This is a genomic window from Duffyella sp. Ts4 (genome assembly GCF_051851875.1).
GTDB classification, from domain to species: Bacteria; Pseudomonadota; Gammaproteobacteria; order Enterobacterales; family Enterobacteriaceae; genus Duffyella; species Duffyella gerundensis.
In genome coordinates, this window is record NZ_JBLYPN010000006.1 from 1 (window position 1) to 229,383 (window position 229,383).

A 229,383-nucleotide genomic window follows, 5' to 3' on the forward strand; every position below is an offset into this window, starting at 1 on the left:
AGGCACTGGTTTCTGATACCAGCATTCCGGGGTTCGAATCCCTGCACCCCAGCCAAATCAAGTAAAAAACCCGCTTCGGCGGGTTTTTTATTGGCTGCTATTTATTGAAGGAGCCGCCATTAGCCCGGCTCCCCTGCGCTTAAAGCCCCAGAGCGTAACGCAGCGCCTTACGCTTCATCACGCCAGCATTCTGCGCCGCCATCAGACCTATATTTCTTAACGCCTTTAACGGTGCCAGCTGATTACTGAAGGCAAAGTAGAACAGATCCATACCGCTTTGCATCAGCATATTGTCGCGCTGACGCTGACGCTGATAACGCAGCAGCACCGGCTGCGTCCACCAGGCTTCAGCTGCGTTGCGCGCGGCCAGCAACACGTCAATCAAGGCATCAACATCGCGATAGCCCAAGTTCACTCCCTGCCCGGCCAGCGGATTGATGGTATGGGCGGCATCACCCACCAGCGCAAGGCCCGGCAGCACATATTGCGTGGCGTGTCGGCGCACCAACGGAAAACTGGCCGCCGCCACCGGAGTGAAATTTCCCAGCCTTGCCGGAAAGTGCGTTTTAATTTCTTTGCTTAGCTGCTCCATTGAGAGTGTCTGCAACTGGCGCAAGCGTGACGGTTTGTCATACCACACCAGCGAAGCCCACTCATCAAAAAGCGGCAGAAAAGCGCGTGGGCCGTCAGGCGTAAACTTCTGCCAGGTGGTATCGCCAACAGGCTGCGCGCAGCGACCACTGATCAGCATACATGACTGTGCATAGTTCCAGCCATGAATACCGATGCCCGCCAACTGCCGCACCTGTGAATTGGCCCCGTCGGCGCCTACCACCAGATTGGCATGAATCTTCTGATCGTTATCCAGCGTCAATTCCCAGCCGGCATTTTTCTCCTGCAGTGACTGCAGTGTCGCTGGCGCGCGCAGGGTGACATTATCCTGCTGCATCTGCTGCCAGAGCGCCCACTGCAGCACGCGGTTTTCCACCATATATCCCAGCTCCGGCAAGCCCAAAGAAGCAGCATCAAACGAAACCTTCGCCGTCTGCCACTCCCAGGTTTCCAGCTTGCGATAAGGCGCCAGGCGCATTTTCTGCACCGCCTGCCAGACATTAAGCTGTTTCAACAGATCTACCGAGCGGCAGCTGATGGCTGAAATACGCAGGTCGGGATCGCTGCTGCGATCGAATTCAGTCGGCACGTCGCGGTCCAGCACGATAACCTTAAAGCCGTGCTGTGCCAGCCCGCAGGCCAGCGCACCGCCCACCATGCCGCCACCCACGATCGCAACATCATATTGTTCAGGCTGCATTGTTTTTTCCTTCTAAGAAAGCGTCACCGTTAAGACCGAATGTTCTGACGGGTATCATGAAAGTGTACCGGAAAAATAGCAGGCAAACAGAAAAGCCACTGCACTGGTCACAACAGCAGCAAAGCATTACAATACGCGCCCTGCACTTCTCTGCACTAAATCAATGGCCAGTCTGATGACGAAAAAATTGCACATAAAAACCTGGGGCTGTCAGATGAATGAATATGATTCATCGAAGATGGCCGATCTGTTGGATAGCACGCACGGCTATACGCTGACCGACAACGCTGAAGAAGCGGATGTCCTGCTGCTTAATACCTGTTCTATTCGCGAAAAAGCGCAGGAAAAGGTCTTCCATCAGCTGGGACGCTGGAAATCGCTGAAAGAGCGTAACCCCGATCTTATCATCGGTGTTGGCGGCTGCGTCGCGTCACAGGAAGGCGATCACATTCGTCAACGCGCTAACTATGTTGATATCGTGTTTGGGCCGCAGACGCTGCATCGCCTGCCGGAAATGATCAACACCGTACGCGGCTCAAAAAGTCCGGTCGTGGATATCAGCTTCCCGGAAATTGAAAAATTTGACCGTCTGCCGGAGCCGCGTGCCGATGGCCCAACCGCCTTTGTGTCCATCATGGAAGGCTGTAATAAATATTGTACGTTCTGCGTGGTGCCTTATACCCGCGGTGAAGAAGTCAGCCGTCCCAGCGATGACATCCTGCTTGAGATCGCTCAGCTGGCGTCTCAGGGCGTTCGCGAGGTGAATTTGCTGGGTCAGAACGTTAATGCGTATCGCTGCGAAACCTTTGATGGCGGCATGTGTACCTTTGCCGATCTGCTGCGTCTGGTTGCCGGCATTGATGGTATCGACCGCATTCGTTTTACCACCAGCCATCCTATCGAATTTACCGACGATATTATCGAGGTGTATCGCGATACGCCGGAGCTGGTTAGCTTCCTGCATTTACCGGTACAAAGCGGCTCGGATCGCATCCTGACGCTAATGAAACGTGCCCATACCGCGCTGGAATACAAAGCTATCATTCGTAAACTGCGTGCGGCGCGTCCTGATATTCAGATCAGTTCCGATTTTATCATTGGCTTCCCTGGCGAAACCCAGGACGACTTTGAAAAGACCATGAAGCTGATTGCCGACGTTAACTTCGACATGAGCTTCAGCTTTATCTACTCGGCGCGTCCGGGCACGCCGGCAGCCGATCTGCCGGATGACGTCAGCGAAGAAGAGAAAAAGCAGCGCCTGTATATTCTGCAGGACCGTATCAATCAGCAGGCGATGTCCCTGAGCCGTCATATGATGGGCAGCGTTCAGCGTATTCTGGTTGAGGGACTGTCGCGTAAAAACGTGATGGAACTTTCTGGCCGCACAGAGAACAACCGTGTGGTGAATTTCGAAGGCTCGCCGGAGATGATCGGTAAATTCGTTGATGTGGAAATCGTTGACGTCTATGCCAACTCGCTGCGCGGTAAAGTGATACGCACAGAAGAAGAGATGGGATTACGTCTCATGGAAAGCCCCGCTTCGGTGATTGCCCGTACCCGTAAAGAGAATGAGATTGGCGTAGGCCAGTTCCAACCGTAATAGAAAATTTGCGGCGCATCACCCTGATGCGTCGCGAGTTTTCACCGTTTTGCACTTGCTTTCGCAACAATTCGCCCAAATATCCACTCTCAGCCTTGCGCCATTGCCAGACGGAATAAATAATTTCGTTATGGCTGCTGCTATTCGCAACTGGCGCGGCCCCTATTACACTTCCAACCTGGCCCTGAGTGACCCAAAGGATTAGTTTGAATATTGAAACACGTGAAATCGTATTAGAACCTGCCGACAATCGTCGCCTGCTGAGCCTGTGCGGTCCTTTTGACGACAATATTAAACAACTCGAGCGACGCCTGGGGATTGAGATTAAACGTCATGACAATGCGTTTACGCTCTCAGGACGTACGCTGTGCGTTAACGCAGCGGCTGATATTCTGCGCGATCTCTATGTTGATACTGCCCCGATGCGCGGCAATAGCCCGGACATTGAGCCTGAGCAGATTCATCTGGCGATCAAAGAGAGCCGGGTTTTAGAGCAGACTGCGGAAAGCGTACCGGAATACGGTAAAGCGGTTAACATCAAAACCAAGCGCGGCGTGATCAAACCCCGCACGCCTAATCAGGCGCAGTACATTGCCAATATTTTTGCCCATGATATTACGTTTGGCATTGGCCCGGCAGGTACCGGTAAAACCTATCTTGCCGTCGCCGCCGCGGTTGATGCGCTGGAACGTCAGGAAATACGGCGTATTCTGCTGACGCGTCCGGCGGTCGAAGCGGGTGAAAAACTGGGCTTTTTACCCGGCGATCTGAGTCAGAAAGTCGATCCTTACCTGCGCCCGCTTTACGATGCGCTATTTGAGATGCTGGGCTTTGAGCGAGTTGAAAAATTGATGGAGCGCAACGTGATCGAAGTGGCTCCGCTGGCCTATATGCGCGGCCGTACGCTGAACGATGCCTTTATCATCCTGGATGAAAGTCAGAACACCACCATCGAGCAGATGAAAATGTTTCTGACGCGCATTGGCTTCAACTCCAAAGCGGTTATCACCGGCGACGTTACGCAGATTGACCTGCCAAAACATACTAAGTCAGGCTTGCGTCATGCTATTGAAGTACTCTCCGAGGTTGAAGAGCTAAGCTTTAACTTCTTCCACAGTGAAGACGTGGTTCGTCATCCAGTGGTTGCGCGTATCGTGACGGCTTATGAAGCCTGGGAAGAAGCAGACCAGAAGCGACGCGATCAACAAACCGAAGAGCGCAAGCGTGAGGCGCTGGCAGCGCAGGCTGCTGCGCAGGAGCCAAAATGAGTGAAGTGATTCTTGATCTGCAACAGGCCTGTGAATCTGACGTCGGCCTGCCGCCAGAATCTGATTTTCAGCGCTGGCTGGAGGCGGTTCTGCCGCAGTTTCAGGAGGAGAGCGAAGTGACGATCCGCCTCGTCGATGAGGCGGAAAGCCAACAGCTCAACCATACTTATCGCGGTAAAGAAAAGCCCACCAATGTGCTCTCTTTTCCCTTTGAAGCCCCGCCTGGCATAGAGTTACCTCTGCTGGGCGACCTGATTATTTGTCGTCAGGTGGTTGAGCGTGAGGCGGTCGAGCAGGAAAAATCACTGGAAGCCCACTGGGCGCATATGGTCATCCACGGCAGTTTGCATCTGCTTGGCTACGACCATATCGAAGATGATGAAGCGGAAGAGATGGAAGGCATCGAGACAGAGATAATGCTTGCTCTTGGTTATCCTGACCCGTACATTTCGGAGAAAGAAGCGCCCTGAGCGGCGTGAGTAACAGCAATTCCCATCTGCCAGCATGACGCTGGCAGCCCAATCCGCAGTAGAGAGACCTGAACGTAAACGCCATGAGCGATGACCATTCACAAAATAGCGACAGCCCCAGTAGTAAAAAGGGATTTTTTTCCCTGATCCTCAACCAGCTTTTTCACGGCGAGCCAAAAAACCGTGAGGATTTACTGGAACTTATCCGCGATTCCGAACAAAACGAATTGATCGATCAGGATACCCGCGACATGCTGGAAGGCGTCATGGATATCGCGGAACAACGCGTGCGTGACATCATGATTCCACGTTCACAAATGATTACCCTCAAGCGGAATCAGACGCTGGAAGAGTGCCTCGATGTCATTATCGAATCCGCGCATTCCCGCTTCCCGGTGATCAGTGAAGATAAAGATCATGTCGAAGGCATTCTGATGGCAAAAGATTTACTGCCTTTTATGAGCAGCGGATCTGAACCCTTCAGCATGGAAAAAGTGTTACGTTCTGCGGTAGTGGTGCCGGAAAGCAAGCGGGTTGACCGCATGCTGAAGGAGTTCCGCTCGCAGCGCTATCACATGGCTATCGTGATCGATGAGTTTGGCGGCGTCTCGGGTCTGGTGACCATTGAAGATATCCTCGAGTTGATTGTTGGCGAGATTGAAGATGAATATGACGATGAAGAAGATCGTGATATCCGTCAGCTCAGCAAGCACACCTATACCATTCGCGCGTTAACGCCGATTGAAGATTTCAATGAGGTGTTCGAAACCAGCTTCAGCGATGAAGAAGTGGATACGATTGGCGGCCTCGTCATGCAGGCGTTTGGTCATCTTCCCGCTCGCGGTGAAAGCATTACCATCGATGGTTACCATTTTAAAGTTGCGATGGCCGACAGCCGCCGTATCATCCAGGTCCATGTAAAAATTCCGGAAAATTCGGCTCAACCTCAACTGGATGAATAACAGCGTTATGGTTATTGCCTCTGTCCTGCAACGCCAGCGGGTTCGCCTGTTGCTGGCGTTACTTTCGGGTGCCGTTGGCACCCTTGCTTTTTCTCCTTATGACTTCTGGCCAGCGGCACTTTTTTCGCTGTTTGGTCTGCAGGCGCTAATCCTTAATCGCACCACGCCACAGGCCAGCGCCCTTGGCTTTGCCTGGGGATTTGGCCTTTTTGGTAGCGGCATTAACTGGGTTTACGTCAGCATCGCCACCTTTGGTGGTATGCCTGGCGCTGTAAACGTCTTTCTGGTGATCCTGCTGGCCGCCTATTTGGCCATCTATCCCGCGCTGTTTGCCGCCCTGCTTAATCGCCTGTTTCGTACCACAACCCTGCTACGCCTGGCGGTAGCGGCACCGGTTCTGTGGCAGATTACCGAGTTTTTGCGCGGCTGGATCCTCACCGGTTTTCCGTGGCTACAGTTTGGTTACAGTCAGATCAACGGCCCGTTAAAAGGCCTTGCGCCTGTGGCTGGTGTGGAGACCATCACCTTTGTCTTAATGATAGTGGCAGGATTAGCGGTGTACGCCGTGATGCAGCGCCGTTGGCTACCTGCGATCGCCGCGCTGCTGTTGCTGGCGTTGCCGTGGCCACTACGCTTTATTCACTGGTATCAGCCTCTGCCCGATCGCAGCGTTGACGTTGCTATGGTGCAGGGAAATATTCCCCAGTCGCTGAAGTGGGATCCGCAGCAATTGATTAATACGCTGCGTATTTATACCGGACTTACCCAGCCGTTTATCGGCAAGGCGCCCATTATCATTTGGCCCGAGTCGGCGATTTCCGATTTAGAGGTCAACCAGCAGCCTTTCCTGCACAGCCTCGATACTGCGCTACGCAACGGCGGCAGCGGGCTAATCACCGGTATCGTGGATTCGCGGCTGGAGCAAAATCGCTATCACGATTACAACTCAATTATCGTGCTGGGCGGCGAGCAGGCTTACGATTATCAGAGCAGTAATCGCTACCAGAAAAACCATCTGGTGCCCTTTGGTGAGTTCGTACCACTGGAGAGCCTGTTGCGTCCTCTGGCGCCGTTCTTCGATCTGCCAATGTCCTCTTTCAGCCGGGGTGACTATGTTCAGCCACAGCTGAATGTGGCGGGCTATCATCTCACCGCGGCTATTTGCTATGAAATCGTGCTGGGACAACAGGTGCGCGACAATTTCCGTCCGGATACTAACTTCCTGCTTACCGTGTCAAATGATGCCTGGTTCGGCCATTCAATCGGGCCGTGGCAGCATTTTCAGATGGCCCGTATGCGCGCGCTGGAGCTGGGCCGCCCTCTGCTGCGCAGTACTAACAACGGCGTGACCGCAGTGGTGGATGCCAGCGGTGAGGTGCAAAGCATGATCCCGCAGTTTACGCGTCAGGTGCTGACCACCCGAGTCATGCCAACCAGCGGATTGACGCCTTATGCCCGCACAGGCAATACCACTATCTGGCTGATCACACTGGCTGGCGCCGTAATAGCGCTTATTCGCCGCTTCTCACAACGCCGTTAATGCTTTGGGGGCCCTTGCGGCCCCTTTTTTCCACTGCCTCTTCCGCGCTCGCTTCAGCATTCTTCTCAATATTGGCATAACGCTTGCTTATCCTTTTATCGGAATAGTTAACGAAACAGTAATGCTGAGAAATATCCTGGCTAACCGCACCAGAAAAGCACATTCCGCCGCCCTGAATTGGGGCAAGCGCGCAGATATGCCTTTTTTTGGTGCGGACTGGCTCTCAAAAAGCGAACAATTCTGTTTCGAGTCGTTAACAATCCGTTATGTTAAGGCTATTCAAAGCGCAAACCGCTTTGGGACGATAAGAAAAGCAGCAAGACGCAGCGCCTGACAGGCTCCCGACCATGCTGGTTTACGCATGGCACCGGCCTGACAACGCATGCATCACCACATCATAATCGGCGCAGGGCAACGTTTGCGTCACCATAGCGAAGGAGTTGTAACATGCAGATGCGCAAAGTGGCTTTATCCCTCTTGCTTATTACTACAGCAGCTGGAGCAGCCCAGGCGGAGGAGCTCACCGGCACGCTCAAGAAGATCAACGACAACGGCGTTATCGTTGTTGGCCATCGCGAATCTTCAGTTCCTTTTTCATATTATGACAACCAGCAAAAAGTCGTCGGTTACTCACAGGATTATTCCAACGCTATCGTTGAAGCGATCAAAACCAAACTGAACAAACCCGATCTGCAGGTCAAAATGCTGCCTATCACGTCGCAGAACCGTATTCCTCTGCTACAAAACGGCACCTACGATTACGAGTGCGGCTCAACCACTAACAACGTTGAGCGTCAGAAACAGGCCGCCTTTTCCAATACTATTTTTGTGATTGGCACCCGTCTGCTGGTGAAGAAAGGCAGTCCGATTAAAGACTTCAGCGATCTGAAAGGCAAAACGGTGGTGGTCACTTCGGGCACGACCTCGGAAGTGCTGCTGCACAAGCTGAACGATGAGCAAAAACTTGAACTGCGTATTATCAGCGCCAAAGATCATGGCGACTCATTCCGTACGCTGGAAACCGGCCGCGCTGTCGCCTTTATGATGGATGATGCACTGCTGGCTGGCGAACGCGCCAAAGCCAAGAAGCCGGATAACTGGGAAATTGTTGGCACGCCGCAGTCGAAAGAAGCTTACGGCTGTATGCTACGTAAAGACGATCCGGCGTTTAAAACCTTAGTGGATGAAACCATTGCCAAAGCGCAGACCTCGGGTCAGGCAGAGAAATGGTTTGATAAGTGGTTTAAGCAGCCGATTCCACCTAAAAACTTAAACATGAGCTTTGCGCTGTCGGATGACATGAAAACGCTGTTCAAAACGCCGAATGACAAAGCGTTAAACTAATCAGAAAAACAAGGGCAGCCCGCTGCCCTCTCGATTGCTGTAAAGAAGCATGGACAGACAGAGCGCCGGTCAGTCGTTCCCTGACGGGCGTTAACCACAAGCTTCACATCAATCTTCAGGGTAGCCTCGCTACCCTTTTTTACCGGAGTTTGTTATGGGTATTGATTGGAACTGGGGCATATTTCTTGAACAGGCTCCGTTCGGAAACACCACCTATCTCGGCTGGCTATGGTCGGGGTTTCAGGTCACCATTGCGGTATCGATTTGTGCCTGGGTGATCGCCTTTTTTATCGGTTCGCTGTTCGGAATTCTGCGCACCGTACCTAACCGCTTTCTTTCCGCTATTGGCACCTGCTACGTCGAGCTTTTCCGTAATATCCCGCTGATTGTGCAGTTCTTTTTCTGGTATCTGGTGGCACCGGAGCTGGTCGGTGAAGATCTGGGCATGTGGTACAAATCCGAGCTCGATCCCAACATTCAGTTCTTTCTCTCCTCGATGATTTGCCTTGGGCTGTTTACCGCTGCACGCGTGTGCGAGCAGGTCAGAGCCGGCATTCAGTCGCTGCCCAGCGGCCAAAAAAATGCCGGGCTGGCGATGGGATTAACGTTGCCGCAAACCTACCGCTACGTGCTGCTGCCCAATGCTTATCGCGTGGTTGTGCCGCCGTTGACCTCGGAAATGCTTAACCTGGTTAAAAACTCCGCCATCGCCTCCACCATTGGCCTGGTCGATATGGCCGCGCAGGCAGGAAAGCTGCTCGATTATTCCGCGCACGCCTATGAATCCTTCACCGCGATTACGCTGGCCTATATCGCCATCAATATGGTGATCATGTTCATTATGAGTTTGGTTGAGCGCAAGATTCGATTGCCGGGCGCGGCAGGGAGTAAATAATGTACGAGTTTGACTGGAGTTCCATTGTTCCCAGCCTGCCCTATTTGCTGAACGGTTTAGCGATCACGCTGAAAATCACCGTTACGGCGATCGTATTTGGCATTGTCTGGGGCACGCTGCTGGCGGTCATGCGCCTGTCTACGTTCAAACCGATCAGCTGGTTTGCCAAACTGTATGTCAACCTGTTCCGCTCAGTGCCGCTGGTGATGGTGCTGCTGTGGTTTTACCTGGTGGTGCCAAGCTTTTTACAACAGGTGTTGGGCCTGTCACCGAAGGCTGATATTCGTCTGATTTCCGCCATGGTAGCGTTTTCGTTGTTTGAAGCCGCCTACTATTCCGAGATTATTCGCGCCGGTATCCAGAGCGTGGCGCGCGGTCAGGGCAATGCGGCACTGGCGCTCGGCATGACACACTGGCAATCGATGAAACTCATTATTTTACCGCAGGCGTTCCGGGCGATGGTGCCGCTGTTACTGACGCAGGGCATCGTGCTGTTTCAGGACACTTCGCTGGTCTATGTGCTCAGCCTTGCGGATTTCTTCCGCACCGCCTCGTCTATCGGCGAACGCGATGGTACCCAGGTAGAAATGGTGCTGTTTGCGGGCCTGGTTTACTTTGTGATCAGCCTCAGCGCCTCGCTGTTGGTGAGCTATTTGAAAAAAAGAAGGACAGTGTAAATGATTACCCTGAAGAATGTTTCGAAGTGGTATGGTCACTTTCAGGTGCTAACCGACTGCTCAACCGAGGTAAAAAAAGGCGAAGTGGTGGTGGTTTGCGGTCCGTCAGGATCGGGTAAATCAACGCTGATCAAAACGGTCAACGGGCTGGAGCCCATCCAAAAAGGCGTCATCGACGTCAATGGTATTCAGCTGACCGATAAGAAAACCAATCTGGCGCAGCTGCGTGCCAAAGTCGGCATGGTGTTCCAGCACTTTGAGCTGTTTCCGCATTTAACTATTCTGGAAAACCTGACGCTGGCGCAGGTAAAAGTGCTGAAGCGTGATAAAGCTGCCGCACAGGAAAAAGGCCTCAAGCTGCTGGCACGTGTGGGATTAACCGCGCATGCCAACAAGAATCCAGGTCAGCTGTCGGGCGGCCAGCAGCAGCGTGTGGCGATTGCGCGTGCGTTGTGTATGGATCCGGTGGCGATGCTGTTTGATGAACCGACCTCCGCGCTGGATCCGGAAATGATCAATGAGGTGCTTGATGTGATGGTTGAGCTGGCGCACGAAGGCATGACCATGATGGTGGTAACCCATGAAATGGGCTTTGCGCGCAAGGTAGCGAATCGGGTGATCTTCATGGACGAAGGCAAAATCATTGAAGATTCACCTAAAGATGCCTTTTTTAACAATCCGCAGTCAGATCGGGCAAAAGATTTCCTCGCCAAGATTCTGCACTGATAAATCTGCATCAATGAAATCAATGAAAAAGGGGCGAAGCACCGCTTCGCCTTTTCACTCAGGGCTCAAACGGCTGCCGTTGAAACTGATCGTGACCACACTCTGCACAGCGCGTCAGGGTTTCAGGCGTATAGATAGCGCGGGTGAAATGGCATTTCTCACACACTAAATTACCCAATCCCACCACCTCGCCGCTTTGATAGACGCCGTGATGATGCAGATCCTGGAACACCTCGCGCCACTCAAGCTGACTTTTGTCGGTAATGTCTGCCAGTTCCTTCCAGATGCTTTCTCTGATTACGCGCATGAACACGCTGTCGCTGGCGGGCGATTCCGTCTTCTGATAGCTGCGGGCAAACTCGCCTAAATCTCGGCGCACCGCGCGCGTGACCTCATCAACCTGTTCCGGTGTGAGTTCACCACGTGATAAAAGCTGGTCATGCGCATCGCTAACCAGTGCATCCACATCACGATCGCCCTGATGCAAGCGCTCGGTTAATGAGGCCAACAGATCGCGATAGGTTTGCGCAACCTTATTCATTTTATTGCTCCTTTTAGCCCATAAGTGACCTATTAAGAATAGCGCGTCTGGTAAATTTGCCGTGTCGTTCGTCAGGGGAGAATCAAATATTGCTGTGCGGCTTCCAGCTTAATGAGAAATGCGCCGGGCCCTTCCCTGAAGTGTTGTTGCTGCCAGGCCTTATCGGCTATGCTATGCGGATCTAAATGAGACGATTTAAGCTTCGCGCTATTCACAAAGGACTCCCGGCTGCCATGCAAGAGCAATTCCGCCCTGAAGAGATAGAATCCCACGTCCAGCAATACTGGCACGAAAATCAAACTTTCAAAGTGACCGAACAGGAAGGCAAAGAGAAATATTACTGCCTTTCCATGCTGCCCTATCCTTCTGGCCGCCTACACATGGGACACGTGCGTAACTACACCATTGGTGATGTGATCGCCCGTTATCAGCGCATGCTGGGTAAAAATGTGCTGCAGCCAATCGGCTGGGACGCATTCGGCCTGCCAGCGGAAGGTGCTGCGGTGAAAAACAATACTGCACCAGCGCCCTGGACCTACGACAACATCGAGTACATGAAAAACCAGCTGAAGCTGCTGGGTTTTGGTTATGACTGGAGCCGCGAGTTGGCTACCTGTCAGCCAGAATACTATCGCTGGGAACAGTGGTTCTTCACCAAGCTCTATGAGAAAGGCCTGGTCTACAAAAAGACCTCGGCGGTGAACTGGTGTCCAAACGACCAGACCGTGCTGGCCAATGAGCAGGTGATCGATGGCTGCTGCTGGCGCTGTGATACCAAAGTGGAGCGCAAAGAGATTCCACAGTGGTTTATTAAAATCACCGATTATGCAGAAGAGTTGCTCAACGATCTCGATAAGCTGGAAGAGTGGCCTGAGCAGGTCAAAACCATGCAGCGCAACTGGATTGGCCGCTCTGAAGGGGTTGAAATCACCTTTAAGGTTGCGGAAAGCGAAGAGACCGTCACCGTGTATACCACGCGCCCGGATACCTTCATGGGCGCAACTTACGTTGCCGTAGCCGCGGGTCATCCGCTGGCGACTCAGGCCTCTGTGAATAATCCCGCGCTGGCTGATTTCATCGCCGAGTGCCGCAACACCAAAATGGCTGAAGCGGACATGGCGACCATGGAGAAGAAAGGCATGGCAACCGGCCTGCACGCCATCCATCCGCTAAGCGGTGAAAATGTGCCTGTCTGGGTGGCTAACTTTGTGCTGATGGAATACGGCACCGGCGCGGTAATGGCAGTACCGGCGCATGACCAGCGTGACTGGGAATTCGCCACTAAATATGACCTGCAAATCAAACCGGTCGTGTTGAATCTTGACGGCAGCGCGCCGGACATCAGCGCAGCGGCCATGACCGAAAAAGGTACGCTGTTCAACTCAGGTGAGTTCGACGGGCTGGATCACGCCGCAGGCTTTGATGCTATCGCTACGGCGCTGGCTAATAAAGGCGTCGGCGAGCGCAAAGTGAATTACCGTCTGCGTGACTGGGGTGTATCGCGCCAGCGTTACTGGGGCGCACCGATTCCAATGGTCACGCTGGAAGATGGCACCGTGATTCCAACACCAGAAGATCAGCTGCCGGTTATTCTGCCGGAAGATGTGGTCATGGATGGTATCACCAGCCCGATTAAAGCCGATCCTGAATGGGCTAAAACTACTGTTAATGGTCAGCCTGCGCTGCGTGAAACCGATACCTTTGACACCTTTATGGAGTCCTCCTGGTATTATGCGCGTTACACCTGCCCGGACTATGACAAGGGCATGCTGGATCCGGCAGCGGCTAACTATTGGCTGCCAGTGGATCAGTACGTGGGCGGTATTGAACACGCCATCATGCACCTGATGTACTTCCGTTTTTATCACAAGCTGCTGCGTGATGCTGGCCTGGTGACCTCTGACGAGCCGGCAAAGCGCCTGCTGTGTCAGGGCATGGTGCTGGCGGATGCCTTCTATTACGTTGGCGTAAACGGTGAACGTAACTGGGTTTCTCCGGTTGACGTTACCGTTGAGCGTGACGAGAAAGGCCGTATCACTAAAGCCAGCGATGCCGCCGGTCATGAGCTGATCTACGCGGGCATGAGCAAAATGTCGAAGTCGAAAAACAACGGCATCGATCCGCAGGTCATGGTTGAGCGTTACGGCGCCGATACCGTGCGCCTGTTCATGATGTTTGCCTCACCGGCAGATATGACGCTGGAGTGGCAGGAGTCCGGCGTAGAAGGGGCAAACCGCTTCCTGAAGCGCGTCTGGAAACTCGCTTTTGAACACACCGCTCAAGGCGGCGTCAGCGAACTGAACATCGCCGCGCTGAATGATGATCAGAAATCACTGCGTCGCGATCTGCACAAAACCATCGCAAAAGTGGCGGATGATATCGGTCGTCGTCAGACCTTTAACACCGCTATTGCTGCCATTATGGAGCTGATGAACAAGCTGGCGCGCGCGCCGCAGGAAAATGATCAGGATCGTGCACTGATGCAGGAAGCGTTACTGGCGGTAACCCGTATGCTTTATCCTTTCACGCCGCATACCAGCTTTGTGCTGTGGCAGGCGTTGGGTGGCAGCGGCGATATCGACAATGCGCCATGGCCGCAGGCCGACGAATCCGCCATGGTAGAAGATACCGTGCTGGTGGTGGTGCAGGTGAACGGCAAGGTGCGCGGTAAAATTACCGTTGATGCCGCGGCTACGCAGGAGCAGGTTCAGGCGCGCGCGGCGGAAGAGCATCTGGTGGCAAAATATCTGGAAGGCGTCACCATCCGTAAAGTGATTTATATCCCAGGCAAACTGCTTAACCTGGTTGTGGGTTGAGTTCAGGAGGAAGTGTGCGACATCCGATTCTGAGTATGTTTCTGGGGCTGGCGGTGTTAATCACCGCCGGTTGCGGCTTTCATCCTCGCGGCACCACGCAGGTGCCGTCTGAAATGAAAACCCTCATCGTCGACAGTGGCGACCCGTATGGACCGCTGGCGCGTGCGGTACGCCAGCAGCTGCGTATCAACAACGTTAAAATTGTTGAGGACAGCAAGAAAAATCGTATCGATATTCCTTCGCTGCGTTTGCAGGGTGAAGTGCAGGGCCGCGACACCGCGACCGTTTTTCGTGATGGCAAAACGGCCGAGTACTCGCTGGTCATGACGTTGAATGCGCAGGTCTTGTTGCCCGGTAAGGGCATTTATCCAATAAGCACCACGGTCTATCGTTCTTTCTTCGATAACCCGCAGGCGGCGCTGGCTAAAGATACTGAGCAGGACATGATCGTGCAGGAGATGCGTCAGCGTGCAGCCGAGCAACTGGTGCGCAAGCTGCTGACGGTTCATGCGGCACAGCAGAACAACAAAGCGACCCTGCCGGAGCCGGAGATCATTGAGCCCGGCAGCGGATCGGCAGAAGTGCCCTCTTCTTCGGCAACCAGCCTGCAATGATCAGGATTTATCCTGAGCAACTTGGCGCGCAGCTCCGTGAGGGGCTGCGCGCCTGTTATTTCCTGCTGGGCAATGAGCCGCTTTTGCTGCAGGAAAGTCAGGATGCCATACGCTCTGCAGCACATCAGCAGGAATTTACTGAACATCTCAGCATGCCGCTGGATGCCAGCACCGACTGGGAAACCATTTTCAGCGTATGCCAGGCGTTAAGCCTGTTCGCAACGCGGCAAACCCTGACCTTAACTTTGCCAGATAACGGCCCTAATGCCGCTATCGCCGAACAGTTACTGAAACTCAGCACGCTGCTGCACGACGACATTTTGCTGATCGTGCGCGGTCATCGGCTGACCAAAGCTCAGGAAAATGCCGCCTGGTTTAAAGCATTAAGCAGCAATGCGGTGCTGGTTCCCTGCCAGACGCCGGAACAGGCTCAGCTGCCGCGCTGGATCGCCAGCCGCGCCAAAGCGATGCAACTGACCATTGACGACCCTTCGGTTCAGCTGTTGGCTTATTGCTATGAAGGCAATCTGCTGGCGTTGTCGCAGGCGCTACAACGTCTGTCGCTGCTGTGGCCCGATGGCAAACTGACACTGCCTCGTGTCGAGCAGGCGGTCAATGATGCAGCACATTTCACGCCGTTTCACTGGGTTGATGCGCTGCTGGCCGGTAAAAGCAAACGCGCGCTGCATATTTTGCAGCAGCTGCGCAGTGAAGATGGCGAACCGGTAATTTTGTTACGTACCGTGCAACGCGATCTCATGACGCTGTTAACGCTGCAGCGTAACGTTAACAATCAGCCGTTGCGCACGCAGCTTGATCAACTGCGCGTCTGGCAAAATCGACGCCAGCTGTTTACCGACGCGCTGCAACGTTTGAATCTGCAGCGCCTGCATCAGGCGATCTCCCTGCTGACGCAGATGGAGATTACGTTGAAGCAGGATTACGGCCAGTCGCTCTGGTCACAGCTGGAGACGCTTTCGCTGATGTTATGTCATCCTCAATTTCCAGCGGCGTTCGCCAGTGAATAGTCCGGCGCTGCAGGCGCTGTTTGGCGGCACCTTTGATCCCATCCATTATGGTCATCTGCGCCCGGTCGAGGCGCTGGCTCGCCAGATCGGGTTACAGCAGGTCACGCTGCTGCCCAATAATGTTCCGCCGCACAAACCGCAGCCGGAAGCGAGCGCAGCTCAGCGGGTAGCGATGATTGAACAGGCAATCGCCGATCGTCCCCTGTTCAACATCGATCTGCGCGAATTGCAGCGACAAACGCCCTCTTACACCGTGGAAACCCTGCGCGGATTACGCGCTGAACGTGGCCCACAGCAACCGGTAGGATTCATTATCGGTCAGGATTCCTTGCTGACGCTGCACCACTGGCATCAGTGGCAGGAACTGCTGGAATTGTGCCACCTGTTGGTGTGTAAAAGGCCCGGCTATCCGGCTGAGATGGCCAATGAAGAGATGCAGAACTGGCTCGACCGCCATGTTTGCCGCGACACGGCGCGCTTTCACCAGCAGCCGCACGGCTTAATTTATCTGGCCGATACGCCGATGATAAATATTTCCGCCACCGAAATCCGTCAACGATATTTACAAAAACAATCCTGCAGCGATCTGCTGCCCGACGCGGTTATCGATTATATTAGCCATGCTGGCTTGTATCGCGGCTAAGGCACGCATGATATACTACGCCGCTTAATTTTCGGCAAGGCGCCGGGCTGCGCAACGCGGGTTCACCTCTGCGGCAACAGCCGTTTATCATCTGCGCCCGCCACTCCCACTAATCTGATGTTATCGAAGGGGAACCTTTTGCAAGGTAAATCACTCCAAGAGTTCGTTATTGATAAGATTGATGATCTTAAAGGTCAGGATATCGTTTCACTGGATGTGCAGGGTAAATCCAGCATCACCGACTGCATGATTATCTGCACCGGTACGTCCACTCGTCATGTTATGTCTATTGCCGACCATGTGGTGCAGGAATCACGCGCCGCGGGTCTGATTCCATTAGGTATTGATGGTAAGAACACCGCTGACTGGGTCGTGGTCGATCTGGGCGAAGTGATTGTTCACGTTATGCAGGAAGAGAGCCGTGTTCTGTATGAGCTGGAAAAACTCTGGAGCTAAGCGGTGAAATTGCAGCTGGTTGCCGTTGGCACCAAAATGCCGGATTGGGTACAAACCGGCTTTATGGAGTACTTGCGTCGTTTCCCGAAGGATATGCCGTTCGAGCTGATCGAGGTCACGGCGGGTAAACGCGGCAAAAATGCTGATATCAAACGCATTCTGGAAAAAGAAGGCGAAGCGATGTTGGCGGCGGTCGGCAAAGGCAATCGCATTGTGACGCTTGATATACCGGGTCAGCCGTGGGAAACGCCACAGCTTGCTCAGCAACTTGAACGCTGGAAACAGGACGGACGTGATGTCAGCCTGCTTATCGGCGGTCCGGAAGGACTGGCTCCCGCCTGTAAAGCCGCAGCGGAGCAGAGCTGGTCACTCTCAGCCCTCACCTTGCCTCATCCGCTGGTGCGCGTGTTGGTGGCAGAGAGTTTATACCGTGCATGGAGTATCACGACCAATCATCCTTATCACCGTGAATAAACCACAGAGCTAACCGGACAACTCAAGCAGCGGATGAAATTACAACGTAACTCATTTCGAGATTATACCGGCGAGCAAACCCTGTTTGTGCGCCGTGCGCTGATCGCATTTTTTGGCATTCTCCTCCTCTCCAGCATTCTGGTGGTTAACCTTTACCACCTGCAGATCCTGCGCTTCGAAGATTACAGTACGCGCTCCAATGAGAACCGTATCAAGCTGGTGCCAGTGGCGCCGAGCCGCGGTATTATTTACGATCGCGCCGGCACGCCGCTGGCGCTGAATCGCACGATCTATCAGGCCGAACTGGTGCCGGAAAAGGTCGATAATTTGCAGCAGACGCTACAGGCGCTGCGTCCGGTGCTTGATCTCACCGATGACGATCTTGATGCGTTTGAGAAAGAGCGCAAGCGCTCACGCCGCTTTACCTCAATTGCATTAAAGACCGGGCTGAACGATGTGCAGGTCGCGCGTTTTGCTGTTAATCAGTACCGCTTTCCTGGCGTTGAGGTCAAAGGTTATCAGCGCCGTTATTACCCTTACGGTCCGACGTTAACCCACGTGGTGGGCTACGTATCCAAAATAAATGACCGCGACGTCGCGCGCCTCGATAAAGAGGGGCTGTGGCCTAACTACGCCGCGACTCACGATATCGGTAAACTCGGTATCGAAAACTTTTATGAAAATGTCCTGCATGGCAAAACCGGCTATGAAGAGGTTGAAGTCAACAACCGCGGGCGCGTGATCCGCCAGTTGCATGAACAGTCGCCTCAGGCGGGCCGTGATATCTGGCTGACTATCGATCTCAAGCTACAGCAATATATCGAAACGCTGCTGGCCGGCAGCCGGGCGGCGGTCGTGGTTTCGGATCCGCGTACCGGCGAACTGCTGGCACTGGTCTCGACCCCGAGCTACGACGCCAACCTGTTTGTTGACGGCATATCCAGCAAGGATTACAAGGCGCTGCTCAGCGATGAAAACCGCCCACTTTACAACCGCGCTATTCAGGCGGCCTATCCGCCCGCCTCAACCGTTAAGCCCTACGTTGCTGTTTCAGCGCTCAGCGCTGGCGTTATCAACCGCAATACCAGTCTGTTTGATCCGGGCTGGTGGCAGCTGCCGGGTTCTGAAAAGCGTTACCGTGACTGGAAAAAGTGGGGCCACGGCCGGCTGAACGTCACCAGGTCGCTGGAAGAGTCAGCGGACACCTTCTTCTATCAGGTCGCCTATGACATGGGCATCGATCGCCTGGGCGAATGGATGAACAAGTTCGGCTATGGCGAGCGCACCGGCGTCGATTTGCCGCAGGAAAATCCCGGCAACATGCCGACCCGCGAATGGAAGCAGAAGCGGTTTAAAAAGCCATGGTATCAGGGCGACACTATTCCGGTCGGCATCGGCCAGGGTTACTGGACCGCTACGCCGCTGCAGATGAACAAAGCGATGATGATTCTGATTAACGATGGCCAGGTGAAGGTACCGCATTTGCTGCGCGCCACCCGCGAGAATAATCGACTGGTTCCCTGGCGTCAGCCGCCGGGTCAGCCAATCGCCGATATTCACTCCGGCTACTGGGAAATTGCCAAAGATGGCATGTATGGCGTTGCCAACCGCGCCAACGGCACGGCGCACAAAAGCTTTGCCGATGCGCCTTACAAAATTGCTGCCAAATCGGGAACGGCGCAGGTCTTTGGCCTGAAAGAAAACGAAACCTATAACGCCCACAAAATTGCCGAGCGCCTGCGCGATCACAAACTGATGACCGCCTTTGCCCCTTATGACAAACCGCGCGTTGCGGTAACGATTATTCTGGAGAACGGCGGCGCAGGTCCGGCGGTGGGAACCGTGATGCGTCAAATCCTCGATCATATTATGTTAGGCGACAATAACACCGTGCTGCCCGACGCCGCGCCGGTGCCACCCGGTTACGAAGGTGAATAATCATGTCCATGAGCGATAGTCCGCAAAAAAGATCGATCTGGACGCGTCTCCATATCGATCCCATTTTCTTAGTCATTATTTCCGGGCTGCTGATCTACAGCGCCTTTGTGATGTGGAGCGCCAGCGGCCAGGACCCGGGTATGATGGAGCGCAAAATCGGCCAGATTCTGATGGGGCTGGTGGTGATGATTACGCTGGCTCAGGTGCCGCCGCGCGTCTATGAAGGCTGGGCACCCTATCTCTATGTCGTCTGTGTCATCTTACTGGTGGCGGTTGACGCCTTCGGCCAAATCAGTAAAGGCGCGCAGCGCTGGCTCGATCTCGGCGTGGTGCGCTTTCAGCCGTCGGAGATCGCTAAAATCGCCGTACCTTTGATGGTGGCGCGCTTTATTAACCGTGACGTCTGTCCGCCTACGCTGAAAAACACCGGCATCGCACTGATACTGATTTTTTTACCCACGCTGCTGGTGGCTGCGCAGCCCGATCTCGGCACCTCTATTTTGATCGCTGCATCCGGACTGTTCGTGCTGTTCCTGTCAGGCATGAGCTGGAAGTTGATTGGCGTGGCGGTGCTGCTGGTTGCCGCCTTTATTCCGGTGCTCTGGTTCTTCCTGATGCACGATTATCAGCGCGACCGCGTCATGATGCTGCTCGATCCCGAGAGCGATCCGCTGGGTGCCGGTTATCACATTATTCAGTCAAAAATCGCCATTGGTTCCGGTGGTCTGCGCGGCAAAGGCTGGCTGCATGGCACCCAGTCACAGCTGGAGTTTTTGCCGGAACGCCACACCGACTTTATCTTCGCGGTACTGGCTGAAGAGCTGGGCCTGGTGGGCGTGCTGATTCTGCTGGCCCTGTATCTGCTGGTGATCATTCGAGGCCTGATGATTGCAGCTAAAGCGCAAACCACCTTTGGCCGCGTGATGGCGGGTGGCCTGATGCTGATTTTATTCGTTTATGTCTTTGTTAACATCGGCATGGTTAGTGGTATCTTACCGGTAGTTGGCGTGCCGTTGCCGTTAGTCAGCTACGGCGGTTCAGCGTTGATTGTGCTTATGGCGGGATTTGGCATTGTGATGTCGATCCACACTCATCGAAAAATGTTATCGAAAAGCGTTTAAGAGGCTTCACACATGCGTAAGGACTGGCTTTGGATTGGCGTGGCTTCACTGTTGCTGGCCGCCTGTAGCACCAACGATCAACAGGCACCGATTTCATCGCAACAGCCTGCCGCTTACAACGGACCGGTGGTGGAAATCGGCGGCGTTGAGCCGCGTTATGAACCTGTGAATCCGGCCACCAGCCAGGATTACAGCGTCAACGGCAAAAACTACCGTATCGTTAAGGATCCGTCGAATTACAGCGAAACGGGCCTTGCCAGCTGGTACGGCGAGGAAGCCAACGGCACGCGTACCGCCTCGGGAGAGAACTTTGATCCTGAAGCCCTTACCGCAGCGCATCCCACGCTACCCATCCCCAGCTACGTTCGCGTGACCAATATCGCTAACGGTCGCCAAATCGTGGTCCGCATTAACGACCGCGGTCCTTATAAGCCAGGCCGTATTATCGATCTGTCGCGGGCGGCAGGCGATCGCCTGAACATCTCCAATAACAGCAAGGTGCGCATTGATTTCATTAATGTGGCGCCAGACGGCACGCTTTCCGGTCCCGGCACCATTGGTACTCGCGTCGCTAAACAGAGTTACGCCCTGCCCGCACGTCCGGATATCGCTGGCGGCGGCATGACGGTGCTCGGCACGCCATCAGCACCTGCGCCGGAGATGAACCAGGGTGAGAGCCATCCGGTTGACAACAGCACGCTAAACAGCGAAAGCGATGTGGGCGCACCGGTGCGCAGCAGCGGTTTCCTTGGTGCACCACAGCCGCTGCCCGGCGGCGTGCTGGAAAGCAACGAGCCTGCGCCTGCTGCTCCGGCTATGACTCAGCCCGCTCCCCCTGCCGCTGCCAGTGCCACAACGGCGCATCCGGCGGTCGGTTATGTTGTGCAGGTCGGCGCGGTGAAAGATGGTGCGCGGGCCAGGCAACTTATGGAGACGCTGAGTCAGCGGTTTGGTGTGCCCGGCGCCGTTGAATGGGCAGACAATGTTGCCCGTATTCAGCTTGGTGGCTTCAAAAGCCGCGCGGAAGCAGTAGCCCTGCAGCAGCGCCTGAAAAGCGAAGCGCAAATTGATGGCTTTATTACCAGCGCCCGCCACGAATTGTAAGCACTGAGCAATGTCTGCTCACAATGGAATGGCGAGACAGGATGCCGGTAAAACCGGCATTTGTTATAGTAAGCCACTTTTTTAAACCTAACCCCATGGATGCCGTCGTCCCACACATGAACACTTTGAAACCTGCTTCTCTCTTTAAACGTTTATCAGTGGGATCGTTGATCGCACTTAGCCTTAGCCATTTTGCCCTGGCTGAAGATGTTAATCTGAAAACGATGATTCCCGGCGTACCCGATATTGATGCCGAAGCCTATGTGCTGATCGACTACAACTCAGGCAAAGTGCTGGCCGAGAAAAATGCCGATGCGCGCCGCGATCCTGCCAGCCTGACCAAAATGATGACCAGCTACGTTATCGGCCAGGCGGTGAAAGCGGGCAAAATCCATCAGGACGATATGGTCACCGTGGGTCAGGATGCGTGGGCGACCGGCAATCCGGTGTTTAAAGGCTCATCGCTGATGTTCCTGAAGCCAGGCGATCGCGTGCCGGTCTCCCAGTTGACGCGCGGTATCGTGCTGCAGTCAGGTAACGACGCCTGCGTGGCAATGGCCGATTATGTTGCCGGCAGCCAGGATGCGTTTGTGGGTCTGATGAACAACTACGTTAAAGCGCTTGGCCTGCAGAATACCCATTTCCAGACGGTGCACGGTCTGGATGCCGATGGTCAGTACAGCTCAGCGCGTGATATGGCGCTGATTGGCCAGGCGCTGATCCGTAACGTGCCAGAAGAGTATTCGGTCTACAAAGAGAAAGAATTTACCTTCAACAATATTCGTCAGACCAACCGTAACGGTTTGCTGTGGGATACCAGCCTCAACGTTGACGGCATCAAAACCGGCCATACCAGTGCGGCGGGTTACAATATTGTCGCTTCAGCAACCGAAGGTCAGATGCGTCTGATTTCAGCCGTACTGGGCGGGCGCACCTTTAAAGGGCGCGAAGTTGAGAGTAAAAAGCTGCTGACCTGGGGTTTCCGCTTCTTTGAAACCGTTGCGCCGCTGAAAGCCGGCAAAGAGTTCTCATCTGAGCCGGTGTGGTTTGGTAATCGCGATCGGGTTGAGTTGGGCGTGGATAAAGATGTTTATCTCACTATCCCCCGTGGCCGCATGAAAGATCTGAAAGCGAGCTATGTGCTGACCAACACTGAACTGCATGCGCCGCTGAAGAAAAATCAGGTAGTTGGCAGCATTAACTTCCAGCTGGATGGCAAAACCGTTGAGCAGCATCCGCTGGTGGTGTTGAATGAAGTGCCGGAAGGCGGCTTCCTTGGCCGTATCGTGGATTACATCAAACTGATGTTCCACCACTGGTTCGGTTAAGCCCGGCGCGGCGAGAGGCTTGAATTTCTCCCTCGCCGCCCTTATAACATCATTATCTCTCGCTCCCGCTTCGGCGGGAGCCTTTTTTGTGCACCGGAGTTATTATGAAAACCAATCTGAAAGAGCTGCTCGAATTTCCCTGCCCGTTTACCTACAAAGTAATGGGTCTGGCGCAACCGGAGCTGGTTGATCACGTGGTTGAAGTGGTGCAAAGGCATGCGCCTGGCGATTACTCGCCGGATGTGAAACCCAGCAGTAAAGGTAATTATCACTCGGTTTCTATTACCATTACCGCCACGCATATCGAGCAGGTTGAAATCCTGTATGAAGAGTTAGGTAACATCGAAATTGTTCGTATGGTGCTCTGACCTTGCCCGACGGCAAAGGGCGTTTGGTGTTGCCCTTTGCCAGCGTTATACTGCCCTTCTTGTGCCCTCAGCGGATAGCAGCTTTGCAATCAGATACTCTCATCATTCGCCAACTGGGTCTGCGCCCCTGGCATGACGTCTCGCAGGCCATGCATCAATTTACCGATACCCGTGACGCGACAACCGCCGATGAAATTTGGCTGGTGGAGCATCCGCCTATTTTCACGCAGGGGCAGGCAGGAAAAGCGGAACACGTGCTGGTGCCCGGTGATATCCCGGTAGTGCAGAGCGATCGCGGCGGCCAGGTAACCTATCACGGTCCCGGCCAGCAAATCATGTATGTGCTGCTGGATGTGAAGCGCCGTAAAACCGGCGTGCGTGAGCTGGTCACCGCGCTGGAACAGACGGTGGTAGAGACTCTCGCACACTATGATGTCAGCGCCAGCGCACGGGCCGATGCGCCGGGCGTTTATGTTGGCGAGAAGAAGATCTGCTCGCTTGGCCTGCGCATCCGCAAAGGCTGCTCTTTCCATGGTCTGGCGCTGAATATTGCCATGGATTTAGCCCCCTTCCAGCGCATTAATCCCTGCGGCTATGCCGGTATGCAGATGATGCAGTTGAGTGATGTTGCGCCCGGCGTAACGCCAGCCGACATTCAGCCACGCCTGATCGATGCCTTCTGCCAGCAGCTGGCCATCACCCGTTGCGAGTGGCGGTCGGCAGATGAACTGGATGTTCTGTGATTGTATGTGCTGTTTTACAAAATTGTAACGTTACCGCACATCAGCAGGCTGATAATTGCCCGGCAGAATGATATAATTTTTGCCAATTTATCAAATAAAGTTGATGGCGTGCTCGCTGACGCCGTTGAACCGTTATCCAAACCGGAACCGGCACATTTATGAGTAAACCAATTCAGATGGAACGCGGCGTCAAATATCGTGACGCAGACAAAATGGCGTTGATCCCGGTGAAAACCGTGGTGACCGAGCGTCAGGAGATCTTACGCAAGCCGGAGTGGATGAAGATTAAATTACCGGCCGATTCCAGTCGCATTCAGGGCATCAAAGCCGCAATGCGTAAAAATGGACTGCACTCGGTGTGTGAAGAAGCCTCCTGCCCTAACCTGGCAGAGTGTTTTAATCACGGCACGGCCACCTTTATGATTCTTGGCGCAATCTGTACCCGTCGCTGCCCTTTCTGTGACGTGGCCCACGGTCGTCCGGTGGCGCCGGATAGCAACGAGCCGGGCAAACTGGCACAAACCATTGCCGACATGGCGCTGCGTTATGTGGTTATCACCTCGGTGGATCGTGACGATCTGCGTGACGGTGGTGCACAGCACTTTGCCGACTGCATCACGGCCATTCGTGAAAAGAGTCCGACGATTAAGATTGAAACGCTGGTGCCTGACTTCCGTGGCCGTATGGATCGTGCCCTGGACATTTTAACCGCCACGCCGCCAGATGTGTTTAACCACAATCTGGAAAACGTGCCGCGCGTTTATCGTCAGGTGCGTCCGGGAGCTAACTACGACTGGTCTCTGAAGCTGCTGGAGCGTTTTAAAGAGGCGCATCCTGACATTCCTACCAAATCGGGTTTGATGGTTGGACTGGGCGAAACCAACGCTGAAATCGTTGAGGTGATGCGCGATCTGCGTCGCCACGGCGTTACGATGCTGACGCTGGGTCAATATCTGCAGCCAAGCCGTCACCACCTGCCGGTGCAGCGCTACGTTAGCCCTGCCGAATTCGACGAAATGAAAGAGGAAGCGATGGCGATGGGCTTTACCCATGCCGCCTGTGGCCCATTTGTTCGCTCTTCTTATCACGCCGATATGCAGGCCAAAGGGCTCGAAGTGAAGTAAACTTGCGCTCGATCAAAAAAGCAGCCTGCGGGCTGCTTTTTTTCGTTTAAGGCCCTCACTTTTTGGCCGCCTGTTAATGCTGAGTCAATTTTTAAGTGCCTTTGCACTTTTATTTTTTTATTAAGGTCAGCTATGCAAACACGCGCCAACTTATTGCCCGAGGCACCGCCAACACTATTGAATCCAGCTCGCCTGAATGTTGGCAGCGGGATTACCTCAGCAGAACAGATTGAGCAAATGCGCGAAAAGCTACTGCTCGAAAATACGTATCATCTTCACGCCAATCACGCCACCTGTGGCCTGGCTCTGATCGCCACTGCAGTGAGCATGCAGTATCTCTATCAGCATCAACCCGCCTTTATCGCGGAATGGCTGGCGCAGGAAGCGCTGCAGAAAGGCATATTTGATCATCAACTGGCGTCACTACCGCTGACAAGTGGCTTTCAGGAAAAAGCGGTATTGATGGATGATCTGTCATCATCAGTATCTTTAGTTGATTCTATGGAAGAGAGCTACCGTAGCATGACGATGAACAAAAATGATTTATCGTGGGCGAACACCAGTGAAGCACCGGCTTTTCAGGACGTTCACATCCATAACGCGCTGGCTGAACCGTTGCCACTACCCGCATCCACAATGGCCGCACTGACAGAAACAACTCAGCCAGCATCTGAATTACCTTTAGCAGAGGCTGTCGACTTTGCTCTTGATGCAGGCAATCATCCCCAGCTTCAGGGCATCGCTCCCGCGAACAGTCAGGTTGAAGTTTATATTAACAATCAGCTGGCTGGCGTTAGCGAAAGTAATGAGGGTGGCGTATGGGCATGGCGACATGATGCAGGATTAGCAAACGGCACTTATCAGCTTGATACCATAGCGATTGATCCCCAGGGACACGCCTGGTCCCTGACAGAGTCGTTAACTTTTACCGTCGATGTGATTGCTGAACAGTCCGAACTGTCGCTTGACGCGCTGCTCAGTCCAGCCAGCGAGTTAGATTTCAGCCTGCTGTTTCCGCAAGAAGATGAGACGATAACCGAAGAGATTACCCTGCAAATATTGCCGGAAGCCGATGCTATATGGACCGATTTGCTGCCGGCCGGGCCGACAGTGACCATGATGCCGTCGGGCAACAGAGAAATCGATCGCTGGAATCAGGATCTCGACCTGCTCGCCGGTTCGCAGCCATAAAAAAACGACGCCCTGGGAAACCCAGCGCGTCGTTACATTTATTTACAGAAAATCAGGATTCTTTATGCGTTACGCGCTCAGCGGCGGCGTCTTCTGCTGGCGTGCTTTTCGCGGTGGTACTGTCATCGCTCATCGCTTTTTTAAAGCCTTTAATGGCGGAGCCTAAATCGCCGCCCAGCGAGCGCAGTTTATTGGTGCCAAACAGCAGTACGATAAGCGCACCGATGATAAGCAACTTGGCAATGCTGATACCTTCCATAACTCTTAACCTCAGAATAAGCTGTTCTGCTTATATACGCCTTTCTGATTGCTCAATACAACAGCAATCTGTAACAGGGCGTGATAGTGGTCTGCTTCCGCGCCCGTAAACGACATTAGGGTAAAACGGCGCTATTTCTTAGCCTCCAGCTCAGGTTTAGCAAAGCGCCGATTTTCCAGCACCGGCAGCGCGCTGCGGGCCTCGGCAAGGCGAGACGCAGCAAGCTCAGCAAAAATAAGCCCCGGTGCTTCCGTGCCTCTGGCGACGATCACTCCCAGCGGATCGATGGCAAGACTGTTGCCGATATTCCGCGGCCCGCATTCCCCCACCGCAACCATAAACGCCGTATTCTCCAGCGCCCGTGCGCTGCACAGCACTTCCCAGTGGCGCTCCTTCAGCGGCCCTCGCACCCATGCGGCGGGCAGAACCAGCACTTCAGCGCCGTCGAGCACCAGACGTCGTGCCAGTTCAGGAAAGCGCACGTCATAGCAGGTCATCAATCCCACCTTCATGCCGGCAACCTCAATCAACGGCGGAATCTGCGTGCCTGGCATAACCCGACGTGATTCCTGCACGTTAAAGGCGTCGTAAAGATGCAGCTTATCGTAAGTGGCGATCACTTCACCGCCACGCAGGGCAACCAGAACGTTAAGCGCTTTGCGATCGGCCGTAGGCACATGCAGGGTAAAAACGGTGGTTAAAGCGTTGTCTTTGCTGGCCGCCCGCAGCGCGGTCATAAAGGGGCCATCCAGCGGTTGCGCGGCATTGATGACGTGGTCAGGATCGACGTTATCACGCGCCAGCACCGCTTCCGGCAGGACCAGCAGCGCAGCACCGCCTGCCAGCGCCTGCTGCATCAGGCCGATGCAGGTTGCCGCGTTGTCTTGCGGATCGCGGCTGACGGCAAACTGTCCCATAGCAATTTTCATGCTGTTGCCTCACTGTCCGACATTCAGCGGTTTGATGTGGTAGCGCGGTGACTCTTCATAGCCTTCCCGCAGATAAAACTGATTCGCTTTGTGTCGATGCGCGTTGCAGTGCACTTCCATGCGATCGCAACCGTGCCGGACGGCGATCTGTTCGGCGTGGGCCAGCAGCTGCTGTCCAAGCCCTCTACTGCGCTCACCTTCCGCTATACAGAAATAGCTAATACGCGCGAAGTCCCCGGCCAGCGCCAGCTGCGGAATAAAATGCAGTGAGATAAATCCCAGCACCGTGCCGCCCTCTTCCGCCACCAACAGCGTCTCTTTCTCGTCGGCGATCAGTTGACTCAGTCGCCGGGCCATAACGTCATCGGTGCTGCCGTAGCCCAGCTCACTGAGCAACGCGCTGAGCGCAAAACTGTCATTAACCTGTGCCGGACGAATATTCATGCCGCTTCCCCATGATGTCTCTTTCCGTCTAGTTATATAGCGTGCACATAATAAAAGCAGCAATCATTGCTGCTGGATGGAGGCCAGAACGTAAAAAGGTGAGAAATGTCACTGCGCTATGGCAGCTCACACAGAAAATTTAGCGAATTAATGCAGGGCAAGACGTGCAGTCAGGCTAATGAGTAAGATGATTTTCAGGCCAAAAAAAACCCGCCAAACGGCAGGTTTTTAGAATCTGTGCCAGAAGGTTATGCGCTGATAACGTTAGTGGCAGAAGGACCTTTCGGGCCATCAGTGATTTCAAACTCAACAGTCTGGCCTTCTGCCAGTGTTTTGAAACCGTTGCTCTGGATAGCAGAGAAGTGTACGAATACATCTTTGCTGCCATCTTCAGGAGTAATGAAACCGAATCCTTTAGATTCATTAAACCACTTAACGCTACCTTTAATCTTGGACATCTAAATTACCTTTACTTGAAAATGGACACTTAACTGTGTCGCTATTAAGTACAGCAATTGCGGTGACGTTTGTCCAGTGCCACTTACGTAAAAAGTGATAAATATCGATTTATTTTCATAAACGGGTATTTTATGTACGCGCTTTTAGCCCTGTTTATGCCTTGATTGCTGCGACTTTAACCACGCCTGCGATGTTAGTTGATTGTTATATTTATGTTTTATCATTAATACGCGCGCTTACTGGCTAAAAATAGAGAAAGTTGGCTCTGTAGCCGGGTAGCAGGCGGCTTTCTGCGGTTCTTGCGCAACAAAACTGCCGCCAGCGTTAACCTCATTACCTCTCTTCTCCCATGCGTGAGCTGCCGAGCCGGTAACAGAAACGCGCAAATTTCCTTTTTACAATCAGTCACTCATCCCATGCACAGGCATTTTCAGCATCGATGGGGTGAAAAAGACGAATTGATTTAGCGCAACAATTAATAAATAAAACTTACTTATGGCAGGAGGGTTTTGCTAAGATTTGTCTTATTACGAAGCAACAGGGAGGACGATGATGGTCATGAAGATCAGATGTACAGCATGCGGCAGCAGTAAATTTTCATTTACCCATTTTGGTAAACATCCGCAGGGTTTGCATGGCGCCTGCTGTGCAGTATGCCGTAAGCGACTCTGCTTACACGATCTACTGCCACAGACGCCAATCGATCCTGCTACTCGTGCGCTGATCGATCGTCAGAAAAGCCGATAGCGAAATGCGCTCCCAGTCAGGAGCGCCTGCTATCAGAAAATCAGCTTAAATACGCCGGTCAGCGTCAGCAGCCCCACAATGAAGATGATGGCAATGATCCACAGTAAAATTTTCATCCCTTTTCCCTCGCCTTTTAGTTCAATGTATTACGTTCATAATAAGCATAGATTATTTCAGCGTTTATGCCTGTTAGCACGCTCATCTTGCTAAAATTCTGTTTCCCCCACGTTGTGCAGGTGCGCTTTGCGGGAATAATTTTTGCGATGGCGATCGCGTCATGGAATATTTTGCTGTTTTGCCGCTTCGCCTTGCTTTTGCTCACTGTCTAAACTTTATGCGGTACCAAGAGCAGATGCAGATATATGACCTGTTAGTGAGTCATAAGGAGAACGCATGAGTACGATTAATACCAGCATGGGGCGTTACAGCCTGAAAGCTAAAAACAGAGGTGACCTGATCAAAGGGTCCATCGCTATCAATGATGAAGGCGGTACGCAGCTCTGTAAGCAGGAATTTGAAGAGCACTATCTTGACGATGTAGTTAACAACGTCATTTATCCGGTCACCGGCGGCAACCGCTATATTGCGCGTGCGCTGCGTGAACAGATGATTAAAGCCGGCTTCGAACAGCCGCACTAAGTCCCTGACATCGGGCCACACTCGCGTGGCCCGCTTGCTCGCCGTTATTGCTGACTCTGTCCGGCGCGATCACCGCACACTGTCTGCCGCCTCTTCAATTCCTCGCCTGAGTTCACGCACCAGTAAATCGCCGTTAATTTCAGCTATCGATTTCGCGCCGGTCAGCGTCATCGCCACACGCATCTCTTTTTCGATCAGCGTCAACAGGTTAGCTACGCCCTTTTCACCGTGCGTCGCCAGCGCGTAAAGCCACGCCCGGCCAAGCAGCACGCAGTCAGCACCTAGCGCCACCATGCGCACCACGTCGAGGCCATTGCGGATACCGCTGTCAGCAAGAATAGCGATATCTCCTTTTACCGCGTCGGCGATGGCCGGTAGCGCACGCGCCGACGACAGCACGCCATCGAGCTGGCGACCACCATGATTCGAGACCACGATGCCATCGGCACCAAAACGCACCGCGTCACGCGCATCGTCGGCGTCAAGGATCCCCTTGATCACCATCGGGCCGTCCCAAAAATCACGGATCCACTCCAGATCCTGCCACGAGATAGAGGGATCGAAATTATTAGCCAGCCAGCCAATGTAATCCGCCAGGCCGGTCGGCTTGCCGAGATAGGCTGAGATATTGCCCAAATCGTGCGGCCGCCCGTTGATGCCGACATCCCACGCCCATTGTGGATGGGTCGCTGACTGAATGTAACGACGCAGCGCCGCATTGCTGCCGCTCATGCCGGAGTGCGCATCGCGATAACGTGCGCCGGGCGTGGGCATATCCACGGTAAACACCAGCGTTGAGCAGCCGGCGGCTTTCGCCCGCTCCAGCGCATTGCGCATAAAGCCGCGATCGCGCAGCACATAGAGCTGAAACCACATCGGGCGGTTAATCGCCGGTGCCACCTCTTCAATCGGACAAACGGAAACGGTAGAAAGCGTAAACGGAATGCCTTTGCTGTCTGCGGCACGCGCCGCCTGCACTTCGCCGCGGCGCGCATACATGCCGCAGAGTCCTACCGGTGCCAGCGCAACCGGCATCGCCAGCGTTTCGTTGAACAGACGTGTTTCCAGGCTCAGCGCCGACATGTTTTTCAGCACACGCTGACGCAGCGCGATGTTAGCCAGATCCTCGACGTTACGACGCAGCGTCTGTTCGGCATAGGCGCCGCCATCAATATAGTGAAATAAGAAAGGTGGCAGAATACGCTGGGCAGCGGCACGGTAGTCGCTGGCGGCGGAAATAATCATGATTCAGGTTCCTGTTGATGAGTTTGATTGCCGGGCAAGCGGGTAATACGCGCCTGGCGGGCGCTGTTTTCACTCTGGATTTTCAGCGTGCTGTGGACAAACGCCAGATGGGTCATCGCCGCCTGGCGCGCACCTTCGGCATCGCCCGCCAGAATCGCCTGCAACAATGCCCGATGCTGATCGGTAAGCTGGGCGAATAGCGTCGGCTGAATCACCATCTGCCTGCGGCTGTGAATAACGCTGGACTGCATCAGCTCAAAAAAGCCGCGCATGGTTTGTAACAGCACCAGGTTATGGGACGCTTCCGCAATGGCGAGATGAAAACGGACGTCGGCCTGCGCCGCCAGTTCGGGATCGTCGTGTTCCAGAAAGGCAAGCGTGGCGTCAAAGCAGTATTGCAGTCGCTCTTTATCCGCCTCGGTGGCGCGCAGCGCGGCATGCCAGGCGGTGCTGGCTTCGATGGCGTGGCGCGCTTCCAGAATGTCATAGCGGTAATCGGGATCGGCCGCCAGCAGCGAACGGATTGGCGTAACAATCTGCTGTTCTGACCACGGGGCAAGCTGCTGTTGCAGCCAGGTGCCGCCGCCGCGCCGACTGACCAGCAGGCCGTTGCCCACCAGCTTTTGAATCGCCTCACGCAGCGACGATCGCGATACGCCCAGCTCGGCCGCCAGCTGCCGTTCCGCAGGCAAACGCATGCCTGGCTGCAGGTCACGTTGTGCAATAAGCGCGCGCAGCTGCGTGACGATGTCATCAACCAGCCGCGCCGGGGTATTTTTCATGATTGGTCATACCAAAACAGCGTTCAGAACGCACATAGTTCACGCCAGAGGGCTTACAGGCAATAAATGCGGCGGGGATATTTGCGTTATGTGAACGCTCAGAAGTTTTTTGGTGGAATTGGTAGGACCAAAAAGCGAGAGCAGTGGCCTGCCCTCGCGTGACACCTTAAATCACCGTTGAAAGCAGCAGACAGCCGATCAGGCCACACACGGCGATAATGGTTTCCAGCGCCGACCAGGAGCGCAGCGTTTCGCCAATGGTCAGGTTGAAATACTCCTTAAACAGCCAGAAGCCGGGATCGTTAACGTGTGAGAAAATCACGCTGCCGGAACCCACAGCAATCACCATCAGCTCCGGGCTGGCACCAGAGGTGGCAATCAGCGGGGCGACGATGCCACCGGCGGTAATCGCCGCCACGGTAGCTGAGCCAAGCGCGATACGCAGCACGGCGGCGATCGACCAGGCCATAAAAATCGGTGACACGTTAGTTTCATGCATCAGCCCGGCAATGTATTTATCCACGCCGCTGTCCACCAGCACCTGCTTAAACGCGCCGCCGCCGCCAATAATCAACAGCATCATGGCGATAATTTTAATGGAATCGGTGATGGTGCCCATGACCTCATCCATGCTGCGGCCGCGATTCAAACCAAAGGTGAAAATCGCGATCAGCACCGCAATCAACGTGGCCATAATCGGATCGCCAAAGAACTCGGCGTAGGGCAGCAACACATGGCCTTTTGGCAGAACCATCTCCGCCACCGCGCGCAGCGCCATCAAAATCACCGGTACCAGCGAGGTCCAGACGCTGACGCCAAAGCCCGGCATCTCCGCTTCGGTAAAGGTTTTGGGATTGTAGAGCCCTTCCGGGATTGGCTTGTCGATGCTTTTCAGAAAGCGGGCGTAAACCGGGCCGGCCAGAATCACCGTGGGAATGCCGAGCAGCGTGCCGTAAAGCAGCGTTTTGCCCATGTCAGCGTTAAACAGTGTGGCAATCGCCGTGGGACCCGGATGCGGCGGCAGAAAGCCGTGAGTCACCGACAGCGCAGCAGCCATCGGTACGCCAACGTAGAGCAGCGGCACGCGTGCCGACGCGGCAATGCTGAACACCAGCGGCAGCAGCAGCACAAAGCCCACTTCGTAAAACAGCGCAAAGCCCACGGTGAAACCGGTCAGCACCAGCGCCCACTGAATGTGCTTTTCACCAAACTTCGCAATCAGCGTGGTGGCGATGCGTTGTGCGCCGCCGCAGTCGGCCAGTAGTTTGCCCAGCATGGCACCAAAACCCATGATTAATGCCAGACTGCCGAGCGTGCCACCTACGCCCATCTTGATGGAGGTGATCACCTTGTTCACCGGCATACCCTGCATGACCCCAACCGCCAGCGCGACCAGAATAAGGGCGATAAAGCCGTTCAGCTTGAAGCGTATCATCAGCAGCAGCAACAGCAGCACGCCGATCGCCACGATAACTAATGGCATAGGTCTTTCTCCGAGTCGTTGGGCCGTTGCAACAGCCACTTTAATGATGAGGATGACGGCCTGAGCCGTGCAGGATGACAGAAAACAATACGCGCGTTACACGCTGTTACCGATAACATGTTAACGGTAACAATCACAGGCTGAAACGTAGGCTGCTAAGGTAATTTGCGTTTTGCGAAGAGGATCAAACTTTTCAGCCGCTGTCGTCGCGCTTTCGGCCGTCGCACCGGTGCATAAAGCGGATACACTGAGCCGATACGATCAGATTAACTGCGAGGAGTTGAAGTGACTATCAGCCAGATGTACAGCGGGCAGCACACCCTTTTTGGCCGCGGCAGCCTGCAGAAGCTGCTGCCGATGCTGGCGGAGACGCCGCAGCCCACGCTGCTTTTTTGCGGACGCTCGTTCCTTAACAGCGAAGCGTATGCGGCGATCAAAGCTGAGCTTAACGAGCAGATCATCGGTTACGAAATTGTCGGCCATGAAGCGAGCCCGGCCGACGTCGATGGCTGGGTGCAGCGCTGGCGTGGCCATGTCGATCGCGTGGTGGCGATCGGCGGCGGCAGCGTGCTTGATGCGGCGAAAGCCTTTGCGGCAATGAGTCAGCAACCTGAGAATACCCTGCGCTACCTGGAAAAAGTCGGTGATTTAGCCGTTATTGCCGCCACCTTGCCGCTGATCGCCATTCCCACTACCGCCGGTACCGGCAGCGAAGTCACGCAAAATGCGGTGATTACCGATCAGGGCGAACAGCCGGTAAAAGCGTCGCTGCGCCATCCGGTATTCGTCCCGGCAGTGGCTATTCTGGATGCCGATCTGCTGCGCGGCACGCCCGCGACGATTCTGGCGCACTGCGGCATTGATGCCTTTACTCACCTGTTTGAAGCCTACCTTTCAGGCAAGGGGAATCATTTTACCCGCCAACTGGCGCTCACCGGATTGCAAAATTTTATGCGCGGCTGGCCGGATCTGCTGCGTGATGATGCCCAGGGCGATGAGGCGCGTGAAGCGATGATGCTCGCCTCATGGCTGGGCGGCGTCAGTTTGAGCACGGCGGGATTAGGTGTCATTCACGGGCTGGCGGGAGAAATTGGCGCCATCAAACCCTGGCATCACGGTGAAGTCTGCGGGCGACTGCTGTTGCCGTTTCTCGATTTGCTGGACAGCGCGCCCAATGCGCAACAGCAGCAGTGGCTAACGGAGATGCAGCGGGTGCTGTTTCCCGGCACTGCGGGTTCTCCGGCCGCACAGCTAAGTGAATGGTTACAGCGCACGGCGATAACACCGTTCTGGCAGCAGCCGCCAGCGCTGACGCCGGCAGAGATCGATTGGGTGCTGACCCGTGCCAACAATAAAAACGGCGTGGTGGATTATGATAAAACGCAGCAGCGGATGCTGCTCAGCGGCGCATTTCACTGCGGCTGAAGTGAGGTGGCGCGCCCGACAGCGCGCCCTTTCCTGCTATTGCTGAGTCACGCTATTGGCGATAAACGGCGGTTCACCGTCCAGCATCTGTTGAATCACTTCCAGCACGCCCTGCTGATTATTGCTGCCCGCCTGATAACGGGCCGCCTGTTTTACCGCCTGCGGCGCATTGGCCATGGCAAAACTGAAGCCTGACTGCTGCAACATTTCCAGATCGTTTCCGCCGTCGCCAAACGCCAGCACCTCGTCATTGTTGATTCCCCAACGCTGCTGCAACAGCGCCAGACCGTTGGCTTTGTGCAGGCCGGGAATAATCAGATCCACCGAACCGTGCCCGCTGCTGGTTGCCGCTGCGGCGCCCGCATGCAGTCGATTAATATCATTCATTAACTGGGGAACATAATCGTCGGAGAGGTTAAGGGCGAATTTGAAGATTTTATCGTCAATATCATCAAGGCTGTTGATCGGCTGTAAGCGATGACAATAGTGCTGCATTTTCTGTAAAAACGCCTCGCTGGCCCCGGGCAGAATATAGGCGCTCTTTTTGCCGTTAATCACAAACTGCAGATCGGGATAACCGCCTTTACGCAAGGTATCGATCACCGCGGCAATATCATCACGCGAGAATTCGCCCACCAGCACATCTTCGCCCTGATTGACGATATAACCGCCGTTTTCCGCCACAAAGGCAATGTCGTTAACTATCTCCGGAAAGAACGAGATCAACTGGTGATATTGGTTGCCGCTGGCGACCACAAAGCGGATGCCGCGCCGTTTCAGTTCGGCATATTGCTGCATAAAGCGCGGCTTGTTGTATTTTTTGGCGTCGTCCAGAAAGGTGCCATCCATATCCACCGCAACCAGTTTTACCTGCGACATAATTCCTCCATCCGAAAATAACGTTAAACGCTGTGTAGAACATTACGTTAGAACGTTCGGCGGAAGGCGACAAGATAAAGGGGGGGAAATTTGCGCTGGCGGCTGGCGGAAAACGCAACGCGCCGTGCAAGCACGTTGCAAAGAACGGCCTGCTGTTGCAGGCCGCAGCAGGAGAGAGCATCAGGCGGTGCGGAACACAGCCACCATGTCACGCAGGCTAACCGCGCGTTCGGCCAGCTCATCTGCCGAGGCGGCGGATTGCTCCACCAGCGCCGCATTCTGCTGCGTCACCTGATCCATCTGGTTCACGGCAATATTGATCTGCGAAATGCCGCTACTCTGCTCGTCAGAGGATGACGAAATCTCTTTAATCAGCTGCGATGTCTGCTCAATCGCCGCCACGCTCTGCTTCACTTTCTCACCGGCATTTTGCGCCATGGAAATGCCCTGCCGCGCATAATCAACCGACTGCTCAATCAGGCCTTTGATCTCTTTCGCCGCCGCCGCCGAGCGCTGCGCCAGCGCACGCACTTCTGAGGCTACCACCGCAAAACCTTTACCCAGCTCACCGGCTCTGGCCGCTTCTACCGCGGCGTTCAGCGCCAGAATATTGGTCTGAAAAGCGATGCTGTCGATCACCGAGGTGATCTCTCTGATTTCGCCAGAGCTGCTGTGGATTTTTTCCATGGAGGCCATCACTGAGCCCATCGCTTCACCACTGAGCAGTGCGGCATCGGTAGCGGAAACCGCCATGCCCGATGCGTAACGGGTATTATCAGCATTCTGACTGATAATTGACGCCAGTTGCTCCATGCTGGCTGCGGTTTCAGCCAGCGATGACGCCTGCTCTTCCGTCCGTGACGAGAGATCGCCATTGCCTTTGGCAATCTCTTCTGAGGAGCTGGCAATGGTTACGGCATTGTTTTTGATATCTGACACCAGCTGTGCCAGACGCTGTTGCATCAGATGCAGGGCGCGCAGCAGATCGGCCATTTCGTTATTACCGGCAAAGGTAATCTGTGAGGTGAGATCGCCCGCTGCCACCTTGCTGGCGATCATTACCGCTGACTGCACCGGACGCGTCACGGAGCGCGTAATCATAACAGCAACGAAAATCACCAGTAGCGCCACCGCCAGCAAGCAGGCCAGCAGCGTGTATTGCTCATGACGGCTTTTCTCTACCTGAGCATCCAGCATCTGCGCCAGCGTATCGCTGAGTTCGCTGCCCATTGCGGTATAGCGATTGATCGCATCGGTGAATACGCGGACATATTCCACTGGCGTCACGGTGGCATTTTTACTGATAAACACACTCTCTGCCAGCTGCAGCGCCTTGCCTGCCCCCTCATTAGCGTTGTCGGATGTGTTGGCAAAACGGCTGTGCAGCGCGTCATCAATAGCGAAAGATTTTTGCAGGCTGCTGCTGAATTCCTGTAGCGCCTTCTGGCCGTTATCCACCTGAAATTCCATGCGCGCATAATCGGCATCGCTGGTATTACCGGCAGCAATCAGCGAAGTGCCGGCGGCGCGAATCTGCCCCAGCGTTTCCGTTAAATCAGGCAGGCGTGAATAGATGCTGATGATCAGCTGATAGGTATTCAGATCGGCATCCAGCGACAGGCCATAATAATCGAGCACATCCTGATTGGCGCTCAGCAGGCTTTGAATCAACCTGGCGTGGCGATTCAGGCTGTTGGCCAGCGTCAGCTTGCCGGCAGAAATATCCTGCTGCAGCTGATTCCATTCATTACTGACCTTATCAAACTGCTGCAGCGGCTGTGCCTGTTTATCCGTGCGGCTGAGATCGGCAATAATCGCTGTTGAGAGCTGATTAATCTGCGCCACCAGTTCGCTACGTGAAGCGGTATCCGGCGTGTTTTTTGAAATGGCCAGCGCACTTTCGGCGCGATGACGCTGCAACATGTTAAGCAGCGTTAGCATCTCTTTCTCTACCGGAATACCGCTCAACTCTCTGTTCTTAGCATCAATCTGCTGATTGCCGGTTTGAATAAATAACCAGGTCGGAAAAATAAACAGTATCAGGGCGAAAACCCCCAGCAGCAGAAATTTTGCAGGCAGCTTCATGTTATCCAAAATGTTTTTCATGGTGTCTCATATCTAATTAATGTGGCAATTTAGGTTTGTGCATTGTTTATTGTCTGCACTTATCCCGTTTTTTATTTTTAGTCGATGCAGATTTAATGAATAAAAAAGCAACTGAGCAGAACAAATGGCCCGCTAATATTAATAATTAATATTTTTATTAATCCCTTTCGTTAAGAAATGGAATTATAGATTGCACTACTGAATTGTCCACACGATAAACAGGTAATATTTTCTGCATCCCGCATTTAACGCAAATCGAAATAAAAATATACATATCAACTAGTTAAAATGAGAAAATAGTCTCAAATTTTGTAAAGCATGAATTTAAAGCTGCAAAATCCAGCCAGAAAAAATAACGCTAAAGTAATGATTTTCGCCGCCGATAACAGCTTGCTGCTTACCCTTCTTATGACTTACCGGATAAATGATACCCCTAATATAATACCGGCTTCTCATTCGCAACCGTCAATCATTAGCATTATTATATCAACAGGCACACCCGTTATTTCCTGTGTTTACCGACGTAATGTGTTACGTAAAAAACGCCGGGGCTTTATTGACTTATTACCCGGGCAACTGCCAGTTTATTGCATCCCCGCCCGCGCTACTTTTTGCCGCGTTGATGACATGCGGAGGGATAAAAAGAAATAAGCGGGCAGCCGCTTAACCCTGCGCTGTGACACAGAGGACCATCGATGATCCGTTACCTGCTGCTGTTTACCCTGCTGTTCACCAGCCCACTGCTGGTTGCCGCGCCGCTGACCTGGACAATCGCGACCGATAAAACCGCTATTGACCTGTCATGGCAGGCGTTTGGCCATCGCTTTTCTCAGGCGCATCTGCAGGGCGTAACCGGCACCGTGATCCTCAATCCGCAGGATGACCGCGACGATCATATTGAGGTAAAAATTCCACTGGCGACGCTGGTGGCCTCCAATGCGCTGCTGACCCACCAGCTAAAAAGCGACATGTTCTTTGCGGCGGATCGTTATCCGTGGATTTTCTTCAGCAGCACCCGGGTGGTGGCGCTGGGCGCAGGCAAATTCAGGATTTTTGGCATGCTGACGGTGAAGGATGTGCGGCGGCCGGTGGTAATGGAAGCGACACTCGATGCGGGCGAGATCGACGCTGCACCGGAGCTGGCGCTGCATGCCACCACCGGCATTTCACGGTCGGCGTTTAATGTCGACCGGTTGGTGGGTATCGTTGACGATCACGTTGATATTGCATTGACCATTGTGGCTCACAGAGCCACGGCGCCTTAATCCGTGCGCAGGCCGCCTCAACAGCGGCCTGTACCTTTCTCAGGTGCCGAGCCGAATCAGCCGCAGGCTGGCAAGCACCGCCTTCTTGTCTTCCGCGCTCAGGTTCGGCACATTCAGCTGCGCTGAGAGCCACATGATATCCTCATCGGCAAACGCCCCCGCCTGCAAACGCAGATGCAGTGCCTGCAACAGCTGGCTGTCGAGCGCAATAATCTGTTGGCGCAGCACGGCTAAATCCACCGCATGATGAGCCGCATCCGTCGACGACTGCCAGTCCGCCAGGTAGCGATACTGAATCGCCTTACCGGCATTCATCAGGGCGTGCATAAACGGATCCACCGACTGCGGCGCCAGACCCGCCGCCGCGGCTTTTTCACGCGCCTCTTTCAGTACCGCCTGCTCTCTGGGCAGGTCCTCAACCGGCAGATGATGTTCCGCTTTCCAGGTGGCAACCTCCTTCATCAACAGCATGCGCTGATTTAAAACGGTGGAAAGGGAGTCAAGTGACGGCGGCGCGGCGGCAACGGCACAGCTGCAAAGCAGCAAAGAAGAGAGAAACAGCGGTAGATACGACATAGTGTGTCAGCCTCTGAGAAGAAAGGAGTCCTTAATCTACGTCAGCGATAAGACATCCCAGGGATTTGATTACTCACAGGATGTAACTTTTTATGGCGTAATGTGGCAAATGTTACCGCTGCCAGTTCGTCGGGTTATTTGACAGCAAAGTGTATCCTGACCGACTGGTTACCGACGACCTGCGCCAGGCCAGCAGGATGATTGACTCTGCCCAGCGGTGTATAGCGGTAGCCGGAATCAAAACGGCTATAGAACAACACCAGGGTTTTATCGCCGTAGAGCATCAGATCGCCAGCATGCAGATGGCCAGGGCGCACGGGATTTTCCGGCAGCGCTTCGGCAAGGTCGGCATGTTTTTCATTGCCGTTGAGTTCGGCCATATCCAGCGTTAGCGGCAGCCTGTTAATAAAGGCGTGGGCGGCCGGGCTGTCATTCAGCGTCAGGGTAAAATCTTGCCGATCGATCTGCACAGTAATATTCATGGGATGTTCCTTCGCCGTTTCAGCTTCAGCCTGGCTGACGTGCAGATAGCCAATGAGAGTCGCCAACAACAGCGCGATAAGCGGACGGATGTTCATGAAGCTCGCCTTAATAAAAAGGCCGCCTTTCAGCGGCCATGATGACTATTTCAAATTATCTTTAAAGAATTGCGAGAGCTTAGCGAACGGGATCAGATCGGTGCGATCGTAGAGATCGACATGGCCTGCGCCCGGCACGATATAGAGCTCCTTCGGCTCTGCGGCGCGCTGGTAAGCATCCTCGCTGAACTCCTTAGAATGTGCCTGATCGCCGGTGATAAACAGCATTGGCCGGGGTGAAATGGTTTCGATATCGTTGAAAGGATAGAAATTCATAAACTTCACGTTGCTGGTCAGCGTAGGCTGCGTAGTGTGCAGAGACGAGGCGTTTTTCGGCGTAAACTCACCGCGCGGCGTGCGATAGAAGTCATAAAATTCCTTCTCAATCGGCGACGAATTCGCATCGATCTTCTGCACTGTTCCGCTGGTGTAGCGGGTTGCGCCACCGGTAAACTCCGCATAGCGCTGTTCGGCCGCGTTGGCGATAATTTTCTTACGCTGCTCCACTGACAGGCCGTGATTCAGCCCGTTGCGGTTAGCCGAACCCATGTCATACATACTGACGGTGGCTACGGCCTTCATACGCGGATCGATTTTTGCCGCGCTGATGGAAAAGCTGCCGCTGCCGCAGATGCCCAGCACGCCGATGCGGGTGCGATCGACAAAAGCCTGCGTGCCGAGATAATCCACCGCAGCGCTGAAATCTTCCGCATAGATATCAGGCGAAACGGCATTACGCGGCTGGCCTTCGCTTTCCCCCCAGAACGACAGATCAATCGCCAGGGTGACAAAGCCTTGTTCCGCCAGCTTCTGCGCATAGAGGTTTGAGCTCTGCTCCTTCACTGCACCCATCGGATGACCGACAATGATCGCCGCATGTTTGGCGTTGCGGTCCATCGATTTCGGCATAAACAGATTGCCGGTCACGCGCATATTGTACTGGTTTACAAAGGTCACTTTTTGCTGGCTAACCGTGGCGCTTTTATAGAAGTTATCCGCACCGCGAGACATATCAGCAGCGCTGACGGCAAACGCGCTCATCATCAATCCGAACAGCAGGGTATATTTTTTCATGGTCAGTTTCTCAGTGGTCAGTGAAAGAATCTCGCCGTGAGGCGAAAAAAGTCAGTGCGGCAGCGATAAGCAGCAACGCTGCGCTGATAACAAACGTGCTTTGATAGCCGGTATGGTCGAAGGCGACGCCGCCAAGGGTCGATCCCAGCGCAATCGACAGCTGAACCACGGCAACCATCAATCCGCCGCCCTGCTCGGCGTTATCGGGCAGCGTTCTCGCCACCCACGCCCACCAGCCGACCGGCGCAGCGGTGGCGATCAATCCCCACAGGCCCAGCAGCAGCGTAGCGGTGAGGGTGCTATGCCCGGCGGCGATCAGTAATACCGCGATGGTGGCCATCAACAGCGGGATCAGCACCAGCGTCAGGTAAAATCCCCGGCGCAAAAACCAGCCAATCAGCACGGTGCCGATAAAGCCCGCCACGCCAATTACCAGCAGCGTGAGTGATAAGCCGGTCGCGCTGACGTGAATCACCGTTTCCAGAAACGGACGCACGTAGGTGAAGAGCGCAAACTGGCCCATAAAGAACAGGCCGCAGGCCGCCATGCCAACCGCCACCAGCGGATTACGCAACAGGCTAAACAGACTGCCGCCGCGTGGATTAGGCTTATCCGCCGCCATGGCTGGCAGGCTGATCCACTGCCAGATGAAAACCATTAGCGCCACCGGGACCAGACAAAGAAAGGCCCCGCGCCAGCCAATGGTGCTGCTGAGATAGCTACCGAGCGGCGCAGCGATGACCGTTGCCAGTGCGGTGCCCCCATTAAAAATCGCCAGCGCCAGCGGCACCTTGTCGCCCGGTACCAGGCGGATAGCCGTTGCCGCGGACATCGACCACAGGCCGCCAATCGCCACGCCAATCAGCGCGCGTCCAGCCATGTAAGTCAGGTAACCAGGCGCCACGGCAATGATGCCGCCGGAGAGTGCCATCAGCAGCGTCATGCCCAGCAGCAGCATTTTGCGGTCGAGATTGCGTGCCAGCCGCGAAATCGACAGGCTGGTTAACACCGCCAGCGCGCCAGAAATCGCAATGCCCTGCCCTGCGAGGCCTTCGCTGACGCCCAGATCGCGCGACAGCGGCGTCAGCAGGCTGACCGGCATAAATTCCGAGGCCACCAGCGCAAAAACGCACAGCGTCATTGCCATCACCGCGCTCCAGTGGGCTTCTGGCTGGCGGGTAGATTCGTGTTCAGAAAGCGTTGTCAAACCAGTCTCCTTATTCATCCCGACCTGCAAATTCAGGCAAGCCGAGGGTGCATTTTTATTCGCAGAATAAAAATCACGTAATCAATGGGTTATCAGCAGGCGGTACGTTATTACGACCTGTGCACTGCGGTGGGATTGCAGAAATTGTACGCGTTTAATCCAGCCTGACTAGCTAATGAATACTTAATGCGGTTATAAGTAGAATTTATAAATAGTGGACAGGACAGATGGATGAAACGTAACTACAACGATCTGATCTCTTTCATTACCGTCGCGCGCGAGGGTAGCTTTACCCGCGCGGCTGCACGGCTGGGGGTCACTCAGCCAGCGCTCAGCCAGGCGATATCCGGGCTGGAAAACCGCATGCAGATTCGCCTGCTTACCCGCACTACGCGTAGCATCTCGCTGACTACCGCCGGTGAACGGTTGCTGAATGCCATTGGCGATCGTTTTGATGAGATTGAAGCAGAGCTGGATAATTTGACCGAATTGCGCGACAAGCCTGCCGGAACGGTGCGCATCACCTGCGGCCCCGATGTGCTGCGCGCCACGCTGCTGCCAAGGTTGCTGCCGCTGCTGAGAAACTATCCCGATATCACGCTGGAATTTGATGCCAACCACGGCTTCCGCAATATTGTTGCCGACCGGTTTGATGCGGGCGTGCGGCTTGGCGACACCATCGACAAAGATATGATCGCCTTACCGATTGGCGGCCCACTGCGCATGGCGGCGGTGGCGTCACCGGACTATTTCACGCGTTTCCCGGTGCCACAGACGCCGCACGAACTCACGCAACATCAGTGCATTAATCAGCGCATGGTCAGCTCTGGCGGGCTTTACGTCTGGGATTTCGATCAGGACGGTGGCGATCTCAACGTGCGGGTCAAAGGGCAGCTGATTTTTAATACTTCCGAACCGGTGGTGCATGCCGCGCTGGCCGGGGCCGGAATCGCTTTTTTGCCGGAAGAGGAATTTGCACCACACATTGAGGAAGGACGTTTGATTCGCGTGCTGGAAGCCTGGTGCGCGCCTTTCCCAGGTTATTACCTCTATTATCCCAGCAGAAAGCAGCCTTCACCGGCGTTCTCACTGGTGCTTGAGGCGCTACGATTAAAATAACTGATTTACCGAGGGATCCAGGCCGCGTGGCTATAATGAACAGCGGTTTACATATGGGCAATGGCGTCACGTTTTCTGAATTCGATTTTAGATCTCAACACGCCGCAACATTAGCGGCTATTAATCTGCATCATCGGCTCCGTTTGCTGATTAACTGTTTGTATATCGGATGAATAACTTAAGAAGTTGAGAAGACGTCTTGAATAAATCAGCACGGATCAATAAACCGCATCATGGCGCGCATTTTTTATTGAGATGATGGCAGGCAGAACATCTTCTGCCTGCCATCGTCTGGGAAGAAATCAGCTTCCCAGGTCTTTAAGTTTCTTGCCGGCCATCAGGTTCTTTTCGATGTGTTCGAGGGTCACGCCTTTGGTTTCCGGCACCAGCAGAAAGGTCACGACGATAAACAGCAGGTTAAAACCGGTGTAGAGCCAGAAGGTTCCTGCCGCGCCAATGCTGCCCAATAGTGACAGAAAGGTGGCGCCGATAATCATGTTGGCGACCCAGTTGGTGGTGGTGGAACAGGTAATACCGAAGTCGCGGCATTTCAGTGGCTGAATCTCTGAACAGAGGATCCACACCACCGGCGCAGCGCTCATCGCGTAGCCGCCAATGCAGAGCATGGTCATCCCTACCGACACCCATGACAGGCCGGTTGAGATCTCGCCTTCTCCCGCTTTCATCAGGCACCAGCCCAGCACCAGCGTGGCAAAAGCCATCACCGCAAAGCCAATTTTCAGAATCGGCTTCCTGCCGCTTTTATCCACCGTGAACACGGCGATAAAGGTAGCAAACATAAAGGTCAGGCCGACAATCACCGTGGCCAGCATCTGCTCCTGCGTGCTCTGGAATCCCGCCATTTTGAATATCTGCGGCGCGTAATACATGATGATGTTCATGCCGGTAAATTGCTGCATGCCCTGCAACAGCATGCCGAGAAACACCGCACGGCGAACGTTTTTATTCGCCCGGAACAACGCAAAACCACCCTGCTTCATGCGCAGGCTTTCGCGGATTTCATTCAATTCCTGACGCGCTTTTTCAGAGGTATCGCGCAGCATGCGCAGCACCTCTTCCGCCTCAACGTGTAGCCCTTTTGCCGCCAGCCAGCGCGGGCTGTTGGGCAAAAAGATTACCATCGCGAACAGAATCACCGCGGGCAGCGCCAGGATACCCAGCATCGCGCGCCAGTTACCGCTGTAGCTGAAGGCGGTATCCGAGAGGAACGCCAGCACGATACCAAAGGTGATCATCAGCTGGTACAGGCTGATCATCTTGCCGCGGACGTTTTCCGTGGCCATTTCCGAGAGATAAAGCGGCGCGGTGTAAGATGCGATGCCCACCGCCACGCCGAGCAATACGCGCGACATCAGCAGGAACTCTACGCTGGTTGCAAACGCCGAGCCCGCCGATCCCAGAATAAACAGCACCGCGCCCACCATCAGGCTGTATTTTCTGCCCAGGCGGTGTGAGACCCAGCCATTGCAGATCGCCCCGCCCGCCGCGCCCAGCATCATGCTGCTCACCACCCACTCCTGCTGATGGCTGGTCAGGCTGAAATGCTGCGTAATAAACGGCAGCGCTCCCGATATCACCCCGATATCGAGGCCAAACAGCAGCCCGGCCAGCGCCGCGGATATGGAAACAAACAGGTTCATGCGTCGTACTTTTTGTCGGTGTTGAGTTTGAAAATTTATAGTCTGGTTTACATGAGACATCATTAAGCTCCGCCTATTCAGCATGTAATGTCTCAGCAGGATACAAAACGGCGGCGGTAAGGCATTAGGGGGATCGCCCGCTTGCCATGGACGATTCTGCTAAAGCGGCGCGAAGTGTGACGCGGCTCGCAAACGCTTAGCCCGCGAAGCGTAAAGCGAGGTGGGACGGGGTTGATGGCGGGATGACGCGTTGGCTGCGGAAGTGGTTTTTATCGATGCTTATTTGCTATGTATTACACCAGTACAAGCGAAACGCTGTCTGGCATCATGGCTTTTAGCCCAGACCAGACTTCTGCCAGGACCGGTACCTTGCGCTACAATTTCCTGATGACTCACTCATTCTCATTGATCAACAGGAGGAACAACATGCCCATTCAGCATTTGCTACTTGCCAGCGACGGTAACGATCGCATTATCGACGCAGAAACCCTTGAAGATGAATTAGTGATTACCCCGCCCCTGCACACCTCTGCGGGCAACGTCATCCCGAATACTGATCACCATCGTGTTGCGGTTAAAAAGCACTACTGCCGGGGTAAAATATACGCCGTTGCACTCGACAGGCACGCGGCCAGCAATGAGATCGACGACGCAATCGATCTGCATCATCCTGAGCCGATTGAATAGAAAAGATCACAGAGCCTCGTGAAAGCGGGGCTTAGATAATGGCGGTTCAGGAAGATATGTTGGTGATGTTTAGTTGCAATGGGTGAAGGGCTGGAAAACTGGAGGATGGCAGTAATTTATTGAAAAGTATTGGTACGCCTACAGGATTCGATCTCTAACCCGCCACACCCTGCTACCACTGGTTTTCCTCGTGTTCGAAAAACTTAGAGGCCCCCAATTAGGCCCCCAAACGTGTTTCGCTAAAAACATAAGCGATTTCGAGCGCGGGCATTGTAGCGACTAACTACCGCGACGCCAACATCCCCGGATAGCGCTTAGCAATGATGTCGTTCATCTTCTCCACTAACTCAGGGTACTTGAAGGTGAGATGTGCGGTGCCCTTCTGAAAGTATCGGATGGAGAAATACGTGTCTTCATAAACGTCTTTACCGGGATTATCACGGATATGACCCATCAGGTTGATGGAGATGTCACCGCGATTGTCAGGTATCGCTTTGCCATCCAGTAAAAACAGCATCCGCTCCAGATCTGCCAGTTGATCGCGACGAAATCCCCACGTCAGGCTGAAGCCCCAACGGTTGTGCGTCACCAGATTATTGATGATGATCTTCTTGCCGAAAAAACATGGGCTGTTGGTTTTGTAATCCCATGACAGCCCTCTGAATACGTTGATAATCCCCCGCTCAAACACCTCCACTTTGCTCTGATGCAACTGCTCAAACGTGCTGAGAATGTGGCTTCACTGATGGCCGGAAGGTCGCCATCTTCCAGATTCTGATACCACTGCGTACGGGCCTGCGCGTCCATCAGCGATATCATGCCGGATTTCAGCATCAGATCGCGCCACAGGCTGCGGTCAATATTACGGGTGATCACTGGCAACGCTTTCTCCGTTTTTTCCATCAGCCAGCAGTCATAGCGATGCCCCTCCTTCATCGCCCAGTCAGAGGCGTTGCCACCACCGATTCCGGCAGTGAGCTGAGAAATGGCGTTGAGCTGCTGAATCAATTGTTCAATCTGTACCAGTGCGGCATCACGTCCGTTAACGATGCGCTCGATACTGGTGGAACAGATAATATCGGTATGGTCGGTAAGTACGTCTGGTTCTGGTTGCATGTTGTCTCCATAAATGAAAACACCCGCCGGTTTAAGGGCGGATGCATGTGTTGATGTGAGAAAGTAATATGAAAGGATTGGCAGGCACCGTTACCAATCAAAAGTGTCAGATCCGGCAGTAGTTCGCCAAATGCATCGAGATGAATCAGGCCGATGCTGTAACGGCTTATCAGTGTGAAAACCAGGCGTCGGCAGACCTTTGACAGGCCCAGCCGCTTCAGGCGCAGCAGCGGATATGACCAGGCATCCAGCCGGATTAGGTACCCCGAGCCAGTGAAGTGTTTCCAATCCGCATCGCTGTATTCTTGTGCCTGGTGAGAAAGCGTATACAGCAGCGAATTATTCTCGCTGGTGATATGGGCAGTGCTGCAGCAAACGCCTTTCAGGCGGGAGCCATCAGGCAGCGGGTTTTCAACCACCACCTCTCCGGGTTCTTACGCGATACGCAGCGTCAGCCCCTGCGCACTAACGGCAGCTATCAGATCAGCAATGTCGATGCCTTCAACGTCTACCGCGATTCTCTCCATGTTCAGCCCCAGCACACCGATGCTGTCAGCGCTGAGGCTCAGACCGATTTTCACTGTATTTTGTCCTCTCGATACCGGCCTGCTGTGATGCGGGTTATGGTGCTGTAGCTGCTGCTTACTATCAGTCCGGTTGCACGACGGGCACGCAGAATGTCGATGGCACCAATCAGTGAAGAGCGTTCGGCGAGGCTGAAACGACTATGGTCTGAGCGCATCAGTTCATACCTTTCTACAATGTAATTGACAGCATCACACAGAGAGATACCGCCGTTGATGTGCGCCTGAATCACGTTGTCGTCGCCAAAGGGTGTGTCGTTAAGCGTGAGGCCGTAGTGTTTGTCCAGCAGATGTGTGAGCAGCAGTTGCCAGACCTGCACTGGCGACGGGCATGGCTCAGCCGCCCGGGGCTTGGGTAATGGTAAATTTTGCATGTGGTGTGATCCTGTTGTCAGATGACGGCTGGTCAGCCGGTGACTGCCTGAGTGGGATAAATCGCTATGTAAACGTAACCGTGTGAACCCAGGGTATCGGCCTGGCAGGTCAGCCCGTTGTGATGCAGGGTAACGCGTTGCTGCTGGTGGGGATTCAGTTTACTGGCTGACAGCATCTGTTCCTGTTGTTTCATTATCAGCGGAAAAGCCTGGTCAAGGCGAAGTGCTTCATTGTCGCTGAAGTCGCCGGTGAACTCTGCCCGGTCAACCAGGAAGTGCAGCCGGTTACCTTCCTGCACCAGCCTAGCACTGAAGCACGACGTTTTACTGCACGTAAGCCCCCATTGTTGAGAATGCATATGTCCTCCTTCAGGACCAGCCGCGTTCGGCGAACGAGACAATCTCTTTGCTGCCGACAATCAGATGGTCCAGCACTCGCACTTCAACCAGCGCCAGCGCTTTTTTCAGCCGCTCGGTGATGCGCCGGTCGGCATCGCTGGGCTCAGCATATCCGGAGGGATGGTTGTGGGCAAAGATTGCCGCCGCGGCGTTGTGCCGTAATGCGGCTTTAACCACCTCACGGGGATGAATTTCCGTGCTGGTGATGGAGCCGTGAAACAGGGTTTCGTGTGCCAGCAGCCGATTCTGATTATCCAGAAACACCACCATAAACACTTCCCGCTCCAGCCCTGCAAAGTTCAGCCTCAGCCAGTCGCGGGTGAGTGTTGCTGAGGTGAGCGCCACGCCGGGTTCGCGTAGGTGATTCTCGATAAGCGTCAGGGCGCGTTTTATGGTGCGGTGTGATGAAAGCGTAAGAGGTAATGCAGTCGTTTCCATAATTTCCCCCGGCATCAGTCGATGATGTGCATGATGGCGCTGCATTCAGGATGGCTCAGCGCAAATTCACGCAGGTGATAGTAGTGTTCGCTCATGGCGGGGCTGCCGGTTCTGCAGGCATGGTGGCTCCAGTTCAGCAGGCAGACTGCGATGCCAGCGCCTTCGCTGCTCATTTCCGAGCTGTTGCCATTCAGCTTGTTAAACATGGTCCAGTTATCTTCGCTGTCAGGTGCAATGAAGGCACCACCGTTGCTGAGCATGTAGTAATTCCAGCATCCGCCGCTGTAGGCATCGCACAGGCGATCCATCCAGGCGAAAGCGCGAGGCTCAAGCAGCATCCACTGAGGGATTTTGCCAAAGTGTTTCGGCCAGAAATTAAGACGCTGTGCATCGGGTACTGAAACGGCAATAAGTGATGATGTTGTTTGATTCATGGTGACTCCTTTTTGGCACAAAGCAAAACGCCCCGCTCTTTCGAACGGGGCGTCTGCAGTTGTAATGTCAGGGGATAAGCCTTTAGTCAGGCAGGCGAAGAAAGGTTGGAAGTCTTGTCGCAGTAGGTTTTCTAGCTGGGTAATGGTTGTAATATATGTGTATCGTCCCTGCGTGATTCATGCTTGTCTTAGCTGAAGACACTCGACACATAGTGCGCCAGTTCGTAACAGCTCAACGGGCGATCGCGGCGAATAAGATTGACTGAGCCGAAGCGGCTAGCTAAACGGGTCATAAACACTCCTGTAGAAAATGGGCATAAAAAGGCCCCCCGAAGGATGGCCTGACTGTTATAAATGAATCTGATTAAGTAGCTGGTGGCAACGTTGGCTGCAGAGCGGGCTCCACATCAGGCGACACCGGTTCTGCTGAGCCATGCCTTTCGGTCCGGTATAGCTGGAGTTGCGCCAGTAATGGGGCTTTCCGTGACTGGACATAACCTAGGCACCATTCCCTTCTGACAATCATTCTTACCGGCACAGGCAAAAGTTCATAAGCCTTACTGAACACCGACTCGATAAATGCATCATCACTAAGTTTATCTTCGGCAATATTCAGCAAACCATTGATAACAATATTATCGAGCAATCGTTTATATCGGATAGTACGGGATTCTGACCCTTCTGTCGTTTGCTCACTGACATTATCTTCTACCTGCTCAACCGGCTTATCAGTGGAGGAGACATTTCGCCGCATATTGAATTTCTCATTCAGTCTTTTGAGTTTCCCTTGGGTATTTTCAGACATATTTCTTTGATCCTCTGAGCACTCAGAAAGGGTGATCAGGCAAGTGTGGCGAGTTTTTTAATGATGCGTATCAGACTCAGTGTGGTGAGGCTGGCTCCCAGAGCTTTAACCGCAATAGAATTGCTGCGCATCAATGTCACACCGGCAACACTCAAAACAAGCTGCCAGGTACAGTCCACGGTTAGTGGCGTTTCCTGCTGTAATGTTTTTCCCATTGAACCTCCATTAGCTGAATACCGAATAAAAAGTTATCCCACTGATAAGGTTATTTATAACCGTTGGGAACCCAATGGCCCTGCTTACGGATATCAGTAATGATGCCTCCCTGGTTGATCGAAATAGTGCGCCAGCCCGGCTCGTTGGCGGACGGATTACCGTAGGTATACCCAACTGACATAGTGAATGCTTCACCCGTCGTGGTGGTTAAATCTGCTTCATATGCCGCTTCGGTATTTTGTTTACGGATGAAACGCACGGTATTAATGGCACGACAACGCAGAGTACTTTTGGCATGTTCAAAGGAGTTATCCACCATCTGGCAACCTTCAGATTTAATTTCATCCGTCAGGCTTGTCGAAGCATTAAAGTTTTTAGGGGCAGGAACGAAGTTAGCCATATCACTTCGCATTGTTGGAGGATCTGTTTGAAGCACAAGATAAACAGGACAATCTGATTTTCCGACTTCACAGGCTTTTGATACGTAATCACGTACCAGCCAGCCTTTATTGCCGAAATACTCAGCACCGCTCTCGTCTTTACATTGTGACCACGTGGCTTTTTGTCCCATCATCACGCCGTCTACCAAGGCGCAGGTGACGGCTTTTACAGGCTTCCCGTCCCAGCGAACAGCTTCAAAGGGTTGAATGCCGGTATGATTCACATCAAGCGTATAAGCCTGCGGGTTCTTCGCTATCCGGTCATTTGCCTGTTTCAGTTGATTACTGCCTTCCTGAGTCAGAAAGAAGGTATAGCGTTCGGGATGTATGTCGCCGTGAATTGTCATTGCAGGCGAGACCAAAGGAATAAACAGTGCTGCGAAGCTGAGAGATAAAATAACGAGTTTACGCATAAGGTTTCCTTTCAGTTTATTAATGATTAATGCAGTCCTGCCAGGTGGCATCAGCCAGCGCCTCATTCAGCCCTTTGGTGCTGAATTGTTTAGAGATAGCGGCATTCATAGAGGTCATTTTTATTACGACTTTTTCACTTGTCGCTTTCAGCGCAGTAAAGGCCGTTTCATCTAAAGGATGGTTCGTACCGTTGATACTGATTCCTGGTTCAGAAAGTCCTGTTTGTGATGAGACGCGGTAATCCTCTGCAGGCATGCTGTAAGCAGCAGCCAGCTTTCCGCTTGTGCAGGTCAGTGTGAGTACTTCACCTGAAGCATTTTGAGTATTGAGCTCAAACTCCATGGCACTGATCTTCCCGTACCAGTCCCCCCATTGCTGGTCAGCCTGTACGGCGCTGGCACTTTGACTGAGCAGCACTAATCCAGCCAAGATTGCATAATAATTTCTGAGCATTGGGTTTACTTTACTGATGATTTAAATACAAAAAAGCCCGCTTCCGTTTTAAGGGAAGCAGGCTGATCGTATTCATTAAATGAAGCAGCGGATAATCGTTAATACAGATCAGTTCTCATGAATTGATCGGCAAACATTATCAAAACAACGATCGATTGTCAGTTATTAATAGCCTCAACCTATCATAAACTCAGTATCGATCGGTTCCACAGATCAATGGGTTAGCACAACACAGACAGAAACATGCCGGGGATATTCATTCAGGTAATATAGAGTTGAAAAAATCTAGGACTCAGTTTTCTCAACTTTTTATTTTCAAAAGAAAAGGTGAATACTTAGTCACTAAATTAATGTAATCAATTAATTTAAGTATTAAATTAAAGTTGAAAGTTATTACAACTGTGCTTTAGAACATTTAACCAAACCAGGGGTCAGCACCTGAGTGGTGTTCTGGGGTGTCATTATCTTTTTGTTTTCGATATTATTCATAACCTTTTCCATTACCTCATGTGCCTTTTCTCTCAGCATGTCCTTTTCAGTTTTTACTGTTTCCTCTTCAGAAGGACCAGAAACCTCTGATATATTTTCACCTGAGATTAGCTCACTTTTTATTTTTTTAAAAAAATGGCTGTTACTTTTCCGCTTTGCTTTCCGATAGGTTGATGATTCCCACGATTTTTTAAATCTGGATATGAACTTCTTATCATGGCAGTACATAGAAATATAAATACAACGGAGTGCAAGATATTTCTCTGTGGTGGTTGATGGCCTGAAAAGGCTAAGGAAATGAGTTTGATAAATATAACCGTTTATACATGAGCAATATATTTCACCCAGACTCGCTTGTGAAAAACTTACATCACCATTACTCTCTTCAATTATTTTTCCTTGTGCTCTTTTTATAGAGCCAGTAATGTAATTAGTTTTATCTTTGCAGATATAATCCCATGCCCAGTTTATTTTTTCTTTTTCATTTTTCTTTAGTGGCAACCCAATTGCTAATGGGGAGTACCTGTCCCACTTATACCTTATATCTGACATAATGGATAACTTTGATGAAAGATCCATGGGTGATCTGTCAAAGAACTCCTCTATACACTCAATGCGCTCACGATGACTTACAGGATATTGAATTTTAATGATTAGATTATAAGGCATTCTGGCATGAACAGTCAGCACTTCATTATTTCCAAAATTTGACAGGAGGCTATTCTTATCACTAAAAACCCTGATACATACCCATGCGAAATAACAGGCATCATTGCTACGTTTAAACCAACTAAACTCTTTTATTGGTAATAATGCTTCTTTCAATTTTTTAAACCTATAGGCGTATGAGATTAGCACGTCTGAATGTTTATAAAAAATCCGAAAAGCCTCGTTTATTGCCTGCGCTGCTAAATTACAGTCTTCACTATATATGTAATTCGCGTGATATGTTTTGACCTCCCTCGTTTGACGGTAATTTTCAATAGCAACATCATTTCCTACCATCCATAAAAACAATCTTACATCACGCTTAGTTTTTATATCTATCCACATTTTTGAATTCAAAATTAGCTATCCTTTTACATTCAAATTTTAATGATTTTAAAAGGATAATTCATAGTGTAAATCATAGCAATATTCATAGTTAAAATTACAGTGTAAAACGTAGGTTCAAAACCTCATGTAGAGCTTGTTAAAAGGCATTTTTCACATGAAAATGCCTTTTCACTGACATGCATGAACAAGCAAAAACCACATGCTATGCAAACCCGTCAGCAGAGGAATCCCTGAAGTTGTCAGGGTATGCTTTCTATAGAGACTAAAAACTTTAACAAAGCACTGAGTAGAAGAATAGTAAAGTCGTACATATACGACCCATGACATGAAAGGATGCCGCCCGGTGTCCTCCTGATAAATTCTCGGGGTCCTCTCATGAGCACCATTGATATTCATAACGATAGGTTCGTCAGCATGCAGTTCATTACTGAACTGACTGGATTATCCGATAAATGGTTTTATAAGCTTGCACAGGAAGGTAAGTTTCCGAAGCCAGTTAAATTTGGCCGCAGTTCCCGCTGGATTGAACGCGAAGTAAAAGAATGGTTGGAATCCCGAATTAATGACTCAAGAGCATAAAAGACAACTAAAGTTAGTAATGAAAAAATCACTAACTTTATACCATGCTTTTATACTTCTGCGCCTTATGGCGCATGGGTTTGATGTGATTTATAACGTCGGTTTAATTATTATTGTGTTTAATCTGTTGCCTATTAATACATTTAATCACCACACAAACATCACCCTTGACATCGCTATTTAAACTGAGTGCCAGATATAGGCGCTTATTCAATAGTTAAATGTACATATTGCCCAGCAAGCCATTACTGACTGGATTTAGAGGAAATCATGGACTTACCTAAATCATTCCTTTTATCTCATGCTGAATATCACATTGAAAATAACACTCCTCACCTAATCATATCTGGTGACAATGAGTTCAGATTCAGGTTAGAACAACTGAATGGTTTCCTTAAAACTATCAGCAGAGGACGTAAGTTACCTTTCACCATTATGCATAACCGGTCAGGATATACAGAGAGTGCAGAATCAGCCATCATTCTCAATGCAATCCGTTATCTTAATATACTGCCACAAGAAGCCATGAAAGTACGAATTGCCAATCCGCGTATTGCTACTTTCCAGAGTTTATTTAATAACGCTGATTTATATTCACGCGTCTATAACGGGAAAATAGTGAAAGCAGATACCGTAACTACTGCAGAGATTCTGAACAAGCTAGTGCAGGATTACCGGCATGCCGTTAGTCAGGAAGGCTTTAAACAGACATGCAGAAAGTACCAGCGCGCTTCGGTTAAAAACCTGAAGGGAGTGATAAATTACGTCAGACACTTACAGGAGCGTCATTCCCGACTACTGGTCCTGCGTGTTGATTTATCATGGGCTAATGAGCATAAAGCTGACATAACTGCTGATGATGCCCGTAAGCTCCGTCAGCAGTTGTTTCGCAATATGAAAAAGAATCCATTGTTTCGCCACGTTCTAGGTACAGTGTGGAAACTGGAATATGCGCCGCAACGTAAATTTCATTACCACATGCTGTTTCTCTTGAATGGCAACAATGCACAACAGGATGGCACTATTGCCCATGCTTTCGGGGAGTATTGGAAAAACATCATCACTAAAGGTAAAGGCATCTACTACAATTGCAACGCTAACAAAGCGCATTATAAAGACTGCGGCCTCGGCAAACTGGAACGCGGTGATCATAGTAAGGATAAGGGGGTGCTTCAGGCGCTAAGCTATATCACCAAAATTGATGCGTGTGCCCGACTGGTTCTTCCTGGAAATGCCAGAACCTTTGGTCGCGGAGAAGTACGTGCATTGAAAAACAGGAAACGAGCAAAGAGAGGACGGTAAACATATCCCCCATCCAGCCAGTAATGCTCCCTCCGCCATTTATCTACAAAGCCAGCTAACCATGCTGGTTTTTTTCATTTGTTCCAGAGTTCATGATGAATTACTTCGTTTTAGCGACTTACGCCGTCACCGTAGATGGCGAATGGGTTACACCAGAATCGGTTCAACAGGCTAATTTTGACGCATTGCATTGCATTTACTGCAAACTGCAGATCGGTGTTCAGTTTGACCTTTTGACCGGTACAAGAACGTTTACGCACCTGCTGGGACATATCAACCATGTCGCTCGGCTTAAAACATGTCGATTTAATAAGCTCCGAACAGTACCAGAGCAAACCTCGCCAAAAACTATACCACCTCCGGAAAATCGCCTTCGACCTGCTAACACGACGATACGGCAATGGCGATGCTGCTGGTGCGATACCTGCTGGCATGGTGACAAGCGATGTCCGAAATGCTACGACAGCATTTATGTAACTGATGCGTAAGAGGCTTTATCGACTACCTTGTGCCAGACATAGTCTTTAACACCCTGAGAGTTACACTTTTAAGTGATTCAGGGTATGCGCTGACAACCCATTTAGGTTGTGAGCGTCCCACCATCAGACGACTTTTCTATGCAAAATCCTCAAACTGCTCCGCAGGCGCTTAAGCGTACCTTGCTTACACGCCATCTTTCGATGATAGCTAATCGGTGCGACAATTCGTTGGCTTTATAATGGTAAATATAAAACAGCGCCGCGATACACGGCCCGCTGGCAATGGTAATGGCATCCGCGTACCAAATCGCTCACCGCTTCAGAGCGCTTCTGATAGCCACGGAGCTGGATTAATGCATCCACTCCACCCAATAGACCATTGTCAAGTGACAGGGCTACACATTGCCTTTTCAATCCCAAGCAGAGTATTGCTGGCAGTGTGGCATGCGTGGGAACGCTTGACATTGATACCGAGCGGTATGCGGGCGATCTTCCCCTTTTGTGCGATTTTACTGGAGTTTTTCTGTCGCGGGCCGACGTTAATAATGCGACCGACGCTAAAGCCCTGGAATCGGTAACTAGCTTTTTTTTCGGATTAACGCCAAGGTAGTGAATGCCTGCAATGACAACGAGTTAAACACACTGGCGCTATTGTCTCATTTTGGGATGGACCCGTTACGTATGACTGACAAGCACACCACCATTACGGAGCTACAGGAGCGTTTTCGCCTGAGCGAATTAAACGTAGGCCACTGGAACCGTATCCATTTTCAGCTCGCTCCCGAGTCTATGCTGGAGGATGAGCGCCTCACCGAATACCGTTTTTACCGCATTGAAGAGATGACCGATGAAAAGGCTGCGGTTCATCGGCTGGCGATGAGCAATGTGATCGCCAATATGAGCGATTCGCGCGCAACGCTGTTGTATATGCTGCTTAGCGACGGCCAGGGTATTCATTTTTATATCGGTGTGGCGAGCAACGATAACGGCGTAGTCCACGATATCGGTATTAAACTTGAGCGGGCCTTCAGCAGTAATTTACTCGGTGCGAAGCTGGCGGCGGTTAAACCTCAGGACATCGCTCCAATAACCTCACTGCTATCAATGAAGCGGCTCGGCGTGGTGACAGGCGTCCCCTCGCTGAATGAAGAAGAAACTCGGCTGGGGGATGAAGAGTTTCAGGGCGTTGAGCGACTGGTTAACGGCCTAGCTGGGGAAAGTTGGCGGATGGTTATCGCCTGCAAACCGGGTAGCGCAGAAGAGATAGAGCAGATCATTGAGCAAATTTATGATCTGTCGACCCAGCTCTCCTCGCAAATGAAATATTCGGTGCAGATCTCGCAAAATCAGAGTGAGCAACATACCCGCAGTACAGGTCAGAACTTCACTAAAACTAGCGGAACCAGTATTACCCTCACAAACGGCGAGGGCGAGAGCCGGACCAAAAACGTCGGCGTTAATGAAAACCGCGGCTCTAGCAAAGGCACCAACTCCAGCTACGATAATAAAGGCACCAATCATAGTCAGGGCACCAGCAGCGGCACTTCCACCACCTCGTCGACTAACAAATCCCATGCCACGGGAACCAGCGATTCGGAAAGCGTCGGCAGCAATGAAGGCACCAGCGACGCCTCCACCTCCGGCGACGGCCAGGCGGTAACCCGCGAAGAGATCAACAAAGGCTATGAAGAGCTGCTTAAGCATTTAGGCGAGACGCAAATTTCACGCTTTCGCCAGGGCAACAGCAAGGGAATGTTTAAAACCTCGCTGTTTCTGGCTGCCAAAACTAACGCAGTATATGAAAGGCTGAGCGCTAGCGTGCGGTCGATTTTCCAGGGCAATAACCCTACATTGACGCCGTTGCGCGTGCACCGTTTGCAGCATGGCGTGGCGCAGCTCGGGCAACTACTACAGTTGGCCGATGCGGCGACCGGCGCACAGCATCCCTACAGCGAAGCCATTTACTCACTGGTTAGTGCCGCCAGCCATGGGCGCGCCCAGTGCTCGACTTGGTTGAACAGCCAGGAAATTTCCCTGCTGATGGGGCTGCCGGATAAAGAGCTGGCCGGGTTGAAAATCCGCAAGTGCGTCGATTTCGCGCTTAATCCCCCTGACCTTCCTGAGCCACAACAGCTGACGCTCGGCCAAGTGATACAGCATGGTCAGCCCCTGGCGTTTAAGCCGCTGGCGCTTGATAAGTCCGAGCTGAATAAACACATTTTCATTACTGGTGTAACCGGCTCCGGTAAGACCACCAGCTGCATGAAACTCCTACTGGAGTCGGGGCTGCCGTTTCTGGTGATTGAACCTGCCAAGACCGAGTACCGCGAACTATACCAGAAGAATCCCGACGTGGAGTATTACTGCCTGGGCCGGGAAGACATTACACCGTTTCGCCTCAACCCGTTTGAACTTGTGTCGTCGAAAGAGACCCTCACCGGACACATTGATATACTGAAAAACGCCCTCAATGCAGTATTCCCCATGGAGGCGGCGATGCCGATGATCGTGGCGGAGGCGATTATCCAAGCCTATGAGCGCAAAGGCTGGGATATCTTCAGCAACCAAAACCTGCTGATTGAGGAGCCGTTCGCCCTGAACAGCGGCGCATGGCCTAATTTCAGCGATATGATCCGCGAACTGGATTCGGTTATTGAATCCAAAGGCATGGGTAAAGAGTTTGAGGAAAAATACCGCGGTTCGCTGGTGGCACGGCTAACCGACCTGACAAAGGGCACCAAAAGCCGCATGCTCAACGCCCGTCACTCCATTGACTTCGATGCGCTGCTGGATAAGAAAGTGGTTTTTGAACTTGATGAAATTAAGGATGAGAACGACAAATCCCTGCTGATGGCGCTGATTGTCACCCGCCTCGCCGAAACTATTAAACAGCGCTACCTGCGGGAGCCGGGCTACCGCCATCTTACGCTGATTGAAGAAGCGCACCGCCTGCTGGCGAAGCCGGAGCCGGGCGAAGGTGGCAGTAAAAAACTCGGCGTGGAGATGTTCTGCAACCTGTTGGCCGAAGTTCGTAAATATGGCGAAGGGCTGATCATCGCCGATCAAATCCCCAACAAACTGATCCCCGACGTCATTAAAAATACCAATACCAAAATCGTTCACCGGCTGTTTTCCGCAGACGATCGCGACGTTATTGGCGATACAATGTCGTTAAGCGATGAACAAAAAAACTTCCTGCCATCGCTCCAGACCGGCCAGGCGGTGATTTACGGCGGCGGCTGGCACGGTGCGGTACTCACGCAAATCAAACCCAACGCCAATACCACCGGTCAGCTGATCGATGAACGCACTATCGCCGACCGCGGTACTCAACAGTGGTGGCCGCAACGCACCCGGCTGTTCCCGCATCTCGCGACGCAAACCCACTTTCACGATCCGCAGGCGTTTATCGCTTATAGTCAGCAGATCGGCAACCTGTTGCGGCTGATGACGCTTGCACGGCAACTGCAGCCCGGTGCGACACTGAATACGCAGCTGTTACGCATCGTTGGGCAACTCAAAATGCTTAACGCCTGCGAGCCCGATTTAATCCGGGCGATGGTGGCTTGGACGCAGGATAACACCGATTTTCCCCCGGACGCCGTACGCGAAAAGATGCCGCGTCGGCTGGCTGAACTATTAAAATTTATCGATATCGCGCCAGAATCGCTTGATTTCACTGCGTTAGCCGCTCGGGTTAACGATATGGCCAAAAAATAGCCTTTTTAAATAACAAGGAGTGGCTATGGGATTTTTGAGTTCAATAGGTTCGGCGCTGTCGACCATCGGCAGCTTTGTGGCGAGCGTCGCCAGCACGGTGCTGAAAATTGCGACCACGCCTGGAATCGTGCGTGCGATAAGCGCCGTGGTGCAGGTCATCGGGATCGCGCTGGATATTCTTCGCCCGGATCAGTCACCAGAAAAACATGGTGAAAAAGTGCTAGCCGCTGCAGAGGTGGGGATTACACCGGACGCGTTCGCGACGTTTGATGAATATTCTCAGGCAATTAAAAATTTTGAGATGAAACCGGATCTGGAAGGCAAATGGAGCAATGAACAGAAAATCGCCGCCAGCGCTGGGATGATTGCCCAAGGCCTGACCGAATACAAATCCTTCAGCATGGATTCGGCAATTAGTCTGCTAATGCTGGTGGCGCAAAAGCCGGAGTTTTTTGCCGCCGAGCGCGTTCTTAACCTGATAAGCAAAACCAACGACTTTACCCTGATCCGTGATTATCTCGACGACGAGTTGGATCTGTATGATAGCGAGCGTGTGGAAGCTTGGTTGGCCTCTGCCGAAGCCGATATGCCGGATGGCCTGTCCCGGGAAGAGATTATCGCAAGCCTGCGCGCCCAGCGCGCTGATGCAGAATAACGCCGGACATGAATGATGAGCCATTACGCTATTTTTCTCGACCAGCAGCGCTTTAGCTGTTTTTACCACGCCCAGGCAGGCTGGGAAGTTTATCCGCTGAAAGGCGAAGTGAGCCTTGAGTGCGCCCAGCCGGACCAGTTAACGGAAGCGCTGAGTGAACTGACCGAACGTCTGGAATGGTGCCAGCCGGAACAGATTGTGGTGCTCTATCAGGCGGCATACCGGCCGTGGCTACCACAGTTGCTTGATGCGATAGCTAACACCTCGGTTATGGTGTTGCCGCTCGCCCCGTGGCTAGCCAGTGTTGCAGCCTGCGATTCGTTGAGCAAAACGCCGGAACTGATTTACCGTCACCTTCTACCGCTGCTGTGGAAACAGCTGGTTGATCATGACGCGCCGGTGGAATCCCACCAGCTTGAGTCTGCTTCACGAACTCAGGCAGCCCTGATGCAGCAGCTCCAGCAGGAGCAGCAGGAAAACCTGGCCCTGCAAGATGCATTAAATACTTGCCAGCAGAGCCTTCAGCAACAGCTATCCAGCTGGAATAAAGAGCGCGCCCACTATGAAGCCAATCTACTGCGCACTGACGATCTGGATGACGCCGCTATCGCCCAGTTTATGCCGCTATTTTTCGCGCATTTTTGGCAAAAAGTCAGCCCGAACGATATGGCGATGCTGCTGGGCAATCTGACTTTGCCCAACATCTCAAGCCCCTGGCCGGAACCTAACAGAAGCGCGTTAGCGATTAAAAAGCGCAGCTTTCAACAAAGCCAGTTTCGTCACCAGCAACAAATCAAAGCTATGGTGCGCAAATTTGTTGAAGTGGGTTATTTGACGGTGCGTCCTGAAATGGAACCGTTACTGGAAGAGTAAGAGAACTGACGCCCAATGACATCGCCCTTTGAAGATTTACGCGCCGATCCTGACTTTAGCGCCTGGCTCGCAGGACTTATCAGTGACGAGGTCCAACAGCAGCTGCAGCAAGCATGGCGACAGTTAAGCGAGCCATCGCCGAATCCCGTGCCCGCTGCCCCTCAGTTTAGCGAGCCCGCGCCAGAGCCAATACCTGACGCCCTGCAACCGCTACGGAGCATCATCACGATGGTGAAAAACGATCCCGAACTTCAGGAGAAATGGTTGCGCCGCCCTCTTTCCGACGACGAGGCCGAGCAGTTCCAGCAGGTGTTAGTTATCGCCAGCCACTGGGATCGCATCGAGCGCCTGTGGGACGTGCTCGCAGAACGGGTGAAAACCCGCGCGGCGCCGCTTAATGACGCTGAGCTACGCCTGATGGAATACGCCCTTTCGCTGCATAACCGACTGTGGATTGACCGGCTGGCGGAACTCGAAACCGTGGCTACCGCCAGCGCTTATAACTATGAAATCCATAACGGCGTCGGCCGAGGTGATACCATCATCGCGCTTTGGCAGCCTGGGCTGATTAATAGCGCAGGCAAGCGGGTTCGTAAGCCCTTGGTGCAGTTATAGTAACCAGAAAAAGACGGATACGAAGAGAATAAACATGCTGGAAAAACTTCAGAAACGTGCCTGGCTCGGGTTGGTTGACACCTTCTGGACCGAGCTAAAAAGCAAAGAGAGCTTTGGTATACTCGTTGATAGCGAGCAGACGAGATGGCTGGTGCAAGCGAAGGACGATCGGCTACTGCTCTGGACACATGATAATCGCTACTACCCGCCCGGGCGGGTGGAGGATAACCAAGCATACTGCAACGAGCTGCGCTGGCTGGGGCTCAAAAGCTGGCGCGTACCGACCCGCCACGAAATGTTGCTGTTTGCCAAAAACCCGAAAAATCCGTTGCGTCAGGGCACTTATAATCGCCTGCGCGATAAATACGCCTTTAACGTGGTGGAAGGTTATATCGATCTTGATAACGCTAGCCCTTCCGCCAATATGGGGCGTGAGGCTTCCTCAATTCCCTGCACCTCAGTCACGAAACAGGTTTTCGCTGATATTCTGATCGATCTGCCGGTCAAGCTGAGTTCCCTAATCGAGCCTGGCCGTAACTGGCTGGATGGCTGGGAAGATCAGCTCAATACCATACTGGTGGAGCTGGATTACCAGGTTAACCGCCTGCCGAGAATCGATCCCCTCACCTTTACAGATATCAATAAAGGGATATGGGAAATGTGGGGGCAGGACGCGAATACCCTTAAAGCTCTGAACATTCGTCCGCGAGACCCGGCGCGAGATATTCGCTCCGGCTGCGTCGCCATCGACTTTGGTACCAGCAGCACCGTGGTGGCTTATGAAACCGAAAACGGCCGCAAAGAGTTAATGCGCATCGGCGTACGTGATTTCTATGAGCGCATTGAACCGCGCCATTTTGAAAACCCAACGGTGTTAGAGATTATCAATTTGCAGGCATTGTTAAGCGAATGGACCGAAGAGGCCTACCGCCCCGGTGTGCGCTGGGAAATGGTGCACTGCTCTCACGAGGCGCAGGCAAAACTGCGAGATAATCAGAGCGATATCTACACCGTCAGCAGCATTTTGACCCGGCTGAAACAGTGGGCGCTGCGCCAGTCCAGCGATCATCAGGTGGTATTTACCGACCAACAGCAGTGTGAACACACCCTCGCACCGCTCACCCAAAGTAACCCCACGCTTGGAGAGCGGCTGGATGTCACTGGTGATTATCCCTTCGATCCCATTGAGCTGTACGCTTGGTTTTTAGGAATGACCATTAACTGGCGCGGTCGGGGGATCTCGCTGGAATATTTCATGACTTTCCCGGTGGAGTATCCGCGCGAGGTTAAAGAAAAACTTCTCGCCAGCTTTAAACGCGGATTACAGCGCAGCCTGCCGCCAACGCTGGTGGAGCAGCCGGAATTGCTAAACGCCTTTAGCGTCGAAGAGTTAGCTAGCGAGCCTGCCGCCTATGCGGTGTGCGCGCTGGATGCCCTAGCTATCCAACCCGGCGAACAGGGTGCAGCCTACGCGGTATTTGATTTTGGCGGCGGCACCACCGATTTTGATTTCGGCTACTACCGTCACCCCTCAGAAGAAGAGGAAGATGAAGGCTTCGAACGGGTATTTGAGCATTTCGCACCCGCGGGCGATAAATTTTTGGGCGGAGAAAATCTGCTGGAAAATATGGCCTATAGAGTGTTTCGTAATAACCTCGATTTGTGTCAAAAATACCAAATCGCTTTTACCCAGCCGCTGGATGCCGACCCATTCCCAGGTTCAGAAATATATCTTGAGAAAACCCAGGCGGCCTACAGCAATACCATGTTGTTGATAAGCGAGTTGCGTCCGTTCTGGGAAACGTCCAGTACAGCAGAGCCGGATATTGAAGATAAAACCTGCACGGTGGACCTGTTCAACCGGGCGGGAGGAAAAGTCAGCTGCGATTTCGTAATCCCGTATGGCGAGCTGGCAGGGTATCTTGAACAACGCATCGCGCTGGGCATTGATAAGTTTATCGCCGCGCTCGGACTGGCATTTACTCCTTTACCTGAGGAGATACATATTCTGCTGGCGGGCAATTCTAGCCGATCGCTGTGGATCTCCAGACTGTGGGGACTGGCCGACGATCGTCAGGATGCACTGATATTTACCAGAATGGCCGAGGGTTTTGGCAACGATATGCCTGCGTTGCATATTCATGCGCCGCTCAGCACTAATCCTGACGCTCCCTATCAGCCGACCGCCAAAACCGGGGTGGCACTCGGGCTACTGGATTTGCGGCCTGGCGGCGCTACCAAAGTTATCAACCATACTCGCCAACAGAGCATGGGCGAAGCCGGATTCGCGTTTAACGTGGGCCGTACCCGCGCCGGATCGTTCCTGGTTGGCTTAGCCATGAATAGCCGCTATGAAGAGTGGTTTGAACTGGGGCCCCAGCGCGAAGGGATTTTTGAGTTGCTGTATACCCAGTCGCCGCTGGCCCAACAGGGCACGCTGTCCTCCGTTGATAGCGAAGTGAAACGCCTGCGCTTACGCCTGGGGGTGAATCAGAAAGGACATCGGGTATTTGCCAAAGCTACTGCGCCGCACCAGATAAGCCTGGTCACGGCTGCAAACCTGGACGAACTGGCGGAAAATCGAACGGATAATCATCAGGTGCTGGAGTTGAAATAATCTGAATTTCCCGTATCGCTTTTTGGGTTGGGCTGGAGTTACCCCACCCCGGTAGACGATCCTTCCCTTTAGTTTGGACTGATACCAAAAGAGTAAATTTTTTGTTGCCCTCATGGCGGCCAGCCCGCTATTTGCAACGATGGGTAAAGAAAAACCGCTAAGTGACCTTACACAGCAACCATTGGAGCCACAATTATGACGATTAAGCAGCCCGTTGAGGTCTGCATGATGGATTTTGCCACTTTGTGCAACAATGGAGCAACTTTACAACTCGACCACTACCAACGACCCTATGTTTGGGACAGACACAAGGTCAATCAGTTGCTGGAGGATTTGGACGAGTTCAGGCGTAGCGCCAATGGGCAGAAAGTCTATTATCTAGGCACCCTATTGCTGCATCGAAATGACGAAAAAAAAGCCCGCTTTGTGATCGATGGTCAACAGCGCCTCAGTACCCTAGCAGTGCTCTATCATGCTTTGCATAATGAATTGCCCAAAGGATTAGAATTTCATTACCGCTCTCCCATCTCAGCTCGTAATTTGCGAGTAGCACGCAAGCTAATGAGCGAACATCGTGAGTCAGCTTTAGAGCCATCCATCGTTGAGCAATTGTGTTTTACGGTGATTACAGTTGAGCGCGAGGATCTCGCTTTTACCTTTTTTGATACTCAGAATTTTCGCGGAGTACCACTTAAAGCGACTGACTTGCTCAAAGCTTATCATCTGCGGGCTGTGAACGGGCCCAACGTAAAACATGTCGAGTCATTGCAGCAAATCTGTGCTCGACGTTGGGAGCATGTTCAAATGGCAGGCCCTAGGCGGCAGGATTGTGAGCAGCAAGATTTTGCACCTGAGCTGTTTCAGAACTATTTGTGGCGTGCCCGCAACTGGCGGGGTAATAAGCAAATGAAGCGTGAAGATCACGATAGTCTGCTGGAAGCCTTTCAACAACACAGTGTTGGTGGTGGTGAGATTGATGAGATCCCGCTTTATCCGGGATATCACAATCAATTTGCCAATTCCCTCAAATTGCAAAGCAGCGATGACTATCGCTTGGCATTGAACCCGTTACAAATTAGTGGAAGCGCAGCCAACCTACCATTTACCTTGCGCCAGCCCATTCATAAAGGCATCTGTTTTTTCCTTTATGCTCAAAAATATGCCTCTTTACTTGATGCTCTTTTGTACCAAGAGAATACCTGCCAAGAATTAGAGGCATTCCGGGAGTTTTATCGGCGTGTGGTACGTTCTAATGCCTATTACTTACAGGAGCTCTTTAACTTGGCCCTTCTGATGTATGTCGACCGTTTTGGTTATCAACATCTATTAGCCTTTGCAATGGGTTTGGAACTAGTGTTGGGGGGATTACGGTTGGAGAAAAGTTATATCTTTAAAGAATCACCACTTAAGTACTTACGTGACGCTCCTTACAATCTACTTGATGAGATATGTGGGGCCTATCGCCCACAAGAGGTGATGACATTCTTACGTTCTGAAATCGAACGTAGTAAGGGATACGCGAAGGCTGTCTCCATCGTCCTATCTAAGGGCGTACAGGGGCGTTACCTTAATGCGTTGCTGGATTATTTCAATCTTGATGGTATGCCTGAGGGTGACAGTTGGGTACTTAAACGTTGGCTAGGGATGGAAAAGTAGATGCAATATGAATCAAAATTAATGTCACTGGCTCAACTCATTGATGAAAAAAGATTTTTCAATATTCCTATCTATCAACGCCTCTATGTATGGGGTAGTGACCAGATCAAAGTATTACTTGATGATCTAGTCTCCGCCTGTAATGCAGACAAGGATGTATTTTACTTGGGTAGTACGCTGGTGATTGAGCAAGGAAGGACAGAATCTGGGCACCCCTTGTTGGATCTGATTGATGGTCAGCAACGTTTTACCACCTTGTGGTTGCTTAGCGTAGTAATTGAGCGCCTGCTCTCATCATCGAAAAACAGTGAGCGAAGCCAAAACCCCCTTTCCTGTTTTCTCTGTGCCCAGTTGGGAAATAGTCGTGAGCCGCGGATTCGGTTTGCCATTCGCCCTGAGGTAAGCCGTTTTTTTGCAGCCTTACTTGATGGCAGAGCTGCATCTGATGAGCAAAAGGCCGCTGCGTTGAGTTATGCGATGCAGGTCATGGAGGGTTACTTCACCCATAGAACGGATGACACCCACCGGATTGATCTTGTCAAATTGGGTACGTTCATCCGTGATCGGGTTCAACTGGTATTGACCCTGGTACCGGCCAACACGGACCTTAACAAGTTGTTTGAGGTCATCAACAATCGCGGTGTGCAGCTGCAGCACCATGAAATTTTGAAAGCTCGCTTGCTGGCGTTACTGCCAGATAGCGCTGAGCGCGAAGCCTATGGCCAGATGTGGGATGCCTGCTCATTTATGGGGGCCTATGTCGAAAAGAACCTACGTACCGTTAAAGGAATAAAGCTGATCCCGCTTTATAATGTCGAGGATGCTAAACGAGACCGGGAGATGCTCTCTGATCCCTTGGTTATACGTGACGTACTGCTGGAATTAGGTATACAACAAGACCTCAGACACCACTCATTAGACTATATCCTCAATGATGAGACACTCCTGACGGAGCCATCTAACAATGCTTCTGAAAATAACGAGGCCTATGAAGCCGATGATGTACGCAGTATTATCGGCTTTTCCATGCTCTTACAGCATGTTTTACGCCTTTTTCTGTTACATCAGCAACGCGATGATATCAGCAAAATCCTAGACAAAGAGCTGTTACAGATCTTCCAGACTCATTGGCTGGCGGGGCTAGCCCAGTGTGAGAAATCAGAACAAGCCAATAAGATACGTCGCTTTATCGAATTGTTGTGGCGTTGCCGCTATTTGTTTGACAAACACATTATCAAATGGATTAGCGATGATGCCAATGAAGAAAGTCATGGTATACGTCGCCTGAGAGTGAATGAAAATCGGAACGGTTATCAAAGCCTTATTCGCGCTAGCCGTGATGCCGATAGCGGGTTTGCTATGTTACAAAGCATGCTCTATCACTCACAGCAATTGACCACCCATTATTGGCTAACTCCCTTTCTTAGTTACCTACTAAATCATGGCGGTGAAGGTGCCCACCGATACCTGCAATATCTGGACAATCACTTGCTTTGCAGTGGCAGTGAACAGCCACTGATCGAACGAACCCGTGCATTTGTGTTGAATCCATGGTGCGATAGCTATCCGATCCGCGATATGCAGGCAGTGCTGAGAGCTGATGAGGGAACCGGATTTTCTCACTACTGGTTTTACAAGCTGGAATATATTCTTTGGGAGCGTTATCGCTTTCAAAAAGGGAGTGCCTGGCAGGCATTCCGAATGACAGCCAGGAATTCAGTGGAGCATGTTTCCCCACAGCAGCCTGAGCATTTTGATTCCAACCGAGTGAGCTCTGAAATACTGAACTGTTTTGGTAATTTAGGGCTAGTTTCACGCAGTATCAACTCAGAGTACGGCAACAAACCCTATGTTGAAAAACGGGCTCGTTTCATTGAGCGTAACCAGAGCAAGGTGGACTCACTCAAGTTAGCACTAATTTATGAAAATGAGCAGTGGAGTGACGTGCTAGCACTGGCTCATCAGCAACAAATGCTTGAGGAATATAATGCGTATTTTTCTGAGGTGAATCGTGACTTTTTCATCGGCACAACCTCCGCCAAGGGGAAGTGAATATCATGCCGGAATTCTGTTTCTGAATGGAGCAGGATTTCGGGACGGGGTCACCGTGTTAGCTGAATTCATTTAGCCAATGAAAATATAATGTAACTAGATTATTAATTTTACACTTCGTTAAATATTAAAACTAGTAAAGCTCAAGATTATTGTAAAGAAAGTGAAGTTATTTGACTTAAAATTAAATAAGTTGAGAAAAATCACAATCTTGGTACAGTATGCAACATTGATAAAATCCCACCTGTATGGTTAAGAAAACACCATGGAGATAGCATGATCCGCTGCCACCTAGCTCGATTAATGGGTGAGAGAAAAATGCGCATTAGCGACGTGATACGAGAAACCGGCCTAAGCCGTACCACCGTCACGCTACTTTACAAAGAAACCGCACTCAAGGTGGACTTAGGGGCGCTCGATAAGTTGTGCGATTTGTTTAACTGCGAAATTCAAGATCTATTACAAAAGCCGCCAGCAGAAACCGAATTTAATGAGAACAAGTAATGACAACAACCAACGATAAAAAGCCATCAGAAGTACTCGCCATAGAAGATGGCATGATGCTGGATTACTTAACCAATAATCCAATCAAAGAAACGCCTAAAGAATTGGTTCGTCAAAAAACCTTACGCGCCTTGTTCCATGAATACGGCATCAGTGCTGAAGATATGGAGCTTGACGTCAAAATTAAGATTGATGGCAAACAGAACAAAATAGATATCGCCATTTACGAGCATGGTGCAGATCATATTCCTGAAAATATCCGCCGAATTGTTATCTGTGATAAAGAGCCGAAAAAAGGCAAAAAATCCGCAGTAAAAATGCGTGATCACGACCAAGCGCATAAAGATCTTCAGTTGATGGAAGATATAATGCGCGAACAGGTTGGCGATAAATACGTGCTAGAAAAGTGCCAGTGGGGTTTGTGGACCAACGGCATCGAATTTTTCTTTGTGGAAAAACAAGAATCGCGTTTCGATACCAAATTCATCGCAGTTGGTGATTGGCCATTAGCAGATGAGACTTTAGGTAGTCGAGATGTTGCATCAAACGCACAGCTAAGAACCGCTGATCGTGAGATGCTACTTACTGCATTCCGTCGTTGTCACAATTTTATTCATGGTAATGAAGGGATGCCTAAAGACGCAGCATTCTGGCAGTTCTTATATCTGATTTTCTCGAAAATGTATGATGAGCGCATCGGCAATCGAGATCGCGAGTTTTGGGCATCACCAACTGAGCAGTTTGACGACGAAGGCCGTAAGAGGATCAGAGCACGCATTACTCCGCTATTTGAAAAGGTAAAAAAAACCTACCCAGAAATTTTTACTGGCAATGAAGATATTACTTTGTCAGATCGGGCTTTGGCATTCATGGTATCTGAACTTGCTAAGTACGACTTTACCCGCACTGAAATGGACGCCAAAGGTGCCGCCTATCAAGAAGTGGTGGGTGATAACCTACGTGGTGATCGTGGTCAATACTTTACACCTCGTGGAGCTATCAAGCTCATTGTCGAAATGATGGCACCACAACCACATGAAAAAGTGCTGGACCCATCATGCGGTACTGGTGGTTTCTTAGAACAAACCTTAAGCTTTATTAACAAGCAGCTAAGAGAAAAAGAAGCTATCAGCCTGGCGGCTGAAACCACCGAAGAATTCATTTCTATTCAGCAACAAATTAAAGAGTTTGCCGAAAACAATCTGTTTGGTTGTGACTTTGACCCCTTCCTGTGCCGTGCATCGCAAATGAACGTGGTGATGGCAAGTAATGCCATGGCAAACATTTACCACATGAACTCATTGGAATACCCTCACGGACATTTAAAAGGCGTAAACCCCGCCAAGAAAACGATTCCTGTTGGTGATTCCAGCGGTAAAGACGGTAGTGTTGATGTGATCTTGACCAACCCTCCTTTTGGTTCTGACATCCCAGTTACCGACAAGCAGATTCTAGAGCAATACGACCTTGCCTATGTTTGGGAGCGCACTGAAAACGGCGGCTTTAGAAAAACAGAGCGTCGTAAAGATGCGGTTTCGCCCGAAATTTTGTTTATTGAGCGTTGCGTGCAGTGGCTTAAGCAAGGCGGACGAATGGGGATCGTGTTACCAGACGGTATTTTGGGTAACCCTGGTGATGAATACATTCGCTGGTGGTTGATGCAAGAGTGTTGGGTGCTTGGTTGTGTCGACTTACCGGTTGAATCATTTATCGTTGAAGCTAACGTAAACATTTTAACTAGCCTGCTGTTCTTGAAGAAGAAAACCGATACTGAAAAAGATGCTATTGCCATTGGTGGAGAGCCAGAATACCCCGTATTTATGGCTGTAGCAGAAAAGGTAGGCTTCGATCGTCGTGGTAATACACTCTATGAGCGCCACCCAGACGGTGAAGAGAAAGTTATCGAAGAAGAAGTTGAAGAACGTATTCGCATTAATGGTCAAAACGTGGTGCGTAAGCTGAAGCGTCGCAGCAAAATTTTAGATGACGACCTGCCAAAAATTGCCAAAGCCTGGAAAGAGTTTCGCGCTAACAATCCGGAGCCATCGGTATGATCACAAGGATAGAGGCCTATAAATACCGCTGCTTTAACACCTTGGATCTCGCACTTGAGCAGCAGCATGTATTTGCAGGCTCTAATGGTTCAGGCAAAACAACGTTACTTGATATCCCAGCTTTGTTTGGTGATTTATTGAATGTATCGGATATAAACGATGCGTTCTTTAAACCTACCAAGGGTAGAGAGCGTGCTCGCGCAGAAGCAGCCAAAGAAGTTGTTCATCAGCTTCGTGGTGAATACTTTATTTTGGTATTGGAAGTTCGCTTGCCTCCTTCGATTATTGAAGAATTATTAAGAGGCGCTAGCGATGCCTGGCAGAATAAGTTCCAGGAAATTGAATTAAGACCCGATACTGCGCGATACGAAATATCGTTCAGAATCAACCAGGATATATTTCAAGTTTCAGAAGAACACTTAACACTTTTTCCTAATAATGAGTTGCGCCCAGAGCATGGCATGGGTCTTATTGGCGTAGATGACTTCAGGCGCAGTGCGCCTTGGTTTAAGGTGTTGTCACGCAGTTTAGGTACCAAGGTTAAGTACCAGGCAGAGTATCAAGCTGGTAAATCATCCATCCTTGAATTTGGCCTACGAGATAACCAATTGGCTTTGGCCGCGCTACCTGCTGACCATGATTTATACCCCGCAGCGTTATGGCTACAAGAGTTTCTTATTCAAGGCTCACACTGCTACGAGCCACAATGGCCTGCAATGCGATTGGCTGCATCGCCAAGAAATAAGCACGCCTTTAAAGCGGACGGGAGTAGTTTGCCTTGGCAAGTACATGCCTTGCAGCATCGCGATCCCGAAGGCTTAAATGAATGGCTAGAATTGGTGCAAATGGCGCTGCCTTCTATTGCCAAAATTGAAGCCAAGCAGCGTATCGATGATAGCTTTTGTTACCTAGAAGTAACTTATAGCAACGGTATGATAGTGCCTTCGAGCGGCTTGTCGCACGGTACTCTGCATATCTTAGCGTTGACCATTATTCCTTATTTGCAAAATGCACCTAAGATCATCACCTTAGAAGAGCCTGAAAACGGTATTCACCCTAAGGCAATCGATGCGGTGTTAGAAGCGTTAAAGCTCACCTCTGATACGCAATTGTGGCTTTCAACGCACTCGCCTGTGGTGCTCGCCAATACCGAAGTAGAGGAAATCATCACTATGCGCTTTAACCAAGACGGCGCAACAGAAGTATTAAAAGGCCATGAACACCCCCGCCTAAAAACATGGAAGGGCGAAGTGGATTTAGGAACCCTATTTGCGGCCGGAGTGTTGGAATAATCATGAGGGATATTGTTTTTTTAGTAGCCGACGGTGAAATGCAAGCGACCGTAGAGGGCTTTTTTGAAAACCCAGCGTTTGATGCACGATTACAATGCGCCAGATTTGAATTCGATACTAAGCTAGATTTAATCAAACACCCAAGAAAAGATCCGGGTGTTTATCAGGATGGTCACAATCTGCTGAAAAGCTACGTATCTACCCATCATTACGCAGTTGTTATGGTCGATTTTGCATTTAATGACAATTTACAAGCAATGGATTATCAGCACTTTTGTGAAACCATCAAAGCTAATTTGCGAGCTACCGGGTGGCCTGACGATCGCTTTTTTGTCATGGCGATAAACCCAGAGCTGGAAGTATTAATGTGGCAAGCGGATACCAGCCGCATTGAGCCTATTTTTGATTATCCCAGAGAAAGAGAAGGCATTAGCCTTAGGGAGTGGCTGCAGCGGCGAAACCTTTGGAATGCTGAGGAGCTCAAGCCTGCTGACCCCAAATCAGCGATTAATATAGCTAGTAGTCAAGGTTGGGGGCGTAAGAAGGCTCACACACAGCTGTTTAAGCGTATTGCCAGGGACGTATCTTTCAAAGGTTGTGCAGATGAGTCGTTTAATGGCTTATTGCAAAAGATTCAAACTTGGTATCCGAGGATTTACGCATGAGAATAAAAACCATACCAAATAACTGGCTGAGTGATGAAGGGCGACGTCTTGATTGTGGTCCTTATATGACAGGAGCTAAAGAGGCGAAAAAAATAATTGACGACTGCTTATTGCCTAAGAAGGAATTAAAAGACTTTTTAGTAAATGGAGCTAAAGGTGCTTTTCATGCAGGGAGAGAAGGTCGAGTTTGGGTAAAGGAAGAACGTTATGGCGTTCCTTTCATGGGAAGTGTGGATATTATTCAGGCTAATTTAGATAGATTACCTTTTGTATCCAAAGAGCAAGTAAGTCGCAAACCATTATTCAGGGTTTTCAAAGATTGGGTTCTGATCACTAGGTCTGGAACCATCGGGAGAATGACTTTAGCTAGACAGGAAATGGATGGCCACGCTTGTTCAGAGCATGTTATGAGGGTCGTTCCCAATCCAGAGAAAATATTCCCTGGATATCTGTACTGCTATCTGAGAAGTAAGTTCGGTGTCCCACTTGTAGTCAGTTCTACGTACGGAGCAATTATTCAGCATATTGAGCCCCATCATGTAATTAATTTGCCTGTCCCAATTGTTGATAAACAACTTGAGGAAAAAGCGCATGAGCTAATAAACAAGTGTGGTGATAACCGAACTGAATCGAATGCATTATTGAAAAAAGCTGGGCAGCTTATCAATGAACATTTTAGTTTTCCAAATAAACTCGCCTTATCTCATCGCATTTTTACTCATTCAGCAGCTTCATCGTCGTTAGTACAAAAACGTATGGATGCAACTTATCACGATCGGGTTGCCCAAATGAGTGATGACTTGGTTGAACAGGCTGGCGCAGAGAAAACTTTGGCTGAGTTAGGAGTGAACACCGGTGAATCTGGGCGAATGAAACTGGTTTTCACCGAAAGTGACCATGGGGTTCCTTTTACAACGAGTGGTGAAATCTTCCGGGCCCGTTACGAACCACAAAGGTTTCTAGCAAAATCAAAGTTGGGTGATGTTGCAGATTGGGGAGTGCGACAAAAAGATATTCTATTGGCTCGAAGTGGGCAAGTAGGCGGCATTATTGGCACAGGTGTTTGGGCTGATTCCCGCTTTGAAAACGCAGCAGTGTCTGTCGACGTGATAAGAATTAAAGCTCAAGAATCAGAGGTTTTACCTGGTTATTTGTATGCCTATCTTATGTGTACAGATGTCGGTTACAGACAGCTTATTCGGTCAGCTGCCGGAAGCTCAATCCCACACTTATCTTCCAACGATGTTTTGAAACTAAAGCTGCCTCGTATGGGGACTATGGAAGAAAAAGCAGTGCATGAGCTAGTTCAAAAAGCAGGTGAGCTGGCTGCAGAAGCACAGAAGCTCGAAGATAAAGCAGTAAAAATGGTCGAAGACGCAATAGAAGCAGCAGCACCAAAGCATTAAGGAGAGGTTATGGCACAGGTATTTGCAATTGGTGATGTGGTTAACGATGAGGAGCGTAAAGCCATCGCTTGGTTAAAAGAAAAGTTACCCGACGATTACTTTATTATTCATAGCTTTGAAGTTGAACAGTATGACCAGCTGTTTGAAGTGGATATCTGTGTTGTTGCGCCCCATGCAATTTACTTAGTGGATGCCAAAGGCATCCACGGCCAAGTTGAGGTGGACGGCACCATGTGGCACACCTCCCACAACAGTTATCGCTCGCCATTGCCGAAATTACGCGGCAATGCGAAATCGTTATCGGGCCTCATTTGTAAGCAAAATCGCGCAAATATAGATTTGAAAAAAATCTATGTGGATACTGCGGTGGTTCTCACCATAGATGATTGCGAGTTTAAAGACCCGGAAGATCGCGAGCGCGGCCATGTAGTGGCACTAAAAAACAGCACCCGTTTCTTTACCGACAGTGCCCGTATTCCAGAACGCTTTGAGCGCAATGTGACTAAGTACATTCAGATTATCGCAGAGGCTTTGGGTAAGTCGGCAAAAAAACGCAGCCATGGTGAACGCTTTGGCAACTGGGAAGTGACTGAAACTTTGTCCGATAATCAGTATTTTACGGAATACAGAGTATTTAACATTACCGCTGGCAGTAAGGGCGGCACTGTACTGGCTAAAGCCTATAAAGCCGACCCCTACCTGCCAGATGAAGAGCGAAGCAAGCAAAAACGCCTGATTGAAAACGCTTATCGTGCGATTGCAAAAATGCCCTCGCATTCCGCCATTATAGGCGTGAAAGACTTCTTTGTTACCGAAGCGCAAGATAAATACTTGCTATTAACCGACGACATTCCAGGTGAAATACTTAGCAAAAAGCTTAAAGACGCAAGCTCACTGCTCACATTAGATCAGAAGAAGCGCATCGTTAATGACTTGTTGCTGGCGTTAGAGCATTTATGCCGCAATGACGTGGTTCATCGCAACATTACCCCTGAGCATATCTTAATGGGGGCAGATGGTCAGCCAAGGCTGATTGATTTTGACTATGCTCGCATAGGGGCTGAAAACACTACCACGATTGCCGACGAAGTACAGCAGCGGATCTCAAACCGTTATAAAGCCCCCGAACTGTGGGCTGATAGCCATGCAGCCAGCCGCGCCTCGGATATTTACAGTTTAGGTCTGGTTATTTTTGAGCTGTTTAGCGGTGACGCTGCCTTTGATTCGGTCACCCAAGCTATCGAAAAATCGTGTCTGTTCAGTACAAAGTTAAGTGAGCGATATAAACAGCTACCAGCAGAATTTGATAATTGGCTTCAAACTCTATGTCACAAAGAGGCACAGCAACGGCCAAGCCCAGAAGATGCGCTGGCGCAATTTAATGCACTCTGGCAACCCAAAGCAGCAGTAAACGCTATTGAGCCTAATAAATCCTCACAATTGAGTGTTAAAGCGCACAATACCCATGAGCCTTCAGTCAATTACAAGCGCTTACCGAGTGGCTACCAGCTAACTAATAAATACGTCGTGCAGCAACCGCTGGGTAAACCTGGCGGTTTTGGTATTGTGTATAAGGTAACGGATACCTTTGGTGATGTTTCGCGTGCGGTGAAGCTGATTTTGAATGATAGAGAATCGGTATTAGAGCGTTTAAAGCAGGAATACCGCACCTTGGTAAAACTGCCAGAGCACCCCTATGTGGTAAAGGTGTACGATGCAGACGTGCTACCTAATCAAGGCCCGCCTTATATTGTTTTTGAGTACCTTGAAGGACTAGATGTAAGTGAGCTGATCCAGCAGCGCTCATTAACGGCACACGAAGTGTGGACTATGTCCAAGCAAGTAGCGGAAGGGTTGCAGCATTTACACGAGCATAATATTTTCCACTGTGACATCAAACCACAAAACCTGATTTGGAAAGACGGTAAAGTTCGTATCATCGATTTTAACGTATCGGTAGATGCTGAAGATCTAACCTTAGGGGGCGGTTCAAGAAAGTATTTACCACCAGATTTAAGCATTACCGAAACACCGCAAGCCTCTGATTTGGTTGACAGGGATATATATGCCTTGGGCATAACCCTGTATCGTGCCATGACCGGTGAATACCCATGGGCCAATGTGCAGTACCCACCTATGGATGAGTTAGCACGTCACCCCAATGAGTTTACCCAGAGCTTTAATTTAACCGATGATGTTTCGGCGGTACTGCTAAAACTGATCGCCCCTAAACGAGTTGACCGTTTTGAATCTGCCGAGCAATTGCTGAAAGCATTGAATAAAGTCCAGCAGTTGAAAAAGGCACAAACTTTATCGGAAGAAAGTACTTCGCAATTTCATTTGCCGCCTCTTGCTGACGGCTCTAACCCAAGTAAATCTGCGTTTCATGATTTTATGCTGACGCTGCATAGCCAAAGTCGTCACTCAAATGCGGGTACCCGTGGCTTAGATGATTACGCAAAGTTAATTTACGTAGAAACCGCCTTGGATACCGAGCTTGCTCCAGCAACTCTGGCTGGGCAACTGCGCTTAGTGCTAATTACCGGTAATGCCGGTGATGGTAAAACCGCATTTCTGCAGCAATTGGAGTCTCAGGTTGAGGCGCAAGGTACGAGCGTTCACTTAAATGCACAAGGGAATGGCAGTTGGTTTGAGATAAATGGTCACAAATACCTGACTAACTACGATGGTAGTCAAGACGAAGGTAGCAAAGATAATGATGTGGTACTCGAAGAGTTTTTTACTGTCTATCGAGGTGACGATTCAAATACGTGGCCACACCATGAAACCCGGTTAATTGCCATTAACGAAGGTCGGCTAGTCGACTTTTTAAGCCAACACTCGGAAGGCTTTTCCGCTCTTAAAGCCTTAGTTGAACAAAGTTTAAAAGATGGTTCAGTGCAAAATGACGTGGCGGTAGTAAACCTGAACATGCGTGATGTGCTTGCTTCGACTCAAAATCAACCTGAATCTATTTTTGAGCGCATCATCGGAAAAATGACGTCGGCCAAGGTTTGGCAAGGCTGTGATTATTGTGCGCTAAAAGACAAATGCTACGTTAAGCACAATATTGCTACCTTTCAGGACGAGCAAACTGGACCTAAAGTCATCGAGCGTTTGAAGTATATTTACAAACTGACCAGTTTACGAAATCAGCTACATATCACGATGCGTGATTTGCGTTCGGCACTGAGTTATACGCTAGTCGGTGAATACTCCTGTAACGAAATTAAAGAAATCTATGCCAATGGCGAAGGCGACAAAATTCTTTATGGCTATTACTTTAACGCTTGGTGCGGTAACGACAGTACGCAAGATAGATTGCTAAAGCTGCTAAGAGAAACCGATATTGCTCAAGGGTCTGACGTGCGCTTAGATCGCGGACTGGATTTCTTAGGCTTAGATGCTGTTGATTGGTTACAGTTCGAGCAGCGTAGTGAACACGAAACCCAACTCCTGGCCAATGCTCATCAGAGCTTACCCAATGGCACGGCATTAAGTGAGAGTAAGGAACGCTACCTATCTCATCGTAATTTGGTTGGGATGTTACGCAGAAAGGCATACTTTGAGCGCCGTGGAGAAAATTGGCAAACATTACTGCCTTATCGTTCAGCGAAGTTATTAGTACGTTACCTCGGAGACAGTGCATTACTGAATGAAGCGAAATCGCTTGCCATTAATGCAATTAATCGTGGTGAAGGTTTGCATAACCCGATGTATTTTAATGGTCAACTGGCGATGCAAGTACGTAAGGTACATTTAGGCACTATTAGAAATTATCGCTTATTCCCATCGGATGTTTTTTCAATTGAAGTGAAAGACTCAGCGATGAACTCTTCATTTGTGGAACATAGCCCACAGTCACTATTGCTGAAGTACCAAGATGCAACCGGTCTTACTGCAGAGTTAGAATTGGATTTGGATTTGTTTGAAATGCTGCATCGTCTTAACCAGGGCTACGTGCCTTCAGCCCAAGCGGAGCAGAGTTTTTATTTAAGTTTAACCGTATTTAAGAACGTACTGGCTTCAGCGCCCTATCAAGAGGTTTTGCTAACTACCAACGGCCAACAGTATGAAAAAATAACCCGCGACGAAGGTGGTGTTTTGCAGTTAGAACGATTGGTAGCGGAGATTCAGCCATGAAGTTAGGTAAAAAAGATAAGGCTTTTCGCACTAATAAGGTGAGCTATCTCGATTACAAAATTGTCGAAATGGACAGAGTTTTAACTCATCTATTCGCTCGGCTTAAGCACAATGGAGCTTCCAGTAAACTAAGTGCTAAAGGTATGACGGTTGAGTTGTTTAAAGACGAGTTTCTAGACTCTCGTAACGGGAAACATTTTAAAAACTTCTCTCAAGCACCCATTACTATTGAAAAGTGGATTGAAACCCATCTGGTGGACCTAATTAATCGTGGTAAGGCTAACGAAGCCGTTGCTGCACCTAGACCACTTCACGGTAATACTTATTTGTTTCGAAATCCTAAAAATTGCCGGGATTATGGTGCCTCTAAGCAAGTATATGAGTTGCTATACCATGCCAATAATGGTCAGACCGCGATTAACCGACTCAAACAGTTTTTCTTTGCTGGTGTAGATTCTACGACAGGCCAGTATGATAATTTGTCGCAAGTAGATGTCGAAACGCAGGCAATATTAAGGCTGTCTGATCAAGTGAAGTCGGACGCGCCTGATCATGCTGACTTACAAGAACGTTTTGCGCCGCTTAATCAACAGGCTGCGGATATTCTAGCTGAAGATATCATTAAGTTACTGACGTATCGCCAGTATATTCCTCGGTCAGTGATGGTTGAGTACATAAAGATATTGTTAGCCTTTCACTTGGCGCTATACCAATTGAAATTGTTCAAGTTGCTGCCTGCTTTGGCTAAGAGTAAGGGCCGTAATCTCCAAGAGAGCAATAAACAAAAGACGGCCATCTATGTGGACATGACAAATGGCGCTAATGGCTTGAGTGAATCGATGGCTGAGCGAAGTGCGACGTTACATTACAAACGTATTCCTGCTTTTATTAAAGCCTATTTCGGCGTTAAAAAACTCGATGAGTTTGCAGAGTATCTATCGAAAAAAGGCAAATTATCGGGTTCAAAATCGATAAAACAAATGTCAGTGCCTGATTTGTTTACTCTGCTGGAGTCGCCGTTAGAGCAAGAGCGCGATCAGTTTTTTGGTCAGCGTAATGCTGGAATTTTAGATGCGTCAGTGTCATCTGCTCATGAATCAGAAGATATTCCGCCGGAGATTCATGCTATTACCCAACTTGGCTTACCTGAGTATGAAACCTACATAGAAATTTTGTTGTTTGTACAAGGTAATGCGATCCGTTCTGGCTTAGTCAAAAACCTAGATAGTTTTATGCTCAAAAATAAGCCTGGCGCTTTGTTAGAACAACAAAGTGGTAGCACTGGTGGACGTAGGTTTAGCGTTGATGGACGTCTGTTAGAGGTGCTGTTACAGCTAGCCGTACTTACCAAAGGTGGTGACTTGGGATTTCACACTAAAGAGTTGAGAGTCGATGAGTTGTTAACTTTCTTAAAAGAACGATATGGCATTTTTATTGATTCATTACCTGACACTGATGCTTTCTGTGAGTCATCAATTGATGTGAATAAAGCGCTTAGAGATAACTTATCTGGTTTTAAGCGCCGGTTACGAGAAATTGGTTTTTATCGCGATCTTTCTGATGCGTATGTAACACAAACGGTTACTCCAAGATATCAGATAAATAGTAAGCAAAATGAGAGCATGAAAGGACGTAGCGCATGATTAAGGGAATTCAAACTGTTATTAAGTCAGATATTGACGGCAGCTTAATCAGTGTCCTTGTACCTAAGTTTAGGATGTTACTAGAAACTCGCGGTGCGGGCCACTGCATGAAGGTATCTGATTTAGAAACTGAGCTTATGTATCAGCTTAGTGAAGTAGTATCTGGGGCTGTTGAGTATGCCCAAGTTGCCGTATTGGCAATGAAAGCGACTCGTAATTTTTCGGTTACCAGTACGAAGCTTGTTGAACTGCGAAACCCTGATGAACACGGCCAGCTTCGCCAGCCATTACTGATTTTTGTACCAAATGAATTAAAAACGTCCTCTGAAGACTCTTTTGGTGCAGCGACCTTTGAGCAAATTGATATTTCAGATGCTTATTGGCTGGCGTTTAATCAAGTAAAGGCTGAATCTCCCGATCCGATTAAGCGGTTGTTAGACGAAGTTTACTTCATTCTTCAAGAAAAGGCGGCGCTAAAACTCAGTGCTTATCAATGGTTGCGATACGCGTTAACAATTAAGGTGAATGGCTTTGATCCAAGTGTTGCTGGTGCTGCTCTTTACGAGCTGGGGCTGATTCCTGATCTTGAGTTGCATCAAGATCATTCCATGTTGGTACGCAAATTAGTTAAAAATCGCGAGAGTGTACAAATTATAAACCGCTCTGAGAAATCAGCGATTGCGACCGTTTATGACCTGCAGCTAGAAGGTGAAGATTTTAATAAGAGATTAGCGCTCTTTTTGAATGATCAGGAAAATCTACTCGATAGCAGTTGGCGCAAGCAATTAGTGGTGGATAGCAGCAACTGGGCACTCACTTTTGATAAGTGGCGCTTTCAGTATGAGGAAGATGCCACTGATACGGTTTGTTTAACGGTGACTGAGGTTGGTTTGCCGCTTATTTCTGATGATGAAACAGACTTAAACTTACAACAGCTGATTGGCCAACAAGTATTAACTACCGGCCAAGGTAGTTTGAAAAAGTTTTCTGTGACTTTTTCTGTTTCACCAAAACCTAGTGAAGTTAATGGGTTAGCGAAATATAAAGCTCAGGTGTTTACTCAACAAGGTGATTTTGTTGGGTTAATTAAGGTAGGTAAAGCTACATCAAAATCCACAGTCACTATCACGTTTAACAAGTTGACTGGAATCGAATGGGAAGAAGGATGGCATTACATTCGAATTCAAGCATTTGATGAAAACGATGAATTATTACCTTTGGTTGATGACAAACAGTGTCCAATACCGTGGGGTACGTCCAGTGCGGAGGAAGCTGGCTCACGAATTAATGAAAGTGAGCTGTTTTATGTATTGCCAGCGGCAGATGCTGAGGTTGAGCCGATTGAGGGGCGAAAAGTCAGAGAGGCGTCATTAGCGCATGCGAAGATTAAAGCTGAATTTGCCAACGTCATCGAAACTGGGAAATTTAGTAATGCTGAAGTAATGGAAACGACTTGGCAAGATAGTAAGAGTAAGGCTGAGTCGATCGTCAATGTGAAACTCAAGAAAGGAAGTGGTATTCAAATTCCCGTTACCACTTACTTAAAAAACTTTGAGCAAAAAATTCTAGCTAATCCAATGGCTGCTTTGACATGGCGTGTAGAAATTCGCAATCAAGAAGCAAGTGAGTCTGGTGCCGATGCTGTAAATTGGCCAATAAAGGGTGTAGAAAGTCAGTTTGAAAAGTTTAAAGTAGCACGTGAAACGTATTTTCAAATTATACATCAAGATGAGAAAGAGCTGGTTTCTGTCGCTCATGATCATGTGTCTTCATCACATGAAGCCTACCTGTATTCCAGCAGCTATCTAGAATACCTAGCAGCGGTATTTCAGGAAACTGAAAATGGGCATGACTATTCGACTGAATTAGCAGCGTTACTTCGCTTGGATTCACTTTCAATCGTGATATGGAATTATGACGGCAGCTATAAAAAGGCGATGTTACTGGGGCCTACACATCCACTAAGGGCTTTATGGCTAAGTGGATGGGCTTCTCTTGCGGAAGGCTGGGCAAGACAGAGTGAGAAGGTTGGTAAGGAAATCGCGGTTGGGACTAAAAACAGTTTATTAGAAGAACTCTCGTTAACCAATTTTCCTTACGTACTGCCAGACTCTCAGGGCCAGTTGATGGTCGCACTTGATAGTATTCATCCATTTTGGAGTATTCTGTCGTCTGCACAAGAAAAAGAGCCACAAGCACTCATTGATAAAATTAAAACTGCATTTGGTATTAAAAATGATTACCAGCAAGTTGGTAAGCAAAGTAGTGCCTTTCTAGCCACAAAAGTCGAAAGATATTTGATACAACATCCCTATGTGAACTGTTTATCGATCAATGTATTTAACGCGGGGTCTGCAGGAGCAGTAGCGGGTATGTTGTTGGCTTTGAGAAAGAAAGCGGAGCTAAAGCATATTAGTTTTGATATTCGTCTATTCGTAGCTGATCCATATGCGACAGAAGTAGGTTCTGATTTATTTAAGCTAATAAATAGTGACGAAGAAAGTGAGAATGAAAACCAGCTATTTCATTCAGCCGAAAATCACTTGCAGCCGAAATTAAGTATTTCGCTCAGAGCGAGCTCTGAATTTGAGCAGTCGCCTGATGAGTTTCAGTCTCATCTAAGCATGTTATTCGATGTATTCCCTGCACAAGAGTTATCGGTAGTAAAACCTCAGGTGGATGAACAAGTTGCGCCTATACACGGGTTGTATCAGGACTATTGCATTGATTATTTCGATGAGAATGGGGTTGTTGCTTGGGATCGCCACACGAGGCATGGTGCTGCAAAAATTCTTTTCGGCGGCCAAGTATCGGAGACTATAGCAAAACTGCCTAAAATGATCTCGGCAATAACCGCATCATTGGCGACGGGCGATTTTTCATTAGAACAGGTTCCAGTAGTCAGGTTGGCACTTGATAGCACTGAAAGAGCTTTGTTAAATCAATTACATGAAGTCAGTGACTGGGTATTCACTGTGGATAGAAACCTGGGAATTGAATTTTTTGATCACGGTGGTAAAGATGGGCGTCCTGATTATCTGATTGATCACAGCCCTGAAATGGCTTCTTCAAATACGCACAACTTTGTTATTACTTCGCGTTCGACTACAGAAATAGAAGCTTTATTGAGAGGGACGTTAGAACAGCATCAAATTGTTCCTAATGTAGATAAGGCGACGCGGGTTTTAGATTCTCTCAGAGCGTTGTCAGGTAGGCTAGCGCTAAAACTGGCCTCAAATAGCGCTTCAAAGTCGGAAGCCTTAGGGTTGGCCTTATCCAAACTTTATCTTGAGTACCAAGGAGTGTTTAAGGACCAGATCATAGTTCCTTTAGATGCTCATCTTGAGCTTTATTCTGAACTACAAAGGGCTGATGGTGAACTAGGTGCAGATGTTAGCTTTAAAAGAACAGATTTAGCATTGTTCGATTTGGATGCTTCATCGCGCACAATTCGTTGTAATTTAGTCGAAGTTAAGTGTTATTCAGAAGTCGGCGATATGACGAAGTACGAAAGCTTAAAAAAGAGCATCGCTGAGCAAATTTCAGAATCTGAGCGTGTTATTCAGCGTCATTTTGATTTAACGCGTACAACACCGGATAGACCTGATCGCTTAGTTAAAACACAAAAGCTCTGTGTCCTTCTTGAACATTACCTTAAACGATCTGAGCGTTTTGGTTTATTGAGTTCTGAGATTGTCGATGAAGCAAAATTTTTGCTTAGAACATTAGAGCAAGGATACAAGCTTTCAATCACCCGAAGTGCTGTTATTTTTGATTTTGGCCAGAATAGTTCCGGCATTGAAAAAGAAGTTGGTATCGAGTTTCATCGTGTTGGGCGAAACCATATTGACGAGTTGCTATCAGCTAAAGTCCCCGAGGATAATGAACAAAGTGAAGGGACGTTGGATTCACTTGAACTAACGCTACCTAAGTTGACTTCAGCCGAATTCTTACATAAAGAGCGAGATAGAACCGTATCTTGGGCTGAATTGGTATCCCAAGCTGTGATCACTTTGCCTGAGCGGCCCGATGCTTCAGAAAATGAAACGATTAAAGTACTGCCTTTTAATGATGATGAGTCGGCTACTGTTTCAACGTCGATTAGTCAGAACGTTGAAGAAGCAAAATCTGTTGATAATCCTGCTCCTATAGTAGCTAATTCTGCAGAGCCAGAGCCAGAGCCAGAGCCAGAGCCAGAGCCACCACTAGACGTATACTTATACAATCCGAACATAACTGCTGGCAATGAAGTTGAGGTCGTTCCTCACGATATTGTTCTTGGTGTCAACGGTGATTCTGCTCAGTTCGGCCTATTGGGAGAGGTCCATGGCCGGAAAATCGCTTTAGATTTAAACCATACTCACACACTAAGTTTATTTGGTGTTCAAGGTGGGGGAAAAAGCTATACATTAGGTTCAGTTGTTGAGATGGCAACTAAATCAATTCCATCGATCAATACGCTACATAAAGAGTTGGCGAGTGTGATATTCCACTACAGCGCTACTCAGGACTATAAACCTGAGTTTACATCGATGATCGCCCCAAATGACGATGTTACGCAATTAGCTAAGCTCAGAGAAGTATATGGTGCGGAGCCAACTTCCTTAGATGATGTTGTGTTGTTAGCTCCTGAAGACAAGTTAGACGAACGGCGTGCTGAGTACCCTGGGATTGAGGTGCATCCGTTGAAGTTTTGTTCTTCTGAATTGCAAGCTGGGCACTGGAAGTTTTTGATGGGGGCTATCGGCAACCAAGCCGCATATATTCGCCAACTAGGCAATATTATGCGTAAAAATCGAAATAACCTCTCGATTCAAGCGATAAGAGACGGGATACAAAACTCTAGTCTTTCTGAGTCTCTTAAAGACCTAGCAGATATGCGTTTGGATTTTGCTGAGCAGTACATTGATGACCAATTAAACGTTGGTTCGCTGATTCGACCAGGCAGAATGATCGTTGTTGATGTTCGGGATGAATTCATTGAAAAAGATGAGGCACTAGGTTTATTTGTGGTGCTTCTGCAAATATTCTCGGAAGCCAAATACCAAGGGCATTCTTTTAACAAACTGATTGTTTTTGATGAGTGTCATAAGTACATAGATAGTCCTGACCTAGTAAAAGGTCTTGTGGAAACGGTTCGGGAAATGCGCCACAAGGGTACCAGTGTCATGATTGCCAGCCAAGACCCGCCGTCTGTACCGGTCGAACTTATTCAGCTATCTTCACAGATAATTCTGCATAAGTTCAACGCTCCAGATTGGTTAAAGCATATTCAAAAAGCCTGTATCGGTTTGAAATCTCTAACACCTGAGAAGCTAGGAGCGTTAAAACCAGGCGAGGCATATATCTGGTCCAGTAAAGCAAATGACAATGCATTTGTAAGTGATGCAATGAAGATCCAGTGTCGCCCAAGGGTAACTAAACATGGTGGTGATACGTTGACAGCCGTATAGGCAAATGTCTTTTTTAGAGACGCATTTTAAAAAATTGATTTAGAACATATGTCGGCTTAACTCAGTGCGAAGCCAATGGGGAGTGTTAGAAATTCTGTGTCATTCCAGTAATATCTAAATAGAAAGGAGTGACACATGTTCAAGCCCTTCGATTTTGATAAAGCTCTTTAGTCCGGTCTGGCATTAACCGGTAAAGATGATATATTAACCCATTTAATCAAACAGTTAACCGAAACCGCACTGGCTGCAGAACCGGATTCTCATCTAGCTCAGGATGTGGAAGCTAACCGGAAAAACGGCTCCGATAAAAAACCATCATAGCACTGTAAGCATCCCGCATAATCGTGCCATTCACATTTAGAGATCTTCCGGCATACTCATTCTGCCAACGAAGGAGATCGCTATGCGTAAAGCCCGTTTTACTGAGCATGAGATCATCACCGTAATTAAATCGGTTGAAGCCGGACGAACCGTGAAAGATGTCTGCCGTGAGGCCGGCATCTCTGAAGCGACTTACTACAACTGAAAATCTAAGTACGGCTCCATGTAAGTGGATGATAATAAGAAGATAAAAGACCTTGAAGATGAGAATAAACGTCTTAAGCAGATGTTTGCTGATCTGAGTCTTGAGTGTCGTGCACTGAAAGATGTCATTGAAATAAAGCTCTGAAACCAGCCTTTAAGCGTGAGCTAGCAACAAATCTGATAACCACATTCGGGCTCAGTACCCGTCAGGCCTGCCGGAGCCTGAACCTGAGCAGAACGGTTTACCACTACCGCCCGGATACCACACGTGACAAACCCGTTATTTTCGCATCACAGGCAGTCGCTGAACGGTATCTACGATACGGTTTTCCGAAGCTGTTCCAGTTGCTGCGACGACAGGTGCACCGCTGGAACCACAAACGGGTCCACCGTATTTACTGTCTGCTGAAGCTGAATTTTCGTCATAAAGGTAAACAACGTCTGCCGGTGCGTAATCCATTACCACTTGCCACACCGGAAGCGCTGGACCAGAGCTGGTCAGTTGATTTCATGCATGATGCCCTGATTTGTGGTCGTCGTTTTCGAACATTCAACGTTGTTGATGATTTTAATCGCGAAGTGCTGTCGATCGAAATCGACCTGAATTTACCGGCACAGCGTGTCGTTCGTGTGCTGGAAAGGATCGCAGCCAGTCGGGGTTACTCCGTGATGCTTCGTATGGACAATGGCCCGGAATTTATCTCACTGACGCTGGCTGAGTGGGCAGAAACGCACACAGTAAAACTGGAATTTATCCAACCCGGGAAACCGACTCAGAATACTTTCATTGAACGCTTTAACCGGACATATCGTACTGAGGTACTTGATTTTTATCTATTCAGGACGCTGAATGAAGTACGGGAAATTACGGAAATATGGTTGTCGGAATATAACAGTGAACGTCCGCATGAATCTCTGAACAATCTGACACCGGAGAAATACCGACTACAATATCATTTGGCCGGGATCTCAAAAAGTGCATGGAATTAAAAAGGGTTTATTTACAACTTTTTCTCTATTCGCATCAAGATAATCAGCTCACCACTGTAACATCAGCCTTCTCTCTCCCAAATGCTCCGCCTTATGTATGTAAACTGCTCGTACAGAGCTACGCTCTTGGTGACTCATCTGCCGTTCTATCGCATCCCTAGATCACAATCCTGATTCAATCAACGAGCTACAAGCCATCGTCCTGAATCCATGCCCGCATACTTCCGTTTTTGTCTCATAGAGTGAATCAGCAACACCATGCCTTGCCTTCAGTCAGCTTATAGGCTTTTGCTTCTGGCTTAGTCGAACGAACCTTCACATCATTCAAAGCCATGATGAATATCCTTTCAAGGGCTCTGTGCGGGTACAAACATTATCGAACCGCGATATCCCTCCATTGCACCCACATCAGTAAATTGATGTAGATTGAACTAAATTGACTTAGGCTGAGTGAAAAGCGAGGAAAGCCTTGCAGATACTTAATTTCAGGCGCAAAAAAAAGACGTTCGTTGATGTCTATTGATGTTCCGATGGTGCTAAGGCCGGACTCAAACCGGCACTTCCCATTTAAATGGCTTTATGGAGCTCAGTACTATTTATTATCCCTAAGCCATCCATATAATCCCCATACCACTGCAACATATCCCTTCTCTGCTCAAGATATTGCGCGTGGTTGTACGTCCCACGAATCGTGTTCTTGTCCACATGCGCCAACTGCAACTCAATCCAAGCAGTGTTATACCCCTGCTCATGCAAGATCGTGCTCATCGTGTGCCGGAATCCATGCCCTGTCGCCTTCCCGTGATAACCAATTCGCTTTAGCACTTGATTGATACTCGCTTCACTCATTGGTTTGGTGATGTCATTCCGCCCCGGAAATACCAATGAATATCGCCCTGTAACCGCTTGGATTTCGCGAAGTGCTTCTACCACCTGAGTTGACAACGGCACCATATGAGGTCGCCGCATCTTCATGCGTTCTTTAGGTACTTCCCAAGTAGCTTTATCGAAATCGAACTCTTTCCACTCCGCCAGACGTAGCTCAAGAGTGCGCACACCGGTCAGCATTAGAATACGCGTTGCAAGGCGAGTAATTGGGCTCCCCGAATAGGCTTCTAACGCCTGCAAGAACTCAGGCAACTCTTCAGCGAGTAAATGAGGAAAATGTTGCGACTTAGGCGTTGCCAAAGCACTAGATAGCTCAGAAGCAGGATTGCTCTCCGCTCGGCCAGTAACAATCGCGTATCTAAATACTTGATTACAAGCCTGTCGGATTTTACGCAGTTTGTCGAGCACACCACGCTTCTCTAACTTACGCAGTGTCGTTAGCATCTCCAAGGGCTTTATCTCTGCAATAGGCCGCTTACCGAGATCTGGGAAAATGTCGTTTTCAAATGCTTCCATCAAGTCATCAGCGTAGCCTTTCGACCATCCAGCACGCTTATATTCATGCCATTCCAGCGCGATTGATTTGAAGTTATTTTCAACACTCGCTTTCTGCGCCAGTTTTTCAACCCGCTTCTCTTCGCTTGGATCTCCACCAAGCGCAACAACCTTGCGTGCTTCCTCTCTCTTCAAACGAGCATCTGCCAATGAGATATCGGGATAAACACCGATAGAGAGCTTTTTCTCTTTACCCAGCACGCGATATTTTAAGCGCCAGTATTTAGCACCGTTGGGTTTGATCAGCAGGTAGAGCCCGCCGCCATCCGTTAATTTGTATTCTTTCTCTCTTGGTTTTGCAGTGTCGATCTGCCGTGCATTTAGTGGCATAGGGGGCCCCTAATTTCCATTGAACGAGATGAGCCCCCGCAAAGGCCCCCAGACACCAATTGATTTGGGTTGAACTGAGTAGACTTTGGTTGAGCTCGCGACAGAAAAATCCAGCGATATCAGGGAGTATAAAGCAAAGAAAGAGAGTTCAGTAGAGGTGTGTTGACCTGAAAATGGCACGCCCTACAGGATTCGAACCTGTGACCTACGGCTTAGAAGGCCGGTGCTCTATCCAACTGAGCTAAGGGCGCATGGAGTTGGGTCGAATTATACGGTCAGCGACCGGTGAGTCAACGTTTTTGCGCCGCTGGCGCTTCTGATGCTGAAGTTCTGCGCAACTTCAGATAATTCAATGCCTGACAGACGCCACCGCTTCTGCCAGAATAGGCGCAACTCCCCCGTTTCAACTCAACACAGTGGATTTCCTCTCTGATGGTAGCAAAAATTATTGATGGTAAAACGATTGCGCAGCAGGTGCGTCAAGAGGTTGCGGAAAAAGTTCAGCAGCGTCTGAGCGCAGGCAAACGCGCGCCCGGTCTGGCAGTGGTGCTGGTTGGCGAAAATCCTGCCTCACAAATCTATGTCACCAGCAAACGTCGTGCGTGTGAAGAGGTTGGCTTTATCTCCCGCTCTTACGATCTGCCTGCTACCACCAGCGAAGCGGAGCTGTTGGAACTGATCGATACCCTGAATGCTGACGGTGAAATCGACGGCATTCTGGTTCAGCTGCCGCTGCCCGCCGGTATCGACAACGTTAAGGTGCTGGAGCGCATCGCCGCCGATAAAGATGTGGATGGTTTCCATCCTTATAACGTCGGCCGCCTTTGTCAGCGTTCACCCAAGCTGCGTCCCTGCACGCCGCGCGGCATCGTCACGATGCTGGAGCGCTACAATATCGATACCTACGGCCTGAATGCCGTGGTGGTTGGCGCCTCTAATATCGTTGGGCGCCCAATGAGCATGGAATTGTTGCTGGCGGGCTGCACCACCACCGTCACGCACCGTTTTACCCGCGATCTGCGCCATCACGTTGAACATGCCGATCTGCTGGTTGTGGCAGTAGGTAAACCTAACTTCATTCCCGGCGAATGGATCAAACCCGGCGCAATTGTGATTGATGTCGGTATTAACCGTCTTGAGAGCGGTAAAGTGGTCGGCGACGTTGATTTCGAACAAGCGTCAGCGCGCGCCGCCTATATTACGCCCGTACCGGGCGGCGTTGGCCCGATGACCGTGGCGACGCTAATCCAGAACACGCTGCAGGCGTGCGAAGAATATCACGATGGAGCAAAGGCTTAACAATGGCGACTTTTTCTTTAGACAAACACGAGCACGTTGATCTGTGCGACTTAATGAAGCTGGAAGGCTGGGTGGAAAGCGGCGCGATGGCCAAATCGCTGATCGCGGAAGGCCACGTTACCGTCGATGGCAATGTGGAAACCCGCAAGCGCTGCAAAATCAAAGCGGGCCAGACGGTGAGCTTTGCCGACAACAGCGTGACCGTTGTCGCCTGATTGCCCTGCCCTCTGCGGAGGGCAATGCTTTTCCCCGCCACCTCTTTTACCGTTCTGCACCACTCAGCAAGCCAAAAAAAAGCGCCCGAAGGCGCCTTTATTACAGATTACTTACGACGCCAACTGGTGCCCTGCGGGCCATCTTCCAGAATGATGCCAAGCGCATTGAGCTTGTCGCGTGCCACGTCGGCCTGCGCCCAGTCTTTGCTTTGACGCGCGTCGTTACGCATTTTGATCAACGCTTCGATCTCCGCCACTTCATCATTACTGTTTTGCGCGCCGCTTTGCAGGAAGCTTTCCGCATCCTGTTGCAGCAACCCAACGATACCCGCGAGCTGACGCAGACGTGCAGCCAGGCCGTTGGCCGCTTCCGGTGATTCACTTTTCAGACGATTCACTTCGCGCGCGAGATCGAACAGCACCGAATAGGCTTCCGGCGTATTGAAATCGTCATCCATCGCCGCACGGAAACGGGCTTCAAACTCTTCTCCACCCGCTACCGCAGCCTGAGCGTCGGTCTGACGCAGCGCCGTATATAAACGTTCCAGCGCCGCTCGCGCCTGCTTCAGGTTATCTTCGCCGTAGTTAAGCTGGCTGCGATAGTGACCAGACATCAGGAAATAGCGCACGGTTTCAGCGTCATAATGCGCCAGCACGTCACGCACGGTGAAAAAGTTGTCGAGCGATTTAGACATCTTCTCGCGATCCACCATCACCATGCCGGAGTGCATCCAGTAGTTGACGTACGGGCCGTCGTGCGCGCAGGTCGATTGTGCAATCTCGTTTTCATGGTGCGGGAACATCAGATCGGAACCGCCGCCGTGAATATCGAAATGTTCGCCCAGCTGTTTGCAGTTCATCGCTGAACACTCAATATGCCAGCCCGGACGCCCTTTGCCCCACGGCGATGGCCAGCCCGGCTCGTCCGCCTTGGACATTTTCCACAGCACGAAGTCCATCGCGTTGCGCTTAACATCTGCCACTTCAACACGGGCACCCGCCTGCAGCTGCTCCAGATCCTGGCGCGACAGCACGCCGTAATCCGCATCGCTGGCCACCGAGAACATCACGTCGCCGTTGCTGGCAACGTAGGCGTGCTCACGCGCAATCAGCTTTTCCACCAGCTCGACGATCTCGCTGATATGCTGCGTTGCCCGTGGCTCAACATCCGGCGGCTGAATGTTCAGCGCGGCAAAATCGGCGTGCATCTCGGCGATCATGCGATCGGTCAGATCGTAAATACTTTCACCGTTTTCATTGGCACGTTTGATGATCTTGTCATCAATATCGGTGATATTGCGCACGTAGTTGACCTCGTAGCCGCAGTAACGCAGGTAGCGCGCCACGGTATCAAAGGCCACGAAGGTTCTGCCGTGACCAATGTGACAGAGGTCGTAAACGGTAATGCCACACACGTACATGCCAATTTTACCGGCATGAATAGGTTTGAACTCCTCTTTCTGACGACTCAGGGTGTTATAAATCTTTAGCATTGAGACATTCCGTTTTTACGTGTGCGGGTTAACAAATATGAATTTGATATTGTGCCGTATTTTTCACGCTCGCGCGATGTAAAGCAAGGCGCGCGCGGTGGGCTGACGTGTCATAGCAAATTGTGATATAAGAAACGTCTATTAAATGGCAGGCAGGATTCACCCGCCGCCGGCACTGACAAATATACTGAACAGGACGAAATTATGGTTACCTTCCAGACTAATCACGGCGACATCGTGATCAAGACTTTTGATGACAAAGCCCCTGCGACCGTCAAAAACTTCCTGGATTATTGCCGTGAAGGCTTTTATGACAACACCATTTTTCATCGCGTGATTAATGGCTTCATGGTTCAGGGCGGCGGTTTTGAGCCGGGCATGACGCAGAAAGCGACCAAAGACGAAATCCGCAACGAAGCCAACAACGGTCTGAAAAACACCGTGGGCACGCTGGCGATGGCACGTACTTCCGCGCCACACTCCGCGACCGCGCAGTTCTTCATCAACGTAGCAGACAACGACTTCCTGAACTTCCGCGACGAAAGTCTGCAGGGTTGGGGCTACTGCGTGTTTGCCGAAGTGGTTGAAGGCATGGACGTGGTTAACGCTATCAAAGCGGTGAAAACTGGCCGCAGCGGCATGCACCAGGATGTGCCAAAAGAAGACGTGGTGATCCAGAAAGTGATCGTCAGCGAGTAATGTCGCGCACGCTCTTCATCGCAGATATCCATCTGTGTCAGCAAGAACCGGCAATTACTGCCGGTTTTCTGCATTTTTTGCAGCGAGAAGCGCATCAGGCCGATGCGCTTTATATCCTTGGCGACCTGTTTGAAGTGTGGATTGGTGACGACGATCCTAATCCGCTGCATGCGCAGGTAGCCGCCGCGCTGAACGCCCTGCCGCTGCCGGTCTATTTTATTCACGGCAACCGCGATTTCCTGCTCGGCAAACGCTATGCCCGCGCCAGCGGCATGCAGTTGCTGCCGGAAGAGCAGGTGCTGAGTGCGTACGGTCATCGCGTGCTGATCATGCATGGCGACACGCTGTGTACCGATGATCAGGGCTATCAACGTTTCCGCCGTAAAGTGCATCAGCGCTGGCTGCAAACGCTGTTTTTGGCACTGCCGCTGTTTCTGCGACAAAAAGTGGCCACGCGTATGCGCGCCGACAGCCAGCAGGCCAATCAGCATAAATCGCAGGCGATCATGGATGTGAATGCCGCCGCGGTGCAGGAGGCGATGCAGCGTCATCAGGTGAGTCTGCTGATTCACGGTCATACCCATCGTCCTGCCGTACACGTTTCCGCCGAGGGCGAACGCGCGGTGCTCGGCGCCTGGCATGAACGGGGATCGATGATCGTGCTGGACGCCAGCGGCATCAGGCTGGTGGAATTCCCCTTCTAAATTGCCCGTTTTACGGCGACGCAACCGTTTTCCTTGCGGGCATGACATGCTATTCTCGGTGCCCTTCAAATCCTGTGCCGCTGCGCACGTATGCATTGATTTCACTCGACAGGAGCTGACCGCATGTCATCCAACGCCGCCCCGGCCCGTATCGCCATCGTCATGGGTTCAAAAAGTGACTGGGCAACCATGCAATTTACTGCGGAAATCCTCACCTCGCTTAACGTCCCGTTTCATACCGAAGTGGTGTCAGCACACCGTACGCCGGATAAGCTGTTCAGCTTTGCCGAACAGGCGGCTGACCAGGGTTTTCAGGTGATTATTGCGGGCGCAGGCGGTGCGGCGCACCTGCCGGGCATGATTGCGGCCAAAACGCTGGTGCCGGTGCTGGGCGTGCCGGTGCAGAGCGCAGCGCTGAGCGGCCTCGACAGCCTCTACTCCATCGTGCAGATGCCGCGCGGTATTCCGGTCGGTACGCTGGCGATTGGCAAAGCGGGCGCGGCTAACGCGGCGCTGCTGGCGGCGCAGATTCTTGCGCTGCACGACGCTGAACTGGCGACACGCATGCAGAACTGGCGCCAGGCGCAAACCGATGAGGTGTTGAACCATCCGGATCCGCGGGAGGAGGCATGAAGTCAGTTTGCGTACTGGGCAACGGCCAGCTGGGACGCATGCTGCGCCAGGCGGGTGAACCCTTGGGCATCGCCGTTTATCCGGTCGGGCTCGACGCCGAGCCGGACAGCCTGCCGATTCAGCAAAGCGTGATTACCGCTGAGATTGAGCGCTGGCCGGAAACCGCGCTGACCCGCGAACTGGCGCGTCATCCCGCTTTTGTTAACCGCGATATTTTCCCGCAGCTGGCCGATCGTCTGACGCAGAAGCAGCTGCTTGACCGTCTTGGTCTCGCCACCGCGCCGTGGCAGCTGCTGGCAGCAAAAACCGAGTGGCCGCAGGTGTTTGCCACCTTAGGCGAGCTGGCGATCGTTAAACGCCGCACCGGAGGTTACGATGGCCGTGGTCAGTGGCGGCTGCGCGCTGACAGCGCTGACAGCCTGCCCGACGACTGCTACGGCGAATGTATTGTTGAGCAAGGCATCGCCTTCAGCGGTGAAGTGTCGCTGGTGGGTGCGCGCAATCGTGCCGGGCACACCGTGTTTTATCCGCTGACGCATAATCTGCATGAGGAAGGCATTCTGCGCGCCAGCGTCGCCTTTCCTCAGGCTGATGACGCGCTGCAGCAGGAAGCCGAGCGCATGCTGGGCGCTATTCTGCAGGAGCTCGATTATGTCGGTGTGATGGCGATGGAATGCTTTGTGGTACCACAGGGTTTGCTGATTAACGAACTGGCGCCGCGCGTACATAACAGCGGGCACTGGACGCAGAATGGTGCCTCCATCAGCCAGTTTGAACTGCATCTGCGGGCGATTCTCGATTTACCGATGCCAACGCCCGCGATCGGTGCGGTGTCGGTGATGATCAACCTGATCGGCACCGATCTGAATGCCGACTGGCTGTCGCAGCCGCTGGTGCATCTGCACTGGTATGAGAAAGCGGTACGTGAAGGACGCAAGGTGGGCCATTTGAACCTGTGCGACAACGACACCGCCGCGCTGAGTGCGGCACTGGCGGCGCTACAACCGCTGCTGCCAGCGGAATACGCTTCTGGCATCATTTGGGCGCAGCAGCAGCTTAATGGCTGATCGCCACGGATGCAGATGAAAAAGGGCCGCACTAGCGGCCCTTTTTTTATGCGCCATCAAAACGCCGGAACAGCGCCTTGCCTTTCAGCAGCCTTACGCCGAGCCAGCCGCCGCACAGCGACAGCAGGATGGCACCGGTCAGCGGCAACGCCAGCCACAGCGTCAGATCGGGCTCCCACGGGAAATCAAACACCTTGCGTTGTAATCCCCACAGTGCCGCCTCCGCGCCAATCGCCGCCGCAATGCCGGAAACGCCGCCAAGCAGCGCAAACTCCCACCACAGCGTGCCGCGTAGCAGCGTTTTACCGGCGCCCAGCGTGCGCCACACCACCAGCTCCTGACGGCGCTGGCGCATGCCAACCTGAATCTGCGCTAACAGCAACAGCACGCCGCAGGCGGTGACCAGCACCACCATGATCTCCAGCGCCTGGCTCACCTGTGCCAGCACCTGACCAATCTGCCGCATGATGCTGCCGATATCGAGCAGGCTCAGCGTTGGAAACTGCCGGTTGAGCTGCGCCAGCAGCGGCGGATTATTCTCCAGACGGAAGCTGGTCAGCCAGGTTTGCGGCTGATCGTCGAGTGCGCCCGGCGGAAAAATAAAGAAGAAGTTAGGCCGCAGGCTCTCCCAGTCAACCTTGCGCAGGCTGCTGATTTTCGCGGTGAACTGCTGGGTATCGCCGGTAAAGGTCAGGCTGTCACCGAGACCCACCCCCAACCTTCCCGCCAGCTCCGCTTCCATCGACACTTCGCCGGTTTTTGGTGGCCACTCGCCCGCCACCAACGGATTGTGATCGGGGCGTTCGCGCTGCCAGGTGAGGTTCAGCTCGCGGTTAAGGGCGTTATCCAGCGCCGGATCGGCGGCTTTACCATTGATATCGGTCAGCCGCACGCGCGCCACCGGATAGAACGGCTCGGCTTTCACCTGATGCGATTGCAGAAACGCCTGCACCTGCGGCACCTGATCGGCGGTCATGTTGAGCAAAAAATAGTTCGGGCTGTCAGCAGGCAACTGCTGCTGCCAGCGATCGAGCAGATCGCCACGCATCACCAACAGCAGCGCCAGCAGCATAAACGACAGCGAGAAGGCGGCCAGCTGGCTGAGCGTGGTCCACGGCTGACGCAGCAGGCGATTGATCGCCAGGCGCAGCGCCAGATGCCGAACCGACACGCGGCGCAGCAACAGTAAACTGCCCCACCCCAACGCGGCAAGCAGCAGCGCCAGCAAAACAATGCCGCCCAGCAGCGCCCACAGTAGCTTACTGCCGCCAACCAGCAGCGCGAGCAGCGTCACCACAATTATCGCCATCACCGGCAGATATATTTTCAGCGGCCAGACCTGCGCGATGATGTCGCGGCGCAGCACACGCAACGGCTGGGTAGCCAACAGCAGCCGGTAAGGACGCAGGCCAATCAGCAGCGAGATCACAAACAGCGAGCCGATCGCCCACACCCACGGCCAGAGGCTGGCGGCGGGCAGCTGACCGGGCAGCACCGGCCGCAGCATGATCATCAGAATCTGCTCAAACCCGCTGCCCAGCAGCCCGCCAGCGACGGAAGCCAGCAGCAGCACCGCCAGCCACTGGCCGACGATCAGCTTACGGATAGCGGCGCGGTCAGCACCCAGGGTTTTCAGGATCGCCACCAGATCGTAACGACTGCGGCAATAGTGGCTCATCGCCACCGCCACCGCGGCCACCGCCAGCATCAGCGTCAGCAACGCCGAAAGCAGCAGGAACTGCTGGGCACGTTGCATTGAACGGCCTAGGGCATCGTCAGCGTTATCGACGCTGGTCCAGCGCTGATCCGGCTTCAGCTTCGGTTGCAGCCACGCGTCATAGGCAGCCAGCTGCGGCGCATCACCGGCGAATTTATAGCGCCAGGTCAGGCGGCTGCCGGGCTGAACGGCACCGGTTTTTGCCACGTCACTGAGATTCATCAGCAGCCGCGGCGCCGTCTGAAAGGGATTAAATCCGGCATCCGGCTCCTGAATCACCTCACCGGCGATCTTCAGCGTGGCATCGCCGACGTCAATAGCATCGCCGGTTTTCAGATTGAGCAGTGCCAGTAATCGGGCGGCCACCAGCACCGTGCCCGCCTGCGGTTTTTGACCCGGCGGATCGGTTTGCAGCTGACCAAACATCGGATAGCTGTCGTCCACTGCCTTCACCGAGGCGAGCTGTGGCGTCTGATCGGCAAAGGTCATGGTCATAAACGTTAGCTGACGGCTCACCTGCAGGCCGTTTTCCCGCGCCTGTTGCAGCCATGCGGTGGGCACTTCGCTGCTGCTGCTCAGGGTGCGATCGCCTGCCATATAATCACGGCTTTGCTGGGTTAAGCCTTTTTCCATGCGGTCGCTGATCGATCCCAGCGCCAACACGCAGGCCACCGCCAGCGTCAACGCCATCCAGACAATCAGCAGCGAGGGCGAGCGCCATTCGCGCCAGAACCAGCGCCAGATCATGCTTCCTCCCACAGCTTGCCGTCGCGCAGCCGCAGACGACGGTCGCAGCGCGCCGCCAGTTGCTCATCATGGGTCACCAGAATCAGCGTGGTGCCGGTATCGCGGTTAAGGCTGAACAGCAGATCGACGATATGTTCACCGGTTTTGCGATCGAGATTACCGGTGGGTTCATCGGCAAACAGCAGCCCCGGACGGCCACTGAAGGCGCGCGCCAGCGCCACGCGCTGCTGTTCACCGCCGGAAAGCTGCGCAGGCAGATGATGCAGCCGCTTGCCCAGCCCGAGCTGCGTCAGTAATTCGGTGGCCTGCTGACGACTCTGCTTTTCACCGTCACCGCGCAGCAGCGACGGCAGCTGGACATTTTCCAGCGCATTCAAGGTCGGCACCAGCATAAAGCTCTGGAAAACAAAGCCCACCTGGCTGGCACGCAACGCAGCGCGCTGCTCCTCATCCATGTTATGCAGCGGCTGACCAAACAGGTTCACCTCGCCACTGCTGCCGTCGTCAAGACCGGCCAGAATACCCAACAGCGTTGATTTACCCGAACCCGACTCGCCAATCAGGGCGATGGTTTCAGCCGGTTTGACAACCAGCTCAACTCCGGTAAGGATGGTTAACTGATGCTCTCCCTGACCTACGGACTTACTAAGACCATGAACTTCAACAATGTTTTCCGCTGGCATTTCCCTTTCCTGTTGTTATTGCTGGTATTTGCACGCAGCGCATCGGCTGATACCCTGCTGGTTCTTGGCGACAGCCTGAGCGCCGGCTATCGCATGTCAGCCACGGCGGCCTGGCCGTCACTGCTGAATGAAAAGTGGCAAAAAAAGCCTGCGGTGGTGAATGCCAGCATCAGCGGTGATACCGCCACACAGGGGCTGGCACGCCTGCCCTCGCTGCTGAAGCAACATCGTCCGCAATGGGTGCTGATTGAGCTGGGCGGCAACGATGGGTTACGCGGTTTTCCGCCGCAGCAGATTGAGCAGGATCTGCGTAAGATCATTACCACGGTCAAAGCGGCAGATGCCAAACCGCTGCTGATGCAGGTGCGTCTGCCCGCTAATTATGGTCGTCGCTACACTGAAGCGTTCAGCGGCATCTATCCGGCGCTGGCTAAAGAGTACGCCATTCCGCTGGTGCCGTTTTTTATGGAGCAGGTATATCTTAAGCCAGAATGGATGCAGCAGGATGGTATTCACCCTAATCCGGCGGCGCAGCCCTTTATTAGCGGACTAATGGCGCAGGAACTGGCGCCATTAGTAAAACACGAGTAACGGATAACCGTGATCGACGACAGGTAAAGTTATGCAAAAATCAGTACTGATTACCGGCTGTTCCAGCGGTATTGGCCTGGCGGCCGCCATGGATTTACAGGCGCGTGGCTACCACGTGCTGGCCGCCTGCCGCAAGCCCGATGATGTTGCACGCATGCAACACCAGGGCTTTAGCGGCATTTTACTCGATCTGGACGATGCCGAAAGCGTGAGCCGGGCGGCGGAACAGGTGATCGCCCTGACCAATAACTGCCTGCATGGCCTGTTTAATAACGGCGGATTTGGCGTTTATGGGCCGCTGGCGCACCTTTCCCGCCAGCAGCTGGAGCAGCAGTTCTCGACCAACTTTTTCGGCACGCATCAGCTGACCATGCTGCTGTTACCGGCGTTGCAGGCCAGCGGCAACGGCCGCATTATCAACACCAGCTCGGTACTGGGATTGATCTCCACGCCCGGCCGTGGCGCCTATGCTGCCAGCAAATATGCGCTGGAAGCCTGGTCCGATGCGCTGCGTATGGAGCAACGCCGCTACGGTATTCGCGTCAGCTTGATCGAGCCGGGGCCGATTCACTCCCGTTTTACCGATAATGTCAGCCAGGCACAGCAGGATAAGCCGGTGCAAAATCCCGGCATCGCCGCCCGCTTTACCCTGCCGCCAGAGGCCATTTTACCGAAATTACGTCATGCGCTGGAGAGTTCGCATCCCCGGCTGCGTTATCCGGTTACGCTGGTGGCGCACGCGATGACTATCCTGAAACGCCTGCTGCCGGGCTGGATGCTGGATCGTATTCTGCGTGGCCACTAAACTGCGGTAACGTACTGAACTTGAAGCGGGCTATTCCATCCCCATATCGTTACACAGTCATCAGCCTGAGAGACACACTCATGTCACCACAAGCCACTATTATCAATATCAATGAAACCAACCTGCAGCAGACGCTTGAGCAGTCGATGCAGCTGCCGGTGCTGTTCTACTTCTGGTCTGAGCGTAGTCAACACTGCCTGGAGTTAACGCCGGTGCTGGAGCGTCTGGCGCAGCAATATGCCGGGCAGTTTATTCTGGCTAAACTCGATTGTGATGCCGAACAGGCGGTTGCCGCGCAGTTTGGTCTGCGGGCGATTCCTACCGTGTATCTGTTCCAGAATGGTCAGCCGGTTGACGGCTTCCAGGGTCCACAGCCCGAAGAGCAGATTCGTGCGCTGCTGGAAAAAGTGCTGCCGCGCGAAGAAGAGATGAAAGCGCAGGAAGCGATGGCGCTGATGCAGGAAGGCAAGCCGCTGGAGGCACTGCCGCTGCTGAAAGAGGCCTGGCAGCTGAGCAACCAGGCGTCGGAGATCGGCTTTCTGCTGGCCGAAGTATTGATCACCCTGAACCGCAGCGACGAAGCGGAAACGGTGCTGGCCGCGGTGCCTTTGCAGGATCAGGACACCCGTTATCAGAGCCTGATGGCGCAGATCGATCTGCTGAAGCAGGCCGCCGATACGCCGGAAATCCAGCAGTTGCAACAGCAAATGAGCGAGCAGCCGGACAATGCCGATCTGGCCGCCAAGCTGGCGCTACAGCTGCATCATGTTGGCCGTAATGAAGAGGCGCTGGAATTGTTGATGGGCTTCCTGAAGAAGGATCTTAACGCGGCGGATGGCCAGGCGCGCAAGATGCTGCAGGAGATCCTCGCGGCGCTGGGCACCGGCGATGCGCTGGCGGCTAAGTACCGTCGTCAGCTTTACTCGTTGCTCTACTGAGTGCGACGCGGGCCGTTTCCGCGGCCCGCTGTTCTGCCCGGCTTAACGGCAGCCACCGGCAAGCTGTTTAATAATCGGGCATTCGGCGCCGTCATCGCCCGGACATACCGCTGCCAGCGCCAGCAACCGCTCGCGCATCGCGTGTAATTCAGTGATATGCGCTTCAATTTCGGCAGCTTTTTGCAGCGTGCGCGCTTTAACATCGGCACTGTGACGCGCAGGATCATTAAATAAGCTGATTAACTCGCCACACTCCTCCAGATTAAACCCCACCTGCCGCGCCTGCCGTAGCAGGGTTAATTCTTCGATATGTTGTGGCGTATAGCTGCGATAGCCGTTCTCACTGCGCAACGGCGGCGTGACCAGCCCTTTCTCTTCATAAAAACGGATCGCCTTGCTGGTTAAGCCAGTTTTCTTCGCCACATCGCTGATGTTCATACTGTGTGTTCCGTTGTTCTGAGCTGAATACATTGTGCGTTGTCGGGAGCAGACACTTGACCTTCCCCTTGATGGAAGGTTTACGCTCTATAACTAATCGATATTTTCTGCCGGGTCAAACCGGCCTCACAGGAGCGATAGCTATGTCACAGACAATATCACTGGCATTAGAGGGCCTCACCTGCGGCCACTGTGTTAAACGCGTTAAAGAGGCGCTTGAACAGCGCAATGACGTAACCCATGCCGAGGTCACGATCACCGATGCGCAGGTCAGCGGTGAGGCACCGGTTGAGGCGCTGATTGCCACCGTGGAAGCGGCTGGTTATCACGCGGCGCCTGCACACCCAAAGGCTGATCCGTTGCCAGAATCAGAACCTCAGCCGGAAGCGCTGACAGCGGAGAACAGCGAGCTTCCGGCAGATCAGCATGGCCATCAGTTGTTGATTGAAGGCATGAGCTGCGCCAGCTGCGTCAGCCGGGTTGAGCGTGCGCTGCAAGGCGTAAGCGGCGTACAGCAGGCACGCGTTAACCTCGGCGACCGTAGCGCGCTGGTGATCGGCGAGGTGTCGCCGCAGCGCCTGGTCGCGGCGGTACAACAGGCGGGATACGACGCAGAAGTGGTCGATGACGATCAGCGCCGCCGTGAAAAGCAGCAGCTGAGCGCGCAGCGCGCTACCCGCCGCTTTCGCTGGCAGTCAGCGCTGGCGCTGGCGCTGGGCGTGCCGCTGATGGTGTACGGCCTGTTTGGCGACAATATGCAGCTCACCAGCAGTAACCGCACCGGCTGGCTGACGGTCGGGGTCGCTACGCTGCTGGTAATGGTGATAGCCGGTGGCCATTTTTACCGCAACGCCTGGCGCAGCCTGCTGAACCGCAGTGCCACCATGGATACGCTGGTAGCGCTCGGTACCGCGGCTGCCTGGCTCTATTCGATGAGCGTGGCAATCTGGCCTGATGTGTTTCCACCGCAGGCGCGGCACCTCTATTTTGAAGCCAGCGCGATGATTATCGGTCTGATCAATCTTGGCCATGCGCTGGAGCAGCGGGCACGGGCGCGCTCGTCACAGGCGCTGGAACGCCTGCTTGATTTAACCCCCGCGACGGCACAGCAGGTTACCGATCGCGGTGACGAAACGCTGCCGGTCAGCGAGGTGCGTACCGGCATGCGACTTCGCCTTAAAACCGGCGATCGGGTGCCGGTCGACGGCGAAATTGTGGAAGGCGAAGGCTGGCTTGATGAGGCGATGTTGACCGGTGAGGCCGCCGCACAGCGTAAAACCGTAGGTGCTACGCTGTATGCCGGTACGCTATTGCAGGATGGCAGCGTGATTTTTACCGCTCAGGCCACCGGTAAAAACACCACTCTGGCGCGCATTATTCAGCTAGTGCGTCAGGCGCAAAGCAGCAAACCGGCGCTGGGCCAGCTGGCGGATCGTATTTCCGCGGTGTTTGTGCCGGTGGTGGTCGCCATTGCGCTGATCAGTGCCGCCGTCTGGTATCTCTTTGGCCCGGCACCGCAAATGATCTACACACTGGTCATCGCCACCACGGTGCTGATCATCGCCTGTCCGTGTGCGCTGGGGCTGGCCACGCCAATGTCGATTATTTCCGGCGTCGGTCGCGCGGCCGAACTGGGCATTCTGGTGCGCGATGCCGATGCGCTACAGCAGGCCAGCCAACTCAATACGCTGGTATTCGATAAAACCGGTACGCTGACCGAAGGTAAACCACGCCTGACCCAGCTGGTGAATCTCAGCGGCCAGAGCGACGATGCCCGGCTGCTGCGGCTGGCAGCGGCGCTGGAGCAGGGTTCCCGCCATCCGCTGGCGCACGCCATTATCGCCGCCGCCGATGTGCAAGGCGCCCTGCCCGCGGTCACGCGTTTCCGCACGCATGCCGGGAAAGGGGTCAGCGGTGAACTCGACGGCCAGCTGATTTTACTCGGTAACGCGGCGCTGATGGCTGAGCAGCAGGTGGATATCGGCCCGGCGCAGGCAGAAATCGACCGCATGGCCCAGCGCGGTGCCACGCCGGTGCTGCTGGCGCTGGCCGGTAAACTCACGGCGCTGCTGGAGATCCGCGATCCGCTGCGCGAAGAGAGCATGGCGGCGCTGGCGCGTTTACGTGAGCTCGGTTATCAACTGGTGATGCTGACCGGTGATAATCGTGCCACGGCGGAGGCGATTGCCCGCCAGGCCGGTATCGATGAGGTGATTGCCGATGTGCTGCCCGACGGCAAAGCGGCGGCGATCGTGCAGCTACAGCAGCAGGGCAAGAAAGTGGCGATGATCGGCGATGGCATCAACGATGCACCAGCGCTGGCGCAGGCCGATGTCGGCATCGCCATGGGCGGCGGCAGCGATATCGCCATCGAAACCGCGGCAATCACCCTGATGCGCCAGGATCTGCATGCGGTTGTCGACGCGCTGGCCATTGCCAACGCAACACTGCGCAACATGAAGCAGAATCTGCTGGGCGCGTTCATCTATAACAGCCTGGGCATTCCGCTGGCCGCTGGCGTGCTCTGGCCACTGACCGGCACGCTGCTCAGTCCGGTGATCGCCGGAGCGGCGATGGCGCTCTCTTCGGTTACCGTGGTCAGCAACGCTAACCGGCTGTTACGTTTTCAGCCGCCTGCCGTGCCTGTTAAAGCACCAGCGAAACCGCTAGCATAGGGATCTTGCGGAAAAACAGAAGGATGAGAGCGTGCTGCAGAAACTTATTGCGCAGATCGCCGCGCGCTGGCCGCGAAGTTATGCCTGGCCAGCGCGCGATATTATGCTGGCTGGCGGTCAGCGGCTGCATCTGGTCGGCAGCATTCACATGGGCACGCAGGATATGCAGCCGCTGCCTGGCGGGCTGATCAAGCAGCTGCAGCGCGCCGATGCGCTGATTGTGGAAGCGGATATCACCCAGGGCGCATCGCCGTTCAGCCATCGTGAAACCGATCGCCCCTTATCAGAACGCCTGTCCGACGAACAGCTGGCTTACTTTACCCGTCTCTGCGACGAGCTCGGCCTGAGCGCCACGCCCTTTATGACCCTGCCCGCCTGGCAAATCGCCCTCACCTTACAGGCGCAGCAGGCGCAGCGGCTCGGCCTGCGTCCGCAATATGGCATCGACTATCAGCTGTTGCAGATCGCCGGCAACACGCAAAAACGGATTATTGAACTGGAAAGTCCGGAAGAGCAGCTGCAGCTGCTGCGAAATCTGCCGGAAGGTGGCCTGGCGCTGCTCAGCGACACGCTGGAGCACTGGCATACCAACGCCCGCCTGTTGCAGCTGATGATCGGCTGGTGGATGCAAACGCCGCCAAAAGAGGTCTCACTGACCTTACCTGGCACCTTCAGCAGCGAGCTGAATGACGTATTGATGAACGCCCGCAACCAGCGCTGGTGCCATTTTCTGCAGCAGCTGCCCGCAGGCCGCTATGTGGTAGCGGTTGGCGCGCTGCATCTGTATGGCGAATGCAACTTGCTGGATCTGCTGAAAAACAGGTAAAAAAGAAGGCCGATATTGCTATCGGCCTGTCAAAGAGGAGTTCTTGTATAATTTTAGTTGTCATCAACGAGAGACTCGTTGAGCGACGGCGATTGTCGCTTAAAGCCTGGAATTTCGCCACTACTTATTATTTAGCGCCTTGCGCCCTGCTGAGGTTGAAAAACGATCATGACACCGGCAATAAAACTTCTGGAAAAGCAGAAAGTCCGTTTTATCCTGCATCCTTATGAGCACGACAGCAGTGAAACACACTTTGGCGATGAGGCGGTGCGCAAGCTCAATCTCGATCCACTGCAGGTTTATAAAACCCTGCTGGTAGCACTGAACGGCGATGCCAAAAACCTCGCGGTGGCGGTGACGCCGGTAGCCAGCCAGCTCGACTTAAAGAAAGTGGCAAAAGCGCTGTCGGCAAAAAAAGCGGAGATGGCTGACGTGGAGATCGCTCAGCGCGTTACCGGTTATCTGGTGGGCGGCATTAGCCCGCTGGGACAGAAAAAACGCCTGCCGACGGTGATTGACCAGCAGGCCAGCGGCTTTAACACGCTGTTTATTTCCGGCGGCAAGCGCGGCCTCGATATTGAACTGGCACCCGCCGATTTAGCGCGCCTGCTCAACGCCACGCTGGCGGATATCGCCCGCCGCGATTAATCATCGGCGCGCTGGGCGCAGAGGCGATCGATCATCCAGCGCCCGGCAGGTCCCGGCGGCCGGTTGCGGTTCCACACTGCGTCCATCGAGATGCTTTGCGGCCAGCCGTTAATCGGCAGCTCGTGCAGCAGCTGATGACCAAACTGATGCACCAGCCAGCGCGGTAAGATACTCCAGCCAAATCCCTGTTCCGCCATTTCCAGCAGCAGCAAGTACGAGGGTGCAGACCAGACGCGTCCCACGGCGGGTTGCGCGGCGTTTTGCAGCCAGGTGTTGAGCCGTAGCTGACGCAGCGGCCTGAGCTGCGTCATCTCAACCTGCGGCAACTGGGCCAGCGGATGTTGATGATGCAGCCAGATGGCCATTTCCGCCTTCACCTGGAGCCGCGAGGTCGCGATGTCGCCGGGTAACTGTGCCTGGCTGCGAATAATGCCGATGTGCGTTCTGCCCTGCTGCAGCAGATCGATCACATCTTCATCCTCAGCAATCATGCATTCAAATTCGATATCGGGATAGCGCTCGGCAAAACGATTAAGCAGCTGCTCATGGTGGTTCGCCTGCCAGAAATCGGACATCGCCAGGCTCAGACGCGGTTCGATGTTGCCCGACAGTCGTACCGCTAACTCATCCAGCCGCTGGCTGGCGGCCAGAATTTCTCGCACCTGCGCCAGCGCCCGCTGTCCCGCCTCGGTCAACGCTGGCTGGCGTCCGCGTCGATCGAACAGGCTGAAGCCCAGATCGATCTCCAGATTGGCTACCGCTGCGCTAACGGTGGACTGACTTTTACCCAATGCGCGGGCGGCGGCAGAAAACGATCCACTTTCAGCGGTTTGTACAAATGCCTGCAGGGATTCGGGAGAATATCGCATGGTGATCTATCGCTTTTTCCGATGGGAACTCATTTAATTTTGGCATAAAAGCCGATGATAATAGTGGCCTACCCGTAAGGAGATGTTATGCAGACCCGTTCATTCAAAGAACGTATTTTCCACGCCGTCGGCTTCGAGCTGGTGGCGCTCATTACCGTCGCGCCGCTGGCGGCCTGGATCATGGATAAGCCGCTGTTTCAGATGGGCGCGCTGGCCGTGATGCTTTCTACCGTCGCGATGCTGTGGAATATGATTTACAACGTTGGCTTCGACCGACTGTTTCCGCCAGGTCAGCCGCGCAGCTGGCTGGTGCGCGCGGCTCACGCGCTCTGCTTTGAGGGCGGTTTTATCCTGATTGGCCTGCCGATTGCGGCCGCGATGTTGAATATTCCGCTGTGGAATGCCTTCCTGCTGGAGATCGGCTTTTTCCTGTTCTTTTTGCCCTATACCATGGTGTGGAACTGGATGTGGGATCGACTGCGCGTTAAATGGGTGAATAAAGAAGATTGTCGCGCCTGATATCACAATAACCGGCCGCCTCAGCGGCCGGTTTCACGATTACTCGTCGTCCCAGCCAAACCACGCCAGAATCATCTTTGGATAGCTGCGTTTCTTCTGCTGCTGCGCTTTATCGCGCGCCGCTTTTTCCTCTGCGGTGAGATGCACTATCTCGTTCTGCGGTGCAAATTTCGCAGCGTCGAGCGGAGCGTTTTTCTCGATATATTGTTTCAGCACTTCAGCATCGACAAAACCGGTATTTACGTAGCTCGGCAGCTGATTCAGCGGCGGATAGCCATCGCCGCCGGTGGCATTAAAACTCAGCGTCGCCATACGATAGGTTTTATCCTGTTGCAGCGGCTCACCTTTGATTTTGATATCGCTGACCGTGGTGCCATCGGCCACCAGGCTGACGTTGGCAAACTGCGCATAGGCACCCGAATCGACCTGCTTGTTTGCCACCACCGCCAGATAACGGGCGATCTCGCTGCCTTTCATATCCACGTAAACCAGCGTGTTGCCAAACGGCTGCACCTTGAGCACATCTTTGTAGGTGATCGGACCGGATTCAATCGAATCACGCACGCCGCCGCCGCTCATTACGGCAAAATCCGCGCCGGTACGCGCCATCTGTCCGGCCAGAATCAGCCGCGCCATATTGGTTTGCACAAAGCGCACCTTGTTGCGATCCCCTTCCAGGCGGCCATTAACGCTACCAATTTTCACATTCAGCTGCGCCTCACCCTTTTTCTGGAATGGCGTCAGCAGCTTCATCATGGCGGTATTTTTTGGAATTTCCGCTTCGTAGTTAACCCACTCGTCGTTGCCGCTGCTGTTTTTCACCTTGTGCTTGAGGTTCACCGGCACCAGCGCGTAGTGCTCCAGCGTCAGCTCACCGTTGCGGAAGGTAAAGTCGGCACGACCCACATACTTGCCCCACTCGTGCGCCTGCACGATCCAGGTGCCGTTCTGCCGATCGGGCTCGCACGGTGTACCGGGCACATAGTCAGCCTGCTTAACGTTCTCTTTGGCCATGCAAACCGGGTCCTGGGAGTGGCCACCGACAATCATGTCGAGGTAGCCCTTTGGCAGCTCACGCGCCATTTCCACGTCGCCAGGCGCATTGGAACCGTGATTACCGTTGTCGTAATGCCCCATGTGGGTGACAGCAATAATCACATCAGGCTTTTCGGTGGCACGCAGGGTTTCAATCAGCGCCTTCGCTTCCGCAGCAGGCTTGCGGAACTCCATGTCAGTAAAGTATTCCGGATTGCCGATTTTCGCCGTGTCATCGGTGGTCAGGCCGATAACGGCAATTTTCAGTCCCATGCGGTTGAAGATGGCATAGGGCTTGAACAGGCGTTTGCCGGTGCTTTTCTGATAGATATTGGCGGACAGCAGCGGGAATTTAGCCCACTTCTCCTGCTGGCGCAGCACCGCCAGCGGATTATCAAACTCGTGATTGCCGATGGCCATCGCATCATAACCAATCAGGTTCATGCCGCGAAAATCGGGTTCGGCATCCTGCAGATCGGATTCCGGCACGCCGGTATTGATGTCGCCGCCCGACAGAATCAGCGCCCCGCCACCTTTGGCCTGTACGTCATAACGCAGGCTGTCCATCAGCGTTTTTTGCGCCGCCAGACCATATTCGCCCCGCTCGTTGTACCAGAAGCGGCCATGATGATCGTTGGTGTGCAATACCGTGAAACGGTAGCTGCGATCTTTTTCAAAGGCCTGTGACAGGCCCGGAACGGCAAGCAGCGACAGCAGCAACGTACCCAGAACGGTTTTTTTAGCGAATGGCAAAGCAATCTCCTTGTCAGTGGCGACAGGCAGTCCCGCCTGAGACCAGCAGGAATCGGTGTTTTATCTACACCCGGAAAGGGGCTGGCACCGATTATGTCGCATTTTGCAACGCGGCGAAAAGCCTCAATCATCGGGCAATGCATTCAGTGCAGCGTCAGGGAAATCGTGCTCTCATCGTCATTATCAGGCTTCGTTTATAGTAATTGACGACATTCCCGCAGGGAAATCTGCTTTCGCCGCGTGGCAATAACCCTCGATTACTGGCCTTTTTAAAGAGATAACTGACAAAAAAGGCGTGTTCCATCCAGTGTCTTGACCAGATACCTCTTTTTTGTAGTTTAACGGTAAATTTTTAAACGGTATGGCTATTTTTGCCATACACTTAATGGTTACAACCGGACACAATTACTCACAAGGAGACTGGCATGCATCACACCACACCGCTCATTACCACCATTGTTGGTGGCCTGGTTCTCGCCTTCGTGCTGGGCATGCTGGCACAACGTCTGCGCATTTCTCCTTTGGTCGGTTATTTGCTGGCGGGCGTGCTGGCGGGCCCCTTTACCCCGGGCTTTGTTGCCGATACCAACCTGGCGCCAGAGTTGGCAGAACTCGGCGTTATCCTGCTGATGTTTGGCGTTGGCCTGCACTTTTCGATGAAAGATCTGATGGCGGTGAAAGCGATCGCCATTCCAGGCGCTATTGCCCAGATAGTGGTCGCTACCCTGTTGGGATGGGGATTGGCGTGGAGCATGGAATGGCCGATCATGACTGGACTGGTGTTTGGTCTTTGTCTCTCCACCGCCAGTACCGTGGTGTTGCTGCGCGCGCTGGAAGAGCGGCAACTGATTGACAGCCAGCGTGGTCAGATCGCCATTGGCTGGTTAATTGTTGAAGATTTAGTGATGGTGCTGGCGCTGGTGCTGCTGCCCGCGATTGCCGGCATGCTGGAACAGGGCAATGCCAGCGCGTCGCTGCTCGCCTGGGATCTGCTGCTGACCATCGGCAAAGTGGCCGCCTTTATGGTGCTGATGATGGTGGTGGGACGCCGCGTGGTGCCGTGGATCCTCGCCAAAAGCGCCGCCACCGGCTCACGGGAGCTGTTTACGCTCGCCGTGCTGGCACTGGCGCTGGGTATCGCGCTGGGCGCGGTGGAGTTCTTTGACGTCTCCTTTGCGCTCGGCGCGTTCTTTGCTGGCATGGTGCTCAACGAATCAGAACTGAGCCATCGCGCTGCTCACGATACCTTGCCGCTGCGCGACGCTTTTGCCGTGCTGTTTTTTGTCTCGGTCGGCATGCTGTTTGATCCGATGATTTTGGTAGAGCAGCCGCTGGCGGTGCTGGGCGCGCTGGTGATTGTCGTCATCGGCAAATCCGCGGCCGCCTGGCTGCTGGTCACGCTGCTGGGGCATTCGCGCCGCACCGCGCTGACCATTTCCGTAAGCCTGGCGCAAATTGGTGAGTTCGCGTTTATTCTCGCCGGACTCGGTATCTCTCTTAATCTGCTCAGCGAGGAAGGTCGCAATCTGGTACTGGCGGCGGCCATCCTGTCGATTATGCTCAACCCGATTCTTTTCACACTGCTGGAGCGCTATCTGGCAAAAGCGGAAAGCAAAGCCGAACAGGCTGGCGACGAGCCTGCTGATGAAGAGAAACAGATTCCGGTCGATATCTGTAATCATGCGGTGATTGTGGGCTATGGCCGCGTGGGCAGCCTGTTGGGTATCAGCCTGATTGAAAGCGAAGTGCCAATGGTGGTGGTGGAGAATTCCCGGCCGCGCATTGAGGCGCTACGCGAACAGGGCATTAGCGCGGTGCTGGGTAATGCCGCGCGGGCAGAAACCATGCAGCTGGCGCGGCTCGATTGCGCGCGCTGGCTGATTATCACCATTCCCAATGGCTATGAATCTGGCGAAGTGGTCACTGCCGCACGGGCAAAATATCCCGATTTAACGATTATCGCCCGCGCGCATTACGACGACGAAGTGAGTTATATTTTTGATCGCGGTGCCAATCAGGTAATTATGGGCGAGCGTGAAATCGCCGGCAGCATGCTAAAGCTGCTACAGCAGGAACTGGACACCAAACCGCTGGTGCAGGCCTGCCCCATCTGATCGCCCTTTTTTATCAGCCCTTGTGATGGCAAGGGCTGACACTGGCATTACCGTTCCCAGTACGCCTCTTCCAGACTGTCTTCACGCTCCGGCAAGCCGCGCGTTAACCGTGGCGCATGCTGATTCAACACCTGATAACTCACGCGATTGGCATATTTGCACACCTGCGCCAGAGAGGAATAGGTCAGATAGCTGCGCGCATGCTTACTGGAGTTCGGCACGTTGGAACGATGGAAGTTGTTGGCGGTGATATCGTGCAGCACCGCCGCCAGCGCGCCGTCGCCTGCGCCATTGGTATTGCGGATACGTTCCGGGCCGCCCATATAGGGGGCAATGTGCGAGAAAATACGCAGCGGCTGTTCGCAATCCTGATGGCGCATCGCGCGGCTAAACTCATACTGATTAAATTCTGCGATGGCGCCCGGCAGCAGCGGATGATTGGTTTTGCGTTTAAATGCCTCTTCCGTAAAGCCCGCCATATAGAGGCCATTCGGCCCGGCGGTGCAGAGCACCAGATCAACCCAGTCCAGCGCCATATTGCACGCCAGTAGGGGATCGCTTTCGCCGGTTAGCTCACAGGCTTCATCTTCGTTCATCGCCACAATGGAGACATGATCGCGCAGAAACGCCCGCCAGAAACCCGGGTCGTCGGCAATGACATATTTGGTCCCCAGCGTCAGCACCACCGGCACGTTATGCTTTTTCGCGCAGTGAATGGCGTGCATGGTGGCTTCCGGCATTGGCTCGCCCGGCTTGCAGCGAATCAGATAGCTGGTTAACACCAGCGCAGAAGCCCCGGCAATGACCGCTTCGGGAATACTTTCCGGACGCAGCTGATTCATCAAACCCGGGCTGATAGCGAAGGTACGTTCGCCGTTGTCGCCGATCAGGGTAAAACAGCGACCAATAGCACCATCGACGCCTTGCAGATGATTGAGATCGGTGCGGCTGGAGGTGTTGCAGAGATAGCGATAGGCGTAGCTGCCAATCTGCACGTGGTTGCACATCACGCCGAGCAGCACGGAGCGATCGTCGGCCAGTACCGAATAGTTATGCAGCGTGTTACCAATGGTGCCGCCCGCGAACTGATCGGTAATCAGCTGCTTATCCACCAGCTCCTGATAGAGCGCGTCGGCGACATCATCTTCAATCACCAGCGAGTGCCCGGCGCTCAGGCCATAACGATGCACAAACTCATCGTCGACTTTGGCTTCAATATCGACCAGTGTCTGATCGATGCCCACTATCCAGCTACTGCCCTGCTCATTTTCAACCTGAGCGTGCAGCAGCGGATCGCGGGCATTAACGGGGAAATAGTGTTTGGATTTACGTTTACCGGGAAATTTCATCAGGTGTGGGCGCTTCAGCAGAAATCAGGCAGAGAATGATATCACTCTCTGCCCGTGCTTTCAGCGTTGCGCATTGACCAGATCGAGCATCATCTCGATATGTTCATCATCATCATTCAGCGCCGGAATGTATTCGAACTTCTCGCCGCCGCCTTTGAGGAAGATTTCGCAGTTCTCTTCGCTGATCTCTTCCAGCGTCTCCAGACAGTCAGCGGCAAAGCCCGGACTCATGACCTGAATATGCTTGATGCCTTTGGCGCCAAGGCCACCCAAGGTTTCATCGGTGTAAGGCATCAGCCAGGGCTCGCGGCCAAAGCGAGACTGGAAGGTCATCATCACTCTGTCGGCAGGCAGACCCAGCGCCTGCGTCAGCGCCGCGAAGGTATCTTTGCAACGTATCGGATAGTCATCACCTTCGTTGGCAAAGCGCTGCGGGATACCGTGGAATGACATCACCAGCAGGTCGGGCTGACCATGCTTTGCAAAAGAGCGCTCGACCGATGATTTCAGGGCGGCGATGTAACGCGGATGTTCAGCGTAATCGCGAATAAACTGCACGTCCGGCAGCGAGCGATAACCGCGGAACACCTCGGTCAATCCGTCCCAGACCGCACCCACGGTTGAACAGGAGAATTGCGGATAAAGCGGCAGCACGATTAGGCGCGTTACACCCTGCGCCATCAGGCTGTCGACCGCGCTTTTCAGGCTGGGATTACCGTAACTCATGCCCAGCGCCACCGGCATATCGAGCCGCGCCGCCAGTTTCTCGCGTTGACGCTTGCTGTAAACCATCAGCGGTGAACCTTCGTCCATCCAGACCGACGCGTAGAGTTTTGACACGCGAGGCGAACGCAGCGGCAGAATCACGCCGTTAAGCAGCGGCCACCACAGCCAGCGTGGCGTATCGACCACGCGCGGATCGCTGAGGAATTGTTTCAGATAACGTTTAACGGCAGCGGATGTCGGGGCATCAGGCGTGCCCAGGTTGACCAGCAGAACGCCGGGTTTATCGAGCCTCAAAGTCAAACTCCTTTCGGCAGAACAGGATAAGTAAAAACCAGAGGGATTGTAGCGGAAAACCACGACGGGAAAAGCAATTGCTGCAAAAGGGGCCAGAGCGGCCCCTTTTTGAAATTAACCGAGGATCTGTGCCAGTTCCTGGCTCACTTCGGTGACTTTACGCGTGCCATCAATTTTGTGGTACGCGGTATGGCCTGCGGCCGCTTCTTTGCTGTAGTAAGCGATCAGCGGTGCGGTCATCTCGTGGTATTCCACCAGGCGTTTACGCACGGTCTCTTCCTGATCGTCTTTACGCGTGGTCAGCTCGTCGCCGGTGACGTCATCTTTACCTTCCACTTTCGGCGGATTAAATTTGACGTGATAGACACGGCCAGACGGCGCATGGACGCGACGACCCACGATACGATCGACAATCAGTTCATCCGGTACGGCAAACTCCAGTACGTAATCCACCTTGATGCCCGCCTCTTTCATAGCGTCGGCCTGTGGAATGGTGCGTGGAAAACCATCAAGCAGGAAACCTGACTTGCAATCGTCCTGCGCAATGCGCTCTTTAACCAGCGCGATAACCAGCTCATCAGTGACCAGTTTACCGGCATCCATGATCGCTTTAGCCTGGTTGCCGAGCTCCGTGCCCGCCTTGACCGCTGCACGCAGCATGTCGCCAGTAGAGATCTGCGGAATACCGTATTTCTCCATAATAAACTGAGCCTGAGTGCCCTTACCTGCGCCCGGAGCGCCGAGCAGAATAATACGCATTGCGTAAATCCCCTTGCGAATAGCATGTGTAAAACTGCGAAGGCCAAGAACATACCATTATGGCCCGCTCTCCACAAGGAAGCGGATAGCGGCTGCGCCCAGCAAGAAAGGCCCGATTAGCGGCCATTGCATGCCATGATCGCCACCTTTTTAGCGAATTGCCAGCCTTAAGCGGACGAAGCGCCTTTTTTCAGAATCCTGGCTAACGCGCAGCCGCCAGTAACAGCCGTTGCAGACGCTGCGTCAGCGCTTCTGTCATTGTTACCGGCTGGCTGCCGTCGCCGCGCGCGCTGGCAGCCAAATGCAACAAGCCGCGCTCGCGGCAATAGAAGCCGTCGCCAGACGACAAGGCCAGTGCACTGCCCCACGCTGGCGTCAACGGGATGCAGCTAAAGGGCAGGCCGGGCGCGCTGACCGAACGTACCAGTAACGGCTGCTCCAGACAAATGGGCGCGACCCGCGCGACGTTATAAGGCTGCCAGCCGCGGCTGGCGATACGCTGTAACGCGGCCTCCACCGCGGTGACTTTTACCAGCGACTGCTCAAACAGCCGCAGTTCACTACGCATCCAGGTGCTGAAGGCGCAGGTACGTAATGCCACCAGAACAAGCGAATGGGTCAACGCGGCATGGCTCCCCAGTGTGGTAATGAACAACTGTCCGTGCTCCACCAGCTCACCGTGCAGCAGCGTGGCGAAGCTCTCGCTGGCGTCGATTACCCCTTGCCCGCCGTGATCGTCAGGCGCCGTTACCTTGCCGTTGAGCGGACTGACATGTTCGATGATCGCGATGCTGTCGGTCTGCGGCGGCAGGCAACGTGGCGATGGCTGGAGTTCGCTGGCGGCAAAGGTGAACTGGCGCCGCTGACGATTCATGGCTTCCTGACGAATCATCAGCTGAGAAAGGATTAGACGGGCAACGCGCTGCGAAGGCATGAAAAACAGATCAAAGCGATCCAGCTTGTAGAGACGGGACAGTTGCAGGCGCAGCTGATGGCATTGTTTCTCGCGATGTCGCGCGGAGAGCGTTTTATCTGATCGGGTGTGCATGACGTGCGACCGTTATTTTCATCAGGGCATTCCTTCGCCGAATGGCAACGCACAGCCCGAAGGGCACGTCAACCTGCCAATATCTGTACCTCAGGTTAGGTGAACGTGGCTGGACATTAAATTGATATAAATGAACAATCCCTGTGAGTATTTCTTACAGGAGGCAACGATGGCCGGACTGCCTTCTCTTCGGGCGCTTTACTACTTCCATCAGGCTGCGGCCTGTAACAGTTTTAGCCTGGCGGCGCAAAAACTGAACGTAACACACAGCGCTATTAGCCATCAGATCCGCCAGCTTGAAGCCTGGATGGGCAAGCCCCTGTTCCTGCGTATTAACGGCGGCGTGCGGCTGACGGCTAAGGGTGAAACCCTGCTGCTGAGCTGCCACAGCGCGTTTGGCGAGCTGACGCGCATCTGTGAGCATATCCGTAGCGATGACGTGCGGCGACTGCGGCTCTCCTGCGCGCCGAGCTTTCTCTCGCAGTGGTTGATTCCCCGACTGGCGAGCTTTTATGCCCGCTATCCCACCACAGAACTGCAGTTTCTGCCGCTGGGCGATACCGATCAGCTGCGCAACGGCGATATTGACGTGTTGATCCTCAGTGCCACCGCCGGGCACGCGCAGGATATCGACGTCACGCTGATCGAAGATGATTACATTGGGCCACTCTGCTCGCCGCAGCTGGCAACCATCGTCGCCGGGCACAGCGATTTCTTTACCCTGCCGCTGCTGCATGCGGATACCAAGCGCTACGCCTGGGCAGAATGGGCAGCAAAAAGCGGCGTGCCGGGCAATTTTGACGCCGGACGCCGTTTCGACAACCTGACTCTGGGCATTCAGGCGGCACGCAATGGTCTGGGGATTATTATGGCGCCGCGTTCGCTGGTCACACAGGAGCTGAAAAATGGCACGCTGGTCGCGCCGCTGGGATTTGAGCTGGCCGATCGGGCCACCTGGATGATGACGATTCGTCGTCGGCAGCAGGAAGAAGAGATTACGCAGTTTCGTGACTGGCTACAGCAGGCGGTGCGGGAATAAAAAAAGGGCGGCATCGCTGCCGCCCCGTGTTGCTGTTTATGCCGTCAGCAGCTGGTTCATGCGACGGATAAACTGGTTTGGATCGTCGAGCGTGCCGCGTTCAGCCAGCAGCGCCTGATCCATCAACAGCTCAATCCACTCGGCAAAGCGCGCTTCGTCGGTGGTCTCTGCCGCGCGCTTGACCAGCGCGTGATCCGGGTTGATTTCAAAGTTGTACTTCACTTCCGGCACCGGCTGTCCGGCGGCGGCAAACAGCTTAGCCATTTGCGTGCCCATCTCATCAGCATCGGTGGTAACGATGGCTGGCGTGTCGGTCAGGCGGTGCGTCAGACGCACTTCTTTCACCCGATCGGCCAGCAGCGTTTTCACCCGCTCAACGAATGGTTCAAGCGCTTTTTCCGCTTCTTTCTGCTCTTCGCTCTCCTCATCCGCCAGTTTATTCAACGCGTCATCCGCTTTGCTGACCGACTGGAACGCTTTGCCGTCAAACTCAGTCAGGTAGCTCATCATCCATTCGTCGATGCGATCGGAGAGCAGCAGCACCTCAATGCCTTTTTTACGGAACAGCTCCAGGTGCGGGCTGCTTTTCGCCGCAGCATAGCTGTCTGCGGTGATGTAATAGATTTTTTCCTGACCTTCAACCATGCGGCTGACGTACTCTTCCAGCGAGACGTTCTGCACGCTGCCTTCGCTGCTGGTGGAAGCAAAACGCAGCAGCTTCGCGATGGTCGCCTGGTTGGCGCTGTCCTCAGCCGGACCCTCTTTCAGCACCAGACCGAACTGCTGCCAGAACTGCTGATACTTCTCACTGTCATCTTTAGCCAGTTTTTCCAGCATCTGCAGCGCGCGTTTGGTCAGCGCGTTGCGCAGACTCTGGGTAACCCGGCTGTCCTGCAGGATTTCACGGGAAACATTGAGCGGCAGATCGTTGGAGTCGATCAGACCACGCACAAAGCGCAGATAGTTCGGCATGAACTGTTCAGCGTCATCCATGATGAAAACGCGCTGCACATAGAGTTTCAGTCCATGCTTATGATCGCGGTTCCACATATCCCACGGAGCCTGAGCCGGGATATAGAGCAGGCTGGTGTATTCCTGCTTACCTTCAACACGGTTATGGCTCCAGGCCGCCGGATCGGTGAAGTCATGGGCGATATGTTTGTAGAACTCTTTGTACTCTTCTTCACTGATGTCCGCTTTATTACGCGTCCACAGCGCCTGGGCTTTGTTGATCTTTTCCCAGCTGGTGGTGTCGTTCTCTTCATCGTGCGTTTCGATCTCTACCGGCAGCGCGATATGATCGGAATATTTGCTGATGATGTTACGCACGCGCCAGGCGTCGAGGAACTCATCCTCACCTTCACGCAGGTGCAGGGTAATTTCGGTGCCGCGGTCTTCTTTGGTGATATCGGCAATGGTGTAATCACCTTCGCCTGCGGATTCCCAGAATACCGCTTCGTCAGCAGCAGCACCGGCAGCGCGCGTACGTACCGAGACTTTATCGGCCACGATAAAAGCAGAGTAGAAGCCGACGCCAAACTGGCCAATCAACTGGCTGTCTTTCGCCTGATCGGAACCGAGGGATTCCAGAAAGCTTTTGGTGCCTGATTTGGCAATGGTGCCCAGGTTCTCAATGACCTCGTCACGACGCATACCGATACCGTTATCGCTTAGCGTCAGGGTGCGTTTTTCCTTGTCTACGGCCACACGCACACGAAGTTCACCGTCACCTTCATACAGATCCGGCGAGGATAACGCGCGGAAGCGCAGCTTATCGGCCGCATCGGAGGCGTTTGAGATCAGCTCACGCAGGAAGATCTCTTTGTTTGAATAGAGGGAATGGATCATCAGGTGCAGAAGCTGTTTCACCTCTGACTGGAAGCCACGTGTCTCTTGTCCTTTCATGGTCATTGATACCTCAACTGAAGCAGGTTTAACGAACGTTGAGGAGAAGATGGGGATAAAAAAAAGCTTTTCAAGACGGTGCGGCGAACCGCACCGGTGAATGGTCAATATTTAATCTTGTGACGCCCGGCCAGCGAGTGCGACAGCGTGGTGCCATCGACCATTTCCAACTCACCGCCTACCGGCACACCGTGCGCGATGCGGCTGGCGTCCACGCCATATTGCCCGCAGAGTTCAGCAATATAGTTGGCTGTGGCCTCGCCTTCCACCGTGGGATTGGTGGCAAGGATCACTTCCTGCAAAGTTTCACTTTCCAGCCGCTGCTCAAGGCGATCGAGGCCGATATCCTGTGGACCAATGCCGTCCATCGGCGACAAATGGCCCATCAGCACAAAGTAGCGTCCGGCAAACTGCCCGGTTTGCTCAATGGCGTGAATATCCGCTGGACTTTCCACCACGCAGATTTGCCCATTTTGCTGCCGACGAGGATTGGCGCAAATCGTGCAAATTTCCTGCTCGGTAAAGGTGCGGCAGTGCGCGCAGTGGCCGATTTCAGACATGGCGCGGGTCAGTGCCTGCGCCAGCCGCATACCGCCGCTGCGATCGCGTTGCAACAGCTGAAACGCCATGCGCTGTGCCGACTTTGGGCCCACGCCCGGCAGGCAGCGCAGTGACTCCATCAGGGCTTCAAGAAGCGGACTGGTTTGCATCAGAACGGCATCTTAAAGCCTGGTGGCAGCTGCATACCGGACGACACGCCCGCCATTTTCTCTTTCTGCGCTTCAGCAACGCGACGTGCAGCGTCGTTAAAGGCCGCAGCCACTAAATCTTCCAGCATATCTTTGTCATCTTCCAGCAGGCTGGGATCGACTTCAACACGACGGCAGTTGTGCGCACCGTTGATGGTGACTTTTACCAGACCGGCACCTGATTCGCCGGTCACTTCCATGGCGGCGATCTCTTCCTGAACCTGCGCCATTTTGTCCTGCATTTGCTGGGCCTGTTTCATCAGGTTACCCAAACCGCCTTTACCACCAAACATAGTCGTCTCTCTCAGCTAAGGCTGCTTCAAGCATATGCGTTGAGCAGCGTTTTCAAACGGGGCGAATGCTCTCTTCATCCAGATCTGCATCGAAGAACCGACACAGCGCCTGAATATGACTATCCGCGATTATAGACTGACGCGCCTGCGCCAGCTTTTCGTCATAAATTGCCTGCCGCCACTCCAGCGGCGTCAACACTGCTAAATTATCATCTTCTACGACCGACAGTTCAACCGTCTCTCCTGCCGCCTGACTTAGCGCCTCCTGCAGCACTTTCTGCGCTGAAGGTGAGTGTAGATGGCGCTGGCTGGAGCGTAAATGTAAGCAGACGCCGTTGCTGGTCTGCTCTTTCCAGGCATTTAGCGCCAGCTGCTGCACCAGTTTCGGCAGTGTCAGCGTGGCTATCTCGGCTGCCCAGCTGTCGCGCTGCTGTGCTTCCAACATCAGGCGAGCGGCCAGCTCCGGCGTTTTTTCCAGCTCCAGCGCCATGCGTAGCGCTTTTGGCGTGGCAACCGGCTCGGCAACCTGTTCCTGCTCTTTCTGCTGGGACGTCCAGCGATAGGCCTCTTTTTTTGCCGGCTCGCTTTCGGCAGCGGGCGCTTTACGCGGCAGCCCGCGCTCAGAGACCGCAGCCAGGCGTTCCAGCGCCGAGGTTGCCGGCCGCGCTACAGGCGCTGCCGGCTCACTCTTTTTTGGCCGGGATACTCCCTGCTGGCGCAGCAATTGCGTACGCGCCTGCAGGAGCTGGCTGGTGGTGCTGGAGGCCGCTGGCGTAGCATCTGCGGGCGGCGGCGTCACGTCAGCCGTTTTTTCGGTAGCCGGTGCCGCGGGCTGTAGCTTTTGCGGCGGCATCGCTGGCGCAGGCTGTGCCACCATCGCCGGACGCGCGTTGACCGGTTCATCGATAGTTTGCTGAGGATGGAACGCCAGCGCACGCAGCAGTGTCATTTCCACGCCCATGCGCCGATCCGGCGCCAGCGGCAGCTCTTTACGCCCGGTGAGCAGCATCTGGTAATAGAGCTGCACATCAACCGGCGGCAAGGTGCGCGCCAGTTCGCGCAGGCGCTGCAGATTCAGCGCGTCTTCATCGCCTGAGGCGGTGGGCAGCAGTTGAATCATGGCAACACGGTGCAGCAGGCGCAGCATCTCCACCAGCAGCGCTTCCCACTCCACGCCGCGGCTCGCGGCCTGATTAAGCAAGGCCATGACCGCTTCGCCATCGGCAGCGGCCAGCGCTTCAATCAGCGCCAGTGGCTGCTCATCATCCATGGTGCCCAGCATCGCGGTGACGCTGTCGGTGGTGACGCTGCCCTGCCCCATGGCGATGGCCTGATCGGTCAGACTCAGCGCATCGCGCATGCTGCCATCGGCGGCGCGCGCCAGCAGCTGTAATGCGCGCGGCTCAGCTTCAACCTGCTCATGCTGCAAGACGTGCGCCAGCTGACCCCGAATTTGATCGACATCCAGCGCCTTGAGATGAAACTGCAAACAGCGCGATAAGATGGTGACCGGTAGCTTTTGCGGATCGGTGGTGGCGAGCAGAAATTTCACGTGCTCCGGCGGCTCTTCCAGCGTTTTCAGCAACGCGTTGAAGCTGTGCCGCGATAGCATGTGTACTTCATCGATAAGGTAAACTTTGAAGCGCCCTCGCGCGGGAGCGTACTGAACGTTATCCAGCAGATCGCGCGTGTCCTCGACTTTGGTGCGGGACGCGGCATCGATCTCGATCAGATCGACAAAGCGGCCCTGCTCAATCTCGCGGCAGTTATCGCACTGGCCGCACGGCGTGGCCGTAATGCCAGTTTCGCAGTTCAACCCTTTGGCTAACAGCCGTGCGATGGTGGTTTTCCCCACGCCGCGCGTGCCGGAAAACAGCCAGGCGTGATGGATGCGGCCAAGGGATAAACCGTTGGCCAACGCTGTCAGTACGTGCTCCTGACCAACGACATCAGAAAAGGCTTGTGGACGCCACTTGCGGGCAAGAACCTGATAGCTCATGAGGACTCAATCGTTGAACGTGTGTGGTTGTAAGCTGGAGTGCAAAATGCACCTGTTGCGAGCGGAAGTGGGTAACAACACAGCGCATGCTCATTGCAACGAAACTGCGTGCTAGTTTAGCAGCAGCACCCTGATATGCCTATCACTTTAGGCGGCCGCTGAGCCACTCATCAGCCGCGGTTTTCCGCCCGCATTGCACTGTACAAGATTAGCGGAAACAGTCAGTTATGATCCAGATCGATGCCTTCGCTAATAAAGCGCGCCCGCTCAAACTTGCTATCAATATAGAGCTTACGCAGGCCGTTATACTTATGGCTGCTGACGGTTTTTATACTCATTTGTTGCGCTTCAGCAATGGCCTTTATCGACTCACCGGCGATCAGCGCCCGCAGCACGGTTTTCTCCCGCGCGGTCAACTCTCCCCACAGATAGCGCAACGCGCGGGCGTTAACCGGCAGTTTTGATGCAATACAGGGGCTGATCACCCGCTCGCCAAGTGCAATAGCGATGAGCTGCTCGCGGATGGCGATCAACGAGGCTTTACGCGACAACAGGCTGAACTGTGTCATCCCGTGCAGCTGGCAGAGCTGGACTTGCGACAGCTTATCGCTGAACAACCCTATCCGCAGCGCGGGCAGTTGCGCAGCCAGATTCAGCAGCATGGTAATCCCTTCTTTATCGCTTTCTCCCACGCCGCTTCGCTCGCTGATCAGAAGATCAACCGGCTGCTGCTGCAGGCGAACAGCCATGATCGTCGTTTGCCGCTCCTGCCAGACAACTTTAATCGGCACGGGCAAGTTCTGTAGCAGTGTGGCAATGCCGTGCAGCGTCATGGATGAGCTGTCGATGATGGCGGCAGATAACGCGCCAGCACAGCAGCGCTCTGCGCTTAGGCCCGCCATTATCGCCTCCTCAGGCAGGCGCGATGCAGGCGCGATGCGCGCAGGCTTTTTTTACGCAGCAGACGCCAGTGCATCACGCAGGCGAACAGAAAAACAGAGAAAGTGCCGATTAACAGGTTTAATAATGGATGCCACACGTTGAGTCGCCTCGCTGTTCAGGATGATAAACAGTGAGTTGTGGGCTGAAAGAAGGGGTTCCGAACAGATGAAAATAGTCCGCCCCGCTTGTGCGGAGCGGAAAACGCTTAGTGGCCCGGGAAGTTTACCAGGCTATAACACTGGATGCCCATGGCATTGAGACGGGCTTCGCCGGTGAGATCAAACAGGTTAATGATGAAGGCGGCATCGGTGACTTCACCACCGGCACGGCGAATCAGTTTTGCCGTTGCTTCAATGGTGCCACCGGTAGCGAGCAAGTCATCCACTACCAGCACGTTATCGCCGGGCTGGATCGCATCACGGTGCAGTTCAAGCTGATCGCTGCCATATTCCAGCTCATAGCGTTCGCTGTAGGTTTCACGTGGCAGCTTGCCAGGTTTACGCACCGGCACAAAGCCGACGCCCAATCCCAGAGCAACGGGTGCGCCGAACAGAAAGCCTCGCGCTTCGGTGCCGACCACTTTGGTGACGCCGCTATCACGGAAGCGCGCAACCAGCAGATCGATAGCCAGGGCAAAGGCTTTGGGATCTTCCAGCAGGCTGGTGACGTCGCGAAAAAGAATGCCTGGCTTTGGATAATCCGGGACGCTTTTAATACTCTGTTTCAGAAATTCAAGCTGCTGAGCAGTTGCGGTCATAATGAGATGCCTGGTAAAAACAGTGTTACGCGCAGCTTCAGCGCGCCGCAGCAGAGGGGCCACAGGGCGAAATGATGATGAGTCAGGGAAACTACGCACGAAAACGCCTAAATCTAAGCAAACCGCCGAATAATTGCAACCTCATTACCGCGGCACGGCAAATTACTCCCCGGCATCGATCACCGGCATGCGCGCCATGAAAATCAGCAGAATGGTCAACATCATCAACAGCATAATGCGTACCCACAGCACCGGCACCAGCCATAACGACAGGGCAAAGGTTGCCAGAATAAACAGGATCGCCCGCGATTTAGCCCCTTTTGGCAGCGCGCGATGCTGCTGCCAGTGACGAATATAACGCCCAAACCACGAGCGCCACAGCAGCCAGTGATGAAAACGCGGCGATGATCGAGCAAAACACCAGGCGGCGAGCAGCATAAACGGCGTGGTCGGCAGCAGCGGCAGCACAATGCCTAACGTTCCCAGCACAATCGCTAACCAACCAATAATGATTAAAATAATACGCTGCATAATGCGGCTCAACAGGAATAAACTGAGGCCACTTTATCATAGCGGCCCCTGAAGCATGAACCGGCAACAGCTGTTCCTTGAAATCGAAAAACTTCAGCAGCGGCTAACGGCGCAGGCCGCCGCTCTGAAACATTATAAAGTGAAGCGCGGCAGTTTCGATCGCCAGCTTTTCACCACCTGTAGCAGCGCGCCGCAGGACTACCTGCAGGAAATTTCGCAACACCTGACGCAGTTCAGGGATGAAAAAGATGTGGCGCGAGCAGGCTGGCTGGCGGAGAAACTGGTTAACCAGATCACCGCGCTACAGCGCCAATTCGCCAGCCAGCCTGCAGTGGTGCGCGCCGTGCCCGCGGTGGTGCCGGATGCGATCGCGCAGCATGAGGAGTTTGCCCGGCGTTTGCAGGCGATGCTCGATCAGCGGGAAGTGCAGCTGGCGCAGGCTGACACGCTGCTTCAGCAGCAGACGCTTAAACGTGAGCTGGAAGCGCTGGAGCAGCGTCTCAAGCGTTGTATGCAGGCGCTGATCCAACTTAAAGCGGATTTGCCCGCGCGTTAACTATACTTATGAGCCAGATTTAACAGAGGAGGCGTTATGGGCTTGTTGTCATGGATTGTCACCGGTGCTGCTGCCGGAGCGGTGGCACGCTATTTTTTACCGGGCCGTCCCGGCGGATTCGTTGCCGTTCTGGTGCTGGCTGTCATCGGCGCCCTGATCGGCGGCTATATCAGCAGTTATTTTGACTGGGGAACGCTGGCGGTGATTCATCCACGTGCGCTGGGGCTGGCGCTGGTCGGTGCCCTGCTGATGATTCTGGTTGCCCGAAAACTTCGCCTGTGAGGAAACGATAATGTCCCTGGAAAGTGCGCCAGATGAGGTCAAACTGGCCGTTGATCTGATCATGCTGCTTGAAGAGAGCCAGATAGAAGCCGATACGGTATTGGCCGCGCTGGAGATCGTTAAGCAAGATTATGAAAAAAAAGCCGCGCGTTTAATCAGCCAGCCGTAGCGACGGACTGAGCCGCAGCATATCGATAAAGCCATCGATAAGCGTGGCGGCTTCGGCAGCAAGATCAAATTTCTCCGGACTGAATAACCAGTTCTCCATTAAACCGGTAACGTAGCTGCGCATAATAATGGCGGTGCGTCGAGTGTTTAACGCCGAAGGGAGTTGTCCGGCGTCAATGCATTGCCTCAGCACTTCCTCTATTTTCTCATAACACTCAGCCAGCAACCGTTGCTGCATATGCTGTAAAACAGCCATCTCACCGACAAATTCACATTTATGAAAGATAATCTCCATTAATGCACGTCTGCGACAATCATGAACGGTTGCCTCAAGCAGGTGAATTAGCATGGCGCGTAAAACGGAGAGTGGATCGCCGGGGAATTTTGACTGATACTCAAGCTCCACTTCATCAAGACTGGAATCGGTTTGCATCCAGATTTCATTGAGTAAATCGGTCTTGTTTTTAAAATGCCAGTAGATGGCGCCGCGCGTTACACCAGCAGCAGCCGCAACGTCAGCAAGTGAGGTTGCAGAAACACCCTGTTCTGAAAAGCAGCTTATCGCTGCATCAATGATATGGCCTCGTGTTTCAAGTGCTTGTTGTTTGGTTTTTCGTGCCATAAGGTGTTTTTTTGCGGAAAGGCAGATTTACATACATTTGCGAATGTATGTACCATAGCACGACCATAATTTAAACGCAGCAATGGGTTCAAGGGTTTGTGATCCATTGGACGATCGATAGCGGACACTCGAGGTTTATTTATGAATAAGAACAGAGGAATCAAGCCTCTGGCGGCCTTCCTGATGCTTTCAGGCAGCGTGGCACTGATAGGCTGTGATGATAACAAATCTCAACAGGCACCGGCTCAACAGGCACCCGAAGTTGGCGTGTTAACGTTGAAAAGCGAGCCGTTGAAAATTACCACTGAGCTACCAGGCAGAACCAATGCTTATCGCATTGCGGAAGTACGCCCACAGGTTTCCGGCATTATTTTAAAGCGCAACTTTGTTGAGGGAACGGATATTAAAGCGGGTGAATCGCTTTATCAGATCGATCCGGCGACTTACCAGGCGGCTTACGACAGTGCAAAAGGCGATCTTGCTCAGGCGCAGGCTAATGCACAAATCGCGGCCACCACGGTTAAGCGTTACAAACCGCTGCTCGGCACCAAATATATCAGTCAGCAGGATTACGATCAGGCGATCTCTACTCAGAGCCAAACCTCTGCTGCAGTTCAGGTTGCAAAAGCGAGTGTGGAAACCGCGCGCATTAACCTGGCCTACACCAAAGTAACCTCGCCTATCAGCGGCCGCATTGGTAAATCTGCTTTTACCGAAGGTGCGCTGGTGCAAAATGGTCAAACGGATGCGCTGGCAACCGTGCAGCAACTCGACCCTATCTATGTTGACGTCACCCAATCCAGTGACGATTTCATGCGTCTGCGTAACGAACTCGAATCTGGCAAGCTGAAACAGAATGACGGCAAAGCCAGCGTCACCCTTCTGCTGCAAAACGGTAGCGAATATAGTCAGACCGGTACATTAGAATTCTCTGATGTCAGCGTCGATCAAACCACCGGCTCCATCACCCTGCGTGCCGTCTTCCCTAACCCGGAACATCGTCTGCTGCCAGGGATGTTTGTCCGTGCACGTCTGGAAGAAGGCATCAATCCAAATGCGCTGCTGGTGCCACAACAGGCGGTAACGCGTACGCCAACCGGTCAGGCAACGGCAATGGTCGTGGGTGCGGATAATAAAGTGGCCGTACGTTCGCTGAAAACCGATCAGGCGATTGGCGACAAATGGTTAGTGACTGAAGGTCTGAAAGATGGCGATCGGGTGATTACCACGGGTACCCAGCGAGCGAAGCCAGGCGCGCAGGTCACGCCGCAGGAAGTTTCAGCAGATGCTAAAGCTGATGCTGCTCCGCAAGCCAATGCTGACAACAAGCAGCCTTAACAGGAGCCACTGACACATGGCTAAGTTTTTTATCGATCGCCCTATCTTCGCGTGGGTCATCGCCATCATCATCATGTTGGCAGGCGCGCTGTCGATTTTGCAATTACCGATTGAGCAATATCCCAATGTTGCGCCAACGGCCGTGCAAATTCGCGCCAGCTATCCGGGTGCGGATGCGAAGACCCTGCAGGATTCGGTTACGCAGGTTATCGAGCAGAACATGAATGGCATTGACGGACTGATGTATATGTCCTCAAACAGCGATTCATCGGGCACTCTGCAGCTGACTATCTCTTTTGAATCAGGAACTAACCCAGACATTGCTCAGGTTCAGGTGCAGAACAAACTGCAGCTGGCTATGCCGCTTCTGCCTCAGGAAGTGCAACAACAGGGTATTCAGGTTCAGAAATCCTCCAGCAGCTTCCTGATGGTAGCGGGCTTTGTGAGCGAAGATGGCAGCATGACGCAGAATGACATTTCTGACTATGTTGCCTCTAACATCAAAGATCCGATCAGCCGCGTGACCGGCGTGGGCGATACGCAAATCTTTGGTGCGCAGTACGCGATGCGTATCTGGATGGATCCTGACAAGCTCAATAACTATCAGCTCACGCCTGTGGATGTCGTCACTGCAATCACCACGCAGAACGCCCAGGTCGCGGCAGGTCAGTTAGGCGGTACGCCAGCGGCGCCGGGCCAACAGCTCAATGCCTCGATCATTGCACAGACACGTTTAACCTCCACTGATGAGTTCGGCAAAATTTTGCTGAAGGTCAATCAGGATGGTTCGCAGGTGCGCCTGCGCGACGTAGCGAAAATCGAGCTTGGCGGTGAAAACTACGAAACCATAGCCCAATACAACGGTAAGCCTGCCTCCGGTATCGGTATCAAACTGGCTACCGGTGCTAACGCGTTGGATACCGCTGAAGCGGTAAAAGCGGAGCTGGCTAAACTGGCACCGAACTTCCCGGCAGGTATGAAAACGGTTTATCCGTACGACACCACGCCGTTCGTGAAAATCTCTATTCACGAAGTGGTGAAAACGCTGTTTGAAGCGATCGTGCTGGTCTTCCTGGTTATGTACTTGTTCCTGCAAAACTTCCGCGCCACGTTGATCCCAACGATTGCCGTGCCGGTAGTGCTGTTGGGAACGTTTGCCATCATCAACGCCTTTGGCTATTCGATAAACACCTTAACCATGTTCGGGTTGGTGCTCGCCATCGGGCTGTTGGTGGATGATGCGATCGTGGTGGTGGAAAACGTCGAGCGCGTGATGGCCGAAGAAGGTATCTCGCCTAAAGAAGCGACCAAGAAGTCGATGGAACAGATTCAGGGCGCGCTGGTCGGTATTGCGCTGGTGCTCTCTGCGGTCTTTATTCCAATGGCCTTCTTCGGCGGTTCAACCGGTGTCATCTATCGCCAGTTCTCGATCACCATCGTTTCTGCCATGGTGCTGTCGGTCATTGTGGCGTTGATTCTGACGCCAGCGCTGTGTGCCACCATGCTGAAGCCGATCAAAAAAGGCGATCACGGCAAAACCACCGGTTTCTTCGGCTGGTTTAACCGCGTCTTTGATAAGAGCACCAACCATTATACCGACAGCGTGGGCCACATCGTGCGCAGCACCGGTCGTTATCTGGTGATCTATCTGCTGATCGTGGTTGGTATGGCATTCCTGTTCCTGCGTCTGCCCTCTTCGTTCCTGCCGGAGGAGGATCAGGGCTTGCTGCTGGCTCAGGCGCAGCTGCCTGCCGGTGCAACACAGCAACGTACGCAGAAGGTGCTGAATCAGGTATCGGACTACTTCCTGACCAAAGAAAAAGCGAACGTGAAGTCGGTGTTTACCGTGAGTGGCTTCGGTTTTGCCGGTCGTGGACAGAACACCGGTATCGCCTTCGTCAGCCTGAAAGAGTGGGATGAACGTAGCGGCGCTGACAACAAAGTGCCAGCCATTGCCGGTCGCGCTATGCAGGCGTTGGGTGCGATTCGCGATGGTATGGTTATTCCGTTTAACCTGCCGGCTATTATCGAACTGGGTAACGCCACCGGCTTCGACTTTGAACTGATCGATCAGGCTAACCTCGGTCATGACAAGTTAATGCAGGCGCGTAATCAGCTGTTCGGCATGATCGCCCAGCATCCCGATACGCTGGTCGGCGTTCGTCCAAACGGTATGGAAGATACGCCGCAGTACAAACTGATGATCGATCAGGAGAAAGCGCAGGCGTTAGGCGTCTCACTGTCTGATATCAACACCACGCTGGGTGCAGCCTGGGGTGGCTCCTACGTCAATGACTTTATCGATCGCGGTCGCGTGAAGAAAGTGTATGTCATGGGTAACGTTGAATCGCGCATGCTGCCTGGCGATATTAATAAGTGGTTTGTACGCGCCAGCAACGGCGAGATGGTGCCCTTCTCCTCTTTTGCTACGGCAAAATGGCAGTATGGTTCACCGCGACTTGAGCGTTATAACGGCCTGCCGTCAATGGAGATTCTGGGTCAGCCTGCACCGGGCAAGAGTTCGGGCGATGCGATGAAACTGATGGAGGAGCTTACGTCTAAGTTGCCAGCCGGTATCGGCTACGACTGGACCGGTATGTCCTATCAGGAACGTCTGTCGGGCAACCAGGCACCCGCGCTGTATGCTATCTCGCTGATTGTCGTCTTCCTCTGTTTGGCTGCACTGTATGAGAGCTGGTCCATTCCGTTTGCGGTTATGTTGGTGGTGCCATTAGGGGTAATCGGTGCGCTGATCTTTACCACGCTGCGTGGATTGAGCAACGACGTTTACTTCGTGGTAGGCCTGCTGACGACGGTGGGACTATCGGCGAAGAACGCCATCCTCATCGTGGAATTTGCCAAGGATTTGATGGAGAAAGAGGGCAAAGGCTTAATTGAGGCGACGCTGGAAGCGGTACGTATGCGTTTACGTCCGATTCTGATGACCTCACTCGCCTTTATTCTCGGTGTACTGCCGCTGACCATCAGTACCGGTGCCGGTTCCGGCGCGCAAAACGCCGTAGGTACTGGCGTAATGGGCGGTATGGTGACGGCAACCGTGCTGGCTATCTTCTTCGTACCGGTGTTCTTTGTGGTGGTTCGCCGCCGCTTCAGCAAGAACAAAGATGAAGTGGAAAAAGGCCATCCGGTTGAACACCATCAGTAAGTAATCTTTGCACGTTAAGAGGCCGCTTTTGCGGCCTCTTTTTTTTGCCTGTTATTCGAGGATTGCAAAGTCATTCTGCACGCCCTATACTATTGTTACGTTATAACATAACAATTTGGAGCATGTATGAAATCAGGTATTCATCCTGACTATCGTCAGGTGGTCTTCCATGACACTACCGTCGACAGCTGGTTTAAAATTGGCTCAACCATCAAGACCGACCGCAGCGTGGAATTCGAAGGCGCAACCTATCCTTACGTCACACTGGATGTCTCTTCCGCCTCACATGTCTATTACACCGGCAAGCAGAAAGAGTTTGCTAAAGAAGGCAGCGCGGCACGCTTCAATAAGCGTTTTGGCCGTTTTCTTGGTTCAGCGAAGTAAGGGAAACAGATGCAGGTGCTTAGCTCGCTGCGCTCCGCTAAGGCGCGCCATAAAGATTGCAAAGTGGTACGTCGTCGCGGTCGCATTTATGTGATTTGTAAAACCAATCCACGTTTCAAGGCCGTTCAGGGAAGAAAGAAAAGAAGATAAGCACGTTGTGCATGATGTGATTTGCCGGATGATTGATCCGGCTTTTTTTTTGCCCGCGCTCAGCGGGCTGCCTGTTATTTCATGCTGTTCGCAATAACGGTAACGTTATGTCTGAAAGCATCGACGTAGCTTGCCGCCGGTCCGTCCGCAGCTGATAACGCTTCGGGATAGAGTTCTCCGCCTGGCTCAGCACCTGTTTCGGTGGCGATCTGCTTAACCAGCCGCGGATCGGTCTGGTTCTCGATAAAGTAGGTTTTAATCTTCTCTGCTTTGAGCTGGTTAATCAGCGATGCCATATCGCCCGCGCTGGCTTCCGATTCCGTTGAAAATCCCTGCGGCGCGAGGAAAGTGACGTGATAGCGCTGGCCAAAATAGCCAAAAGCGTCGTGGCTGGTCAGCACCTTGCGTTTTGCCTGAGGAATGGCCGCGAAGGTTTTTTCAGCCCAGCTGTCCAGCTGATTGAGTTGTGCAATATACGCGGATCCTCGCTGGCGAAAGTAAGCGGCATCCTGGGGATCGGCAGCGATCAGCGCATTCATCACGTTAGTGGCATAGCGAGCGCCATTGTGCATACTGTTCCATGCGTGTGGATCGGTGATGCGCTTGCCCTCCTCTTCCATGCTGCGTGTATCAATGCCTGCCGACGCCACATTCACTTTTCCTTTGTAGCCAGACGCGGTCACCAGTCGATCCATCCATCCTTCCATTCCTAAACCACTGACAAACACCACATCAGCCTGTGCCAGCGCCTGGCTGTCCTGCGGCGTCGGTTCAAACGTATGCGGATCGCCGTTCGGCCCCACCAGGCTTTTTACCTGCACGTGTTCACCACCCACATTTTTTACGATATCAGCCAGCACGGTAAAGCTGACCACGGCGCTTAGCTCTTTTGCCATCGCCAGGGGCGCGGCGCTCATGGCACCAATCAGCAATGCAACGGGTAACGCTTTCATACTTTTTCCTCTCAGTTTATGTGCGGCGTAATAAGCCACCGCAGGGCCCGGTTAAAATGGAGATAAAAAACAGTGCCGTCGCGCTTAACACCACCGCTGGCCCCGCTGGCAATGAAAAATGCCAGGATAACAGCAGCCCTGTGACGCTGGCCGCTACCGCCTGCGCCATCGCGTTCAGTAGCATCATGGAAAGATGGCGGCTCCAGAAACGGCTGCTGGCGGCCGGGAGCATCATCAAGCCCACCGACATGAGCGTTCCCAGTACCTGAAAGCCCGCCACCAGGTTCAGTACCACCAGCGTTAAAAACAGGCCATGTACCAGCGGCGCACTCCAGCGGCTTTGCGCCCGCAGAAAGGTGGGATCAAAAGCGTCGATCACTAACGGGCGATAGAGAAAGGCTAAAGCGATAAGCGTCAACGCCGTGATAGCGCCCACCAAAATAATTGCCGGTGCATCAACCGCCAGCAGGGATCCGAACAGAACGTGCAGCAGATCGACACTGGATCCCCGCAGCGAAACCAGCGTGACACCAAGCGCCAGCGATCCCAGATAGAAACCGGCAAAGCTGGCATCTTCGCGCAGGGGCGTAAAATGGCTTACCGCGCCGGAAAGCAGCGCGACGGCCAGGCCTGCGATCAATCCACCGATGCCCATAGCCACCAGTGAGAGTCCGGAAAGCAGATAACCTATGGCCGCACCGGGCAAAACTGCGTGTGATAAGGCGTCGCCAATCAGGCTCATACGGCGTAAGGAAAGAAACACGCCCAGCGGCGTAGCACTGATGGAAAGCGCCACGCAGGCGATGAGCGCACGTCGCATAAAGCCGAACTCAATGAAAGGATGGAACAGGCTCAGCATGCTATTACCTCAGACTGCGATGCAGTTACGCTGAGGGTCGTTCGAAAACGGGCTTTCTCCACATCGAGATGAAGCTGCTGCGGAAAATCATGTGCAACCATTGCCCGATCGTGAAGCACGACCAACAGCGTACCGCCCTGCTGATGCTGCTGGTGCAATATCTTCAGCAGCAGTGATGTGGTGTTTTGGTCGACGCCGCTGAACGGCTCATCAAGCAGCCATACGCGGCACTGTTGCATCAGCAAACGCGCAAACAGCACCCGTTGCAATTGACCGCCGGACAGCGTACCCGGCTGTGCCTGGGCGAAATCCGCCATGTTCACCTTTTCCAGACAAGCCATGATTTCTTTACGATGTGCACGGTTAATGCCGCCAAACCATCCGCAGCGTGACCAGCAGCCCATCGCCACCAGCTCAAACACGGTGATCGGAAAATGACTTTCCAGTTCGGCGCGCTGCGGCATCCAGCCAATTTGCGCTCGTGCGCTATCTATTGCCCATTGACCCGAAACCGCAGGTAGCAATCCAGCCAGCGTTTTCAGCAAGGTCGACTTACCGCTGCCGTTGGCGCCGGTGAGCGCGGTCATACTGCCAGTATTGAGATGCAGCGAAATTTCAGGCGCAACGGCCTGGCGTTGATAGCCCACCTGCAGTTGAGAAAAGGTGATCATATCGCGATCGCCCACCGTACCGCGCAAACCAGCATGGCGACTAACAGGCTAATGACCAACAGGCGCTGAATAAGGGAAAAGCAGAACAAAGGAACAGAAGAGAACACCATTGCCACCGACATAATGTTATAACATAACATTAATCTATCACAGCTTTGTGCAGTGAGGTATCGGTACGTATGTTGCAAACTGTGTCTTTGGCATCGAATACTCTGCAGCTGGCAGGGCTAAAGCTGGTTAAGAGATAAACAGTCAATGAACTGTTGCAAAATCATCAGCAAGATAACTTGAAATTTATGCCTGCTATGTTGATTATAAAGTTCAGATCAGCTGTTTAGGAATTGTCGTGTCTCTCCTTATTCCTGCTACACTTTCAATAAATGAAACCGATACCACTAAATTAATAGCGGTTATTAACCAGAATATTCTCAAATTGTCAGGGGCGCTGGCAGGAGATTTACAATGGTATTCACAAAATGCCCTATTAGTTCCCGACAGTTTTGTTATTATTTCTATCAGTGCGATAGCCCCATCTTTCTTTAAAATGCATTATCATTACCAGTGGAACGTTTTTAATGCGTGCCTCAATATTAATGAAAGCGAAACGCAAACTGAAACAGTGAATTTTCAGGTAGTTCCGGAAGGCCTGCTGTTTGACATCATTGAAAATCAGCGTCCTTCACCCGCGGATGAATTGTAATTTTTAGTCAAAGCGATGAGCAGAATTTACCGATCTGCATTATATTTACTGTGTCCTTTAACGTTAATTCTACCGCTCACTTCCACAATTACACCTGAATACGGTTCCGCAGCTCTGCGGGTTGATGTCGGCTATGGAGGGGAAAGAGATGGACGAATACTCACCTAAAAGGCATGATATGGCGCAGCTTAAGTACCTGTGCGAAAGTCTGCATGACGATAGCATGGCCACCTTAAGTGACAGCCATCACGGCTGGGTTAATGATCCAACCTCTGCCAGCAATTTGCAGCTCAATGACCTGATTGAACATATCGCATCCTTCACCATGAATTACAAAATTAAACATGTTGAAGATGAAGAACTGATTACTCAGATTGATGAATATCTTGACGATACTTTTATGTTATTTAGTAACTATGGCGTAAGTGCGCAAGATCTGCAGCGTTGGCAACGTTCGGCAAAGCGGCTTTTTAATATATTTGCCGAGGAATGCGCTCTGTTACAACCGAGCCATTCATTTTAGACTTAGTTCTTATTGATAATGACGGTTAAACCATGAGTGAAAAAACACTGACTAAAACTGATTACCTGATGCGCTTAAGACGTTGCCGATCTATCGATACCCTTGAGCGTGTTATTGAAAAAAACAAATATGAATTACCCGATAATGAACTGGCCATATTTTATTCAGCTGCCGATCATCGTTTAGCAGAACTGACGATGAATAAGCTTTACGATAAAGTGCCGGTTTCTGTCTGGAAATTTGTACGCTGATCTGAACGGGCATGCTGAAACGCAAGCCCGTTTTATTTATCAAAAATAAACATGCTGTACGTTGAGGGAAAGGGGTAGTGCAGAATTGGGTGGGGATCCTGCCAGCTACATCCCGGCACACGCGTCACCTGCTGCGGCTGCTTCCTTCCGGACCTGACCGAATTCACAAGTTAGCATTGCGGGAGAACCAACCGGATCCCCATTGATTGCTCCAACCTTCAGAGCGCAGGCATTATCAATGATGCCCTGCCGAATTGCAAGCCACTGCCGGGCGACCGCTGTTTTCTTAAGCAACCGCATATTTCCGCCTCTTCATCCGCATAATTTATTATGCTTTCGGCAAGATTGTTTCATCGCAGGCCAAATATGACATTCCATGACGACTCTTTTCCGCAGCGCGTGCTGCAGATTCTGGCGGCAATTCCTCCGGGAAAAGTGACCACTTATGGCGACGTGGCCCGGCTGGCTGGCTCACCGCGCGCTGCGAGGCAGGTTGGCGGCGTACTGAAGCGCCTGCCAGAAGGCAGCAAGATTCCGTGGCATCGGGTGCTTAATCGCCATGGACATATTTCGCTTATCGGCGATGGCCTGATGAGACAACGGGACGCGCTGGAGGCGGAAGGCATTGAGATCAGCGATGCAGGCATCGTTGAGCTAAAGAGGTATCGCTGGAAGGTTTAAAAACGCCCCTGACGGGGCGTCTGGTATTACAAAGAGGTTGGTGCAGGTACGGCTGAAGAAGGCGTCACCTTGGTTGGCGAGGTAGATGGCACCGTGGTTGCCGCGCCTGGCTGCGTTGGCATCGCGACCGATGGGACCGGGACCAGCGTCAACTCCGCTTTCGAACCGCCGCCGTTCAGCACTGGCTTCACGTTGTCGGTGATAAAGGTAATTTTACCGTCAATCGTAATCGCCGCACTTAACAGAATACGTGCGTTTGGCTGGATATCGGCCGGGTTGAAAGGCAGCACAAACTGGAATGGCGCCTGTTTGCCCTGAGTCAGCACAACGCGCTGAGAAATAACCTTCGACGGCGCATCTGAGACCGACGCATCCGATAAGGTCACCGTCAGCACAGCGTCTGGCGGCAGTGCAATTTTCTGACGGATGTAGATCGCCCCGCTAACGTTAGGCTGGGCAATGGCCGCCTGTTGTCCGGCTGTTGGCGCACCCAATGTTGGAACAGGTACATCCTTCGCTTTGTCCGCACAACCTGCCAAAATCGCTGCCAGCGCAGCGCCACTCATAACTTGCCATAATTTCATTGATGTAATCTCCTTAAGATCAATGTGAATATCGATAACATCGTTACCGAACAGCGTTTTCAATGCTGCATGTCTATCATTCTGGCACAATTTTCTCGCTTTGCCCGCGATCCTGCCTGCTTGTGGACAGGTTGACGAAAACTGGTCCGATCTCGCACACTATGATCATCATTTTAAAGAGGACGTGACCATGAGTCAGGCGCTGGATAATCTGTTAAATCTGCTTAATCTTGAAAAAATTGAAGAAGGCCTGTTTCGCGGTCAAAGTGAAGATCTCGGCCTGCGTCAGGTTTTTGGCGGACAGGTGGTGGGTCAGGCGTTATCCGCGGCCAAACATACCGTGCCGACGGAACGCGTGGTGCACTCCTTTCACAGCTACTTTTTGCGCCCCGGCGACAGCAAAAAAGCGATTGTTTATGACGTCGAAAATTTGCGTGATGGGCAGAGCTTTAGCGCAAGACGCGTGAGTGCTATTCAAAACGGCAAACCTATCTTCTTTATGACCGCCTCTTTTCAGGCCCCGGAAAGCGGTATGGAGCATCAAAAAACGATGCCAGCCGCACCGGCGCCGGATGATTTACCCTCCGAAACCGCGATAGCCCGCCAGCTTTCGGCGCATTTGCCCGCGGCGGTGCGTGATAAATTTCTCGCCGATAAGCCGCTTGAGTTTCGTCCCGTCACCTTTCATAACCCGTTAAAAGGCGCTGTCGCTGAACCCACACGTCAGGTCTGGCTCCGGGCCAATGGCGACGTGCCGGATGATCGGCGCATTCATCAATATCTGCTCGGCTACGCTTCAGATTTTAATTTTTTGCCGGTCGCGCTACAGCCGCATGGCAAAGGTTTTCTTGAACCCGATCTACAAATAGCCACCATCGACCATTCCATGTGGTTCCATCGCCCCTTCGATTTGAACCAATGGCTGCTCTATAGCGTTGAAAGCACTTCAGCATCTGGCGCACGCGGTTTTGTGCGCGGTGAGTTTTATACTCAACAGGGTGAGCTGGTCGCCTCGACGGTCCAGGAAGGCGTGATGCGCCTGCGCACCGTGTAACAAAAAGGGCGATGCTGCTGCATCGCCCTTCTGATATCTGCCCCATTAAATCAGGTGCACATTATTGGTTATAGGCGTTCTCGCCATGGCTGTTAACGTCCAGACCTTCGCGTTCATGATCCTCAGAGACGCGTAGCCCAACAACCATATCGGCAATTTTAAAGCCCACAAACGCCACCACACCGGTCCAGATAATGGTCACGCCAACGCTCAATAGCTGAATCCACATCTGATGACCCATAGTCACGCCTTCCGCGTAGCCCACGCCGCCCAGCGAAGAGGAAGCAAACACGCCGGTGAGCAAACAGCCTACGATGCCGCAAACGCCATGCACGCCAAACACATCGCATGGATCATCAACACGTAACCATCTTTTCAGCACGGTGACGCCCCACAAGCCGGCAACGCCGCCGATTAAGCCGATAACTAACGCGCCGCCTACGCCAACATAACCACAGGCTGGCGTAATGGCGACCAGGCCAGCAATAAAACCAGAGCTGGCACCTAACAGCGAAGGCTTGCCACGGTGCAACCACTCGCCGAAGGTCCAGGTTAATACCGCGCCAGCAGTAGCCACGACGGTGTTCAGAAAAGCCAGTGCAGCAATTTCGTTGGCGGCGCTGGCAGAGCCGGCGTTGAAGCCAAACCAGCCCACATAGAGAATAGCGGTACCGGTGAACACCATCGGCAGGTTATGCGGTTTAAAGGCTTCTTTACCAAATCCGGCACGTTTGCCAACCAGATAAGCACCCACGAGGCCAGCAACGGCTGCGTTGATATGAACCACGGTGCCGCCGGCAAAATCGAGCGCGCCATCCTGCGCGAGGAATCCGCCCGCCCACACCATGTGCGCAATAGGCAGATAAGCGAAGGTTAACCACACCACGACAAAAATCAGTACGGCTGAGAAGCGAATGCGTTCTGCGATAGCGCCAACGATCAAGCCAACGGTGATACAGGCGAAAGAAGCCTGGAAAGCCACGTGAATATATTGATAGAAAGAGCCGGTTAACGCTTTGAGTTCAATGTTTTTCAACATTACCCACTGGAAGCTGCCGAAGAAAGCGTTGCCTTCACTGAAGGCGAGAGAGTATCCATAAAGCACCCACAGCACGCACACCAGCGCAAAGGTTACGGCAACCTGGGTCAGCATGGAAAGCACGTTTTTGCCACGGATCAGGCCGCCGTAAAACAGCGCGATGCCTGGAATGGTCATGAACAGTACCAGCGCGGTACAGATCATCATAAAGGCGTTATCAGCTTTGTCCGCAACGGCCGGAGCCGCGGCCATTGCCAGCGAGGGCAGCAGCGCCAGACTGGCCAGACCGGATTTGGTCACTATTTTTTTCATTTTATTCCACCCCATCACTGTGCCTGAAATTACAATGCTGCTTCGTCGGTTTCGCCGGTACGAATGCGGATAACGCGCTGCAGTTCTGCAACAAAAATTTTGCCATCGCCGATCTTGCCGGTGTAGGCCGACTTGCTGATGACATCAACCACTTCGTCCAGCTGATCGTCAGCAATGGCGATATCAATTTTGACCTTTGGCAGGAAATTCACGCTGTATTCTGCCCCGCGATACAGTTCTGCATGGCCTTTCTGACGACCAAACCCTTTCACCTCGGTGACGGTCAGCCCCTGAATACCGATCGATGACAGCGCTTCGCGCACATCTTCCAGTTTGAACGGTTTGATTACCACGGTAACCAGTTTCATACGAACTCCTCCAGCCAGGTAAATGTTGATGTCGCCGAGACGCTGAAGATTAAGCAAGTGCTGTGCCATAAACTGGCAAGAGGATTTTTTAATTTTCAAACGAGGAAAATTGCGGCCTGCGCTGGAACTTTCGTCACAGCGCAGCGCCAGTGTCAGGCAGAGAGGGGAAGAAGTGCACCAAAAAGATGCAAAGGAGTGGAGATTGATGCATCACCAATGAACAATGTCATTTTAACGCTCAAAAAAGGTGCAATTTGGCGTTACGCTTCCTGTGCAACGCCGGAGGCGAGCTCTTCTCCAGCAAGCTGGAGTTGATACATTTGCCAATAGCGGCCACGTTTTGCCAATAGTGCCTGATGGCTGCCCTGCTCTACCGCGTGCCCACGATGCAGAACCATAATCGTATCAGCATCAACAATGGTGGAAAGGCGGTGGGCAATCACCACCAGCGTAGTGCGCTGACGTACCGCATATAGCGCACGCTGGATTGCCTGCTCAGTGCCGGAATCGATATTGGCCGTGGCTTCATCAAGGATGAGGATCTTCGGTGACATCACCAGGACCCTGGCCATCGCCAACAGCTGTTTCTGGCCCACTGACAGGGTATTCCCCTGCTCACCAAGCTGGGTATGGATGCCTTCAGGCAGACTACGCGCCAGCTCAGCCAGTTGCACCGTCTCCAGCGCCTGCCAGACCTGCTCTTCTGCAATATCACGCCCAAGACGGATATTCTCAAGGAAGCTTTCTGCCAGTACTACGGGATCCTGCTGCACCATCGCCACACCCTGTCGCAGCACCGCATGACTCAGCGTGTGTAAAGGACGGCCATCGAGACGAATTTCACCATGCCGCAATGGGTAATAGCCCATTAACAGACTGGCTAAAGTACTTTTGCCGCTTCCGGTATGGCCCACCAGCGCAACAAAAGAACGCGGCGGAACCGACAGTGAAATATCCTGCAGCACGTTGCGATTGTCACGATAGGCAAAAGAGATCTTTTCAATATCAATGCGGCCATCACTAAGCGGGCGATCATCGTTACCGTAATGTTGCTGCGGTGCATCCATCAGCTCAAAAATGCGCTCGCCCGCGACAACCGCCTGTTGCAGCATCGATTGCTGGGTGGTCAGTTCAATCAAGGGTTCATTCAACCTGCCTAAATAGCTGATAAAAGCGTACAGCACACCGACTTCGAACGCGCCTGAGCCAGAAAAGCTAAACAGCAGCATCAGACCGCACAGAATCAGCGCAGAAAACAGGCTTAGCAGCGGACGCAACAAAAAGCCATCCAGCCTGAGCGTTTGCATACGCGCCAGATAATGCGAGCGGCTGGCATTGCCCATGCGCTCGCCAAAACGCGCCTGCTGGCGAAACTGTTGAATCACACTCATGCCGCTGATGACTTCGTTAAAGCCATTATTGATATCGGCAAGATAACTGCGCACCCGGCGAACAATCGGCGTGCTGATGCGCTGATAGATAAACATCACCGCAATAACCAGCGGAAAGATGGTGATCGCGACCAGGGCCATATGTTGGTTAAGCGAAAACATCGCGACCAGCATGGCACTGATCAGCGCGGCGCTGCGCAGCACCGTAGCGACGACGGTGACGTAAAGATCGCGCACAACCTCCGTATCGTTGGTTACGCGAGAAATCAGCTGCCCAACCGGCTGATTGTCAAAAGCGCTGAGGGGTTGGCGAAGCGCTGCATCCATGACCTGGGAACGTAGCCGTTGCACCACGCCAACCGCCGCCTGGTTAAACAGCAGCGCCTGAAAGTAGTGTAAAGCGGCCGAAAGGATCTGCAGCAGCACGTAGGCCAGCGCCAGTCCTGCTGCCAGAGCAACAGGAACGTTGTGCCGCGCGACCATATGATCGATAAAGTAGCTGATCAGTAGGGGTCCCGTGACTTCAGCAATGGCTGCAACCCACAGCATCAACACCGCGAGGCCCAACGTTTTGCGCCATGGCCAGCCGTAAGAGAGCAACCGCTTTAGCGCAGGCCACATACGGGTCTTATTTGTCATGTACGGTTCCCTCGTTGACATCATCTTCATCCAGTGCCGCTTCAATTTGTTGGTAGCGATACATGTCATGATACCAACCACTTTCAGCCACTAATTTTTCATGTTGCCCACGCTGCGCTACTACGCCGTGTTGCATCACTAAAATTTCGCTGGCTTCGGTTAAGGCTGATAAACGATGCGCGCTGATGATTACCGTCCTACCCTTACCCCAGCGCCGCAGGTTATGCAGAATTTGGTGTTCGGTCCGACCATCAACCGCTGATAATGCATCATCCAGGATCAGAATTTCGGCGTTAAGCAGCAGCGCACGGGCAATGGAGATACGCTGCTTTTGCCCGCCGGAAAGCATCACGCCACGTTCGCCGACCTCGGTTTCATAGCCCTGCGGCAGTTGCAGAATGTCATCATGAACGCTGGCCAGCCTGGCCACCGCTTCGATCTCCTGCTGCGTGGCGCCAGGTCGACCCAGCGCAATATTATTAGCAATGCTGTCTGAGAACAGAAAAGGCGTCTGGCTGACTACTGCCAGTCGACTGCGCCAGCTGTCGATACGTAATTCAGTGAGCGCCAGACCGTGGTAGCGAATATCACCTTGCTCAATATCAAAATGACGCTGCAGCACGCTAAGCAAGCTGCTTTTTCCCGAGCCAGTTGGCCCGCAGAGTCCCAGCATTTGACCGGGCTTGAGCATAATATTTATGTTACGCAATGCTGGCGTTTCCGCACCAGGATAGGTGAACTGGCGGATGGCAACCTGCAATAGCCCCGGCCCTTCCGGCAGGTTATGCGCACCTTCGGTAACCGTTGGCGCTTCGGAAAGCAAAGACCGAATTCGGCTCCACGCGGCGCTACCACGCTCCACGATGTTGAACATCCATGCCAGTGCCAGCATTGGCCAGATCATCAGGCCTAAGTACATGATAAAACTGGTTAGCTCTCCCAGCGTCATATAACCGTGCCATACCATCCAGCTGCCGCCGCCGACAGCCAGCAGGTTAGAAAAGCCGATAGCGATAAATATGGTGGGATCGAAGCGTGCATCAACCCGCGCTACACGCAGATTTTTTTCTCCGGTGTCGCGTGCGATCGAGGCAAACTGCTGTGACTGATGATCCTCCAGCCCAAATGATTTGATCATGCGGATGCTGGTCAGACTCTCCTGCGTTTGGTTGTTCAGGTTGGAGAAAGCCGCCTGAGCCAGCTTGAAACGTTGATGCAGTTGATCGCCATAACGCTTGATGACTATTGCCATAATGGGCATAGGCAGCAAAGCCAACAGGGTTAGCTGCCAGCTCAGTTGCACGCTCATAACGATCAGCACGGCACAGCCCATGACCAGTGAATCCACTAAGGTCAGGACGCCCTCACCCGCGGCAAAGACAACCCGATCAACATCATTTGTCGCGCGTGCGATCAAATCGCCGGTACGATGACGAAGATAGAAAGCGGGATGCTGGCGGCTTAGCTGCCGATAAAAATCTTCCCGTAGCTCCACCGCCAGCTGGTAGGATGCGCCAAACAGCAACACCCGCCAGACATAGCGCAGCAGATAAACCACAATGGCGGTCACCAGCATGGCGCCTACCCACATCAAAATTTTGCTGCCAGAAAGGCTGTGCTGCGTTACACCATCCACAATGAGGCCGACAATTTTAGGCGGCAATAATTGCAGGATAGCGATCAGGATTAACAGAGACACTGCACCCAGATAACGGCGCCATTCGCGAATAAAAAACCAACTCAGTTGTCTGAACAATCTCACATCATATTTCCTGCGTGACATCTGCTAAAAGAGAAACGCGGTTGCCGGTTATTCGTTTCCCTTACCGACGGGAAGCCTTGTTGTACTGTTCGGCGATCCTTACCTCGGATGTATTACCGCATCTGGACGGGCACGCTGCTCGCTGCCCTTGATTCACCTGCATGCCTGCAGGCTGGTTTATCTTATTCTACTGGCACTAGTTGATATGTTAAAGGCAGCGGCAGAATCCGTTCGCCATGCTTTTTGAGGCACAGTGGGCTAAAACCGACTTACATGGATAAATGCTTTCACTGGCCATGCGCTGGCCGCGCAAAGCAGAGTCGCCGCCCGTATTGTGGCCCATGAGCAAACTTCCGTTTCGCACTACGCCATCAAGATGATTATGACAGCCCACCGGCCTTCATGGCTTTCCCTCATCGATATCACGCAGTACCATAAGCCCACAAAAATCGTAACGGACATTATTATGAAACGCGCTGTGGTTGTATTCAGTGGCGGGCAGGATTCCACTACCTGCCTGATTCAGGCTTTGCAGCAATATGACGAAGTGCATTGCGTCACTTTTGACTACGGGCAACGCCATCGGGAAGAGATTACCGTAGCACAGCAGCTAGCAAAGAAGTTGGGCGCGCGTGCGCATAAGGTGCTGGATGTTAATCTGCTTAACGAACTGGCTATCAGCAGCCTCACCCGCGACAATATTCCTGTACCGCAATGGGATCCCAATGCCAGCGGCTTACCCAGCACCTTTGTGCCGGGGCGTAATATCCTTTTTCTGACGCTGGCTTCTGTCTATGCCTGGCAAGTTGAAGCGGAAGCGGTGATTACCGGTGTTTGCGAAACAGATTTCTCCGGTTATCCCGACTGCCGCGACGAATTTGTCAAAGCCCTTAACCATGCGATTACGCTCGGTATGGCGCGTGATATCCGCTTCGAGACGCCGCTAATGTGGCTTAACAAAGCAGAAACCTGGGCCCTTGCTGATTACTGGCAGCAGTTACCTTTAATCCGCAATGAAACCTTGACCTGTTATAACGGCATTCAGGGCGACGGCTGCGGTGAATGCGCGGCATGTCATCTGCGGGCCAGAGGTTTGCAGGAGTATCAGGCGAATCAGAGCGCCGTTATGCAGACGCTGAAACAAAAAACCGGCCTGCAATAAAAGATCCGGCGATCAGGACTGTTGTACCTGCATCGCCTCAATATGTTGCTTCAATTCTCCTTCCAGCGGTACGGCTTTCTGGCTCTTCATATCGATGCAGACAAAGGTGACTAACGCATCTGCGACCAGCTCATTGGTCGCAGCCAGTAAAACTCTTTGTGCAAGAATGCCGCTGCGACTGCCGACCTTCTCAACGTTATTGGTGATTATCAGTTCATCATGCAGTTTTGCTGGCAGCCGGTAATTGATGTTGATATTAACCACAACGAATGCAAGCCGTTGTTCAGTAAGCCATTGCGCTTGCGCGCTCTCTTCTATCCATTGCCAGCGTGCCTCTTCCAAAAACTCAAGATAACGTGCGTTATTAACATGTTGATAGACATCAAGGTGATAGCCACGCACTTTTATTGTTGTTTGCATATGCTCCGCTCCCGTTAACAGGCCACACCCACTGGTATGACCTGTTAAAGGTTAGCAGCGCCCTACGCGGTTGTAGACGCTATGTTGTGGTCAGCTTCACAATTTTAAGCGCGTAACGTTACGCTCAACCAGTGCGCTGCCAATACCTGGCACTTCTTTTAACTGTTCGATCTCAGTAAAAGGTCCGTACTGGTCACGATAGCTGACAATAGCCTGCGCTTTTTTCAGTCCAACGCCGTTCATTGCTGATGCCAGTTCTTCGGCACTGGCACCATTAATGCTGACTGTCGCAGCTGATTCCGCAACGGCGACATCCGTTTTAGCTTCAGCGGCATGCAGCGAATGCGCGGTGCCTGCCAACAGGAAAACGCTCAGGGTAATAGCTTTAATAAAATGATGGGACATGCTGTGATTCCTCCGTGTGTGTGACAGCACGATGACCATACGACAGGCGAAACGGAGCAACAAACCACAATCTTGAGATATGGAAAAGGCCGCGAAAGCGGCCTTTTGTCTTGCATGAGTCAACACGCTTTTTGTGAGCGTTACTGCATTTGTGCGGCTGCGCCGTACTTGATTTTGGCTTCTTTGCGCAGGTTATCGAGCAACGCTTCAAAGGCGATTTGCGCATTATTTTGCGTTACGCCCTTCACCATCTGCTCGACCTGAGCCGGAGGAAGCGAGCCAGCGCGCACGTCGTCCAGTGCCATCAGCACAACGTTGCTCTGCATATCTTCGCTGATGCCGTAGGATGACTTGCCTTTTTCCGGCTGAGGCAACGAGAATGCCGCCTGTGAAATAGCATCCTGACCGCTACGAGTCAGCGGCTGCGCAGCGGCAAACTTCAGACCCGCCTTGTCGAAGGCATCCTGCTTGCCAGACTTCAGCTCAGCAATAATCGCCTCGGCCTGTGCTTTCGCCTGCTTCTGCGCTTTTTCACGCTTAATGGTGCTGGCAATATCCGCTTTGACTTCATCCAGTGGCTTCACTGTTTCAGCCTTATGCTCGCTAACGCGCAGCACAAATGCACGATCGCCTTCCACGGTAATAATGTCTGAATTATTACCAGGAGAACCATCCTGACCAATCAGCGCGCCATTAAAAATCGCATCGGCAACTGGCTTAAAGTTTAGCGCCTCCGGCAGACTGTCACGGCTAAACCAGTTGGTTTCTACCGCTTTTACTCCGGCAGCCTGCTCTGCACCCACCAGCGATGCATTATCGTTGCTGGCGGCATCGCTGACTTTCTGCTGTAACTTATAGAATGCGTCAACTGACTTTTCCTGCTTCACTTTGGCGGTGACAGCATCACGAACTTCAGACAGCGGTTTAACCTGCTCAGCCTGAATATCATCCAGTCGAACAATCAAATATCCCACAGAAGATTTGATGGCTGTAGAAAGCTGACCTTTGGTGGTAAGCGCAGCCTGCTTAAGCTCATCCGGCGTGGTTTCAGGCTCAAGCCAGCCCATGTCGCCGCCTTTGCGCGCAGAGATAGGATCGGCTGATTTCGTTTTCGCCAGCTGGGCAAAATCAGCGCCCTGTTTCAACTGCTGCAACAGCGCGTTAGCATCGGCTTCGGTTTTAGTCTGAATAATGCTATAGCGCTTACGTTCAGGCTGACCGTAATCTGCCTTGTGTTCGTCGTACCAGCTTTGAATATCCGCATCGCTGACCGTTTCCTGCATGTCGGCGGCATCCAGCTTTATGTAGCTGACGCGGAACTGTTCCGGTGCCATAAAGTTGTTTTTATTCTGCTGATAGTAGTTATTAATTTCTTCATCGCTGGCTGACTGCTGAGCCGCTAATTTAGCGACATCAATCGTTGCCTGACGCACCATACGCTGCTGTGAAACCAGAGCAATAAGATTGTCAGCCTCGCCTTTCAGCATAAAATCGGTGTTGGCCACTGCGCCAATCAGTTGTTGAGTGGTCAACTGTTTGCGCAGCGCCTGCGCATACTGGTCGGCGGTAAAACCCATGCTGGTAATCAGACCGTTATATTTCTCGTTATCAAATTTTCCATTCGTCTGGAATGCGGGCTGGGCAAAGATAGCCTGCTTGATTTGATCGTCGCTGATGGCCAGATTCAGTTTGCTGGCGTACTGGTCTAACAGCTTTTCATCGATCAGCTGAGAAAGCGCCTGCTGACGAATCTGTTGCATGTAACCTTCGTTGCTGGCCAGTTGCGAAAACTGTTCGCCCAGCATCTGCTGCTGACGGCTACGCTCGTTGCTGAAGGCACGTTCCATTTCAGCACGGCTAATTTCATCGCCGTTGACCTTCGCTGCGAAGTCACCGCCACCGATCACGTAGTTGCCCACGCCGGTCAGCACAAAAGACAGGATAATCAGCGCCAAAAGAATTTTGAGCACGACATGATTCGAGGCCGCGCGTAAATTGTCCATCATGGTATGACAACACTCCGCTGTAGTGTGAATGTAAACCCTGCGTCGGCAAGGCCAACGCTGCTGCAAATCAGCTGCAGCTTTACTGAGGCATAATCAGAACGTTACGCACCAAATAAAAAAGGCACATCTGTAGATGTGCCCGTATGTTACATGAGAACGCGTTGTCAGTCCTCACTCCACCAAAGAATTTAGCAGGTGGTTTATTTTACTTTACGTTAACTGCGTCTTTCAGCGCTTTACCGGCGCGGAAGCCCGGTACTTTGCCTGCCGGAATGGTCAATTCTTTACCGGTCTGTGGGTTACGGCCTGTACGTGCAGCACGTTCACGCACAGAGAATGTGCCAAAACCAACCAGCGCAACTTCATCACCTTCTTTCAGTGAATCAGAAACAGAACTGACGAATGCATCTAATACACGTCCAGCAGCAGCTTTAGAAATATCAGCATCCGCAGCAATTTTGTCGATCAATTGTGACTTATTCACTCTCTTCATCCCCTCTTTTATTATTCACTTCGCACGCAGAATCCTGCCCGGTGCGAACGCGCAGCAAGTTATATCAAGCCTGAGATATCGAAACAACGGTAATCATCTTATTCGCCGCTTCAACAGCAATCTAAGGTAGCGGCACAAAAAAAAGCTGGCAAGCTCAAATGGCTTGCCAGCTCGGCTTTTTCACTGTTTTTGCGACGATCGTTAGTTTGCGGTCGCGACCTGCATGCCATAAGGGGCATTTTGCAGAGCCAGCGTCAGCACTTCTTCGATGCGCTTAACCGGATGGATTTCCAGATCGGCAAGCACATTGTCCGGAATCTCTTCCAGATCACGCTTGTTCTCATCCGGAATCAGCACAACTTTAATGCCGCCACGGTGCGCAGCCAGCAGTTTCTCTTTCAAACCGCCGATCGGCAACACCTGACCACGTAAAGTGATTTCACCGGTCATGGCCACATTAGAGCGCACTGGATTCCCGGTCAGACAGGAGACCAATGCGGTACACATGGCGATACCCGCACTCGGGCCATCTTTAGGCGTGGCGCCTTCTGGTACGTGAACGTGAATGTCACGTTTTTCGTAAAAGTCACCGTTGATGCCCAGCTTGTCAGCACGCGCGCGGACTACGGTCAGAGCAGCCTGAATGGACTCTTGCATCACTTCACCTAGCGAACCGGTATAGGTCAGTTTACCTTTACCCGGCACACAGGCCGTTTCGATAGTGAGCAGATCGCCACCCACTTCTGTCCACGCCAGGCCGGTAACCTGCCCTACACGGTTTTCGCTTTCTGCACGACCATAGTCGAAACGCTGGACGCCCAGATAATCCTTCAGATTGTCACCGTTGATCTCGATGTGCTTTTTGCTCTTATCCAGCAGCAGCGCTTTCACTGCTTTACGACACAGCTTGGACAGCTCGCGCTCAAGACTACGTACGCCAGCTTCGCGCGTGTAATAACGAATAATGCCGACAATTGCACTTTCATCAACAGTAATTTCGTTTTTCTTCAGGGCATTACGTTCAATCTGCTTCGGCAGCAAATGCTGCATGGCGATGTTAAGTTTCTCATCTTCGGTATAACCCGAAAGACGAATTACTTCCATACGGTCCAGCAGCGGCGCCGGGATGTTCATGGAGTTAGAGGTTGCCACAAACATCACGTCTGAAAGGTCATAATCGACTTCCAGATAGTGATCGTTAAACGCAATGTTCTGCTCTGGATCAAGCACTTCCAGCAATGCGGAAGCCGGATCGCCGCGCATGTCTGAAGACATTTTGTCAATCTCATCCAGCAGGAACAGCGGGTTTTTAACGCCAACCTTCGCCATTTTCTGAATCAGTTTGCCCGGCATCGAACCAATATAGGTGCGACGATGCCCGCGAATTTCCGCTTCATCACGTACGCCACCCAAAGCCATGCGCACATACTTACGGCCGGTTGCTTTAGCAATCGACTGGCCCAGCGAGGTTTTACCCACGCCCGGTGGTCCTACTAAACAGAGAATAGGCCCTTTGATTTTGCTGACGCGGCTTTGCACAGCAAGGTATTCCAGGATGCGGTCTTTGACCCGCTCCAAACCGTAATGATCGGTATCCAGCGTTTCCTGCGCCTTGCGTAAGTCTTTTTTGACTTTACTGCGCGCATTCCACGGCACCTGAACCATCCAGTCGATATAGCCGCGAACCACGGTTGCTTCAGCAGACATCGGCGACATCATTTTCAGCTTCTGCAGTTCTGCTTCTGTTTTTTCGCGCGCTTCTTTCGGCATATTAGCCGCGTCAATCTTGCGCTTCAGCGCTTCATTTTCATCCGGCGCATCATCCATTTCGCCCAGTTCTTTCTGAATAGCCTTCATCTGCTCATTCAGATAGTACTCGCGCTGGCTTTTTTCCATCTGTTTTTTGACGCGATTACGGATGCGCTTTTCAACCTGCAGCAGGTCGATTTCCGACTCCATCATCGCCATCAGGTATTCCAGACGTTCGTTGACGTCAGCCATTTCCAGCACAGATTGTTTATCTGCCAGCTTGAGCGGCATATGTGCCGCAACGGTATCGGCAAGACGTGCAGCGTCATCGATGCTGTTCAGCGAGGTCAGGACTTCGGGTGGAATCTTTTTGTTCAGCTTGATATAGCCTTCAAACTGATTGATGGCCGTACGGACCAGCACTTCCTGTTCGCGCTCTTCAATCTCTGGCGCAACCAGATATTCGGCGTCAGCGACAAAATGTTCGCCGTTATCCGTTAATGAGGTGATATTTGCCCGCTGCAGACCTTCAACCAGCACTTTAACCGTGCCATCGGGCAGCTTGAGCATTTGTAAAATGGATGCAACGGTCCCTACCGAGAAGAGATCGTTAATGCCAGGTTCATCCGTTGAAGCCTCTTTCTGTGCAACCAGCATGATCTTTTTATCGTGATCCATTGCGGCTTCGAGGCACCGAATCGATTTTTCCCGACCAACAAACAACGGAATTACCATGTGCGGATAAACCACCACGTCGCGCAGAGGCAACACGGGGATTTCAATGCGTTCAGAACGCTCAGGATTCATAGAGCTCTCTCTTAGTTTAATTTTCCGCCAGGTGATGGGCACCGCATAATGCAGGGAATGTGCAGTTTAACCCACAGGTATTTGAGTATATGGGGATGATGAGCAGACATTCAATGTTCAGCGGGCGAGAAATAGTAAAGGGGAAACGAATTTCCCCTTTTTTAACTATCTTGCTGGATTGTGGTGATTATTTATTCGCCAGAAGCCTGAGCTTCATGTTTGCCATAAATAAGCATAGGTGCAGATTGCCCCTCAATGACGGAGTCATCAATAACCACTTTTTCAACATCATCCATCGAAGGCAGATCGTACATGGTATCGAGTAATGCGCCTTCAACAATTGATCTTAAGCCACGGGCACCGGTTTTGCGCGAGTTCGCTTTTTTGGCAATCGCCGTCAAAGCTTCATCACGGAATTCCAACTCAACGCCTTCAAGATTAAACAGCGCCTGATATTGTTTAGTCAGCGCATTTTTTGGCTCACGCAGAATTTGAATCAGCGCTTCTTCGCTAAGTTCGTTAAGCGTTGCCACTACAGGCAGACGACCAATGAACTCAGGAATCAAGCCAAACTTGATCAGATCTTCCGGCTCAACCTGCTCCAGCAACTGGCCTTCAGATGCTTTCTCAGACTTGCCTTTCACCGTAGCACCAAAACCTATACCTGAGCCGGTTTCAACGCGTTGCGAAATCACTTTATCGAGACCTGCAAATGCGCCGCCACAGATAAACAGAATCTTGGAGGTATCAACCTGCAAGAATTCCTGCTGAGGATGCTTACGGCCACCCTGTGGCGGAACCGCAGCCACGGTGCCCTCAATCAGCTTCAGCAGCGCCTGCTGAACGCCCTCACCCGACACGTCACGCGTGATAGACGGGTTGTCAGACTTGCGAGAAATCTTATCAATTTCATCGATATAAACGATGCCACGTTGCGCTTTCTGCACATCGTAGTCACATTTCTGCAGCAGCTTCTGGATGATGTTTTCCACATCCTCACCCACGTAACCGGCTTCGGTCAGCGTGGTGGCATCCGCCATGGTAAAAGGCACATCCAGCAGTCGAGCCAGCGTTTCTGCTAACAACGTTTTACCGCTACCGGTAGGACCGATCAGCAAAATGTTACTTTTGCCCAGTTCAATGCCGTTACTGGTATCGCCGTTACGCAAGCGCTTGTAATGGTTATATACCGCTACAGCCAACACTTTTTTCGCCTTTTCCTGGCCGATAACATAATCGTCGAGGTGATGGCGGATTTCATGTGGCGTTGGCAATGCGCTACGCTCGCGATGCGGAGCCACTTCTTTTATCTCTTCGCGAATGATGTCGTTACACAGATCGACACACTCATCGCAGATATACACTGACGGCCCGGCAATCAGCTTACGCACTTCATGCTGGCTTTTGCCGCAAAAAGAGCAGTACAGCAACTTCCCTGAACCGTCTTTGCGCTTATCTGTCATCAGCTAACCTCTTCTTTTATCTTCTCCCGCAGGAAAATGCGGTGCTGGCCGCGACATGCGGCGGCCAATATTCATACGCCTCGTGAGCGTTTACTCCGTTAACTATAGAACGGATAAACGAACCGGGCCTTATTCGCGATGCGTCAGAATGGAATCGACAAGGCCATACTCTACCGCTTCGCTGGCTGAGAGGAAACGATCCCGCTCGGTATCTTTCTCAATTTCAGCCAATGTCTTGCCGGTATGTTCCGCCATCAGCTCATTCATACGCTGCTTCACTTTCAAAATTTCACGCGCATGAATTTCAATGTCGGTCGCCTGGCCCTGATACCCGCCCAACGGCTGGTGAATCATGACCCGCGAGTTAGGTAGACAAAAACGTTTACCTTTAGTGCCCGCAGTCAGCAAAAATGCACCCATTGAACAGGCCTGACCCATACAGATGGTGCTGACATCAGGTTTGATAAACTTCATCGTGTCATAAATTGACATGCCCGCAGTAATAACACCGCCTGGGGAGTTAATATAGAGGTAGATGTCTTTTTCGGGATTTTCTGCTTCGAGAAACAGCATCTGGGCGACGATCAGGTTCGCCATGTGATCTTCAACCTGGCCGGTCAGAAAGATCACGCGCTCTTTAAGCAGGCGAGAATAGATATCGTATGAGCGCTCGCCACGGGAGGTTTGTTCAACCACCATCGGCACCAGCGCCATATTTGGTGCAGTAAATTCACGTTCGCCACTGTATGACATTACCATCTCCTGGATAAATTTCATTTGGCCACAACTCAACCGATTCTACTCGAGGAGACACAGCAAGACTATGCTCCCGCTCCGTAACCGATGCCAGTAGCACGGTTAATCAGCCAGCGTAGTTACAGCTTCTGTACAGAGGGATCTGGGGATCGAGCTCAGTTATTTCAAGCATAACAACGTTTTCATTAATCGCTAACCTTGAAAATCAGCTTAACGGTTATTTTGCCGGATAATTAAGCGAATAGCTGATAAAAGAGCGCTTTCCCTGAGCCATAAAAGCAAAAAGCCCACTACTTTGCAGTAGCGGGCTGAGTAGCAGGTCGCGCGGATTATCAGGCTGTAGCAGTCTGATTCATCAAATCCTGGAAGCTGGTGGCTTTTTCAGTCACTTTCGCTTTTTCCAGTACCGCTTCAACAGCCTGCTCTTCCAGGGCAACGTTGCGCATGTTGTTCATCAGCTCGTTGTTTTTGCTGTAGAACTCGATCACTTCCTGTGGATCTTCATAGGCAGACGCCATCTCTTCGATCAGCGTTTGCACACGTGCTTCGTCTGCTTTTAGTTCGTGAGTGCGAATAACTTCGCCCAGCAGGAGACCGACAACAACGCGACGCTTTGCCTGCTCTTCGAACAGTTCACGCGGTAATTCCAGTGCCTGGTTTTCATTGCCGCCGAAACGCTGTGCAGCCTGACGACGCAGCACGTCGATCTCGCTGTCAACCAGCGCAGCTGGCACATCGATTTCGTTAGCATTCACTAAGCTGTCAATCGCCTGGGTTTTTACACGGTTACGCACAGCGCCTTTCAGTTCACGTTCCATGTTCTTACGTACTTCAGCACGCAGACCGGCAACGGAACCATCTTCCACGCCAAAGCGAGAAATGAACTCTTCAGTCAGTTCAGGCAGCTCACGCTCTTCAACTTTCTTCAGCACGATTTCAAACTTAGCATCTTTCCCTTTCAGGTTTTCAGCATGGTAATCGTCCGGGAATTTAACGTTGATGGTGAAGGTTTCGCCTGCTTTATGGCCAGCAACACCTTCTTCAAAGCCTGGGATCATGCGGCCTTGTCCCATAGCGAGAACGAAATCAGTGGCTTTGCCGCCTTCAAACTCTTCACCATCGACAGAACCGGTGAAATCGATGGTAGCGCGATCTTCAGTGGTCGCAGATTTATCGGTCTCTTTCCAGGTAGCCTGCTGCTTACGCAGGGTTTCCAGCATGGCGTCAACGTCTTCATCAGTTACGTTCACAACTGGCTTTTCTACTTCGATAGATTCCAGATCTTTCAGCTCTACTTCCGGATAGACTTCAAACTCAACGGAGTAAGTGAAATCGCCGCCTTGCTGATATTCACCCGGCACATAGTTAGGTGCGCCAGCTGGATTAATCTTTTCTTTGATGATTGCATCGACAAAGTTACGCTGCATCAGATCGCCCAGTACGTCCTGACGAACAGACGCGCCGTAACGCTGAGACACAACGGTCATCGGCACTTTACCTTTGCGAAAACCATCAATACGGACTTTCTTAGCTACTTCAACCAGCTCTTTTTTCACTGCGCTTTCAATGCTGTCAGCAGGGACAGTAATCGTAACGCGACGGCCAAGGCCCTGAGTGGTTTCTACTGAAACTTGCATCTTGTTACCTCAAAAAATCACGTGCTCGGTCAACTTCAGACACCACACATAGTGAAAATGCGCCGTATCCAATAACCGGGAGCGCTTCTGTCATCAGAATCACAATCCCTGTTACCAGTAGCATCCCGAAGACATTCCGGAAAAATAGACGCAGCATTATAGCGGCATCACCTTAATGAGTCGAGAACGCAAACCCGCTGCTTTTCCAGCTATTTCACGGTCTGTGCCGCAAAAACGACGAAAAGCCCGGCGACAAAAAAACGGCCCGCAGGCCGTTTATTGCATCGTCGCCGGTTACGCCAGCGTTCCCGCGCCTCGGCAATTCGGAGATGCCGGTACTGTATCCTGCAATCCTTCCCACTCTTTTACCGTGTAAGTATGTAACGCTAAAGCATGGACGCTGCCCGCCAACTCTTCTGACAACCGGCCATAGATAGCGCGATGACGTGCCAGAAATCGTTGCCCCATAAACTCATCGCTGACAATCACCACTTTGAAGTGGCTTTCTGAACCCGCCGGTACATTGTGACGGTAGCTTTCATCATGTACTTCCAAATGTATTGGTTGAAACGCTACACGCAACTTTTCTTCTATTTGCTCGCGAATCATAGTGTCACTCCTCATGGCTCTCTACGGCGCCCCATCTCATTCAATATTAGTTGGTTTTATACTTTATCCGTATCAGCGAAGCGAAAATAATCTGTTACGCACTCATGCGATAGCAGGTGATATGCCCGCTACAGGTTGGTAAAAGCGCTGAAATTTGCTTTGTTGCAGATGCCGCAAGATGATGAATTTACATGCTATCAGGGCTTCCTTACCTGCACGGCAATGATATGATGACGGCAGTTTTGCAGACCACTAACACAGCCTAAAGAGACAATAAGCATGTATAAGAAATTACTTTTCCCACTGCTGGCCTTGATTTTGGCTGGTTGTGCAAGCCCTACAAATACGCTGAACGTTCAGCCTAAAATTGAACTGCCGCAGCAGGACCCAAGCCTGACCGGTATTACTGTCAGTATCAACGGCGCCGACCAGCGTGCCGATCAGGCACTTGCTAAAGTTAACCGCGATGGACAGTTGGTAACATTGACGCCTTCGCGCGATCTGCGTTTCCTGCTGCAGGAAGTGCTGGAAAAGCAGATGACCACACGCGGTTACATGGTCGGTCCGAATGGCGCGGTTGATCTGCAAATCGTGGTCAACAACCTCTATGCCGACGTTACACAAGGTAGCGTGCGTTACAGCATCACCACTAAAGCGGATGTGTCTATTATCGCTACCGCGAAAAATGGTAATAAGCAGGTCAAAAACTATCGCCAGACCTACAGCGTAGAAGGCGCATTTAGCGCCACCAACGCTAAAATCACTAATGCCGTTAACGCTACGCTTGGCGATGTCATCAGCGATATGGCCCAAGATACCAGTGTGAACAGTTTTATTAAGCAAAACGCCCGCTAATTATCTCCTGTGCCCGGCCTGTGCCGGGCATGTCTGTTAAGGTTTGTATGACCCCTTCTTATCTGCGCATGTTTACCCAGCCCAAAGCGGCTATCTTGTTAATGCTGGGATTCGCTTCCGGGCTACCGCTGGCGCTGACTGCGGGCACGTTGCAAGCATGGATGACAGTGGAAAACATAGACCTGAAGACCATCGGTTTTTTCTCTCTGGTCGGTCAGGCCTATGTTTTCAAATTTCTGTGGGCACCTTTTATGGATCGCTACACGCCGCCATTTTTTGGGCGTAGACGCGGCTGGCTGTTGCTGACTCAATTCGCCTTGCTGGCAGGCATTGTCACTATGGGCTTTTTGCGTCCTTCACAGGATCTCACTCTGATGGCCGCTGTCGCCGTGGCGATTGCCTTTTGTTCAGCCTCGCAGGATATCGTTTTTGACGCATGGAAAACGGATATCTTGCCTGCGCAGGAGCGAGGCAGCGGCGCGGCATTGACCGTATTAGGCTATCGGTTGGCGATGCTGGTTTCTGGCGGATTAGCGCTGTGGCTGGCTGACCGCTGGCTTGGCTGGCAGTTAACCTACTGGCTGATGGCAGCGTTAATGCTGCCTGCAATTTTCGCTACCTTGATGGCTGATGAACCTCAAGCAGTCAGCAGCCAGCCCAGAACGCTGGAACAGGCAGTAGCCGCTCCCCTGCGCGATTTCTTTAGCCGCAACAATGCCTGGCTTATGCTGTCATTAATCATTCTTTACAAGCTTGGCGATGCATTTGCCGCCAGCCTGACCACCACCTTTTTGATTCGCGGCCTGGGCTTCCAGGCGGGAGATGTGGGTCTGGTCAATAAAAGCCTTGGACTGTTAGCGACAATCATTGGCGCTTTATACGGCGGCGTGTTGATGCAGCGCCTGTCGTTATTCCGTGCGCTGATGATATTTGGCCTGTTACAGGCCGTCTCTAACTTCGCTTACTGGCTGCTTGCCGTGACGCCACAGCATCTGTGGACCATGGGCAGTGCGGTATTTATTGAAAACCTGTGTGGTGGCATGGGCACAGCGGCCTTTGTTGCCTTGTTAATGACGCTGTGTAATAAGAACTTTTCTGCAACCCAGTTTGCTCTGCTTTCCGCCCTTTCGGCAGTAGGTCGGGTGTATGTAGGGCCCGCTGCCGGCTGGTTTGTAGAGCTGTGGGGGTGGCCACTGTTTTACGCCTTCTCGGTAGTGGCCGCACTGCCAGGATTGCTGCTGCTGTGGGCATGCCGCGATACACTGACGCTGAGCCAAAAAACAGGCGCATTTTTGCCTCGCGTTGAGTTAACCATTGCGTATCGCTTGAGTCTGAAGCTGTTGATGCTGGGTGCGCTGCTGCTGTTGATCTGGCTTATGCTATTGATAGCCAATATGTTGCATTTTTCTCTCGCTGACCATTTGCTGAGTGCGCTGTTCAGCAGCGGTTTAGCGTTGGTTCTTGCCAGCATTATTGTCGGCTCAGTTCTGGATTATGTTGCGTTACGGCGCACCCGTTACAATTAACGTTACGACTAGCTTAGAATGCACATTGCGCAACCGCAAAAATTAATAGAGTTTTGAGAACAAAATATTTTTAAAATAACTTCAAAGCGGGCAAATGTGCATAAGGGCTTATTTTCAACCGGAGCGTTATTATATTTGTATAATTATTGTCTCCCAAATGATGCGTAGATGTTAAATAATCATGTCCTGGTTTCATCGTTTATAATTTAGATGTTTTTTACTGCATTTTCTTCATTAGTTTTTGTTATATTATACTCAACTGCTTGCCAGAATTGAGATTTTGTCACGCTGCGAAACATCTGTGATGCTCTTAGCAAAAGGTGTCAACGGCACCCTGACGCAATCTTAAGCTGGTTTACAGTAATGCAACCTTCCCGTAAAATGCCGCCACACTTAAACGACAATAGAGCCCTTGTCATTGAGGTCGTTAAATGAGACTCAAGAAATACAATAAAAGTTTGGGGATTTTGTCATTAATCGCGGGCACTTTATTGCTAAGTGGCTGTGATAATGCATTGTTAAATCCTAAAGGTCAGATTGCATTGGAGCAACGTTCACTGATACTGACAGCCTTTGGCTTGATGTTGATTGTTGTTATTCCAGCAGTTCTGATGGCCGTCGTGTTTGCCTGGAAATATCGGGCGTCCAATACGAATGCCAAATATAGCCCTAACTGGTCGCACTCGAACAAAGTTGAAGCCGTGGTCTGGACGATTCCGATCCTGATCATCATCTTCCTTGGTGTGTTAACGTGGAAATCAACCCACGCCCTGGAGCCGAGCAAACCGCTGGCTTCTGACGTGAAACCGGTTGAGATCGATGTTGTCGCCCTGGACTGGAAATGGCTGTTCATCTATCCGGAGCAAGGTATTGCAACTGTAAACCAGATTGCTTTCCCGGCGAACACCCCAGTTAGCTTTAAAATCACTTCCAATAGCGTCATGAACTCGTTCTTCATTCCTACCCTTGGCAGCCAGATTTATGCCATGGCCGGTATGCAGACAAAGTTACATTTGATTGCGAACGAACCCGGTACTTTTGACGGCATCTCTTCTAACTTCAGCGGCCGTGGTTTCTCAGGCATGAAGTTCAAAGCGATTGCTACTCAGAACGATGCTGAATTCCAGCAGTGGGTTGCGAAAGTGAAAGCTGCACCTAATGCCCTGGCCAACATGGAGGATTTCGAGAAATTGGCAGCGCCAAGCGAAAACCATCCGGTTGAATATTTCTCTTCAGCGAACCCTGAACTGTTTGTGCAAATCATCAACAAGTTCAAGATGAGCCACGGGAAAATGGACATGCCAAAGCACGAAGGTATGGACATGAGTAAATCCGCGACGGCGGGAGCCGAGGAATAAAACGATGTTCGGAAAATTAACACTGGATGCAGTGCCGTATCATGAACCGATTATCATGGTTACGGTTGCCGGTATCATTCTAGGTGGCCTGGCGGTTGTTGCTGCCCTCACCTACTTTGGTAAATGGCAATATCTTTGGTCGGAATGGTTAACTTCAGTTGACCACAAAAAATTAGGCATCATGTACATCATCATGGCATTTGTCATGCTGCTGCGTGGTTTTGCCGATGCAATTATGATGCGTACCCAGCAGGTGCTGGCATCCGCAGGTGAAGCGGGCATTTTGCCACCGCACCACTACGATCAGATCTTTACCGCCCACGGCGTTATCATGATCTTCTTCGTAGCGATGCCATTCGTGGTCGGCCTGATGAACCTTGCTGTTCCTCTGCAGATCGGTGCGCGCGACGTTGCTTTCCCGTTCCTGAATAACCTGAGCTTCTGGTTCACCGCTGTTGGTGTGATCCTGGTTAACCTGTCACTGGGTGTGGGCGAATTCGCACAGACCGGTTGGCTGGCTTATCCGCCGCTCTCGGGTGCGGAGTACAGTCCTGGCGTAGGGGTAGATTACTGGATCTGGTCGTTGCAGCTCTCCGGTATTGGTACCACCCTGACCGGCGTGAACTTCTTTGTGACTATCCTGAAAATGCGCGCACCAGGCATGAGCCTGTTCAAAATGCCGGTTTTCACCTGGACAGCACTTTGTACTAACGTCCTGATCATTGCTGCGTTCCCGGTGCTTACCGTGACGCTGGCGCTGTTGACGCTTGATCGTTACCTCGACTTCCATTTCTTCACCAATGAAATGGGCGGTAACATGATGATGTACGTCAACCTGATTTGGGTCTGGGGTCACCCGGAAGTGTACATTCTTGTTCTGCCGGTATTCGGTGTTTTCGCTGAAATCACTGCGACCTTCTCCAAGAAACGTCTGTTTGGCTACACCTCACTGGTTTGGGCTACCATCGCCATTACCGTGCTGTCGTTTATCGTTTGGTTGCACCACTTCTTTACAATGGGTGCAGGCGCGAACGTTAACGCCTTCTTCGGCATCATGACGATGATTATCGCTATCCCAACCGGCGTTAAGATCTTTAACTGGCTTTTCACCATGTATCAGGGCCGCATTCAGATGCACTCTGCGATGTTGTGGACAGTTGGCTTCCTGGTCACCTTCTCTATCGGCGGTATGACCGGTGTTCTGCTGGCAGTGCCAGGCGCAGACTTCGTGCTGCATAACAGCCTGTTCCTGATCGCACACTTCCATAACGTGATTATCGGTGGTGTGGTGTTTGGTTGTATGGCTGGTGTGACCTACTGGTTCCCGAAAGCGTTCGGCTTTACCCTGAATGAAACCTGGGGCAAGCGCGCGTTCTGGTTCTGGATTATCGGCTTCTTTGTTGCCTTTATGCCGCTGTACGTGCTGGGCTTTATGGGCATGACACGTCGTCTGAGCCAGGATATCGATCCTCAGTTCCACTCACTGCTGGTTATTGCCGCAGTCGGTGCAGCGCTGATCGCTTGCGGTATCCTTTGTCAGCTGACCATGTTCTGGGTATCGGTACGTGACCGCGATCAGAACCGTGACCTGACTGGCGATCCATGGGGCGGCCGTACGCTGGAGTGGGCAACCTCTTCACCACCACCGTTCTATAACTTTGCTGTAGTGCCTCATGTTCACGAGCGCGATGCGTTCTGGGAAATGAAAGAGAAAGGCGAAGCTTATACTCAACCGGCTAAATATGAAGAGATTCATATGCCGAAGAACAGTGGTGCCGGTATTGTTATCGCCGCGTTCGCTACGCTGTTTGGTTTCGCTATGATCTGGCATATCTGGTGGCTGGCGGGTCTGTCCTTCCTGGGCATTATTGTTTCCTGGATTGTGAAGAGCTTTGACGAAGACGTGGACTACTACGTGCCGGTTAAGGTGATCGAGCAGCTGGAGAAACAGCACTTTGACGAAATCAGCAAAGCAGGTCTGAAATAATGTCAACTGAAACTGCGATTAAACATCATCACGACGACGCCCATGCGGAGCATGGGCATCACGATGCAGGAGCCAATAAGATCTTTGGCTTCTGGATCTACCTCATGAGTGACTGCATTATCTTCGCAACCCTTTTTGCGACCTATGCAGTAATGGTGAACAACACTGCCGGTGGCCCGGCAGGTAAAGACATCTTTGAGTTACCGTTTGTGCTCGGTGAAACAGCGCTTCTGCTGTTAAGCTCCATCACCTATGGCATGGCCGTTATCTCAATGAACCATGACAAGAAAGGTGGCGTGAATGCCTGGCTTGCGCTGACGTTCCTGTGCGGTCTTGGCTTCATCTGTATGGAAATCTATGAATTCCATCATCTGATTGCTGAAGGTTACGGTCCGAACACCAGTGGATTCCTCTCTGGCTTCTTTACGCTGGTAGGTACGCATGGTCTGCACGTGACTTCTGGTCTGATTTGGATGCTGGTACTGATGTTCCAGATCTCCAAACGTGGCCTGACCTCAACAAACCGTACACGTATTCTGTGTTTGAGCTTGTTCTGGCACTTCCTTGACGTGGTATGGATTTGTGTATTTACCATTGTTTATCTGATGGGAGCCATGTAATGAGTCACTCAACCAACGAACATGTTGTCCCACATAGCACCGTGAAGTCCTATATGGTTGGCTTCATCCTTTCTATCATCCTGACCGGTATTCCGTTCTGGATGGTAATGGATGGCAGCGCATCACATACCACGATTATTGGTGTCGTTGTCGCTTGTGCGGTTGTTCAGGTTATCGTTCACCTGATTTACTTCCTGCACCTGGATACGAAAACTGAAGGCGGCTGGAACATGGTCGCCATCGTTTTCTCGGCACTCATCATTCTGATCGTTGTTGTAGGCTCGCTGTGGATTATGTGGAACCTCAACTACAACATGATGGTTCACTAAAGAGTCGCATGTAATGATTAAGCAATACCTGCAAGTAACAAAACCAGGAATTATTTTCGGGAATTTAATTTCTGTCATTGGCGGATTTTTGCTGGCGTCCAAAGGCAGCATTGATTACGTCCTGTTTCTCTCCACCCTGGTAGGTGTTTCGCTAGTGGTTGCATCAGGTTGTGTATTCAACAACGTGATTGACCGTGACATCGACCGCAAAATGGAGCGGACCAAGAATCGAGTGCTGGTGAAAGGCCTTATCTCTCCGAAAGTAAGCCTGGTTTATGCAACCGCGTTAGGTATTGCTGGCTTTGCGTTACTCTATCTCGGAGCAAACCCGCTGGCCATGTGGCTGGCGGTGATGGGCTTCGTGGTGTATGTCGGCATTTACAGCCTCTATATGAAGCGTAATTCCGTTTATGGCACGCTGATTGGCAGCCTGTCAGGCGCGGCGCCTCCGGTTATCGGTTACTGTGCAGTAACGGGCAACTTTGATACCGGTGCGCTGATCCTGCTGGCTATTTTCAGTCTGTGGCAGATGCCACATTCTTACGCCATTGCGATTTTCCGCTTCAAAGATTATCAGGCAGCTAATATCCCGGTTCTGCCAGTAGTGAAAGGCATTTCGGTGGCAAAAAATCATATTACGCTCTACATTTTGGCGTTTATGATTGCCACGCTGATGCTGACGCTTGGCGGCTATGCGGGTTATAAGTATCTGATCGTCGCGGCGGCAGTCAGTGTCTGGTGGTTAGGCATGGCGCTTTCTGGTTACAAAACCTCAAACGATCGTGTTTGGGCGCGTAAACTGTTTGTTTTCTCCATTGTCGCCATTACGGCACTGAGCGTGATGATGTCGATTGACTTCATGACGCCTGCATCGAAAGATATGCTGACCTACGTGTGGTAATCGCATAAAGCAATATCATCAGGGGGCGCGATTATCGCGCCCTTTCTTTTTGTTACCACTGCTTAAAAACTATTATTTTACCCGCCCTGCCCTGCTCCTTAAAATAGTGCCAGCAAATTAACTGAGGTAGTAATGAACGATAATAAAATGACTCCAGTGGAGCTGCGTGCCACCTGGGGCTTAGGCACGGTTTTCTCATTACGCATGCTGGGTATGTTTATGGTTCTTCCCGTATTAACGACATACGGCATGGCATTGCAGGGTGCCAGCGAAACGTTAATCGGATTGGCTATCGGCATTTACGGTCTGGCTCAGGCTATTTTTCAAATTCCTTTTGGACTGCTCTCAGATCGCATCGGCCGTAAACCATTGATTGTAGGCGGTCTGCTGATATTCGTCCTTGGCAGCATCATTGCGGCAAACACCACGTCAATATGGGGCGTGATTTTAGGTCGTGCGTTGCAGGGCTCCGGGGCGATTGCCGCAGCCGTGATGGCGTTACTTTCCGACCTGACGCGCGAGCAAAATCGCACCAAGGCGATGGCCTTTATCGGCATTAGCTTTGGCATTACCTTCGCCATTGCCATGGTAGTGGGACCGGTGGTCACTCATCATTACGGACTGCATGCGCTGTTCTGGATGATTGCCGTGCTGGCCTCGTGCGGCATTCTTATCACGTTGTTCGTGGTGCCGAGTGCGCCACAGCATTTGCTTAACCGCGAATCGGGCATGGTGAAGGGCAGCTTCCGCAAAGTATTAGCCAATACCCGCCTGCTGAAGCTTAACTTTGGCATTCTCTGCCTGCATGTTTTGCTCATGTCCAGCTTTGTTGCCCTGCCCGGCCAGTTTGAGCTGGCGGGTTTTCCCGCCGATCAGCACTGGAAAGTCTATCTGGCAACCATGCTGATTGCTTTTGCGGGCGTGGTGCCTTTTATTATCTACGCTGAAGTTAAGCGGCGGATGAAGCGCGTTTTTGTCAGCTGCGTTGCGCTAATTCTGATCGCTGAAATTGTGCTGTGGGGCGCAGGTAACCACTTCTGGACGCTGGTGGTTGGCGTCCAGTTATTCTTTTTTGCTTTCAACCTGATGGAAGCCATCTTACCGTCGTTGATCAGCAAAGAGTCGCCCGCGGGCTATAAAGGCACAGCGATGGGCATCTATTCCACCAGCCAGTTCATCGGTGTGGCCATTGGCGGCAGCATGGGCGGCTGGCTGTTTGGCCAGTTTGATGCACAAACGGTATTTTTATCAGGTGCCATTGTTGCCGCAGTATGGCTGCTGGTCAGCACCACCATGAGTGAGCCGCCTTATGTCAGCAGCCTGCGTATCGTACTGAGCGAAAAAGCGCTACAACAGCGTGATCTTGAAGCACGCCTGAAGGCGCAGGAAGGGGTAAACTCGGTGTTTATCGTGCCGGAAGAGCGCAGCGCCTACGTTAAAATAGACAGCAAAGTGACTAATCGACTGGAGCTGGAAGCCTTAATCGCCAGCGCCTGAAAATCGGCCCCGTTCAGCGGGGCCTGTTATTTTAGTCGCGGAAATTTTTAAACTGAAACGGCTGCCCCAGATTCCCACTTTTTACCAGCGCCATAGCGCTTTGCAGATCGTCGCGTGACTTACCGGTGACACGCAGTGATTCACCCTGAATCTGCGTCTGCACTTTAATCTTGCTCTCTTTGATCAGCTTAACAATTTTCTTCGCCATATCCGCTTCGATGCCTTTTTTCAGGGTGGCATCCAGCATCCAGGTTTTACCGCTGTGTTCGATCTCTTCGGGCACTTCGATCGCTGCACCTTCAATACCACGCTTCAACAACTTCTCGCGCAGGATTTCGATCAGTTGCTTAACCTGGAAATCAGACTCACTCAGAACCTTGATGCTTTCGTTCTTCTCGTTAAGTTCAAAACTGGCCGTCACGTTACGGAAGTCAAAGCGCGTTGCGAGCTCACGATTGGCGTTCTCCACTGCGTTACGCACTTCCTGCAGATCAACTTCGGAAACGATATCGAAAGATGGCATTATTTTTTTCTCCTGAGGCTAAAGTGACATGCATAATACCCGCCTTGCGCAGCCAAAAAAACCGTCTGTCGCGAAAGCTATACTTAACAGGCTACGTAACCCCCACCCGCAGGAGAAACTATGAAAATTACCGTGCTGGGTTGTGGCGCCCTCGGGCAAATTTGGCTGACGGCGCTTCAACGCCAGGGCCATGAAGTTCAGGGCTGGCTCCGTGTGGCGCAGCCTTACTGTTCGGCAAATGTCATCACGCCAGACGGCGTCACGCTGAATCAAACCTTTATTGCTAACGATCCGCTTTTTCTCAGCGAAAGCGACCTGCTGTTGGTTACGCTAAAAGCCTGGCAGGTTTCCACCGCGGTGAAGAACCTTGAGCCGCTGTTATCGTCTGGCTGCGCAATACTGTTGTTACACAACGGCATGGGTACGCTGGAAGAGCTAGGCGCCCTTGCCCAGCCGCTCTTAAACGGGATCACCACTCACGCTGCCAGGCATGACGATACCGTCGTCGTGCATGTTGCCGCAGGTGTCACGCATATTGGTCCGGCTAATGCTGAAGGCGCAACCTTAAGCGATCTGGCAGAAGTGCTTCACCATGCCCTGCCGGACGTTGCCTGGCATAACCATATCGCTTCAGCCAGCTGGAATAAGCTGGCGGTTAACTGTGTGATCAACCCGCTCAGCGTGGAACATAACTGCCAGAACGGCGATCTGCTGGTGCATCGCGAGCAGATTGCCTTGCTGTGTGACGAAATCGCTGAGGTGATGGTGCGTGAAGGTGAACATACATCATCAGAAAGCCTGCAGGATTATGCGATCGCCGTGATGCAAAGCACCGCGGCTAACACCTCTTCTATGCTGCAAGACATTCGTGCTCAGCGACGAACTGAAATCGAATACATTACCGGTTACCTGTTGCGCCGCGCACGGGCACAGGGTCTGACCGCGCCGGAAAATCGGCGTCTTTATGAACTCGTTAAAAACAAGGAGTCGTGGTATGAGCGTGAACGTATTGGTTTGCCTGGCACATGGCAGTGAAGAAACCGAAGCCGTCACCACTATCGATTTGCTGGTGCGCGGCGGCATTAAGGTGACTACTGCAAGCGTGGAGAGCGATGGCGCGCTGGAAATCACCTGTTCACGCGGCGTCCGCCTGCTGGCAGATGCGCCGCTGGTGGCCGTTGCCGATGGTGAGTTCGATGCCATCATTTTGCCCGGCGGTTTACGGGGAGCCGAAACCTTTCGCGACAGTCCCCTGCTGATAGAAACAGTGCGTCACTTTCATCAGTCCGGACGTATCGTGGCAACAATTTGCGCCGCTACCGGCACGGTGCTGATTCCGCACGCGCTGTTCCCAGTGGGTAACATGACCGGCTTTCCTGGTTTAAAAGAGACCATTCCGGAAGCGCAATGGATGGAGAGACGCGTGGTGTGGGATCGTCGGGTTAACCTGCTAACCAGCCAGGGGCCGGGTACAGCAATGGATTTCGCGTTGAAGCTGATTGATCTGCTGGTGGGAAAAGAGATGGCTCAGGAGGTTGCCGCGCAGCTGGTGTTGCCGCCCGGCATTTATGACTATCGCGAGTAACAATGCTGCATCTACTCTGGCCGCCGTTTTTGCTATACGGCGGCCAGGGTGAACCGATCAGGGCCGATAAACCTTAACGTTTTTGAAGCCTTGCTCATGCAGATAAAGTGCCTGCAGACGGCTCATCACGCCGCGATCGCAGTATAACAACCAGGTTTTACTCTGATCGAGATCGGCAAAGTGGCTGCCAAGCTTATAGAAAGGCATCGATTTGATCTCGACGCCTGTCACGTTCAGCGGGCGGCTATCCTGCTCATCAATAGAACGAATATCCAGCACCGCATCGCTGTCACCGAATGAAGCCACGGTTTCCACTTCGATCACTTCTTCTTCCGTCTGCTCGGCAATCTCGCGGATATCAACGTTAGTGGCTTCCTGCACCACCCGCTCCAGAATGGAGAAGTCGAAATTTTGCTCTTCCGCTTCGATCTTCGCCTTCACTGCTCTCACCGTTGGGCTTTTGGAGATCACCCCACAATATTCTGGCATGGTACGGGCGAAGTCTTCGGTGCCGATGGCCCGGGCAACGTTGATGATGTGCTCTTTATCGTGGGAGATCAGCGGGCGCAAAATCAGCGTATCGCTGGCGTTGTCGATTAAGCGCAGGTTGGTTAACGTCTGGCTGGAAACCTGGCCCAACGCTTCGCCGGTGACCAGCGCCTGCACGCCATAGCGTTCAGCTACCAGCGAGGCGGCGCGCACCATCATGCGTTTCAGCACCACGCCCATCTGGCCATCTTCCACCCGCTCAAGAATCTCGCCGACCACTGGCTCAAAGTTGATGGCGACAAAGCGCACCCGGTGAGATCGACCAAAACGGTTCCACAAATAATGTGCGACCTGACGAACGCCAATCTCATGCGCAGCGCCGCCCAGGTTAAAGAAGCAATAATGCACGCGACAACCGCGACGCATCAGCATATAGCTGGAGACGCCGGAATCGAATCCACCAGAGATCAGCGACAGCACATCATCCTGCGTGCCAATCGGGAAGCCGCCAATGCCTTCATAACGGCCGTTGACCAGCATCAGGCGATCGTTATCGATCTCAAGGTTGATCGTTTCCTGCGGATGGTTAAGTTTAACCGATGCGCTCTCGACATGCTGATTCAGGCCGCCACCAACATAACGCTCAACATCCTGCGAGCTAAAATCATGTTGGCCGCGTCGTTTAACGCGCACGCAGAACGTTTTACCTTCGATGCGGCTGCGGTATAACTCCAGCGTCTGCTCAAAGATATGATGCATATCGGTATAGGCGCGATCTTCCACTTCCAGCACGTGGTGAATACCGGGAATACGCTGCAGCTCGTCGATTAGCGCTTCGCGCATCGACACTTTTTTAGCGCGCACCTCGATATGATCCCAGTGGCGGACAACCGCCAACTCGTCATCCACTTCTTTAAGCGTATTGCGAATGTTGCTGGTCAGGATTTTGATAAAGCGCAGTCGCACGGACTGACTTTTGATAGTAATTTCGGGGAATAACTTAATGATAAACTTCATGGCGGCACGGGTTCGTTGAGCAAATAAGTGCTAAAAGACGAAGCACTTAGCTGGTAAAATCATAGGATTGCGTTACAGCCAGCGGCTGTAAGCATCCGGGGAGCCGTATTGTATCACCATTCCCCTGGCGGCGCTTTAGCAACGGCCGCTATTGATTGTTTTGCTAATTATTTCCCGTCAGCTACCATGACCGCAGCAGAACGACATTTATTTGTTAAATGAGACCCACTATGCCAAAAAAAGCCGCAACGCCCGTCAGCTTTGAAAGCTCTCTGCAACAGCTGGAGCAAATTGTTCAACGCCTCGAAAGTGGCGATTTGCCACTGGAAGATGCCCTCAACGAATTTGAGCGCGGCGTGCAGCTGGCCAGAGTTGGGCAACAGACACTACAACAGGCGGAACAGCGCGTACAGATACTGCTCAGCGACGACAAAAATGGTGAGCTGACGCCTTTTACAGCGGAAAATGAATAATGCATTTTTCTGATTTATTGCATGTTTATCACCAGCGCGTAAACGACGCGCTCTCTCGCCTGTTAGCGCCACTGCCTTTTCAGGATTCTCCACTGGTGAATGCCATGGAATATGGGGCATTATTAGGCGGTAAGCGGCTGCGTCCTTTTCTGGTATATGCCACCGGCGAAATGCTGAAGGCAGATTCCGCCAGCCTTGATGCGCCTGCCGCCGCCATTGAGTGCATTCACGCTTACTCACTCATTCACGATGATCTTCCGGCTATGGATGACGATCGTCTGCGCCGTGGCCAGCCTACCTGCCACATCAAGTTTGGCGAAGATACGGCGATTCTCGCAGGCGATGCGCTGCAAACGCTGGCATTTTCTATCCTTACCGATGAACCGATGCCCGGCGTCAGCGCCGAATATCGTCTGGCAATGGTTTCAGAGCTTGCTCAAGCCAGTGGCGTGGCGGGCATGTGCGGTGGCCAGGCGCTGGATTTGCTGGCAGAGGGCAAACAGGTCGACCTCGCCCAGCTGGAGCAAATTCATCGTCTCAAAACGGGTGCGCTAATCCGCGCAGCGGTAAGACTCGGCGCCCTTGCCGCCGGAGAAACCGGGAAAGCGGCCATGCCCGCGCTGGATCGTTACGCCAACGCTATCGGCCTGGCCTTTCAGGTGCAGGACGACATTCTTGATGTGGTCGGCGATACGGCAGTGCTCGGTAAACGTCAGGGCGCGGATGAAGAATTAGGTAAAAGCACCTATCCTGCGTTAATGGGTCTCGACAATGCGCGCGGAAAAGCCTGGGATCTTTATCAGGAAGCATTAGGTGCACTGGAAACGCTTGCGGCGCAATCTTTCAATACGATGCCATTACAGGCACTGGCAAGCTTCATAATTGAACGCGACAAATAACCATAATGAGTCACTGATGAGTTTTGATACAGCAAAATACCCGACACTGGCGTTAGCAGAAAGCGTTCAGGAGTTACGTTTATTGCCTAAAGAGAAGCTGCCAACCTTGTGTGGCGAGCTGCGGCAATACCTGCTGGATAGCGTAAGCCAGTCCAGCGGGCACTTTGCTTCCGGCCTCGGCGTGGTGGAACTGACCGTTGCGCTGCATTACGTTTATAACACGCCTTTTGATCATCTGATCTGGGATGTGGGCCATCAGGCTTATCCACACAAGATTTTGACCGGCCGCCGCGATCGCATCGGCACCATCCGCAAAAAAGGCGGTCTGCATCCGTTCCCGTGGCGTGACGAAAGTGAATATGACGTGCTGAACGTTGGCCACTCTTCGACCTCGATCAGCGCCGGCCTGGGCATGGCCGTGGCGGCGGAAAAAGAGGGCCAGGGCCGTCGTACCGCCTGCATTATTGGCGATGGCGCAATCACTGCCGGTATGGCGTTTGAAGCGATGAATCATGCCGGCGACATCAAAGCGGATCTGCTGGTTATTCTGAATGACAACGAAATGTCGATCTCAGAAAACGTTGGCGCGCTTAATAATCGCCTCGCACAAATCCTGTCGGGTAAAACCTATTCTCGTCTGCGTGAGGGCAGTAAAAAAGTGCTGACCGGCCTTCCGCCGATTAAGGAGCTGGTGAAACGCACCGAAGAGCACCTTAAAGGCATGGTGGTGCCCGGTACGCTGTTTGAAGAGCTCGGTTTTAACTACATCGGCCCGGTTGACGGTCACGATGTGCTGACGCTGGTGCAGACGCTGACGAACATGCGCGCGCTAAAGGGCCCGCAGTTCCTGCACATCATGACCAGAAAAGGCAAAGGCTATGCGCCTGCGGAAAACGATCCGATCGCCTGGCATGCGGTGCCGAAATTCGACCCAGCCAGCGGTTTGCTGCCGAAAAGCGCGGAAAGCCATCCCAGCTATTCAAAAGTGTTTGGCAGCTGGCTCTGTGAGATAGCAGCGACCGACAGCAAGCTGATGGCGGTGACGCCAGCCATGCGCGAAGGTTCTGGCATGGTGGCATTCTCTCGTGATTTCCCGGCGCAATACTTTGACGTGGCGATTGCCGAACAGCACGCGGTGACCTTTGCCGCAGGCCTGGCTATCGGTGGTTATAAGCCGGTCGTGGCAATTTACTCAACCTTTTTGCAGCGCGCCTACGATCAGCTGATTCATGACGTGGCGATTCAAAAGCTGCCGGTGCTGTTTGCTATCGATCGCGGCGGTATTGTGGGTGCCGATGGTCAGACGCATCAGGGCGCCTTTGATATCGCCTTTATGCGCTGTATACCCGGCATGGTGATCATGACGCCAAGCGATGAGAATGAGTGCCGGCAAATGCTGTATACCGGCTACCATTACAACGCGGGTCCGAGCGCCGTGCGCTATCCTCGTGGTAACGGCATTGGCGTGCCGCTGGAGCCGATGCGCGAACTGCCGTTGGGCAAAGGCGTTATGCGTCGTGAAGGCGAGAAGCTGGCGATTCTTAACTTCGGCACCCTGCTGCCGGAAGCGGCCGCGGCCGCCGAGGCGCTGAATGCGACGCTGGTCGACATGCGCTTCGTGAAACCGCTGGATGAAGCGCTGATTCTTGAGCTGGCAGCGAGTCATGAAGCGCTGATCACGCTGGAAGAAGGTGCCATCAAAGGTGGTGCAGGCAGCGGCGTGATTGAGTATCTGATGGCGAAACGCGTTCTGGTGCCGGTACTGAACATCGGCCTGCCTGACGAGTTTATTCCGCAGGGCACACAGGACGAAATTCGGCAGGATTATCTGCTTGATGCTAAAGGCATTCAGCAGCAAATCACCGATTGGCTCGCGCAGTAATCTCCTTGTCTGCTCCCCATTCGGGGAGCAGAGCAGCTGCTATGCTTAGTGAATATTTGGCTGGAGAGCCGTTCGCAACGCACAGGAGCAATCATGAATACCCTCAAATTTGGCCACAGCGATCTGCAGGTTTCCCAACTCTGTCTGGGTTGTATGACCTATGGCGAACCCGAGCGCGGTAACCATCCGTGGACCTTGCCAGAAGCCAGCAGCAGGCCGTTAATCAGGCAGGCGCTTGATGCAGGCATCAACTTCTTTGATACCGCTAATAGTTATTCAGATGGCAGCAGTGAAGAGATTGTCGGCCGCGCGCTGCGTGACTATGCGCGACGTGAAGAAGTGGTGGTTGCCACCAAAGTCTTCTTCCCAATGAGCAACCTTTCGCGCGGCCTGTCGCGTAAAAATATCCTGCAATCGATTGATGACAGCCTGAACCGGCTGGGCATGGAGTATGTCGATTTACTACAGATTCATCGCTGGGATTATGAAACGCCGCTGGAAGAGACGCTGGAGGCGCTGCATGACGTGGTCAAAGCGGGTAAAGCGCGCTATATCGGCGCATCGTCCATGTTCGCATGGCAGTTCAGCAAGGCGCTGTATACCGCCGATCTGCACGGCTGGACGCGCTTTATCAGCATGCAGGATCAGTATAATTTGATTCAGCGTGAAGAGGAGCGTGAAATGCATCCGCTGTGTCAGGCTGAAGGCATTGCCGTGATGCCGTGGAGTCCGCTGGCTCGTGGACGTCTTACCCGCGCCTGGGGCGAAAATACCGCCCGCTCCGCTTCTGACGAATATGGCAAAACCCTGTATAACTCCGCCGAAGAAAATGATGCGCTGATTGCTCAACGCGTAGCCGAACTGGCTGAGCAAAAAGGGGTGAGCCGGGCGCAGATTGCACTTGCCTGGATGCTGCATAAACCGGCGGTGACCACGCCAATTATCGGCGCATCAGGCGCTGAACAGCTGGCAGATTTGGTAAAGGCAGTTGAGGTATCGCTCAGCGAGGAAGAGATGGCGAGCCTGGAATCCATTTATCAGCCGCACGCGGTCACCGGCTTCGACTAATGATGAGCAGTTAACGATATCAGGGCCGATAACATCGGCCCTGATTTTACCGGATCAGAACAGCCAGTAGTGCCCCATCAAATAGAGCAGCGCCGCAGAGATGACCCCGGCGATAATGTCATCGACCATAATGCCCATGCCGCCATGCACATTGCGATCAAACCAGCGAATAGGCCAGGGCTTCCACATATCGAAGATACGAAAGGTAATAAAGCCAATCAGTACCCACTGCCATTTCATCGCCGGAATGGTCATCAGCGTTATCCACATGCCAATAAATTCATCCCAGACAATGCTGCCATGATCGTGAACGCCCATATCTTTTGCCGTACGATGACAGAGATAAACGCCCACCGAAATGCCGATCAACACCAGCAAATAGTAGATCTGCAACGGCAAAAAGGTCATCAGATACCAGAACGGAATCGAGGCCAGCGAACCCATGGTGCCCGGCACATAACGGCTGAGGCCGCTGCCAAATCCGGTTGCCAGCAAATGCCAGGGATTGCTCATTTTCAGGCGGCTGCGCGCCACATCTTTATCACGAGTCAAAATGGTCGAATCCTTTCAGGTTAAGTTTCACCGCATCGCCCTGCTGTAGCAGCACCAGTCCTTCTGACTCTGAAGTCATCTGGCCCACACAGGTATAAGGCACGCCAAGATGGCCCAGCGCGACATCCAGCGCGCCGCGATTGATCTCCGGCACCGTGAAGCAGAGCTCATAATCTTCGCCGCCGCTCAGTGCCCAACGCAGGCTCTGCTCAGGCGTGAAATGATCGCGGAGTGTGGAAGAAAGCGGCATGGCATCAAGATTAAGTCGCGCACCGCAACCGCTGGCCTGCAGGATATGACCGAGATCGGCGATCAGTCCATCCGAAATATCGATGGCAGCGCTGGCCAGGTTACGCAGCGCCTGGCCTTGCAGAATACGCGGCATTGGCCGCAAATGGCGTTTGATTAACGCTTCATGCACCGCCGGATCGTCAATGCGTACATGGTGCTGCAGCAACGCCAGCCCAGCCGCGCTGTCGCCCAGGGTACCGGTGACAAAAATCCAGTCCCCCGGCCGGGCGCCGGAACGCTTCAGCGCCTTACCGGCGGGAATCAGCCCGTGAATACCGAGCGTAATGCTGCGCGGCCCGCGCGTGGTATCGCCACCAATCAGCTGCATATCGTAGTAATCCAGCGATTCAAACAGGCTGTCGCTGAAGGCGGCAATCCAGGCTTCATCGATGTCGGGAAGGGTCAACGCCAGCGTTAACCACGCCGGATCGGCGCCCATTGCGGCTAAGTCGCTGAGGTTTACGGCCAGCGCTTTGTAGCCTAAATCAGCAGGATGAATATCACGCAGGAAGTGTACGCCCTCAACCAGCGTATCGGTGCTGATCGCCAGCGTGCGTTTTTCCGGGACGTTGAGCAACGCGCAATCGTCACCGATGCCCTTTTCGACATCACGGCGCGAGCTGGTTACACGATTGAAATAGCGCGCGATGAGTTCAAATTCGCCACATGCCATGGTTTTATTCCGGGTTCTAAAGAGAAAAGGCCAGAAATTCTGGCCTCATTGTTCCCGTCAAACCTTGAGCTGCAGGCATGTTGGCTGCATCTGTTTCCCGGTTACAAATATCACTCTGCACCGGGACTGGAGAGGCGACTTGCCTTCCTGCAATGCGAAGGTTTAAGGGCGTTAGACTATTTTTTGTTTGGGCGAATGTGTGGAGCGGCTTTATCCAGCACGCCGTTGACAAACTTATGGCTGTCTTCGGCACCAAATACTTTAGCCAGCTCAATCCCTTCGTTGATCGCCACTTTATACGGCACATCGCTGCGTTTGCTCAGTTCATACAGAGAAATACGCAGGATAGCTTTCTCAACCTGACCCAGCTCTTCGAGCTGGCGTGACAGGTAAGGCTTCATCAAACCATCGAGATAAGCGCTGTTGGTCGCTACACCGGTCAGCAACTCGCGAAAATAGGTAATATCGACGTCTTTAACGTCTTGTTCCGCCAGAAACTGATATTCGACATCAGCAATGTCGTTATGAGATAACTGCCAGGAGTAAAGCGCCTGGACAGCACATTCACGGGCGCGGCGACGAGCAGCAGGTTTCACAAAATTCCCCTTACAAAAATCAGGCCTTGATGGCTTTCAGTACATTAATCATTTCGAGTGCGGTCAGCGCAGCTTCAGCGCCTTTATTACCCGCTTTGGTGCCGGCGCGTTCAATCGCCTGCTCAATGTTTTCGGTGGTCAGCACGCCAAAGGCAACCGGGATAGCGCTGTCCATAGCGACGCTGGCGATGCCGGAACTGGCTTCACCCGCAACATATTCAAAGTGGGCAGTGCCGCCACGGATAACCGTACCGAGCGCGATAATCGCGTCATATTTACCGGTGGTGGTCAGCGCGCGCGCCGCCAGTGGCAGTTCATAAGCGCCGGGTACCCAGACAACGGTGATGTTGTCATCCTGTACCTGACCGATGCGTTTCAGGGCATCGATAGCGCCATCCAGCAGGCTGTCGTTAATGAAGTTGTTAAAACGCGCAATCACAATGGCAATACGCGCGTCAGGCGTGGCAACGGCAGCTTCGATAATCTTCATAGTTTTCCTTTCAGGGTTCTGTTTATGGCCCCGCAGGGGGGCGGATTCTATCATACTCTTCTGCGGTCTGCTTACGCTTTCCACGTGCTCAAATTGATTTCAGCGTCAGGCGGATATCGGACCCAATCTGGCGCATATCGCTAAAGACAAACTGTGGCGCATCGGCCAGCCGATCCAGCCCGGGCAGCGCGCACAGGCCACGGGCATCATTGCCCAGCAGCTTAGGCGCCATATAAACGATCAGTTCATCCACGACACCGGCGCGTAGCAGCGCACCCGCCAGCGTGGCACCGGCTTCGACCCACACGCTGTTGATCTGGCGTTTACCCAGCAGCATCATCATCGCCACCAGATCCAGCCGTTGTTGATAGCGCGGTACCATCATTTGTTGCACGCTGTCGGGCCATGGCTGCGCATCACTTTCTGCGCGTGCCAGCCAGGTTTCGCCGGGCTGCTGAATAAGCTTGTGCTCTGGTGTTACCCGATTCTGGCCGTCGACGATCACTCTGATCGGCTGGCGCAACGATGATGTGCCGTAGTGCTGCTGCGTTGCGGCGCTGAGTTCATCCCAGCGCACGGTCAGCGAAGGATCATCTGCCAGCACCGTCGCGCTGCTGCTTAAAATGGCGCTGCTCTGCGCGCGCAAACGTTGAACATCGCGTCGCGCTTCGGCAGAGGTTATCCACTGGCTTTCGCCGCTGGCCATCGCCGTGCGGCCATCAAGTGACGCGCCGAGCTTTAACTGCACCCATGGAAAACCGGTACGCATGCGCTTCAGAAATCCGCGGTTTAGCGCTTCGGCCTCGGCGTTCATCAGGCCATGACTGACTTCAATGCCATGTTGCTGCAGGCGATGTAAACCGCGCCCCGCCACTTCCGGATTGGGATCCTGCATCGCGGCTACTACGCGGCTAATGCCAGCAGCAATCAGCGCATCGCAACAGGGCGGCGTGCGGCCAAAGTGGCTGCAGGGTTCAAGGGTAACGTAAGCGGTAGCACCGCGTGCGCGATCGCCTGCCATGCGTAAAGCATGCACTTCCGCATGCGGTTCGCCTGCGCGCTGATGCCAGCCTTCGCCGACAATCTCGCCGTCGCGCACAATAACGCAGCCAACGTTGGGATTTGGCGTGGTGGTAAATATTCCGCGCCGCGCCAGTTCCAGCGCCCGCGCCATGTAGAATTCATCATGCATAGCTCAGTCCTGTAACCGCGCAATCTCTTCGCCAAATTCGCGAATATCTTCAAAGCTTCGATACACCGACGCAAAACGAATATAGGCGACCTTGTCGAGTTTTTTTAGCTCATCCATCACCAGGTTGCCGATCATTTTGCTCGGCACTTCACGTTCCCCAGTGGCACGCAGCTGCGTTTTGATGTGGCTGATGGCATTCTCAACGTCATCAGAATTCACTGGCCGTTTTTCCAGCGCCTTCATCATGCCGCGGCCCAGCTTATCTTCGTTAAAGGGTTCGCGAACGTCATTGCTTTTTACCACCCGCGGCATCACTAATTCTGCCACTTCAAAAGTGGTAAAACGCTCGTGGCACATCAGGCACTGCCGACGGCGACGCACCGATGAGCCTTCGCTAACCAGACGGGAATCAATCACTTTGGTATCGACCGCTGAGCAAAATGGGCAATGCATGATCTTTCCTGGAACAAGCCAAAATTGAGAGACAGTGTAACGCGAACTCAGGGCTAACAGAAATCTTTGCCACGCTTTTCGCCCGTTTGGTTAAGCAACAAAGGGGGCAAAAATCGGCTATGCTTAGCTGTGCGCAAACGCGCCAGTCAACCAAGGAGCTTAAAATGGGATTATTTAACTTTGTAAAAGAAGCGGGTGAAAAACTTTGGGACGCGGTGCACGGCAGCGACGATCAGAGTAAAAAGTTGCAGGAGCACATCAACAAGCTCGGCTTACCTGGCACTGAAAACGTTAACGTAAAAGTGGAAGATGGCAAAGCCGTGGTTACCGGTGAAGGCCTGTCACAGGAACTGAAAGAGAAAATCCTGATCGCAGCAGGTAACGTGGCAGGCATCACTGCGGTTGACGATCAGATCAAAACCGCGCAGAGCGAACCTGAAGCGAAATTCTATCAGGTGAAAAAAGGCGATACGCTGAGCGCGATTTCGAAAGAGATGTACGGCGATGCCAACCAGTACAACAAAATTTTTGAAGCCAACAAACCGATGCTGACCAGCGTGGATAAAATTTATCCGGGTCAGACGCTGCGTATTCCGCAATAAGCGAGCCGGTGATGAAACGCACGCTTGTTCCACTGACCATGATGCTGGCGCTTTCTGCCTGCAGCTCGCCACCGCAACCTGCCGTGGCTGAACTGCATAACGAAGCGGGCAAGCTCAATCAGCAGGTGCGACAGTTGACTAACCAGGCATCAGCGATTGAACGGCAAAGTCAGCTTAATCTCAACTCGACCAGCGGCGCATGGCTGGTTCCTGCCGCTAACACGCCGGTCGAGCTGTTAAGCAACGCCGGTAAAATCCGGTTGTCGCTGAGCCATGTCGCACAGGAGGCCAACGGTACGCGAGCGATACTGCACTTGCGTAGCGCCGACGCCGCCTCGCTACCTGGCATGACGGCGAAAATTCAGTGGGGACAGCTCGATGCCGCCAGCGGCAAGCCTTTGCAGGCTGAAAGCCTGTCGCAGGAGATCGCCATTCCTTCTTCGCTGATGCCACAGGCTGACGCAGAAGTGCCATTACGCCTTAGCGGTGTCATGCCACAACAGCTGATTTATGTGCGGGTGCACGATCTTGTGGTCACTTCGCCTGCAGCTAGCGTCGAAAAACAACCATAAAAAAACGGGCTACCTGCGTAGCCCGTTTTCTCTTTCACTGCATCTTATCAGGGTAAAATGGAAGGCTGGTCAGCGCCCTCTTTCTCCACCTTCTGAATCAGCATATGTTCACGTTTCATACCCAGCTTCAGCGCCAGCGCCGAGGCAACGTAAATTGATGAAATCGTACCGATTGACACGCCGATCAGCATGGTCAGTGAGAAGCCTTCCAGCAGCGCACCACCAAAGATAAACAGCATCAATACCACCACCAGCGTCGTCGCCGAGGTCATGATGGTACGGCTCAGCGTCTGCGTCAGCGAGACGTTAACAATATCGTAAGGCGTTCCGCGGCGAATCTTGCGGAAGTTCTCACGAATACGATCCGATACCACAATACTGTCATTTAGCGAGTAGCCGATCACTGACATTAGCGAGGCGATAATCGTGAGGTCAATCTCGATATGAAACAGCGACAGGATGCCCATGGTGATGATGACGTCATGCGCCAGCGCCAGTACGGCACCCAGCGCCAGACGCCACTCAAAGCGGAAGCCCACGTAGATCAGGATACTGATCAGCGCGGCCAGCAGCGCCATGCCGCCCGCCTGCGCCAGATCGCTACCCACGCTCGGGCCAACAAACTCAATACGCTTCACCGTGGCGTTCTGACCGCTGGCCTGATCGACCACCGTCACCACTTTATTGCCCAGTTCCTGACCCGCATTACCGGCATTCGGCGACAGACGCACCATTACATCGCGACTGCTGCCAAAATTCTGCACCTGCGGTTCTGCAAAGCCTGATTTTTCCAGCGCACCGCGCAGAATATCAAGATTGGCAGGCTGTTCGAGCGTGATCTCAATGACGGTACCGCCGGTGAAATCGAGCCCCCAGTTGAAGCCACGCACGCCCATAACGATCACCGAAGCGATCAATAACAGACCGGAAAGCGTAAAGGCCAGTTTATCCCAGCGCATAAAGTCATGAACTTTACGGCCATAGTTTAGTTGTTCAACACTGTGTTGCTCTGACACGTCGTTACTCCTCAGATTGACAGCTTGTTGACGCGCTTGCCGCCATACAACAGGTTAACGATAGCGCGCGTGCCGACAATCGCCGTAAACATCGAGGTCAGAACGCCAATGGCGGTCGTGATCGCGAAGCCTTTGATGGAGCCGGTGCCCACAGCATAAAGAATGATCGCCGTGATCAGGGTGGTCACGTTGGCATCAATAATACTGGAGAACGCACCTTTATAGCCTTCATGGATCGCTTGCTGAATGCTGCGACCGTTTTTCAGCTCTTCTTTAATACGTTCGTTAATCAGTACGTTGGCATCCACCGCGACCGCCAGCGTTAACACAATACCGGCGATACCCGGCATGGTGAGCGTCGCGCCAGGCAACAGGGACATAATGCCGACAATCAGCACCAAGTTTGCCACCAGCGCCGTGGTGGCAATCACACCGAACTTTTTGTAGTACACCACCATAAACACGATAGAGGCGATCAGCCCCCACAGGCAGGCTTGCAGACCCTGATTGATATTCTGCTGGCCCATGGTTGGACCAATAGTGCGTTCTTCAACAATCTGAATCGGCGCAATCAGCGCGCCCGCACGCAGCAGCAGCGACAGCTGGCGCGCTTCGTTGGCGTTGTTGATGCCGGTAATACGGAAGCTGTTGCCGAGGCGGGACTGAATGTTCGCCACGTTAATCACTTCTTCCTGTTTTGCCAGAATCGTACGGCCATTGGCATCTTTTTTACCGCTGTCTTTGTACTCAACAAACAGCGTCGCCATCGGCTTACCAATATTATCTTTGGTAAAGGTCGACATGGCGTTACCGCCTGCGCCATCCAGCGAAATGTTTACCTGCGCCTGGTTGTACTCATCCATGCTGGAGGTCGCATCAGTGATGTGATCGCCTGTCAGGATAACGCGTTTGTAAAGGACAACCGGCTGGCCTTCACGGGTGGATTTCACTTCAGAATCGCCAGGCACGCGGCCATTAGCGGCTGAAGTAGCATCCACATTGGTGTTCACCAGGCGGAACTCCAGCGTTGCGGTTGCGCCAAGGATCTCTTTTGCCCGTGCCGTGTCCTGAATACCCGGCAGCTCAACCACGATGCGATCGGAACCCTGACGCTGTACCAATGGCTCAGCCACGCCCAGCTGGTTCACACGGTTACGCAAAATAGTGATGTTCTGCTGAACCGCATATTCGCGCGCTTCACGCAGACGTTCATCGGTCATCACTGCACGCAGTGCATTGCTGCCGCTGTTATTGAACACCAGATCGCGATGGCGGGATGTCAGCCAGGTTACCGCATCGTCACGCGCTGCCGCGTTGCGGAACTGTATTTCCACGCCGTAGTCAGGAATTTTGCGTACGTTGGTATAAGGAATGGATTTGTCACGCAGATCGCTGCGCAGCGTGTCGGTGGTCTGCTCCTGCAGTTTCCCCAGCGCAGTGTCCATATCCACTTCCATCAGGAAGTGCACGCCGCCACGCAGATCGAGACCGAGCTTCATCGGCTCAGCCGCCAGCATGCTCAGCCAGCGCGGGGTGGCCGGCGCAAGATTGAGTGCCACAACATAGTCGTCGCCAAGTACCTTAGTCATCGCCTCACGGGCGCGTAACTGCACATCCGTGTCGGCAAAGCGGGCCAGAATGGCACCATTTTCCAGCGCCAGCGATCGGCTCTGAATATTGTCCTGTTTTAATGCGTTCTGGATCTGAACCAGCGTTTGCTCACTGGCGGCGCTTCCACGCGCGCCAGTGACCTGAACAGCCGGATCCTCACCATAGAGGTTGGGAAGCGCATACAGCAGACCGACCACGAGCACGACGATCAGCATGATGTACTTCCACAAAGGATAACGGTTTAACACGGCAGTTCCCTATGGGAAAACAAAGAATTAAAGCGCTTTCATCGTACCTTTCGGCAGGACGGCAGCCACGAAATCACGTTTCACAACCACTTCGGTGGTGTCATTCAGGGCAATCGCAACGTAACCGGTTTCAGCAACTTTGGTCACGCGACCCACCAGGCCGCCGGTGGTCAGCACTTCGTCACCTTTGGAGATGGAATCCATCAGCTTCTTGTGCTCTTTCGCACGCTTTTGCTGCGGGCGCAGAATCATGAAATAGAAGATCAGACCAAAGACAACCAGCATGATTACCAGAGAATAAGGACTTCCCTGTGACGGAGCGCCTGCTGCAGCCACGGCGTCAGAAATGAAAAAGCTCATTAAATTTCCCTCATTGATTAATTATCAGACGTTTAAAGGCGGAACTGCTTTGCCCGTCCGCTCGTAGAACTCGGTCACGAAGCGCTCTAATTTACCTTCTTCAATAGCCTGACGTAAACCAGCCATCAAACGCTGGTAATAACGCAGGTTGTGAATAGTGTTCAGACGCGCGCCCAGTATTTCGTTACAGCGGTCGAGATGATGCAAGTAGGCACGGCTGTAATTGCGACAGGTGTAGCAATCACACTCCGCATCCAGCGGGGAGGTATCAGCTTTATGCTTCGCATTGCGGATTTTCACCACGCCATCGGTGACAAAAAGATGGCCATTGCGCGCATTACGGGTTGGCATGACACAGTCAAACATATCGACGCCACGGCGCACGCCTTCTACCAGATCTTCCGGTTTGCCGACGCCCATCAGATAGCGCGGTTTGTCTGCGGGAATCTGCGGACAAACGTGCTCCAGAATGCGGTGCATATCCTCTTTTGGCTCACCGACCGCCAGGCCGCCCACAGCGTACCCATCAAAGCCGATCTCTACCAGCCCTTTAACCGAGACATCTCGTAAATCTTCGTAAACACTGCCCTGAATAATGCCGAACAGCGCATTTTTATTTCCAAGGGAATCAAAGCGATCGCGACTGCGCTGCGCCCAGCGTAACGACATCTCCATCGACCGTTTGGCATAATCCCAGTCGGCCGGATACGGCGTACATTCATCAAAAATCATCACGATGTCAGAGCCGAGATCGTGCTGAATTTCCATCGACTTTTCCGGGTCGAGGAAAATCTGATCGCCATTAATCGGATTGCGGAAATGCACGCCCGCTTCGGTGATTTTACGGATATCGCCCAGGCTAAATACCTGGAAGCCGCCGGAGTCGGTGAGAATCGGCCCTTTCCACTGCATAAAATCGTGCAGATCGCCGTGCAGCTTCATCACTTCCTGCCCGGGACGCAGCCAGAGATGGAACGTGTTACCGAGAATAATTTGCGCGCCGGTTTCCAGCACTTCTTCCGGCGTCATGCCTTTCACCGTGCCGTAAGTGCCGACCGGCATAAACGCAGGGGTTTCGACTACGCCACGATCAAAAATCAGGCGGCCACGGCGTGCGCGCCCGTCTGTAGTATCCAGTTCAAACTTCACGTTACCTCCACCAGAGAAACAGTCTGATGTAAATGTTGATATCGGCAGGAAACGCCCTGCCGGGAGAATCAGTCGCCGACCTTTTCGTCGATCGCCTGAGGATTCATGGTGATATACATCGCATCGCCGTAGCTGAAGAAGCGATAGGCTTCGGCCACCGCCTGTTGATAGGCGTGCATGGTATGACGATAACCGGCGAAGGCAGAAACCAGCATGATCAGCGTCGATTCCGGCAGGTGGAAATTGGTAATCAGCGCGTCGATCACCTGATAGCGATAGCCCGGATAGATGAAAATTTTGGTGTCATCAAAGAACGGGGCAATTAGCGCCTGTTCACTGGCTTGTGCCGCGCTTTCCAGCGAGCGCACCGAAGTGGTACCTACCGCGACAACCTTGTTACCGCGCGCCTTACAGGCCAGCACCGCATCCACAACCTCCTGCGGCACTTCGGCATATTCGGCATGCATGATGTGCTCTTCAATAGTATCCACGCGTACCGGCTGAAAAGTCCCAGCGCCAACGTGCAGCGTAACAAACGCCATCTCTACGCCTTTTTCGCGCAGTGCCGCCAGCAGCGGCTCATCAAAATGCAGGCCAGCGGTCGGGGCGGCAACGGCGCCAGGGCGCTCGCTGTATACCGTTTGGTAAAGCTCACGATCGGAGGCTTCGTCCGGGCGATCGATGTAAGGCGGCAGCGGCATGTGCCCTACCGCATTCAGAATATCCAGCACCGCGCGATCGTCTTCAAAAACGATCTCAAATAGCGCATCGTGGCGCGCGACCATGGTGGCCTTCACGCTCTCATCTTCGCCCAGCAGCAACGCCGCGCCCGGCTTCGGCGCTTTGGAAGCGCGCACATGGGCCAATACACGTTTGTCATCCAGCATGCGTTCAACCAGCACTTCAATTTTACCGCCGCTCGCCTTGCGGCCAAATACGCGCGCCGGAATCACCCGCGTATTGTTAAAAACCAGCAGGTCGCCACGATTAAGCTTATCCAGCACGTCGGTAAAACGACCGTGCGTCAGCTCACCGCTCGGCCCATCCAGCGACAGCAAACGGCAGCCGCTACGCTCGGTTTGCGGATAGCGGGCGATAAGAGAATCAGGTAGGTCAAAAGCGAAATCAGCGACGCGCATAGATTATTTCTTTACTGGTGTGAAACAGGCGGCATAGTCTAGCGGAAAAGCTCAACATTCTGAACCATTCCTGACAGGAGATCGCGCCAACACTATGAACTTTCTCGCCCATCTGCATCTGGCTCGTCTTGCCGACAGCGCCCTACTGGGCAATCTGATGGCAGATTACATTCGCGGCAACCCAGTGCCTCAGTGGCCCGATGCTATTGCCGAGGGCATTGCGCTGCACCGACGCATCGATGCCCGCACGGATTCACTGGCTGAAGTGCGTGAAGCGCGCAGCCATTTCCGGGCGCTGACCCGGCGCGTCGCGCCGATCACCTTAGACGTCATCTGGGACCATTTTCTCGCTCGCCACTGGCAGCAGATCAGCCCAACCCAGAGTCTGCGCGACTTTTTATCCCAGGCGGAAGCGGAAGTTATGCCGCAGCTGGCCGGTACGCCCGAAGGTTTTCAGCAGCTCAATCACATTCTCTGGCGTGAGCGCTGGATGGAACGCTATGCCGATGCCGCCTATCTGCAACCGGTGCTGAACGGCATGGCCAACCGCCGGCCAAAGCTGGCGGCACTGCGCGATTCTTATGACGACTTCGTTGATAACTACGCCCTGCTTGAACGCCTTTTCTGGCAGTTTTATCCCCGCATGATGATCGACGCGCAACAAAAAACGCTGTAACTGCATCGCCCTGATAACTGAGAAAACCAGACCGGTCTGTTGTCGATCCGCCCATCGGGGCGGGTAGACTTGCCGCCTTTATTGCTTTCGCACATTTATCAGGGAACTTATGCTTTCTTATATTCACTACTGGCTGGATGCGTTTTCCATCCCCTACGCCGAACCCATTGCGCTGGCCGCGGTGCTGGCGGTTATTTTACTGATCTCGCTGCTGGTCAACAGCATTCTGCACCGCAGCGTACTGCCATTCCTGCGCCGCCGCGCCGAAGCGGGCCGTTATCAGTGGGCAAAATCATTGATGCAGTGCAAGTTGTTCAGCCGCATCGCGCTGCTGGTGCAGGGCATTTTGCTAAAGTTACAAACCGAGCTTTTCCTCTATGACAGCATTCAGGTCCACAACGCGCTGATCGTTTTCTCACAAATCTGGATGATGATTTTCGCCCTGCTGGTGTTCTTCTCGCTGCTGGACGTACTGTTGACGCTTTCCGCTAACAGCGTCATTGCCCAGCAACTGCCGTTGCGCGGCATCTTTCAGAGCCTGAAGCTGATCGCGGCGATCCTGATGATCATCATGATCGTCTCCGTGCTGATCGGCAAATCTCCGCTGGTATTGATCACCGGTCTCGGTGCCATGACCGCGGTGCTGATGCTGGTTTTCAAAGATCCTATTCTCGGCCTGGTGGCCGGTATTCAACTCTCTGCCAACAATATGCTCAAGATTGGCGACTGGCTGGAGATGCCAAAATATGGCGCAGATGGCGACGTTATCGACATCAATCTGACTACCGTGAAGGTGCAAAACTGGGATAAAACCATCACCACTATTCCCACCTATGCATTGATTTCCGACTCCTTCAAAAACTGGCGCGGCATGGCTGAATCGGGCGGGCGGCGCATCAAGCGCAGTGTGCATATCGATACCACCAGCATTCGCTTCCTCACCGACCAGGACATGAGCGAGCTGAAACGCGCGCACATTCTGGTGCCGTACATCGAACAGAAAACGCAGGAAGTCAGCCAGTACAATGCACAGCTGGGCTACGATCTCGCTTCACCGTTAAATGGCCGTCGCCTGACCAATGTCGGCACCTTCCGTGTCTGGCTGGAAGCCTGGCTTAACGCACATCCGCAGATTCATCAGGAGATGACGTTAATGGTACGCCAGCTGGCGCCGGGTGCAGATGGTTTACCGGTGGAAATCTACGCCTTTACCAACACCACGGCGTGGACCGAATATGAAGGGATTCAGGCGGATATTTTCGACCATATTTTTGCCGTTCTGCCCGCCTTTGGTCTGCGTGTTCATCAGGCGCCAACCGGCAACGATATGCGCATGATGGCCAGTGGATTACGCGACGGCAGCGCCACGGCGTAACGCGCCTGGGCTGAACTGTTCAATCCAGGAGGATTGAACACTGCAATAGCTGCCGTTCTGGTTCACACTACGCGGCAGTAAATTGCAGGAGTCAGAAATGCGTAAAACAGGGATTCTGTCACTGGCCAGCATGCTGGTAATCAATGCTGCCGCGGCGGCGTCGTCGTGGCAGCTGGAAAAAGTGGTCGAAATCGACCGTCACAGCGTGCGGCCACCGACGGTGGGTAATCAGAAAGCAATGGAGGCGGGCAGCGATCGCCGCTGGCCAGCGTGGCAGACCGCCGCAGGTGAACTTACCGCGCACGGCTATCAGGCGGCCGTTAATCACGGCCGCTATGCCGGAGAAAGTGCGCGCGAGTCCGGGATGCTGGCTGATGGCTGCCCCGATGCTGATGCGGTGTATATTCGCGCCAGCCCCTTGCAGCGCACCCGCGCTACCGCCGAGGCGCTGGCTGAAGGCGCCTTCCCCGGCTGCAAGGTGCCGGTGCATGTCGCCAGCGGCTACGATCCGCTGTTCCAGAGTGAGCATCTGCCCGCCGCCGTGCTCGACCCGCACAAAGTGCATCGCGCGACCCTGCAGGCCGCCGGCGGCGATCTCAATACGCTGCAACATCGATTACGTGCTGATATCGCCCGTTTGCAACAGGCGGTTTGTCAGCCTGGCAAACCCTGCCCGACGTTTGCCCAGCGCTGGCAAATTGAGCCAGGCGGTGACGGTCGTGCCAGCATTCGTGGGCTGCGCGATATGGCCGACATGGCGGAAAGCATTCGGCTGGCCTGGAGCAACCACAATCCGCTGTCGGAGGTGGCGTTCGGCCATGTGCGCAGCGCCGACGACGTCGCGGCCCTGCTGCCGCTGCTGACCATAAACTACGATCTTACCAACGATGTGCCTTACATCGCGCAGCGTCGCGGTGCAGTGTTGCTCGATCAGGTTAGCAAAGCGCTACAGTCGGAAGCCACCGCTAACGCCCCGCCCGCCACCCGCTGGCTGGTGCTGGTCGGCCATGACAGCAATATCGCCTATCTGCGCACCCTGCTCGGTTTTCACTGGCAGCTGGGCAACTATCCGCGCGGCAATATTCCGCCCGCCAGCCGTCTGGTGTTTGAACGCTGGCGCGATACGCGTAGTGGCGATCGCTTTCTGCGCATCTATTTTCAGGCACAGTCGCTGGATCAGCTGCGCAATCTGACGCCGCTTAACGCGCAGCAGCCACCGTTAGAACAGGAGTTTTCACCAGAGGGATGTGAGAAGCGTGAACCGGGCATGCTTTGCCCATACAGCACGATGATGACGCACCTGCGTGCCGCTGTGGATAACAGCGCGACCACGCAGGTGGAATACGATTAATCACGAGAAACCGCTTAACGCTACGACGACGGGGCATTGCGCCCCGTCAGCGTATTACGACTGACGACGTACCAGCTTGTATCCCGCCAGCAGCAGTACAATCCACACGGCGCCAACATAGAGCGACACGCGCGTATCGGGGAAATAGCCAATCAGCCCGATGATAAACAGCAGGAAAATCACCGCGAAACCGGCGGTATAGCTGCCACCCGGCAGCGCAAACTGCAGCTTCTTCGCCGCTTCCGGGCCAATCTTACGGCGAAAGGCGATCTGTGAGCAGAGAATCATGATCCAGACCCACACCGTGGCAAAGGTTGCCAGCGAGGCGATGACCAGGAATACGCTTTCCGGCATCAGATAGTTCAGGTAAACCGCCGCCAGCATGGCGATCATCATCACTACTACCGTGACCCACGGAATGCCGCGATTTGAGACCTTCATAAACACTTTCGGTGCGTGCCCCTGCTCCGCCATGCCGTGCAGCATGCGGCCGACGCCAAACACATCACTGTTCACCGCGGACAATGAGGCGGTAATCACCACAAAATTCAGCAGTGAAGCCGCAGCGGCAATACCGAGATGCTGGAAGGTCAGTACAAACGGACTGCCTGCGGTGCCTACCTGATTCCACGGATAAATAGACATAATCACAAACAGCGTGCCGACATAAAACACCAGGATACGCATCGGCACCGAATTAATGGCGCGTGGAATCGAGGTGGCTGGATCGTCCGCTTCGCCAGCGGTAATACCGATAATTTCAATGCCGCCGTAGGCGAACATCACCATTTGCAGCGACAGCAGCATGCCGACGATACCGTGCGCAAAGAAGCCGCCGTTGCTCCACAGGTTATGGATACCGGTCGGCTGGCCACCGTTGCCGATGCCCCAGATAATGATGCCGAAACCGGCCAAAATCATGATGATGATGGTGGCCACTTTGAAGAACGAGAACCAGAACTCCACCTCGCCAAACACCTTCACGCTCAGCAAGTTTATGCCGCCGATGATCAGCACCACGCTGAGCACCCAAATCCAGTGCGGCACGTCAGGAAACCAGACGCCCATATAAATACCGAATGCCGTAACGTCGGCAATCGCCACGATAAGGATCTCGAAGCAGTAGGTCCAGCCGGTGATATATCCGGCGATCGGGCCGAGGTATTCCTGCGCGTAGCGTGAAAACGAACTGGCCTGCGGATTATTGACCGACATTTCGCCCAGCGCCCGCATGATGATGTAAGCGATGGCGCCGCCGATAATATAGGCAAGCAGCACGCTCGGCCCGGCCATTTTTATCGCATCGGCGGAACCGTAAAACAACCCGGTGCCGATGGCCGATCCCAGCGCCATAAAGCGAATGTGGCGCGTGCTCAGTCCGCGTTTGAGCGTATTGGTCTCTTGCATAACAACCTGTTACCTGTAAATGAAAAAACCACGGGCAAGCCCGTGGTCCGTAAAACCGTACTGCCGGTTACTGGTGCGCAGTAACCTGCTGACGACCCAAAACCCGGTCGATCACTGCCGCAATCAGCAGCATCACCAGTGACGGTGGCAGCCAGGAAAGCCCCTGCTCCGCCAGCGGCAAATGCGTCATGACGTCTGGCAGCATGCCGGAAAAGCTGGTGGTTTTAATGGCATCAACGATGCCAAACAGCAGGCTTACCAGCATAGCCGGTGCCACGATGCGTGCACTTTTATTCCACCAGCTAAGGGTAAAACTCAGCACGACGAGCACGATGCACGGCGGATATATTGCGGTCAGAACCGGGATAGAAATCTGGATTAAATGGCTCAGGCCGAGATTAGACACCAGCATCGAGAAGAGGCCAAGGATAATTACCAGGGTTTTGTAAGATAAGGGCAAATATTGCGCAAAGAACTCAGCACAGGCGCAGGTCAGGCCAATCGCCGTCACCATACAGGCGACAAAAATCAGCGCGGCAAGGAAAATCGAGCCGTAGTTGCCGAAGGTCTGTTGCACATAGGCATGCAGGATTTCGGCGCCATTAGCATCCGGTTTCACCAGCGAACCGATGCCGGAACCGAGCTGGAACAGGCTCAGGTACACCAGCGTTAAGCCGACGCCCGCAATCAGGCCAGCCATAATGGTGTAACGGGTCAGCAGCTTGCTGTCCTCAACACCACGCGAACGGGCAGCATTGACAATCACGATGCCGAACACCAGCGCGCCCAGCGTATCCATGGTCAGATAGCCGTTAACGAAGCCGGTGGAAAACGCCGCGTGCTGATAACTCTCCGCCGCTGATTTTAAACCGCCTGCTGGCCAAACCAGCGCGGCGATACCGAGCACGGTCAGCGCCACAATTTTCAGCGGGGCCAGGTAGTGGCCCACGGTATCCAGCAGTTTGCCCGGATAGAGCGAAATGGCGATCACCAGCGCAAAATAGATCAGGCTGTAGACAAACAGCGGCATGGTGCCGTCGCCGGTCAGCGGCGCGATGCCGACGGCAAAAGAGACGGTCGCGGTACGTGGCGTGGCGAACAGTGGGCCCACCGCCAGGTAGCAGACGGTGGCCAACAGCAGGCCTGCCGCTTTACCAATCGGCGAACTGAGCGCGTCAATGCCGCCGCCGACGCGCGCCAGCGCGATGACCGTCAGCACCGGTAGCCCAACCGCGGTGATCAAAAAGCCGATAGCGGCTACCCAGACGTGATCGCCTGACTGCATGCCGACAACCGGAGGAAAGATAATATTGCCCGCGCCGACGAACAGGGCAAAGGTCATAAAGCCCAGCGCGAGGATATCCCTGGAAGTTAAACGATGTTTCATAGACGGCCCGTACTGTTGTTGCGATGAGTGATGTTTGGGTTGTCCAGCCTGTGGATGTTTTCGTGCAGCATCCTTCAGGGAAAAAGCGGCAAAATAATGCGGAGCTTTAAACGCAGAAATAGCGAGCAGATCTGTTATTTACACAGTGCAATATGCGGACAACGGCGCCAAGTAAATCGTTTATAGCGGGGAAAGGCAATACAGGATCGGAAAAGCAGAGTGATATAGCGCGGGCGAGCAGAAAGTTAGCGAAATCGTTTAAACTATTCAATAGAAGCATTACATGATGTGTAGTTTATTTACACAGCCGTTGGGCATATCGGTCATATGAAGCGATTCAGTTGCACAGAAGGCGCGGTTTACGCGCCTGTCTGCACAACTTTACGCCATCACCACACTTGTTGCGCGATATCGACCACCAGACGAATTTTCGCCCACTGCTGCGCTTCCGTCAGGCTGTTGCCCTCTTCAGTTGAGGCAAAACCACACTGCGGACTGAGGCAGATCTGGCTCAGATCGACAAACTGCGCCGCTTCGGCCAGGCGCGCTTTCACCACCGCCGGGTCTTCCAGTTCGCCCTGTTTGGTGGTGATTAAGCCCAGTACCACCTGCTGTTTGCCTGGCTTAATAAAGCGCAGCGGTTCAAAGCCGCCAGCGCGTTCATTGTCATATTCCAGGTAAAAAGCATCAATATTAACGCTGCCGAACAGAATCTCAGCCACCGGCTCATAGCCGCCTTCGGAGATCCAGGTTGAGCGGAAGTTGCCGCGGCAGACGTGCAAACCGATGATCAAATCGTCCGGTTTGCCTTCGATTGCCTTGTTCAACACGCGGGCATAAATACGTGCCAGCTCTTGCGGATCGTCGCCACGCTCGCGGATTTGGCGCTTTTGATCTTCCGAACAGAGATAGGCCCATACGGTGTCATCGAGCTGCAAATAACGGCAGCCTGCCTCGTAAAAGGCGGCGATGGCCGTGCGCCAGGTCAGCGCCAGATCGTCAAAATAGTCATCCATATTCGGATAGACGTCGGCATCAATGGTTTTACGACCGCCGCGGAAGTGCAGCACGCTTGGGCTGGGAATGGTCATCTTTGGCACTGCATCACCGGCGATGCTTTTCAGATAGCGGAAATCTTCCAGCATCGGGTGCTGACTGAAGCCGAGCTTGCCGGTAACGCGCACGCCGTGGGCTTTGGTCTGCACGCCGTTGAACTGAATGCCCTGATCGGCTTCATAGAGCTCCACGCCGTCCAGCCCGGCAAAAAAGTCAAAGTGCCACCAGGCACGACGAAACTCACCGTCAGTGACTACCTGCAGGCCGTTGGCTCGCTGCTTGTTCACCACGTCGAGAATCTGTTCATCTTCAATCTGACGCAGCGTAGCGGCATCAATGTCGCCAGCGGCAAACTGCGTGCGCGCCTGTTTAATCGCCTGTGGACGCAGAAAGCTGCCAACGGTATCGGCACGGAAAGGGGCGGTGAACTGGCTCATGAACGGGCTCCTGAAAGAGAATCCTTCCTGCCGGTGATTGCGGCAGGAAATAGTGACCAACTGTTATTTACAGCCATCTGGATGGCTATATGTCTGGAGGCAGATTGACATGCTGCACGCAGCGGCGCAATAGAGGAAAATTCATGTCGCATGAAATTAATTCACGTTGGCCGTCAGGGTGCGGTGAACAGCCGTTGCGCCTGTACCACCTGCTCAGTGGAAAGCGGCAGATAGCCGGTGCGTGGAATCATCGCCTGTCCTTGCGCCGAGAGCACATAATTGACGAAGGCGAGCGTACGCGGCTCAAGCGGATGTCCCGGTGCTTTATTGACGTAGAGATAGAGCGGGCGAGCAAAGGGATAGCGACCGCTGCGGATCGCGTCCACGGTGGGCGCAACCGGCGTACCCGCGTCACCCACCAGCGGCACGATTTTCACGCCGCTGAGATGAAAGCCCATGCTGGCATAGCCGATAGCGTTAAGGTTACTGGCCACCGCCTGTACCACAGCAGCAGAGCCGGGGAATTCCGCCACGTCGTTGCGAAAATCGCCGTCGCACAGCGCCTGCTGCTTGAAAAAACCCCAGGTGCCAGAAGCGGAGTTGCGGCCCTGGCGGGCAATGGTGCGGTTCTGCCATTGCGGCTGCGCCAGCAGATCGCCCCAGCGCTGCGGCACATGTGTGCCACCACAGCGGCGAGTGACGGAAAACAGCGCATCCAGCTGCTGCACGCTCAGCTGCTGCAGCGGATTGTCCTGATTCACCATCACCACCAGCGCATCCATCGCCACCGGAATGGCCAGCGGCGGATAGCCATATTTTTCTTCAAACAGGCGGCGTTCCGTGGCCTGCATGGGCCGACTCATGGCGCCGAGCTGCGCGGCACCGGCCGCCAGCGCGGTCGGCGCGGTAGAAGAACCCGCCGCCTGCACCTGCACGTTAACGCCAGGATAGAGCCGGTTAAAATCCTCGCCCCACAGCGACATCAAATAGCCGAGCGTATCGGAACCGACGCTGTTCAAATTGCCGGCCAGCATGCCTTCTTTTGCCTGCGCCAGCGGGCCCGTCAGCAGCAGCAGAGCCAAAATCAACGCTTTCATCGTTATGCCTGCAAGGGGTTAATGCACGGCATTTTCAGCCAGATCTGCCTGCACAATCAAGCCTGGTGGCAAGGTAAAGCTGAAGGTAGTGGCTTTACCCGGCTGGCTGGTGATCTCCAGTCGGGCGTTATGGTGGCTGAGCGCATGCTTCACGATCGCCAGCCCGAGGCCGCTGCCACCGGTTGCCCGCGATCGCGCTTTGTCGACACGATAAAAACGTTCGGTCAGCCGCGGCAGGTGCTCTGCGCTGATACCGGGTCCGTCATCGCTGACGCTGAAGCGCACGCCATCGCGCACCCGCTGCCAGCTGACGCGAATATGCGTGCCTTCGGGCGTATGATTAACGGCGTTGTACACCAGGTTTGAAATGGCGCTGCGCAGCTGCTCATCGTTGCCGAACACCTTCAGCTCGCTGTCAAAATCAAAGCTGATGGTATGGCGGCCGCTGCTCAGTGTTTCCGCCTCGCGTTGCAGCAGGCGCAGCATAATCGGCACATCGACTTTTTCAGAGAGATCGACCACCGGCGCGGCTTCAATACGCGACAGCGTCAGCAGCTGTTTTACCAGGCTGTCCATGCGCCGCGTCTGTTCCTGCATGGTGTGTAGCGCTTTGTCCCGCGAGCGCCCTGCCATGCCGGCATCGTTCATCATCTCCAGATACCCCTGCAGCACGGTAAGCGGCGTACGCAGTTCGTGACTGACGTTGGCAAAGAAATTTCGCCGCGCGCCCTCCAGCTGATGTTTCTGCGTGACGTCGCGCGCCACCAGCAGCCACTGGCCTTCGCTGTAAGGCATGACGCGAAATTCGAGGTGGCGCTGGTTGTTCATCACCAGCGTCAGCGGTTTCGCAAAATCGCGCTGGCGAATATAGCGGGAGAATTCCGGATAGCGCAGCAGGTTGAGGATATTCTGGCCATTATCTTCCGGCCAACGCAGCCGCAGATGCTGTTGCGCAAGGCCGTTGCACCAGAAAATATTGCCCTCTTCGGTGGTCAACACCAGCGCATCGGGCAGCGACTCGGCTCCGCTGCGAAAGCGTTTGATCAGATTGCCCAACTCGCGGCGGCGGCGGCGGTTACGTAACTGCATCTGATAAAGCCCGTAAAACAGCGGCTCCCAGCTGCCGCGTCCGGTAGGCGGCGTCATGGTGCGGTCAACCCACAGCCAGTTCGAGAGCTTCATCAACTGCCAGAAATGCCAGAACAGCACGGCCAGCACCGCACACAATAAAAACCAGGCCAGACCGCCCAGCAATAAACCCAGAATAGCGGCTGGCAGAATCGCCAGCAGTAATTCCAGCAATAATCTCTTCCAGGAGAGGCGTTCCAGCACGAGTGTGACTCCGGATCAGTAGCGGGCGGAGAAACGATACCCTGTTCCACGCACGGTTTGTACCATGCGATCGTGTCCGGAGAGTTCCAGCGCCTTACGCAAACGCCGAATATGCACGTCCACGGTGCGATCTTCCACGTAGACGTTGGTGCCCCAGACGTTATTCAGCAGCTGTTCGCGGCTGTAAACCCGTTCCGGATGGGTCATGAAAAAGTGCAAGAGTTTGTATTCAGTAGGGCCCATTTCCAGCGGCGTGGTTTCTGACATCACCCGATGCGATGAAGGATCAAGGCTCAATCCCTGCATTTCAATCACCTCTTCCACCGCCATCGGTGAAATACGGCGCATTACCGCTTTGATACGCGCCATCAGCTCTTTTGGCGAAAAAGGCTTGGTGATGTAATCGTCGGCGCCGACTTCCAGGCCACGTACCCGATCTTCCTCTTCACCGCGCGCGGTCAGCATCATCACCGGAATATCCCGGGTCATCGCTTCACGCTTCAGGTGTTTAATGAACTGAATGCCGCTGCCGCCTGGCAGCATCCAGTCAAGCAGGATCAGGTCCGGCCAGGGTTCAATCAGCATATTGATCGCGCTGTCGTAATCTTCTGCTTCTATTGGTTGGTAGTCGTTCTGCTCCAGCACAAAACACAACATTTCACGAATGGGGGCTTCATCTTCGACAACCAAAATACGCTTAGCCATTATTGCTCCTGCGAATGTGACCCGGGTCACTGGGATTTGCGGCGTCATTATGCGTCAGTTTTATGACAGATTTATGAAAAAAGCACGGGGGTGCCGCACGGTTTTTAACACTTCTGTTACCGCTTTCCTTCGCCCCTTTTTATTTTCAGTCGGTATAATCGGCGGCGTCTTTTCATTGCCCGGGAATCAGCATGCGCATCATTCACACCTCCGACTGGCATTTGGGTCAGTTTTTCTACACCAAAAGCCGCGCACCGGAGCATCAGGCTTTTTTTAGCTGGCTGCTGGCGTGTGTCGAGCAGCATCAGGTGGATACCATTGTGGTGGCGGGCGACATTTTTGATACCGGCTCGCCGCCGAGCTACGCCCGCGAACTCTACAATCGCTTTGTGGTGCAGTTGCAGGCCACCGGCTGTGAGTTGGTGGTGCTGGGTGGCAATCACGATTCCGTTGCCACCCTGAATGAGTCGCGCGAACTGCTCGCCTGCCTGAATACCCGGGTGATCGCCGCTGCCAGCGACGATCCTGCCGATCAGGTGCTGCTGCTGAAGGATCGCCAGGGTCAGCCGGGCGCGCTGCTCTGTGCCATTCCCTTTTTGCGGCCGCGTGACATTCTGCGCAGCCGCGCCGGGCAGTCCGGCCGTGAAAAACAGCAGAGCCTGCTGGAAGCGATCGGCGAGCACTATCAGCGCTGCTATCAGCAGGCGCTGACCGAACGCGATCGCCGTGGCGATCGTCTGCCGATCGTGGCCACCGGCCATCTGACCACCGTCGGCGTGACCAAAAGTGATGCGGTGCGCGACATCTATATCGGCACACTGGACGCCTTTCCGGCGCAGGCGTTTCCACCCGCCGATTACATTGCACTCGGCCATATTCATCGGGCGCAGCGCATCGGCGGCAGCGAGACCATCCGTTACAGCGGCTCGCCCATCCCGTTGAGTTTCGATGAGTGCGGCAGTGAAAAAAGCGTTTTTCTGCTGGAATTCAGCGGCGATCGGCTTAATGAGATCGAGACGCTGGTGGTGCCGGTGTTTCAGCCCATGCAGATTCTGAAAGGCTCGCTGGCGGAGATCGAGCAGCAGCTGACACCGTTCCGTCACGGTGACTATCCGCAACCGGTGTGGCTGGATATTGAAATCGCCACGCTGGAATACCTCAATGATGTGCAGCGTCACATTGAACAGCTCACCGCCGATCTGCCGGTTGAAGTGCTGTTGATTCGCCGCAGCCGCGAACAGCGCGAGCGTCATTTTGCCAGCCATCTCAACGAAACCCTGAGCGAGCTGCAGCCCGATGAGGTCTTTGCCCGGCGGCTGGCGCAGGAGTCGCTCTCTGAGCAGCAGCAAACCACGCTGCGCCAGCTGTTTGCGCAAACGCTTGATGGCCTGAATGATGATGAGACGTCCGCATGAAAATATTGACCCTGCGCTTCAAAAACCTCAACTCACTGCGCGGCGAATGGAAGATCGATTTCAGCGCCGAGCCGTTTGCCAGCAACGGCCTGTTTGCCATTACCGGCCCCACCGGCGCGGGCAAAACCACCCTGCTGGATGCCATCTGCCTGGCGCTTTATCATCAAACGCCGCGCCTTGGCCCGCTGTCGCAGACGCAGAATGAACTGATTACCCGTGATACCGCCGAATGTCTCGCCGAAGTGGAATTTGAAGTCAAAGGCGTCGCCTGGCGCGCCTTCTGGAGTCAGAACCGCGCGCGCGGCGCGGTGGATGGCAAGCTGCAGGCGCCGCGCGTCGAGCTGGCGCGCTGCGATGACAATGTCATCGTGGCCGATAAGGTCAACGACAAGCTGAAGATGATCGAAACGCTCTCTGGCCTCGATTTTGCTCGCTTCACCAAATCGATGATGCTGTCGCAGGGTCAGTTTGCCGCCTTTCTGAATGCTAAAGCGGGCGAACGCGCCGAGCTGCTGGAGGAGCTGACCGGCACGGAAATCTATGGTCAGCTGTCGATAGCGGTGTTTGAACGGCATAAAAGCGCACGGCTGGCGCTGGAATCATTACGCACGCGCGCCTCGGCGATGGCGCTGCTGGATAGCGCCAGCGTGGCTAATCTGCAACAGCAGCTGGATGTGCTGGGCGAACAGGAACAGCAGCTTAATCAACAGATTGAGCAGCTCAGTCAGGCGCAGCGCTGGCATGAACAGCAGCAGCAGCTGGCGCAGGATGCCGACGCTGCCAGTCAGCAACAGCAGCAGACGCAGCAGCAGTGGCAACAGCTGGCGCCCGAGCGCGAACGTCTGGCACGTGCCGCACCGGCCGAAGCATTGCGCACGGTGTGGCAACAGCGCCAGCAGGTCAACGAGGATCTGCAGCAGCTTGAACAGCAGCTAAGCCAATTGCAGCAGCGCATGACACAGCAACAAGCGGAACAGCAGCAACGGCAACAGGCGCTGGCGCTGGCGGCGGCGCAGCGTCAGCAGCAGTATGACGCTCAGTTAGCGGTTCAGCATCTCACTGAGCAGGTGATTCCGCTGGACAGCCAACGAGAACGCATCGATCAGCAGATCGCGCAGTTACGCACCATCTGCGACGATCATGCCGCTGGCGTGGCAACCCAGCAGCGTGCTCAGCGTGAGCAGCAGCAGACCCTTCAGGATTTACTGACGCAGCAACAGCGGCAACAGCAGTGGCGCGAGGCGCATCCGCATCTGGCGCGTTGGGGTGAAGCGCTGCCCGCCTGGCGTGAACAGCTTCGTCAGCTGCAGCAGGCGGAACAGCAACAGGCAGAACTTACCGCCGCGCTGAACCAGCAGCAGCGCGATCGACAACAGCACAAGCAGCAGCTTGATGCCTTGCAGCAAACGATGGCGCCGCTGCTCAGCCAGCAGCAGATCGCCGAACAGCAGGCAGCCGAGGCGGAGCGCGCGCTGGCGGTGCTGCACCAGCAGTATGCGCCAGAGCAGCTTCAGGCCAGCAGCGAGCGGCTGATGCAACAACGCCCGGCCCGGCAACGGCTGGCCCTGCTGGCACCGCAGCTGAGACAGCTGACAACGCGCCAGCAGAAACAGCAGAACAGCCAGCAACAGCTTCAGCAACAGCAGCAGGAACATGAACAACAACTCGCGCTGCTGCGTCAGCGCTGGGCAGAAAAACATCAGCATCTAAAAGATCTGCGTGAGCGCTGCGAGCTGGAAAAGCAGATTGCCGATCTCGCCGGTTATCGGGCCCAACTAACGTCTGGCGCGCCCTGCCCGCTCTGCGGCGCCTGTGAACATCCGGCGATTGAGGCTTATCAGACCTTAACCCTCACTGAAAGCCAGCTGCGATTGCAGCAGCTGGAACAGGAAGTGAAGCAGTTGGGCGAAGAAGGCAGTGCCAGAAAAGCGCTGCGGGAAGGCGTGCAGATGCAGCAGCAACAGCTGACGCGCGAGCAGCTTGAGCTGACGCAGGAGCACGAGCAGTGCCTGCATCAGTGGCAGCAGCTAAACGAATTACTGGCGCTGAGCATCGCACCAGAACAGCAGGCGGAGATCGACGCCTGGCTGGCGCAACAGGATGCAGAAGAGGCGCAACTGGCGCAGCAGCAGCTGACACTCCAGCAAGCCAGCACGCGCGTCCAGCAGGCGAAAGAGCACTACTGGCAGGTGCAGCAGCAGTGCCAGCAGCAGCAACAGCAGCAGCAGTTGCTCATTCAGCAGCTGGACAACCTGACGCGCAGCGCTGAACAGGCTCACCAACAGCAGGAAAAAGCGCAGCAGCACTGCGCCGTGCTGGCAGAGGCTTTCCACGCTTCGCTGGCGCCGCTGGCATCGCCCGCCGTTGACCAGCGCAACGACTGGCTTCAGGCACGCCAGCAGGAGTGGCAACAGTGGCAGGAAAGTGAGCGCACACTTACCGAGTTGGGCCAACGACTGGCTGAACGACAACAGCAGCTGGCACTGTTAACGCAACAGCTGCAGCAGCAGGAGGCGCAGCTGCAACAGTCGCAGCAGGAGCTGACATCGCTGCAGCAACAGCGGGCGAGCCTGCAGCAGCAGCGCCAGCAGCTGCTTGGCGATCGGCGCGTCGATGATGCGCGTCAGCAGGCGCAACAGGCGCTAACGCAGGCCGAACAGGCGTTAAATGCCGCCACGCAGCAGAGCCAGCAGGCGCAAAATCAGCTTAATATTCTTGATGGCGAACAGCGTTCGCTTTCTGCCCAGCGCACGACACTGCAACAGCGCGCCGAAACCACCGGCGCCGCGTTCCGTCAGTCGCTGGCTGAACAGGGTTTTAACGATGAAACCGCATTCCAGGCAGCGTTGCTGGAAGCCAGCAAGGCCGCGACGTTACGCGCGGCGCAGCAACAGGCGGAACAGGCATTGCAGCGCGCCAGCGTGCTGGCCGATCGGGCGCAGTCTGCCCTCGCCGCCCATCAGCAAAAGCAGCCCGCGCTCAGCCTGCCGCTGGCTGAGCTGACCGAAAAGCTGGCCCAACTGCGCCAGCTGGCGCGAGAGAATGCACAGCAGCAGGGTCAGGCGCGTCAGCAGCTGGAGAGCGATAGCAAGCTGCGTGAACAGCAATCGGCGCTGCTGGCTCAGATTGCCGACGAAGAGCAGTCGCTGCTTAACTGGGGTCTGCTTAACGAGCTGGTCGGCTCCGGTAGCGGCGATAAGTTTCGTAAATTCGCGCAGGGGCTGACGCTGGATCATCTGGTCTGGCTCGCTAATCGCCAGCTTGATCGGCTGCATGGCCGCTATCTGTTGCAGCGTAAATCGGAAGAGGCGCTGGAGCTGCAGGTGATTGATACCTGGCAGGCAGACAGCGCGCGCGATACGCGTACCCTCTCCGGCGGCGAAAGCTTCCTGGTGAGCCTCGCGCTGGCGCTGGCGCTCTCCGATCTGGTCAGCCACAAGACGCGTATCGAATCGCTGTTTCTCGATGAGGGATTTGGCACGCTCGACAGCGACACGCTCGATGTGGCGCTTGACGCGCTGGATGCGCTCAACGCCAGCGGCAAAACCATCGGCGTGATCAGCCATGTGGAGGCGATGAAGGAACGTATTCCGGTACAGATTCGGGTGCGGAAAATGAACGGGCTCGGTTACAGCAAGTTGGATCGGCTATTTTCAGTGTAATCGCGCTTTCGGCGGCGGCGGCTTTTGGGTAGCCTGTGGACCTGATCAATAAGGAGTGACGTAGTGAAAATTCAGGTTATCGCGCTGGCAGGCGCATTCTGGCTGGCGGGCTGCGCCAGTACGCCGTCGACGACGGCAGCGCCCTGTGCGTCCGGCGTGTCCACTGAGCAGTGCCGCTGGCTGGCTGAGGTCAATGCGAACATTCAGCGCAACTTTGTCGGCTACGATCGTTACGTCGGGCAGCAGTGCGTGGTCAGCGTTGCGCGTAATGCGCAGGGGAAACTCAACGTGCTGCGCACCGAAGGCGATGAGGCGCTCTGCCTGAAAGCCTGGCACACCATCGGCAGCGTAAAAAGCTGGCCATTGCCGCCAACCCAGGCACCCGAGACATTTCAGCTGAACTTCAAGCCGCTGCGTGCGACTACACCGCCAGCTCATCCTGCCGCCACTGCCGCGGACTGATGCCAAACCAGCGGCGAAACGCCCGTGAGAAGGCGCTGACCTCGGAATAGCCGAGCAGCAGCGCCATCTCAGAAATGCTCAGCTGCCGGTTTTGCAGATAGTGCGTCGCCATTTCACAGCGCACGTTGTCCACCAGCGCGGTGAAGCTGATGCTCTCCTCGCGCAGCCGTCGTTGCAGCGACCAGCTTGATAAGCCCAGCTTTTCTGCCACCTCTTCCAGCACTGGCTCACCCTGCATCAGCGATAGATTGACCTGCGAGCGCGCCTGCTCAACGATATTTTGCGGCGGCGCCTCGCCGTTGAGCCGCCGAATCGCATCCTGCATCACCATCAGCAACAGCGGATCGCTTTCCGGCATCGCTCGTGCCAAATCGCGTTTAGCGATCACCAGAGAATTGCAGGGCTGATCGAACCAGACCGGCGCATCAAACGCCTTGCTGTGATCGTGCCACTGCTGCGGACGCGGATGTTCAAAATGCACCTCACGCGGCGCCCAGTGCTTGCCCGCCACGTGACGGATCAGGTTCAGAAACATGCCCAGCGTCAGCTCAGCATCCTGGCGGCGGCATAAAATCGCACCGTGACGCACCTGATAATCCAGCCGCCAGCAGTCGCCTTTATCGACCAGCCGGGTCAGCGTGTCGTGCTGATGCCAGGGAAAGGCGTTGACCACGTTGTGCAGCGCCTGCTCCAGCGTCGCCGAGCAGAGGCCGATATAGCCAATCAGCCCCAGCGACTGCGGCTTAAACTGCCGACCATAATGCAGGCCAAAGTTATCAAAACCGGAATGGCGCGCCGCCTCTTCCAGCACGCGACAATAATTCACCAGCCCGAGGCTCAGCGTCGGCCGCGCCAGCATTTCAGCATCAATGCCGCTGAGGCCAAAGATGCGATCGACGTCGCCGCCTTTATCGGTAATAAACTCGCTCAAGCCACTGGCGGCGGCGGCCAGCACGCCGCGATTGCTCTCCATGCCGACGGAAAATCCTCCCGGCTGGCCGATCATCAGAGTCTGCATAGTCGCCTTACCTCACGCAGCGAAAACATGACGCTGATTTTTGCAAGATTCATACCAGCCCGGATGAGGCCAGTTTAATGGCGCTGGCCGCCGCCGCGGACGAGAACCTGCCCGCTGATGGTGCATCAGGCACCGACAGGCAGCGCGGCACTCTCCAGATAACGGCGACAGAGACGCACCGAATGATCGGCCCAGTCAGGACCGAGGCTGATGGCCATTTCGGTTTCCGCATGCGAGCCGGTCCATGCCAGCAGTTGAATACGGCGCTGTATTAACAGTGTCGGCAGCAGCGCCAGCTCGGCGTCGCTGATGTGCGCCACCACTTCGTAACCCCGAATCCAGTTATCCACCCATTCTGCGGCACGCGGATGATGCTCAACAAAGCTGATCGCGGCGGCCAGATCGTGCAGATACCAGCCAAAACCGCAGTCGTCAAAATCGATAACCCGGGTTTCGCCTTTATGCAGCAGCAGATTGGTCAGCCGCAGATCGGCGTGGATCAGGCCATAGCGATCGCGATCTTTGCCAAAGGCGGCGAGATCCTGCCCGGCCTGCGTAATCGCTGCGGCCACCACGGCGTGATCCTGCGCCTTCAGGCCAGGCGCATCCTGCCAGCGTCCCCAGTGGCCCTGCTCGCCTACCATGCTGGCGTGATCCCAGATAATGCGCTGAAAACCGGCAGGCTGTTGCCAGCTTTTGCTGTGCCGGTGCAGCTGCGCGGTGATGCGGCCGAGCTGCTGAAAAGCACGCGGATCGACCTCGGTGGTCGGCATCTCGCCGTCAAGCCAGTGAAACAGTACCGCATAACGCACGCCGCCCTGCGCCAGCGCCAGGGTTTGTACCGCCTCGCCCGCCTCGCTCAGCACCGCCTGCGGCACCACAATGCCGGTTTCGCGTAACGCTTCCAGCCAGCGCAGCTCGCTCTCGATTGCCGCTTTTAGATGATAATCCGCGCGGTGCAGACGCAGCGCATAGCGTTTTCCCGCCGCGCGCAGCAAAAAGGTGGCGTTCTCAGAACGGCAAAGCAGGCTTAGCTCGCCCTGCAGCGCCGCAGGATAGAGAGCCAGCGCCTGATGGGCCAGCTGCAGCAGCTCGGCGTTGCTCAGGGTGTCATATTGTTTGGCCATGATTCGCGCTCCTGACATAACGAAAGTGCTATCAGCATGGGATAACGTCGGGTCTCGCCGCTTGACCGCAGACGAGCCTTTGTTGACCACAGACGACAGCGGCCACGCAAGATGCTGACAAGTTGACATCACAGCGCACAACTCACCCCGCCGACGTCAAGTTTCAGCCCGCCAGCAGCGGCATTATCAATGTAAGGCCACTAACAGACCGGGCGCGCAACAGCACCGGAACAACCATCTGAACGGGGAAATGATAATGACAACGACGCTAAAACCGACGTTAGGCACCCTGCATTTGTGGGGCATTGCGGTTGGCCTGGTGATTTCAGGCGAATATTTTGGCTGGAGCTATGGCTGGGGCGTGGCCGGTACGCTCGGTTTTCTGGTCACCACGCTGCTGATTGCCACTATGTACACCTGTTTTATTTTTAGCTTTACCGAGCTGACCACCGCCATTCCCCATGCGGGCGGTCCTTTTGCCTACAGCCGCCGGGCCTTTGGCGAAACCGGGGGATTGATCGCTGGCCTCGCCACGCTGATTGAGTTTGTCTTCGCCCCACCGGCAATCGCCATGGCGATTGGCGCCTATCTCAACGTGCAGTATCCGGCGCTGAATCCAAAATATGCGGCGGTAGGCGCCTACGTGATTTTCATGACGTTGAACATTCTTGGCGTCAAGCTGGCGGCGATGTTTGAGCTGGTAGTCACCGTGCTGGCCGTGCTGGAACTGCTGGTGTTTATGGGCGTGGTCTCGCCGGGCTTTAGTCTGGCCAACTTTGCCGCGCACGGTTGGGCAGGCAGCGACAGCTTTGGTTTGCCCGCGGTGTCCGGCATCTTCGCCGCCATTCCTTTTGCCATCTGGTTTTTCCTCGCCATTGAAGGCGCGGCGATGGCCGCCGAAGAAGCCAAAGATCCGACGCGTACCATCCCCAAAGCCTATATCAGCGGCATTCTGACGCTGGTGGTGCTGGCGATTGGCGTGATGCTGCTGGCGGGCGGCGCGGGCGACTGGCGCAGCCTGTCGGACATTAACGATCCGCTGCCGCAGGCGATGAAAATGATCGTCGGCCCGCACTCTAACTGGATGCACATGCTGGTCTGGATCGGACTGTTTGGCCTGATCGCCAGCTTTCACGGCATCATTCTTGGCTATTCACGGCAGTTTTTTGCTTTGGCGCGCGCCGGTTATCTGCCGCCAGCGCTGGCAAAACTGTCGCGTTTTCAGACGCCGCACCGGGCGATTATCGCCGGTGGCGTGATTGGCATCGCCGCGATTTTCAGCGACGGCTGGATTAATTTGCAGGGCATGAGCCTGACCGCCGCGATGATCACCATGGCAGTGTTTGGTGCCATTGTGATGTACATCATGAGCATGCTGTCGCTGTTTCGTCTGCGCCGCATCGCGCCCGATCTGCCTCGCAGCTTTCGGGCGCCAGGCTATCCGATTGTACCCGCCATTGCGCTGGGCCTGGCGGTGATTTGCCTGCTGGCGATGCTCTGGTTTAATGCGCTGATTGGGGCGGTTTTTGTCGGCTTTATGCTGGTGGGTTACGGTTATTTCCTGCTGACGCACCGCCAGCGGGCGAACGCGCCGCAGGATCGCCTGCTGCAGGGCGACAACCTTTAGTATTACCGGGGCGGCATCGCCCCGGCTGCCTGTTCAGCCGTTAAGCGGCCAGAGCCAGGCCGCGCCGCGCACGCCGCTGGAATCGCCGTGCTGCGCCTTCAGAACCGGCGTTGAACATTCGCCGCCAAACACCCAGTTTTTCATTAATGGCGGCACCGTCTGATAAAGACGGTCCACGTTGCTCATGCCACCGCCTAACACAATGACATCGGGATCCAGCAGGTTAACCACCTGCGCCAGCGACTTCGCCAGCCGCAGTTCATAGCGGCTCAGCGCCAGTTCAGCCACCGGATCCTGCTGCACCAGCTGCTGCATAATTTCCACGCCTTTGCGCGCGGTACCGCTCAGACGCTGATAGTCGGTGGCAAAGCCGGTGCCGGAAACAAAGGTTTCGATACAGCCTTTCTGCCCACAGTAGCAGGCGACCTCTTCACGGTAGCGCAGCTCATCTTCATCCATCCACGGTAACGGATTGTGGCCCCACTCGCCCGCATTGCCATTGCCGCCGATGCGCGATGCGCCGTTGATGGCGATGCCCGCACCCGAGCCGGTGCCGATGATCACCGCGAACACCAGCGCCTTGCCCGCGCCCGCGCCGTCCACCGCTTCTGACACTGCCAGGCAGTTAGCATCATTGGCAATGCGCACGTCACGTTGCAGCATCGTCGCCAGATCGCGATCCAGCGGCTGGCCGTTGAGCCAGGTTGAATTGGCGTTTTTTACCCGATGGCTCACCGGAGAAAGCGTGCCGGGAATACCGATGCCCACGCTGCCGGTTTGGCCGGTATGCGCCTCGGCGCGATGCACCAGATCGGCAATCGCCTGTAGCGTGCCCGGGTAATCGTTGCGCGGCGTGTTAACACGATAACGGAATAACTCGTCTCCCTGGTCTGAGAGCGCGATAACCTCAACTTTGGTGCCGCCTAAATCAATTCCAATACGCACATTTTTTTCCTCATGAGCCGGTGCCGTGGCAAATACATTAAAAGCGCAAATCAGGAAAGGCAATGAAACTGCAGCGATGTTTCGCTATCATGCGCGCAGTCTTAAAGAGTTGTGCGCCCGATCGCGCACCCGGTAAAGGAAGCAGCATGTTGTGGTTTAAGAATATGATGGTTTATCGTCTGAATCGTGACATTCCGTTGTCCGCAGACGAGATGGAAAAACAGCTTGGTGCCCTCTCCTTTTCCCCCTGTGGCAGCCAGGATATGGCGAAAACCGGCTGGGTTTCACCACTGGGCCAGCGCAGTGACGCGTTTACCCATGAGAACAACGGCCAGATCCTGATTTGCGCCCGCAAAGAAGAGAAAATCCTGCCGTCGCCGGTGATTAAACAGGCGCTGGAAGCGAAGATTGAAAAGCTGGAAGCGGAGCAGTCGCGCAAGCTGAAGAAAACCGAAAAGGATTCGCTGAAGGATGAGGTGCTGCACAGCCTGCTGCCGCGTGCCTTTAGCCGTTTCAGTCAGACTTATCTGTGGATCGACACGGTCAACAACCTGATTATGGTTGACTGTGCCAGTGCCAAAAAAGCGGAAGATACGCTGGCGCTGCTGCGCAAAAGCCTCGGCTCGCTGCCGGTGGTGCCGCTGACGCTGGAGAATCCGATTGAGCTGACGCTGACCGAATGGGTGCGTTCTGGCGATCTGCCCGCCGGGTTTGCGCTGATGGACGAAGCCGAGCTGAAAGCGATTCTGGAAGATGGCGGCGTAATCCGCTGTAAAAAGCAGGATCTGGTGAGCGACGAAATCGCCAACCATATTGAAGCGGGCAAAGTGGTGACCAAACTGGCGCTGGACTGGCAGGAGCGCATTCAGTTTGTGCTGGCCGACGACGGCTCGGTGAAGCGCCTGAAGTTTGCCGATACGCTGCGTGAGCAGAATGATGATATCGATCGCGAGGATTTCGCCCTGCGCTTTGATGCTGACTTTATGCTGATGACCAGTGAACTGGCGGCACTGACCAGTAATCTGGTGGAAGCGTTGGGCGGCGAAGCCCAGCGTTAAAACACAAAAAGGGATAACGTTTTCGCGTTATCCCTTTTTTCAGACGTTCACTCGCTTACAGATAGCGGCAAAGGTAAGCGCTGGGTTCAGCCACCTGCAGATAAAATTCGCTGTGGCCCGGCACGTTAAACACGCTGCCTGCTTCATACCATTTCCACTCAACCTCGCCCGACAGCAACACTTTCAGTGCGCCGCTGACCACGGTCATCTCTTCCGGCTGTGCCGTACTAAACGTGTATTCGCCTTCAGCCATCACGCCAACGCTGGCGCGGCCCGCAGTGGCGCTCTCAAATCCGATAGACTTCACTTTTCCGTCAAAGTATTCACTTACATTGAGCATGTCACTTCCTTATAGCAACGATAAGCTGAAAAGGCAGTGTAGAGGCCGAAGTGTCAGGGTGTCACGCAAAATCAGCACCGCCGTGAATGGCCTGCCAACGGGATCACACCATCAGTTCCGCCGCCAGTTTAGCCAGCAAAACATTGGACAGCAGCACCGGAATGCCCAACAGCTGCTGCAGGAATTCACGATGACGCGGCTGATAGCCAATGCAATCCATCATCACCACATCTGCACCCTGCTCCTGCAGCGACAGCGCAGCATCGATCAAATCGCCTTCGCTCGCCTGCCACGGACTGGCAATAGCAAAGCAGGGGGACTTACTCAGGTTGCGCCACTTTCTGCTCTGCGTGTGTAGATGGTCCTCCAGCGAGACCAGAATGCCCACCTGATGGTCATCAACGATGGAGGCAATCAGCGGCGGCAACAGGCGATCGGATTCCAGCAACAAGGCGCTGCTACAGTGCAGGCCGGTAAATTCACTGGAGGCAAACAACAGGATAGTGTCGAAACCCTGCGCTTCCAGCTCGCTGAGCTTGTGCTGCAGCGCGGTGCGAATTTTGCTGGTCGACAGCCGTAAATGTTGATCGTCACACCAGCGAACGGTGACGGTCGGTTCCCCTTCTGCCGGGGAAAAGCGAGTGACTACATCCTGTAACGAAAACGCCTCCAGCAGGTGTCGATGGGCAATCTGCTCCTCGGGAAGATATTCCAGCAATAACGGCAGGATATCGTTGCGCAATGCCACACCGAGTGTAAGCGTGACCAATGATGGTTGCATAGGTTTAACTTCCAACGGTACAGGTTTCAAAAAAAACTAATTTTACCGATCAACAGGCGCAGATGAACCATTCTATAGGGATGGGTGTCAATTGGCCTGGGGTGATAAAGCAGAGCATAGAGTCTTTATTGTATAAATGTGAGGATAGCAGTGGGCAGAAGTTTTGCCTGAGCTGTGCGCAGCGTTTACACATCGCAAAGGATGAGAAATGTGAATAAGTGCAGTAAAAAGAAACACTATTTTACTTTTTGCGAAGAGAGATAAATTTTCGTGAAATGCGTGCTGAAACGATAAAAGCACAGCGGTGTGATATCAGGCTTCCCTGCCCGTCTGACTTACTCTTTGTCGATATTTTCGTAACGCTCTTTTGCATCCAGCGCTTCCTGCTCGCTGTCATGCTCACTGATCAAAGAGTTAGGTTTCGGGTGATCGGCACGCAGTTCATAACGTGTCTCATCGCCTTTACCGACGGTAACGATGTTTGCTTCCCTTGGGTACGGTGGTCTTGATGGCATAACTATTCCCTCATGTCGTTTAAGATGCTATCGCCACTCAGCGCCGGTGCGCTGAAGCAGAGAGGATTAATGCCCACTCTGCTTTCAGTATAGACAATGGAAACGGGTTGCGCGGAATGGCTAGCTGGCGCGTGCCAGAGAGAGCGAGGTGAGAATGGCCCTTACCACGTCGTCCGGGGATTGCATGGCATCAACCTGATGATGCGCCGCCAGCTGATAGAGCGCTTCACGCTGAGCGAGCACTTCAGCCATCTCCTCTGCCACCGGCTGGCCGGTTAGCGTCGGCCGCTGAGCAACTTCCGGCGAGGCATCCAGCCGCGCCACCAACACCTCTGGCAGCGCATACAGATAGATAACCCGGCCATGCTGCTGCATAAACTGCCGATTCTCATCGGCCAACACCATGCCGCCGCCGGTGGCGATCACGGTTGAGGGCGCAGTCACCGCCTTCAGCGCTGCCGTTTCGCGACGACGGAAACCGTCCCATCCTTCTGCCGCCACGATGTCGCTGACGCTGGCACCGGTCGCCTGCAGCAGGTGATGGTCGGTATCACTAAAGTTATATCCCAGCGCCTGGGCCAGCGCGTGGCCAACCGTGGTTTTACCACACCCGCGGGCGCCAATCAGATACAAAGGTAATGACATTACGGGCAGCTCCTCCGCCGCATCCGCTGCGAAAAGGCGCGGACGGTATGGTGAATATGGGCTGGCATAATACCGACAATCACTTACAGCGGCTACCGCTTAACGTGCATTTGGCCCACTTGCGCAGCAACGGTAAAAAAATCAGTACCAGCCCCGGTTCATCACTGGCAACAATTACTTACCGGGCGCGCATTTACTTTCTGGCATGCTGAACCAAAATAGATCCATTACCCCAAAATGGAGGTTTACTATGCAGAGCGAAGAGCAACGTTTAATTGAGAGTCTGTTTAGCCGGTTAAAACAGGCTCAGGCACAGTCAGGCCCGCGTGATGCGGCGGCAGATCAGCTGATCAAAACCCAGCTACAGCAGCAGCCTGATGCACCCTATTACATGGCGCAGTCGATCCTGATTCAGGAAGCGGCGATGAAAAAACTCAACGATCGGGTAAATGAGCTGCAGAATCAGCTGGCGACGCAGCAACAACCCCAGCAGAGCAGCGGCGGTTTTCTCTCCGGTTTGTTTGGCGGTGGTCAGTCACGATCGTCACAGCCGCCACAACAGCAACAGCAGCAACAACAGCAACAGTGGAATAACAGCGCACCGCCGCAGGCTGCCGCTCCGGCGGCACGCGGTACCGGCTTCTTAGGCGGCGCGCTGCAAACCGCGGTCGGCGTAGCGGGTGGCGTGGTAATGGCGGATATGCTGACCAGCATGTTCCATCATTCTCAGCCGCAGGAGATTGTGAATATCATCAACGATGAGCCGCTACCGGACGTCTCGAATAATCTTGATACTTTTAATCAGGGCGATAACGACGCGTTTCTTAATCAAAATGCTGGCCTGCCGCCCGATTATGCCAACGACTTTGGCAACGATGACAATTTCAGTGATGACTTTGATGACGACAGCTTTGTCTGATTCTCTGCAGGCCACATCGATCCGCCTCTTCCCGTGAAGAGGCTTTTTTTTAGCGCTGCTGCAATAACCACTTATCCAGCTCGTTGGCAAACTGCTGCCGATCGCGCTGATTCAACGTCGCCGGACCGCCGGTTTGAATGCCGCTGCTGCGCAACGTATCCATAAAATCACGCATGGTCAGCCGTTCACGAATGGTGGCGTCGCTGTAGCGCTCACCGCGCGGATTCAGAGCGATAGCGCCCTTCTCCATCACTTCTGCCGCCAGCGGAATATCGGCGGTGATCACCAGATCGCCCGGCTGTGCACGCTGCACGATTTCATTATCAGCGACGTCGAAACCGGCCGCGACGCGCAGCGTTTTCAGCCACGGCGACGGTGGTACCGACAACGACTGATTCGCGACAAACGTTATCAATGTCGAGGTTCGGTCAGCGGCGCGATAGAGCACCTCTTTAATCACTTTTGGACACGCATCGGCATCCACCCAAATTGGCATAACGGCTCCTTCACGATTGCGGAATGATGGAGATCTTGCCGTTCTTTTCGAGGATGGCAAATTTTATTTGGTCGAGGCGCTCCAGCCCCTGCGTGCTGCGCGCCGAAATCAAAATGTCGCTTTCACTGATGCCCGCCCGCTTTGCCCGCTGCGGCAGCAGTTTGCCATTCTCAACCAAAATCAGCGCGTTACCATCAAGCAGCCTCTCCAGCCGTGGAAAGTGCGATTTCATCATGCCAAACAGAATGTCCATGACAATCAGCGTAACGATGGTCAGCGCGGCGCCGGTGATGGAGAAGTCGTCGCCCAGCAACGCCTGCTGCGTCGCCTCGGAGATAATCAACAGCAGAATCAAATCAAATGCGGTCATTTCGAGCAGCGTGCGCCGACCGACGATACGCAACACAATCAACAATACGATATACATGCTTGCCGCACGCAGCACGGTTTCCATGAGGCTCTCCTACGGATAGATCAGTTGACTGAAGGCCACCGTTGCGCCGTGTTCCAGCGAAACAGTGCTGTGAAAATGGCCGAAGCCCAGCGGTTGCCAGGTGAGCCAGACTGAGGCGTTATGCTGCTGCGCGGGCAGCGCCCAGGTCAGCAGCAAATCGTGCCCCTGACTGCGCGCAATCAGCGGCTGCGGCTGCACGGTTTGCAGCTGAAAATTGTCGATAGCACCGCGATCGATGCGCAGCGTAAAGCGCTCGCCCTCCAGCTGCTGCAAACGAATCGCCATGTTCATAGTACTGAGCTGACGACCAAAACGCTCATATTCCACCTGAAGCTGCCGATCGCCGGATCTCACCTGCTGCTCGCTGAGAAAGCCCCTGGAAAACAGGCCACAGGCACCAGCGATAACGATAAGAAATAGCATGACCACGCCCACTTTTTGCAGCCGCCACTCGCGTCGCTGCCAGCGCATATCCTCCTGTAAGGGATAGCTACGGCTCTGTTCTTCATCGGGATTCATCGATTACCTCTCTCGCATGGCTTGTGATTAATCGTAGCTGACGTAAGCTGTCGGAGCGTAAATTCAGCTTACTGAAAGGAAAAATCATGATTCAGAAAAAGATCGGTTTTATCGGCTGCGGCAATATGTCCAAAGCGATTATTGGCGGCCTGATTGCTGGCGGCCAGGTGAATGCCGCAGATATTTGGATTTACGATCACAAAGCTGAGACCAATGAAGAGATGGCACAGTCCCACGGCGTGACCGCGGCACAAAGCGCGGAAGAAGTGGCGAAGCAGGCTGATATTCTGTTTGGCGCCGTGAAGCCCAATGTCATCCTCAACGTGCTAAAAAGCGTTGCCGGTAGCCTGAATAAAGAGACGCTGGTAGTGTCTATCGCCGCTGGCGTCACGCTGGAATCGCTGGCCAATACGCTGGGTCACGACCGCAAAATTGTGCGGGTGATGCCAAACACGCCAGCGCTGGTCAACGAGGGCATGACGTCAGTCACGCCTAACCCGCTGGTCACCGAAGAGGAAACCCGCGAAGTGGTCGCCATTTTCAACAGCTTCGGTAAAGCGGCGGTGGTCAGTGAATATCTGATTCACTCGGTGGTGGGCGTCAGCGGTTCGGCCCCGGCCTATGTATTTATGTTTATCGAAGCGATGGCCGATGCGGCAGTGCTCGGCGGTATGCCGCGTGCGCAGGCCTATGAGTTTGCCGCGCAGGCGGTGAAGGGCTCGGCGCAGATGGTGCTGGAAACCGGCAAGCATCCGGCCGAGCTGAAAGATATGGTCTGCTCGCCGGGCGGCACGACCATTGAGGCGGTAAAAGTGCTGGAACAGAAAGGCTTTCGGGCGGCGGTGATTGACGCCATGCAGGCCTGCATGGCGAAATCTGAAGCGCTGAGCAAATCGTAACGCTATTCGCTCGCCAGCAGGCGAGCGTTCATCAGGCGCCCAGCCGCGCGCGCGCCGCCATTTTCACCGCATCCGTCATGCTCATCGGCTTTTGCATCTTATAGAGCAGCTCAGCGGTCAGCGTGTATAAGCCGCAGGACGTGGCCGCCACCAGCTGGCCTTTCTGACCGTACAGCGCAATAAAAACCTGCTCGTCCAGCGAGCCGATCAGGCGATATTCATCCCATTCGCTGGCGTGACCAAGATATTCATAGCGGGTGCCGTAATGCGCGGTCCAGAAAAACGGCACGCGATCGAACAGCTCATCGTGATTGAGCATATTCAGGGCAGCCACCCGCCCCTGCTGCTGCGCCACGCGGTAGTGCTCGATGCGCTGATGACCGCCGGACACCGGGTAAGTGGCAATGTCGCCCGCCACCCACAGGTTCGTTGCCGCACTCAGATAGCCATCGGTGCGCAAGCTGCCATCTTCTTCCAGCGGCAGGTCATGAATAAACTGTGTGGCGGGCACCACGCCGGTGGCAAACAGCACCCCCTGCGTGGCAATCAGCTGACCGTCGGTCAGCCGCACGCCGCTCACTTTCTCCTCGCCTTCCAGCTGTTCAATCTCACCTTTAATGAAGCTCACGCCGTTTTTTTCATGCAGCCGACGAAAATGGGTCGCGACCTCTTTGCCAAATTGCTTTTCAAACGGCAGCGGCTGCGGTGCAATAACCTGCACCTCAACTTTGCGGCTGCGCAGCGCCGATGCCAGCTCCATGCCGATAAAGCTGTTGCCGATAATGGTCAGCTTGTGGTGTGCGTCCACCTGCTTCAACAGGCCATCCGCCTGTTCAATGCTACGCAACACATGCACGTTTTCCAGCGTATTGCCCGGCACATCGGGACGCTGCGGCGTGCCGCCGGTGGCGATCAACAGTTTGTCATAGTGCAGGCTGCTGCCATCGGCAAAGTGCAGCTGCTGCGACTTGCTGTCGAGCCGCTCAACGTCGGCGTTTACCCGCTCCACCTGCTGCATAAAGTCGTCATCGAGAATCACCGGCACCTCATCAATCGCCATTTTTCCCGACGGCACAAATTTTGTCAGCGCGGTGCGATCGTAAGGTGCCTGATGCTCACGCTCCACCAGCACAATCTTGCCCTGATAGCCTTCATGACGTAAGGTCCAGGCGGCCGCGCTGCCAGCCGCACCGGTGCCCAAAATTACCATCACCGGCGTGTCGACATCGCTTTCCACCGCGTCGGCTCGCGCCAGGGCCTGCGGGCTTACCAGAATCATGCCCTGTTCAACCCGCACCGGATACTGCTGCAGATCGCTCAGGGCGAGCGGCTCGTGCAGGGTGCCCGCGGTGATATCAAAGACCGCTTTGTGCCACGGGCAAATCAGCTTGTCATCACAGATTGCACCCTCTTCCAGCGGCGCACCGGCATGCGGACATGTGGCCTGAAACGCCTGTACCTGTTCGCCATCACGGATCAGCAGAACGTCCGTTTCGCCAATAGCGATTCGGGTCGGTTCGCGCTGCGGCAAATCCTCTAATGCAGTGGTGGATTGATAGTTCACGGCGTTATTCCTGTGCTTAAAGGTGAGGCTGACCGTTGGCGGCGGTAATGCCGCCATCTACCGGTAAATTGACGCCAGTGATATAAGCGGCGTCGTCGCTGGCAACAAACGCAATGGCGGCAGCAATATCTTCCGGTTCGCCTGGGCGCTGCAATGGAATGCGATCGCGGAATTTCGCCAGCAGTTGCTGATCCTCTTTCATCTCAGCGGTCATATCGGTCAGCGTGAAGCCCGGACAGATGGCGTTAACGCGTACGCCCTCTTCGCCATAGTCGAGCGCCAGCGAGCGCGTCAAATTGGTAATCGCGCCTTTCGCGGCGTTATAAATGCTCATACCCCAGTCGCCGCCCAGTCCGGAGACCGAAGAGATATTTACCACGTTGCCGCGGCTTTTCAGCAGCGCAGGCATAAAAGCGCGGGTGCAATAGAACACGCCATCGAGGTCGGTAGACATGACCTTTTTCCAGTCATCCAGCGAGGCCTCATGCAGTTTACCCTGCGCATGAACACCGGCGTTGTTAACCAGCACGTCAACTTTTCCGTAGTGAGCCAGCACGCTTTCGGCCAGCTTATCCACCGCATCCGGATCGCCTACGTCGGCGGAAACCACCAGATGATTGCCGCTGATTAAGCTGCCTGCGACGTTATTCAGCTTCTCTTGGTTTCTGCCTACCAGCACAACCGACGCGCCCTCTTTCGCGAAGCGCTGTGCGCTGCCTGCGCCAATTCCAGAACCGGCACCGGTGATCACAACGACTTTGTTTTTGAAGCGTTCCATTATTCCTCCTGGTCAGTGCAAAAGGCTGAGCCCAGCGGGCCAGCACAAGACTAATAATCCTGGCAGACGAAAAGCACTTTACCTTTGCAGGGATAAAAAAAACGGCTAACCGATTGATTAGCCGTTGTTAAAATTTTTTTCCGTTAAAAATTACGCTGCGTTTGTTTTTACAACTCTGCTGCTTAGCCTTTTTTAAGACAGCCGCTGAGGAAGTTATTTCGCGCCTCGCCTTTTAACGCCTGACTACTCGCCTGGCTGTTACAGTTTTTCATTTTCATCTGTTGTGGCGTCATGGCCGCCATATTGCTCTCTTTTTTCAGGCAGCTGCTCATAAAATTTTTTCGCTCATCGCCTTTCAGTAATTGCGTGCTGGCATGCTCATTACAGCGCGCCATTTTTTGTTGTTGTGTCATCGGTTCTGCCGCCTGAGAAGTCATGCTGACAGACAACAGAAGCAGGGAATAAAGCGGAATAAGCATTTTCATCATAATTAACCTCGGCTGAGTGACCTGATCAGCCTGGCAGGTTAATTACGCAGCGGAGCGGCAAATAACGGAAAATGTGATCGGCATGGCAGTGGCGCAGCAGCATGGCGTTCAGCCAGGAGATTGCTGAACGATTTTGTCTACATAATCATAGAGTAAACGCGATGTCGGTTTTTGCGCGGCGGGATCATCAGCGCGAGAAATAGCGGTTTTCAGCAACAGCGCAATATCCTGCTGTTGATCGCGACTCATTCTTTCCAGCATTGCCGTTACCGCTATTTCAAGAGCGTCGACTTTAGCAATCAGCGCTTCTGCTTCGCATTCTTTTTCAGCCAGCTTAATTAGTAATTCAGCAATCAGATTTTTCATGCCGTCTACTCATCAATCGGAAAAATAAAAATCTAACATCGTGGCCAACAAAACAATAGCACTTTTTGTACCAGACGACGGTTAATTAATCAGGCGATGTTGAGGTGATAACAATCGTGATGTTGTTTACATGCGTTGCAAAAACCATGCTCACTGAAAAAACGGGGTTTGCTTATTCCGTCGGCGCTGATACGCCCTATTATCGTGGCAGGATATCACGATGTAACCGGCAAAATGCATATGCATTAACGTGAAGCAGAGTTTGTCAGGCTTTTCCGATGGGACAGACGTGGGTTTGTATTTCAGGAAAATATAGGCTGCGATCGCCGTCGCGATGACGCGCAAAAATCAGGCAAACACCACTTTACAGCGCAGCCTGTCACAGGCATTGTGAGCGCATACCAATCATCAGGATCTTGCTATGTCTCTTAATCTAACCGTCAGCGATGTGGTTGCTCGCCGCGACTGGGAAAATCTCGCTATTACTCAGCTTAATCGGCTGGAGGCGCATCCACCGTTTGCCAGCTGGCGGAACGTCGAGACAGCACGCGACGATCGCCAGAGTGAAAGTTTGCGCCTGTTGAATGGCTGCTGGAACTTTAACTGGTTTGCGCAACCTGAAGCGGTGCCGCAAAGCTGGCTGCTGCAGGATCTGACAGATGCTGACGCCATCGACGTGCCGGGAAACTGGCAGCTGGCGGACTACGATGCGCCGATATACACCAATGTTCAGTACCCGATCAGCACCACGCCTCCGCGGGTACCTGCGCGGAATGCCACCGGTTGTTACTCGCTCACATTTCAGTTACAACCTGATGAAGTGGGCAGCGAGCAAACACGGATTATTTTTGACGGCGTAAATGCCGCATTTCATCTTTGGTGTAATGGCCAGTGGATTGGCTATTCACAGGACAGCCGTCTACCCGCCGAATTTGACCTGACGGCGGTGCTGCAGCCGGGCAACAATCGCATCGCCGTCATGGTGTTTCGCTGGTGCGATGGCAGCTGGCTGGAAGATCAGGATATGTGGCGCATGAGCGGTATTTTTCGCGACGTCTGGCTACTGCGAAAGCCGCAGGTGCAGCTGGCCGACATACAGCTGGAAACACACTTGAGCCCGGAGTTCAGCAGCGCACGGCTGCAGGTAAAAACGCGGGTCGCGCTGGCTGGTCGTCCTGCCGCAGAGTATCAGGTCAGGGTCGATCTCTGGTATCAGGAGATGCACATCGGCAGCCTGCAACAGGCGCTCGGCAGCGAGATTATCGACGAGCGCGGCCATTATCACGATCGCACCACGCTACAGCTGCCGGTAAGTCAGCCACACCTATGGAGCGCGGAATCACCGGCGCTTTATCGCGCGGTGATCAGCCTGCGGGCAGGCGACGGTAGCGTGGTGGAAGCCGAAGCGTTTGACGTCGGCTTCCGTCAGGTCACGATTGAACAGGGGCTGCTGAAACTGAATGGTAAAGCGCTGCTGATCCGTGGCGCTAACCGGCATGAACACCATCCGGAACGCGGCCAGGCGATTGATGAAGCAACCATGCTGCACGATATCCAGCTGATGAAGCAGCATAATTTTAATGCCGTACGCTGCTCACACTATCCTAACCATCCGCTGTGGTATCGCCTGTGCGATCGCTACGGTTTGTATGTCGTCGATGAAGCCAACATTGAAACTCACGGCATGCAGCCGATGAACCGGCTGGCTGATGATCCCGCGTGGTTTGCTGCAATGAGCGAGCGCGTAACGCGCATGGTGCAGCGCGATCGTAATCATGCCTGCATCATTATCTGGTCGCTGGGCAATGAATCGGGCCACGGAAGCAATCACGATGCGCTTTATCGATGGGTGAAAAGCACTGACAGCACGCGCCCGGTACAGTATGAAGGTGGCGGTGCAGACAGTGCAGCAACCGACATTATTTGTCCGATGTACGCCCGCGTCGATCAGGATCAACCCTTCCCGGCGGTGCCTAAATGGTCAATCAAAAAATGGATCGGCCTGCCGGGTGAAGATCGTCCGCTGATCCTGTGCGAGTACGCTCACGCTATGGGCAACAGCCTCGGCGGCTATGCCAAATACTGGCAGGCGTTTCGTCAGCATCCCCGTCTGCAGGGCGGCTTTGTCTGGGATTGGGTCGATCAAAGCCTGACGCGCTATGATGAAGAGGGCCAGCCGTGGCAGGCCTACGGCGGTGACTTCGGCGACACGCCAAACGACCGCCAGTTCTGTATGAATGGCCTGGTCTTCGCCGATCGCACTCCGCATCCGGCGCTGTATGAGGCGCAACATGCGCAGCAGTTTTTCCAGTTCAGCGTGGAAAAAGAGAATCCGCTGGCCTTTGAGGTCAGCAGTGAATACCTGTTCCGCCACAGCGATAATGAGCGGCTGTGCTGGCGCATCGAGCATGAAGGCGTGCCGGTTGCGCAGGGAGAATATGATATAGATATCGCGCCACAGGGCAGCGTGCGTATTGAGTTGGAGGCGCCCGGCCGCTATCAGGGCGCGCTCTGGTTACTGCTGGAGGTGCGCCTGAAGCAGGCTACAGAATGGGCGCCCGCCGACTGGCTGGTGGCCTGGCAGCAGTGGCCGTTACCGGCGCAGCTGGCCGTTCCCCTGCCGGTCGGAAACGCATCGACGCCTGTTTTGCAGGTCTCCGGCGACAGCGTTACGGTTGAGCATGGCACACAACGCTGGTGTTTTTCTGCGGAACAAGGTGAGCTGACGCAATGGTGGATCGATGATGTCGCGCAGTTACTTTCGCCACTGCAGGACTGCTTTACTCGCGCGCCGGTTGATAACGATATCGGCATTAGCGAGGTGACGCGCATCGATCCTAACGCCTGGGTTGAGCGCTGGCAGCGAGCGGGATTTTATCAGCTGACCGCCGTCACGCAGCAGTTCCAGGCGGACAGGCTACAAAATAAGGTGCAGATCGAAACGCTGCATCACTGGCGACATGATGACGAAACGCTGTTTATCAGCCACAAGCGCTACCAGATTGATGGCGCGGGCGAGTTAAGTATCGACGTCAACGTGACGCGGGCGCCGGGTTCCCCGCCTCCAGCGCGGATTGGCCTGCGCTGCCAGCTGGCCAGCACGGCTGAACAGATTGGCTGGCTGGGACTTGGGCCGCACGAAAATTATCCCGATCGTGCTACCGCTGCCCGTTTTTCACAGTGGGATCTGCCACGAGAAGCTCTCGCCACGCCTTATGTTTTTCCCGGCGAAAATGGCCTGCGCGGCGGCACTCGTCATTTGCAGACCGGAAACCTGCAGGTTAGCGGCGATTTTCACTTTTCCCTGCAGCCATGGAGTCTGGAACAACTGCGCCGCACCACTCATCGACATCTGCTGCGTGCCGAAGCAGGCTGGTGGCTGCATCTGGATGGCTATCATATGGGTGTCGGCGGTGACGATTCCTGGAGCCCGAGCGTCAGTAATGAATATCTGCTGGATGCCGCACATTTCCATTATCAGCTGGTGCTTGCTGGCAAACAGTGAGCATGAACATCTTTCATCAGGCGCCCTCATGGGCGCTTTTTTATGCTTACAGAAAATTCATCGCCACTAAGCAGTTAACTTATCCCGATGAAAAATATTGATTTATTCTTATCACGAATATGAGTGCCATCCAAAAACAATAAACAGCACATTATGATATTTAGTTTAATCTTCATGCGGTTACGCTTAAAACAAGCAAAGCGGCAAGCGTTCAACGACTTGAAAATTATAACTTTTATTAATGTTGCTACGTTGGATTGCTGACTGGTTCTTATTGCCGCTGCGGCTACACTGAGTAATGTCACATCAGGGATGACCTCTTACTAATGGCTCGGGTGACGGTACATTCATGCACTAATAATTGAAAGCGAACTGGAGATTATGATGGCAGATCAACGTGGCAAGAATTCAGGCAATTTTGCCGACAATCCTGAGAAAGCATCTGAAGCCGGCAAGAAAGGCGGTCAAAACAGCGGCGGCGGCGGTTTCAAAAATAACCCCGAAAAAGCATCCGAAGCTGGAAAGAAAGGCGGACAAAAAAGTAACAGTGGCAGCAATAAGTAATAACCAACGCTACTGATGCGAGAAGCCCCGACCGGCACAGCTGCCGCGGGGCTTCTTTTTTGCCTGTAGCCCGCAAGAAGATTCCCTCTAAGGCAGAAACTGCAGGCATAAAAAAAGCCCCGTCAGTGACGGGGCTTTTCAAGCTGGCCCGATAAATCGAGCTGGCAAATTTTTTGCTTAGCCAACGGTAACGTTAGCAGCTGCAGGGCCTTTCTGACCATTTTCGATGGTGAAAGAAACTTCCTGACCTTCTTCCAGAGTACGGAAGCCATCGCTGCTGATTGCAGAGAAATGTACGAATACATCTTTGCTGCCATCTTTTGGAGAAATGAAGCCGAAGCCTTTCTCAGCGTTAAACCATTTTACGATACCGCGCATTTTATCAGACATTCTGTCTTTCCTTCATTCATTTACAAGCCATAATTGGCATTAGGGTTTGTCTACAGATGTGTTATGAGGCATGTGGAAGGCATCAGGAAGAAGAGATATCTGAGATAACGCTTAACTGAAGACTGCATTACTAAATCTGCACGCATAATCGGCTCTGTTAACAAACCGATGGCTGTATTTACTCATACCTGCTCTTTGCGTGCAAGTGTTATTTGCATCGTTAACGCAAACAACAGGAAAAATGGGCGATACAGATGCCACTGCAGCAGCAAACAAGTTGAGAACGCTGGCAAAATCGAAAAATATGTCAAGGTGTGACTGTCTTTTTTTCGTACAGGATCTATGTTTAAAAAACAGGCGATCATCCGCTGCCGCATACTGATGCGGCACGTGCTGCATGCCTGCCAGACAATCCCGTTCGTTCCCTGCTTGCGCGTTTTTGGAGCTCATATGGCCGCTCACACTACCAGTGCCAGTCGTGCAATCGTTGATTACTTCAACAGTCCTGCCTGGAACGCTCCTAAAGAGGCCGAGCTGCTGGCGGCCATTATGCAGGAGCTTATGCAAACAGGACGGCCAACCAGCAGCAAAGCGGTGATTGCACGCATTATTGACCGCCTTGAGCAGGATGGCGATGAGTCGCTGTTGAACAGCTACCGCAGCCTGTTGGCGCAGCTGATGGAAAGTAACGAAACGCACTCCGCCTGATGATTAACGTTTTTTAATCGCCTGCAGATCGTCTGCTTCCGCAATAAAGGCCTGCTTAGAAGTACGTTGATAGAGGCACAGCTCACGGCCGCGCTGATTTTTCATCTGCTTCTGCGGATAAACGCCTTCTATTAACAGCGCCGAAAAGCCCGCACGGTCATCAAACAAATGGATATTCCCCACGGCGCGCGCCTTGCTCAACGAACTGGCTTTTATGCAGGCGCTTTTTACTGCCGCGTCATGATCCTGCCAGGCGTTGGCGCTGGAGGCCAGCGCAGCCGGTGAAATCAACATGCCTAAAATAACGATAAGTTTGCTTTTCATCTTCTCTCCTTGAGGTTGTCGTCAGCCTGGCAAAGTTCAGCGCACGGAACAACCCGACTCGTCTGCAAAAAAAATCCCGCACCAGGCGGGAAAGGAAACGAGCACTGCATGATTATATGACGAGGAGATCGCCTTATTGCTGCTGCATAGTGCCATTCCGGCATTGCAACGATGTGACAAGCAACCTCCTCCTCTTTTTATGACGCATTAACCGCAATAGACGCGGATAATTTTTCCATCCCGATCGCCAAGGAAATTAAGGCGATTCAGATTGAAATCCATCGTCACGGCAGAATTGTAAGGAATGGCACGCACCGGCCCGGAGACGCGGACATCCTGCAGTGCCTCAAGGGGTTTGCCGGTATAGCTCTGATATTGTGAGGCGCCGCAGCGATCGTTTTCGCTGTCCTGAACCTGCGCAGTGTCGGGTTTTGTCGCGTGCTGACAGGCGCTTAGTGCAAACAGCGCGGCGATGGCAGTCAGTTTTCCATAAAGCTTCACGTGTTGATTCCTCCTCTACGTGTATTAAGACTCGCAGATGAGGGTAGCAGAATGTCCTGCTCACCTGGACTTTTTCCCCTTTGCCACCGCCCAGCTCAATTTTAAATCGGCACTATTTGCTTAAAAAAAGCACGCCTCCACACTATAATCACTAAGATTAATCTTAGGAGGAAGGTATGGAACTGATCATTTTTATTACCGCTGCCGCGCTAATGACCGTGGTTGCCGTTAAAGTGCGTTAAGCATTTTTACCGATGCCAACGTATCGAGTGGCTCTTTGCCTTCGCCGGATGGGCTCATTAGCTGAGCGAACTCTGACGAAGGCATGGGACGACCGAGAAAATAACCCTGCCCTTCATCACACGACATGCGCTTCAGTTGACGCAACTGTTCTTCAGTTTCAATACCTTCCGCCGTTACGGTAAGCGAAAACGCCTGTGCCAGTCCCATAATGCCTTCCACTACCCGTTTTGACTGCACCGACTGCGGAAACTCCTGCATCCAGGAGCGATCGATCTTCAGGCCGTTGAACGGAAAGGCTTTCAGATAGCCCAGTGACGCGTAACCGGTGCCAAAATCATCCACGGTCAATCGTACACCGATTTCGTGCAGCCCCTGCATAACGGTTAACGCATGTTGAGGATTTTCAAAGGTAATATTCTCAGTGATTTCCAGTTCAAGGCGCGCGGGTGCCAGTCCGGTTTTATGTAACGCATGGAAAACGCGCTGCACCAGATTGCCACTACGAAATTCCACCGGTGAGATATTCACCGAAACGTACATCGTCTCCTGCCAGCCCAGCGCCTCGCGGCAGGCGGTTTCCAGCACCCAATCGCTGATCGCCGTGATCAGGCCGTTTTCTTCGGCCAGTTCAATAAACCGATCGGGCATGATCCACTCGCCCGGTGACGGCTCCCAGCGGATCAATGCTTCTGCCCCGGCGATCGTGCCGCTGTTCAAATCAAAACGTGGCTGATAAAACAGGCGCAAACGGTTTTCAGCGATAGCGCTTTCAAGATGTCGCGCCATGTCGCGCTGTTGCATCAGATGCTCTGACATTTCGCAGGAATAGAATATCCATTGATTACGGCCGCCCTGCTTGGCTTTGTAGAGGGCGATATCCGCTAAACGCAGCAGCTCATCGGGCTGCTCTGCATCCTGAGGCGCCATCGCGATGCCCATGCTGGCACCGATAAACACGCTTTGATCGGCAATATTAAACGGCCTTTGCAGTTCATTCAGCAGGCGCCGGCAGCGTTTTTCAATCTGCTCACGGGTGCGGCAGCCGGTGAGCAGCAGAATAAATTCGTCACCGCCCAGTCGTGCCGCCAGCTCATCAGCACCGAGACAAGATTGCAGCCGTAGCGATACGTCATTGAGTACTTTATCGCCTGCAGCATGACCCCAGGTGTCATTAATGGGCTTGAAACGATCGAGATCCAGACTGATCATCACCAGGGGATCGCTCTCCGGCAGGTGCGATAACCGTCCGGTTAAAAATTCTTTCAGCTGTAGTCGATTGGGCAAGCCGGTCAGCACATCGTGCTGCGACAGAAACTGGATGCGCGCCTGCGTTTCAACTTCCAGCGTAATATCCGACACCGTGCCACGATAGCCTTCAATGTTATCGACATAGCCGACCATGTTTGCCACCAGGCGACAAATACGGGGTTTGCCCTGCGCGCAGATAAAATTACAGCGCAGCACTGAGCGATGCCCCTGCTGCTCACGCCTGGCCAGCCATTCAGAAACGGGCTGCACCTTGCTGTGCAATAGCTCATCGATTGAGCGGCCCAGCCAGCTCACCACCGAATGCCCGGTCACGTCGGTGAAACGGGCCGAGAGATAAACCAGCATGCCATTGCGATCAATCTCCCAGATCCAGTCGGAAGAGGCCTCCGCCACATCGCGAAAACGGGCTTCGCTGTTAGCCAACTCATGCTGACTGCGGATCAACTGCTGAAAACGCTGATCGCACAGGCGCGCATTGAACATCGCCTGGCGGGAAACGTGACGCGTAACAAATCCGATGACCAGCGCGGTTAACAATAACAGCGGCAGAATATAGAGCATCAGCGCTTCACCTGGCTCGCTGGATTTCCAGCGCAGCACCAGCTTTTCACCATTTTCAATGGGCTGAGAGATGGCAGGCTCAAGCTGCGCATCGCGCGCATTGCTGGCCAGCCGCGCCTGATCGATACCCACGGATTGGCCCAGCGCAATCAGCTTGGCAGGCGTCATGCGATTAATAAAAATCATGATCGACGGCGGACCATCGACTTCCGGCAACCCGGGCATCTGACCGGTGGTAATCGGTGCCATCACTACGATAGCGGGCGAACGATTAATGATAATATTGTGCACCAGCGCATCAGGCACGCTGTTCAGACGACGCGCTTCTGCCAGCCACTCATCGGTATATTTTCCCAGCATGGCGCTAATCGGAGTGGAGGAGAGCTTGCCATCGATCACTGCATATCGCGTCTGGTTGTTCCCGTCCACCACGAAAGCCCCTTCATAGTGGTATTCGCTGTAAAGGCCGGGGCCAAAGTTTTCCTGCGTATACGCCCAGTCCGTATCCATACGCACATGCAGGTGCTTCCAGGCTTCTCCCCAAAAGGCGTAATCGCGAATATCCGTACGCATCATTTTCTGCTGCGCCCGCCATATCTGATTAAGCAGCTGTTTTTCCTGCACGATCGCCGCATGATTTTGTCGGTGCGCAATGGTAATAACCATAATAACCGACAACGCGAATATTCCCGCTACCAGGGCAATCAGCACGCGAAGAGTGCGGCTGGTGGTCTGGACCTGGAAGCTTTGAGCTGAAGTAGAAAACGAAAATAAGGACATAAAGCACCGCCAATCGATAAAAGCACGTGCTCTGTGGCACATGGACATCGTGTGGCGGAATTGCCAACAAAATGCCTCTTCAGTGAACAATTATCGGCCAGCGGCACGCACAATTTAGAGCCAGAGATAAATATCCCGGCACGCTGGCGTTAACTCGACACCGATCATGCAGGTTGTTACTATGCGCTTTCCTCTCATCGCCGGGCCGGTTATGAATACACGAACCGACAGACTTATTCTGACGCTATTTTATCTCGGCAGTTTTGTCGCTTATTACGCCATCACGCTCCTGATTACGTTGTTCCCAAACTATGCTGAACTTCGCAGCGATGGCTTGCTGATGCCTGTGCTCTGTCTGTTTGAATTTGCGGTGATCTATCCGCTTTATCGTTTTTATTGCCAGCGCCGTGACGATATCCCGCTGGGTAAACTGCGCCCGGCCAATACGCTGCTTTTTATCGGTTCGCTGCTGCTGTTGATGCTGGCACAGACGTGGTTTTTGCAGCCGGAAGCCTGGCTGGAAGAGCAGGCGCAACAGGGCAGCAGCTCAATGCTGATTCTGATGTTTACGGCGGTGCTGCTGGCACCGGTTTTTGAAGAGATTCTGTTTCGGGGATTTTTACTGCAGGCATTTTTACTTTGGGCGCCGCGTAGCCGCTTCGCCTGTATGCTGCTTACGTCTTTGCTGTTTGCCATGATGCATACGCAATATGTGCAGTGGCAAACCACCGTGGTACTGACGCTATTTTCACTGATTCTTTGTTATGCACGCCTGCGCAGTAAGACACTGGCGCTGCCGATTTTCCTGCACATGCTGAATAACCTGATCGCCCTGCTCCCCGCCTGGTATTTCTCTCTGCAGTAGAAAATCGTCCGGGCATGACGCCCGGAAGATCATCACGAAATCGCTGATTCCGACGCGTTCTTATGCTTTTCAGCTTCAAAGTGCGTTTTAAACTGTTCGTAAATTGAAATCATGTTTGCCGCGTCGCCCTGCAATGGACTGAGTTTGCCAGCGCGGACCAGCTCGATAACCAGCTGTAAGGCAGCCTGTTTTGGGCTGTTGGAAGGATGAGCAATTTCGTTCGACATAAGCGTCCTGTGATGTGAGATGCAAAACCTGAATTGTAGCGGATGCGCCCCCGCTTGTGCAGGCAAATATCAATACCGTCCCAATGCTGCTGCCTGGCCCTGTTTGTTTTATTCGGCAGCGTAGAAATAAGCGTATTATCAGTAAGTTAATTAGCGTATAAAACGGATTGCTGCGTTTTGGCTATACTTTAGTCATCAAGAGGAAGCACGATACCGAACGTCCGCTCACAGAGACCGGGGGCAAAGGAGCCAGTATGTTGATAGGATTTGTATTATTAGTGAGCGCATGTGGTAACGATGCCTGCGATGCTTTACCCGTTTCAGAACGCATTTACCCCACAAAAATTGTTTGTGAGCAGATGGCTGAACGCATCCATAAAATACGCCCGAACGCGGTGCTAATTTGTGGTGAGGTTCACCGTTAAGCAAGTTTTACAGATCAATGAACACTTAATGAACATTCTGACGTTGCATGTTTGTCTTCAAGCGTACAAAATATAATCTAATTGGCTAAACGTCCTGTTGTGAATCTCATGAAAAATTTAAAACCTCGTCGTCCTAACGGCCGGTGGGTCTATTACATTATTTACGATGGCCTCCTGTGGCCCTGCCCGGTGCGCTGGGAATGGGAAGAAAGCTTTGGTGGCTGGCTACCGTTCTACTATTCGCCAACCTTCGAGTTTGTGGTGGGCGATCCTGACAAAGCTTTTCGCGTGGCGAAGAGCGATGGTCGACTGCGTCGTGCTGCGCAGGAATTTATGCCTGCCTGAGTCTAAAAATTCGTTAATTATCTTTAACTGAGTGCTGAAAAATTGCACCCTGCGCCAGAACGTTCACACTCTTGTTGAGAACAAAGAGAGGGACGATGGAGCAGATTCTGATCAGTGCCTGCCTGTGCGGCTTCGCCGTACGTTATAATGGCAGCGCCAAGCCCTGGAAAAATACGCATCTCCTGCGCTGGCATGCCGAAGGCAGGCTGGTGATCTGCTGTCCTGAAATCGCTGCCGGGTTGCCGGTGCCGCGTTTACCGGCAGAAATTCAGGCCGATGGCGCGCATCTCCTTGAATCGGATGGCAATGATGCCACAGCAATGTATCAGCTGGCGGCGCAGCGCGCGCTGCAAACCGCGCTGGCGCATCATTGCCGTTTTGCGTTGCTGACCGATGGCAGCCCTTCCTGCGGTAGCCAACAGGTATATGACGGCAGTTTTCAGCAGCGTCGCATCAACGGCATCGGTTTCACCGCGCGGTTGCTGCGGGAACATGGCATTAACGTCTATGCCGAACATGAAGCTGAGCTTCTGGCGACACGGCTGATGGTCGAAGAGCATCAGGCCTGGCAGGCGATTCACAACAAAGTTTCACAATTCATTCAATGACGTCTGCAACTACTGCGCTTAATTTAGTGTCTTATGAGCATCATCACGACCGATATCGATCACTCAGGAGAAACTATGCGCACTTCCAGGCCGCTTTTGCTTGCTTTACTGGGTAGCAGCATCATGCTGAGCACGCTGGCATATGCAGAAGAACCGGTGGTGCAACCCGCGCCGCCCGTCATGCAGGACAGTGACAGCAGCGCGCAGGCACAACCCGCGCCGCAACCCCATTCCTATGACGTTAAAGAGTTTTATGCCGATTCGCGGCACTATACCTACGGCGATGTGGTGCCGGATCTTTACCGCACCAAAAAATATGAAATCGTTGAATGGCAGAAACGCCATTTACCGCCGCCGGAAACCGGCAGTCACTGGACTTACATTGGTGGCAACTATGTGTTGATTTCAGACGGTGAAGGGAAGTTTCTTAAAGCAGAATCGGGCGACATATTTTTTCAGTGATCACACGCTGGCCCGGTACACACTGGGCCAACGCTTACAGAACAGGTAAAACTCTTTTTGCCGTGTGATTAACCATTCATCTCGAGACTATCATTCTCATCATTACTGGCGCTGGCCGCTAACGGCGCGCTGATATCGAGATAAGTTTGTAATTCAATAAGATGCTTACGCATCAACTTCTGTGCACGTTCAATTTCATCTTTCAGCAGTGCATCGACAATCTCTTTATGTTCGTCATAGTGGCTAAAAATCACCTCAGACTGACGATAAAGCATCATCACCAGCGCACTGCGCGCCAACAAATTAGCCAGGATATTTTCCAGCACGCTGTTACCCGCGATGCGCGCCAACAACAGATGAAATTTATCCAGCTCATACACAATATCGTGCATATCGTGGCGTTCGATAACCGCCCGTTCATTCCGCTGTTGTTCGAGAATCTCCGCTGACCAGGCAACAATTTTTTCTGGTGTAATTAATGCAACAATCGCTGGCTCAATTGCCTGACGTGCGATAAAAACCTCCCGGGCATCACGCCTTGAAGGGGTTGAAACGACCGCGCCAAAGTTAGGTGCGATAGTAACAATATTCTGCAGCGCCAGACGTTGTAGCGCGCTTTGCACATGATTGCGATTAGCTGAGAGAGATTCAACGAGCTGCGACTCAATCAAACGGGTGCCAGGACGCAACTTGTGCTGCGAAATTGCACGCGTCAATTCATAGACAATCCGTTTAATCTCCTTCTGCTTCTCGGTGAGCTTAATCGCCATGATTTTTCGTATCCTCAATAATTATTCCCAACGATGACCTCACCCCTGTTTTGGATTAATAACGCTAGCAATCTTAAGGCGCCCACACCCATACACCGGGTATCCATACAGTATAACGTTTTGCACGATTACACGCGAGTGTCAGATGGGATTCCAGCGGCACTTTATGTACCAAAAAAGTGGATAACAGCGTTTTTTTAACAAAAGAAATAATGCATAAATCAATTTCTTTCATCACTAAAAACAGACGAAGCGGCGGATAAAAAGATCCCTTCAAGATTAACAGACCTGCATATAAAGCATTCTTTTTGGTGAAAATGTTGAGATATCAAATTTTATTTTATTGAACGTGAAGCTCCATTTTATTATGTTGGTAGCTATAGCCTTTCACTAAGAGTTATAGTGAGTATTATATGTAACACTTTGTCTATTTAACGTTGTGTCATAGCATTTCAAGGCATTATCGATGAAGTTGCAGAGCGCATCCATCTTTTAAAAAAAGACATGTAAATAATATTTACCATCTCAATATTCAACATTCATAAAGACAAAATAGATTTCGGAGGATATTATTATTTCGATGATAAATAAGCGTTTATCATTGCACCACTTTTAATTCATTCAGCGGGTTTTAATCAGGCTGAAAACGATTCTTCCGCTCTTATTCAACTTTTTTTGCATACCTGAATTGGCGAAAAAAGGTAGGGCACTGAAATAATAAACTGACTGTTCCAGCACGTTATCATCGTCTCAGGCCTGCTGGAAAATTCATGATTCAAACAATGGGAAAAGATGGATTTTACGCATTTGATGGCTAAGCACAACCTGAAACAGAACAATATGGCTTTTCGGCACGGGCTTTATCAGCATCATTGGAATCCTGACCAGCAGATAAGTGTCGACGGCGCTTTGCCCTCGCGAGAGCGTGATTTAATAAGGAACAACACGGGACGGGATCTCCCCAAAAAGATGTAGCGATGAAGATAAATAACCAATAAATTCATAATATTATATTAAATATAACGTTAACCTTTAACCCTAACGGCGGGTACGAACACGGCGTTAATATTGTCGAGCTGTGCACTATTTGTCACACTGCCCTACCCGCCTGCGCGTGAATCCTCTCACCGTCAGCGAAGCACATGATTATTGCAAATACCTTCGCGGTATATTTCAGCTAGTGCTATCGCTCACCCTCTCTTTTTTCTGCACGACGTGCCCCGATTAGCGCTGGTCGGCCAGGCCATTAATTGCCGGAATACTGATCAACATTGATCCGATATTCAACGCTAAAAAACATTATTAATATTGGCATCAGCAATCCGTTTTTTACCGGCATACTGCATTACGTCTACATAAAACAGAAAAATAATATTATGCCAAAGCCTGTTTGTCGCACCGGTATACGCGTCTTTTTTACCTTGTGACGACATGACAAACCTGTTGATAACGCTATACGCCCATAACCATAGTTTATCAGCAGCTATTATCGATGTTATCGCGTGCGCCACAGAAACCAGGGTTGTAACGCCGTGCTAATAAAAACCAACGCAAAACACGGTTGCTTATATAACACCATTATGATTAAAGGTTTGCTTCCCTTCGACTCTGACAGGTCTACGCGAATACGTACTGACGTAGATAATTTCAACAAGAGAAAGTCACCGCCTTCAAACAATATTATTCATCTGTTGTTCGACGGTTAAAAGAAGAAGCGCGTAAACACGCATGTTGTCGCTGCGCTAATTGATGATTATAGAGAAGAGTTCCCTATTTAAAAACGTTAACTCTGGCCGTCAGCAGTCAAGGTCGCATTATCGATTTTTGCTTGCCGATACAGGAAAAAAATTATTACTGACTCTGGCGCAACACGCTATTTAATAACGTCAGTTATCAGCTGGAAAAGTAGTGTTGCCAATGCGATATTGAGGTTATCTGAAGTCCGCTTCCACCATTCCGGTGTACGATGGATTACCCGATGCGTACCATAAGTGACTGCGCGCCTTAAGTCAGCTTACAAAGGGATAGCTGATGCTGGCCATCAACTGCATTTACTCTGTTCAGACAGCCTCCTGACTGAGTTTCTCAGCGCAACCACTGCCGCCAACGATATGCGTAATCGGTGTCTTCGCTATCAATCAGCACGCTGTTATTACTACGCAGATCATATCGGCACCACCGACAGGCAAAATGCTCACCCAGATAAATTTTTTCGTCGCGGACAGAAATGTCTCATTTTTGCTATTCTCTGCGTACCGATCCGCTTATAGATGCAGCGCGATCACTGTTATCGGTATTTAGGGAAAAAAATGAAATTTAAAGGCCTCTCCAAGGGATTCTTCATCCTGCTGCTTGCGCTTGTTACCTGGGCTTTCTTTGATGTATTAAGCCCCTATTTTTCAGCGATTTTATGGGCTGCCATTCTGGCGGTGATCTTCTATCCGCTGAAAACCAAACTCCGTGAAGCGATGGGCGATCGCAATGGTGCCGCGTCGCTGGTCACTATTCTGATCATCTGCCTGATCGTGTTCACGCCGCTGGCTATCGTCGCCTCTTCGCTGGCCATGGAATTTAATATCATCTACACCAAGCTGCAGGCGAACAATACGCCGCTGCCCACGGTGCTGAATCAGGTTACACATCACCTGCCGGGCTGGGCGCGTAGCTTTCTCTCCGAACAGCACCTGAACAGCGCAACTGAAATTCAGAAGAAGCTGTCTGATGTGGCGTTACGCGGTAGCCAGTATCTTGCCGGCAGTGCGTTTTTGATTGGTAAAGGCACCTTTAGCTTTGTGGTCGGTTTCGGCGTAATGCTCTATCTGCTGTTTTTCCTGCTGAAAGATGGTGCCTGGCTGGTCAGCCTGATGATGGAATCACTGCCGCTGTCGAAATTTATGAAGCATCACCTGCTGGTGAAGTTCGCGGCGGTGTCGCGGGCGACGGTCAAAGGCACCGTGGTGGTCGGTATCGTACAGGGGGTATTAGGCGGGCTGGCATTCTACATTGTCGACATTGAGGGCTGTTTGCTGTGGGGCGCATTGATGGCGTTCCTGTCACTGATTCCAGCGGTGGGTTCAGCCATTATCTGGGTACCGGCTGCGGTCTATTTCTTCGTTTCCGGTATGCTGTGGCAGGGTCTGTTCCTGGTGGGCTTCTTTGTGGTGGTCGTGGGCCTCGCGGATAACCTGCTGCGTCCACTACTGGTCGGCAAAGACACCAAAATGCCCGATTATCTTATTTTGATTGCCACGCTTGGCGGCATGGAAATCTATGGCATCAATGGCTTTGTGGTGGGTCCGCTGATCGCTGCGCTGTTTATTGCCTGCTGGAATTTGCTCTCTGGCCGTGATAACCAGGCTAACACTGACGAACTGGATGAAGATTTCATCGAAGAGGGTCGCCTGCCGCCTGGCGCGTAATTCTCCTCTCTCCCGGCTCCGCGCCGGGAGTTTTCTTCTGTTTTCTGCCCTACTCGCCTCCCCTGCCGCTTCGCATGAATCTCCCGCACAAAGACACTATCTTTATTATTCATCTTGTTATCGGAGCAGCATTCAGGAGTAAAGGCATGAAATATTGGTACTTCATCTCACTTATTGCCGCAGCGGCGTACCTTTTTGCATTTTTACCTAAATTACGCACTCAGCGTGAACCCATCGCCTATTGGGGCTGTTTTGTCTATCTGGGCGCATCGGCAATCTGGTGGGGGCTTTACGGGCTGCGTCATTACTTTGGGTTGATTTGATCTGGAGTCGGGATTCCCTGAAGGCACAAGCGTCATTAGGGAACCCGGCTAAACCGCGAAGAAAGGAATTTTGAGAATGAAAACGAAATGGGAAACAGGAATATAAGAAGATGGTGCCGATAAGAGGAGTCGAACCTCCGACCTTCGCATTACGAATGCGCTGCTCTACCAACTGAGCTATATCGGCATGGGGAAGGGATTGCGGGGCGATAAATTATGAAAAATCATGAAATGAGTCAAGTCGTCGTGGCGCGACCGCTGCTTTTATCGGCAGGATCGGCAGGCAAAAAAAAAGCGAGGCCGTAGCCTCGCCGGTCAAATGACCTGTTCCACCAACAAGCTTTACCTAATCAGGTTCGATCTAGTCGTAATACGCAATTTTATGGTCAACGCCGTTGATATTGACGGTGATATAGCCGCCCGGCGTCGTGGCATTCGCCGGTTGTGCTGCCACCGCGGTAGCCAGAGTCAATACGCCCTTCTCATTGGCACCAATACCGGCCAGACCATTGTGCAGCGCGAAACGCATCTGTGGTTTCGTCGGCCCCAGTTTGGTCAGATCGGTAATCAGCGAGAAGTCAGGGGAAAACTGCGAGCAAACGCCTGCGTCAAAGCGCGTTGGTCCGGTGGTTTTCAGATTGAACATGGTATCGCCGCTTCCCGCCTTGAGCTTGACCCATAACTCAACGAAATCAACGCCCTGACGGTTGTAGCGCGCATCAATAATGGCAGGCGATCCGCGATGGAACATATCCACCCATACCGAGCTGCCGCGCTGCAGGTTTATTTCCGTTACGCCGGTTGATACCGTGGCGGTTGGGCTACCGGCCGTGCCTGATGGATCGGCGGTGCCTGCCCGGCCAATAAACTCAGCCACCCACTGTTGGTTAGCGATCGGGAAGTTGAATGCCCCGATGCGGTACCAGTTATCGGTATCGGTGCTGTTATTGATGCGATAGCCGGAGTAGTGCCCAACGCGCATTGACCCCGTCAACTGCGTACCGAAGTTTTCGTCACGCCGCCAGCCATATTCATAACCGGATAACCAGCGCGGTGATGCCATCGCCGTGGAGAGTTTGGCACCGGCCTGCAGGTTGATCTGGCTCATCAGGACGCGGCTGTTGTCGAGATTCAGCGGATTGGAACAGCCTTCCAGGTTGAATACCTGAATTTTCCACTGTCCTTCTGACAGGTTACCCGGGTAGCGGGTACGCTCAATCCAGACGTTGCTGATCAACCCTTGCGTCATGCGTGGCATATAAAGCGTGGCGTCGCCATAGCCGCTCTGGAAATTCGAGTTGGTGATCTCAATCGCCGTGGAGTGGTTCCAGCCACCGCCGGGCGAATTTGACCAGCCCACATCAAAGACGCGGCCAAAGGTGTTACCGGTATAGATTTGGTCAAATTTACTGTCAAACGTATCGATCAGCTTGAACACCGTGCCGCCGGCATTTTGCGCTTTAAAGCAGGTGACGTTGGTCGACTGCCCTTGCGTGATAATGTTTTCCAGAAACGGCTGCGCATTGGTACACATAGAAGCGGCAATGGCCGCGGTATTGATGTTGATGTCGGCTGACGCCTGGCCGTTCCAGGAGATACCCCGAATAGCCGTACGCCGCGCCTTGATTTTGAACACCGGCGCATCGCTTTTATTGGAAATAATGATGGTACGAGGCACCGCCCCCAGCTCGACGTCATCGCCGTACAGGCCAAAGAACCCTACTTCGGTTGTACTGATATCGATAGGCGAGATGAGGTACTTACCTGCTGGAAAACGGATCGGCAGTCCGTTGACTTCAGTATTCCAGGTACGGGCCCAGTTCATATAACGAACCACGGCATCGTTATCATCGGTGGTGCCATTGGCACGTGCGCCGAAATGCAGCACGTTGATCAGTGCCGGATCGTTGATGGTGCGCCGCCAGAAGAAATTCGTACCCACCGCCACGGTGCCGCCATTATCCGCATACGGACTGTTGCCGGTGAAGGTAAAAGCAACGAATTCACCGCCTCCACGAAAGGTATTATCACCAGCGTAGTAACGTTTTAAGGTAGCAACATCACCCTGTTTGGCAGGTACGGTTGTTCTCAGTTCGGCAAAAGAGTTCACTTCAATCATATATTCCTCCTCAGGAATACCGGCATAAAAAAGCCCCTGCGAAGCAGAGGCCAGATTGATGAATTAGCAGGACTATTTGGTGGCGTTGGCCTGACAAAGCGAATCCCACAGTTCGTTGTGGGCGTTGATCGCTCTGATGGTGCGGATATCCAGCACGCGGGCATCGTCACCATGGGTGATAATCGGGGAAAAAAGAGAACAGGATGAATCGGTCAGCGCGACCGGTTCAGGGTTGGTGGTA

At 53.1% G+C, this 229,383-nt stretch carries 213 protein-coding genes, 2 tRNA genes, 1 other RNA gene, 6 pseudogenes and 1 other annotated feature (2 of these 223 cut by a window edge); of the genes and pseudogenes, 112 read left to right on the top strand and 110 right to left on the bottom strand.

All coding sequences use genetic code 11. The annotated features are described in order from the left end of the window. Positions 1-139: 139 nt before the first annotated feature. Complete coding sequence (gene ubiF / locus ACJY2L_RS11090; protein WP_439212800.1) at positions 140-1,312, bottom strand: 3-demethoxyubiquinol 3-hydroxylase; 1,173 nt, start codon at positions 1,310-1,312, stop codon at positions 140-142. A gap of 175 nt (positions 1,313-1,487) precedes the next feature. On the opposite strand from ubiF, the gene miaB reads away from it, so the two are divergent. The 10 genes from miaB to ACJY2L_RS11140 all read left to right on the top strand — a co-directional run bounded on the left by miaB (position 1,488) and on the right by ACJY2L_RS11140 (position 10,794). Then, positions 1,488-2,912 carry a tRNA (N6-isopentenyl adenosine(37)-C2)-methylthiotransferase MiaB gene (gene miaB / locus ACJY2L_RS11095; protein WP_067435203.1) on the top strand — a complete coding sequence of 475 codons (1,425 nt, stop codon included), beginning with the start codon at positions 1,488-1,490 and terminating at the stop codon, positions 2,910-2,912. A 206-nt stretch (positions 2,913-3,118) separates the two neighbouring features. Next, a complete protein-coding gene (locus tag ACJY2L_RS11100; protein WP_067428677.1) occupies positions 3,119-4,180 on the top strand; it encodes a PhoH family protein in 1,062 nt (353 codons plus the stop codon). After that, positions 4,177-4,650, top strand: coding sequence for an rRNA maturation RNase YbeY (ybeY, locus tag ACJY2L_RS11105; RefSeq protein WP_187487896.1), 474 nt, complete (start codon positions 4,177-4,179; stop codon positions 4,648-4,650). The genes ACJY2L_RS11100 and ybeY overlap by 4 nt, the downstream gene beginning before the upstream one ends. 83 nt (positions 4,651-4,733) lie before the next feature. After that, positions 4,734-5,612 carry a CNNM family magnesium/cobalt transport protein CorC gene (corC, locus tag ACJY2L_RS11110; protein WP_067428672.1) on the top strand — a complete coding sequence of 293 codons (879 nt, stop codon included), beginning with the start codon at positions 4,734-4,736 and terminating at the stop codon, positions 5,610-5,612. 7 nt (positions 5,613-5,619) lie between these two features. Beyond that, positions 5,620-7,152 carry an apolipoprotein N-acyltransferase gene (gene lnt, locus ACJY2L_RS11115; RefSeq protein WP_187487895.1) on the top strand — a complete coding sequence of 511 codons (1,533 nt, stop codon included), beginning with the start codon at positions 5,620-5,622 and terminating at the stop codon, positions 7,150-7,152. A gap of 121 nt (positions 7,153-7,273) precedes the next feature. Then, positions 7,274-7,486: a hypothetical protein gene (locus ACJY2L_RS11120; RefSeq protein ID WP_439212799.1), complete on the top strand. Its 213-nt coding sequence runs from the start codon at positions 7,274-7,276 to the stop codon at positions 7,484-7,486. Positions 7,487-7,599: 113 nt separating this feature from the next. Further along, on the top strand, positions 7,600-8,496 hold the full coding sequence (locus tag ACJY2L_RS11125; RefSeq protein ID WP_067428669.1) for an amino acid ABC transporter substrate-binding protein: 897 nt from the start codon (positions 7,600-7,602) through the stop codon (positions 8,494-8,496). 154 nt (positions 8,497-8,650) lie between these two features. Next, a complete protein-coding gene (locus ACJY2L_RS11130) occupies positions 8,651-9,391 on the top strand; it encodes an amino acid ABC transporter permease (RefSeq protein ID WP_067428665.1) in 741 nt (246 codons plus the stop codon). Further along, positions 9,391-10,068 carry a glutamate/aspartate ABC transporter permease GltK gene (gene gltK, locus ACJY2L_RS11135; RefSeq protein WP_067428662.1) on the top strand — a complete coding sequence of 226 codons (678 nt, stop codon included), beginning with the start codon at positions 9,391-9,393 and terminating at the stop codon, positions 10,066-10,068. Before ACJY2L_RS11130 ends, gltK begins: the two co-directional genes overlap by 1 nt. Next, on the top strand, positions 10,069-10,794 hold the full coding sequence (locus ACJY2L_RS11140; RefSeq protein ID WP_067428659.1) for an amino acid ABC transporter ATP-binding protein: 726 nt from the start codon (positions 10,069-10,071) through the stop codon (positions 10,792-10,794). Positions 10,795-10,852: 58 nt separating this feature from the next. On the opposite strand, the gene ACJY2L_RS11145 is transcribed toward ACJY2L_RS11140, so the two are convergent. Next, positions 10,853-11,335 carry a zinc ribbon-containing protein gene (locus ACJY2L_RS11145; protein WP_067428656.1) on the bottom strand — a complete coding sequence of 161 codons (483 nt, stop codon included), beginning with the start codon at positions 11,333-11,335 and terminating at the stop codon, positions 10,853-10,855. Positions 11,336-11,568: 233 nt separating this feature from the next. Between ACJY2L_RS11145 and leuS the strand changes: the two genes are divergently transcribed. The 14 genes from leuS (at position 11,569) to ACJY2L_RS11215 (ending at position 26,283) form a co-directional block, all read left to right on the top strand. Continuing rightward, positions 11,569-14,151 carry a leucine--tRNA ligase gene (gene leuS, locus ACJY2L_RS11150; protein ID WP_439212798.1) on the top strand — a complete coding sequence of 861 codons (2,583 nt, stop codon included), beginning with the start codon at positions 11,569-11,571 and terminating at the stop codon, positions 14,149-14,151. A gap of 14 nt (positions 14,152-14,165) precedes the next feature. Next, complete coding sequence (gene lptE / locus ACJY2L_RS11155; RefSeq protein WP_439212797.1) at positions 14,166-14,765, top strand: LPS assembly lipoprotein LptE; 600 nt, start codon at positions 14,166-14,168, stop codon at positions 14,763-14,765. Further along, positions 14,762-15,793: a DNA polymerase III subunit delta gene (holA, locus tag ACJY2L_RS11160; RefSeq protein WP_439212796.1), complete on the top strand. Its 1,032-nt coding sequence runs from the start codon at positions 14,762-14,764 to the stop codon at positions 15,791-15,793. Before lptE ends, holA begins: the two co-directional genes overlap by 4 nt. Next, positions 15,786-16,436: a nicotinate-nucleotide adenylyltransferase gene (gene nadD / locus ACJY2L_RS11165; RefSeq protein ID WP_067428645.1), complete on the top strand. Its 651-nt coding sequence runs from the start codon at positions 15,786-15,788 to the stop codon at positions 16,434-16,436. Before holA ends, nadD begins: the two co-directional genes overlap by 8 nt. A gap of 138 nt (positions 16,437-16,574) precedes the next feature. Continuing rightward, positions 16,575-16,892, top strand: coding sequence for a ribosome silencing factor (gene rsfS / locus ACJY2L_RS11170; protein ID WP_067428642.1), 318 nt, complete (start codon positions 16,575-16,577; stop codon positions 16,890-16,892). Positions 16,893-16,895: 3 nt separating this feature from the next. Next, positions 16,896-17,366: a 23S rRNA (pseudouridine(1915)-N(3))-methyltransferase RlmH gene (gene rlmH, locus ACJY2L_RS11175; RefSeq protein WP_067428638.1), complete on the top strand. Its 471-nt coding sequence runs from the start codon at positions 16,896-16,898 to the stop codon at positions 17,364-17,366. Between the two features lie 33 nt (positions 17,367-17,399). Next, complete coding sequence (gene mrdA / locus ACJY2L_RS11180) at positions 17,400-19,304, top strand: peptidoglycan DD-transpeptidase MrdA (protein WP_439212795.1); 1,905 nt, start codon at positions 17,400-17,402, stop codon at positions 19,302-19,304. Positions 19,305-19,312: 8 nt separating this feature from the next. Beyond that, a complete protein-coding gene (gene mrdB / locus ACJY2L_RS11185; protein WP_067435197.1) occupies positions 19,313-20,425 on the top strand; it encodes a peptidoglycan glycosyltransferase MrdB in 1,113 nt (370 codons plus the stop codon). Between the two features lie 12 nt (positions 20,426-20,437). Next, positions 20,438-21,529, top strand: a complete 1,092-nt coding sequence (rlpA, locus tag ACJY2L_RS11190; protein ID WP_439212794.1) for an endolytic peptidoglycan transglycosylase RlpA — start codon at positions 20,438-20,440, stop codon at positions 21,527-21,529. Positions 21,530-21,645: 116 nt separating this feature from the next. Continuing rightward, positions 21,646-22,857, top strand: a complete 1,212-nt coding sequence (gene dacA / locus ACJY2L_RS11195; protein WP_067428629.1) for a D-alanyl-D-alanine carboxypeptidase DacA — start codon at positions 21,646-21,648, stop codon at positions 22,855-22,857. 104 nt (positions 22,858-22,961) lie between these two features. After that, positions 22,962-23,225 (top strand): DUF493 family protein YbeD, encoded by a 264-nt coding sequence (gene ybeD / locus ACJY2L_RS11200; RefSeq protein WP_067428626.1) that lies wholly within the window; start codon positions 22,962-22,964, stop codon positions 23,223-23,225. A gap of 83 nt (positions 23,226-23,308) precedes the next feature. After that, positions 23,309-23,968, top strand: a complete 660-nt coding sequence (lipB, locus tag ACJY2L_RS11205; protein WP_439212793.1) for a lipoyl(octanoyl) transferase LipB — start codon at positions 23,309-23,311, stop codon at positions 23,966-23,968. Positions 23,969-24,126: 158 nt separating this feature from the next. Next, on the top strand, positions 24,127-25,092 hold the full coding sequence (gene lipA / locus ACJY2L_RS11210) for a lipoyl synthase (protein WP_264289429.1): 966 nt from the start codon (positions 24,127-24,129) through the stop codon (positions 25,090-25,092). Between the two features lie 132 nt (positions 25,093-25,224). After that, on the top strand, positions 25,225-26,283 hold the full coding sequence (locus ACJY2L_RS11215; RefSeq protein WP_439212792.1) for a hypothetical protein: 1,059 nt from the start codon (positions 25,225-25,227) through the stop codon (positions 26,281-26,283). Positions 26,284-26,335: 52 nt separating this feature from the next. Here ACJY2L_RS11215 and tatE read toward each other — a convergent pair whose 3' ends face one another. The 4 genes from tatE to cspE (ACJY2L_RS11235) all read right to left on the bottom strand — a co-directional run bounded on the left by tatE (position 26,336) and on the right by cspE (ACJY2L_RS11235) (position 28,373). Next, positions 26,336-26,542 (bottom strand): twin-arginine translocase subunit TatE, encoded by a 207-nt coding sequence (tatE, locus tag ACJY2L_RS11220; protein WP_264272969.1) that lies wholly within the window; start codon positions 26,540-26,542, stop codon positions 26,336-26,338. Positions 26,543-26,673: 131 nt separating this feature from the next. Further along, positions 26,674-27,471 (bottom strand): deaminated glutathione amidase, encoded by a 798-nt coding sequence (locus ACJY2L_RS11225; protein ID WP_439212791.1) that lies wholly within the window; start codon positions 27,469-27,471, stop codon positions 26,674-26,676. Positions 27,472-27,480: 9 nt separating this feature from the next. After that, the gene (locus ACJY2L_RS11230; RefSeq protein ID WP_439212790.1) at positions 27,481-27,915 is read right to left on the bottom strand and encodes a GNAT family N-acetyltransferase; all 435 of its coding nucleotides are present in this window, start codon (positions 27,913-27,915) and stop codon (positions 27,481-27,483) included. A gap of 248 nt (positions 27,916-28,163) precedes the next feature. Further along, the gene (cspE, locus tag ACJY2L_RS11235) at positions 28,164-28,373 is read right to left on the bottom strand and encodes a transcription antiterminator/RNA stability regulator CspE (protein WP_067428606.1); all 210 of its coding nucleotides are present in this window, start codon (positions 28,371-28,373) and stop codon (positions 28,164-28,166) included. A gap of 1,141 nt (positions 28,374-29,514) precedes the next feature. Between cspE (ACJY2L_RS11235) and ACJY2L_RS11240 the strand changes: the two genes are divergently transcribed. Then, a complete protein-coding gene (locus tag ACJY2L_RS11240; protein WP_067428603.1) occupies positions 29,515-29,760 on the top strand; it encodes a hypothetical protein in 246 nt (81 codons plus the stop codon). 69 nt (positions 29,761-29,829) lie between these two features. Here ACJY2L_RS11240 and lldD read toward each other — a convergent pair whose 3' ends face one another. The 3 genes from lldD to gntT all read right to left on the bottom strand — a co-directional run bounded on the left by lldD (position 29,830) and on the right by gntT (position 33,270). Beyond that, positions 29,830-31,005, bottom strand: coding sequence for an FMN-dependent L-lactate dehydrogenase LldD (lldD, locus tag ACJY2L_RS11245; protein WP_439212789.1), 1,176 nt, complete (start codon positions 31,003-31,005; stop codon positions 29,830-29,832). After that, positions 31,002-31,787 carry a transcriptional regulator LldR gene (gene lldR, locus ACJY2L_RS11250; RefSeq protein ID WP_067428596.1) on the bottom strand — a complete coding sequence of 262 codons (786 nt, stop codon included), beginning with the start codon at positions 31,785-31,787 and terminating at the stop codon, positions 31,002-31,004. The genes lldD and lldR overlap by 4 nt, the downstream gene beginning before the upstream one ends. Positions 31,788-31,953: 166 nt before the next feature. Next, complete coding sequence (gntT, locus tag ACJY2L_RS11255) at positions 31,954-33,270, bottom strand: gluconate transporter (RefSeq protein WP_067428594.1); 1,317 nt, start codon at positions 33,268-33,270, stop codon at positions 31,954-31,956. A 300-nt stretch (positions 33,271-33,570) separates the two neighbouring features. Between gntT and ACJY2L_RS11260 the strand changes: the two genes are divergently transcribed. Continuing rightward, entirely contained in the window at positions 33,571-34,695 is a 1,125-nt protein-coding gene (locus ACJY2L_RS11260; protein ID WP_439213091.1) for an iron-containing alcohol dehydrogenase, read from the top strand. 36 nt (positions 34,696-34,731) lie between these two features. Here the strand turns inward: ACJY2L_RS11260 and ACJY2L_RS11265 are convergent, their stop codons facing one another. Both ACJY2L_RS11265 and ACJY2L_RS11270 read right to left on the bottom strand, forming a co-directional pair. Then, complete coding sequence (locus ACJY2L_RS11265) at positions 34,732-35,574, bottom strand: Cof-type HAD-IIB family hydrolase (protein ID WP_439212788.1); 843 nt, start codon at positions 35,572-35,574, stop codon at positions 34,732-34,734. Between the two features lie 180 nt (positions 35,575-35,754). Then, a complete protein-coding gene (locus ACJY2L_RS11270) occupies positions 35,755-37,680 on the bottom strand; it encodes a methyl-accepting chemotaxis protein (protein ID WP_439212787.1) in 1,926 nt (641 codons plus the stop codon). A gap of 695 nt (positions 37,681-38,375) precedes the next feature. On the opposite strand from ACJY2L_RS11270, the gene ACJY2L_RS11275 reads away from it, so the two are divergent. After that, positions 38,376-38,945 carry a YceI family protein gene (locus tag ACJY2L_RS11275; RefSeq protein ID WP_439212786.1) on the top strand — a complete coding sequence of 190 codons (570 nt, stop codon included), beginning with the start codon at positions 38,376-38,378 and terminating at the stop codon, positions 38,943-38,945. 39 nt (positions 38,946-38,984) lie between these two features. Here ACJY2L_RS11275 and ACJY2L_RS11280 read toward each other — a convergent pair whose 3' ends face one another. The 4 genes from ACJY2L_RS11280 to ACJY2L_RS11295 form a co-directional block, all read right to left on the bottom strand. After that, the gene (locus ACJY2L_RS11280) at positions 38,985-39,521 is read right to left on the bottom strand and encodes a chorismate mutase (RefSeq protein ID WP_439212785.1); all 537 of its coding nucleotides are present in this window, start codon (positions 39,519-39,521) and stop codon (positions 38,985-38,987) included. A gap of 134 nt (positions 39,522-39,655) precedes the next feature. Then, the gene (locus ACJY2L_RS11285; RefSeq protein WP_439212784.1) at positions 39,656-40,099 is read right to left on the bottom strand and encodes a cyclophilin-like fold protein; all 444 of its coding nucleotides are present in this window, start codon (positions 40,097-40,099) and stop codon (positions 39,656-39,658) included. A gap of 45 nt (positions 40,100-40,144) precedes the next feature. Further along, positions 40,145-41,173 carry an alpha/beta hydrolase gene (locus tag ACJY2L_RS11290; RefSeq protein ID WP_439212783.1) on the bottom strand — a complete coding sequence of 343 codons (1,029 nt, stop codon included), beginning with the start codon at positions 41,171-41,173 and terminating at the stop codon, positions 40,145-40,147. 10 nt (positions 41,174-41,183) lie between these two features. After that, complete coding sequence (locus ACJY2L_RS11295; RefSeq protein WP_439213090.1) at positions 41,184-42,320, bottom strand: MFS transporter; 1,137 nt, start codon at positions 42,318-42,320, stop codon at positions 41,184-41,186. A 291-nt stretch (positions 42,321-42,611) separates the two neighbouring features. On the opposite strand from ACJY2L_RS11295, the gene ACJY2L_RS11300 reads away from it, so the two are divergent. Then, a complete protein-coding gene (locus ACJY2L_RS11300; protein WP_439212782.1) occupies positions 42,612-43,499 on the top strand; it encodes a LysR family transcriptional regulator in 888 nt (295 codons plus the stop codon). Between the two features lie 302 nt (positions 43,500-43,801). On the opposite strand, the gene ACJY2L_RS11305 is transcribed toward ACJY2L_RS11300, so the two are convergent. Next, positions 43,802-45,220: a sugar porter family MFS transporter gene (locus ACJY2L_RS11305; RefSeq protein WP_157883908.1), complete on the bottom strand. Its 1,419-nt coding sequence runs from the start codon at positions 45,218-45,220 to the stop codon at positions 43,802-43,804. Between the two features lie 366 nt (positions 45,221-45,586). On the opposite strand from ACJY2L_RS11305, the gene ACJY2L_RS11310 reads away from it, so the two are divergent. Then, entirely contained in the window at positions 45,587-45,847 is a 261-nt protein-coding gene (locus tag ACJY2L_RS11310; RefSeq protein ID WP_209500360.1) for a hypothetical protein, read from the top strand. 283 nt (positions 45,848-46,130) lie between these two features. Here the strand turns inward: ACJY2L_RS11310 and ACJY2L_RS11315 are convergent. The 12 genes and pseudogenes from ACJY2L_RS11315 to ACJY2L_RS11370 form a co-directional block, all read right to left on the bottom strand. Next, positions 46,131-46,963: pseudogene (locus ACJY2L_RS11315) on the bottom strand (DUF4942 domain-containing protein). 90 nt (positions 46,964-47,053) lie between these two features. After that, positions 47,054-47,544 (bottom strand): annotated as a pseudogene (locus tag ACJY2L_RS11320) (DUF5983 family protein). After that, entirely contained in the window at positions 47,541-47,921 is a 381-nt protein-coding gene (locus ACJY2L_RS11325) for a TA system toxin CbtA family protein (protein ID WP_439212781.1), read from the bottom strand. Before ACJY2L_RS11325 ends, ACJY2L_RS11320 begins: the two are co-directional and overlap by 4 nt. A 32-nt stretch (positions 47,922-47,953) precedes the next feature. Continuing rightward, positions 47,954-48,280 carry a type IV toxin-antitoxin system YeeU family antitoxin gene (locus ACJY2L_RS11330; protein WP_439212780.1) on the bottom strand — a complete coding sequence of 109 codons (327 nt, stop codon included), beginning with the start codon at positions 48,278-48,280 and terminating at the stop codon, positions 47,954-47,956. Positions 48,281-48,290: 10 nt separating this feature from the next. After that, positions 48,291-48,758, bottom strand: a complete 468-nt coding sequence (gene radC / locus ACJY2L_RS11335; protein WP_439212779.1) for a RadC family protein — start codon at positions 48,756-48,758, stop codon at positions 48,291-48,293. A 14-nt stretch (positions 48,759-48,772) separates the two neighbouring features. After that, entirely contained in the window at positions 48,773-49,192 is a 420-nt protein-coding gene (locus tag ACJY2L_RS11340; protein ID WP_439213089.1) for an antirestriction protein, read from the bottom strand. An 81-nt stretch (positions 49,193-49,273) separates the two neighbouring features. Then, positions 49,274-49,485: pseudogene (locus tag ACJY2L_RS11345) on the bottom strand (DUF932 domain-containing protein); the annotation flags it as partial. A 71-nt stretch (positions 49,486-49,556) separates the two neighbouring features. Further along, a complete protein-coding gene (locus ACJY2L_RS11350; RefSeq protein WP_439212778.1) occupies positions 49,557-49,997 on the bottom strand; it encodes a hypothetical protein in 441 nt (146 codons plus the stop codon). Between the two features lie 35 nt (positions 49,998-50,032). After that, positions 50,033-50,212, bottom strand: a complete 180-nt coding sequence (locus ACJY2L_RS11355) for a hypothetical protein (protein WP_439212777.1) — start codon at positions 50,210-50,212, stop codon at positions 50,033-50,035. A 50-nt stretch (positions 50,213-50,262) separates the two neighbouring features. Then, complete coding sequence (locus ACJY2L_RS11360) at positions 50,263-51,066, bottom strand: hypothetical protein (RefSeq protein ID WP_439212776.1); 804 nt, start codon at positions 51,064-51,066, stop codon at positions 50,263-50,265. Positions 51,067-51,085: 19 nt separating this feature from the next. After that, the gene (locus tag ACJY2L_RS11365) at positions 51,086-51,520 is read right to left on the bottom strand and encodes a hypothetical protein (RefSeq protein ID WP_439212775.1); all 435 of its coding nucleotides are present in this window, start codon (positions 51,518-51,520) and stop codon (positions 51,086-51,088) included. Positions 51,521-51,913: 393 nt separating this feature from the next. Further along, positions 51,914-53,074, bottom strand: coding sequence for a hypothetical protein (locus ACJY2L_RS11370; RefSeq protein WP_439212774.1), 1,161 nt, complete (start codon positions 53,072-53,074; stop codon positions 51,914-51,916). A gap of 366 nt (positions 53,075-53,440) precedes the next feature. Between ACJY2L_RS11370 and ACJY2L_RS11375 the strand changes: the two genes are divergently transcribed. The 19 genes and pseudogenes from ACJY2L_RS11375 to ACJY2L_RS11465 all read left to right on the top strand — a co-directional run bounded on the left by ACJY2L_RS11375 (position 53,441) and on the right by ACJY2L_RS11465 (position 86,288). Continuing rightward, a complete protein-coding gene (locus tag ACJY2L_RS11375) occupies positions 53,441-53,644 on the top strand; it encodes a helix-turn-helix transcriptional regulator (RefSeq protein ID WP_439212773.1) in 204 nt (67 codons plus the stop codon). Between the two features lie 270 nt (positions 53,645-53,914). After that, entirely contained in the window at positions 53,915-54,946 is a 1,032-nt protein-coding gene (locus ACJY2L_RS11380; protein WP_439212772.1) for a YagK/YfjJ domain-containing protein, read from the top strand. 1,160 nt (positions 54,947-56,106) lie between these two features. Further along, positions 56,107-59,145, top strand: a complete 3,039-nt coding sequence (locus ACJY2L_RS11385) for a TraG/VirB4 family ATPase (RefSeq protein ID WP_439212771.1) — start codon at positions 56,107-56,109, stop codon at positions 59,143-59,145. A gap of 25 nt (positions 59,146-59,170) precedes the next feature. Further along, complete coding sequence (locus ACJY2L_RS11390; RefSeq protein ID WP_439212770.1) at positions 59,171-59,800, top strand: hypothetical protein; 630 nt, start codon at positions 59,171-59,173, stop codon at positions 59,798-59,800. A gap of 12 nt (positions 59,801-59,812) precedes the next feature. Continuing rightward, positions 59,813-60,673, top strand: coding sequence for a hypothetical protein (locus ACJY2L_RS11395; RefSeq protein ID WP_439212769.1), 861 nt, complete (start codon positions 59,813-59,815; stop codon positions 60,671-60,673). A 15-nt stretch (positions 60,674-60,688) separates the two neighbouring features. Next, positions 60,689-61,288 (top strand): hypothetical protein, encoded by a 600-nt coding sequence (locus ACJY2L_RS11400; protein ID WP_439212768.1) that lies wholly within the window; start codon positions 60,689-60,691, stop codon positions 61,286-61,288. 34 nt (positions 61,289-61,322) lie between these two features. Further along, a complete protein-coding gene (locus ACJY2L_RS11405) occupies positions 61,323-63,905 on the top strand; it encodes a hypothetical protein (RefSeq protein WP_439212767.1) in 2,583 nt (860 codons plus the stop codon). Between the two features lie 195 nt (positions 63,906-64,100). Next, the gene (locus ACJY2L_RS11410) at positions 64,101-65,561 is read left to right on the top strand and encodes a DUF262 domain-containing protein (protein WP_439212766.1); all 1,461 of its coding nucleotides are present in this window, start codon (positions 64,101-64,103) and stop codon (positions 65,559-65,561) included. Then, positions 65,562-67,613 (top strand): DUF262 domain-containing protein, encoded by a 2,052-nt coding sequence (locus ACJY2L_RS11415; RefSeq protein ID WP_439212765.1) that lies wholly within the window; start codon positions 65,562-65,564, stop codon positions 67,611-67,613. It abuts the gene before it with no gap. A gap of 276 nt (positions 67,614-67,889) precedes the next feature. Further along, complete coding sequence (locus ACJY2L_RS11420; RefSeq protein ID WP_439212764.1) at positions 67,890-68,117, top strand: helix-turn-helix domain-containing protein; 228 nt, start codon at positions 67,890-67,892, stop codon at positions 68,115-68,117. Next, positions 68,117-70,171 carry a methylation-associated defense system DNA methyltransferase MAD2 gene (gene mads2 / locus ACJY2L_RS11425; protein ID WP_439212763.1) on the top strand — a complete coding sequence of 685 codons (2,055 nt, stop codon included), beginning with the start codon at positions 68,117-68,119 and terminating at the stop codon, positions 70,169-70,171. Before ACJY2L_RS11420 ends, mads2 begins: the two co-directional genes overlap by 1 nt. Further along, on the top strand, positions 70,168-71,463 hold the full coding sequence (gene mads3, locus ACJY2L_RS11430; protein WP_439212762.1) for a methylation-associated defense system AAA family ATPase MAD3: 1,296 nt from the start codon (positions 70,168-70,170) through the stop codon (positions 71,461-71,463). Before mads2 ends, mads3 begins: the two co-directional genes overlap by 4 nt. A 2-nt stretch (positions 71,464-71,465) precedes the next feature. After that, positions 71,466-72,128, top strand: coding sequence for a methylation-associated defense system protein MAD4 (gene mads4, locus ACJY2L_RS11435; RefSeq protein ID WP_439212761.1), 663 nt, complete (start codon positions 71,466-71,468; stop codon positions 72,126-72,128). Then, the gene (gene mads5 / locus ACJY2L_RS11440) at positions 72,125-73,534 is read left to right on the top strand and encodes a methylation-associated defense system restriction endonuclease subunit S MAD5 (protein WP_439212760.1); all 1,410 of its coding nucleotides are present in this window, start codon (positions 72,125-72,127) and stop codon (positions 73,532-73,534) included. The genes mads4 and mads5 overlap by 4 nt, the downstream gene beginning before the upstream one ends. Positions 73,535-73,543: 9 nt before the next feature. Continuing rightward, positions 73,544-77,677: a methylation-associated defense system protein kinase MAD6 gene (mads6, locus tag ACJY2L_RS11445; protein ID WP_439212759.1), complete on the top strand. Its 4,134-nt coding sequence runs from the start codon at positions 73,544-73,546 to the stop codon at positions 77,675-77,677. Then, complete coding sequence (mads7, locus tag ACJY2L_RS11450; RefSeq protein WP_439212758.1) at positions 77,674-79,320, top strand: methylation-associated defense system protein MAD7; 1,647 nt, start codon at positions 77,674-77,676, stop codon at positions 79,318-79,320. The genes mads6 and mads7 overlap by 4 nt, the downstream gene beginning before the upstream one ends. Then, complete coding sequence (mads8, locus tag ACJY2L_RS11455) at positions 79,317-84,773, top strand: methylation-associated defense system ATP-binding protein MAD8 (protein WP_439212757.1); 5,457 nt, start codon at positions 79,317-79,319, stop codon at positions 84,771-84,773. Before mads7 ends, mads8 begins: the two co-directional genes overlap by 4 nt. Before the next feature lie 177 nt (positions 84,774-84,950). After that, positions 84,951-85,085 (top strand): annotated as a pseudogene (locus ACJY2L_RS11460) (IS256 family transposase); the annotation flags it as partial. A 91-nt stretch (positions 85,086-85,176) separates the two neighbouring features. Further along, positions 85,177-86,288 (top strand): annotated as a pseudogene (locus ACJY2L_RS11465) (IS3 family transposase). A gap of 48 nt (positions 86,289-86,336) precedes the next feature. On the opposite strand, the pseudogene ACJY2L_RS11470 reads toward ACJY2L_RS11465, so the two are convergent. From ACJY2L_RS11470 to ACJY2L_RS11480, 3 genes and pseudogenes are all read right to left on the bottom strand, one after another. After that, positions 86,337-86,528: pseudogene (locus ACJY2L_RS11470) on the bottom strand (integrase); the annotation flags it as partial. A gap of 327 nt (positions 86,529-86,855) precedes the next feature. Continuing rightward, positions 86,856-88,061 carry a tyrosine-type recombinase/integrase gene (locus ACJY2L_RS11475; RefSeq protein WP_439212756.1) on the bottom strand — a complete coding sequence of 402 codons (1,206 nt, stop codon included), beginning with the start codon at positions 88,059-88,061 and terminating at the stop codon, positions 86,856-86,858. 174 nt (positions 88,062-88,235) lie between these two features. Next, a tRNA-Arg gene (locus ACJY2L_RS11480) sits at positions 88,236-88,312 on the bottom strand. A 181-nt stretch (positions 88,313-88,493) separates the two neighbouring features. Here ACJY2L_RS11480 and folD point away from each other — a divergent pair. After that, the gene (folD, locus tag ACJY2L_RS11485) at positions 88,494-89,360 is read left to right on the top strand and encodes a bifunctional methylenetetrahydrofolate dehydrogenase/methenyltetrahydrofolate cyclohydrolase FolD (RefSeq protein WP_067428567.1); all 867 of its coding nucleotides are present in this window, start codon (positions 88,494-88,496) and stop codon (positions 89,358-89,360) included. Positions 89,361-89,362: 2 nt separating this feature from the next. Next, positions 89,363-89,575 carry a ribosome-associated protein YbcJ gene (gene ybcJ / locus ACJY2L_RS11490; RefSeq protein WP_067428564.1) on the top strand — a complete coding sequence of 71 codons (213 nt, stop codon included), beginning with the start codon at positions 89,363-89,365 and terminating at the stop codon, positions 89,573-89,575. Between the two features lie 107 nt (positions 89,576-89,682). Here ybcJ and cysS read toward each other — a convergent pair whose 3' ends face one another. Continuing rightward, on the bottom strand, positions 89,683-91,068 hold the full coding sequence (gene cysS, locus ACJY2L_RS11495) for a cysteine--tRNA ligase (protein WP_187487870.1): 1,386 nt from the start codon (positions 91,066-91,068) through the stop codon (positions 89,683-89,685). A gap of 204 nt (positions 91,069-91,272) precedes the next feature. On the opposite strand from cysS, the gene ppiB reads away from it, so the two are divergent. The 4 genes from ppiB to purK all read left to right on the top strand — a co-directional run bounded on the left by ppiB (position 91,273) and on the right by purK (position 94,171). Continuing rightward, positions 91,273-91,767 (top strand): peptidylprolyl isomerase B, encoded by a 495-nt coding sequence (gene ppiB / locus ACJY2L_RS11500; protein ID WP_067428558.1) that lies wholly within the window; start codon positions 91,273-91,275, stop codon positions 91,765-91,767. Beyond that, entirely contained in the window at positions 91,767-92,471 is a 705-nt protein-coding gene (locus ACJY2L_RS11505; protein ID WP_439212755.1) for a UDP-2,3-diacylglucosamine diphosphatase, read from the top strand. The genes ppiB and ACJY2L_RS11505 overlap by 1 nt, the downstream gene beginning before the upstream one ends. 123 nt (positions 92,472-92,594) lie before the next feature. Then, entirely contained in the window at positions 92,595-93,104 is a 510-nt protein-coding gene (purE, locus tag ACJY2L_RS11510) for a 5-(carboxyamino)imidazole ribonucleotide mutase (protein WP_439212754.1), read from the top strand. Then, the gene (gene purK / locus ACJY2L_RS11515; protein WP_439212753.1) at positions 93,101-94,171 is read left to right on the top strand and encodes a 5-(carboxyamino)imidazole ribonucleotide synthase; all 1,071 of its coding nucleotides are present in this window, start codon (positions 93,101-93,103) and stop codon (positions 94,169-94,171) included. The genes purE and purK overlap by 4 nt, the downstream gene beginning before the upstream one ends. Before the next feature lie 46 nt (positions 94,172-94,217). Here purK and ybbP read toward each other — a convergent pair whose 3' ends face one another. Continuing rightward, a complete protein-coding gene (gene ybbP, locus ACJY2L_RS11520) occupies positions 94,218-96,635 on the bottom strand; it encodes a putative ABC transporter permease subunit YbbP (protein ID WP_439212752.1) in 2,418 nt (805 codons plus the stop codon). Next, positions 96,632-97,318, bottom strand: a complete 687-nt coding sequence (gene ybbA, locus ACJY2L_RS11525) for a putative ABC transporter ATP-binding protein YbbA (protein ID WP_067435185.1) — start codon at positions 97,316-97,318, stop codon at positions 96,632-96,634. Before ybbA ends, ybbP begins: the two co-directional genes overlap by 4 nt. Here ybbA and tesA point away from each other — a divergent pair. The 3 genes from tesA to ACJY2L_RS11540 all read left to right on the top strand — a co-directional run bounded on the left by tesA (position 97,289) and on the right by ACJY2L_RS11540 (position 99,652). Beyond that, a complete protein-coding gene (tesA, locus tag ACJY2L_RS11530; RefSeq protein WP_209500368.1) occupies positions 97,289-97,909 on the top strand; it encodes a multifunctional acyl-CoA thioesterase I/protease I/lysophospholipase L1 in 621 nt (206 codons plus the stop codon). The two genes, ybbA and tesA, sit on opposite strands and share 30 nt — an antisense overlap. Positions 97,910-97,940: 31 nt before the next feature. Further along, the gene (locus ACJY2L_RS11535; RefSeq protein ID WP_439212751.1) at positions 97,941-98,714 is read left to right on the top strand and encodes an SDR family oxidoreductase; all 774 of its coding nucleotides are present in this window, start codon (positions 97,941-97,943) and stop codon (positions 98,712-98,714) included. Between the two features lie 80 nt (positions 98,715-98,794). Next, complete coding sequence (locus tag ACJY2L_RS11540; RefSeq protein WP_067428541.1) at positions 98,795-99,652, top strand: co-chaperone YbbN; 858 nt, start codon at positions 98,795-98,797, stop codon at positions 99,650-99,652. Positions 99,653-99,694: 42 nt separating this feature from the next. On the opposite strand, the gene cueR is transcribed toward ACJY2L_RS11540, so the two are convergent. Next, positions 99,695-100,090 carry a Cu(I)-responsive transcriptional regulator gene (gene cueR, locus ACJY2L_RS11545; protein ID WP_067428536.1) on the bottom strand — a complete coding sequence of 132 codons (396 nt, stop codon included), beginning with the start codon at positions 100,088-100,090 and terminating at the stop codon, positions 99,695-99,697. 143 nt (positions 100,091-100,233) lie between these two features. Between cueR and copA the strand changes: the two genes are divergently transcribed. The 3 genes from copA (at position 100,234) to ybaK (ending at position 104,239) form a co-directional block, all read left to right on the top strand. Beyond that, the gene (gene copA / locus ACJY2L_RS11550) at positions 100,234-102,765 is read left to right on the top strand and encodes a copper-exporting P-type ATPase CopA (RefSeq protein ID WP_439212750.1); all 2,532 of its coding nucleotides are present in this window, start codon (positions 100,234-100,236) and stop codon (positions 102,763-102,765) included. A 31-nt stretch (positions 102,766-102,796) separates the two neighbouring features. Continuing rightward, positions 102,797-103,591 carry a TraB/GumN family protein gene (locus ACJY2L_RS11555; RefSeq protein WP_067428531.1) on the top strand — a complete coding sequence of 265 codons (795 nt, stop codon included), beginning with the start codon at positions 102,797-102,799 and terminating at the stop codon, positions 103,589-103,591. Between the two features lie 168 nt (positions 103,592-103,759). After that, positions 103,760-104,239, top strand: coding sequence for a Cys-tRNA(Pro)/Cys-tRNA(Cys) deacylase YbaK (ybaK, locus tag ACJY2L_RS11560; protein ID WP_439212749.1), 480 nt, complete (start codon positions 103,760-103,762; stop codon positions 104,237-104,239). Here the strand turns inward: ybaK and ACJY2L_RS11565 are convergent. Beyond that, positions 104,236-105,108, bottom strand: a complete 873-nt coding sequence (locus tag ACJY2L_RS11565; protein ID WP_439212748.1) for a LysR family transcriptional regulator — start codon at positions 105,106-105,108, stop codon at positions 104,236-104,238. The genes ybaK and ACJY2L_RS11565 overlap by 4 nt on opposite strands. 87 nt (positions 105,109-105,195) lie before the next feature. On the opposite strand from ACJY2L_RS11565, the gene ACJY2L_RS11570 reads away from it, so the two are divergent. Next, a complete protein-coding gene (locus tag ACJY2L_RS11570; protein WP_067428522.1) occupies positions 105,196-105,627 on the top strand; it encodes a multidrug/biocide efflux PACE transporter in 432 nt (143 codons plus the stop codon). A 39-nt stretch (positions 105,628-105,666) separates the two neighbouring features. On the opposite strand, the gene ushA is transcribed toward ACJY2L_RS11570, so the two are convergent. Continuing rightward, positions 105,667-107,391: a bifunctional UDP-sugar hydrolase/5'-nucleotidase UshA gene (gene ushA / locus ACJY2L_RS11575; RefSeq protein WP_439213088.1), complete on the bottom strand. Its 1,725-nt coding sequence runs from the start codon at positions 107,389-107,391 to the stop codon at positions 105,667-105,669. 449 nt (positions 107,392-107,840) lie between these two features. On the opposite strand from ushA, the gene ybaL reads away from it, so the two are divergent. Beyond that, positions 107,841-109,529: a YbaL family putative K(+) efflux transporter gene (ybaL, locus tag ACJY2L_RS11580; protein ID WP_439212747.1), complete on the top strand. Its 1,689-nt coding sequence runs from the start codon at positions 107,841-107,843 to the stop codon at positions 109,527-109,529. Between the two features lie 47 nt (positions 109,530-109,576). On the opposite strand, the gene ACJY2L_RS11585 is transcribed toward ybaL, so the two are convergent. From ACJY2L_RS11585 to ACJY2L_RS11600, 4 genes are all read right to left on the bottom strand, one after another. Continuing rightward, complete coding sequence (locus ACJY2L_RS11585; RefSeq protein WP_439212746.1) at positions 109,577-110,878, bottom strand: inosine/guanosine kinase; 1,302 nt, start codon at positions 110,876-110,878, stop codon at positions 109,577-109,579. Positions 110,879-110,938: 60 nt separating this feature from the next. Continuing rightward, positions 110,939-111,898 (bottom strand): ferrochelatase, encoded by a 960-nt coding sequence (hemH, locus tag ACJY2L_RS11590; RefSeq protein ID WP_067428510.1) that lies wholly within the window; start codon positions 111,896-111,898, stop codon positions 110,939-110,941. 114 nt (positions 111,899-112,012) lie between these two features. Further along, complete coding sequence (adk, locus tag ACJY2L_RS11595) at positions 112,013-112,657, bottom strand: adenylate kinase (protein WP_067428507.1); 645 nt, start codon at positions 112,655-112,657, stop codon at positions 112,013-112,015. A 202-nt stretch (positions 112,658-112,859) separates the two neighbouring features. After that, complete coding sequence (locus ACJY2L_RS11600) at positions 112,860-113,705, bottom strand: DUF6024 family protein (RefSeq protein WP_187486185.1); 846 nt, start codon at positions 113,703-113,705, stop codon at positions 112,860-112,862. A 169-nt stretch (positions 113,706-113,874) separates the two neighbouring features. Here ACJY2L_RS11600 and ACJY2L_RS11605 point away from each other — a divergent pair, with 169 nt between their 5' ends. Then, the gene (locus ACJY2L_RS11605) at positions 113,875-114,744 is read left to right on the top strand and encodes a LysR substrate-binding domain-containing protein (protein WP_439212745.1); all 870 of its coding nucleotides are present in this window, start codon (positions 113,875-113,877) and stop codon (positions 114,742-114,744) included. Between the two features lie 36 nt (positions 114,745-114,780). On the opposite strand, the gene htpG is transcribed toward ACJY2L_RS11605, so the two are convergent. From htpG to ACJY2L_RS11640, 7 genes are all read right to left on the bottom strand, one after another. After that, positions 114,781-116,649: a molecular chaperone HtpG gene (gene htpG / locus ACJY2L_RS11610; protein WP_173645358.1), complete on the bottom strand. Its 1,869-nt coding sequence runs from the start codon at positions 116,647-116,649 to the stop codon at positions 114,781-114,783. A 104-nt stretch (positions 116,650-116,753) separates the two neighbouring features. Continuing rightward, positions 116,754-117,359: a recombination mediator RecR gene (gene recR, locus ACJY2L_RS11615; protein WP_067428495.1), complete on the bottom strand. Its 606-nt coding sequence runs from the start codon at positions 117,357-117,359 to the stop codon at positions 116,754-116,756. Continuing rightward, the gene (locus ACJY2L_RS11620; RefSeq protein ID WP_067428493.1) at positions 117,359-117,691 is read right to left on the bottom strand and encodes a YbaB/EbfC family nucleoid-associated protein; all 333 of its coding nucleotides are present in this window, start codon (positions 117,689-117,691) and stop codon (positions 117,359-117,361) included. The genes recR and ACJY2L_RS11620 overlap by 1 nt, the downstream gene beginning before the upstream one ends. Positions 117,692-117,743: 52 nt before the next feature. Continuing rightward, positions 117,744-119,690 (bottom strand): DNA polymerase III subunit gamma/tau, encoded by a 1,947-nt coding sequence (dnaX, locus tag ACJY2L_RS11625; protein WP_439212744.1) that lies wholly within the window; start codon positions 119,688-119,690, stop codon positions 117,744-117,746. Then, positions 118,344-118,405: a sequence feature (DnaX frameshifting element), on the bottom strand. Its footprint overlaps the gene before it by 62 nt. Before the next feature lie 221 nt (positions 119,691-119,911). Next, complete coding sequence (locus ACJY2L_RS11630; protein WP_439212743.1) at positions 119,912-120,592, bottom strand: response regulator transcription factor; 681 nt, start codon at positions 120,590-120,592, stop codon at positions 119,912-119,914. Between the two features lie 245 nt (positions 120,593-120,837). After that, positions 120,838-121,389 (bottom strand): adenine phosphoribosyltransferase, encoded by a 552-nt coding sequence (gene apt, locus ACJY2L_RS11635; protein WP_187487856.1) that lies wholly within the window; start codon positions 121,387-121,389, stop codon positions 120,838-120,840. A gap of 162 nt (positions 121,390-121,551) precedes the next feature. After that, positions 121,552-121,920, bottom strand: coding sequence for a DUF454 family protein (locus tag ACJY2L_RS11640; protein ID WP_225700928.1), 369 nt, complete (start codon positions 121,918-121,920; stop codon positions 121,552-121,554). Between the two features lie 55 nt (positions 121,921-121,975). On the opposite strand from ACJY2L_RS11640, the gene priC reads away from it, so the two are divergent. From priC to rsmS, 3 genes are read left to right on the top strand one after another with little or no spacing between them, the layout of a single operon-like run. Then, complete coding sequence (gene priC, locus ACJY2L_RS11645; protein WP_439212742.1) at positions 121,976-122,476, top strand: primosomal replication protein PriC; 501 nt, start codon at positions 121,976-121,978, stop codon at positions 122,474-122,476. A gap of 36 nt (positions 122,477-122,512) precedes the next feature. Further along, positions 122,513-122,758, top strand: a complete 246-nt coding sequence (locus ACJY2L_RS11650; RefSeq protein ID WP_067428480.1) for a hypothetical protein — start codon at positions 122,513-122,515, stop codon at positions 122,756-122,758. Positions 122,759-122,768: 10 nt separating this feature from the next. Then, entirely contained in the window at positions 122,769-122,927 is a 159-nt protein-coding gene (gene rsmS, locus ACJY2L_RS11655; RefSeq protein WP_187486192.1) for a pleiotropic regulatory protein RsmS, read from the top strand. Here rsmS and acrR read toward each other — a convergent pair. Beyond that, positions 122,910-123,548, bottom strand: coding sequence for a multidrug efflux transporter transcriptional repressor AcrR (gene acrR, locus ACJY2L_RS11660; protein WP_187487854.1), 639 nt, complete (start codon positions 123,546-123,548; stop codon positions 122,910-122,912). The two genes, rsmS and acrR, sit on opposite strands and share 18 nt — an antisense overlap. Before the next feature lie 141 nt (positions 123,549-123,689). Between acrR and ACJY2L_RS11665 the strand changes: the two genes are divergently transcribed. From ACJY2L_RS11665 to ykgO, 4 genes are all read left to right on the top strand, one after another. Further along, on the top strand, positions 123,690-124,886 hold the full coding sequence (locus tag ACJY2L_RS11665; RefSeq protein ID WP_067428475.1) for an efflux RND transporter periplasmic adaptor subunit: 1,197 nt from the start codon (positions 123,690-123,692) through the stop codon (positions 124,884-124,886). Positions 124,887-124,902: 16 nt separating this feature from the next. Further along, positions 124,903-128,052, top strand: a complete 3,150-nt coding sequence (locus ACJY2L_RS11670; protein ID WP_439212741.1) for an efflux RND transporter permease subunit — start codon at positions 124,903-124,905, stop codon at positions 128,050-128,052. Positions 128,053-128,178: 126 nt separating this feature from the next. Then, on the top strand, positions 128,179-128,436 hold the full coding sequence (locus ACJY2L_RS11675; protein ID WP_067428465.1) for a type B 50S ribosomal protein L31: 258 nt from the start codon (positions 128,179-128,181) through the stop codon (positions 128,434-128,436). Between the two features lie 9 nt (positions 128,437-128,445). Next, on the top strand, positions 128,446-128,586 hold the full coding sequence (ykgO, locus tag ACJY2L_RS11680) for a type B 50S ribosomal protein L36 (RefSeq protein ID WP_071852488.1): 141 nt from the start codon (positions 128,446-128,448) through the stop codon (positions 128,584-128,586). A gap of 74 nt (positions 128,587-128,660) precedes the next feature. Here ykgO and ACJY2L_RS11685 read toward each other — a convergent pair whose 3' ends face one another. Genes ACJY2L_RS11685 through ACJY2L_RS11695 form a run of 3 tightly spaced genes read right to left on the bottom strand, consistent with a single transcriptional unit; the run spans position 128,661 to position 131,069 of the window. Beyond that, on the bottom strand, positions 128,661-129,539 hold the full coding sequence (locus ACJY2L_RS11685; RefSeq protein WP_439212740.1) for a metal ABC transporter substrate-binding protein: 879 nt from the start codon (positions 129,537-129,539) through the stop codon (positions 128,661-128,663). Between the two features lie 16 nt (positions 129,540-129,555). Then, positions 129,556-130,395: a metal ABC transporter permease gene (locus ACJY2L_RS11690; protein ID WP_439213087.1), complete on the bottom strand. Its 840-nt coding sequence runs from the start codon at positions 130,393-130,395 to the stop codon at positions 129,556-129,558. Then, the gene (locus ACJY2L_RS11695) at positions 130,392-131,069 is read right to left on the bottom strand and encodes a metal ABC transporter ATP-binding protein (RefSeq protein WP_439212739.1); all 678 of its coding nucleotides are present in this window, start codon (positions 131,067-131,069) and stop codon (positions 130,392-130,394) included. Before ACJY2L_RS11695 ends, ACJY2L_RS11690 begins: the two co-directional genes overlap by 4 nt. Positions 131,070-131,415: 346 nt before the next feature. Between ACJY2L_RS11695 and ACJY2L_RS11700 the strand changes: the two genes are divergently transcribed. From ACJY2L_RS11700 to ACJY2L_RS11710, 3 genes are all read left to right on the top strand, one after another. Continuing rightward, positions 131,416-131,769, top strand: a complete 354-nt coding sequence (locus tag ACJY2L_RS11700; RefSeq protein WP_439212738.1) for a hypothetical protein — start codon at positions 131,416-131,418, stop codon at positions 131,767-131,769. A gap of 148 nt (positions 131,770-131,917) precedes the next feature. Next, positions 131,918-132,292, top strand: coding sequence for an Hha toxicity modulator TomB (gene tomB, locus ACJY2L_RS11705; RefSeq protein ID WP_067428460.1), 375 nt, complete (start codon positions 131,918-131,920; stop codon positions 132,290-132,292). A 32-nt stretch (positions 132,293-132,324) separates the two neighbouring features. Beyond that, complete coding sequence (locus ACJY2L_RS11710) at positions 132,325-132,543, top strand: HHA domain-containing protein (RefSeq protein ID WP_439212737.1); 219 nt, start codon at positions 132,325-132,327, stop codon at positions 132,541-132,543. Between the two features lie 96 nt (positions 132,544-132,639). Here ACJY2L_RS11710 and ffs read toward each other — a convergent pair. Beyond that, positions 132,640-132,736, bottom strand: an RNA gene (gene ffs / locus ACJY2L_RS11715) — signal recognition particle sRNA small type. 173 nt (positions 132,737-132,909) lie between these two features. On the opposite strand from ffs, the gene ACJY2L_RS11720 reads away from it, so the two are divergent. Next, positions 132,910-133,224 carry an MGMT family protein gene (locus tag ACJY2L_RS11720; protein ID WP_439212736.1) on the top strand — a complete coding sequence of 105 codons (315 nt, stop codon included), beginning with the start codon at positions 132,910-132,912 and terminating at the stop codon, positions 133,222-133,224. A gap of 26 nt (positions 133,225-133,250) precedes the next feature. Here the strand turns inward: ACJY2L_RS11720 and ACJY2L_RS11725 are convergent, their stop codons facing one another. Continuing rightward, positions 133,251-133,808, bottom strand: a complete 558-nt coding sequence (locus tag ACJY2L_RS11725) for a YbaY family lipoprotein (RefSeq protein ID WP_067435173.1) — start codon at positions 133,806-133,808, stop codon at positions 133,251-133,253. Positions 133,809-133,998: 190 nt separating this feature from the next. Between ACJY2L_RS11725 and tesB the strand changes: the two genes are divergently transcribed. Beyond that, the gene (gene tesB / locus ACJY2L_RS11730; protein WP_439212735.1) at positions 133,999-134,862 is read left to right on the top strand and encodes an acyl-CoA thioesterase II; all 864 of its coding nucleotides are present in this window, start codon (positions 133,999-134,001) and stop codon (positions 134,860-134,862) included. Positions 134,863-134,923: 61 nt separating this feature from the next. Here the strand turns inward: tesB and amtB are convergent, their stop codons facing one another. The 4 genes from amtB to ACJY2L_RS11750 all read right to left on the bottom strand — a co-directional run bounded on the left by amtB (position 134,924) and on the right by ACJY2L_RS11750 (position 140,373). Beyond that, positions 134,924-136,213, bottom strand: a complete 1,290-nt coding sequence (gene amtB, locus ACJY2L_RS11735; RefSeq protein WP_067435167.1) for an ammonium transporter AmtB — start codon at positions 136,211-136,213, stop codon at positions 134,924-134,926. A gap of 29 nt (positions 136,214-136,242) precedes the next feature. Then, positions 136,243-136,581 carry a P-II family nitrogen regulator gene (gene glnK / locus ACJY2L_RS11740; protein ID WP_067428451.1) on the bottom strand — a complete coding sequence of 113 codons (339 nt, stop codon included), beginning with the start codon at positions 136,579-136,581 and terminating at the stop codon, positions 136,243-136,245. Positions 136,582-136,841: 260 nt separating this feature from the next. Next, positions 136,842-138,611 (bottom strand): SmdB family multidrug efflux ABC transporter permease/ATP-binding protein, encoded by a 1,770-nt coding sequence (locus tag ACJY2L_RS11745; protein ID WP_439212734.1) that lies wholly within the window; start codon positions 138,609-138,611, stop codon positions 136,842-136,844. Further along, entirely contained in the window at positions 138,601-140,373 is a 1,773-nt protein-coding gene (locus tag ACJY2L_RS11750) for a SmdA family multidrug ABC transporter permease/ATP-binding protein (protein ID WP_439212733.1), read from the bottom strand. The genes ACJY2L_RS11745 and ACJY2L_RS11750 overlap by 11 nt, the downstream gene beginning before the upstream one ends. 466 nt (positions 140,374-140,839) lie before the next feature. On the opposite strand from ACJY2L_RS11750, the gene queC reads away from it, so the two are divergent. Then, positions 140,840-141,535: a 7-cyano-7-deazaguanine synthase QueC gene (gene queC, locus ACJY2L_RS11755; protein ID WP_439212732.1), complete on the top strand. Its 696-nt coding sequence runs from the start codon at positions 140,840-140,842 to the stop codon at positions 141,533-141,535. Positions 141,536-141,547: 12 nt separating this feature from the next. Here the strand turns inward: queC and ACJY2L_RS11760 are convergent, their stop codons facing one another. The 9 genes from ACJY2L_RS11760 to bolA form a co-directional block, all read right to left on the bottom strand. Further along, positions 141,548-141,955, bottom strand: coding sequence for an acyl-CoA thioesterase (locus ACJY2L_RS11760; protein WP_067428439.1), 408 nt, complete (start codon positions 141,953-141,955; stop codon positions 141,548-141,550). Between the two features lie 96 nt (positions 141,956-142,051). After that, positions 142,052-142,360, bottom strand: a complete 309-nt coding sequence (locus tag ACJY2L_RS11765) for a helix-hairpin-helix domain-containing protein (protein ID WP_209500408.1) — start codon at positions 142,358-142,360, stop codon at positions 142,052-142,054. A gap of 140 nt (positions 142,361-142,500) precedes the next feature. Beyond that, complete coding sequence (gene ppiD / locus ACJY2L_RS11770; RefSeq protein ID WP_439212731.1) at positions 142,501-144,366, bottom strand: peptidylprolyl isomerase; 1,866 nt, start codon at positions 144,364-144,366, stop codon at positions 142,501-142,503. 205 nt (positions 144,367-144,571) lie between these two features. After that, positions 144,572-144,850: a nucleoid-associated protein HU-beta gene (gene hupB, locus ACJY2L_RS11775; protein WP_067435164.1), complete on the bottom strand. Its 279-nt coding sequence runs from the start codon at positions 144,848-144,850 to the stop codon at positions 144,572-144,574. 210 nt (positions 144,851-145,060) lie between these two features. Then, positions 145,061-147,415: an endopeptidase La gene (gene lon / locus ACJY2L_RS11780; protein WP_439212730.1), complete on the bottom strand. Its 2,355-nt coding sequence runs from the start codon at positions 147,413-147,415 to the stop codon at positions 145,061-145,063. A gap of 191 nt (positions 147,416-147,606) precedes the next feature. Further along, on the bottom strand, positions 147,607-148,878 hold the full coding sequence (gene clpX, locus ACJY2L_RS11785; protein WP_067428423.1) for an ATP-dependent protease ATP-binding subunit ClpX: 1,272 nt from the start codon (positions 148,876-148,878) through the stop codon (positions 147,607-147,609). 129 nt (positions 148,879-149,007) lie between these two features. After that, positions 149,008-149,631: an ATP-dependent Clp endopeptidase proteolytic subunit ClpP gene (gene clpP / locus ACJY2L_RS11790; RefSeq protein WP_067428420.1), complete on the bottom strand. Its 624-nt coding sequence runs from the start codon at positions 149,629-149,631 to the stop codon at positions 149,008-149,010. 335 nt (positions 149,632-149,966) lie between these two features. Further along, a complete protein-coding gene (tig, locus tag ACJY2L_RS11795) occupies positions 149,967-151,271 on the bottom strand; it encodes a trigger factor (protein ID WP_439212729.1) in 1,305 nt (434 codons plus the stop codon). 294 nt (positions 151,272-151,565) lie between these two features. Next, complete coding sequence (gene bolA, locus ACJY2L_RS11800; protein WP_439212728.1) at positions 151,566-151,880, bottom strand: transcriptional regulator BolA; 315 nt, start codon at positions 151,878-151,880, stop codon at positions 151,566-151,568. Between the two features lie 279 nt (positions 151,881-152,159). Between bolA and ACJY2L_RS11805 the strand changes: the two genes are divergently transcribed. The 8 genes from ACJY2L_RS11805 (at position 152,160) to ACJY2L_RS11840 (ending at position 160,953) form a co-directional block, all read left to right on the top strand. After that, positions 152,160-152,735 (top strand): lipoprotein, encoded by a 576-nt coding sequence (locus ACJY2L_RS11805; protein WP_439212727.1) that lies wholly within the window; start codon positions 152,160-152,162, stop codon positions 152,733-152,735. 47 nt (positions 152,736-152,782) lie between these two features. Further along, the gene (gene ampG, locus ACJY2L_RS11810) at positions 152,783-154,261 is read left to right on the top strand and encodes a muropeptide MFS transporter AmpG (RefSeq protein ID WP_187486205.1); all 1,479 of its coding nucleotides are present in this window, start codon (positions 152,783-152,785) and stop codon (positions 154,259-154,261) included. A 431-nt stretch (positions 154,262-154,692) separates the two neighbouring features. Next, positions 154,693-155,619: a cytochrome o ubiquinol oxidase subunit II gene (gene cyoA / locus ACJY2L_RS11815; RefSeq protein ID WP_067428406.1), complete on the top strand. Its 927-nt coding sequence runs from the start codon at positions 154,693-154,695 to the stop codon at positions 155,617-155,619. 4 nt (positions 155,620-155,623) lie between these two features. Next, the gene (cyoB, locus tag ACJY2L_RS11820) at positions 155,624-157,606 is read left to right on the top strand and encodes a cytochrome o ubiquinol oxidase subunit I (protein WP_067428403.1); all 1,983 of its coding nucleotides are present in this window, start codon (positions 155,624-155,626) and stop codon (positions 157,604-157,606) included. Further along, positions 157,606-158,226 (top strand): cytochrome o ubiquinol oxidase subunit III, encoded by a 621-nt coding sequence (locus ACJY2L_RS11825; protein ID WP_187486206.1) that lies wholly within the window; start codon positions 157,606-157,608, stop codon positions 158,224-158,226. Before cyoB ends, ACJY2L_RS11825 begins: the two co-directional genes overlap by 1 nt. Continuing rightward, positions 158,226-158,555 carry a cytochrome o ubiquinol oxidase subunit IV gene (locus ACJY2L_RS11830; protein WP_067428392.1) on the top strand — a complete coding sequence of 110 codons (330 nt, stop codon included), beginning with the start codon at positions 158,226-158,228 and terminating at the stop codon, positions 158,553-158,555. The genes ACJY2L_RS11825 and ACJY2L_RS11830 overlap by 1 nt, the downstream gene beginning before the upstream one ends. A 13-nt stretch (positions 158,556-158,568) precedes the next feature. After that, positions 158,569-159,456, top strand: a complete 888-nt coding sequence (gene cyoE / locus ACJY2L_RS11835; RefSeq protein ID WP_067428389.1) for a heme o synthase — start codon at positions 158,569-158,571, stop codon at positions 159,454-159,456. A gap of 132 nt (positions 159,457-159,588) precedes the next feature. Next, positions 159,589-160,953 carry an MFS transporter gene (locus ACJY2L_RS11840; RefSeq protein WP_439212726.1) on the top strand — a complete coding sequence of 455 codons (1,365 nt, stop codon included), beginning with the start codon at positions 159,589-159,591 and terminating at the stop codon, positions 160,951-160,953. Between the two features lie 31 nt (positions 160,954-160,984). On the opposite strand, the gene ACJY2L_RS11845 is transcribed toward ACJY2L_RS11840, so the two are convergent. Then, the gene (locus ACJY2L_RS11845) at positions 160,985-161,476 is read right to left on the bottom strand and encodes a YajQ family cyclic di-GMP-binding protein (protein WP_067428383.1); all 492 of its coding nucleotides are present in this window, start codon (positions 161,474-161,476) and stop codon (positions 160,985-160,987) included. Between the two features lie 120 nt (positions 161,477-161,596). On the opposite strand from ACJY2L_RS11845, the gene panE reads away from it, so the two are divergent. Continuing rightward, positions 161,597-162,511 carry a 2-dehydropantoate 2-reductase gene (panE, locus tag ACJY2L_RS11850; RefSeq protein WP_209500416.1) on the top strand — a complete coding sequence of 305 codons (915 nt, stop codon included), beginning with the start codon at positions 161,597-161,599 and terminating at the stop codon, positions 162,509-162,511. Then, complete coding sequence (yajL, locus tag ACJY2L_RS11855) at positions 162,471-163,061, top strand: protein deglycase YajL (protein WP_439212725.1); 591 nt, start codon at positions 162,471-162,473, stop codon at positions 163,059-163,061. The genes panE and yajL overlap by 41 nt, the downstream gene beginning before the upstream one ends. A gap of 57 nt (positions 163,062-163,118) precedes the next feature. Here yajL and thiI read toward each other — a convergent pair whose 3' ends face one another. After that, a complete protein-coding gene (gene thiI, locus ACJY2L_RS11860; protein WP_187486208.1) occupies positions 163,119-164,567 on the bottom strand; it encodes a tRNA uracil 4-sulfurtransferase ThiI in 1,449 nt (482 codons plus the stop codon). 230 nt (positions 164,568-164,797) lie between these two features. Between thiI and xseB the strand changes: the two genes are divergently transcribed. From xseB to ACJY2L_RS11880, 4 genes are all read left to right on the top strand, one after another. Beyond that, a complete protein-coding gene (xseB, locus tag ACJY2L_RS11865) occupies positions 164,798-165,040 on the top strand; it encodes an exodeoxyribonuclease VII small subunit (RefSeq protein ID WP_067428373.1) in 243 nt (80 codons plus the stop codon). Further along, entirely contained in the window at positions 165,040-165,939 is a 900-nt protein-coding gene (ispA, locus tag ACJY2L_RS11870; RefSeq protein WP_067428370.1) for a (2E,6E)-farnesyl diphosphate synthase, read from the top strand. Before xseB ends, ispA begins: the two co-directional genes overlap by 1 nt. 16 nt (positions 165,940-165,955) lie before the next feature. Then, positions 165,956-167,821 (top strand): 1-deoxy-D-xylulose-5-phosphate synthase, encoded by a 1,866-nt coding sequence (gene dxs / locus ACJY2L_RS11875; protein ID WP_439212724.1) that lies wholly within the window; start codon positions 165,956-165,958, stop codon positions 167,819-167,821. Positions 167,822-167,914: 93 nt separating this feature from the next. After that, positions 167,915-168,889, top strand: a complete 975-nt coding sequence (locus tag ACJY2L_RS11880; protein ID WP_439212723.1) for an aldo/keto reductase — start codon at positions 167,915-167,917, stop codon at positions 168,887-168,889. Between the two features lie 54 nt (positions 168,890-168,943). On the opposite strand, the gene pgpA is transcribed toward ACJY2L_RS11880, so the two are convergent. From pgpA to nrdR, 6 genes are all read right to left on the bottom strand, one after another. Further along, positions 168,944-169,444, bottom strand: a complete 501-nt coding sequence (gene pgpA / locus ACJY2L_RS11885; RefSeq protein WP_264273058.1) for a phosphatidylglycerophosphatase A — start codon at positions 169,442-169,444, stop codon at positions 168,944-168,946. After that, positions 169,431-170,405 carry a thiamine-phosphate kinase gene (gene thiL, locus ACJY2L_RS11890; RefSeq protein WP_067428364.1) on the bottom strand — a complete coding sequence of 325 codons (975 nt, stop codon included), beginning with the start codon at positions 170,403-170,405 and terminating at the stop codon, positions 169,431-169,433. The genes pgpA and thiL overlap by 14 nt, the downstream gene beginning before the upstream one ends. Positions 170,406-170,581: 176 nt before the next feature. Then, positions 170,582-171,001, bottom strand: coding sequence for a transcription antitermination factor NusB (gene nusB, locus ACJY2L_RS11895; protein ID WP_067428361.1), 420 nt, complete (start codon positions 170,999-171,001; stop codon positions 170,582-170,584). 19 nt (positions 171,002-171,020) lie between these two features. Further along, positions 171,021-171,491: a 6,7-dimethyl-8-ribityllumazine synthase gene (gene ribH, locus ACJY2L_RS11900; protein WP_067428359.1), complete on the bottom strand. Its 471-nt coding sequence runs from the start codon at positions 171,489-171,491 to the stop codon at positions 171,021-171,023. A gap of 88 nt (positions 171,492-171,579) precedes the next feature. Beyond that, positions 171,580-172,683 (bottom strand): bifunctional diaminohydroxyphosphoribosylaminopyrimidine deaminase/5-amino-6-(5-phosphoribosylamino)uracil reductase RibD, encoded by a 1,104-nt coding sequence (ribD, locus tag ACJY2L_RS11905; protein ID WP_439212722.1) that lies wholly within the window; start codon positions 172,681-172,683, stop codon positions 171,580-171,582. A gap of 3 nt (positions 172,684-172,686) precedes the next feature. Continuing rightward, positions 172,687-173,136, bottom strand: coding sequence for a transcriptional regulator NrdR (gene nrdR, locus ACJY2L_RS11910; protein WP_439212721.1), 450 nt, complete (start codon positions 173,134-173,136; stop codon positions 172,687-172,689). 164 nt (positions 173,137-173,300) lie between these two features. Between nrdR and lysM the strand changes: the two genes are divergently transcribed. Both lysM and ACJY2L_RS11920 read left to right on the top strand, forming a co-directional pair. Continuing rightward, positions 173,301-173,738: a peptidoglycan-binding protein LysM gene (gene lysM, locus ACJY2L_RS11915; protein WP_439212720.1), complete on the top strand. Its 438-nt coding sequence runs from the start codon at positions 173,301-173,303 to the stop codon at positions 173,736-173,738. 11 nt (positions 173,739-173,749) lie between these two features. Beyond that, complete coding sequence (locus ACJY2L_RS11920) at positions 173,750-174,310, top strand: DUF3251 domain-containing protein (RefSeq protein ID WP_439212719.1); 561 nt, start codon at positions 173,750-173,752, stop codon at positions 174,308-174,310. Positions 174,311-174,357: 47 nt separating this feature from the next. On the opposite strand, the gene secF is transcribed toward ACJY2L_RS11920, so the two are convergent. From secF to queA, 5 genes are all read right to left on the bottom strand, one after another. Continuing rightward, complete coding sequence (gene secF, locus ACJY2L_RS11925; RefSeq protein WP_439213086.1) at positions 174,358-175,269, bottom strand: protein translocase subunit SecF; 912 nt, start codon at positions 175,267-175,269, stop codon at positions 174,358-174,360. 68 nt (positions 175,270-175,337) lie between these two features. Continuing rightward, entirely contained in the window at positions 175,338-177,185 is a 1,848-nt protein-coding gene (gene secD / locus ACJY2L_RS11930) for a protein translocase subunit SecD (RefSeq protein ID WP_439212718.1), read from the bottom strand. Positions 177,186-177,212: 27 nt separating this feature from the next. Continuing rightward, entirely contained in the window at positions 177,213-177,545 is a 333-nt protein-coding gene (gene yajC / locus ACJY2L_RS11935; RefSeq protein ID WP_067428341.1) for a preprotein translocase subunit YajC, read from the bottom strand. Positions 177,546-177,569: 24 nt separating this feature from the next. Beyond that, on the bottom strand, positions 177,570-178,694 hold the full coding sequence (gene tgt, locus ACJY2L_RS11940; protein WP_187487842.1) for a tRNA guanosine(34) transglycosylase Tgt: 1,125 nt from the start codon (positions 178,692-178,694) through the stop codon (positions 177,570-177,572). A 68-nt stretch (positions 178,695-178,762) separates the two neighbouring features. Then, positions 178,763-179,833 (bottom strand): tRNA preQ1(34) S-adenosylmethionine ribosyltransferase-isomerase QueA, encoded by a 1,071-nt coding sequence (gene queA / locus ACJY2L_RS11945; RefSeq protein ID WP_067428335.1) that lies wholly within the window; start codon positions 179,831-179,833, stop codon positions 178,763-178,765. A gap of 94 nt (positions 179,834-179,927) precedes the next feature. Here queA and ACJY2L_RS11950 point away from each other — a divergent pair, with 94 nt between their 5' ends. From ACJY2L_RS11950 to ACJY2L_RS11960, 3 genes are all read left to right on the top strand, one after another. Beyond that, the gene (locus tag ACJY2L_RS11950; RefSeq protein WP_067428332.1) at positions 179,928-180,509 is read left to right on the top strand and encodes an ACP phosphodiesterase; all 582 of its coding nucleotides are present in this window, start codon (positions 179,928-179,930) and stop codon (positions 180,507-180,509) included. 109 nt (positions 180,510-180,618) lie between these two features. Continuing rightward, positions 180,619-181,884, top strand: a complete 1,266-nt coding sequence (locus ACJY2L_RS11955) for a mechanosensitive ion channel family protein (protein ID WP_439212717.1) — start codon at positions 180,619-180,621, stop codon at positions 181,882-181,884. 97 nt (positions 181,885-181,981) lie between these two features. Then, a complete protein-coding gene (locus tag ACJY2L_RS11960; RefSeq protein ID WP_439212716.1) occupies positions 181,982-183,235 on the top strand; it encodes a histidine-type phosphatase in 1,254 nt (417 codons plus the stop codon). 54 nt (positions 183,236-183,289) lie between these two features. Here the strand turns inward: ACJY2L_RS11960 and proY are convergent, their stop codons facing one another. The 6 genes from proY to phoB form a co-directional block, all read right to left on the bottom strand. Further along, positions 183,290-184,642, bottom strand: a complete 1,353-nt coding sequence (proY, locus tag ACJY2L_RS11965; RefSeq protein WP_187486218.1) for a proline-specific permease ProY — start codon at positions 184,640-184,642, stop codon at positions 183,290-183,292. A 67-nt stretch (positions 184,643-184,709) separates the two neighbouring features. Further along, positions 184,710-186,029 carry a branched-chain amino acid transport system II carrier protein gene (brnQ, locus tag ACJY2L_RS11970; protein WP_067428323.1) on the bottom strand — a complete coding sequence of 440 codons (1,320 nt, stop codon included), beginning with the start codon at positions 186,027-186,029 and terminating at the stop codon, positions 184,710-184,712. Between the two features lie 389 nt (positions 186,030-186,418). Beyond that, positions 186,419-187,522: a cobalamin-independent methionine synthase II family protein gene (locus ACJY2L_RS11975; RefSeq protein ID WP_439212715.1), complete on the bottom strand. Its 1,104-nt coding sequence runs from the start codon at positions 187,520-187,522 to the stop codon at positions 186,419-186,421. 173 nt (positions 187,523-187,695) lie between these two features. Next, the gene (locus tag ACJY2L_RS11980; protein WP_439212714.1) at positions 187,696-188,619 is read right to left on the bottom strand and encodes a PstS family phosphate ABC transporter substrate-binding protein; all 924 of its coding nucleotides are present in this window, start codon (positions 188,617-188,619) and stop codon (positions 187,696-187,698) included. Positions 188,620-188,637: 18 nt separating this feature from the next. Beyond that, positions 188,638-189,951 (bottom strand): phosphate regulon sensor histidine kinase PhoR, encoded by a 1,314-nt coding sequence (gene phoR / locus ACJY2L_RS11985; RefSeq protein ID WP_067428316.1) that lies wholly within the window; start codon positions 189,949-189,951, stop codon positions 188,638-188,640. 15 nt (positions 189,952-189,966) lie between these two features. Beyond that, complete coding sequence (gene phoB / locus ACJY2L_RS11990) at positions 189,967-190,656, bottom strand: phosphate response regulator transcription factor PhoB (RefSeq protein WP_067428313.1); 690 nt, start codon at positions 190,654-190,656, stop codon at positions 189,967-189,969. A gap of 191 nt (positions 190,657-190,847) precedes the next feature. Here phoB and sbcD point away from each other — a divergent pair, with 191 nt between their 5' ends. The 3 genes from sbcD (at position 190,848) to ACJY2L_RS12005 (ending at position 196,195) form a co-directional block, all read left to right on the top strand. Further along, entirely contained in the window at positions 190,848-192,071 is a 1,224-nt protein-coding gene (gene sbcD, locus ACJY2L_RS11995) for an exonuclease subunit SbcD (protein WP_439212713.1), read from the top strand. After that, positions 192,068-195,733: an AAA family ATPase gene (locus tag ACJY2L_RS12000; RefSeq protein ID WP_439212712.1), complete on the top strand. Its 3,666-nt coding sequence runs from the start codon at positions 192,068-192,070 to the stop codon at positions 195,731-195,733. Before sbcD ends, ACJY2L_RS12000 begins: the two co-directional genes overlap by 4 nt. A gap of 63 nt (positions 195,734-195,796) precedes the next feature. Next, the gene (locus ACJY2L_RS12005) at positions 195,797-196,195 is read left to right on the top strand and encodes a cell envelope integrity protein TolA (protein WP_067428304.1); all 399 of its coding nucleotides are present in this window, start codon (positions 195,797-195,799) and stop codon (positions 196,193-196,195) included. Here ACJY2L_RS12005 and qhpR read toward each other — a convergent pair. Both qhpR and ACJY2L_RS12015 read right to left on the bottom strand, forming a co-directional pair. Beyond that, a complete protein-coding gene (qhpR, locus tag ACJY2L_RS12010; RefSeq protein ID WP_439212711.1) occupies positions 196,155-197,213 on the bottom strand; it encodes an AraC-like transcriptional regulator QhpR in 1,059 nt (352 codons plus the stop codon). The genes ACJY2L_RS12005 and qhpR overlap by 41 nt on opposite strands. 125 nt (positions 197,214-197,338) lie before the next feature. Beyond that, complete coding sequence (locus ACJY2L_RS12015) at positions 197,339-198,343, bottom strand: phosphotransferase enzyme family protein (RefSeq protein ID WP_439213085.1); 1,005 nt, start codon at positions 198,341-198,343, stop codon at positions 197,339-197,341. A 253-nt stretch (positions 198,344-198,596) separates the two neighbouring features. Between ACJY2L_RS12015 and eat the strand changes: the two genes are divergently transcribed. Next, a complete protein-coding gene (gene eat / locus ACJY2L_RS12020) occupies positions 198,597-199,967 on the top strand; it encodes an ethanolamine permease (protein WP_439212710.1) in 1,371 nt (456 codons plus the stop codon). Positions 199,968-200,000: 33 nt separating this feature from the next. Here eat and mak read toward each other — a convergent pair whose 3' ends face one another. Further along, positions 200,001-200,912 carry a fructokinase gene (gene mak, locus ACJY2L_RS12025; protein WP_439212709.1) on the bottom strand — a complete coding sequence of 304 codons (912 nt, stop codon included), beginning with the start codon at positions 200,910-200,912 and terminating at the stop codon, positions 200,001-200,003. 146 nt (positions 200,913-201,058) lie between these two features. On the opposite strand from mak, the gene rdgC reads away from it, so the two are divergent. Further along, positions 201,059-201,970, top strand: coding sequence for a recombination-associated protein RdgC (rdgC, locus tag ACJY2L_RS12030; protein WP_187486227.1), 912 nt, complete (start codon positions 201,059-201,061; stop codon positions 201,968-201,970). 55 nt (positions 201,971-202,025) lie between these two features. On the opposite strand, the gene ppnP is transcribed toward rdgC, so the two are convergent. The 4 genes from ppnP to aroL all read right to left on the bottom strand — a co-directional run bounded on the left by ppnP (position 202,026) and on the right by aroL (position 204,251). Beyond that, the gene (gene ppnP, locus ACJY2L_RS12035) at positions 202,026-202,310 is read right to left on the bottom strand and encodes a pyrimidine/purine nucleoside phosphorylase (protein WP_067428299.1); all 285 of its coding nucleotides are present in this window, start codon (positions 202,308-202,310) and stop codon (positions 202,026-202,028) included. A 103-nt stretch (positions 202,311-202,413) separates the two neighbouring features. Beyond that, positions 202,414-203,091 (bottom strand): AroM family protein, encoded by a 678-nt coding sequence (locus tag ACJY2L_RS12040; protein WP_439212708.1) that lies wholly within the window; start codon positions 203,089-203,091, stop codon positions 202,414-202,416. Between the two features lie 335 nt (positions 203,092-203,426). Further along, positions 203,427-203,606 carry a YaiA family protein gene (locus ACJY2L_RS12045; RefSeq protein WP_067428295.1) on the bottom strand — a complete coding sequence of 60 codons (180 nt, stop codon included), beginning with the start codon at positions 203,604-203,606 and terminating at the stop codon, positions 203,427-203,429. Positions 203,607-203,726: 120 nt separating this feature from the next. Further along, positions 203,727-204,251, bottom strand: a complete 525-nt coding sequence (gene aroL, locus ACJY2L_RS12050; protein ID WP_439212707.1) for a shikimate kinase AroL — start codon at positions 204,249-204,251, stop codon at positions 203,727-203,729. A 250-nt stretch (positions 204,252-204,501) separates the two neighbouring features. Here aroL and ACJY2L_RS12055 point away from each other — a divergent pair, with 250 nt between their 5' ends. After that, a complete protein-coding gene (locus tag ACJY2L_RS12055; protein WP_439212706.1) occupies positions 204,502-205,170 on the top strand; it encodes a DUF2076 domain-containing protein in 669 nt (222 codons plus the stop codon). Between the two features lie 49 nt (positions 205,171-205,219). Here ACJY2L_RS12055 and ACJY2L_RS12060 read toward each other — a convergent pair whose 3' ends face one another. Genes ACJY2L_RS12060 through ACJY2L_RS12070 form a run of 3 tightly spaced genes read right to left on the bottom strand, consistent with a single transcriptional unit; the run spans position 205,220 to position 206,639 of the window. Then, positions 205,220-205,666: a YaiI/YqxD family protein gene (locus ACJY2L_RS12060; RefSeq protein WP_067428289.1), complete on the bottom strand. Its 447-nt coding sequence runs from the start codon at positions 205,664-205,666 to the stop codon at positions 205,220-205,222. 10 nt (positions 205,667-205,676) lie between these two features. Next, positions 205,677-206,120, bottom strand: coding sequence for a DUF421 domain-containing protein (locus ACJY2L_RS12065; RefSeq protein ID WP_439212705.1), 444 nt, complete (start codon positions 206,118-206,120; stop codon positions 205,677-205,679). A gap of 9 nt (positions 206,121-206,129) precedes the next feature. Continuing rightward, positions 206,130-206,639, bottom strand: coding sequence for a hypothetical protein (locus ACJY2L_RS12070; RefSeq protein WP_439212704.1), 510 nt, complete (start codon positions 206,637-206,639; stop codon positions 206,130-206,132). Between the two features lie 86 nt (positions 206,640-206,725). Between ACJY2L_RS12070 and proC the strand changes: the two genes are divergently transcribed. Further along, positions 206,726-207,538: a pyrroline-5-carboxylate reductase gene (gene proC / locus ACJY2L_RS12075; protein WP_187487833.1), complete on the top strand. Its 813-nt coding sequence runs from the start codon at positions 206,726-206,728 to the stop codon at positions 207,536-207,538. Between the two features lie 31 nt (positions 207,539-207,569). On the opposite strand, the gene ACJY2L_RS12080 is transcribed toward proC, so the two are convergent. From ACJY2L_RS12080 to ACJY2L_RS12095, 4 genes are all read right to left on the bottom strand, one after another. Then, positions 207,570-209,102 carry an FAD-dependent oxidoreductase gene (locus ACJY2L_RS12080; RefSeq protein WP_439212703.1) on the bottom strand — a complete coding sequence of 511 codons (1,533 nt, stop codon included), beginning with the start codon at positions 209,100-209,102 and terminating at the stop codon, positions 207,570-207,572. A gap of 16 nt (positions 209,103-209,118) precedes the next feature. Beyond that, complete coding sequence (locus tag ACJY2L_RS12085) at positions 209,119-209,880, bottom strand: SDR family NAD(P)-dependent oxidoreductase (RefSeq protein ID WP_439212702.1); 762 nt, start codon at positions 209,878-209,880, stop codon at positions 209,119-209,121. A gap of 182 nt (positions 209,881-210,062) precedes the next feature. Continuing rightward, a complete protein-coding gene (locus ACJY2L_RS12090) occupies positions 210,063-210,359 on the bottom strand; it encodes a PsiF family protein (RefSeq protein ID WP_439213084.1) in 297 nt (98 codons plus the stop codon). Between the two features lie 117 nt (positions 210,360-210,476). After that, on the bottom strand, positions 210,477-210,734 hold the full coding sequence (locus ACJY2L_RS12095) for a sigma-S stabilization anti-adapter protein IraP (RefSeq protein ID WP_439212700.1): 258 nt from the start codon (positions 210,732-210,734) through the stop codon (positions 210,477-210,479). A 421-nt stretch (positions 210,735-211,155) separates the two neighbouring features. Here ACJY2L_RS12095 and ACJY2L_RS12100 point away from each other — a divergent pair, with 421 nt between their 5' ends. Next, positions 211,156-214,239, top strand: a complete 3,084-nt coding sequence (locus tag ACJY2L_RS12100) for a beta-galactosidase (RefSeq protein ID WP_439212699.1) — start codon at positions 211,156-211,158, stop codon at positions 214,237-214,239. A gap of 384 nt (positions 214,240-214,623) precedes the next feature. Beyond that, positions 214,624-214,803: a general stress protein gene (locus tag ACJY2L_RS12105; protein ID WP_067428275.1), complete on the top strand. Its 180-nt coding sequence runs from the start codon at positions 214,624-214,626 to the stop codon at positions 214,801-214,803. A gap of 177 nt (positions 214,804-214,980) precedes the next feature. On the opposite strand, the gene cspE (ACJY2L_RS12110) is transcribed toward ACJY2L_RS12105, so the two are convergent. Further along, entirely contained in the window at positions 214,981-215,193 is a 213-nt protein-coding gene (gene cspE, locus ACJY2L_RS12110; protein ID WP_067428273.1) for a transcription antiterminator/RNA stability regulator CspE, read from the bottom strand. Positions 215,194-215,643: 450 nt separating this feature from the next. On the opposite strand from cspE (ACJY2L_RS12110), the gene ACJY2L_RS12115 reads away from it, so the two are divergent. Next, on the top strand, positions 215,644-215,901 hold the full coding sequence (locus ACJY2L_RS12115) for a biofilm development regulator YmgB/AriR family protein (protein WP_187487830.1): 258 nt from the start codon (positions 215,644-215,646) through the stop codon (positions 215,899-215,901). Positions 215,902-215,904: 3 nt separating this feature from the next. Here the strand turns inward: ACJY2L_RS12115 and ACJY2L_RS12120 are convergent, their stop codons facing one another. The 3 genes from ACJY2L_RS12120 to ACJY2L_RS12130 all read right to left on the bottom strand — a co-directional run bounded on the left by ACJY2L_RS12120 (position 215,905) and on the right by ACJY2L_RS12130 (position 219,579). Next, positions 215,905-216,225, bottom strand: a complete 321-nt coding sequence (locus tag ACJY2L_RS12120; protein ID WP_439212698.1) for a hypothetical protein — start codon at positions 216,223-216,225, stop codon at positions 215,905-215,907. Between the two features lie 207 nt (positions 216,226-216,432). Next, the gene (locus ACJY2L_RS12125; RefSeq protein WP_225700947.1) at positions 216,433-216,726 is read right to left on the bottom strand and encodes an I78 family peptidase inhibitor; all 294 of its coding nucleotides are present in this window, start codon (positions 216,724-216,726) and stop codon (positions 216,433-216,435) included. A gap of 228 nt (positions 216,727-216,954) precedes the next feature. Beyond that, positions 216,955-219,579: a bifunctional diguanylate cyclase/phosphodiesterase gene (locus tag ACJY2L_RS12130; RefSeq protein WP_439212696.1), complete on the bottom strand. Its 2,625-nt coding sequence runs from the start codon at positions 219,577-219,579 to the stop codon at positions 216,955-216,957. 211 nt (positions 219,580-219,790) lie between these two features. Between ACJY2L_RS12130 and ACJY2L_RS12135 the strand changes: the two genes are divergently transcribed. Further along, positions 219,791-220,444 (top strand): CPBP family intramembrane glutamic endopeptidase, encoded by a 654-nt coding sequence (locus ACJY2L_RS12135; RefSeq protein ID WP_067435143.1) that lies wholly within the window; start codon positions 219,791-219,793, stop codon positions 220,442-220,444. Between the two features lie 32 nt (positions 220,445-220,476). On the opposite strand, the gene ACJY2L_RS12140 is transcribed toward ACJY2L_RS12135, so the two are convergent. Beyond that, positions 220,477-220,671, bottom strand: a complete 195-nt coding sequence (locus tag ACJY2L_RS12140) for a hypothetical protein (RefSeq protein WP_067428263.1) — start codon at positions 220,669-220,671, stop codon at positions 220,477-220,479. Positions 220,672-220,925: 254 nt separating this feature from the next. Here ACJY2L_RS12140 and ACJY2L_RS12145 point away from each other — a divergent pair, with 254 nt between their 5' ends. From ACJY2L_RS12145 to ACJY2L_RS12160, 4 genes are all read left to right on the top strand, one after another. Further along, positions 220,926-221,096, top strand: coding sequence for a hypothetical protein (locus ACJY2L_RS12145; protein WP_187487826.1), 171 nt, complete (start codon positions 220,926-220,928; stop codon positions 221,094-221,096). 108 nt (positions 221,097-221,204) lie between these two features. Continuing rightward, positions 221,205-221,441: a hypothetical protein gene (locus ACJY2L_RS12150; RefSeq protein WP_067428261.1), complete on the top strand. Its 237-nt coding sequence runs from the start codon at positions 221,205-221,207 to the stop codon at positions 221,439-221,441. 95 nt (positions 221,442-221,536) lie between these two features. After that, a complete protein-coding gene (locus tag ACJY2L_RS12155; protein WP_187486235.1) occupies positions 221,537-222,049 on the top strand; it encodes a DUF523 domain-containing protein in 513 nt (170 codons plus the stop codon). 75 nt (positions 222,050-222,124) lie between these two features. Further along, positions 222,125-222,511 carry an RcnB family protein gene (locus ACJY2L_RS12160; RefSeq protein ID WP_439212694.1) on the top strand — a complete coding sequence of 129 codons (387 nt, stop codon included), beginning with the start codon at positions 222,125-222,127 and terminating at the stop codon, positions 222,509-222,511. A gap of 68 nt (positions 222,512-222,579) precedes the next feature. Here the strand turns inward: ACJY2L_RS12160 and ACJY2L_RS12165 are convergent, their stop codons facing one another. Further along, on the bottom strand, positions 222,580-223,281 hold the full coding sequence (locus ACJY2L_RS12165) for a GntR family transcriptional regulator (protein ID WP_439212693.1): 702 nt from the start codon (positions 223,279-223,281) through the stop codon (positions 222,580-222,582). A 2,309-nt stretch (positions 223,282-225,590) separates the two neighbouring features. Here ACJY2L_RS12165 and ACJY2L_RS12170 point away from each other — a divergent pair. Continuing rightward, positions 225,591-226,700 carry an AI-2E family transporter gene (locus ACJY2L_RS12170; protein ID WP_209500451.1) on the top strand — a complete coding sequence of 370 codons (1,110 nt, stop codon included), beginning with the start codon at positions 225,591-225,593 and terminating at the stop codon, positions 226,698-226,700. 146 nt (positions 226,701-226,846) lie between these two features. After that, positions 226,847-227,023 (top strand): hypothetical protein, encoded by a 177-nt coding sequence (locus tag ACJY2L_RS12175; protein ID WP_173645357.1) that lies wholly within the window; start codon positions 226,847-226,849, stop codon positions 227,021-227,023. A gap of 111 nt (positions 227,024-227,134) precedes the next feature. Here ACJY2L_RS12175 and ACJY2L_RS12180 read toward each other — a convergent pair. Beyond that, positions 227,135-227,210, bottom strand: a tRNA-Thr gene (locus ACJY2L_RS12180). A gap of 174 nt (positions 227,211-227,384) precedes the next feature. Beyond that, positions 227,385-229,142: an amylovoran biosynthesis protein AmsF gene (locus tag ACJY2L_RS12185; RefSeq protein ID WP_439212692.1), complete on the bottom strand. Its 1,758-nt coding sequence runs from the start codon at positions 229,140-229,142 to the stop codon at positions 227,385-227,387. A 72-nt stretch (positions 229,143-229,214) separates the two neighbouring features. Next, on the bottom strand, positions 229,215-229,383 hold the 3' portion of the coding sequence (locus ACJY2L_RS12190; protein WP_439212691.1) for a hypothetical protein. It continues 23 nt past the right edge of the window; only the last 169 of its 192 coding nucleotides appear in the window; the start codon falls outside the window, past its right edge — the gene reads right to left on this strand; its stop codon occupies positions 229,215-229,217. Then, a protein-coding gene (locus ACJY2L_RS12195; RefSeq protein WP_439212690.1) for a hypothetical protein crosses the window boundary here: on the bottom strand, positions 229,369-229,383 show its end. Its footprint extends 279 nt past the window's final position; the window shows 15 of its 294 coding nt (coding positions 280-294); its start codon lies beyond the right edge, outside the window — the gene reads right to left on this strand; it ends in the stop codon at positions 229,369-229,371. Before ACJY2L_RS12195 ends, ACJY2L_RS12190 begins: the two co-directional genes overlap by 38 nt.

Excerpts from the sequence above, each read along its gene's own strand:
- ACJY2L_RS12155 (WP_187486235.1), top strand. The coding sequence starts at position 221,537 with ATGGAGCAGATTCTGATCAGTGCCTGCCTGTGCGGCTTCGCCGTACGT.
- copA (WP_439212750.1), top strand. The coding sequence starts at position 100,234 with ATGTCACAGACAATATCACTGGCATTAGAGGGCCTCACCTGCGGCCAC.
- ubiF (WP_439212800.1), bottom strand. The coding sequence starts at position 1,312 with ATGCAGCCTGAACAATATGATGTTGCGATCGTGGGTGGCGGCATGGTG.
- ybeY (WP_187487896.1), top strand. The coding sequence starts at position 4,177 with ATGAGTGAAGTGATTCTTGATCTGCAACAGGCCTGTGAATCTGACGTC.
- cyoE (WP_067428389.1), top strand. The coding sequence starts at position 158,569 with ATGATTAAGCAATACCTGCAAGTAACAAAACCAGGAATTATTTTCGGG.
- glnK (WP_067428451.1), bottom strand. The coding sequence starts at position 136,581 with ATGAAACTGGTTACCGTGGTAATCAAACCGTTCAAACTGGAAGATGTG.
- ACJY2L_RS12135 (WP_067435143.1), top strand. The coding sequence starts at position 219,791 with ATGAATACACGAACCGACAGACTTATTCTGACGCTATTTTATCTCGGC.
- ybaK (WP_439212749.1), top strand. The coding sequence starts at position 103,760 with ATGACACCGGCAATAAAACTTCTGGAAAAGCAGAAAGTCCGTTTTATC.
- dacA (WP_067428629.1), top strand. The coding sequence starts at position 21,646 with ATGAACACTTTGAAACCTGCTTCTCTCTTTAAACGTTTATCAGTGGGA.
- mads2 (WP_439212763.1), top strand. The coding sequence starts at position 68,117 with ATGACAACAACCAACGATAAAAAGCCATCAGAAGTACTCGCCATAGAA.
- yajC (WP_067428341.1), bottom strand. The coding sequence starts at position 177,545 with ATGAGCTTTTTCATTTCTGACGCCGTGGCTGCAGCAGGCGCTCCGTCA.
- ACJY2L_RS11695 (WP_439212739.1), bottom strand. The coding sequence starts at position 131,069 with ATGATCACCTTTTCTCAACTGCAGGTGGGCTATCAACGCCAGGCCGTT.
- ACJY2L_RS12065 (WP_439212705.1), bottom strand. The coding sequence starts at position 206,120 with ATGGAAACCGTGCTGCGTGCGGCAAGCATGTATATCGTATTGTTGATT.
- ACJY2L_RS11295 (WP_439213090.1), bottom strand. The coding sequence starts at position 42,320 with ATGGCAATGACGCTGTGCGTTTTTGCGCTGGTGGCCTCGGAATTTATG.
- ACJY2L_RS11240 (WP_067428603.1), top strand. The coding sequence starts at position 29,515 with ATGAGTACGATTAATACCAGCATGGGGCGTTACAGCCTGAAAGCTAAA.
- ACJY2L_RS11390 (WP_439212770.1), top strand. The coding sequence starts at position 59,171 with ATGGGATTTTTGAGTTCAATAGGTTCGGCGCTGTCGACCATCGGCAGC.
- ACJY2L_RS11955 (WP_439212717.1), top strand. The coding sequence starts at position 180,619 with ATGCTTTCTTATATTCACTACTGGCTGGATGCGTTTTCCATCCCCTAC.
- ACJY2L_RS11340 (WP_439213089.1), bottom strand. The coding sequence starts at position 49,192 with ATGAATCAAACAACATCATCACTTATTGCCGTTTCAGTACCCGATGCA.
- ACJY2L_RS11980 (WP_439212714.1), bottom strand. The coding sequence starts at position 188,619 with ATGAAAGCGTTGATTTTGGCTCTGCTGCTGCTGACGGGCCCGCTGGCG.
- xseB (WP_067428373.1), top strand. The coding sequence starts at position 164,798 with ATGCCAAAAAAAGCCGCAACGCCCGTCAGCTTTGAAAGCTCTCTGCAA.
- leuS (WP_439212798.1), top strand. The coding sequence starts at position 11,569 with ATGCAAGAGCAATTCCGCCCTGAAGAGATAGAATCCCACGTCCAGCAA.
- ACJY2L_RS11225 (WP_439212791.1), bottom strand. The coding sequence starts at position 27,471 with ATGAAAATTGCTATGGGACAGTTTGCCGTCAGCCGCGATCCGCAAGAC.
- ACJY2L_RS11330 (WP_439212780.1), bottom strand. The coding sequence starts at position 48,280 with ATGCATTCTCAACAATGGGGGCTTACGTGCAGTAAAACGTCGTGCTTC.
- ACJY2L_RS12165 (WP_439212693.1), bottom strand. The coding sequence starts at position 223,281 with ATGGCGATTAAGCTCACCGAGAAGCAGAAGGAGATTAAACGGATTGTC.
- ACJY2L_RS11280 (WP_439212785.1), bottom strand. The coding sequence starts at position 39,521 with ATGTCGTATCTACCGCTGTTTCTCTCTTCTTTGCTGCTTTGCAGCTGT.
- queC (WP_439212732.1), top strand. The coding sequence starts at position 140,840 with ATGAAACGCGCTGTGGTTGTATTCAGTGGCGGGCAGGATTCCACTACC.
- ACJY2L_RS11805 (WP_439212727.1), top strand. The coding sequence starts at position 152,160 with ATGTATAAGAAATTACTTTTCCCACTGCTGGCCTTGATTTTGGCTGGT.
- ACJY2L_RS12120 (WP_439212698.1), bottom strand. The coding sequence starts at position 216,225 with ATGAAAAGCAAACTTATCGTTATTTTAGGCATGTTGATTTCACCGGCT.
- ACJY2L_RS11215 (WP_439212792.1), top strand. The coding sequence starts at position 25,225 with ATGCAAACACGCGCCAACTTATTGCCCGAGGCACCGCCAACACTATTG.
- ybaL (WP_439212747.1), top strand. The coding sequence starts at position 107,841 with ATGCATCACACCACACCGCTCATTACCACCATTGTTGGTGGCCTGGTT.
- lon (WP_439212730.1), bottom strand. The coding sequence starts at position 147,415 with ATGAATCCTGAGCGTTCTGAACGCATTGAAATCCCCGTGTTGCCTCTG.
- eat (WP_439212710.1), top strand. The coding sequence starts at position 198,597 with ATGACAACGACGCTAAAACCGACGTTAGGCACCCTGCATTTGTGGGGC.
- ACJY2L_RS11325 (WP_439212781.1), bottom strand. The coding sequence starts at position 47,921 with ATGCAAAATTTACCATTACCCAAGCCCCGGGCGGCTGAGCCATGCCCG.
- ykgO (WP_071852488.1), top strand. The coding sequence starts at position 128,446 with ATGCAGGTGCTTAGCTCGCTGCGCTCCGCTAAGGCGCGCCATAAAGAT.
- ACJY2L_RS12140 (WP_067428263.1), bottom strand. The coding sequence starts at position 220,671 with ATGTCGAACGAAATTGCTCATCCTTCCAACAGCCCAAAACAGGCTGCC.
- purE (WP_439212754.1), top strand. The coding sequence starts at position 92,595 with ATGTCATCCAACGCCGCCCCGGCCCGTATCGCCATCGTCATGGGTTCA.
- cyoB (WP_067428403.1), top strand. The coding sequence starts at position 155,624 with ATGTTCGGAAAATTAACACTGGATGCAGTGCCGTATCATGAACCGATT.
- mads5 (WP_439212760.1), top strand. The coding sequence starts at position 72,125 with ATGAGAATAAAAACCATACCAAATAACTGGCTGAGTGATGAAGGGCGA.
- ACJY2L_RS11415 (WP_439212765.1), top strand. The coding sequence starts at position 65,562 with ATGCAATATGAATCAAAATTAATGTCACTGGCTCAACTCATTGATGAA.
- tomB (WP_067428460.1), top strand. The coding sequence starts at position 131,918 with ATGGACGAATACTCACCTAAAAGGCATGATATGGCGCAGCTTAAGTAC.
- acrR (WP_187487854.1), bottom strand. The coding sequence starts at position 123,548 with ATGGCACGAAAAACCAAACAACAAGCACTTGAAACACGAGGCCATATC.
- ACJY2L_RS11600 (WP_187486185.1), bottom strand. The coding sequence starts at position 113,705 with ATGCACACCCGATCAGATAAAACGCTCTCCGCGCGACATCGCGAGAAA.
- ACJY2L_RS11360 (WP_439212776.1), bottom strand. The coding sequence starts at position 51,066 with ATGCGTAAACTCGTTATTTTATCTCTCAGCTTCGCAGCACTGTTTATT.
- mads8 (WP_439212757.1), top strand. The coding sequence starts at position 79,317 with ATGATTAAGGGAATTCAAACTGTTATTAAGTCAGATATTGACGGCAGC.
- mads4 (WP_439212761.1), top strand. The coding sequence starts at position 71,466 with ATGAGGGATATTGTTTTTTTAGTAGCCGACGGTGAAATGCAAGCGACC.
- ACJY2L_RS11275 (WP_439212786.1), top strand. The coding sequence starts at position 38,376 with ATGATCCGTTACCTGCTGCTGTTTACCCTGCTGTTCACCAGCCCACTG.
- ppiB (WP_067428558.1), top strand. The coding sequence starts at position 91,273 with ATGGTTACCTTCCAGACTAATCACGGCGACATCGTGATCAAGACTTTT.
- ACJY2L_RS12130 (WP_439212696.1), bottom strand. The coding sequence starts at position 219,579 with ATGTCCTTATTTTCGTTTTCTACTTCAGCTCAAAGCTTCCAGGTCCAG.
- ACJY2L_RS11540 (WP_067428541.1), top strand. The coding sequence starts at position 98,795 with ATGTCACCACAAGCCACTATTATCAATATCAATGAAACCAACCTGCAG.
- ACJY2L_RS11565 (WP_439212748.1), bottom strand. The coding sequence starts at position 105,108 with ATGCGATATTCTCCCGAATCCCTGCAGGCATTTGTACAAACCGCTGAA.
- ppnP (WP_067428299.1), bottom strand. The coding sequence starts at position 202,310 with ATGCTCAATGTAAGTGAATACTTTGACGGAAAAGTGAAGTCTATCGGA.
- ybcJ (WP_067428564.1), top strand. The coding sequence starts at position 89,363 with ATGGCGACTTTTTCTTTAGACAAACACGAGCACGTTGATCTGTGCGAC.
- ACJY2L_RS11300 (WP_439212782.1), top strand. The coding sequence starts at position 42,612 with ATGAAACGTAACTACAACGATCTGATCTCTTTCATTACCGTCGCGCGC.
- rlpA (WP_439212794.1), top strand. The coding sequence starts at position 20,438 with ATGCGTAAGGACTGGCTTTGGATTGGCGTGGCTTCACTGTTGCTGGCC.
- tatE (WP_264272969.1), bottom strand. The coding sequence starts at position 26,542 with ATGGAAGGTATCAGCATTGCCAAGTTGCTTATCATCGGTGCGCTTATC.
- ACJY2L_RS11920 (WP_439212719.1), top strand. The coding sequence starts at position 173,750 with ATGAAACGCACGCTTGTTCCACTGACCATGATGCTGGCGCTTTCTGCC.
- ACJY2L_RS11140 (WP_067428659.1), top strand. The coding sequence starts at position 10,069 with ATGATTACCCTGAAGAATGTTTCGAAGTGGTATGGTCACTTTCAGGTG.
- gltK (WP_067428662.1), top strand. The coding sequence starts at position 9,391 with ATGTACGAGTTTGACTGGAGTTCCATTGTTCCCAGCCTGCCCTATTTG.
- ACJY2L_RS11670 (WP_439212741.1), top strand. The coding sequence starts at position 124,903 with ATGGCTAAGTTTTTTATCGATCGCCCTATCTTCGCGTGGGTCATCGCC.
- gntT (WP_067428594.1), bottom strand. The coding sequence starts at position 33,270 with ATGCCATTAGTTATCGTGGCGATCGGCGTGCTGCTGTTGCTGCTGCTG.
- ACJY2L_RS11675 (WP_067428465.1), top strand. The coding sequence starts at position 128,179 with ATGAAATCAGGTATTCATCCTGACTATCGTCAGGTGGTCTTCCATGAC.
- ACJY2L_RS11505 (WP_439212755.1), top strand. The coding sequence starts at position 91,767 with ATGTCGCGCACGCTCTTCATCGCAGATATCCATCTGTGTCAGCAAGAA.
- ACJY2L_RS12150 (WP_067428261.1), top strand. The coding sequence starts at position 221,205 with ATGAAAAATTTAAAACCTCGTCGTCCTAACGGCCGGTGGGTCTATTAC.
- ACJY2L_RS11975 (WP_439212715.1), bottom strand. The coding sequence starts at position 187,522 with ATGAGCCAGTTCACCGCCCCTTTCCGTGCCGATACCGTTGGCAGCTTT.
- ACJY2L_RS11840 (WP_439212726.1), top strand. The coding sequence starts at position 159,589 with ATGAACGATAATAAAATGACTCCAGTGGAGCTGCGTGCCACCTGGGGC.
- ACJY2L_RS11350 (WP_439212778.1), bottom strand. The coding sequence starts at position 49,997 with ATGTCTGAAAATACCCAAGGGAAACTCAAAAGACTGAATGAGAAATTC.
- clpX (WP_067428423.1), bottom strand. The coding sequence starts at position 148,878 with ATGACAGATAAGCGCAAAGACGGTTCAGGGAAGTTGCTGTACTGCTCT.
- rdgC (WP_187486227.1), top strand. The coding sequence starts at position 201,059 with ATGTTGTGGTTTAAGAATATGATGGTTTATCGTCTGAATCGTGACATT.
- ACJY2L_RS12170 (WP_209500451.1), top strand. The coding sequence starts at position 225,591 with ATGAAATTTAAAGGCCTCTCCAAGGGATTCTTCATCCTGCTGCTTGCG.
- cspE (WP_067428273.1), bottom strand. The coding sequence starts at position 215,193 with ATGTCTGATAAAATGCGCGGTATCGTAAAATGGTTTAACGCTGAGAAA.
- lldD (WP_439212789.1), bottom strand. The coding sequence starts at position 31,005 with ATGATTATTTCCGCCGCCAGCGACTACCGTGCCGCTGCCCAGCGTATT.
- tesB (WP_439212735.1), top strand. The coding sequence starts at position 133,999 with ATGAGTCAGGCGCTGGATAATCTGTTAAATCTGCTTAATCTTGAAAAA.
- ACJY2L_RS11535 (WP_439212751.1), top strand. The coding sequence starts at position 97,941 with ATGCAAAAATCAGTACTGATTACCGGCTGTTCCAGCGGTATTGGCCTG.
- thiI (WP_187486208.1), bottom strand. The coding sequence starts at position 164,567 with ATGAAGTTTATCATTAAGTTATTCCCCGAAATTACTATCAAAAGTCAG.
- ACJY2L_RS11420 (WP_439212764.1), top strand. The coding sequence starts at position 67,890 with ATGATCCGCTGCCACCTAGCTCGATTAATGGGTGAGAGAAAAATGCGC.
- queA (WP_067428335.1), bottom strand. The coding sequence starts at position 179,833 with ATGCGCGTCGCTGATTTCGCTTTTGACCTACCTGATTCTCTTATCGCC.
- phoB (WP_067428313.1), bottom strand. The coding sequence starts at position 190,656 with ATGGCTAAGCGTATTTTGGTTGTCGAAGATGAAGCCCCCATTCGTGAA.
- cspE (WP_067428606.1), bottom strand. The coding sequence starts at position 28,373 with ATGTCCAAGATTAAAGGTAGCGTTAAGTGGTTTAATGAATCTAAAGGA.
- priC (WP_439212742.1), top strand. The coding sequence starts at position 121,976 with ATGAACCGGCAACAGCTGTTCCTTGAAATCGAAAAACTTCAGCAGCGG.
- ACJY2L_RS11640 (WP_225700928.1), bottom strand. The coding sequence starts at position 121,920 with ATGCAGCGTATTATTTTAATCATTATTGGTTGGTTAGCGATTGTGCTG.
- ACJY2L_RS11685 (WP_439212740.1), bottom strand. The coding sequence starts at position 129,539 with ATGAAAGCGTTACCCGTTGCATTGCTGATTGGTGCCATGAGCGCCGCG.
- thiL (WP_067428364.1), bottom strand. The coding sequence starts at position 170,405 with ATGGCATGTGGCGAATTTGAACTCATCGCGCGCTATTTCAATCGTGTA.
- ACJY2L_RS11385 (WP_439212771.1), top strand. The coding sequence starts at position 56,107 with ATGACTGACAAGCACACCACCATTACGGAGCTACAGGAGCGTTTTCGC.
- ACJY2L_RS11720 (WP_439212736.1), top strand. The coding sequence starts at position 132,910 with ATGACATTCCATGACGACTCTTTTCCGCAGCGCGTGCTGCAGATTCTG.
- recR (WP_067428495.1), bottom strand. The coding sequence starts at position 117,359 with ATGCAAACCAGTCCGCTTCTTGAAGCCCTGATGGAGTCACTGCGCTGC.
- ampG (WP_187486205.1), top strand. The coding sequence starts at position 152,783 with ATGACCCCTTCTTATCTGCGCATGTTTACCCAGCCCAAAGCGGCTATC.
- purK (WP_439212753.1), top strand. The coding sequence starts at position 93,101 with ATGAAGTCAGTTTGCGTACTGGGCAACGGCCAGCTGGGACGCATGCTG.
- ACJY2L_RS11355 (WP_439212777.1), bottom strand. The coding sequence starts at position 50,212 with ATGGGAAAAACATTACAGCAGGAAACGCCACTAACCGTGGACTGTACC.
- bolA (WP_439212728.1), bottom strand. The coding sequence starts at position 151,880 with ATGATTCGCGAGCAAATAGAAGAAAAGTTGCGTGTAGCGTTTCAACCA.
- ACJY2L_RS12115 (WP_187487830.1), top strand. The coding sequence starts at position 215,644 with ATGGCCGCTCACACTACCAGTGCCAGTCGTGCAATCGTTGATTACTTC.
- aroL (WP_439212707.1), bottom strand. The coding sequence starts at position 204,251 with ATGTCATTACCTTTGTATCTGATTGGCGCCCGCGGGTGTGGTAAAACC.
- proC (WP_187487833.1), top strand. The coding sequence starts at position 206,726 with ATGATTCAGAAAAAGATCGGTTTTATCGGCTGCGGCAATATGTCCAAA.
- ACJY2L_RS11605 (WP_439212745.1), top strand. The coding sequence starts at position 113,875 with ATGGCCGGACTGCCTTCTCTTCGGGCGCTTTACTACTTCCATCAGGCT.
- cysS (WP_187487870.1), bottom strand. The coding sequence starts at position 91,068 with ATGCTAAAGATTTATAACACCCTGAGTCGTCAGAAAGAGGAGTTCAAA.
- ACJY2L_RS11405 (WP_439212767.1), top strand. The coding sequence starts at position 61,323 with ATGCTGGAAAAACTTCAGAAACGTGCCTGGCTCGGGTTGGTTGACACC.
- panE (WP_209500416.1), top strand. The coding sequence starts at position 161,597 with ATGAAAATTACCGTGCTGGGTTGTGGCGCCCTCGGGCAAATTTGGCTG.
- holA (WP_439212796.1), top strand. The coding sequence starts at position 14,762 with ATGATCAGGATTTATCCTGAGCAACTTGGCGCGCAGCTCCGTGAGGGG.
- ACJY2L_RS11950 (WP_067428332.1), top strand. The coding sequence starts at position 179,928 with ATGAACTTTCTCGCCCATCTGCATCTGGCTCGTCTTGCCGACAGCGCC.
- secF (WP_439213086.1), bottom strand. The coding sequence starts at position 175,269 with ATGCGCTGGGATAAACTGGCCTTTACGCTTTCCGGTCTGTTATTGATC.
- mrdA (WP_439212795.1), top strand. The coding sequence starts at position 17,400 with ATGAAATTACAACGTAACTCATTTCGAGATTATACCGGCGAGCAAACC.
- ACJY2L_RS11270 (WP_439212787.1), bottom strand. The coding sequence starts at position 37,680 with ATGAAAAACATTTTGGATAACATGAAGCTGCCTGCAAAATTTCTGCTG.
- ACJY2L_RS11305 (WP_157883908.1), bottom strand. The coding sequence starts at position 45,220 with ATGTCTCATGTAAACCAGACTATAAATTTTCAAACTCAACACCGACAA.
- ACJY2L_RS12175 (WP_173645357.1), top strand. The coding sequence starts at position 226,847 with ATGAAATATTGGTACTTCATCTCACTTATTGCCGCAGCGGCGTACCTT.
- clpP (WP_067428420.1), bottom strand. The coding sequence starts at position 149,631 with ATGTCATACAGTGGCGAACGTGAATTTACTGCACCAAATATGGCGCTG.
- ACJY2L_RS11475 (WP_439212756.1), bottom strand. The coding sequence starts at position 88,061 with ATGCCACTAAATGCACGGCAGATCGACACTGCAAAACCAAGAGAGAAA.
- adk (WP_067428507.1), bottom strand. The coding sequence starts at position 112,657 with ATGCGTATTATTCTGCTCGGCGCTCCGGGCGCAGGTAAGGGCACTCAG.
- ACJY2L_RS11290 (WP_439212783.1), bottom strand. The coding sequence starts at position 41,173 with ATGAAAAAATATACCCTGCTGTTCGGATTGATGATGAGCGCGTTTGCC.
- ACJY2L_RS12055 (WP_439212706.1), top strand. The coding sequence starts at position 204,502 with ATGCAGAGCGAAGAGCAACGTTTAATTGAGAGTCTGTTTAGCCGGTTA.
- ACJY2L_RS11880 (WP_439212723.1), top strand. The coding sequence starts at position 167,915 with ATGAATACCCTCAAATTTGGCCACAGCGATCTGCAGGTTTCCCAACTC.
- ACJY2L_RS12070 (WP_439212704.1), bottom strand. The coding sequence starts at position 206,639 with ATGAATCCCGATGAAGAACAGAGCCGTAGCTATCCCTTACAGGAGGAT.
- ACJY2L_RS12045 (WP_067428295.1), bottom strand. The coding sequence starts at position 203,606 with ATGCCATCAAGACCACCGTACCCAAGGGAAGCAAACATCGTTACCGTC.
- ACJY2L_RS11310 (WP_209500360.1), top strand. The coding sequence starts at position 45,587 with ATGCCCATTCAGCATTTGCTACTTGCCAGCGACGGTAACGATCGCATT.
- brnQ (WP_067428323.1), bottom strand. The coding sequence starts at position 186,029 with ATGAAACATCGTTTAACTTCCAGGGATATCCTCGCGCTGGGCTTTATG.
- ybeD (WP_067428626.1), top strand. The coding sequence starts at position 22,962 with ATGAAAACCAATCTGAAAGAGCTGCTCGAATTTCCCTGCCCGTTTACC.
- ybbP (WP_439212752.1), bottom strand. The coding sequence starts at position 96,635 with ATGATCTGGCGCTGGTTCTGGCGCGAATGGCGCTCGCCCTCGCTGCTG.
- sbcD (WP_439212713.1), top strand. The coding sequence starts at position 190,848 with ATGCGCATCATTCACACCTCCGACTGGCATTTGGGTCAGTTTTTCTAC.
- ACJY2L_RS11830 (WP_067428392.1), top strand. The coding sequence starts at position 158,226 with ATGAGTCACTCAACCAACGAACATGTTGTCCCACATAGCACCGTGAAG.
- ACJY2L_RS12100 (WP_439212699.1), top strand. The coding sequence starts at position 211,156 with ATGTCTCTTAATCTAACCGTCAGCGATGTGGTTGCTCGCCGCGACTGG.
- apt (WP_187487856.1), bottom strand. The coding sequence starts at position 121,389 with ATGACCGCAACTGCTCAGCAGCTTGAATTTCTGAAACAGAGTATTAAA.
- ACJY2L_RS11395 (WP_439212769.1), top strand. The coding sequence starts at position 59,813 with ATGATGAGCCATTACGCTATTTTTCTCGACCAGCAGCGCTTTAGCTGT.
- ACJY2L_RS12000 (WP_439212712.1), top strand. The coding sequence starts at position 192,068 with ATGAAAATATTGACCCTGCGCTTCAAAAACCTCAACTCACTGCGCGGC.
- miaB (WP_067435203.1), top strand. The coding sequence starts at position 1,488 with ATGACGAAAAAATTGCACATAAAAACCTGGGGCTGTCAGATGAATGAA.
- mrdB (WP_067435197.1), top strand. The coding sequence starts at position 19,313 with ATGAGCGATAGTCCGCAAAAAAGATCGATCTGGACGCGTCTCCATATC.
- ACJY2L_RS11365 (WP_439212775.1), bottom strand. The coding sequence starts at position 51,520 with ATGCTCAGAAATTATTATGCAATCTTGGCTGGATTAGTGCTGCTCAGT.
- ACJY2L_RS11130 (WP_067428665.1), top strand. The coding sequence starts at position 8,651 with ATGGGTATTGATTGGAACTGGGGCATATTTCTTGAACAGGCTCCGTTC.
- tesA (WP_209500368.1), top strand. The coding sequence starts at position 97,289 with ATGAACTTCAACAATGTTTTCCGCTGGCATTTCCCTTTCCTGTTGTTA.
- cyoA (WP_067428406.1), top strand. The coding sequence starts at position 154,693 with ATGAGACTCAAGAAATACAATAAAAGTTTGGGGATTTTGTCATTAATC.
- cueR (WP_067428536.1), bottom strand. The coding sequence starts at position 100,090 with ATGAACATCAGCGATGTGGCGAAGAAAACTGGCTTAACCAGCAAGGCG.
- mads3 (WP_439212762.1), top strand. The coding sequence starts at position 70,168 with ATGATCACAAGGATAGAGGCCTATAAATACCGCTGCTTTAACACCTTG.
- folD (WP_067428567.1), top strand. The coding sequence starts at position 88,494 with ATGGTAGCAAAAATTATTGATGGTAAAACGATTGCGCAGCAGGTGCGT.
- ACJY2L_RS11230 (WP_439212790.1), bottom strand. The coding sequence starts at position 27,915 with ATGAATATTCGTCCGGCACAGGTTAATGACAGTTTTGCGCTCAGCGCG.
- htpG (WP_173645358.1), bottom strand. The coding sequence starts at position 116,649 with ATGAAAGGACAAGAGACACGTGGCTTCCAGTCAGAGGTGAAACAGCTT.
- mads6 (WP_439212759.1), top strand. The coding sequence starts at position 73,544 with ATGGCACAGGTATTTGCAATTGGTGATGTGGTTAACGATGAGGAGCGT.
- qhpR (WP_439212711.1), bottom strand. The coding sequence starts at position 197,213 with ATGCAGACTCTGATGATCGGCCAGCCGGGAGGATTTTCCGTCGGCATG.
- ispA (WP_067428370.1), top strand. The coding sequence starts at position 165,040 with ATGCATTTTTCTGATTTATTGCATGTTTATCACCAGCGCGTAAACGAC.
- amtB (WP_067435167.1), bottom strand. The coding sequence starts at position 136,213 with ATGAAAAAAATAGTGACCAAATCCGGTCTGGCCAGTCTGGCGCTGCTG.
- ACJY2L_RS11375 (WP_439212773.1), top strand. The coding sequence starts at position 53,441 with ATGAGCACCATTGATATTCATAACGATAGGTTCGTCAGCATGCAGTTC.
- ACJY2L_RS11960 (WP_439212716.1), top strand. The coding sequence starts at position 181,982 with ATGCGTAAAACAGGGATTCTGTCACTGGCCAGCATGCTGGTAATCAAT.
- ACJY2L_RS11410 (WP_439212766.1), top strand. The coding sequence starts at position 64,101 with ATGACGATTAAGCAGCCCGTTGAGGTCTGCATGATGGATTTTGCCACT.
- mads7 (WP_439212758.1), top strand. The coding sequence starts at position 77,674 with ATGAAGTTAGGTAAAAAAGATAAGGCTTTTCGCACTAATAAGGTGAGC.
- ACJY2L_RS12105 (WP_067428275.1), top strand. The coding sequence starts at position 214,624 with ATGGCAGATCAACGTGGCAAGAATTCAGGCAATTTTGCCGACAATCCT.
- ACJY2L_RS11725 (WP_067435173.1), bottom strand. The coding sequence starts at position 133,808 with ATGAAATTATGGCAAGTTATGAGTGGCGCTGCGCTGGCAGCGATTTTG.
- ACJY2L_RS12160 (WP_439212694.1), top strand. The coding sequence starts at position 222,125 with ATGCGCACTTCCAGGCCGCTTTTGCTTGCTTTACTGGGTAGCAGCATC.
- dxs (WP_439212724.1), top strand. The coding sequence starts at position 165,956 with ATGAGTTTTGATACAGCAAAATACCCGACACTGGCGTTAGCAGAAAGC.
- ACJY2L_RS12095 (WP_439212700.1), bottom strand. The coding sequence starts at position 210,734 with ATGAAAAATCTGATTGCTGAATTACTAATTAAGCTGGCTGAAAAAGAA.
- corC (WP_067428672.1), top strand. The coding sequence starts at position 4,734 with ATGAGCGATGACCATTCACAAAATAGCGACAGCCCCAGTAGTAAAAAG.
- nrdR (WP_439212721.1), bottom strand. The coding sequence starts at position 173,136 with ATGCATTGCCCATTTTGCTCAGCGGTCGATACCAAAGTGATTGATTCC.
- dnaX (WP_439212744.1), bottom strand. The coding sequence starts at position 119,690 with ATGAGCTATCAGGTTCTTGCCCGCAAGTGGCGTCCACAAGCCTTTTCT.
- ACJY2L_RS12085 (WP_439212702.1), bottom strand. The coding sequence starts at position 209,880 with ATGGAACGCTTCAAAAACAAAGTCGTTGTGATCACCGGTGCCGGTTCT.
- ACJY2L_RS11585 (WP_439212746.1), bottom strand. The coding sequence starts at position 110,878 with ATGAAATTTCCCGGTAAACGTAAATCCAAACACTATTTCCCCGTTAAT.
- lysM (WP_439212720.1), top strand. The coding sequence starts at position 173,301 with ATGGGATTATTTAACTTTGTAAAAGAAGCGGGTGAAAAACTTTGGGAC.
- ribH (WP_067428359.1), bottom strand. The coding sequence starts at position 171,491 with ATGAAGATTATCGAAGCTGCCGTTGCCACGCCTGACGCGCGTATTGCC.
- proY (WP_187486218.1), bottom strand. The coding sequence starts at position 184,642 with ATGCAAGAGACCAATACGCTCAAACGCGGACTGAGCACGCGCCACATT.
- ACJY2L_RS11260 (WP_439213091.1), top strand. The coding sequence starts at position 33,571 with ATGTACAGCGGGCAGCACACCCTTTTTGGCCGCGGCAGCCTGCAGAAG.
- lnt (WP_187487895.1), top strand. The coding sequence starts at position 5,620 with ATGGTTATTGCCTCTGTCCTGCAACGCCAGCGGGTTCGCCTGTTGCTG.
- ACJY2L_RS11125 (WP_067428669.1), top strand. The coding sequence starts at position 7,600 with ATGCAGATGCGCAAAGTGGCTTTATCCCTCTTGCTTATTACTACAGCA.
- ybbA (WP_067435185.1), bottom strand. The coding sequence starts at position 97,318 with ATGCCAGCGGAAAACATTGTTGAAGTTCATGGTCTTAGTAAGTCCGTA.
- ACJY2L_RS12060 (WP_067428289.1), bottom strand. The coding sequence starts at position 205,666 with ATGCCAATTTGGGTGGATGCCGATGCGTGTCCAAAAGTGATTAAAGAG.
- ACJY2L_RS12145 (WP_187487826.1), top strand. The coding sequence starts at position 220,926 with ATGTTGATAGGATTTGTATTATTAGTGAGCGCATGTGGTAACGATGCC.
- ACJY2L_RS11630 (WP_439212743.1), bottom strand. The coding sequence starts at position 120,592 with ATGGCGGGCCTAAGCGCAGAGCGCTGCTGTGCTGGCGCGTTATCTGCC.
- ACJY2L_RS11650 (WP_067428480.1), top strand. The coding sequence starts at position 122,513 with ATGGGCTTGTTGTCATGGATTGTCACCGGTGCTGCTGCCGGAGCGGTG.
- ACJY2L_RS11845 (WP_067428383.1), bottom strand. The coding sequence starts at position 161,476 with ATGCCATCTTTCGATATCGTTTCCGAAGTTGATCTGCAGGAAGTGCGT.
- radC (WP_439212779.1), bottom strand. The coding sequence starts at position 48,758 with ATGGAAACGACTGCATTACCTCTTACGCTTTCATCACACCGCACCATA.
- ACJY2L_RS11380 (WP_439212772.1), top strand. The coding sequence starts at position 53,915 with ATGGACTTACCTAAATCATTCCTTTTATCTCATGCTGAATATCACATT.
- ACJY2L_RS12185 (WP_439212692.1), bottom strand. The coding sequence starts at position 229,142 with ATGATTGAAGTGAACTCTTTTGCCGAACTGAGAACAACCGTACCTGCC.
- ACJY2L_RS11285 (WP_439212784.1), bottom strand. The coding sequence starts at position 40,099 with ATGAACATCCGTCCGCTTATCGCGCTGTTGTTGGCGACTCTCATTGGC.
- ACJY2L_RS12040 (WP_439212708.1), bottom strand. The coding sequence starts at position 203,091 with ATGCAACCATCATTGGTCACGCTTACACTCGGTGTGGCATTGCGCAAC.
- ACJY2L_RS11745 (WP_439212734.1), bottom strand. The coding sequence starts at position 138,611 with ATGACAAATAAGACCCGTATGTGGCCTGCGCTAAAGCGGTTGCTCTCT.
- ACJY2L_RS11570 (WP_067428522.1), top strand. The coding sequence starts at position 105,196 with ATGCAGACCCGTTCATTCAAAGAACGTATTTTCCACGCCGTCGGCTTC.
- yajL (WP_439212725.1), top strand. The coding sequence starts at position 162,471 with ATGAGCGTGAACGTATTGGTTTGCCTGGCACATGGCAGTGAAGAAACC.
- ACJY2L_RS11710 (WP_439212737.1), top strand. The coding sequence starts at position 132,325 with ATGAGTGAAAAAACACTGACTAAAACTGATTACCTGATGCGCTTAAGA.
- lldR (WP_067428596.1), bottom strand. The coding sequence starts at position 31,787 with ATGAAAAATACCCCGGCGCGGCTGGTTGATGACATCGTCACGCAGCTG.
- rsmS (WP_187486192.1), top strand. The coding sequence starts at position 122,769 with ATGTCCCTGGAAAGTGCGCCAGATGAGGTCAAACTGGCCGTTGATCTG.
- ACJY2L_RS12090 (WP_439213084.1), bottom strand. The coding sequence starts at position 210,359 with ATGCTTATTCCGCTTTATTCCCTGCTTCTGTTGTCTGTCAGCATGACT.
- ppiD (WP_439212731.1), bottom strand. The coding sequence starts at position 144,366 with ATGATGGACAATTTACGCGCGGCCTCGAATCATGTCGTGCTCAAAATT.
- ACJY2L_RS11620 (WP_067428493.1), bottom strand. The coding sequence starts at position 117,691 with ATGTTTGGTGGTAAAGGCGGTTTGGGTAACCTGATGAAACAGGCCCAG.
- ACJY2L_RS11825 (WP_187486206.1), top strand. The coding sequence starts at position 157,606 with ATGTCAACTGAAACTGCGATTAAACATCATCACGACGACGCCCATGCG.
- ACJY2L_RS11145 (WP_067428656.1), bottom strand. The coding sequence starts at position 11,335 with ATGAATAAGGTTGCGCAAACCTATCGCGATCTGTTGGCCTCATTAACC.
- ACJY2L_RS11265 (WP_439212788.1), bottom strand. The coding sequence starts at position 35,574 with ATGTCGCAGGTAAAACTGGTTGCGGTGGATATGGATGGCACCTTTCTG.
- ACJY2L_RS11765 (WP_209500408.1), bottom strand. The coding sequence starts at position 142,360 with ATGTCCCATCATTTTATTAAAGCTATTACCCTGAGCGTTTTCCTGTTG.
- ACJY2L_RS11665 (WP_067428475.1), top strand. The coding sequence starts at position 123,690 with ATGAATAAGAACAGAGGAATCAAGCCTCTGGCGGCCTTCCTGATGCTT.
- ACJY2L_RS11400 (WP_439212768.1), top strand. The coding sequence starts at position 60,689 with ATGACATCGCCCTTTGAAGATTTACGCGCCGATCCTGACTTTAGCGCC.
- ACJY2L_RS11120 (WP_439212799.1), top strand. The coding sequence starts at position 7,274 with ATGCTGAGAAATATCCTGGCTAACCGCACCAGAAAAGCACATTCCGCC.
- ribD (WP_439212722.1), bottom strand. The coding sequence starts at position 172,683 with ATGCATGATGAATTCTACATGGCGCGGGCGCTGGAACTGGCGCGGCGC.
- lipA (WP_264289429.1), top strand. The coding sequence starts at position 24,127 with ATGAGTAAACCAATTCAGATGGAACGCGGCGTCAAATATCGTGACGCA.
- ACJY2L_RS11760 (WP_067428439.1), bottom strand. The coding sequence starts at position 141,955 with ATGCAAACAACAATAAAAGTGCGTGGCTATCACCTTGATGTCTATCAA.
- tig (WP_439212729.1), bottom strand. The coding sequence starts at position 151,271 with ATGCAAGTTTCAGTAGAAACCACTCAGGGCCTTGGCCGTCGCGTTACG.